Origin of the sequence: Nonomuraea sp. NPDC003804, from assembly GCF_040610675.1 — a bacterium.
In the GTDB taxonomy this organism is placed as follows: Bacteria; Actinomycetota; Actinomycetes; order Streptosporangiales; family Streptosporangiaceae; genus Nonomuraea.
Genome location: NZ_JBEXMT010000019.1, coordinates 1 through 188,741, shown reverse-complemented (window position 1 = coordinate 188,741; position 188,741 = coordinate 1). Strand labels below are relative to the sequence as shown.

The window sequence follows — 188,741 nt, the reverse complement described above, 5'->3', positions numbered from 1 at the left end:
TTGTACGCCACGGGCGACCTGGCCCGCCACACCACGGGCGGCGTCCTGGAGTATCTGGGGCGGATCGACGACCAGGTGAAGGTTCGCGGTGTCCGCGTCGAACCGCAGGAGATCAATACCGCGCTGGCCCGGCATCCGCAGGTCGTCAGCGCCCACACCACCGTCGTGGAGGCGCGGCTGGTCAGCTATGTCACCACCACCCAGCCGGTCCCGACCGACCAGCTTGTCGAGCATCTGCGCTCGGTGTTGCCGGCCGAGATGGTCCCGGCCGTCATCGTCACCGTGCCCTCCTTCCCGCTGACCCCCAACGGCAAGGTCGACACCGCGGCTCTTCCCCTGCCCGGCACCCAACGCCCGCACCTGTCCACCCGGCACGTCCCGCCCCAGGGCCGCACCGAGCAGTGGCTGGCCGGCCTGTTCAGCCGGATCCTCGGCATCGACGGCATCGGCGCCGGCGACGACTTCTTCGCCCTGGGCGGCCATTCCCTGCTCGTCGCCCAGGCCACCGCCCACATCAGGCAGGCCTTCGACATCCACCTTCCACTGCGGCAGATCTTCGACACTCCCACCATCACCGCCCTCGCCCACGTGATCGAAGAGCTGACCGATGGCCGATGACCTCCGGTACGAGCGCACCCGACGCCTGGCCCGGCGCAAGCCGGTGACGGCCGACGGCCCCCTGCCGTTCGGCCCCCTGTCGTTCGAGCAGGAACGGCTGTGGCTGTCGAACGCCGCCTACAACAGCGCGATCAAGGTGGACCTGGCGGGAATCGTCGACCCGGTCCGCCTTGAGCAGGCGCTCGGGGTGGTCGCCGCCAGGCAGAGCGTTCTGCGTACGACGTTCCACGAGGGGCCCGTTCAGCGGGTGCACCCCCGGTTGCCCGTGCGCGTCGACGTCCGGGACGTCCTCGCCTGCGAGGTCGACGCCATGGTGTCGGCGTACGCAGAGCAGGCGTTCGACCTCGCAGAGGGGCCGATATTCCGGGTGGCGCTGCTGCGGCTCGGCGTCGACCGGTGCGTCCTGGTCGTGGTGATCCACCACCTGGCCAGCGACGGCTGGTTCCGTGTGTTCTTCAGGGAGCTGGCCGCCGCCTATGAGGGATCGGCGATCCCCGGCCCGGCCACCGACTACCTGGCCTACGCCCGCCGGCAGCGGGCGGCGGCGGAGTCCGGCGCCTGGGCGGCGGGCATCGCCCGGCGGGCCGCCGACCTGTCGGGGGCGGAACCGGTGCGCGTCTACGGCGACCGGCGCGGCGGCGCTGAAGCCGGAACAAGCGGCGAGGTTCCGGTGCACTTCCCGCCCGAGCTGACGGCGCGGATCAGGAGCGCGGCAGCGGACTCGGGGAGCACGCCCTTCACCGTCCTGCTCGCGAGCCTGTTCGTCGTCACCTGGCTGAACAGCAGGCAGGACGATCTCGTGCTCGCAGTGCCAGTCGACGGCCGCGACCGGTCCGACCTCCAGGACGTCCTGGGGTTCTTCGTCAACCTCCTGCCGGTGCGCGGGCACGTCGACGCCGGGCTGACCTTCCGCGAGCTGCTGGCCCGCACCCGCGAATCGTGGCTGGACGCCTTCGAGGACCACACGATCCCCTTGGCGCAGGTGATGGCGGCCGCTCGCGCGCTCGGTGGAACCTGGGCGCCGACCATCGTCCTGAACGTCGACGCGCAGCCGTCGGAGCCGGTCAGGCTGGGCGCCGCGGTCGGAACCCCCGAAGGCATCGACACCGGCACGGCGAAGTTCGACGTGAACGTCTACGTGTCGGACGAAGGGGAGACGTTCTCCGGCGCCTTGATCTACCGGACCTCGCTGCTGTCGCCCTCGGCCGCCGCCCGGTTCGTCGGCCTGTGGGAGGAGATCCTGCGGGCCGCGCTCGCCGAGCCTGACCGCACCCTCCGCGACCTGCTTCCCCGGCCTGAGCCCCTGCGCACGCAAGGTCCGCCCCCGGTACGTGATCTCACCGCGCGCTTCGCGCGGAGCGTCGAGCGCCATCCCGACAGGACGGCGGTGATCTGCGGGGATCGGCGGATCTCCTACCGGGCGCTGGACGCCTGGAGCAACCGGCTGGCCAGGCGGCTCGTCGAGCAGGTCGCGGGACCCGGCCAGGTCGTGGGTCTGGCGGCGGGACGATCCGCCGAGCTGGTCGCCGGGCTCCTGGCCATACTCAAGGCCGGCTGCGCCTACCTGCCGCTCGATCCCACCTACCCACCCGAGCGACTCCGGCTCCTGCTGCGGAACTCGCAGGCCCGCATCGTTCTGGGCGCGCTCCCCTGCACGCGGCTTCCCTCGATCCCCCTCGACGAGGCCCTGGGGTTCTCCGCCGAACCGCTGAACGGCCCGCCGATCCACCCCGCCGCACCCGCGTATCTCATGTACACCTCGGGTTCCACGGGCGCGCCGAAGGGCTGCGTCATCAGCCACGCCTGCGTCGACCGGCTCCTCAGCGCGACAGAACCGCTTTTCCGCTTCACCAAGGACGACGTCTGGACGCTGTTCCACTCCTTCGCCTTCGACTTCTCCGTCTGGGAGATCTGGGGAGCGCTGAGCCACGGGTCCGCGCTGGTCATCGTGCCCTACGAGGTCAGCAGGTCGCCTGAGGACCTGCTGGAACTCCTGGATGCCGAGCGGGTCACCGTACTCAACCAGACACCGCTTGCGTTCGCCCAGCTCACCGCCGCCGTCAAGGCTCGCGGGCGCCACCCTGGGAGCGTACGGACCGTGATCTTCGGTGGCGAGGCGCTCGATCACGGCAAGCTCAGGGACTGGTACGACCACGTTCCCCAGGGCCGGACGAAGCTGATCAACATGTACGGCATCACCGAGACGACCGTGCACGTCACCTACCGCGAAGTCACCGAGCACGACGTGGACTCCGGCGCGGGCAGCCTGATCGGCCGGCCCCTCGCGGACCTGTCGATCCATCTCCTCGGAGACGACGGCCTGCCCGTGCCCGACGGGACGCCCGGCGAGATCTACGTCGCGGGCTCAGGTCTGGCCCACGGCTATCTGGGCGATCCACGGACCACCGCCACGCGCTTCGTGCCGTCCCCTTTCGCCGCCACGCCGGGGGAGCGCCTCTACCGGAGTGGCGATCTCGCCGCACGTACCGCTGAAGGGGATCTCTGTTACCTGGGCCGGGTCGACGAGCAGGTCAAGATCCGCGGCTTCCGCCTCGAGCCGGGGGAGATCGCAGCCGCGCTGCGCACCCACCCAGCGGTCGCGGACGCCGCGGTCGTCGTCCGCCACGACGAGCACCGGGGAGCCCATCTGGTCGCCTACGTGGTGGCAGCGGACCGCCGGGCCGTCCCCGCTTCCCGGGACCTGCGCGAGCATCTGGACACCCTCCTGCCCGCGCACGCCGTCCCGGCCAAGATCGGTGTCGTCGACGCCCTCCCCATGACCGCCAACGGAAAACTGGACGCTCAGGCGCTGCCCGAGCTGGTCGTCCCCGCGGAGGCGCGGGAGAACGCCGCGACCGGCGCGGTGGAAGACGTGATCGCCGGACTCCTCGCTGAGGCGTTCGGCCTGGACCGGGTCGGGATCACCGAGAACTTCTTCCAGCTCGGTGGCGACTCCATCATCGCCATGCGGGTGGCGACGGCCGCGCGTACGGCAGGGCTGCGCCTGCGACCAGGCGACGTGCTGATCGGGCAGAGCGCGCGAGGCATGGCGACCCTGCTCGACGTGTCCACGCCGAGCCCGGCGTCTCCCGCCTCTTCCGGCCGCGGGCTCACCCCCATGCAGCAGTGGTTCATGGAACAAGGGATGCCGCAACCAGCGCACTGGAACCAGAGCATCTGGCTCAGCCCGCGGAAGGACTGGTCCGTCAGCCGGTTCGAGACGGCACTGCGGACGGTGATGCGAGCCCACCCCGCGCTGACCGGCGACGGGCTGCCCGGCAGCGCCAAGGAGCCAGGCCAGGAGCTCGTCAGGGTGTTCGATCTCGGCACCGTGCCGCCCGGCCATCGCGCGGACCGGGTACGCAAGGCCCTGCACGCGGTGCAGACCAGCCTGGACCTGGAGCGCGGCTCGCTGGTCCGCGCCCTGGTGCTGCACGGGCTGCCTGACGGGCCGCTCGTGGCGCTCATCGCCCACCATCTCGTCGTGGACGCCGTGTCGTGGGAGATCCTGCTGCAGGACCTCGCCGCCGCCTACGCGAACCGCCCGCGCCCGGCTCCGACCGACTCCGCCGCGGCGTTCGCCGCGGAACTCGCCGCCTACGCCCACAGCGAGCAGGCAGGGAGCGAGCTCGCCTACTGGACCGCGACCGGCGGCGTTCGCACCAACGCGTTGCCCGTCGACCATCCCGAGCAGCCCGCCACCGAGGCGGGCGCGGCGACCGTACGGCGGGAGCTGAGCCGGGAAGCCACGAGCCTGGCGGGGGAAGCGGCCCGCGCGGCGGGGGTCAGCTTCGAGGCGTTCCTGCTGACCTGTACGGCGCTGGCGATCGGCCGGTGGTGCGGAGCATCCGCCCTCAAGGTGGACGTCGAGCGGCACGGCCGTGAACCCCTGCGCGGGGACAGCGATCTCACCAGGACCGTCGGCTGGCTCACCGCGATCTTCCCCGTCACGGTGGATCTGACCTGGGCCACGACGGCTGAGGCGCTCGGCCACGTCGCCTCCGTCCTGGACGGCGTCCCACACCGCGGCGCCAGGTACGCCGCCCTGCGCCACCTGGGCCCCGAGCCCGTACGCGAGGCACTGGCCGCACTCACGGAACCGGAGGTCGCCTTCAACTACCTCGGGCACCGCCTGGCGGTTGAAGGCGATGGGCCGGCGTTCGCCCGCGTCCCCCGCCCCTACGACCTGGGCGCGGACGACAGAGCCGGAGCGTCACCGCGAACGCGCCTGCTGTCCGTTGAGGCCGAGGTCGTGTCGGGAACGCTACGGCTGGCCTGGACGCATGACGCACGTACCGCTCCAGCCACCGCCGCGGCCCTGGCAGCCGCCACCCTCGCCACGATCACCGACCTGGGCGCCGCCCGCCCCGCGACCACGAGACGAGAGCCTTGACCATGTCCCTCTGGAAGAACCGTGACTTTCTCAAGCTCTGGACCGGCGATACCGTTTCGGAGATCGGCAACCAGGTCACGACCATCGCCATGCCGCTCCTGGCGATCCTCGTGCTCCACGCCTCCCCCGCCGAGCTGGGGATCCTCGGTGCCGCGCAGTTCGCCCCCTACCTCGTCTTCGGTCTGGTCGCCGGGGTCTGGGTCGACCGGTTACGCCGCCGACCGCTGATGATCATCTCGGAGGTCCTTCGCGCGGTGTGCATCGGCCTGGTCCCGCTGCTGGCGGCGCTCGACCTGCTCCTGATCCAGCATCTCTACGTCATCGTCTTCGTCTTCGGCACCCTTGGCCTGTTCTTCGACGTGGCCTACCAGTCGTACCTGCCGACGCTGGTCGGCAGGGAGGAGCTGACGGAGGGCAACGCCAAGATGACCGCGACGGCCACCATCGCCCAGGTGTCCGGGCCCGGGGCGGCAGGAGTCCTGGTGCAGATCGTCTCCGCCCCCATCGCCATGATCATCGACGCGGCGTCCTTCCTCCTCTCCGCCCTGGGCCTGGCGCTGATCAAGAAGCGAGAAGAGGCGGTGCCACCCGACCCCGCAGGTCGCAATCTGCTCAGGGAGGTACGCGAGGGCCTGGATTTCGTCCTGCGCAACCGCTACCTCAGGGTCATCGCGGCCACGACGGCGACGAGCAACTTCTTCGGCCGCATCCTGTTCACCGTCTACGTGCTCTACCTCACCCAAGACCTGCGGCTGACCCCCAGCATGGTCGGCCTCACCTTCGCCGTCTCAGGCGCCGGGTCGGTGCTCGGCTCCTTCCTGACCGAGCGGGGCACCCTGGCGTTCGGCCTCGGGCGGACGATCGCCTGGGGGCTGCTGATCGGCAACGCCGCGCTGCTGCTGATCCCCGCGGCCCCCGCTCTCGGCTCACTGACCGTGCCCGTGCTCCTGGTGAGCATGTTCGTCTGGGGTTTCTCCAACCCCGTGTACAACATCAACCAGGTCAGCCTCCGGCAGGGGATCACGCCAGATCGGCTGCTCGGCCGGATGAGCGCCAGCATGCGCTTCCTCGTCTGGGGGACCGTACCGCTCGGCTACGTCGCGGGCGGTGCGCTGGGCGAGGCCGTGGGACTGTGGCCGACGCTGCTGATCGGTGCGATCGGCGGGCTGCTGCCCGCTCTCTGGCTGCTCCCCTCGCAGCTGATCGCCCTGGCCGGCGCAGAGGGCGCCGCCCTCACTCCGGCGGGCGGGGAGCGATGACCTGGCCGTCCGGGTGCGTGGCCATGGTCACCGGCGCGGCGCGCGGCGTCGGCAGGGCCGTCGCGGTCGCCTTCGCTGAGGCGGGAGCGGACCTCGTCCTCCTGGACGTCTGCGCAGACCTGCCCGGCTGCCCCTATCCGATGAGCCGTCCCGACCAGCTGGCGGGTACGGCGCGGCGGTGCGGCGAACTCGGCGCCCGGGTCGTCACCATCGAGGCGGACGTCCGCGACCTGCTTCGCGTCGAGGAAGGGGTGGCAGGCGCCCTGGCGGAGTTCGGCAGGATCGACGTTCTGGTCAACAACGCGGGAATCGTCGGACCTGCCGGGGTTCTCGCCCACGAGATGGCAGAGGCCGACTGGAACCTCCTTCTCGACGTCAACGTGACAGGCGCCTGGCAGTGCGCCAGGAGCGTCCTTCCCGCGATGGTCGAACGCAGGAGCGGCAGCGTCGTCAACATCGCCTCCACGGCGGGACACATCGCCTTCCGGTCCTTCTCCGGCTATGTCACCGCCAAGCACGCGCTGATCGGGCTGACCAAGGCCCTGGCGGTCGACTACGCGCCGTACGGCATCAGGGTGAACGCCGTCAGCCCCACCTCGGTCTACGAGGATCCCGGCGAAGGGCCCGGCATGCTGGCCGGGGTGGCGACCATGATGGGTACCGGCGTGGCGAGCTACGAGGAGGTGTCGCATGCCCTGCATCCTCTGAACACGCTCGCCTACGCGGAGGACGTCGCGGCCGCGACCCTGTGGCTGGCCTCACCCGCCGCGGCGCGCTGCACCGGCACCATCCTTCCGGTGGACGCCGGATTCACCATCCGATAGGAGAACCGCAGACGTGCTGACAGAAGAAGAGATCCGCGCCCTGGCCCTGCGCAGCCAGGGCTTCGGAGAGAGCTACCAGCGCCCGGCCGACGTGCTGAAGCGTCTGGGCGTGATCCAGCTCGACTCGGTGGACGTCCTGGCCCGCAGTCACGAACTCACCGTCTTCTCCCGGTACGGCGCCTACGACCCCCAGGACCTGAGCCGGCAGATCTACGACGACCGCACGGGTTTCGAATACTGGGGCCACTCCATGAGCTGGATCGACCTGGCCGACTACCCGTTATTCCTGCACAGGGTCGCGCACCTGCGGGCGTCGGGGCGCGGGGCCAGCACGGTCAACAAGGAGGTCCGCGACGAGCACTCCGAGCTCTACGCGGGGGTTCTCGAAACGGTCGACGCGAAGGGCCCGGTCGGCGCCGCGGATTTCCCCGGTGCGGGATCGGGCGGGTGGTGGAAGCTCAAACCCGCCAAACAGGTCCTGGAGGACCTCTTCGACCAGGGCGTCCTCATGTGCGCAGGCAGGACACAGGGGTTCGCGCGGCAGTACGACCGTACCGAGCGGGTCCTGCCCCCGCGCACGGACACCTGCGACCCCGGGCAGGAGCGGGCGGCCTACGAGTTGATCGTCAGGGCGGTCGCCAGGATCGGGATCGGGACGGCGCGGGAGGTGGCCGACTACTACCGGCTGCACAAGTGGCCCGCTCCCTGGCGGGAGGCGCTCGCGCTGGCGGTCGCCGACGGCAGGGTCACCGAGCTCAAGGTCCCGGGCTGGCGAGGTCCCGCCTACGCCGATCCCGCATGCCTGGACGGTCCCAAGACGCTTCCCGACCACCCGCCGACGTTCCTGTCCCCGCTGGACAACCTGCTGTGGGACAGGAAACGCGTCCAGCGGATCTTCTCCTTCGAGCACACCTTCGAGATCTACGTTCCGGCAGCGCGCCGGCGCTACGGCTACTACGTCCTGCCGCTCCTGGCCCGCGGCGCCCTGGGCGGGCGCGCGGACCTCAAGCTCGACCGGCAGCACGGCGTGCTCCAGGTACGCGGGCTGTGGCTGGAGGGGGCGAGCCCCCAGGAGGCGGCCGAGGCTCTGCGCGGCCTCGCCCAGCACGTACGCGCAAGCGACATCGCGTTCGACGACGGTGAGCAGGCGGCCCAGGTCGTGCGGGCCCTGGGCTGAGCAAGCTACTGCCTGGCCCGGCGCAGCGCCGCCGCCAGGATGGTGATCGCGAGCTGGGCGGGAGTGGGGTTCAGGAAGATCTCGGCGACGGGGACGGCCACGTCGAAGTCTTCCTGGAGCTTCCGCGCCAGGTACATCGCGGCGACCGAGTTGCACCCCGCCTCGAACACGTCATCGTGCAGGCCGAAGTCGTCGAGGTCCAGGACCTCTGCCGTCAGCGCGCAGATCCTGCGCTCCACCTCGGTTTCCGGCGCCGCGTAGGGGCGGGCCGCCGGCCGTTCCCTGCGTGCGTCGGCCCGCGGCGTCCACGGCGGCGGCAGGGGCAGGTCGGCGACGGCCTGCGCACCCTCGGCGAGCGCGGTGAGCACCCCGGCGAAGTCCTCGTGCAGCCGTTCCACTCCCGGCCGCGACACCACGGCGGAATCGTGCGTGGTCCGCAGCGTCAGCTCTCCTGCGAGCGTGACGGTGAGGGTGAGGGGATAGCCGGTACGGATGCTCGCCCCGGGTACGGCCTCGCGATGGACCGCGATGTCGTCTCCCAGCGGGACAAGATCGAGGTCGCCGGGGTAGTTCTGGAAGACGAACAGGCTGTCGCAGGTAGTCGCGGACAGGCTCTTCCCGCTCCAGCCGTGGATCTGCCCGGGAGAGCACCACTGGTAGTCGGCTCCGACCGCCTGCCGCCTCTGAAGATCGAGCAGCCAGGCGTCCAGCGGCTCGTCACCCGGATCGGCGACGAGCACGGGGACGTTGTTGAGGAACGGCCCGACCAGGCGGTCCACGCCGTCGATCTCGAACGGCCGGCCCGCCATGGTCACCGCGAAGATCGTTCCTGCCTGCCCGTTGTAGCGCGATAGCAGCAGCCCCCACAACGATCGGGTCAGCACGTTCGGCGTCACCCGAGCGCGACGCGCCCGCTGGACGAGCGCTTCCGCGGTGGCCGAGGTCAGGGTGCTACGGATCTCCTGCGGACGAGAGCCGCCCGCGTGGTGCGACGGGCGCAGGAGCGCGCCCAGCCGCCCGCAGCCGGGCGTCGCTGCCGTCAGTTCGCCACGCCAGTAGCTCTCCGCACGGACGTCGTCCTGGGCCACGAGCCAGTCGAGGTAGACGCCGAAGTCGGTCGGCTCGCGAGGCGTGTCAGGCTCCCTGTAGTGCCAGGCCGCCTCTTCGAGCATCAGCTCGGCGGACCAGCCGTCGACGATCAGGTGGTGCATCGTCACGAGAACGACGTGCTCGCCTGGCGACAGCCGTCCGATGGAAAGGCGCAGCAACGGAGCCTCAGCCAGCCTGAACTCCCGCTCCCTGTCGGCTCTGGCCAGTTCGGCGAGCGCTGCTCCCGGGTCGGCGCCCGCCAGGTCGGCGATCGCCACGGGCACCTCGGCCGAGCGGCTGATCCGCTGCACGGGCGCCGCGCCGTCCTTCCGGACGAAACAGGTGCGCAGCGCCGTGTGCCGATCGACGAGGCGCTGCCAGGCCTGTCCGTAACGGACCGCGTCGAAGGGGCCGGTGCAGCGTAGGGCGTACTGCACCAGGCAGGCGGGCGACAGCGGGTCGCGCATGCTGTGCGCGAGCATGAGTTCCTGGATGGGGGTCAGCGGGAACTCCGCCGTGATGGCCTGGCCCGTCATGCCGGCCGCCTTTCCGCGCTCAGCGAGCCCATGCTGCGGACCAGCACGTCCGCCAGCTCGTTGGCGTCATCCTTGATGAAGTAGTGGCCGGCGTCCTGCAGCACTTCGAGCCGTACCGACGAGAAGTGCCTGAGCCAGTCGCGGTACCTCTGCGCGCCGTCGTCAGCGGTCGTCGGGTCGGCACCACCGAGCACGCAGAACGCCGGAACGGGAAGCGGAGCGTCCGTCGCGGCGCTGAAGTAGCGTCCGGCCTGCCGCTGGTCGTGGCGGACCAGCCGGAGCATCTCCGCGCGGTCGAGCGGCAGCACGTCACCGTCCATGCCGCCGAGCGAGCCGAGGAACTCCGCCAGCTCATCGTCGGACAGGGACTCGTCCCGTGCGAGCGCGGCGAGCGGATCACGGACGACGAGCGAGCCGCCGAGGAAGACCGCCTGCGGAGGACGGCCGGCATCGACCAGTCCACGGGCGATCGCGACCGCCAGGGCCGAGCCGACGCACTGGCCGTAGACGGCGATCGGACCGGGCGTCCGGGCCAGCTCGTGGACCACCCGCGCGGCGACGTCCGCCACGTCGGCCAGCGGCTGTCCGGTGAAGTCATGCCCGGGGAGCGCGACGGCCGTCAACGCCACCCCATCGGGCAGCGCCCGCGCCAGGGGTTGGTAGGAGATGGCGTTGCCGCCCCCGTACGGTACGGCGACGATGGTCAGCCGGGGCGCCGTCGAGGTGCGCAGGGGCAGGAGCAGCGGGGCCGGGTGCGGCTGCCCGCTGTCTGCCCGCGCGGCGAGCGCGGCGATGGTCGGGCTGGTGAACAGGGCGGCGACGGGGAGCTCCGCGTGGAACTCGCGAACCGCCCTGATCGCCAGGAAGGAGTCCCCGCCGAGGTCGAAGAAGTTCTCCTCCAGACCGATCTCCTCGTGCCTGAGCAGCCGGCACCAGACGTCGTGGACCCTCCGCTCGGTGTCCGTCATCGCCCTGCTCGGCGCGGCGGCCTGCGCGGCGGGTGGTTCAGGGAGGGCGCGCCTGTCGAGCTTGCCGTTGGGGGTGAGAGGGAACCGGTCGAGCACCACGATCGCCGACGGCACCATCGCCTGCGGCAGCGCCCGCATCAGCTCGGTCCGCAGCCGCGCGGGATCCGCGGTGCGGCCAGGGGCGGCCAGCACGTACCCGATCAGGCGCCGCTCCACCTTGCCAGGGGCCATGACGACCGCGTCCGCCACGTCGGGGCTCTTGCGCAGCTCCGCCTCGATCTCGCCCAGCTCGATCCGGACACCGTGGATCTTGACCTGGAAGTCGCTGCGCCCGACGAGCTCCAGCAGACCGTCGGGGCCGTACCTGGCCACGTCCCCGGTGTCGTACATGCGATCGCCAGGGACCCCGGAGAACGGGTTGGGGACGAAACGCTCCGCCGTCAGGGCAGGGCGGGCATGGTAACCCCAGCCGACCCCGATGCCACCCAGATACAGCGCGCCCGGCACGCCCTCCGGAGCGGGCTCGCCGGCCTCGTCCACCACGTAGGCGAGCTGGTTGGCCATGGGCCGGCCGTACGGGATGCTCTTCCACGCCGGGTCGACCTCGCCGACGGTGTAGATGGTGGAGTCCATCGACACCTCGGTGGCGCCGCCCGCGCTCACCACCGTCGCGTGCGGGGCGATCGAGCGGATGCGGTCGGGCAGCGAGAGCGGGATCCAGTCCCCGCCCAGGAACACCAGGCGCAGGTCCGGCAGGGTGGTCCCGTCGCGTTCCGCCTGGTCGACGAGGAGGCCGAGCAGCGGCGGCGCGGAGTGCCAGATGGACACCCGCTCCTCGCGCAGCGTCTTCAGCCAGCGCCTGGGGTCGCGAGAAGACTCCGCCTCCTGCATCACGACGGTGCCGCCCGCGGCGAGGGTGCCGAAGATGTCGTACGTGCACATGTCGAACGTGGGGGAGGAGACGGCGAACAGCCGGTCCTCGGGGCCCACGCCGTAGCGCCGGTTGTAGTCGGTGACGTTGGCGACCCGCCCGCGATGGTCGAGCAGGATGGCCTTGGGCACGCCGGTCGAGCCCGAGGTGAACAGGACGTTGGCGAGATCGGCAGGGCCGGCTGTCGGCCGCGGCGGGGCGGGAGCGCCGCTCCTGTCCGCGCCGACGTCGATGACCGGCCCCTCACCCACCGGTTCAGGGCCGGCGACAATGGCCGCCACCTGCATCTGCGACAGCATGGTGGCGAGCCTGGCCTTCGGGTACGCGGGGTCGAGCGGCAGGTAGGCGGCGTTCGCCTTCAGTACGCCGAGCATGCCGACAACCAGATCCGCCGACCTGTCAAGCAGCAGCCCCACGGTGTCACCTCGGCGTACGCCGGCCCGTTCGAGGCGCATGGCCAGGCCGTTGGCCCGACGGTCGAGTTCGCCGTAACTCATTCGCCGATCCCCTGATATCACCGCCAGAGCCTCGGGGTCGGCTGCCGTGCGCCGCTCGAAGAGCCCGTGCAGGGTCGACGACCGGGGGAAGTCGGCCGCGGTGTCGTTCCAGTCGCGTACCGCCCGCTCGCGCTCGGCGGACGTCAGCATCGGCGCCGCGAGCGCCCTGCGGTCAGGGGCGGCCACGAGACTCCGCAGCAGCGTCACGTAGTGCGCCATGAACCTGCTCACATACGCTTCGCTGAAGACCTCGGTCCGATGCTGGACGTGGCATCTGAAGGTGTCGCCGTGGCGGCGGAAATCCAGCAGCAGGTCGAACTTCGCGGTCTGCGCGGGCACATCGATGCGGTGCGCCGTCACCCCGGCCAGCCGCGGGAGCACGTCATCGCGCTGGGTGATCTGCATGAGGATCCTGGTGAGCGGGGAGGCGCCCCTGGCTCCCGCCGAGCCGAGTTCACCGACCAGGCGCTCGAACGGGACCTCCTGATTCTCATAGGCGTTGACGCACGTCCGCATCACACGGCCGAGGAGTTCGCGGAAGGTCGGATCGCCCGACACGTCGGTCCGCATGACGACCGTGTTGATGAAGAATCCGATGAGCGGCTCGAGCTCCGGTCTGGTCCTGCCGTGCATGGGAGCGCCGATGGCGATGTCCCTGCTACCGCTGTAGCGCGCCAGCAGCACCTTGAACACGGCCATCAACCCCATGAACAGGGTGGCGCCCGTGGAGCCGCAGAGGTCACGCAGGTCGTCGACGAGGTCGCGGGGCAGCTCGACCACATGCTCGGCGCCGGCGGAATCCGGCAGCAGGGCGGCGACACCGTCGGTGGGCAGATCGAGCGGGGTCAGCCCGTGGAGAGCCTCCCGCCAGTAAGCGAACTGCTCGGCTTCCTGCCTGTCCTGCTGCCAGGCGGAGAAGTCCGGGTACTGGATGCTCAGCGGCTCCAGTACGGGCTCGGACTGCTCCATTCCGGCGTCGTACCAGCGTTCGAGCTCGGTGAAGAAGACCATCATCGACCAGCCGTCGACGACGATGTGGTGCAGGGTCAGCAGCAGGACGTGGTCGCGTTCCGCGAGCCGCAGGATCCGTGCCCGCAGCAAAGGGCCGCGTTCCAGGTCGAAAGGTGTCCCGGCTTCCTCGGCGACGGTACGACCGTGCCACGCGTCGGCGTCTTCCCTCGCGAGGGTGATTTCGAGGCTGTCGTGCACCACCTGATAAGGCTCGCCGTTCTTTTCCGCGAAAGTCGTACGCAACGCCTCGTGCCGCTCGACGATTCGATTGATCGCGGTTTCCAGGACATTCACATCCACCGGGCCGAAGAGCCGGAAGGCGTACGTGCAGTTGTATGTCGGGTCGCCAGGATGGAGCTGGTCGAGAAACCACAGCCTGCGCTGCGGAGACGACAGCGGAACCCGGTGGTCTCCTTCGCGCGGTCGAATGGCGGCGGACTCACCGGCCGCGCGAGGCGCTACCAGGCCGAGGTCCTTCTCCAATCGGGCGCGCTGCGCAGGAGTGAGTGAAGCGAGGGTGGCCTCGACGTCCCCGCGATCAGCTGAATACATGGGGGAATCGTAGGTCGGGGCCGCTTTTCGAGGACTGCCTGATGGCTGGCGTACCTCTGCCGTTTACGCGCACGGGTCCGCCGGAATCCTGAATTCATCGATCCCCGCCTTTAGTATTGCCCTGCCATTCTGAGAAAGGGAATCGAGATTGTGAATATCGGCCTGGCCGGGAAAAGGGCGGTCGTTCTCGCGGGAACCCGTGGATTGGGTTGGGGCGCGGCCGCCGCCCTCGCGCGGGAGGGATGTGACGTCGTGGTCTGCGGCAGGTCCGTGACCTCTTCCTCCTCGGCGCACCCCGCCATCACGGCGCTGCCCTGCGATCTGCGGGACGTGGACCAGCTTGACGCCTTCCTCTCCACGGCGATCGCCATGCTCGGCGGCGTGGACGTGCTCGTCACCAACTGCGGCGGCCCGAAGCCCGGCGCGGCCGCCGAGGGCGCGCTGACAGATGACGACTGGGTGGAGGCGTTCCAGTCGGTGCTGCTCAGCGTAATCCGATCGTGCCGCCGGGTGATCCCGCTGATGCGGGCGCAGCGTGGCGGGGCTGTCATCTGCGTCGGCAGTACGTCCGCGATCCAGCCGATCCAGGGGCTCGCGCTGTCCAACGCGTTGCGGCCCGCCCTGCTGGGTTTCGCCAGGACGCTGGCGGAGGAGGTGGCTGCGGACGGTGTCCGGGTGAACTGCGTGCTGCCAGGCCCGTCCGCCACAGAAAGATCACTGGAGATCAGCAGCTGGGAAGCGGCGGCGACGTGCGGCGACGCCGCCTCCGTCCTGCGCCGGCGCACTCAGGCCACACCACTCGGCCGGCTCGGCGCTCCCGAGGAGCTAGGGCGGCTGGTCGCCTTCCTGGCCGGTGAGACGGGTTCGTTCTGCACCGGCACGGCCGCGGTGATGGACGGAGGCTTCTCCCTCAGGCCGGTCCGCCTCGCCCATGACGAACAGGAGCGCCATGCGGGTTCTCACTGAGATGTCGCAGATCAGCGAGCTGCTGCAGCGCGGCTACGAGCGGCTGATCCAGGACGATGCCGTGCTCGCGGCCGCGCTGGGCCGCGACGTCACCCGCCAGAAGAACACGCTCAACCTCGTCGCATCAGTCAGTCTCGCCGACCCGTCGGTCCTCGTCTCCGCGGGTACGAGCCTGTCGAACGTCACCGTGGAAGGCTACCCGGGCGCCAGGTTCCATTCCGGCTCCATCGACGTCGACAGCGTGGAGAGCCTGGCCGTCGAACGTGCGCGCCTCGCGTTCCGCGCGCAATACGCCAATGTGCAGCCGTACTCGGGTTCGGCGGCGAACCTCGCGGTCCTTTCCTGCCTGCTGCCGCCCGGCGGCACGCTGTTGAGCCTCGGACTCGACTCAGGCGGGCATCTGACCCATGGCGCCGGCGCCTCCATCACCGGGCAGCACTACCGGGCTGTCCATTACGGGCTCGACGATCAGGGGCTCATCGACTACGAGTCGGCGCACGAGCTGGCCGTGAGGCACCGGCCAAAGGTGATCATCGCCGGGTCGAGCTCGTACCCCCGGATCGTCGACTTCGCCCGGATGCGCACGATCGCGGACTCGGTCGGGGCCTACCTGCTGGCCGACATCTCCCACATCGCGGGGCTCGTGGTGTCCGGCTGCCATCCCAGCCCCATCGACCTGGCCCACGTGACGACGACGAGCACCTACAAGCAGCTCGGCGGGCCCCGCGGCGGGCTGATTCTGCAGGGACGAGACGCGCAAGCGCCGGCGCGGACCAGCGGGCTCACCCTCGCGGAGAGCATTCAGCGCGCGGTGTTCCCCATGACGCAGGGAACGCCGAATCCCGCTGCGATGGCGGCCAAGGCGCGGGCGTTCGACCTGGCTGCCCAGCCGCACTTCCAGCAGACGTGCCGGCGGATCGTCGCGAACGCGCAGAGCCTGGCAGAAGAGCTTTCTCGGCGCGGATTCCAGCTGCTCAGCGGCGGCACGGACACCCATATGATCATGCTCGACATCACCGGGAAGGGCATGAGCGGATACGTGGCGGAAAGCGCGCTGGAACAGTGCGGCGTGCTGGTCAACAGGAATGTCATCCCAGGGGACGGCAGGGCGCCGTCGACCGCGAGCGGTGTACGGCTGGGCACCAACATCGCGTCGCAGCGAGGAATGGGCGCCGCCGAGATGAGAACCAGCGCCGCGCTGGTGGACCTGGTGCTGTCGGCCGTCACCGCGCGGGGCGACAGAGCATTCGCGCTCGACCAGGACGCGAAGTCCTCCGCCATGACGGCTGTCGCGCAGCTGTGCGCGGACTTCCCCCTGCCGCACTACTGAACCCGACCAGGGAAAGGACGCCACGGTCATCGAACGGCTGCGCACCGTCGAAACGGACGACATCATCAGAGCAGGCCAGGACCTCAACCGCTTCGGCTACGCCAAAACCTCCTTCCTCGTGCCTGACGACGTCAAAGCACTCGTGGCCCGCGAAGCGCTCGCCCTCGTCGACAAGGCGGGGGTGCGGCGTGAGGTGTCCTTCAAGGAAACCGGGCACACCCCCCGGCGCATGCGGAACGTGACACGGCACGAGATCGGGGAACGGGGAACAGTCATTCCCCGGCTCTATGAATCTCAGGAACTCAGAGACGTGCTGGGCGCGATCGCCGGCGAGCGCATCCTGCCGTGCCCCTACGTTCCAGAACAGTTCGTCATCACCGTCCTGGAAAGGAACGGCGACACGCACGGCTGGCATTGGGACGACTACAGCTACGCGCTGGTCTGGGTGATCGAGTGCCCGCCCCTCGAAGAGGGGGGCTTCGTCCAATGCGTGCCTGGCACCACGTGGAACAAGGAGAATCCGCAGATCAACCGCGCGCTGGTGAACAATCCCATCTACTCCATGGAACTGAAGCCGGGAGACCTCTACCTGATGAGAACGGACACCACGCTCCACCGGGTCCACGAGATCAGAAGCGGCCGCCGGACGATCATCAACATGGCCTACGCCTCCGCCGCCGACGCGGACAAAGACATCACCCATGAGACCATGGACTCGCTTTGGTCCGAAGGCGAGTGCTGATGCTGGCTGCCATTCTGGCAACGAGCGCCGCCATTCTCTACGGGACCGCCGACTATCTCGGCGGCGTCGCCACCAGAAGGGCCTCCGCCCTGACGGTGGCGCTCTTCTCACATCTGTCCGGCGCGGCTACGGTCGCCCTGCTTCTCCTCTTCACGGCAGGTTCCCCAGAGGCGCACGCGCTCGCTCAAGGCGCGCTGGCCGGCCTGGCCAGCGGCCTGGGGCTGGCGCTCTTCTACCGCGCGATGACCATGGGGGCGATCTCGGTGGCGGTGGCCGTGGCGTCGGCCACCTCCGCATGCGTCCCGGCGATCTACGGTCTGGCCGCAGGCGAGCGGCCGAACGCCGTCGCCATCGCCGGGGTCGGGGTGGCCGTACTCGCCATCGTCCTGGTCAGCAGGGAGGCACCCGGCGGTGAGGTGGCGAGCGGGAAGGGAAAGGCTGGCTGGGGGCGCGGGGTTCGGCGCCTTCTTCGTGCTCATCCCCACCACGTCGACCAGCGGGCTGTGGCCGCTGCTGGCGGCACGGGGCAGCTCCGTTGCTGGCCGGAGTCTTTCTCAACGAGCGGTTACGCAGGGTTCAGGTGGCCGGGATCTGCCTGGCACTCGTCGCGGCGATCATGATCACCAGCACCTAGCCTCGAACGTTCGTGATCTTCATATGGTCAGGTGAGCGGTGCAGCTGGGATTGCGGTCAGCGTGATGGCCCGGCTGCCGCGCCGGGTGGCGGGGTTCCACAGGCCCGCTGGGGTGCATGCTTTCGGCCAGTTGGCCAGGTTGAGACCAGGCCGTCGGCGTCGTAGGCGGATGTCCACGCGGTCTTGGGCAGGCGCAGGATGGCCTGCTGGATGTCCTCGGTGATGGTGAACCCGATGGAGTAGTTCCGCCATCGACCTGGTCGGGTCAGCCAGGACAGGAAGTCGTGGGTGCCGCCGCCGGAGCCGGTGCGGATCGGCACCCGGCGCCTGCGGTGCTTGGGCAGCTGAGCCAGTGCCGGGTGGTTTCGATGTGATCGTCGGCGGAGTTGGAGCCGACGTTGCCCGGCCGCAGCCCGGGTGAGTTGTTTCCGCCTACCGCTACTACCTACCCGACCTTCACCGACAGCCCGTATGCCCTACTCCAGGCCGAGGAACCGCATCACCGGCCGGCCAGTTCGCCGACCGGCGTCAGGCGTCACCGAACATCCGCTGCTTGTCGCTCTCCGGAGCATCGAGGACGCGTAGCGCACGTTTCAGCGACCCCTCCTCGAAGCCGAAGTGCGCCTTCATAGCACCCTTGATCTCGTTTATCTGCCGGAAGAGCTCCTGCGGCGACGACTCGGAGGAGTCCAGGGCCCGCTGGAAATCGGCCAGGAGCTGTGAAAGGACCTCGTGCTCGCGGGTGAGCTGGGTGATGATGGGCTCCAGCTCAGGCATCTGCTCGAGCAGGGCAGGGAAGAACTCGGCGTCCTCGCTGCGATGATGGCTGCCCATCGCCGAGCAGAACGTGTAGCAGAACTCACGCAGTTCAGGCTTGAGCGCGGAGGCACGATTGCCCTCGCGGATGGCCTTTCTGGCCTCCTCCAGCGCCTTCTCCAGGCGCTGGTGCACGTTCTTCAGCTCCAGATGCCAGGCGAAGACACGGTTACGCAGCATGGAGGGGCTCCTTTCCCTTGGCGGAGTCGGGCGCGTCGTCGCTGTGCTTGGGCAGGGCGAAGACGAGTGTCATGGCGACGAGCGCAGTGAGCGCACTCAACGTCAGCCATGCGAGACCAATCGGCGCGGAGCGAGTGCTCGCCGGCTGCTCGGCCGGCGCTGTCACCAGGACCCGCGCACCCCGCTCCGCAGGCCGATCCGCGATCTCTCCGAGGCGTGGCTCTTGTGCATCATCTGGCAGCCTCCTGCCCGCGTGGGGGCTCGAACCGCCCTGAGCGATGGCTTGTCAGCCCCGTCCAACCACGACCGCATCGCCGGCCCATGCGCCGAGCCCGCCACCCAGAGCGTCACCGACGCCGAAGGGACAGAGCTCCATCGCCCCACCCCCGGCCTGGACTCAAGATCCTCGCGCTGCAAGCGCAGGAAGAGCCCGCCCGCCACGCCATTGGCCGTTCGGCTCCGGGCCCGTACCTGATGGGCGATCGTCGGCGCGCGGTACCTTTCATTATTCCGGTGTTGCTCAAAGCCTTTATTCGACGCGTTCGGCGTTGGAATCGTAGCCGCCCCCGTCCGGGTAGACCCAGGCTCCGGTGAGGCTGCGGCCGTCGGGGCTGAAGACGCCCTGGTAGTAGGCGGGGGAGCCCCGATCCCCGGCCCAGATGGTGAGGGTGTCGCCCTCTAGCTCATAGGTGTAGTCGAGGGTGCTGCCGTCATCGCCGTAGTAGCGGGACTTGATGTCGGCGCTGGGCTCGGCCATCAGCGTCCGTTCCCGGCCGATGATCTCGATGCCGTGTGCGCCGCCCAGGTGGACATCCTGCTGAAGGAAGAAGTCGTTCAGCCAGCGGTAGGTCACGCTTCCCTCGTGCCCTCCTGTGATCTTCCACGTACCGATGAGCCTGGCCAGGGCCTGCAGTGCTGGGTCGTTGGTCATCGCATCCCTCTCAGAGCGGGTCGTTACCTCTCCAGACCGGCCTCAGAAGGATCTCACCGGTGTCAAGGGCGTACAAGCCCAAGTAGCCCGACAGCGCGCATCCCACCACTCCGCCCGAGGAAGTGGTGCAGCTCCAGCGACGACGAGTCGGCTGTAAGTCTTGTCAATGACGAAGCGCGGGTCGCTGGCTTTCAGTATCTCCCGGGCGGTGCCGGTGGCCATGTGGAAGCCGGGGCCGGGGCGTTGTTGCCGCAGTCGCGGTCCCATCATCCGGCGATGTTGACGAGGCCGACGCTCTCACAGAAAAGGGGCACCGAGTGTGGCCGAGGCCGGTGGCCGGCCAGGTGACAAAGCGCCGCAGGTCTTGCCGGTTTACCGTGCTGGAGCGCACTCCACGCACGGCGAGATCGACATAGCGGTCGATCCACTCGGCGAGGCTGTCGGGCGTTTCGGTGAGGCGCTCCGAAACCGGGACACCCTTCGTGAAGTGATTTTGCTGCGATCCTGGCTGCCGCCCGACGCGGGGGATGGGCGGGGGGACGTGGCCATGCGTCAAAGTCGTTCTTATGCTCCTGCGATCCGTCGAAATCAATAGGGGAGTGGCATCTTCAAGCTTTCAACGACAGTCACGCCGCAGCTATTCGCGCGGCTGACGCAGGCATGGTCGATTCCCTCATTGGCGCTGCGCTCGTCGGCGCCGTCTGCTCTCCATAACGCGAAAGCCCCCTCCGAAGAAGGAGGGGGCTTTCGCGTTCGTCCTAGTGGGCGGCCTCGTACTGCTCGACCACGGACGAGGAGATACGGCCACGCTCGCTGACCTGAAGGCCGTGCGTCTTGGCCCACTGGCGAATTTCGGCGCTTTTCTCCCGGCTCATGGCAGTGCTGCCGCGTGAGCCACCACGACCGGCTCGGACGCTGCGAGGCTGCACGACCTTCCGCGCCTTGACGATGTAGGGAGCGAGAGCTTTCTCCAGCTTCTCGCGGTTCGCTCCCGACAGGTCGATCTCGTAGTTCTCGCCGTCGAGAGCAAACTTGGTGGTCCGCTCAGCAGCAGTCCCGTCAAGATCATCAATGAAAGTCTGTACGATCTGTCTAGCCATTGATCGGTCCCCAAATCGGTATGCTAAGACGAGCTCAGCCGGCTTCTCCAACGCTATACCGTGCAGGCATAGCGGTAATCCATACTTCAACAGCCGTCGGCGTGTTGCACGAACCCTATACCTACGGAAGCGCTTGCCGGCAGACGACTTCAGCATTCTCGTGCTCTGCTTCTTTTGGCAGGCTCGGGCAGTCATCATGACCATCAGCGGGTTGTGTGGCAGGGGGCGCCACTCACACACGAGCAGGCGCAGGCCGCCGAGTACAACGAAAGCAAGACAGCCGCGCGACCAAGATAGGGCCACATGAGGCGTGCCACCAACGCGAACCGGCAACTGAGCCGCGGGTGGCTGATCCGCCCGCATGTTCTCGACCGCGCGGCGGCCGGGACTTTCTGGAGCCGTTGCTGGCCGATGGGTGGACTCTGGCCGCCATCGCTCGGCACGCGGTGGACCCGCTCGCTGAGCGCGTCGATCGAACCGTTCATCGCGGCGCCGCCGCCGCGGTCGATGGTGCTCTTCTTGTTTGTGGAAGCAGGTCCTCAGGGTGAAGCCGTCTCCGGTGACGTAGGCAGCGGGCACGCGGATGTGGCCCGTGCTTGGCGTGGAAGACGCGCAGGGCCTCCGCGGCCACGCTCGCGGCCGCGGACCCAGTGCATCCCGAGAGCCTCCAGCGCCTGGACATTGTCCGCTGCGAGGGTATGAGTCGTTCTCGGGATGGACCCGCGCAGAAGGCTGTCGCGGGCTGACCATTCTCCACTGGTCACGCATCAGCTCAGCTCGCGCTCCTGAGGAGCAGGGCAAGATGGAGCGCCCGGAGGCAGAGCCGAGGACGAACGAGGCTGACCGGAGCCGATCTGCACCTACGCGTGCGGAAAATCACCGCAAACACGGCATGGCACACAACGATGTCGCCAAGGTGATCAGCGGCACCATAGGCTCGCCATCGACAATTGGCTTGACTCGCGCGAAGGAGTTGAACGCCGTGACGACGTTGCCCCTTTCGTCCGCCACCGGCACCGGGTCGGGTCGACTGGTGCCGCGTGATCCCGAGGTGAGGTCACTTTCGAGTGTCAGGCCCCTCCCGAGTTCGTCGAGCGAGTCCCCGCCTCTGCCGAGCCGGCCAACACCACGGCACAAGGGGACAGCCGTGTCATCACGGATGGGACCGAAGGACCGGTCGACAGGGGTTGCGCACGACGCGCAGCCGGCCCTCGCCGCCGTCGTGAGCTCGTTCCAGGCATGGTGATCCGCAAGCGCGCCGCGCGGTCCGCGCAGCGAATCGACGTGATCCGCCTTCCCGAGGACGTCGTGGCACTCATCGACGCCCTCGAGCCTGGTGAGGAACTGGTGGTCACGCGTGACGGCGCGTCGATCGCGACGATCTCCAGCACCATCGACGTGGTGCAAGGCGCCATCGTCGATCACGATGCGCCAGACGAGGCCGATGATCAAGCACCGATCGACTACGACAGTGTGACGGTCGTGGCCACCGCGATGGAGCTGTCGGCCGCGGCTCGGGTGGCGCTGTCGACCCAACTCGGCGCGGACTACGTCGTGCTCGACATGCACGCAGCTCCCAAGACAACCGACGTGCTGCTGGTACCGCCAGGCAGCCCGCAGTTGATCGGAGCGCTCCGATCGATGTTCCCGGAAGCTCGCGTCATCGTCACCGAAATCGAGGATCACGAGCTCGGAGTCAATTACCACGGTCCGGTCCGGCGCCTGCTCAACGCCGGCGCTGATGCGTATCTACCTCCGGCGAGCCTCCCGCGCCTGGCCAGGCAGCTTGACTACACGCTCAATCACGCTCACGAGATCACCGGCGGGGCCACCGCACCACTGCAGATCGCGGCGGGTACCGAGCCAGCAGGCCCCGACGACGAATAGTCCACCCCTTCTCCTGGAGAACGAGATCAGCTCGTCAGCCGGACGCCGGCCGCATCCGTCGTGGCGAGCCGACAACGGAGACAGCCCGCGTCCACCCCTGCCTGCCTCGGCATCACCGTCGCCGGCCACATCCTCGACCGCGCGGTCCTGACCGTCACCGCAGAGATCCTCGCCTTACCTCCGACGCCGTAGCTCCTCGATGAGCGGCTCGGTCAGCCCGGTCGCGACGCGCAGCCGTACACACTCGACGACCAGTGGGGCCGGCGCGGGCAGGACACGGGTGCACAGCGGCCTCGAAGAGCCGACGAGGCGCACCGGCGCGCGCCACCGGACGCGCGCAGCACCGTCGAGCCGGAGCTGACAGACCTGCGCACGGCACCGACCCCGCCATCCATTGACACCACGGTGATCCCGGGCCCGCTGAGGAGGTGGTGCAGGTCCGCGACGTGATCCGCTCTCGCTTAGGATCCACTTGCGTATCTTATCGCGTTGACTTACGGTGTCCGCCATTAGATGCAGCTGTGTACTCCGGAGCGGGAGGACGGGCTCTTCGTCTTCATGGATCCGCCGGAGCACACCAGGTTGCGGCGGCTGCTGACGGGTCAGTTCACGGTGCGGCGGATCCGGGAACTGGAGTCGCGGGTGACGGAGATCGCGGTCGAGCACATCGAGGCGATGAAGGCGGCGGGCACCAAGGCCGATCTGGTGCCGTCGTTCGCGTTGCCGCTGCCGTCGCTGCTCATCTGCGAGTTGCTGGGCGTGGACTACGCCGACCGTGCGGAGTTCCAGGAACGTACGGCGGTCGGGCTGAGCGCGAACTCGGCCCCGCAGGAGGTGGCCATGGCGCGCGCCGGGCTGTCTGCGTTCATGCGGCGGCTGGTGTCCGGCAAGCGCTCGAACCCCGCCGACGACCTGCTGTCAGGGCTCATCCGCGACGCCGACCCGCCCCTGACGGACGCGCAGCTGGTAGATGTCGCACTCGTCCTGCTCAACGCGGGCCATGAGACCACGGCGAACATGCTGGGTCTGGGGATGTTCGCGCTGCTGGAGCATCCCGACCAGCTCGCGGCGCTGCGTGCCGATCCAGGCCTGATCGACAACGCGGTGGAGGAGCTGCTGCGGTTCCTGTCGATCATCCAGCTCGGGGTCAGCCGGGTCACCACGGAGCCGGTGACGCTGGGTGGTGTGGACATCCCGGCCGGCGCGACCGTCGTGATCGCCACGCCCGCGGTCAACCGGGATCCGCGGCACTGGCCCGCTCCCGACGCGCTCGACCTGCGCCGCTCCCGTACTCCGCACCTGGCCTTCGGGCATGGGGTTCACCAGTGCCTGGGTCAGCAACTGGCCCGGATCGAGATGCGGATAGGGCTGGGCGAACTGATCGCCCGTCTGCCGGATCTGCGCCTGGCGGTGCCGGCCGAGCAGGTGCCGATACGCAACGAGATGCTCGTCTTCGGCGTGCAATCGCTGCCGGTCACCTGGTCCTGAGACGGCCGAGGGAAAGGGCGCCCACGAGCGACAGCAGGAGCCGGGTGGCGCTGGCCGCGACCCATCGATGCGCCCCACGGCAAGGGCGCCGATGCGGCTCAGGATTTGATGGATAGGTCCTTGCCCACCTGTTCCAGGTCGGCCTCCCAGATCCACAGCCGGTGCTGGGGCGGCACCCGGTGGTAGCCGTACAAGTCGACCTCGGTGAGCGTCCGCAGGTCCACACACGCGCTGGTAGGCCTGACCGCTCGCCTCGGCCGCACCTTGCCCGCGGCCAGGTGCCGCGCGGCGGCGTCCGGGGGATAGGGGCCACCAGACAGTCGCGCAGCGCCTGGTGGGGGAGCGCGTTGTAGGTACCGTCCAGCAGCCGCGCCTCGGCGCGCTCCAGGGCAGGTCTTGTTGTCGGTTGACCGACGCTTCAGTGAAGCCGTGGGACGGCCAATCAGAAAGCGTGAACGTAGGTGGTGACAGCCTTGAAGGTGGTGAAACCGGCGCGCTCATAGATCGCGACCGCGCCGGTTTCGTTGGCGGCGTCGACGCTCAGCCCCGCCGTCGCGTACCCCTGCGCCTTGAACGAGGCGAGGGCATGTGCGATCAGTGCGCTCGCTATGCCCCTGCCGCGCCACTCCGCGATAGTCGCGATGATCTGGACCCAAGCCTCCCGTACGCCGGTGGCCACGATGTCGACCTCGCGGCAGTGGGTCAGCAGGCAGCCCACCGCCTTACCGTCCGCCGTCGCCAGGAACGAGGATTCAGGGCGGAAAGCTGCTGGGCCGGTGATGAGGCGCTTCCAGCTCTCAGGTGTATGCGGCGTGCTGCCCCAGTGGTCATGGAAGGCGGCGTTGCGCACCTCGCGCGCCTGCTCGTCCAGTCCCGGCGTCCAGGTGAGGATCGTGACCCCGTCGGGAACCCGGGGCGGTGGGATCGGCACGGCTAGATCGCGCCGCTTGCCTTGGAAGAGGCGGGCGGGTTCGAACCCTGCCTTGTCAGCGAGTTTGGCCAGGTCATGGTTGCCGTCATCGACGTGCAGGTGAAGGTGGAGTGGCTTCCCGGGATGGCACCTGTCGTGCAGGACGGGTGCCGTTCTGAGCGACCAGTCGATGATCCGCCGGCCGTATCCGCGTCTGCGATGGCCGGGATGCACGCCGCCGCCCCATAGTTCCATCACGTGGACGGGATCCGCCGCCTGCCTGACCGGGACCAGCCCAAGCGCGACGATCCGGCCGTCCTGCCTGGCGGCGAGCGTACCCTCCGGCAGGTCAAGCAGCGGGTTGGCCAGACGATCTGCCATCTGCTCCACGGTGACCGGGCTGCCGGTCCTGTCCACCGCTTCGACGGCGGTGGCGAACTCAGCCCAAGCCGGGGCGTCGCGCGCGGTGAGCGGCCCCCACTCCACGTCCATGATCTCAGGCTAGGGCAAAGCCACCGATCTAGACGTTCTTCGGTTCCGTCAACTCAACCCCCGCACCGCTACGAGGTGATCGACCAGGGAACCCATTCGCCTGGCCCTTGACCACCCGAGGCCAGGGACCGCCCTGCCGGGGAAAGGCCTCGAGCGTTTGCCGCCAGGCCCAGAGCAGCAGCACACCCACCATAAGAACCGCGTTGGCGGCGCACGAGACCCCCCCAAGCGGTTCGACCATGAACGACAGCCCCGCGTCGGCCCCCAGTGCGGCACCTCCGACGGCGAGCATGTGTCTCTGGTGAGCCTGGAGCAGCGAGCAATCAACCTGATTGCCGCCACCAGCCTCGTCATGCACAATCATCGCCGTGATCTCTCAATGCCGCGACCTCGACCAATCGGACATCACCACACTCATGAGGGATCACCGTCTTGAGCTATGTCATACGCGAATATCGACCAGCGGATGAGACTTCTTGGCTCCGCTGCCGAGTGCTCGCCTTTCTGGGCACCGCCTACTTCGACGCCGTTGAAAAGAGCAAGCCGCACATTTCCGCTCCGGGCTTCGAGTTGATCGCAGTCGCAGGAAATGGCGTCGTGCTCGGGATTCTGGACGTCACTGTCGACGGCGAACTGGCAACCATCGACACCGTCGCAGTTCATCCCGACCACCAGTACCGAGGTATCGGCCGCGCGCTCCTGGGGGAAGCTCTCCGCAGGGTCGCCGCGCTCAACGTATCGACGCTCGATGCCTGGACCAGGGACGATCCCGGCACATTGCGTTGGTATCGCGCCAACGGCTTCTCCGAGAGCGAGCATTACCTGCACGTCTACGCCAACTACTACACCGACGCAGACGAGCCTGATCGCGCCATCGGCAACCGCCGACCAGGTCTTCGGCCTATCGCGCTCTTTCTGCACGCAAAACTGCAGGAGGAGCAGTCGATGCGTGAGCAGTTCACTCGTGTCCACATCTGCCGACGGTTCATGATGGAACTCTGAGACGCACGCAATACTGCCTCCGCCGGCGATTTGGCGGCAACCCGGCGGGGTCGGTGGTGGTGACGCTGATGGCCTGCGGCCGCCTCGAGGTGTTCGACGACGACGTGATCGCCTACGCCTGCACCCTGCGCGCCTGCGGCGTCCCAGGGCCCGAGATCGCCCGCAAGCTCGTCATCCCCAGCGGCAAGAACAAAGGCCCAAACCCGCATCCTCGCCGACGACGGGCGCTTCGTCCTGACATCCTGCGTCGACACCGGCCCGAGCGGTGGGTCGTCCGGATCGCATCGACCGGTTCATCGAGCATCCTGACCCCTCGCGATCCGGAGTAAGTCGCTGTTCGGCCTGCGGTCGCCTGCGAAGTCATCAGATCCGGCCGGGCCCCCTGCACCGGCGGGTCTCTGGCGCTTCCTCTCTTCCGTCTCATGCGAGGTACTCGAGGCTGGGCTGTACGGACCGGACCGGGTTGAAGGGCCGGTTCACGTGGACATCGCTGAGGTTCCCGGCCTGACCAGCCCAGGTCGGGACGGGTTCGGTGGGTTTCGTGATTGCCGCGGGAGGGGGCCGCACTGTTAGGATACGACTGTATCCATTCGAAGGGGATGAGGTCAGCCATGCGCACACCCGACCAGCCGTCAGCCTTCACCAACGACTCTGCCCGTGACAGGTACTACGCCGTCTATGACCGAGTGCTCGGCGAGCTGTGGCCGGTCCCGGTGGACGCCATCGACGTGGAGACCCGCGCCGGCATCGTGCGGATCCACCGGGCCGGGCCCGCCGAGGGGGATCCCGTGGTTCTCCTGGCCGGTGCCGGCGGGAACGCGCTGGCCTGGTACCGCTACATCGAGCGGCTGGCGCGCACGCGCCCGGTCCTTGCCGTCGACCCGCTCGGCGAGCCGGGCCGCTCGGTTCAGACGCAGCCGCTCGCGACCGGTGCCGAGGTCGGTGGCTGGATCACCGACGTACTGGCCGCAGTCGGAGCCGAGCGCGCACACGTGGCGGGTTTCTCTGCCGGCGGCTGGGCCGCAGTGGAACAGCAACTCGGCGGGGGCGGCCGGGTCGCGGCGCTGACGCTGGTGGACCCGGGCGGCTTCGCGCCGTTGCCCAGGCGGTTCATCCGGTGGGCCCTTGCCGGCGCCATCGCCTCCATGCTTCCTCGGACGTTGCGACACCGCATGGCCGGCGTAGCGGACAACGGGGTGCTGCGCGAGGATGGGCTGGTGGAGCTGATGCGGGCCGGCTGGTCCTTCCGCCGGCGTGTGCCCATCCCGCCCGCCTACACCGACGAGCAGATACGCGAGGTGTCCGTGCCCGTGCAGGTGCTGCTGGGCGCCCGCAGCGCGCTGCTCGACGCGCAGGCGCTGGCCGCGCGGCTGGCCGACATCGCGCCGTCCTGGCGCGTGGAGATCGTGCCCGGCACCGGACATTCGCTACCCGTCGAAGCTCCGGACCTGGTCGCCGAGCGGATCCTCACCTTTCCCGGCCAGACGCGGCCCGGGACCGCAACGCCGAAGCACAGCACGGACAACAGGTAGGAAACGGGCATGCCCCGACAGGTGGATCATGATGAGCGGCGGCGCCAGTTGACCGAGGCGCTGCTGCGCATCGCCAGCACCCGCGGCCTGCAGGCGGTGTCGATGCGTGAGATCGCCGCCGAGGCCGGAGTCTCGCTGCGCGTCGTCCAGTACTACTTCACGAACAAGCTGGCCCTGCTCGAGTCCGGTTTCACCGAGCTGGGTGCCCGCATGGACCGCCGGGTCAAGCAGCGGGCCGGCGCCGCCGCGGGCGAGCTGACACCACGCGGCGTCTTCGCCGCCGTCCTTGGCGCGATCCTGCCCTTCGACGAGCAGAGCAAGCTGGACTCCATGGCCTGGACCGCCTACTACACCGCCGCCCTCACTGACCCGGCGCTCGCCGCGGTCGGGCTCACCCTGCCCAACGCACTGGAAGACTTCCTCACCGTACGGTTGACCGCCGCGCAGCAGGCCGGGGACGTCGCCTCCGATCGCGACCCGCGCACCGAGGTCGCCACCCTTCTGGCTCTCGCCAATGGCCTGACCGCCAGCGTCCTGGGCCGGCAGCGCAGCCACGAGGCAGCCGTCGCGATCATCGACTACCACCTCGACCGCCTCTTCGGGCCGGCGGCCACACGACGGCCGCCCCCGGACTGAGCCGCACCGACCCGGGCTCCTCACCTGCCCCCCGACCAGCCGTTCGGTGTCTTCTTCAACGCCGACCTGCTCGAACAGGCCGGGCAGAGCGTGCCGGCGAAGGGACGGGCCTGGGAGGCGGCCGTCAAGATCGCGTCAGCCGTACAGGCGAAGACCGGCAAGGCCATGCCTGCCCCCGGCACCACCGCGGCCCAACTGGTTGCGCACCGGCTCCTGGGTGATGGTCGCGGTGATCGTGGTCCAGGTCTTCAAGAACGTCGGGCTCAACATGGAGCTCTTCCTGGCGGTGCTGCAGGGCGCGCCGAAGGAACTGTTCGAGGCGGCCCGGCTGGACGGCTACATCGCCGTCGTCCTCACCGTCGGCACGCTGGCGGTCTCCACGCCGGCCGGCTACGCCTTCGCGCGGATCCGCTTCCGCGGCTCGAACGTGCTGTTCGTGATCGTGCTGACCGGCTTGCTGATCCCGAGCGAGGTCACGATCGTGCCGCTGTTCCAGCTCTTCCACGGCGGGGGCCGACCGACACGCACTGGCGGACGCCGACCGACGCCGAGAAGTCTGGCGGCGGTCGGAGTGCCTGCCCTGTTGGAGGGATCATGGACGGGTGAGGGCGGAGATGCTCGCGGATCTGTCGGCGGCCGATCCCGGTATGCGAGCCGAGGCGCTGCGGTGGTTCGCGACGCACGGGGACTCCGGCGACGCGGCGGTCGTGGTGCCTCTCGTGCAGGATCCGGGCGAGTTCGATGATCGGGACCATGACGATCTGCCCGAATCGGCTCGGACGCCCGTCCGGATGGTCGCCCTCGAAGCGCTCGCCCAGCTGCGGGCACCGGGGACGTTCGCCGGGGTGTTCGATGATGCGCTTCAGGATGACGATCTCCGGGTTCGCGCGCGGGCCGCGCTGGGCGCATCGGCGGAGGCGCTGCTGGCGCGGCTCGCCGTTGAAGGCGATCGGGGGGTGCGGTACCGGATCGCGGTCGAGCTGCTTGCCGGTGACGTCGGCCGCGACCGGGCGGTCGCGGCTCTCGAACAGCTACGCGGCGGCGGCGATCCGGTAGCGGTCGCCGCCGCCTTCGTCCTCGACGCGGCGACACGCCTCTCCTAGCCCGCCGGCAGACCGTGGCGGCCCAGACCGGCTGGGATCCGGTCCGGCGAAGGTGGTCGGCCGGGCGCCAACCCCAGTGTCACGCGCCGGTGAGCAGCTCCGCCGCCCTGCGGGCGATCTCGTCGGCCGGTACGTCCCTGACGTGCTGGTTCAGTGCCCACCGGTGGCCGTAGGGGTCCAACAGCTGGCCGGTCCTGTCGCCCCAGAAGGCGTCGTGCACCGGCTCGAAGACCTCCGCGCCCGCCGCCATCGCCCGCTCCCACGCCGCGTCGACGTCGGCGACCGGGACATGCAGGGCCGCGGAGGTGGCGCCGAGCCCGAGAGGGGCGCGCATGCCCCTGCCGGGCATCTCGCCCGCCACGGCGAGAGTGGTATCGCCGAGGCGGAGTTCGACGGTCAGCGTGGTGCCGTCGGGGAGGGTGAGCCGACTGGTCTCCCTGGCGCCCAGCGCCTCGGTGTACCAGGCGGCGGCCTGGTCCGCGTCGGTGACGACGAGGTGAATCGCGACGTGTGTCATGGGAAAACCATACATATTGTATGGATAGCGTGTCCATACAGTGTGTCCGGACACTCCGTGCGTAGGATGAGGCGCATGTCACGCCCGCGTTCACCCCGTCGATCCGACGCCGCACCCGCCTCCGCCGACCTGCGCGCGCGGATCCTGACCGCCACCCGTGACCTGCTGGAACGGCACCGCTTCGACACCCTGAGCGTGGCCGACATCCTCACCGCGGCCGAGGTCTCCCGAGCGAGCTTCTACTTCTACTTCCCGAGCAAGCAGGCCGTGCTCGGCGAGCTCGTACGGGAGGCCGTCGCCCAGGGGCAGCAGGCCGCGCAGCCGTGGATCGGCCAGGAGCAGGAGCCGGTGGCCGCGCTGCGATCAGGCGTGAGTGACGGCGCCAGACTGTGGCGCGACAACGCGGGTGTCCTCATGGCGATCGTGGAAAGCTGGGGCTCCGACGCTGACCTGCGCGCGCTGTGGCTGGCGCAGATGGACCTGTTCACCGACGCCGCCGCGGCCCGCATCCAAGCCGACCCGCGGGCCCTCGAACGGCTCGGCGACGTGGACGTCCGCGCGGTCGCGGCGTCGCTGACCTGGCTGGGCGAACGGCTCTACTACCTCGCCGCGAGCGGCGTCCCGCCGTTCGACGACGAACAGGTCCTGGTGGACACTCTCACCAAGGCCTGGACCTCGCTCCTCTACGGCGACGACGCCCCCAGCTCCTGAAGGCGGCAGAAGCCCGCCCAGCCCCGCCGCAGTCCGCCCGGCCCTGGCCGGACCGGCCGGCACAGGAGCGACCCGGCGTCCGCCGAGCCGGCGCACCGGAAGGTCACGGCGTTGCGCGTGGCCACGCGGCGTAGCTGCCGGGCTCGCGGCCGAGGCCCTGCTCGACATCGGGGCTGACGCGCTGTCTCGGCCGGGCTCGTGTGTCTCTCCTGAGCTGTGACCACCGCGACCGGGCTGCGTCAGGCCGCGGGGTCAGCGGGCGAGCAGGTCCCGCAGAGCTCTGCTGATGTCCGTGGGGGCTTCCTCGGCCATGAAGTGGCCGCAGCTGACGGTGCTGTGATGGAGGTCGGGCGCCCAGGCGCGCCACAGCGTGGCCGCGTCGAAGCCCAGGACGGCGCCCCAGTCCTGCTGGAGGACGGTGACCGGCATGCGCAGGCGGCTGCCGGCGTCCTTGTCGGCCTGGTCGTGCTCGACGTCGATGGTGGCGGAGGCACGGTAGTCGGCCACGATCGAGGGCACCGCGTTCCGGCAGGCGTCCAGGTAGGCGGCGCGGATGTCGGTGGGGATGGCCTGGGGGTTCTGGTGCCAGATGTCGAGGAAGTGGCCGAAGAAGGCGTCAGGAGCCGCGGAGATCATCTGTTCGGGAAGGCCCGGAGGCTGGGCCATGAGGTAGAGGTGGAAGCCGATGGCGGCGGTGGTGCCGTGCATGACCTGCCACATGTCCAGGGTGGGCAGGACGTCCAGGCAGGCAAGGTGAGTGATCGCCGCGGGGTGGTCGAGGCCGGCGCGGAAGGCGACCAGGGCGCCGCGGTCGTGTCCGGCCAGCGCGAAGCGGTCGTGGCCGAGGGCGCGGGCCAGGGCGACGATGTCGGCGGCCATGGCGCGCTTGGCGTACGCGGTGCCGTCAGCCGTCCCGGCGGGCTTGTCGCTGGCGCCGTAGCCGCGCAGGTCGGGGCAGATGACGGTGTGGTCGGCCGCGAGGTCGGCTGCGACGTGCCGCCACATCAGGTGGGTTTGCGGGAAGCCGTGCAGCAGCACGATCGGGCTGCCGGTGCCGCCGACGGCCGTGTGGAGGGCGACACCGTCGGCGACGGGGACGCGGTGGTAGTCGAAGTCGGGAATGGTCGGTGCCATGGTGAGCCGTTCTTGTTCACTCGAAGGGCGCCCGCCGGTCGGCGGACATCATCGAGCGTGCCGCCCGCGAATCAGCATCCGGTCAGCGCGTACCGTGAGGGCCGGAAGTGCGCTGGGGAGGTGAGGGGATGGAGCGGGTCACGTTCGGGGTGCTCGGCCCGGTGGTGGCCTGGGACGGCGGCGGTGCCGATGTGGCGTTGAAGGGCCCGCGGCACCGCGCGGTGCTCGCGCGGCTGATCATCGCCCGCCGCCGCGTGGTGCCCCTCGCCCGCCTGGTGGACGACCTGTGGGACGAGCCCCCGAAAGGTGCGGCCGGCGCCGTGCAGACCTTCGTCGCAGACCTGCGCCGCGCTCTGGAGCCGGACCGGCCGCCGCGGGCCCCCGCCCGGTTGCTCGTCACGGAGGGGCCCGGGTACGCGCTGCGCGCGGCGCCGGACGGCGTCGATGCCTGGCGGTTCGCGGCGGCGGTCGGCGCAGCGGCGTCGTCGCCGCCTGCCCAGGCGCTGGAGCAGGTGAAGGAGGCGATGGGGTGGTGGCGGGGACCTGCCTACGCCGAGTTCGCGCAGGAGGAATGGGCCGGCGGTGAGCGCTCCCGCCTGGCCGAATTGCGGCTGCAGGCGGTGGAACTGCAGGCGCAGGCCCGGTTGGACCTCGGACTGGCCGCCGAGGCGGTGCCTGACCTGGACGCGCACCTCGTCGAGCACCCTTGGCGCGAGGATGCGTGGCGGCTGCTGGCGCTGGCGCTGTACCGCATGGGCCGCCAGGGCGACGCGTTGAGTGTGCTGCGCAGGGCCCGTACGACTCTGGCCGATCAGCTGGGGTTGGACCCGGGCCCGCGGCTGCGCCGTCTGGAGGCGGACATCCTGGCCCAGGATCCACTCCTGGACGCTGCGCCCGGCCCGGTGCCTGCGGCGGCCCGGCTGTGGGAGCAGGCCACGGCGACGTACCACCGCACGGTCGCGGCCGGGGCTCGGACCCGGCTGGAATCCACGGTCGGCCTGCTCCGGAACCTCGCCATGACCGGAGGCGGCGGTCTTCGGGCGGCGCAGGAGCACCGGCTGGCGGCGGTCATGGCGGCGGCGGAGTTCGGTGACCCCGAGCTGACCGCCCGGGTGATCGGCGCCTTCGACGTGCCCGCCATCTGGACCCGCAGCGACGACGCGCAGCAGGCGGAGCGGATCGTGGCCACCGCCGAGCGCACGCTGGCCGCCTTGCCCGGCGATCCGTCGTATGACGCGGCACGCTGCCGCCTGCTGGCCACGATCGCGCTGGAGATGCGCGGCACCCGCTCAGAGCGCGGACCGCAGGCCGCACGCGAGGCGGAGGAGATCGCCCGCCGCCTGGACGACCCGGCGCTGCTCGCGTTCGCTCTCAACGGGGTGTACATGCAGTCGTGCACCCGGGCGGGCCTGGCGCCGCGGCGCGACACCGTCGGCGCGGAGCTCCTCGCGCTGGCCACCCGGCACGGTCTGGTGACCTTCGAGGTGCTCGGGCACCTGATCCGGTTGCAGGCCCGCAGTGCGCTCGGCGACTTCCGGGCGGCGGACGCACACGCCGCCGCAGCGGACCGCCTGGCGGAGCGCTACGAACGGCCGCTGGTGGGTTGCTTTACCGACTGGTATCGCGCGCTGAGGTTGGCTGCTGTGGGGCAGCCCGCGCAGGCGGAGGCCGCTTACCGGGTCGCCGCCACGCGGCTGGAGGGCGCCGGGATGCCTGGGGTGGAGCAGGGCCTGCTGGCCTTGGCGCTGTTGTGCCTGCGCCTGGTGGACGGCACCCGGTCCGCGCTCAAGGCGGCCGAGCAGGTGGACCTGGAAACCGACTGGGGCCCCTACCGTCCCTGGGCCGAGCCCTTCGCCTTGCTGCGCGGCGGGCATCGCGCCGATGCTGGGGCAGCGCTGCGGGCGCTGCCCGAGCCGCCCGCGGACCTGATGTACGAGGCGCTGTGCTGCCTGCAGGGCGCGGTCGCCCTGGAGGTGGGCGATCAGGTCGTGCTCGCCCAGGCGCGCGCTCGGCTGTTGCCGGCCGCCGGTCAACTGGCGGGCGCGGGCAGCGGCATGATCACTCTCGGGCCCGTCGACAGGTGGCTCGCGGCCTTCACCGCTGCGCTCGGTCCTTCGTCGTCGCCGGGCCCGCGAACATGAGCCAGGCCGCGACCAGGCTCCAGGGGCGTGGGCGGAGCCGTCCGGTAGGCCCCAGGTCGATGTCCACGGCGCGCGCAGGGTGCCCGCGGTCGCACGGACTCGTCACCGGAGCGGCGCGGCCGTAGGCGCGGGCCCGTACCTCATGCGCCAGGCCGGGCGCCGGCTGCGCACGGCTCGAGGTCCGGTTCCCCGGCGAGGCCGGGATCGCTGAGCGGAGACCGCGTTCGGGCGGGCGCGCGGCGGGACAGCAGGTATCCGGTCAGCGCGGCGGCGAGGCCGGCCAGCCCGGCCGCCGCGAAGCCGCCCGCCGGCACGGAGACGTCGATCGCCACCCCGACGAGCGGGGATCCGAGCGCGAAACCCGCGCTCGCCGCCGAGGATTGCAGGCCTGTCGCCTCGCCCCGCACGCCGGCCGGCGCCAGCCGGCTCACCGCGTCGGCCACCGTGGAAAGGGTCGGCGCGGTGAGCAGCCCGGCGCCGACAACGGCCACGCACAACCAGGGCCAGTCGTGGGCAAGCCCGGCGGGAATCGTCACGAGCCCGAGCAGGCCGAGCAGCAGCCACGTGGGCACCGGCCGGGACAGCGCGCCGTAGATCAGCCCGCCGGCGACGGAGGCCGCGCCGAACACGGCTATGACCACGGCGGCCCAGGACACCTGGCCTGCCTCTTCGAGCGTGGCGACGATGGCGAGGTCGACGCCGCTGAGCAGCGTCGTGGTGCCGAACACCATCGTCAGTACGGCGATCATGCCGGCGCCCAGCCACTCCCGGCGTGGGGGCCGTCCGGCCGCGCCGGCATCCGCCTCGTCCTCGGCCCGCAGCGGCGGGTTGAGCAGGGCGATCCCGGCTCCGCCGGCCACGATCGCGGCGCCGACCCCCCATGCCACCACGCCGGGGGACATGGTGGCCGCACACAGGATCACCACCGCCGGGCCCACTATGTAGGACAGCTCGCCCTGCACCGATTCCAGCGCGAACGCGGCCCGGCGCTGTCCCGCCGTCGTCATCGCGGCGATCGCCTGCCTGGTCACCGGCTGGGCCGGCACCATCAGCAGACCGGCCGCGAAGGCGGCGCCCAGCAGGATCCCGTACGGCAGGAGCGGCACGCTCAGCCAGAACACGGCCTGCAGCGCGACGGTGACCAGCAGCACGGTACGCAGGCCGCGCCAGTCGATCATGCGGCCGAGCAGCGGCCCGCCCAGCGCCACCCCGGCGGTCAGAGCCGCCGCGACGCCACCCGCTGCCGCGTAGCTCATGCCCAGGCCCAGCACGACATACATGGTCAGCGCCATCACGTCAGCCGTGATCGCGGCACGGGCGAGCAGCGAAACGCCCAGCAGCGACGCCATCCCTGGCACGGCGAGTACCTGTCGGTATCTGGTCACCTGCGCGACGCTAGGTCATCCGTTATGCCATAGGAAGTGACTAATTCGTTGGGGCTGGCATAATCAATGCTTATGGCCCGAGATCTTGAGATCACGTTGCTGCGGTCGTTCGTCACCGCCGTGCGGGCGGGCAGCATCAGCCGCGCCGCGACGGCGCTCGGACACACCCAGCCCGCGCTCAGCCAGCAGTTGCGCAAGCTCGAGAGCACCGTCGGCCGTCCGCTGCTCTACCGGTCGCCATCGGGCGTCTCGCCGACCCGAGCCGGCGAGGAGCTCCTGCCGTACGCCGAACGCATCCTCTCGCTCTCCGCACAGGCGCTCACCGAAACCGGTCGCGCGCTGACCGGCCGCTGCGGCGTCGGGTTGCTCGAGGACCTCGCCGCGTCCCAGCTTCCGCAGGCCCTCGCCGACCTGGCCCGGCTGCACCCCGGCGCGACGCTGGAGGTGCTCAGCTGTTCCAACGCCGCGATGCGGGAGGCCTACGACACGGGCCGCGTCCAACTCGTGCTCGACGAGGTGCCGGACCTTCCCGGGCCGCCGCGCTGGACGGTGCGCCGCCCGCTGGTCTGGGCGATCGGCCAGGGGGTGGACGTGGCTGCCGATCCGCTGCCGGTGGTGCTGTTCTCGAACACGTGCTCCTGGCGTACGTCGGTGCTGGAAACGCTGGAACGCGCCGACCGGCCCTGGCGGGTGGCGTTCGAAAGCAACAGCCTGCTCGGTGTGCTCGCCGCGCTACGGGCCGGGCTCGGCGTCGCGGCGCTCATGCCCGCGAACCTCGAACCTGCCATGGCCTGCCACGACGCGGACGCCCTGCCCGCCCTGCCGGACGTCGAGCTGGGTCTCGCACGGCACCCACGGACCAAGGGCGATCCGCTGATCGATGCCGTGGAGACCGCACTGCGACGCATGATCTGAGTTTCGCCACCGGTCACCGCCACCGGGTTTCCCGGCTGCCCGGAGTGTTCGGAGCCCGTCCTGGCGCTCGCCTTCATCGCCAGGCTCTGATCTCCTCGGCCAGTCCCTTGAGGGACTCGACCGGGTGCTCGACCTCCGTCCAGGGCGGCGTGAGGTCGGTGGGCTCGAAGCGGGGCACCACGTGGAGGTGGAAGTGGAAGACGCTCTGCCAGGCCGTCTCGCCGCTGGCGTGCCAGAGATTCACGCCAGGAGCCCCGAGCGCGCCGACGATCCGTCGGGACACCTCGACCGCGGTCCGCATGACGTGTGCCGCCGTCTCTGCCGGGATCTCCCCCAGGTCTCGGTGGTGCGCTCTTGGGACGACCAGGGTGTGCCCCCTGGTGGCCTGGGCGATGTCGAGGAAGGCGATGGCGTGCTCGTCCTGGTGGATGGTCTGCGCAGGCTCGGTGCCGGCGACGATGCGGCAGAAGACGCAACTCATGACCGGCATGATCACAGCAGGCCGAGCCTGCCGGCAAAGGCGTTTCAGACGGTGACGGCCACTCAGGCCGGCCGGCACCCGGGCGGTGTGTCCAGGAAGGGCGCACGGGTGCCGGCGGGATGCGCTACCGGGCCTCTCAGGCCGCCGAGCCGGTGATGCGGAACGGCACCTCGGCGATGTTCGACATCACGCCGAGCTCGCGCAGGTCCTGGGCGTCGATGCGGCCGTCGCCGGTGAGATCCTTCACCGTGTCGGGTGCGTCGTCGAGCACGCCGTTGCGGTTCAGGTCGGCCACGACCGCGACGGTGAGCACGCTACGGACGTCCTTTCCGAACAGCGGCTTGCCGACCAGCCAGGAATCCCACAGCTTCACCGCGCTGCCGGCCTCGTCCCGCCCGGCCACACCGGTGACGTTGAACAGGTTGGCCAGGTTCGTGCCCGGTCCTGAGAAGCCGGTCGTCGTGGAGAGCAGCACCACGAGGCCGGGCAGCTTGTCGTCCTTGCCGGGGCCGAACGTCCCCGTCCCACCCTGGGGGCCGGTGACCTGCGGTCCGCTCCATCCGGCCGCCTTCAGCCCGTCGCGGTAGCCGACGGAGAGCTCCACCATCCAGGCGGCACCTTCCACACCGGTCGCCGTGTCGGCCTTCGGCGAGTGAACCTGCACGTGGGCGCGCCGCTCGGACCCGCTGTCCCGCTGGGCCAGGGCCGGCACCGCGAGGGTGGCGGCGGCGGTCACGGCGACTCCGAGCACCACTGTCCGGACAACTGCTCGCATGGTTGTTCCCTTCTCTGTCGCTGATGACGAGGGGGTGTACGGAGACGAGGCGGTCGGTGTTCACCCGACAATGGATGAACGCCGCAGCGATGTGTTCCGTATGTCCATCGGAACGACAGGGCAGGAGGAGACGTGCGGCTGGATGACGAGACCACCTTGCGGGCGGTCTATGACGATTACGGAGGCGAGTTGTTCGCCTTCGCCAGGAGGTCCCTGGGCGACACGGGGTTGGCCGAGGACGCGGTGCAGGAGACCTTCGTGCGGGCGTGGCGTACGGCGGGGCGGTACGACCACAGGCAGTCGTCTCCCCGGACGTGGTTGTTCGCGATCTGCAGGAACGTGGTGATCGACCTCTTGCGCGCGCGTTCCGTGCGGCCGCAGCTCTCCGACGGCCAGGAGAGCGACGTGCCCGGAGACACCGGCCTGGAAAGGTTGCTTCTCGGCATGCAGGTCGAAGAGGCGTTGCGGCGGTTGTCCCCCGAACAACGGCACATTCTCGTGGAGGTGCACCTGCGAGACCGCGCGCCCGCCGAGGTCGCCGCCGAGCTGCGCATACCCTCGGGTACGGTGCGCAGCAGGGTGTTCTACGCGCTCAAGGCACTGCGCCTGGTGCTGGAGGAGATGGGGTGGGAAGGTGACTAGCTGCCGCGACTATCACGCTCTGCTGGGTATGCACGCGCTGGGGCGCCTTCCCGAGGCCGAGTTGGCGACCCTGCTGGCCCACACCGACGGCTGCCCCGCGTGCAGGGCCGAACTCGCCTCCCTCGACCAGGTGGCCGGCGCCCTCGGTCACGCCAATCCCGACCGGGTCGCCGCTCGTCCCGCGCCGCCGCCCTGGCTGCGTGACAGCGTGGTGGCCGCCGTCGGCGTCCGGCACCTGAACCGGCGCAGGCGCAGGCGCTTGCTGGCGTGGTCCGGCGGGCTCATGACCGCCGCGGCCTCGGCCGCCTTCGTGGTGACGGTGCTCGTGTCAGGCGCCGAAGGGCACACCGTGACCTACGGGGCGCGGGGTATGCAGATCACCGCCGAGTTGGCCGCCCGCCAGTGGGGTACGGCCGTGAACCTGAAGGTCAGCGGCCTCGACAACGGTCAGCGTTACCTGGTCTGGCTCGAACGGGCGGACGGCAGCCGGGTCCCCGCGGGCAGCTTCACCGCCAGAGGCGCGGGGGCGACCATGGAGCTCTCGGCGGCCGTCCAGGGTGACGACGCCGTCGCCCTGGGGCTGAGCACCGTGCCCGGCGGCCCGGCCGTCCTGCGCGCCCCGATCAGTGGCTGACGGTCGGCTGATCGGCTCCTCGGCCCGGCTTCTGCTCATGTCCGCCATGGGCGCCCTCTGGCCCGGAGGACGCCCGCCGGGGAGAACCCGAGCCCGAAGAGCCGGCTGGGACACCGCCGGCGCGGGGCCACGAGGGCCCCGCGCCGGCCGGTGCTCAGCGGAAGGACGTGCTGTCAGCCCATGCCGCCCATTCCACCGAACCAGGTGTCGAACAGATCGATGATGTCGTCGGCGATCTTCTGGCCTCGGGCGCCCAGTTCGGCGGTCGCGGCACCTCTCCGGTTCGTCTCGATCTCGTACTTCTCCGGCTTGAAGATCTGCTTCTCGGCCTGGCCGGAGCCGCCGCGCGGCAGGTTCGACGGTGGCCTGCCCTGCGGATACATCCGGCCGTTGCCGTAGACGGTGTAGGACTGGGTGGGCTGGACGGAGCCGTCGTTCCGGTAGACCTGGCTCGGCCGTGGCTGTGCCGGCTGCCGGTTCGCCTTGGGCGGTGAGTGCCGCTGCTGTGCCCGGTGGCTGGTGGGCCGGCTGGCCGGGCGTGAGCGCGCGTGCTGGATCCCGCGCGGGATCCGGCCGGCCCGCTGGTTGCGCCGCTGGGCGGCCAGCGCCATCCGCCGCTTGGCCGCCGCCTCGCGGGCCGCCTTCCTGGCCTGTCTCCGGGCCGCCATCGCGGCACGTCGCCTCGCCGCGGCCTCCCGCGCCTTCCTGGCCGCCTCGGCCGCCTTCTTCCTGGCCGCCGCCAGCCGCCGCTTCTTCGCCTCGGCGAGGGCCCGCTTCCTGGCCGCCTCCCTGGCCCGCTTCTTGGCCTCCTCCTCGGCTCGTTTCCTGGCCTCGGCCAGGGCCCGCTTCCTGGCCGCCTCCCTGGCCCGGCGGATCGCCGCCTGCCTGAGAGCGCGCTGGGCCGCTCTCTTGGCGAGGTAGCGGGCCCCGAGCCGGACACCGACGGCGACCACGACCCAGACCCACTGCCCGTCGGGGTCGCTCATGCTCACGGGGCTGTTGTTGGCGTAGGCGTAGGCGTTGAGCTGCTGCGGGTCCACATCGTCGATGATCGGGTCCACCGACAGGAAGCGGCCGTTCCTGGGGTCGTACTCGCGGGCGCCCAGGTGGACCAGCCCGGTCGTGGCGTCCTGCGTGCCGCCGACGAATCCGCGCTGCCCCGGCCACCACGGCGGCGGCGCGCCCCGGTTCTCGCCGAACGGAGTCGTCCTCCGTACGGCCAGCTCGCCGCTCCCGGCGTTCACCGCGGCCTGCGCGGTGCCCTGGTGGTCGTTGGCCAGCAGGTAGACCTGGTTGTCGTGGGTGCGTACCGCGATGGGCTGGTCGTTGACGGTGTAGTAGCGGGTCTGCTCCACCGCGTCCTTGGCGACGTCGAAGCGCAGCTCCATGTCGTCGACGTAGAGCGTGGCGTCGGCCGGCGTCCTGCGGATCAGCCGGTCGCCCTCCGCGTCGTAGACGAAGGACGTCGTCCTGCCCGCCTCCGTCACCGACTCCAGGTTGCCTTCGGCGTCCCAGACCAGGCTCTGGTCGGAGGTGCCGACCTTGCGCCTGGTGGTGTTGCCCGCGGCGTCGTATTCGAAGAGGTCCGTGCCGACGGCCTGCAGCGCGTGCGGCTGATTGCCGCCCGCCGGCGGATAGGTGGAGGAGCGGACCGTCTCGGCCGCGCCGCCCCAGGCGTGCCTGGTCTCCTTGGTCCGGTTGCCGGTGGAGTCGTAGGCGTAGCTGACCGCGTACGGCGCCACGCCGCCGATCGTGTCCGGCTGCGGGCCGCCGGCGGCGCAGTCGTCGGTGGCCGTCCAGGCGGAGGTCAGGCGGCGCAGATGGTCATAGGCGAAGCACTGCGTGTCCTGACCGCTCGCCCCCCTGTCGGCGATCTTGGTGATGTTGCCGACCGCGTCGTAGGTGTAGCCGAGGTCCAGGTCGGTCGCGGCGGCGCCCTCCCTGTCCAGCCGCATGCCGGTCAGCCTGCGGGTGGACTCGTCGTGGGTGTAGGTGAGCCAGGTCTTCCTGCCTCCGGTGCCCAGCTCGTACTGCAGGGTCTCGCCCAGCTTGGAGTAGCGGGCCGCGGTGACGTACGACGACAGGCCGGTGACCTTGGTCGGCTGGCCCAGCTCGTCGTAGCTGTAGACGACCGACTCCGCCTCCAGGCCGCCGGCGGCAGGGAAGGTGACGGACTGGACCTGGTCGTCGAGCGTGTAGCGGGTGTTGAGGACGTACGAGCCCGCCAGCTTGCCCTCCCGCTCGGGGATGGTGACGGTCTCGCGCAGCGGGCGGTAGTCGGCGTCGACGGCGTTGATCTCCGCCTTGTACGCCTGCCCGCCCACGTACCGGATGCTGGCGTTCCTGTGGCCCTTGGCCAGCGCGTCGTACTTCCATTCGGCCAGCAGCGTGCCGGTCGCGGAGTTCTCGCGCAGCTCCTTCTCCCGGCCCAGCTCGTCGTAGACGTACCACAGGGTCCTGCCGCGGGCGTCGGTGGTGCTGACGAGCTCGTCGGCGTCGTTGTACGTCATCGTCGTGACGCCCTTGTCGGGGTCCTCGGTCTTGATCTCCCTGCCGCGCAGGTCGTAGTGGTGGCGCCACACGTTGCCCGCCGCGTCGGTCACCGTCGACAGCCGTCCGGCGTGGTCGTAGGTGTACCTGGTGGAGTCGTACTCGCCGGTCGGGGTCGCGCCCTTGTACTGGCGCAGCTCGACCAGGCGGTCCTCGGCGTCCCCGATGCGGGTGGTCGCCGTGCCGCCCGGGGGCGGCGTCACGTGGATCCTGTCGCCCTCCTGCCTGGAGGAGACCCGGTACTTCTCCACGCCCTTCGCCTTGAAGATCTGGGCGTTGACCTCACCCACGCCGTCGAAGAGGGACACGACCTGCGTGGGCACGTCGGCGTCGGCCACCGCCAGCAGGTCGGTGGAGGGCGTCCCGGTCGCGAAGTAGCCGGTGCTGGCCTTGGACTGCTCGCCCAGGGAGTTGTAGAAGGTGTCGGTGATCGTGCGGCCGTCGCGCAGCGCTGGGTCCTGCGTCTGGTCGTCCCTGGGCGCGGGTTCCTGGGTCTGGCGCTCGCGGGTCAGGCCGTCGTACAGCTCGTGGCTGGCGGTGTAGCCGCCGTCGGCGCGCAGCGTCCTCGTGGTGACGACGCTGGGGCCGTCGGCGCGCATGACGTAGGAGTACTCGGTGCTGGGCGACTGTCCTGCCGCCTTGCTGCGGTCGGCCTGCCAGACCTTGGTCAGGCGGCCGAGCGCGTCGTACTCCAGGTCGACGCGGCGGTTGTTCACGTCGACCTCGGCCACGGGCTCGCCCCAGGCCGGTTCGAGGAACGTACGGCCGACGTGGCCGAGCTGGTTGGTCTCGGTCATCTCGGCGGGAAGGACGCCGGTGGCCGGGCTGTAGGCGGTCACTGACCTGGTGCCGACCGCGTCGGTCTCGCTGGTCTCGCGGCCGTAGACGTCGTAGGTGTGGGTGCTGTCGGTGATCGTCGCGCCGTCCCCGGAGACGAGCTGCTGGACCGTGGTCACGTCGCCCTTGGTCGGGGCCTGGCCGTACGCCTTGCCGTCGTACTGGACCTTCTCGTCGGAGATCACGTCACCGGCGGCCAGCGCGGACACGGCGGTGCCGCAGCTCGCGGCGACCTTCTGGACGCGGCTCGGGTAGTCGAGCATCCAGCTGGCGTCGTCGCGGGCGTAGGTGTAACGGGTGCACTGGTCGTCGTCGGGCGCGGCCAGGTCGCCCTTCTCCTCCACCTGCGTGAGCAGGCCCTTGGTGTCGTACGCGCGCTCCTCGCCGGTACGCCGCCAGGTACCGCCGGGCAGCGCCGTACGGGTGACCATGGACTTGGCCTCGACCACGTGCGCGGCCTTGGTGACGCCGCCCTGCGTGGACTGCGCGGTCCGCACCGACCACGGCTGCTCGACGGCCGCCTTCAGGACGGCCCCGCCGTCGCCGTCGTAGAGGATCTCCTCGTGCTCGAAGCCGGAGTACTGGTCGAGGTCGTCCAGTTTGGCGCCCTCGGAGTCCTCGACCTGGACGCTGCGCCTGGATCCGTCGGCCTGCTTGTCGCCGTCCATGCCGCGGAAGTACCGGAACTCGGTGAGCGTGCGCTTGGTGTCCTGCCCGTCGCCCTCGCGCACCCGTACCCGCCCGAACCCGCGGAAGTCCGACCACGTGCGGTGCTCGGGCTTGACGAGGATGTTCTCGGCGAAGTGCCAGGCGGCGCCGTCCAGGTACTCGTAGCTGGTGACCACGTTGGGCGAGGCGGCGACCCGGTCCACCTCCACCGTCTGCGCCACCACGTACTTGTGGAACCAGTCGGTGACCTCGGTCTCGTTCTGCGGCGTCCAGCGCTGCGGGAAGCACCGCTTGGTGTTCTTGTCAGCCGCCGGCAGTTCGCCGGGCCTGCACTCGGCGGGGGCGTAGTTGATCCTCAGCTCGCCGCCGGTCCCGTTGTCGACCGCCTGGACGCGCCACTTGACCAGCGGGGCGCGGCCCTCGGTGGCGTCGACCCGGTTGGGCAGCTGGACGCCGACGAAGGTGGTCCTGGGCAGCGTGATCGTGCCGCCCACGTGGCCGGTCTGCTGGATCGAGGCCAGCCACAGCGACGGGCTGAGGCCGTCACCGGTGGCGGGGAACTGGTGGGTCAGCGCCCAGGAGTCCACCGCGTAGTACTGGCCGGAGCCGTTGCGGACCTGGGTGGTGACCTTGGTCAGCCGTTTGCGGGTGAAGAACGTCGGCGTGAGGCGGTCGACGCACTTCACACCGGCGTCACAGATCTGGTCGAACGGGACGTCCGGCCAGTGGCCGGCGGTCTCCTTCTTGAGCTGGTCGGCGGCACAGGTGACGGTGCCGCTGGGCAGGCAGCGCTCGGCCACCTCGAACAGCACGCGGGCCGCGGGGGCCGTGGTGAACAGCTCGTTCTGCAGGTAGCCGTAGTCGATGCGGGTCAGGTAGGCGCCGCGGACGTACTGGGTGCCCAGCTCAGGCTTGGAGTTGCGGCCGTAGTGGTTGGTCTCGCGCTCGTACCAGTACGTGGTCGCGTTCCCGTGGGTGTCCCTGACGTGGTCGAGGTTCCACCGGTAGGCCTGCTGGCACCAGGCGTTGGCCGGGGTGCTGGAGTAGCAGGGCTCGCCGCTGTTGTTGCCGAACACCGGCACCGTCTGCACCGACTTGGTCTCCGGCTTGCCGCTCGCCCAGCCGGGCAGGCGGTTGAGGCCGAAGGTGTACTGGGTGCCGTCGGCGGTGGTGACGCGCCAGTATTCACCGTTGTCGTCGCCGTTGGCGGCCCCTGTGAGGTACTCGATGCGGGTGCCGTCGTCGCGCTTGGGCCGCCACTGCCTGGTCGTGGCGTCCTTGACCAGCTCGACGGCGGAGCTGCCGAGCGCCAGGATGGCGTTGTCCTGGTCCCAGCACAGGTCGCCGGTCTTCTTGCCGTCGATCATGCAGGACTTGTAGCGGCGCTCGACATAGCCGCCGGGGTTGAGCTCGAAGCCGTCACCGGCCCAGGACGCCTGGTTGTTGGTGGAGGCGGTGCGGCCGTCCATGCTCTGCGAGGAGTAGGCCAGCGAGATCTCCGGCTCGTCGCCACCCAGCGCGGGCGGCGTGCGCAGGTCGTAGTCCCAGGTGAAGTCGCCGGTCTGGGTGCCGACGCTCCAGTCGGCGGAAGGCGACAGGGAGGTGGCCGAGTGATCGCCGGACTGGCCGGAGGCGGCGGCCGTGAGCGCGTACACGGCGCCGGTCTCGACCTCGGCGGTCAGGGTGCCGGCCTTGGCGTCGTTCTCGCTCTTCACCGGCTCGGGCGGCGCGCAGTCGGTGGCGGCCGCGTCGAGCGCGCACTCGTCCAGCCTGACCATCCGCAGCCGGGCGCCGTAGTCGCCGCCGTAGGCGTAACGGAAGCCGGAGTAGTCGATCCGCAGGCGCGTCTTCCCGCCCGCCTTTGCCGTCGCGACGCCCTGGCCGGGGGAGACGCGCATCGCCAGGCCGAGCCGGTCGGTGTCGAGCAGTTCCACGCTCACCGGCTCGGCGGCGGCCTTGGCTTCCCCTCGCCGGGGGGCCAGCTTCACCGGGAACCCGGCCGCCACGGTGGTGGCGCCGCCCAGCTCGGCCTTCTGTGGTTCGGGCCAGGTGATGCGCGGCGGCGCCTTCCACGCCTGTTTCTGCACGGGATCGGCCATGGGCGGCCGGACAGGGACCGGCTGTCCCTTGACCGGCGTCTCCTTCTGCACGGCCGGGGCCGGGCGAGGGGCGGCCGCGGCGGGCATGGCGTACACCAGCGGCACCACCAGGAGGACGGGGAGCATGGTCGCGAGCCTGCGTGGCCAGGGCGACTCGCGCCTGGGCTCCTGGAAACGGTTCCAGGACAGGTCGGGAAGGTCAGGTTCCGTGGACGGCGGAAAACGATTCCAGCGGGATTCGGGCAGCTCTAACTCATCCGGCAGATCCATGAACTCTCCCAGTCGGGGGGTGCGGTGCGGGAGTTACTGGGCGGCTAGCTGGGCGATGTGCTCGGCGCTCAACACGCCGTCATAGGCGCGGACGTCGTCCACCGTCCCCGGCCAGAAGCCGGTGAAGGCGCCCGCCGTCCTGGTCCGGCCCAGCTGCAGCGGGCCGGTGGCGTTCCATGCGCTCACGTGGTCGGTGACGGTGGTGGTGGACAGGCGGCCGTTGACGTAGATGCGGAGCTGACCGGCCAGCGGGTCGTACACGCCGGCGATGTGGGTCCATTCCAGCGGGTTGGGGATGTCGTCGGAGCGGGTGCGGACGAGGGCGGCCGTGTCGGTGTCGGCGGCGGCCATGCCGAGGGTCCACCGTTGCCGTTCCTTGTCGAAGCCGAGCTGGAACCCGGCCGCCCTGGCGCCCGGCTGGGCCACGGCCGCGCTGTCGCGGGTGGGCAGGTAGTCGAGCTGGGTCCAGGCGGCCACGGTGAACCCGTTCCTGGTGTTGACCACGGGTGCGCCGGTCTGGGCGTACCCGTCGACGCCGTCGAGCGCGAGCGCGCCGTCCAGCCAACCCGACGTCCACGAGGCGGCTCCGGACAGCGTCGCGGCCGTCGCCCGGCCCGAGGAGTCGGCCGACGACAGGCCGGACTCCTCATCCAGCTTCCAGTGGCCGACCAGCGTGGCAGCGCTGTTGACCAGCTCGGCGAGCTCGTCGGCGAACAGGGCGCGGCCGTAGGCCCGCACCTCGTCGACGTCCCCGGGCCAGTGCTCCGCAGCCGCCCCGCCGACCTTCCCGCGGCCGATCGTGAGGGGGCCCGCGGCGTTCCACGGCGGCGTGACGGCCACCGTGGCCTCCAGCCTGCCGTTCACGTAGAGCGACACCTGGCCCGCCGCCGAGTCGTAGACACCGGCCAGGTGGGTCCACTCGTTCAGCCTCGGCGCGGCCGCCGACAGGGCGCGCACCACCGGCGCGCCGTCGGTGTCCGAGCCCGCCACGGTCAGCGCCCAGCGGTCGTCGGCCTTCGCGTACTGCAGGGCGAACGCGCCCGTCCTGCCGCCCTCCTGGGTGACGGCGGTGGCGGAGGCGGCCGTGCCGGTCAGGCGGGCCCAGGCGCTGACGGTGAAGTTGCGGCTGGTGTCGATCACCGGGCCCGAGGTCTGGGCGTAGGCGCCGGCCAGCCTGAGCGCCGTGCCGGTCCTGCCGGAGGTCCAGCTCGCCCCGTACAGCGTCGCCGGGTGGGCGTTCCCGGTGTCGGCCGCCAGGGTGCCCTGGCCCTCGTCCAGCGCCCAGTGGCCGCTGGGGCCCCGGCCCGCGTTGACGTTGAAGACGTAGGTGCGGATCGGGCCGAGTTGGCCCGCGCGGTCCTTGCTGCGTACCGACAGCACGTTGGGGCCGTCGTGGCGCGGTGTCAGCGCGATCGTGGCGCTGCCGTCCTGGCCGGGCCCGGCCTCCGTGGCGGGCGCGGAGTCCAGACCCCAGACGTAGGCGGCGACGTCGGGGACGCCGTTCGGGGCGAACGTGAACGTGCCGGCGAGGCCGACCCCGTCGCTCCAGCCGTTCTCGGCGTACTGGGGCGAGGAGATCTCCGGTTCCCTGCCGGGGGCCGTGGTGTCCACGGTGGCCTCGCACCAGGGACTCCACGCGCTGGTGGCCTTGCCGTCCTCGGCGCGCACCCGCCAGCGGATCAGCGCGCCGTCGGCGTACAGGCTCGACGGGATCGTCGCGTAGAAGGCCGTGCCCGTCGACCCCATGGGGGTGAGGTGCTCGCCCGTCTTCATCCCGGCGGCGTTGTACCACTCGAAGCGGCCCTGGACCGAGTTGTCGGTGTCCTTCAGCTTGGCCCACAGCTTCGGTGTGGCGGTGCTGACGATCGGCCGTCCGTCGCCGGAGACGCAGGGGCCGCCCGGGTCCGACCAGACGTCGGCCGCCACCGGGTTGCCGGGCAGCGAGTTGTACTCGATGACCAGGCTCGGGTTGTTCTTGAACTTCTTCCAGGCGTAGACGTCGGTCTCGCTGGTGGCGCGCAGGCCGATGGTGACGTTGGGCCACTTCTTGGCGGCGGCGTCCACGACCTGCGAGGTGACGTCGAACTCGACGCCGCCGGGCATGCAGGCCGAACCCCAGCCCTTGGCCACGTTCACGGTGGACAGCAGCCTGACCCACGTGGGCTGCTTGTTCCAGGTGGTGCTCGCGCTGATGGGGTTGGTCGCCCAGGCCTCGACCTTGCGGGCGCTGCACGAGTAGGACCAGGTCTCGTACGTGCGTAGCGTCGCCTTGATGATCTGCTTGCCGTGGATGGTCGAGCCGGTGTTCATCTGGAAGAACGAGCGGTTCGTCTGCGACTCGACGTGGCCGACCCTGGCGACGTCGCTGGAGTTGAGGTAGTTGGAGTTGGGCCAGTTGCTCCAGACGGCCGTCCAGGCGTTGCGCGCGGCCGAGAAGTACGGGTCCAGGTAGACGGGGAAGCGGGTCTTCGGATCCGTGAGCATCTTCCTGTCGGGAAAGAGCCGCAGTTGCCGGCCCGACAGCCGCACGCCCATCGCGGCTTCGCGGGCCTCAGGGGAGCGGCCCTCCCTGAGCGCCTGCGGGCTGGTGATCCCCTCGGAGTCCCACATCTTCGGGGTGGGCGCGACGAAGATCGTGCCCTCGTTCCCGTCGACGGCCTCGAGGTTGCCCGCCTGGTCCGCCTCCACCGACAGGCCGGAGGCGGACAGCGGGAACGTCAGCTCCGTCATGCGCGCCGCGGCGGCTCGCGACTTGACCACCAGGACGTGGGAGAAGCCGTCCACGTCCGCGGTGACCTGCAGGTCCACGCCCGGCATGACCTCGGCGTAGGTGGCGGTGTCGCCCTTCAGCGTGGGCCTGGGCAGCGGGCCCTGCCAGCCGAGTTCCAGAGACTTGGCGCCGCGCGACAGCCTGGCCAACGGGGCGCCGCCGCCACCGGAGAAGGTCAGCCCCACCGCCGCCGCGGCCGGGCTGACCGTGCCGTCGGGGTTGGGACGGAGGGTGGTGTCGACGGGGACCCAGCCGCCGGACCCGCGTACGCGTACCGGGCGTACGTGCTGCTCCAGCGTGAGCGTGCCGTCCGGCTGGGCGAAGACCTGGCGGGTCTCCGTACGCATCGACGCGATCTCGACCTGCCGGCCGGTGCGGCGGGCCGCCGCGACCGCGGACTCCTCGCCGTTCGGACGCTCCTGGACGGTCTTCGGCGGCTCCGGCCCTTCGCCCGCCCGGGCGGGCACCGCCGGACAGATCGCCAAGACCAACGTCGCCGTGAGCAGCCCACGCAGTACCCGCATACGTCCTCGTCCAGGGTGAGCAGGGGTTACGCGCGGGACGGGCCACCCGCCCGGCGTCTCCACGATCTTCGATTGACGAACGGATTTTCACCCGGCCCCAACTGTCTGTCCAGGGTTCGGGTCATTCTCCTTAAAGGTTTCTTCAGGGATCGAATCCGTATGAAGATATTCGCCGGACGGCTCGGACGTGCCGCTCCGGCATCGGGACGGCAGGCCTGCCGCGCCGCCGGCTTGCCTCGCGGCCGTCCCGCACGCTGGTCCGCGCCACGAGCGTCGAGCCCGCTCAGTCGAGGTGAGGCCGCCCGGCCAGATCGTGTGGGTGAGCCCCGGCCCGCTGCCGCGCGACCTCCAGGTGGGTCAGTCGGCGAGGGGCGGGAGGGCGGCGACGGCCTCCTCACGGGTCGTGCCGGTCGCCTGGAGCAGGTCGATGACGATCGACCGGAATTGCGCGACCAGCACCCCGGCCGTGAACCCTTCGCTGTCTCCCGTGGGCGCCGCCGCCACCCGGACAAGGGCCTGCCGCGCTTCCAGCGCGTCGCGGCCCGAGGGAAGCTCGTCGCACAGCAGCCGGACGGCAGCCGCCAGGGCGCGCAGCGCGCCGGGCAGCCAGTCCGGGACGGCCAGGCCCTGGTCGAGGGCGACCAGCGCGCGGCGGGCCAGGACGCGGGCGTTGCGCAGGGCGTGGTCGACGGGCGTGGCCGCGGTCTCGTACCTCCGCAGCAGCTCCCGCCGCCGCCTGCGGCCCAGCGGGGAGATCACGGTGATCTCCCTGCTGGTCTGCAGGGCCTCGGCGAACAGTTCGACCGACTTCTGGGTGCCGCGCGCCTCCTCGAGCGCCGCCGCCGCCAGGTCAGGGTCCGACTTCTCCAGCGCCTCGGCGGTGTCGTCGAGCGCCGCGGCCAGCGCGTCCAGGGCCGCGGCGGCGTGCCGGTGCACGATGGTGGTGGTGCTGGGCGGCATCAGCGCCACCGCCGCGATGCCGAGGACGCCGCCGAGCAGGGCGTCCACCATCCGGTCCAGGCCGCCGGTGCCGGAGGGCGGCAGCAGGGTGGCGACGAGCACAGCCGACGAGCCCGCCTGCAGCACGATCAGTGAACCGCTGTCCAGGAGCACCGCCACCACCATGGCCAGCGCGACGACGAGGGCGATCTGCCACGGCCCCGACCCGATCCGGGAGATCAGCAGGTCGCCCACGCCGACGCCGAGCCCGACGCCGACCACCAGTTCGGCCACCCGGCGCAGCCGGGCGCCGAGCCCGACGCCGATGCAGAGCACCACGGCGATCGGCGCGAAGAACGGGCGCGCGTGGCCGAGCAGGTCCTTGGCCACCAGCCAGGCCACCGCGGCTGCCAGCGCGCACTGGATGATCGAGGGCGCCATGAGGCCGAGCCGGTCCATCCGCCCCCGCAGGTCGAGTCTCACGGCGCCAGCATGCCCGCAAAATATGACAAAGCGGTTACCTGGGGAAGCCTGGCAGCCGGCTGAACGCTCGCTGTCAGCCCTCGGGCCAGCTCCCGTCGGGGAACTCGCCCGTGCCGCTCTCGGCCGGTCGACCTGCTCAGCCTGGCGGCGGGCGCGGTGATCGACGCCAGGGCGCCGGCCCCCGCCAGGGACGTCCGCTTCGAACGGCTGGACGGCGGCCGCGCCGACTCCGCCCGGGGGCTCGACTCCGGCGGCACCGGGCTCGGGCTGTCGATCGCCGCGGCGCTGACGGAGGCGCACGGCGGCACGATCAGCGCCGCCTCGCCGCCGGGCGGGGGCGCACTGTTCCGGATCGGGCTGCCGGTCTACTCCAGCAGCTCCTCCAGCGCCCCCGCGGGCAGGTAGGGGGAGTAGAAGTCGCTGAGCGCCTGCCGGGCCAGGCGCGCGGCCAGCGGGCCGTCGCCCGCGCGGACGGCGGCCAGCGCCTCCTCGTGGTGGGCGATGCTGCGCAGCCGCTGCTCCGGCGCCCTGATCTTGTCGGCGATGAGGTCGAGCACGATGGAGCGGACCACGTCGCTGCAGATCTGGATCAGCTTGTTGCCGCTGGCCCGCGCGACGGCGTCGTGGAAGTCGACGTCGGCGGCGCTGAACGACTCGTAGCCGTCGGCGGCCCGCATGCGCGCGACCGCCTCGTCCATCTCCGCCAGCTGCGCGGAGGTGTGCAGCCTGGCGGCCAGCAGGTAGGCCGCGCCCTCCAGCACCATCCGGAACTGCACCAGCTCGGCGAGCGACAGCTCCTCCACCCTCGCCAGGGTGGTCATCGACTTGTGCAGCGCGGCCGGGGTGAACGGCAGGACCTCGGCGCCGTTCGGGTCGCCGGGACGCGACCTGACCAGGCCGCGCGCCTGCAGCACGCGCAACGCCTCGCGCACGGTCGACCGGCTGACCGAGAACTGCACCATCAGCTCCCGCTCGCTGGGCAGCCGCTCGCCCGGCCGCAGCTCACCACGCTCGACGGCGTGCTCGACCTGCTCGACGACACGCTCGTACGCGCGCACGGTTCGCACGGGCTCGAACTGAGGTCCGCCCATCAGCGCCCCCTCTTGACCGAAAAGTCCTGGGCTGGCAGTGTGCGTAGCCTACTGGTCAGACCAGTGCACTAGCCAGGAGGCTTGAGGCATGAGGCGCATCGGCATCTGGGTCGCCCTCGGCGGGCTCCTTCTCAGCACGGCATGCGGCGGCGGTGGCGGCGACGGCGCGGGCGACCGTGGCGCCGGGCCGGTGAGCTCGCAGCCCTCCACCCTGGCCGTCGGCTTCGTCGCCGAACCGGCCAACCTCGACTTCACCGCCACCGAGGGCGCGGCGATCCCGCAGGCGCTGCTGGTCAACGTCTACGAGGGCCTGGTCAAGCTGGACCAGGACGGCAGGATACAGCCGCTGCTGGCCGAGAAATGGGACGTCTCGTCCGACCGCAGGACCTACACCTTCACCCTCCGCAAGGGCGTGACCTTCACCAACGGTGCCCCCTTCACCGCCGACGACGTGATCTTCTCCATCGACAGGGTCAAGTCCGACTGGAAACTGAAGATCAAGACCCAGATGGACGTCGTCGACACGGTGGAGAAGAAGGACGACCACACCGCCGTCGTCACGCTCAAGCGGCCGAGCAACGGCTGGATGTACGCCATGGCCACCAGGCTCGGCGCGATGTTCAGCCGCACCGGCGTCGCCGACCTGGCCAACAAGCCCGTCGGCACCGGCCCCTACCAGCTCGGCTCGTGGCGGCGCGGCGACTCCATCCAGCTCGTCGCCAACGACACGTACTGGGGTCCCAAGCCGCAGGTCTCCCGGATCACCCTGAAGTACTTCAAGGACGCCACGGCGATGAACAACGCGCTGCTCACCGGCGGCATCGACGTCATCTCCGCCGTCCAGGCGCCCGAGTCGCTCGCCCAGTTCGCCGACCCCAACCGCTTCCAGGTCGTCGAGGGCACCACCAACGGCGAGGTCGTGCTGTCGATGAACAACGCCCGCCCGCCCTTCAACGACAAGAAGGTACGGCAGGCCGTCCGCCACGCCATCGACCACAAGGCCCTGCTCGACACCGCGTGGGCGGGACGCGGCCAGCTGATCGGCAGCATGGTGCCGCCCACCGACCCCTGGTACGAGGACAGGACCGGCGACTATCCCTACGACGTGGCCAAGGCCAAGGCGCTGCTCGGCGGCAGGACCTACACGGTGAAGATGCGCATCCCCAACCTGCCGTACGCGGTCGCCGCCGCGCAGGTGGTCAAGTCGCAGCTGGCCCAGGTCGGCATCACCGCCGAGATCGACCCGCTGGAGTTCCCCGCCCGCTGGCTGGACGTGGTGTTCAAGCAGGGCGACTACGACATGTCCATCATCAACCACGTCGAACCCCGCGACCTGGGTATCTTCGCTGACAAGTCCTACTACTTCCACTACGACAACCCAGCGTACGGCGCGCTCCTCGCCTCGGCCGACGAAGGGTCGGAGCAGCAGCAGGTGGACGACCTGAAGAAGGCCGCCAAGCTGCTGTCCGAGGACGCCGCGGCGGACTGGCTCTTCCTGTTCCCCAACCTCATCGTGGCCAAGAAGAACATCACCACCGGCCTGCCGAAGAACGCCATCGCCGAGTCCTTCGACTTCACGGGTCTCACCAAGCAGTGATCTGGTTCCTGGTCAGGCGGGTCGCGGTACTCCTCGCGAGCACCGCGGCCGCCGGTGTGGTCGTCTTCGCCTTCATGGCGCTGCTGCCCGGCGACCCGGCGGAGGTCGCCCTGGGCGTCAACGCCACGCCGGAGGCCGTCGCGGAGCTGCGCAGGCAGTTCGGCACCGACCGGCCCGCGCTCGCCCAGTTCTCCGACTGGGTGGGCGGGCTGGCCACCGGCGACTTCGGCACCTCCTACGTCACCAGCTCGCCGATCGGGCCGCAGATCGCCGACCGGCTCGGCGTCACGCTCGCGCTGGTTCTCGGCGGCATGGTGATCGCGCTGCTCGTCGCCGTCCCCGCCGGCACCTTCGCCGCCGTCCACCACCGCAACCCCCTCGGCGCCGCCATCAGCGCCGTCAGCCAGGTAGGCGTCGCCGTCCCCGCCTTCCTGGCCGGCATCCTGCTGGTGTTCGTCTTCGCGGTGCGGGCCCAGGCGCTGCCCTCGGGCGGCTACGTCCCCTTCGCCGAGGACCCGTCGCTGTGGTTCCAGTCGCTGCTGCTGCCGTGGCTGTCGCTCGGGCTGGTCCAGGGCGCCCTGCTCACCCGCTACGTCCGCAGCGCCGTCCTCGACGTGATGCGTGAGGACTACCTGCGCACCGCCCGTGCCAAGGGCAGAGGGCGGATGGGCGCGCTGTGGCGGCACGGGCTGCGCAACGCGGCCATCCCCGTCGTCACCGTGCTCGGGCTCCAGCTGGCCACCCTGCTCATCGGAGCGGTCGTGGTCGAGCGGGTCTTCGTCATCCCCGGCCTGGGCGACCTGCTGCTGAACGGCGTCGCCCAGCGCGACCTGCTGCTCGTGCAGGGAGTGGTCATGCTGCTCGTCGTGGCCGTCCTGCTGGTCAACTTCGTGGTCGACCTCGCCTACGCCGTACTCGATCCGAGGTTGCGATGAGAGGAAACCTGATCACCGGGGCCGTCCTGGTCGGGCTCACGGTTCTGGCCGCGCTGGTGTCGTTCGCGTGGACGCCGCACGACCCGACGCTGGTGGACGCCGCGCACCGGCTGGCCCCGCCGGGCGGCGACTACCTGCTCGGCACCGACAAGTTCGGCCGCGACACCCTCAGCCAGCTCATGGTCGGCGCGCGCACCACGCTCTACGTGGGCATCGTCGCGGTCGGCATCGCCGCGCTCGTCGGCACGCCGCTGGGCATGGTCGCCGGCATGACCCCTCGCGGCTGGCTGTCCGACCTGATCATGCGGGTGAACGACCTCGTCTTCGCCTTCCCCGCGCTGCTGCTGGCCGTCATGCTCGGGGCCGTCTACGGAGCCGGCACCCTCACCGCCATGATCGCGATCGGCATCGCCACCGTGCCGGCCTTCGCCCGCGTCGCCCGCGCCGCCACCATGCAGGTCATGGTCACCGACTACATCCTCGCCGCGCGCTCCGCCGGGCGGCGCCGCCTCGCCATCGCCGGCCGCCACGTGCTGCCGAACATCGGCTCGATGCTCATCGTGCAGGCGTCGGTGTCCTTCGCCATCGCCATCCTGGCCGAGGCGGCGCTGTCGTTCCTCGGGTTCGGCACCAGGCCGCCGACCCCCTCGTGGGGCCGCATGCTGCAGGAGGCCCAGGAGCTGCTGTTCTCCACGCCACGCCTGGCGCTGTGGCCAGGCCTGGCCATCGCGCTGGCCGTCCTCGGCTTCAACCTGCTCGGCGACGGGCTGCGCGACCACCTCGACCCCAAGCTCAGGAGGATCGGTGCTGAGCGTTGAGGGCCTGACCGTCCGTGCCGGCGACCTGGAACTGGTGCGGCAGGTGTCCTTCGACATCGCCCCCGGCGAGCGGGTGGGCCTGATCGGCGAGTCAGGCTCGGGCAAGTCGCTGACCGCGCTGTCGCTGATGGGCCTGCTGCCCGAGGGCGTCACCGCCACCGGGACGGCCGTCCTCGAGGACCGCCCGCTGGTCGGCGTCCCCGACAGGCGGGTCAGGAATCTGCGCGGCCGCGTGGTGTCCATGGTCTTCCAGGAGCCGATGACCGCGCTCAACCCCACCATGCGCGTCGGCGCGCAGGTCCGCGAGGTCATGACCCTGCACGGCAGGCCGCGCGCCGAAGCCCGGGCCCGCGCCCTCGACCTGCTGCGCCGCGTGGGCGTCGAGGCCCCCCGCGCCTACCCGCACCAGCTGTCCGGCGGCCAGCGCCAGCGCGTCATGCTCGCCATCGCCCTGGCCAACGAGCCCTCGCTGCTCATCTGCGACGAACCCACCACCGCGCTCGACGTCACCGTGCAGAAGCAGATGCTGGAGCTGATCGCCGAGCTCGCCCCCGCCGTCCTGTTCATCACCCACGACCTGGCCGTCGTCGCCTCCGTCTGCTCGCGGGTCCTGGTCATGTACGGCGGGCGCGTCGTCGAGAGCGGCCCCATCAGGGAGGTGTTCACCGACCCCCGCCACCGCTACACCGAGGGCCTCATCGCCGCCTCCAGGCTCACTCCGCGCGGCACCCGCCTGCCCACGATCAACGGCAGCGTGCCCGCCGCAGGCGAGTTCCCCGACGGCTGCGTCTTCAGGAACAGGTGCGCGCACGCCCTGCCGGCGTGCGCGCAGGAGCCCACGCTGGAAGGGAACGGCCATGCCTACGCCTGCTGGCACCCCCGTGATTGAGGCCCGCGACCTCACCAAGGTCTACCGCACCTCGCTGTTCAAGCCCGAGGTGCACGCCCTGCGCGGCGTGTCCCTCGACGTACGGCGGGGCGACCGGTTCGGCATCGTCGGCGAGTCCGGCTCGGGCAAGTCGACGCTGCTGCGCCTGCTGTGCGGGCTGGACCGGCCGACCAGCGGCTCGATCACCTTCGAGGGCCGGCAGATCGTCGGCCGTCGCGAGCGTGACCTGCGCTTCCTGCGCGACGACCTGCAGATCGTCTTCCAGGACCCGATGAGCTCGCTCGACCCCAGGATGAGGGTCCGCGACATCATCGCCGAACCGCTGGTCGCCCTCGGCCGCCCCGTCGAGGGGCGCGTCGCCGCCCTCCTGGAGGAGGTGGGCCTGCCCGCCTCGGCCGCCGACCGCTACCCCCACCAGTTCTCCGGCGGGCAGCGCCAGCGCATCGCCATCGCCCGCGCCCTGGCCCCCCGGCCCAAGGTGCTGGTGGCCGACGAGCCCGTCAGCGCCCTCGACGTGTCCGTCCGCGGCCAGATCCTCAACCTGCTGGCCGACCTCATCGACACGCACGGGCTCACCCTGATCTTCGTGTCGCACGACCTGTCCGTCGTGCGGCACGTCTGCGAGAGCGTCGCGGTCATGCACGGCGGCACCGTGGTCGAGCGCGGCCTGGTCGACGAGGTCTGGGCCGCCCCGCGGCACGACTACACGCGGACGCTGCTGCAGGCCGTACCCACCTTGGAGGGACTGCTGTGATCGAGATCGATGCCCGGGGAGTCGTGGAGTTCACCCAGCGGCTGGTGCGCATCCCCAGCACCAACGACCCGGCCAGAGGGCGCAACGAGCTGCCCGCGGCCGAGCTGGTGGCCGCCAGGATGCGCGAATGGGGCTGGGACGTCGTCGTCGACGAGGCGGCGCCCGGGCGGCCGAACGTGGTGGGCATCGTCGAGGGCGGCGGCGGCGCGGGCCCGACGCTGATGTTCGAGGGCCACACCGACGTGGTGACCGAGGGCGACCTGTCGGAGTGGACGGTCGACCCGTTCGGCGGGGAGATCCGTGACGGCAGGCTGTGGGGGAGGGGCAGCGCCGACATGAAGTCGGGACTCGCCGCGGTGCTGTACGCCACCCGGGCGGTGCAGCTGGCCGGACCGTTCCCCGGGCGGATCAAGGTGTGCGCGCTGGCCGACGAGGAAGGGTTGATGATCGGCGCGCACCGCTTCGTCGGCTCCGAGCTGTCCGCCGACGTGGACGCCGCCATCGTCGCCGAGCCGGAGGCGGGCGAGATCTGCGCCGTCGCCAAGGGCGCGCTGCGGCTGCGGATCGACTTCACCGGCAAGATGGCCCACGGCGCGATGCCGCAGCACGGACGCAATCCCATCCAGGCGGTGGGCGCGCTGCTGGTCGCCCTGCGCTCCTACCAGGAGGCGCTCCAGTCCGCCCATCCGGCGCACGAGCACCTCGGCGAGGTCTACGTCACCCCGACCGTCGTCCAGGCGGGCTCGCAGGAGCAGGTCAACGTCATCCCGGCCACCGCCTCCGTCTTCGTCGACGTGCGGACCGTCCCTGGGCTCGCGCACAAGGAGGTGGCCGACAGGGTGGAGGAACTGGCCGCCTTCGACGGCGTCGAGGCGAAGGTCGCGATCCTGGTCGACCGGCCTCCCGTGGACGTGCCGGTCACCCATCCCGTCGTGACCGCCCTCGCCGCCGCGCACACGGCGGTCACGGGGCAGGAGCCGGTGTACGGCGGCGTGCCGGGCTCCACCGACGGCACCGTGCTCACGCACTGGGGCGGCATCCCGTCGGTGGTCTACGGCCCCGGCGGCAAGTGGATCGCGCACCAGGCCGACGAGTACGTCGAGGTTGAGGAGATCGTCCGCTGCACCCGCGTCTTCGCCGAGGCGGCGCGGATCTTCCTGTCCGGCGGCGCGGCGTGACCGGCCGCACCGGCCACGCCTGGAGCGTCCCGATGCGGCCGGGGCCCACGAACTCGATGGCCGACGTCGCCGGGCTCAGGGTCGGGCACGCCCAGCGGGTCGGCGAGGGGTACCTGACCGGGGTGAGCGTCGTCGTGGCTCCGCCCGAGGGGGCCGTGGCGGGCGTCGACGTGCGGGGAGCGGCGCCCGGCACCCGCGAGACCGAGCTGCTCGATCCGCGCAACCTGGTCGAGCGCGTCCACGCGATCGTCCTGACCGGCGGGAGCGCCTTCGGCCTGAGCGCCGCCTGCGGTGTCATGCAGCGCCTGGCCGACGAGGGGATCGGCTTCCCGGTGGCGGGCGGCGTCGTCCCGATCGTGCCCTCGGCGGTCATCTACGACCTGGGGCGCGGCGGCGGCTTCCGCGCCACACCGGACGGCGAGCTGGGCGCCGCCGCCTACGACGCCGCCGTCGCCGCCACGCCGTCCGCCTCGTCCGCGTCCGCCTCGTCCGCGTCCGCCTCGTCCGCGTCCGCCTCGTCCGCGTCCGCCTCGTCCGTCTCCGCCCCGGCCGCGGCCGCTCCGGCGCGCAACGGGTCCATCGGGGCGGGCACCGGCGCGGTGGCGGGCGGGCTGGCCGGCGGCGTCGGGACGGCGAGCGCCGTCCTGCCCTCGGGCGTCACCGTGGCCGCCCTCGCCGTCGTCAACGCCGCCGGATCCGTCCTCGACCCCGGCGGCGGCCTGCTGTCGGGCACCAGGTACGGCCTGGCCGGCGAGTTCGGCGACATCGGCGAGCCCGACCTCGACGAGGTCGCCCGCTGGCAGCCGGTGAAGGCGCCGTCGTTCAACACCACGATCGGCGTCGTGGCCACCGACCTCACGCTGTCCAAGGCCCAGTGCGGCAAGCTGGCCGGAGTGGCCCACGACGGTCTGGCCAGGGCGATCAGGCCCGCGCACACGATGGTCGACGGCGACACCGTCTTCGCGATGTCCACCTGCGGCCGGCCCGGCGCCGACACCGAGCTGCACGACGTGCTGGCCGCCGGGGCCGACGTGTTCAGCAGGGCGGTCGCGCACGCCGTCCTGCACGCCACGGGCAGGGAGGGCGCGCCCGCGTACCTGGATGTGTTCCCGAGCGCGCGCAAACGAGGATGAGGGGGTCGGACATGACCGAGGGGCTTCCGATCGGAGACGGGTGGGTGCCGGTGGCCGACAGCGCCCCGGTCGTCTTCCCCTACGACGGCACGACGGTGGCGCACGCGCCCGTCGGCACCGTGGCGCTGGCCGGAAGAGCCGTCGACGAGGCGCTCGCCGTGGCGCCCGCGATGGCGCGGACGCCCTCGCACGCCCGCCGCGCCGCGCTGCTCGGGGCGCACGACGCGCTGGCGGCGCGCAGGGCGGAGTTCGAGCGGCTGCTGGTGATGGAGACCGGCAAACCGCTGGTCGACTGCCGGGTCGAGGTCGCCAGGACGCTGGTCACGCTGGCCACCGCGGCCGAGGAGGTGGCCAGGCTGCACGGCGAGACCGTGCCGATGGACCTGCTGCCCGCGGGCGAAGGGCTGGTCGGGTTCTGGACCAGACGGCCGATCGGGGTGGTGGTCGGGATCACCGGCTTCAACTATCCCCTCCTGCTGGCCGCGCACAAGATCGCACCGGCGGTGGCGGCGGGCTGCCCGGTGATCGTGAAGCCGGCCCCCTCGACGCCGCTGGCGACGCTCGGGCTGGTTGAGCTGCTGCGCTCGACCGGCGTGCTGCCGGACGCCGCCGTCCAGCTGGTCACCGGCGACGTCGAGGTCGGCAGGGCGCTGGTGGAGGACCGGCGGATCGGCGCCGTCTCCTTCACCGGGTCGGCCGCGGCCGGGCACGCCATCGCGCGCAACGCCGCGCCCACCAAGGTGCTCCTCGAGCTGGGGTCGAACGCGGCGCTCGTCGTGGCGGCCGACGCCGACCTGGCGGCCGCGGCCGACGCGGTGGTCAGGGGTGGCTACTACGCCTCGGGGCAGGCCTGCATCTCGGTCCAGCGGGTCGTCGTCGAGGAGAGCGTGCGGGCGGAGTTCCTCGACCTGCTGGCCGCGCGGATGAAGGACGTCGTCGTCGGCGACCCGCGCTCGCCGGAGACCAGGGTGGCGGCGCTGATCGACGAGAGGTCCACCTCGCGCGTGCTGTCGTGGGTGGAGGAGGCCGTGGCGGCCGGGGCCGAACTGGTCACGGGCGGGACGCGTGAGGGCACGGCGATCGCGCCGACCGTGCTGGCCGACGTGCCCGACGGGGTGGCCGCGTGGGACGAGGAGATCTTCGGGCCCGTGGTGTGCGTGCGGACCGTGAGCGGCATCGAGGAGGCCTTCGAGACCGTCAACAGGTCCCGGTACGGCCTGCACCTGTCGGTCTTCACCAGGTCGCTGGCGACGGCGTTCGCGGCGATCGAGCGGCTGGAGGCGGGCGGGGTCGTGGTGAACGAGGTGCCGGGCTTCCGGGCCGACAACATGCCGTACGGAGGGGTGAAGGACTCGGGCGCCGGGCGCGAGGGGCCGCGCTTCGCCATCGAGGAGTTCACGGTGACCCGGATGGCCATCATCCGGCCGTGACCGCTCCCGCAGCCGGTCCTGGACGTGAAGATAGTTTTCCCGTTTGATGGTGATCGTGGCGAATATCTCGCGCAGGACCGTCATCAAGGGCGCGGCGCTCGCCCCCGCGCTTCCCATCGACGCTGTGACGGCCGGCCCGGACGCGGCGGCCGTCACGGACGTGCCCGCGGACCTCGAGCAGCGGGCGATGGCCATGGACCCGCCGGTGTTCCTGCTGGAGTCGGCCGTCCCCCCGCACGTCAGCGGCGACGGCCTGTCCATCGCCGGCCAGGTCGCCGTCTGCGGGAAGCACTCCCTGCGCTGGGACCACGCCGAACGCGCCGTCATCACCGTGCGCGCCCCGCTCAGGTGGGCGCCCGACCCCTACCGGCTCGGCGACGACCAGGCCTGGCAGGGACTGGTCGACGCCTTCTGCGTGTGGATCCACAACGACACCCCCGTCGACGACGTCGTGCGGTTCGAGTTCGGCCGGGGCGACCGGACGGACGCGTGGTTCGAGTTCCACCTGAACTACTCGGGCTGGCGCACGGCGTGGGTGCGTTACGCCTACGACATGCACGGCAGGCCCGGACCCGACATGGACACGCTGCGGATCGTGGCGCCCGGCCGTACCGGACGGCTGCATCTCGACCAGCTCATGCTCAACGTGCCGCTGCGGCCCGACGCGCCGTGCCGCGACCACCAGCTGCCCGACATCGCCCCCGAGGGCGACGAGTACGACAACCAGCACTGGCAGGCCCTCCACCTGTTCGACCGGCTGCTGGCCACCCGCAAGCCGCAGGTGCGCCCCCCGACGCGGGAGGAGAGCGCCGACCTGCGCGCGCTGGTCACCCGCTACCACGACGAGTACCTGATCGCCCAGGTCAAGCCCGACGTGGCCGCCCTCACCGCGCAGGCCGACGCGCTCACGGGCCGTCCCGTGCACGCCTACCAGTCGCAGATCTACCCCGCCGAGATCGCCGCCGAGCTGAAGGCGTTCGTCGACCCCGTGACCCTGCGCGCCTGCACCGACCTCATGAAGACCATCGCGCAGGGACACCAGGCCAGCCCGCCCGACCGGCCCGCGCTGGCCGCCCTCTACCTCAGGATCGTCGACCACCTGCGCGAGCAGGGGTGGACGCGCGGCAGCTGCCAGGGCACGATCCACCACCTCGGCTACGACGTGCGCGGCTACTACGACTCCGTCTACCTCATGCGCGACGCGCTGCGCGAGGCCGGCCGGTTCGAGCAGGTCCGCGCCGACCTCGACTGGCTGACCGGCCTCGGCAGGATCTTCCGTGGCTGGAAGCACCGCATGGCCCACGGCTCGATCATGGACCTGTTCAACACCACCGTCCGCGGCATGCTGGCCGCGGTGCTCCTGCGCGACACCGAGGCCGAACAGGTCGCCTACCTCAAGGCCCTGCGCGACTGGCTCGACGCCGCCCTGCTGCCCACCGACGGCATCCAGGACGGCATCAAGATCGACGGCACCGCCTTCCACCACGTCGGCTTCTTCCCCGACTACGTCCGCGACGGGTTCACCGGCCTGGCCCCGCTGGTCTACCTCATGCACGGCGGCGCCTTCGCGCTCTCCTCCGAGGCGTCCGGCTGGCTGAAGAAGGCCCTGCTGGCGCAGCGCGTCTACGCCGGACGGACGCAGTGGCCGATCTCCATCAGCGGCCGCAACCCCAGCGGCACCACCGCCCTGTCCATCGTGCCCTTCCAATGGCTGGCCCAGATCGACGACGAGATCGGCGCCGCCTTCCTGCGGCTGCTGCCGTCCTCGCCCACGCCGCAGCAGCAGGAGATCGCCACCAGGCTCGCCGCCAGGGGCGTCACCGCCGAGCCTGCGCCGAGCGGGAACTGGGCGCTCAACTACGCCGCGCTCACCGTCCACCGCCGCGGCGAGTGGCAGGTCACCGTGCGCGGCCACAACCGCTACCTGTGGTCCACCGAGATCTACGTCGGCGCCAACTGGTACGGCAGGTACAACACCTACGGCCAGATCCAGGTCGTGCACCGCGGCACCAACCTCGACAGCGGCTACGCCCAGCCCGGCTACGACTGGAACCGCAGGCCCGGCACCACCACCATCCACAAGCCCCTCGACGCGCTCAAGGGCGACCTCACCGGCGCGATCGAGGAGATGCTGCTCACCGACTCCCGGTTCGGCGGATCCTGCGCCATCGACGGGCAGCACGGGATGTTCGCCATGGACCTCCACGAACACCCCAAGTACGAAGGCACCCACCGGGCCAGGAAATCGGTGTTCCTGTTCGACGACCGCATCGTGGCCCTCGGCACCGGCATCGCCAACGCCGACAGCGGCCACGAGACCGAGACCACCCTCTTCCAGACCACCAGGACCGGCCGCGTCGTCATGGACGGGACCGACGTCCCCTTCCCCTACGAGCGGCTCGACCTGTCACCGCGCTGGCTGCTCGACGACAAGAACATCGGCTACTACCTCGCGCCCGGCCAGCGCGTCGGACTGACCCGCGCCACCCAGGCCTCCCGCCACAACGCCACCGAGGCGCCGACCGGCGGCGCCTTCTCCACCGCCTGGATCAGGCACGGCGCCGCGCCCCGCGACGGCTCCTACGAGTACGCCATGGTCGTCGACACCACCGCCGAGCGGATGGCGGCTTTCGCGGCCGACGTGCCGTACACGGTGGTTCGGGCCGACGCCGCCGCGCACGTCGTCGCCGACCGCGCCACCGGCGTCACCGGCTATGCGGTCTTCGAGCGGGTACGGCTGGCCGGCCGGGTGCTCGCCGTCGACACCCCGTCGCTGCTCATGACCCGCCAGGACGGTGCCGACCTCGTCCTCGCGGTGGCCGATCCCGACCTGCGCCTCTACAACGGCATCGACCCCGACCAGTACGAGCGGGGCCGGTACGTCGGCCACTACAGCCCCTGGTCGCGGCCGTGGCTGACCAGCCCGAGCCACCCCCACCTGCTGCGGGTGACGCTCGCGGGACGGTGGCGGCGCGCGGAGGGGCGGTGCCGGGCACGGATCACGGGCGACCGGACCGTCGTCGAGTTCGAGACGGTCCACGGCATCCCGATCCAGGTCCGCCTCACCCCGTCGACGTGACGTCTCCGTCCGGCCGCGGCCCCACCTGAGCAGCGGCGTCCCAGCCCTGCGCTCAGGGCCGCGGCTCGCGCTTCGGCCCGGGCGTCCGGTCTACCCCAGTGTGCTGGTCGTCACGACGTTCTCCCTCATCGAGTGGGCCGTACGGGCCTCCTGGCAGGACGGCGTCGGCAAGCCTCTCGACGATCTGATCGACGAGGCCTTCGACCTGATCGAGCGCGGCCTGTAGAAACCCGCCTCGCGGGAACCATCGTCTGGGCGGCGACGGCGGGCGCGTTCATGATCGTCGGACGGCGACGGTGAGCGGGCGCGCGCCCGGCCGTCTCGGCGCCTTCACCTCCACCAGGGAAAGGTCCCCCATGACACCGAGCATGCAGGCGCGGCTGACCACCGTCATGGTCAGGCTGATGGGCGTCAAACGGCGCATGTACGGCAGCGCGGAGAAGGTGCACCGGAGCATCGCCGCCGATCGCCGGCGAGGCCCCGCCGTACCGCGCCTCAAGGACCGGCTCAACGTCGAGGAGCAGCACGTGGCCGGTCACCGCGTCTACACGGTGAGCCCGAAGGGCGGGCGCGCCAAGCGTCACCTGCTGTACCTGCACGGCGGCGGCTGGTCCCTGTCGATCACCTCGCTGCACTGGGACCTCATCGGCACGCTGGCCGAACGGCTGGGCTGCTCCATCACCGTCCCCCTGTACCCGCTGGCCCCCGAGCACACCGCCCGCGACGTGTGGGCCATGCTCCTGCCCCTCTACCGGGAGCTCGTCGAGTGGTTCTCCCCTGAGGGCCTGACCGTGATGGGCGACTCCTCGGGCGGCAACCTGTCCCTGTCCCTGGCCATGCAGGCCAGGCAGGCCGGTCTGCCGCAACCGGCGCACCTGGTGCTGGTGTCGCCGTGCGTCGACATCTCCATCAGCGACCCGGCCATGCCGGCGCTGGAGCGGGTCGACCCGATCCTCGCCCGCGAGGGCGTGCGCGAGGCCGGCCGCCTGTACGCCGGAGGCCTGGACCCGCGGGATCCGGTGGTCAGCCCCCTGTACGGCGCGCTCCGCGGACTGGCCCCCATCGCGGTCTTCACCGGCACCCGCGACATCCTCAACGCCGACGCCCACCGGCTCAGGGACAGGGCGCGGCAGGAGGGCGTGTCCGTGGACGTGTTCGAATACCCCGGCATGCTGCACGTCTGGCCCCTGTACTCCCTGCCCGAGTCCAGACGGGCGATCGACGAGATCGTCGCGATCGTCGAGGGGGGCCGCGACTGACACCGCCGGACGATCTTTGCCCACCACGGAGAGCTGTCCTGCCCCGTCACCAGGACGGCGACTCGACCGCCAGGCCTCGCCGCGCCCGGCGGTCGAGCCGCGGTCATCAGCGCGGTCATCGGCGCGGTCATCGGCGCGGTCATCGGCGCGGTCATCGGCGTCTGCCTCCTGCTCGCCGTCGCCGAAGCCCGCGCCGAAGCCCGCGCCGAGGGGCCGTCAGTCGCCTTGGCCTTCTTCGGCGGCCTGTCGATCGGGCGCGGCCTTGATGCGCCAGCCCGTCGCGGCCTCTCGCGTCTTCCAGAGGGTGGCGTAGAGACCGCCCGCGGCCAGCAGGTCGTCGTGGGTGCCGCGCTCGGCGACCCGGCCGCCGTCCAGCACGACGATCTGGTCGGCGTGCCGTACGGTGTTCAGGCGGTGGGCGACCATCAGCACGGTACGGCGCCGCGCCAGCGCGCGCACGGCGGCCGCGACCGCGGCCTCGTTCTCCGAGTCGAGCGCCGAGGTGGCCTCGTCCAGCAGCACGATGGGGGCGTCCTTCAGCAACGCCCTGGCGATCGAGACGCGCTGGCGCTCGCCGCCCGACAGCGAGGCGCCGCGCTCGCCGACCTGTCCTGCCCATCCGCCGGGCAGGCGCTCGGCGATCTCGTCGCAGCGGGCCAGCCCGGCGGCCTGCCGTACCTCGGACTGGCTCGCCTCGGGCCTGCTGAGCCTGATGTTGTCCTCCAGGGTGCCCTCGAACAGGTAGACGTCCTGGGAGACGAGCGAGACGTGGTCCATCAGGTCGGTGAACGTCAGCTCTCTGACGTCGGCGCCCGCCACGCGCACGCTGCCCGACGAGACGTCGAAGAACCGGGCGACCAGGTGCAGGATCGTGGTCTTGCCGGCGCCGGAGGGGCCGACGAGCGCGGTGACGGTTCCGGGGGCGACGGTCAGGCTGACGTCCCGCAGGAGCGGGCCGTCGCCGGTGTAGGAGAAGGACACGTGGTCCAGCTCGACGGAGGGCTCGCCGAGCGCCGCCGAACGTGCGGGTTCCGGAAGCGGCGGCGTGGCGAGCAGGCGTTCGAGCCGGTCCAGGGAACCCGCGCTCATCCGCAGGACGGCGCTGATCGCGGCGGCGTCCCGCATCGGCTCGACGTACCTGGCGGCCAGCACCATCGCGGTGATCAGGGCTGCCGCGTCGAGGCTGGTCGCGATGGCCGCGGCGGTCAGCAGCAGAACCGCGAACGCGCCCTGGATGGACAGGCCGAGCGCGGTCAGCGCGGGCAGCGCGGTCCTGATGCGCCGCGTGGTGGCGCGGCGGTGCTCCTCGACCGCGGCGGCGAGCAGTTCCAGGCCCTTGCCGGTACGGCCGGCCGCCCGCAGCACGGGCTGGGCCTGGGCGAACTCGACGGTTCTCGCGCCCAGCTCGGCGGTGGCGGCGTCGATGTCGTGGTCGGCGACGGTGATCTTGTCGCCCATCCAGCGGGCCGCCAGCCAGACGATCGGGGCGACGGCCAGCGCGGCCAGTGCCACCCGCCAGTCGGTCGCGGCCAGCACGGCGATCGTCACCGCGGGCGCCACGGTCGCTGCGGCCAGCGGCTCGAGCAGGTGGGCCGGGGTCTGCAGGATGTTCATGACGCCCGCTCCCGCCAGGCGGCCGAAGGGGCCGACGCGGGCCTGGCCGAACCAGCCGAGCGGCAGCCGTACGACGTGGTCGCCGAGACGGTCCAGCAGGAGCCGGCACAGGCCGTAGCCGGCCCGGCGCGCCTTGATCATCGCGGCCCGGTGGACGAGGCCGTAGAGCGCGGTCAGCGCGAGCAGGCACAGCAGCGGTGCCGTGGCGTTCGCGCCGGTGAACAGCGCCCGCAGGATCGGCAGCACCAGGCCGAGGACGGCTCCCATGAGCGCGGCGGAGGCGGTCATCAACCCGACGGCCAGGCGCAGGTCGCGGGCATGGGTGGGGGCGGGGGCGTGGGCAGGGGCAGGGGCATGGTCGGCGAGGGCGATCAGGCGGCGGATCACGCGGCCACCGCCTGCTGCGCGGCCCACAGGCGGGCATAGCGCCCGTCCGCCGCCAGCAGGTCGTCGTGGGTGCCGCGCTCGGCGACGCGGCCGCCGTCCAGCACGACGATCTGGTCGGCGAACTGGACGGTGTACAGCCGGTGGGCGATGACCAGCAGGGTCCTGCCGCGCATGAGCCGCGACAGCGCCTCCTGCACCGCGACCTCGGACTCGGGGTCGGCGAAGGCGGTGGCCTCGTCGAGCACGAGGACCGGGGTGTCGGCGACCAGGGCGCGGGCGATCGAGACGCGCTGCGCCTCGCCGCCGGAGAAGATCGCCTCCTCGCCGACCACCGAGCCGTAGCCGCGGGGCAGTTCCAGGACGCGGTCATGGATCAGGGCCGCACGGGCCGCGGCGTGCACCTCCTCGTCGGAGGCGTCGGGCCTGGCCAGGGCGATGTTGTCACGCACGCTGGCCCGCAGCAGCCGCACGTCCTGCAGGACGAAGCCGACCCGCCGGTACAGCTCGGCGTCGGGCAGGTCGCGAAGGTCGACGCCGCCGACGCTGATGGTGCCCCGTGCGCCCTCGTGCAGGCGGGCCAGCAGGGCGGCCAGCGTGGACTTGCCCGCCCCGGAGGGGCCGACGAGCGCCGTCACCGTGCCGGGGGAGAGGGTGAGGTCGATGCCGTGCAGGACCTCGTGCTCGCCGTACCCGAAGCGGACCCCGGCGAAGACCACCTCGCTGCCGCTGGGCGCGGGGCCTGCGGGAGGGTCGGTCCTGGTGGGCGTGCGCAGGAGGCCGCCGATCTCGTCGACGGCGGTGCGGGCGAACTGGATGTCCTGCAGGGTGTATCCGAGCGCGAGCAGCGGCGCGGTCAGGCCGGGTGCCAGCAGCAGGTACGGCACGACGTCGGCGGGCGCGAGCGCGCCCAGCCAGACCAGCAGCCCGCCGCCCGCCAGCGCGGTGGCCATCGCGACGGGAGCGGAGTAGACGACCGTACCGGTCACCATGGGCCGGTCGACCGAGCGCGACCAGTCGTCGAGGTAGCGGCTGAACGCGCCGGTCGCGGCCCGCCAGCGCCCGTGCTCGCCGCCGGTCCTGCCGAACACCTTGACCACCGCGATGCCCTGGACGAACTCCACCGCGGCCGCGCCCAGCCGGGCGAGGGCGTCGTGGTAGCCGGCCATGCCGGCGGTCGCGATGTCGTTGACCTTCTTGTAGAACACCGACCCGACGACGACGGGGAGCAGGACGATCCCCGTCAGGGCCGGGCTCACCCACAGCATGTACGCCAGGGACAGAGTGGGCACCAGCAGGGCGCCGACCGCGTCCATCAGGCTCTGCGCGACCAGCCGGTGCAGGGAGGCCACGTCGTCGGTGACGGCCTTGCGCACCCGGCCCGAACCCTGTCCGCCGAACCAGTCGAGCGGCATCCTGGTCAGGTGCTCGGCCATCCTCGTGCGCAGGTCACGCTGCAGGTCGTTGTCGGCCACGTTGGTCAGGACCGTGACCCCGACCGTGCACACCGCCCTCACCAGCAGGGCCGTCGCCGCCACCGCCGCCACCCACCACGCCGCCGCCGGCGGACCGCCGGCGAGCAGGTGACGGGCGAACTCCGCGATCGCCACCGGCGGGGCCACCGTGGTGACCGCGACGATCACCTGTAGGGCCGCGGCCGCGGCGAGCTTGCCGCGGATGGGGCGAAGGAGCCGTGCGAACACCACGTACGAGGAGCCAGGTTGTAAGGCCATGGGGGGAGGTCGCCTTCCAGGTCATGGATTCGGTCGGCGCGGCACGGAAGCACGCGCGCCTTCTTTGATGCTCACCTGGATCCACATTCAACCCCGGCGGGGCGCGGCCCGACGAGGGTGCCGGGCAGGGCCGCCTCAACCGGCGTCCGGCACGCCCCGCTCGTCGGGCCGTGTCAGGCGTCGTGGGGTCTGGCGGGGCGGACGAGGCCGCTCTCGTAGGCGAAGACCACGACCTGTGCGCGGTCCCTGAGCCCCAGCTTCAGCAGGACCCGGCTGAGGTGCGTCTTCACGGTGGCCTCGGCCAGGTGCATCGCCGTGGCGACCTCGGCGTTGGACAGCCCGCGCGCCACCTGGATGAGCACCTCGTGTTCGCGGGAGGTGAGCAGCCCCAGCCGCTCGTCCCGCTCGGGGGCGCCCGGCGCGAGCTGGGGGGCGAACTTCTCCAGCAGGCGCCGGGTGATCCGCGGGGAGACCGCCGCGTCGCCCGCCGCCACGTTGCGGATCGCGGCCAGCAGTTCCTCGGGCCGGGTGTTCTTCGGCAGGAAGCCCGAGGCGCCGGCCTTCAGCCCGGCGAAGGCGTACTCGTCCAGGTCGAAGGTGGTCAGGATGAGCACGCGCGAGCGCGGGGAGTCCCTGACGATCCGGCGGGTGGCCTCGATCCCGTCGACGCCGGGCATGCGGACGTCCATCAGCACGACATCGGGGCGTAGCAGCCGGGTCATCCGGGCGGCTTCGTCGCCGTCACCCGCCTCGCCCGCCACCTCCATGTCCGGCTCGGCCTCGAACACCATGCGGAAGGCCATGCGCAGCAACGACTCATCGTCGGCGATCAACAGCCGGATCGTCACGCCGTGCCCTTCCCCGCCAGGTCCGCGGCGAGGTCGAGGCTCGCCGCGACCCGCCAGCCCCCGTCACGCAGGGGACCGGCATGGAGGGTACCGCCGTAGGCGGCGACGCGCTCGCGCATGCCGGCCAGGCCCCGCCCTGGCGCGCCTTCCGGCGTCCGCCCGGCGCGGCCGTCGTCGGTGACCTCCACGTCGGCGCGCCGCGGCGTCAGGTGGACCCGGACCTCGGCCGTCGCGCCCGGGGCGTGCCTGAGCGTGTTGGTCAGGGCCTCCTGGGCCAGCCGGTAGACGGTGAGCTGGGCGGCGGCGGGGACCGCCGCGGGGTCACCGGTCACCTCCAGGCGGGTCGGCAGCCCGGCCGCGCGCATCCTCTCGGCGAGCGGACCGAGCTGGGCGATCCCGGGAACCGGATGGAGCGGCTCGCCGGACTCGCCCTGCTCGCCGGAGCCGAGGGAGCGCCGCATGTCGGCCAGGGCCTGCCGCCCGGTATCGGCGATCTGCTCCATGGCGGCGGCCGCCCGGTCCGGCGCGCGGTGCCGGATGTACGCCGCGCTGTCGGCCAGCGCCACCATGACCGACAGGTTGTGGGTGACGATGTCGTGCATGTCGCGCGTCATCCGGGCGCGCTCGTCGGCCACGGCCAGCCGCGCCCGCTGCTCGCGGTCATGCTCCAGCGACGAGACGTACGCCCGCCGGGCGCGCGTCCACAGGCCCGTGGTGAGGGCGGCGGCGGCCATCGCGGTCAGCGCGGCCACCGTGAACGGGAACTGGCCGGGCGGCGCCCACCGCGCCGCGGCCAGCAGTACCCCCGCCTCCAGCGTGAGCCCGGCCGCCAGCGCCTGCCGCCAGGGACAGTAGGCGCCGACCGTGTAGAGGGCGACCAGCAGCGCGGCGTCGGCGGGAAGCTGCACGTCGGCGGCCCATTGGATCGCGGCGGCGGCGGTGATCGCGCCGAACGTCGCCAGCGGCGCGCGTCGCCGCCACGCCAGGGGCGTCACCAGGGCCACCTGAAGCAGCAGCGACCACGGCTGGCCGCGTGTCAGGACCTGGCCGGGCCCGAGCGTGGCAAGAAAGATCACGGCCGCCAGCAGGGCGTCGGCAGACACGGACGACCATCGAGTGAGCGCTGCGAGGCAGGCCACGGGACGATCGGCGCGTTTCATGCCGCTCACCCTAGTTGTCCTGGGGATTCACTCCCCATCCTCCTCAAGGAGGAACATCAGGGCACCTCAACCAGAAGTCGTAGATGTGGATCAGTCGTACGCCGCTAGCTCGGCGCCGCCCCCCGCTGCCAGCCTCGTGGCACTCATCTCGTCAGGAGGCTCACATGCCCTTCATCACCAAGGCCGCAGGCGTCGCCGCGCTGGCGCTGGCCGCGGCCATCGCACCCACCACCATCCACGCCGCCTCGGCCGTCCCGACCCGGCAGGAGCAGGCCGCGCAGCGGATCACGATGACTTTGCCCGCGCCGACCGAGCCGAATCCCGTCGGCACCATCGCCGTGCGACTGGTGGACCGCTCGCGTCACGACCCCCTCGTCAGGTCGAAGCCCTACCGGGAGCTGATGGTCAGCCTGTGGTACCCGGCGAAGGACGGCGGGTCCCTGCCCGTCGCTCCCCAGATGGCGCCCTTGGCCGCGGCTGACTGGGACCGTCATTCCGCGCCGCCCATGGGCATCGCGGCGGGCAAGGTGGACTGGGCCGCCACCCCCACCCACGCCCGCGTCGGCACGCCGGTGGACCGCAGGGCCGGCAGGCTTCCTGTCGTGGTCTTCGGCCCCGGTGACGGCGGCCCGCGCACCCTCGGCACCTCCCTGGTGCAGGACCTGGCCGCGCGCGGCTACCTGGTCGTCACCGTGGACCACACCTACGAGGCCGACCAGGTGGAGTTCCCCGGCGGGCGGGTCGTGCGCGCCCTGCCCCTGCCCAGCAAGCTGACTCCGCGCGTCATCGCCAAGCTGCTCGCGCAGCACTCGCAGGCCCGTATCGCGGACATGCGTTTCGTCCTGGACCAGATCGCCGCGCTGGGAGAGGGCCGCGGCTTCGGCGAGGAGGGCGGGCAGCTGCCCGCCGGGCTGAACGGCGCCCCCGACCTGTCCCGGGTGGGAATGCTCGGCCAGTCCCTCGGCGGGTCGGTGGCCGCGCAACTCGTCCACGACGACCGGCGCGTGGTCGCGGGTGTCAACCTCGACGGCGGCTACGTCGGACGGGTGGCCAAGACCGGCGTCGCCAAGCCGTTCCTGCAGCTCGCGGCCGAGGCGCACACCCGGGCGAGCGAACCGAGCTGGAAGTCCTTCTGGGCGGCCACCACCGGCTGGAAGCGGGAGCTGCGCTTCGCGGGCGCGGCCCACGGCTCGTTCACCGACCTGCAGGTGATGATGCCGCAGATCGCGGCGAAGCTGCCCCAGGTGCCCGTCGCCGACTTCGTCGGCACGATCGACCCCCGCCGGTCCGTGTCGGCCCAGCGCGCCTACGTCGCGGCCTTCTTCGACCTGCACCTGAACAAGAAGCCCACCAGGCTCTTCGACGCACCCGACGCCCGCTACCCCGAGGTCTCCCTCATCCCCTGATCCGCCTGGGCTCCACCGCCGGATCCCCGGCCGGACCCGCGGGCGCGTCCGTCGTTCGCCGTGTCCGGCCGGGGCGGGTACCGGCCGCCTGCTGGTTCCGGACGCGGCGTGGCTGAGGTGTCGGTAGGGTGCCCCCGGTATGGGTGGTAGTTCGGACATGTCATGAGAAGTGGGGGTGCCGTCGCATCGGGGTCCGGCAGGCGCCGCGCCTGGGCGGGAAGCCGGGGCGCGTCGATCAGTCACCGACCGGCAAGGCGGGTCCGGCCGAGCGGGAGCTCAACCGGACAGCGGTCCGGTATGCGGTGTGGCTGCGCTCGGCGGTGAGCGCGGCCTGCGCGGTGTTCGGGGTCCTCGAGGTGCCGGTCGAACGCCGGCCGGCCGCGCTCGCGGTGATGGCGGTCGTGCTCGGCTGGTCCGCCGTCCGCCTGGTCACTCTCGGGCGCCGCACCAGGGGGAGGATCGGGGGCCTCGTCGCGATGGACGCGGTGGCGCTCGTCGTGATCGGCGCAGGTCAGGTGGTGGCCGGCCCGGGGTACGCCGGCGGGTGGGCGTTGGCGCTGATCTCCATCACCGCTGTGACCTCGTCGTACGAGTGGCCGGACCGGCCGCTCGTCGGCATCGGGCTGACCCTGCTCGGGCTGGGCGCCAACGTCGCCGGCTATGCCGCGCAGTCCGGCGCGTGGGCGCCGGCGGTGTTGCCGGGCCTGCGGGTGCTGGTCGAGATCGCCCTGTCCCGGCTGTCCTATCTGCTGGTCCGGTCACAGGCGCGGGCGGCGGACCGGCTCGGTGAGCGGATCGCCGCCCGCCGCAGGCAGGCCGCCGTCGTGGCGGCCAGGCGGGCGGCCGAGCGCGAGTACGTGGCGACACTGCACGACACGGCGAGCACGACCCTGCTGATGGTCGCCGAGGGGCACGGCCGGGCGGGGGTGGCCGAGAGGGCACGCCACGATCTGGAGGCGATCGCCGGCGTCCCCGGCACGGACGCCGGCCACGTCGAGCTGGCCGCTCTTCTCGCCACCGCGGCACGCCACGACGACGTACGGGTCCACGAGACGATCGACGCCATGCCGCCGCTGCCCGCGGCGCCCGCCCTCGCGATCTTCCACGGCGTCAGGGAGGCGCTGACCAACGTGGCCAGGCACGCGGGCGTCGCCGAGGCGTCGTTGCGAGCCGGGCTCGACGAGCGGGGCAGGGTGGTCGTCGAGGTGCGCGACCGCGGCCGGGGCTTCGTACCCGACGACGTGGGACCGCATCGGCGTGGCCTGTCCGGTTCGATCGCGGGGCGGATGGCCGGCGTCGGCGGCCGGGCGACGGTGGCCTCGCGGGTCGGGTACGGGACCACGCTGCGCTGGATGTGGCCGGTCGAAGGCGATGACTGACGAGAACGCCGACCGGCTCGCCGCCCAGATCGGAGATCGGCTGCTTCGCGGCGTGCGGATCTCCGTGCTGGCGGTCGCGGTGACCGTGCAGTTCAGCCTCTCCCTGCCCGAGCTCCTGCGGAACAGCTCCCGCTACGCTCCGCTGTGGCCGCAGGTCGTGGCGTTCGCGCTGTTCGCTGTGGTGGCCGTCGGCTCCGCGGCTTTCCTCGCCCGCGGCGGGCGCATCCCGCACCGCGCCAGGCCGGCCGGGGTGTGCCTGGCGCTGCTGGCCGTCGCCGCGGCGGCCGGGTCGGCACCGCCGGGCAGCCACCTGGAACCGGCCGACTGGTACTTCGGGCTGGCCGGCTGGCACGGCGTGCTGCTGTTGTTCGACCTGCGCCTGCGCTTCCTGGCCGCCTTCCTCGGCGCGACCCTCGTCCTGACCGTGGTCAAGATGGTGGCGCCCGGGATGCCCGATCTCAGGGCATGGGCGGCGATGGCCGTGGCCGCGGTGTCGGTCTACGGCTTCCAGTTGGCGCTCGGGCTGCTGGCCCACGGCGTCCAGCGGATCTCCGTCCGGGCGCGGGAGGCCGCGGCGGAGGAGGAACGGATCCGGACGGAGGAGGAGACGGCGGAGCACCGGCACCGCGATCACCAGCGGCGGTACGCGGCGCTGCTTCCCACGCTGGTTCCCCTGCTGGCCGGGCTCGGGTACGGCTCGCTCGACCCTGCCCATCCGGACGTCCGGCGCCGCAGCGCGCACGAGGCGGCCAGAATGCGCCGCATGTTCGCCGAGAGCGACGACGTGCCCGACCCGCTGATGCACGAGCTGCAGGCGGTGATCGAGGTCGCCGAGCGTCGCGGGGTGGCGGTGCGGTTCGCCGCCCGGGGCGTGCCCAGCACGCCGCCGAAGGAGGTCAGGCGCGAACTGATCGAGCCGGTGTCGGCCATGCTGGCCGCGGTCGCCTCCGACGCCCGGGTCACCCTGGTCCGCGCGTCCGACCAGGTCAGGGTCAGCGCGGTCGGCGACGCACAGGACCACACGCACCTGGCCCGCCGGCCGGGGCGAGTGAAGGTTCATCACATGGTGACGGAGGATCGAGCATGGGTGGAGACGGTCTGGCAATCACGGTGACGCTGGTCGACGACCATCCGGTGGCGCTGGCCGGGGCGGAGGCCTGGTTCGCCGCGGCGAGCCCGCCCATCGACGTGGTCGCGGCCGGGGCCTGCGCGCAGGTCGCCTGGACACCACCGGGCGACTCCGCCACGGTCGTCGTGCTCGACCTGCAACTGTCGGGGCCGCAGCCCGCCTACGCCGACCTGAGACGACTCGTCGACGACGGCAGGCAGGTCATCGTCTACACCATGCGCGAGGACGAGAACACCGCGCTGACCTGCCTGGACATCGGCGCGTTCACGTTCCTGACCAAGGCCGAGGGCAAGGAGCACCTGGTCGCGGCCACGGTCGCGGCCGCCCACGGCCGGCCGTACACGCCGCCGGCGCTGGCCGGGGCGTTCGGCGTGAACACCCGGCCCGACCGGCCGCAGCTGTCCCAGCGCGAGCAGGAGGTGCTGATCGAGTGGTTCCAGTGCGAGTCGAAAGAACTCGTCGCCGAACGGCTGGGCATCACGCCGCGCACGGTCAGCTCCTACCTGGACCGCGTGCGGATCAAGTACGCGAGCGTGGGCAGGGAGGCCAGGACCAAGGCGACCCTCGTCGCGCGCGCCCTGCAGGACGGACTCATCGGCATCGACGATCTGTGATCGGACGGGCGCGTAACGCATTGCGGGTCGAACGACCGTCACCCGCGAAGATCACCTTTTCCTAGGGTGTGGGGCCACGTCATAACGAGAAGATACGGAGACGGTGTTGTCGATGGCTTCACTCAAGCGAGCGGTACGGGGTGGTCTGGGGGCGGGCGCCCTGCTGACGGCGGTCATGGGGATCTCGCTGTCCCCTGCGGCCTGGGCCGACCCGGCCGACAACAAGCTGACCGCGGGGGAGACGCTCAAGCCGAACCAGACCGTGAAGTCGGCCAACGGCGAGTACAAGCTGATCCAGCAGACCCAGGGCAACCTCGTCCTGTACGGCCCGGGCAACGAGGCCCTGTGGTCGAGCCCCACCGCGGGCGCCCCGGCGTACGCGACGATGCAGCGCGAGGGCAACCTGGTGATCTACAGCGACACGAACAAGCCGCTGTGGAGCACCAACACGGCCGGCAATCCCGGCGCGTACCTCGCGGTGCAGAATGACGGCAACCTCGTCATCTACTCCGCCGCCAACCAGGCTCTGTGGTCGAGGCAGGGTTACCTCGGCTCGCTTCCCTCCGGCCACACGCTCAAGGCCGGGCAGGGTGTCCAGTCGCGCAACGGCGAGTACCGGCTGATCATGCAGAAGGAGGGCAACCTCGTCCTCTACAACCGCGCGAACAAGCCGCTCTGGACCACGCCGACGGCGGACCAGGCGGGCTCCCGCGCCGTCATGCAGAAGGAAGGGAACCTGGTGATCTACAACGCCGCCAACCAGGCGGTGTGGACCACCAAGACCGCGGGCAACCCCGGCGCCTACCTCGCGGTCCAGAACGAGGGCAACGTCGTGATCTACACCAAGGACAACAAGCCGCTCTGGTCCACCCGGTAACCGGGCAGGCGTGGGCCGCCAGGCGCGGCCCACGCCCGCTCCGCCGGGTTTGATGCGTTTCGCGGAGGGGGGCCGGAGGGCACGGGCCGCGGCCTCGGGCGGGTCAGTTCGGCGGGTCGAACCGGCCGTCGACCGCGGTCCAGCCGCCGTCGACGTAGAGCACCGAGCCCGTGACGAAGCTCGCCGCGTCTGAGGCCAGGTAGACGACCGCCCCCGCCATCTCGGGAGCCTGCGCCCACCGGCCCAGCGCGGACTTGGCGGCATAGGCGTCGTACCAGGACGGGTTGTCCTTGATCTGACGGGTGAGCGGCGTCTCCACCACGCCGGGGGCCACCGCGTTGACGCGCACGCCGTACGGGCCGAACTCGGCGGCGGCCGTCCTCAGCAGCTGCACCAGGCCCGCCTTCGTCGCCGAGTAGACGCCCTGGCCCGGCTCGGTCACCGACGCCCTGATGGAGGCGAAGCCGACGATCGAGCCCCCGCGGCGCTCCACCATGCCGGCGCCGAACGCGCGGACCACCTCGAACGAGGCCCGCAGGTTGAGATCGACCACCCGCTCGAACTCCTCGGCGGAGTAGTCGAGCAACCGCTTGCGGACGTTCGTGGCGGCGGTGAAGACCAGCACGTCCACCGCGCCGAGCTGCGCGGCGGCGGCGCGCACCGCCGGGCCGTCCAGGACGTCGAGCGGGACGGCCGTGCCGCCGCACAGGCCCGCGGTCTCCTCGGCGGAGGGCAGGTCGCGGTCGGCGCACACCACCTCGGCCCCGTGCGCGGCCAGGGCCAGGGCGGACTCCCTGCCGATGCCGCTCCCCGCGCCGATGACAAACGCCCGCCGCCCGTCCAGCCGGAACAACCGCTCGTAGTCCATGACCGTCACCCTACCCACTGGTCCGACCAGTGCACTAGGTATGCCTTGGCTTCCGCGATGACCTCTCCTTCACGGGCCGTCGTAGGCTGCGTGGGTGCTGATCGAGGAACGCGCTACCCGGCGACGGTGAACTCCGGTCCCTCTTGGAAGCGGCCTTCGCCGAACTCGTCGCCCGCTACGGACCCGAAGGACGGTCAGGCGTGGACCCGGCGGCCCGCTTCCTGATCGCGGTCGCCGACGGCACGGCGGTGGCGTGCGGAGCCCTCCAGCCGGTCGACGCGGTGACGGCCGAGGTGAAGCGCATGTACGTGCGGCCCTCCCACCGAGGGCTCGGAGCGGCCAGGGCGCTGCTCAAGGCGCTGGAGTCCATGGCCGCGGACGCCGGGTACGCGCGCGTCCGCCTGACCACCGGCATCAGGCAGCCGGAGGCGATCGCGCTGTACGAGAGCTCGGGGTACGCGCGGATCCCGGCATACAGGAAGTACGCCGACGAGCCCGCCAGCAGGAGCTACGGGAAGGACGTGGTGCGGTAGGTCAGAGCTTGCGGACGTTGGTGGCGCAGAAGTCGAAGCTGTCCTGGCTGCGTTCGACCAGGTCGAACTCGACGGGGTCGCCGGCGTGGAGCTCGCGGTAGCCCGCGCCGACGATGTCGCTGAAGTGGGCGAAGGCGTCCTTGCCCGGCGGGAGGTCGGGCGAGGAGATCGCGCCCCAGCCTTTCTCCGGCTTCCAGAACTTGACGGTGCCTCGGGTCATGCAGAGATCATTCCACGTCGGGCCAGATGCACGTCGAGGTGACGCCGATACCGAGGACGTCGCCCTGGGTCCACGACAGGGAAAGGATGAAGTCGTCGGGACGGCTCTGGGCCGCTATGTCAGGCTGTCCGATATCCAGACCGGTCGCTTGGGTGATGGTATGCCCTTGATCGCGCCAGTGGCCTCTGACGCGCTCCGCGACAGCCACAAGGCGGTCTTTCGGGATGCCCCTCAGGTAATACGTGCGGGTAACAATGATGCGATCCTCGGATCCGCCGTCTGTGGCCCCCACGCAGTAACGGCGGTTGAGACTGGGCCGATAGAGATCGAGATCGGGCTTCGGGTGTATGACCGAAACGGTGTCCTGGATGAGTTGTTCGACGCGGTCCACTGCCTGCTGTTCGTTCATCGTCGTTGCCTTCGCGCATGCGGTGAGGATCAGGAAGAGAAGCAGGATCATGCGAGTCAAGGCTGCTCTCCGGCGTTCTGGGTGACTCTGTGGTATTCGGCGTTGACGATGTGGGCCAGATTTCTCAACGACTGTGAATGGTCATTCCAGTAGTCGGAGTGGGCTTTGAAGGTCAGGTAGAAGGGGCCGTCTTCGACGTAGAACCGGCGGGCGCCGAAGCTGTCGTCTCCCGGGTCGTTTCCGAAGCGCGCCAGGTCCCCCACCGGGTCTCCCGCCGCCTCTCCCGCCCACACCCTCCCAGGACCGACCCCCAGTTCCTCCGCTCGCCGTACCCCCACCCCGGGGCTGCCGACGAAGACCAGTTCGTCGGCGAACCGCCCGTGTCGCAGGAGGGCCGCCTTGCCGGTCACCAGTGACCCGTAGCTGTGCCCCAGCATCGTGAGTTTCGCCTTTCCCGAAGGGTCGTGGCTGGCCCGCAGCCCGTCCACGAGTGACGCCAGCGCGCGTGCGCCCGTGTCGGCGGCGCCGTCCGTCGCCACGCTCTGGCCGGGGACGGTCAGCTGCCAGTCGATCTGCGGCGCCCGGTAGCCCAGCCAGGCGATGGAGGCGATCTTCCGGCCGGGCGCGAAGTAGTGTGCCTGGTCCCACAGCACCGCGGCCCGGTTCAGGTCCTCGTGGAAGGAGGCGAGCCTGGTGTTCATGCCGGGCACGTACGTCACCACGCGGTCCGCCGTGTCGGGGTCGCCGAAGGAGATCGCGGCCTCCCCGAGGGAGCGGACGTCGAAGGACAGCAGGTAGGCCGGCGGCCGGCCGTTCCTGCCGCCCTGGGCCAGGCCCTGCTCGATGACCTTCACGTGGTCGAGTTCGCGCATCACCCGGTCGAGGACGGCCGGCCACGTGAGCGCGAGGTGCGGGTCGGGCGGGACGGTGGTGAGCAGCGCGGCGAGCCTGGCCTTCTCGGTGGCCAGCAGCGCCCTGTTGGCCCGGTCGCGCACGGTCATGGGCAGCCCGTCGAGGAACCCGGCGGCTGGCAGCGCCTTGAGCGCCTGGTCGCGGGCCGTGCTGTCGAGCATGCGCCACCATGCGCTCACCCGGGCCGCGAGCGTCGGGTCGGCCGCCTGCCGCTGCAGGTCGAGCAGCCGGGCGAGGGCGGTGGTGTCGCCCGCGGCGGCACCGTTCAGCAGGACGGTGACGGTGGAGGGGGCGTGCCCGCCGTACAGGCCGAAGGCGACCAGGGGCGCGGGCGCGAGCTCGCCGCCGTCGCGCAGGATGAGGGTGAGGCGGCGGCGCAGGTCGCCGGCCTGGGCGGCCGCCCACGCGCCGATGGCGGCGACCTCGGGGGCGCCGAGGCCGGCCGCGGCGCGCGGCAGCTCGTCGGCCGCGATGGTCAGGCCGCTGATCAGGCGGCGGAGCTGGGCGGGCTCGACTCCGGCGAACGAGCCGTGGACGGCGCTCAGCGCGGTGGCGGGCCGGCCGAGGGAGGGGACGGCGTCGCCTTCTGCCGCGATCCTGCGCAGGGCCGACTCCAGCGCCGCCACGAGGGCGGCGCGCTGCCTGGCGAGTTCGGCGGCGAACGCGGGCGCGCCGCCGCCGACCCAGGCCTGGGCCGCCAGGGCCCGTGCGGGCTCGTCGAGGATCCCGGCGACCTCGGCGGCGTGCCGTACGGCATGCTGAAAGCCCACCATGGCCACACAGGGTAGCCTGGCGGCTACCGGATCAGCTCGCGGATTTCAGCAATGCGGCCGCCCGGGCGCGGTAGTCGGCCACCCCGCGCAGCTTGACGTGCTCGTAGCCGCGGATCATGTCGGGCAGTTCGGCCAGCTGGAGCACCTTCTCCTCCGGCAGGCCCGACGACAGGGCGCGCAGCAGGTCGCCGGTGTACTCCTCGGCGAGGCTCCGCTCGATGCTGCGCACCTCGCCCAGGCCGAACGGGTCGAGCTTGGTGCCGCGCAGCTTCCGCATGCCGTACAGGGCCTTGAAGGCGGGGTCGAACCACGGGCCGAGGGTGAGCTTGCGCTTGAGCCCGAGCGCGCGCAGCACCGGCGGGTGCAGGTTGTAGGCCACGCGGGTGCCGGGGCCGAACTCGGCGGCGATCCTGGCCCGCTCGGCCGGGTCGAGGTGGAGGCGGGCGACCTCGTACTCGTCCTTGTAGGCCATCAGCTTGTACAGGTGCGTGGCGTAGGCCTCGGTGACCGCGGCGGGCGCCAGGGCGTGCACCTGGCGCACGGCCGCCAGGTAGCGCTGCGCGTAGCGGGGGTTCTGGTAGGCGACCAGGTCGGGCACCCGTACGGCCAGCAGCCGGTGCAGCTCGCTGCCCTCGCCGGCGAAGGCGATCCGCCGCAGCACCTCCGCCGACGGCGCGGCCGGGACCGGCGCGGGGAAGAGCGCGTCCACCGCCGACGGCGCGGCGATGACCGCGCGGCCCCAGTGGAAGGCCGTCGCGGACCTGCCGAGGGCCTTCTCCATCGACGCCAGCGACAGCGGGATGAGGCCGAGCTGCCAGGCCGCGCCCAGCACGATCGTGTTGGCCTGCATGTGGTCGCCGAACAGCGTCTGCGCGAGGCGCTCGGCGTTGAGCGCCACGACGGAGCGGGTGCGCGCCTCCAGCGCGGTCAGCTGCGGCCCGAGGTCGGTGACGTGCGTGGACGGGTCGACGACCATGCCGCCGGTGGGCGACAGGTGCGTGGAGACCACCGCGACCGTGCGCGTGGGGGAGGCGGTGCGAAGGTGCCTGGGGTCGGTCGCGCCGATCACGTCGAGCGCCAGGTAGGCGTCGACGGAGGCGGCGGTGGCCTGGCCCGACCTGTCCTCCTCGCCGTCGAACAGGCGGAGGTCGGAGACGACGGTGCCGCCCTTCTGCGCCAGTCCGGTCTGGTCGAGACCGCGCGACTGGCGCCCGTCCATCAGGGCGGCCTTGCCGAGCAGCCGGGCGACCGACACCACGCCGGTGCCGCCGATGCCGACCAGCCGGATCGTGGTGTCCTTGGGGTGGATGTCCGGCAGGGGCAGGTCGGGGGGAGTGGGGACGGTCGTGCGCTTCTTGGCGCCCGGAATGATCGTCAGGAACGAGGGGCAGTCACCCTCGACGCACGAGTAGTCCTTGTTGCAGGAGGACTGGTGGATCTCGGTCTTGCGGCCGTACTCCGTCTCGACCGGCAGCACCGACAGGCACTCCGACTTCTGCCCGCAGTCGCCGCACCCTTCGCACACCCGCTGGTTGATCGCCACCCGCTTCACCGGGTCGGGCAGCTCGCCCTTCTTGCGCAGCCGGCGCTTCTCCGCCGCGCACTGCTGGTCGTGGACCAGCACGGTGACGCCCTCGACGGCGGCCAGCTCACGCTGCGCCTGTTCGAGCTCGGCACGGTCGCGCAGCGAGGCGATCGGCGACAGCCGTACCCCCTGGTAGCGGGATGGATCGTCGCTCGTGACGATCACCTTGCGCACACCCTCCAGCTCCAGCCAGTGGGTCAGCGACGCCACCGACAGCGCCGGCGTGATCGTCTGTCCGCCGGTCATGGCGACCGCGCTGTTGTAGAGGATCTTGTAGGTGATGTTGACGCCGGCGCCGACCGCCGCTCTGACGGCCAGCGAGCCGGAGTGGTGGAAGGTGCCGTCGCCGAGGTTCTGGAAGATGTGCCGGGTGCCGGTGAACGGGGCCTGCCCGATCCACTGCGCACCCTCGCCGCCCATCTGGGTGAGCCCGGCGAGCCGGCCCTTGCCCTCGGGGTTGAGCACGACCATGGTGTGGCAGCCGATGCCCGCCGCCACGACCGAGCCCTCGGGGACGGCGGTGGAGCGGTTGTGCGGGCACCCGGAGCAGAAGAACGGCGTGCGGGTGGGGCCGAGCAGCTTGAGCGGCTCGCGCGGGCGCGGCAGGTCGATGGACAGCCGGTCGGCCAGCACGCGGGCGACCAGGTCGGCGTCGACGCCGCCGTGGTGCGGGACGACCGCCTTGCCGGTGACGGCGGGCGCGTCGGGCGTGCCGTACAGCACGTCCTTGACCAGGCCCTCCAGCAGCGGCGCCTTCTCCTCGACGACGATGATCTCCGACAGGCCCTGGGCGAACTCCCGCACGATCTCCGGTTCCAGCGGCCACAGCATGCCGATCTTCAGCAGCCGGATCTCGTCGGTGAGGCCGAGCTTCCTGCACGCCTCGCGCACGTCGTAGTAGGCGGTGCCGGCGGCGACGACGCCGATCGTGGCGCCCGGCGCGGCGCAGGTGATCTGGTTGAGGCCGTTGGCGCGGGCGTAGGCGCGAGCCAGCTCCAGGCGCGGCCCGACCAGGGTGCGCTCCATGTCCAGCGAGTACGGCGTGAGCAGCGTGGCGTCGGGCGTGTGCCGGTACGGCCTGCCCTGCCACATCACCTCCGGCATGACGGGCTTGACCCGGTCGGGATCGAGGTCGACGGTCGCGGTGGCGTCCACCACGTTGGCCACCGCCTTGATCGCCACCCACAGGCCGCTCGCCCGGGACGCGGCGATCGCGTGCCTGCCCAGGTCGAGCAGCTCCTGGACGGTGCCGGGGAAGATCACCGGCATGCCGAGTGCGGCCAGCGTGCTCTCGGTGGCGCTGGGCAGGGTGGAGGACTTGCAGGTCGGGTCGTCGCCGCAGAGCGCGATCAGCCCGCCCTCGGGGTGCGCGCCGACGAAGTTGCCGTGCCGGAGGGCGTCGGCCGCGCGGTCGACGCCGGGGGCCTTGCCGTACCAGACGCCCAGGACGCCCGTCTTGCGCGGGTCGGGCAGGGAGGGGACCAGCTGGCTGCCCCACACCGCGGTGGCGCCCAGCTCCTCGTTCTGGCCGGGACGGTGGACCACGCCCTCCGGCTTGGTCCTGGCCAGCTCCTGGTCGAAGCCGCCCAGGGGCGATCCCGGGTAGCCGGAGACCATGGCGCCGGTGTCCAGACCCGCCCTGCGGTCCGCGGCCAGCTGGTTTTCGATCAGCCGCACCAGCGCCTGCGTCCCACTCATGAAGGCGTCGCTCGTCATGCCGTGAGATTATTTCAAGGATCGCGGCAGGTGATGTCAATACTTGCGGTGGTTTACGCCCCGGTTAGCATCTGTGGTCATGGATGCTACGGATCGCGCAATTCTTCGCCTCCTGCAGGAGGACGGCCGGCTCAGCAACATCGAGTTGGCCGACCGGGTGCGGCTGACGCCGTCGCCCTGCCTGCGCCGGGTGCGCAACCTGGAGGACAGCGGGGTGATCTCCGGCTACCGCGCGGTGGTGGACCCGCCGTCGGTCGGGCGCGGCTTCCAGGTCCTGGCCTACGTCGAGCTGGAGGGCCAGGACGCCGAGACCGTCACGGCCTTCGAGTCCGCGGTGATGGAGGTGGAGGACGTCATCGAGTGCCTGCGCATGTTCGGGCGGCCCGACTACGTGCTGCGGGTCGCGGTGGCCGACATGGACGCCTACAGCCGCCTGTGCCTGGAGAAGCTCGGTCGGCTGCCCGGGCTCGACAAGCTCACCTCGCAGATCGCGATGAAGGCGCTCAAACCGGGCGGTTCGCTCCCGCTGTGACGCCGCCGCGGGGGACGCGGGGCTGCGAGCGGCGGGGCCAGGCGGCACGGGGAATGGCGCGCCGGCCTGGCCTCCTCCGATCGTGCGTTCGGTCCATCTCAGCCGCGCAGCACCTCGTCCAGCCTGGCGGCGAACGGCCCGGCCGCCGTGGTGAACCCGGCGTGGTCGCCGGGGAAGACCACCGGCTCGACGTCCAGGGCCTCGGCCAGCGCGATCGCCGTACGGCGGGCCAGCTGCCCGTCGGTGGTCTCGCCGATGCCGACCACGATCCTGGGCCGGCCGGCCCGCAGCGTCTCCACGTCGGGCCGGAAGCCGCTCAGCGGCCTGACCCCGTGCGCCAGGAAGAAGGCGAGGTTGCCGCCCATCCTGCCGAACATCTCCATCTGCTCGGGCGTCGGCGGCTCCTGCGGCGGGGTGGGGGCGTTCTCGCCCATGCCGATGAGCTCCTCGAACCGCTTCATGCCCGCCGGTACCCCCTCGCGGTGGTAGGCCGCCTCGACCTCGAGCATTCCCGCGGTGACCGTGTCGGCGTCGGGCAGCAGCGCGACGCACGGCGGCTCGTGCGCGACCAGCGTGTGGACCAGCGAGGGGTGCCTGGCGGCCAGGTTGAGGGCGATCTGGGCGCCGCCGCTGCTGCCGAGCACGTACGCGGGCGCGCCGCCGAGCGCGGTGAGCAGCGCCGCCGCGTCGTCGCCGTGGACGTCGACGTCCTGGTCGAGGGTGGGGTCGTCGGGAATGCTGCGCGAGTTGCCGCGCGGGTCGTAGGAGACGACCGTGTAGCGGTCGGCGAGCGGGGCGGCGATGGCCGAGAAGATGCCCGCGTCCGTGGGGCCGCCGGGGATCATCAGCAAGGTCGGGCCCGCGCCCTGCACCTCGTAGTAGAGCTGTGCGCCGGGAACCTGCAAGGTCTCTGTCTTCGTCATGCGAGGAGCCTCTCACCGACAAATTTTTTTGTCAAGGGCCTTCTGGTGTCCGGGCCGGCGACCGCGCGGTCTCGGGGGCGCCGAACCGCCGCGACGACCGGGCCGGGAGCCGTCAAACGTCCGGCAAATCCTCACGCGTCATCGGAAGAGCAGTCGGCCGCCCGTTAAAAACCTGGCTACATCCCACCGGCGTGCGCGGAGGTTGAGTTACAGTTCTCCGCTTTCCCCCTCAAAACAGCGCGCCAAGCCGCCTCGGCGGCCCTTACCGCCGGATTGACATGGCGTTGAGGAAGAGGTTGCCTGAAGTATGCCTAGATCGCCGTGGGCCGGCGACGGGTCTGCGGTGCCGAAGGCCGGAGAAGTGCGAGCTTGATCTCTGGCGGAGGATGCCTATGGCAATCTACGAGTACCGCTGCGCCGATTGCGGGCGATTCGAGGTGCGGCTGCCGATAGGCACCGCCACGACGACGTGCGACTGCCCCACCTGTCAACGCCCTGCCCAACGGGTCTTCTCCTCGCCGTACCTCAGCCGGGTCGCCCCGGCCGTGGCCGCCGCGCGCGCCAGCGAGGAGCGCAGCCAGGAAGCACCCGAGGTCGTCACGAGCGTGCCACCGGCGCGGCGGCGCAGGTCGCCGCCGCACCCCGCGCTGTCGCGCCTGCCCCGGCCCTGACAACGGAATCAACGCGGACACGCGTGCGTGAACAGCTCACGCGCGCGTCCGAACACGGCGGCACCCACCGGGCCGTCCGGCGTGGGTGATGCCGCCACACCACAACACCAGGAGGTGCGTCGCTCATGGGAGCCGTCGGACTGCTCTACGTCGGCGCGGTGCTCTTCATCAACGGACTGATGCTCCTGAAGAAGGTGGAACCGCGCGCGGCAGGCGTCTTCAACCTCTTCGTCGGGACGCTGCAGGTGATAACACCCACGGTGCTGATCATCACCAGCGGCGGGGACGCGTTGACGATCCTCGGCGCGTCGGGGATCTATCTCTTCGGTTTCACCTACCTCTACGTCGGGATCAACCTGCTCGGCGGGTTCGACTCGACAGGAATCGGCTACTTCTCGCTGTTCGTGGCCATCATGGCGATCGGGTACTCGTGGGCGAACTTCCAGCTCCTCGGTGATCCGGCGTTCGGCGTCATCTGGCTCTACTGGTCGTACCTGTGGTTCCTCTTCTTCGTGCTGCTGGGTCTGAAGAACGAGCAGATCACCACGTACACGGGCTGGGTCACGGCGATCGAGGGATGGATCACGGCGGCGATCCCCGCGTTCATGGTCCTCACCGGCTACTGGCGGAACACCAACGTCATCGCGATCGTCCTCGCCGTGTTCGGCCTGGTGGTCTTCATCGCGTTGTGGCCGCTGACCCGCAAGCGGGAGCCCGCCCCCGCCGAGCCGACGCCGAGCGACCAGCTGGGCGCGGAAGGCAGGCGCCGGCCCCGCTGGACGTGAGACGAGGAGATCCGCAACCGGGAAGGAGGTGATGCCCGCGCCGCCATCGAGTCTCCACCGACACCATCAGCAAGGAAGGCATGCACCATGCCCAATGTCGTCTTCGGCGTCGACCAATCGATGTCCATGCGCGACCAGAAGATCCCCGGGCACAACCGCTGGCACCCGGACATCCCGGTGGCCGACATGGTACGTCCAGGGGACGAGTTCCGAGTCGAGTGCAGGGAATGGACCGACGCCCAGATAGGCAACAACGACTCCGCCAACGACGTACGCGACGTCGACCTTACCGTCGCGCACGTGCTGAGCGGACCCATCGGGGTGGACGGCGCCGAGCCGGGCGACCTGCTGGTCGTCGACATCCTCGACCTCGGCGCCGTGCCACAGCAGGTCGGGGACGCGCCAGGACAGGGATGGGGGTACACCGGCATCTTCGCCAAGGCGAACGGCGGTGGATTCCTGACCGACTACTTCCCTGACGCCTACAAGGCGATCTGGGATTTCCACGGACAGGTCGCCACATCCCGTCACCTGCCAGGTGTCCGCTACACCGGCATCACCCACCCCGGGCTCTTCGGCACCGCGCCATCGGCCGAGCTGCTCGCCGCCTGGAACCGCCGGGAGCAGGCACTCATCGACACCGATCCGGATCGGGTCCCGCCGCTCGGCCTGCCACCGCTGGCCGAGAACGTCATCGCCGGTACGGCGGGCGGCGACGTGGCCCAGCGGGTCGCCAGCGAGGGCGCCCGCACCGTTCCGGCACGGGAGAACGGCGGAAACCACGACATCAAGAACTTCACCCGCGGGGCCAGGGTCTTCTACCCCGTGCACGTGAAGGACGCGAAGCTCTCCGGAGGTGACCTGCACTTCAGTCAGGGCGACGGCGAGATCACCTTCTGCGGGGCGATCGAGATGGGCGGTTACATCGACTTCCACGTCGACCTCATCAAGGGCGGCATGGAGAAGTACGGTGTCACCACCAACCCGCTCTTCATGCCCGGCAACGTCGAGCCGCGCTACTCGGAGTTCCTGTCGTTCATCGGGATCTCCGTCGACCACGACACCGACACCAACTACTACCTCGACGCGACGGTGGCCTACCGCAGAGCATGCCTCAACGCCGTCGAGTACCTCAAGAGGTGGGGCTACTCCGGAGAGCAGGCCTACCTGCTCCTCGGTTCGGCGCCGATCGAGGGGCGTGTCAGCGGCATCGTCGACATTCCCAACGCCTGCTGCTCGCTCTACCTGCCCACGGCGATCTTCGACTTCGACGTCCGTCCGAACCCGGAGGGGCCCGTCAGGAAGGAACGCGGGCAGTGCGCGGTGACGAGCTGACCGCCACCGAGGGCCGGACGGCCCTCGCGGACAGGAACGGCCGCCGCGCGATCCTCGATCGGTGAGGAGGAGCAACACGGAGCGCACGGCGGCCGTGATCGTGCCATTTCCGGCTATTGACCGGCTTGCCGGTTTATTAAAGTTTTGGTCTGTTTATCGGTATCTTGGGTTTCCTGCGTGATTCGGGGTCAAGCGCCTTCCGTGCCAGGTCGGAGGCGCTTTCGTGGCGTGTCGCGATCATTCTGTCGACAGTCAAACCGGCTGACCAAGTACGAAGAATGCGCAAAAATCCGGTTATTCTCGCTTGTAGTCCGCAACCCCTGCCAACTCCCGGCCACGAGTACGCGCCGGCCACGTCGAAGGGTTGATTCATGAACAATGACGCCGTGTGGGTCCGTAGCGTGACGGGCATCCAGTTGCACCACACCACGGACCTCCAGGACGCCAGCCGATTCCTGGGCAACGCGGTGATGGCGCTGCGGGCCGCGCACGTACGAACGGGCGACGGCCGGTACTTCGACCTCGCCGACCAGCTCAAGGTCATGGTGGCCGAGGCACGCACGCTGGAGGGCCAGGCCAGGGAGCGCATGCAGGCGCTGCACTCCGCCGACCCCCAGCAGTTCGTCCGCTGCCGCGAGGGCGAGGAGCCCTGGCCCGACGAGATCCAGGCGGGCTTCGTGCCCCGCCACACCTGCAACGATCGGTGCCTCTACCATGATCACGACGTGCTGGACGCCATCATGCAGTGCATTTGCGCCCGTCCCCCGTGCCGGGCGTGCGCCATCGCCGGCGCCCCGTGACGCGAGCGGTACGGCTCGTCACCCGGCACGCCCCTGCGCGGTGAAACCTTCTGCGCCCGGCGTGCGAAGGTCCCTGAGTGCCACGGTGGACAGGCGCGGACTTGACCAGATCCGTCAGTAAATCCGGACTTGACGGATTGTGGGCAGGTATGGTCGGCTCTTACCTTTCGTGATCAGTCGGCCACATATCCGGGGGAAAGCCAGTCATGCCGCGGCTGTCCTGTGTCCTGCTCGTCTGCGCGCTGGTCGCCGGCGTGCCCACGGCGGCGCACGCCGTACCCGTGACCGGGCGAGCACCGGCCGGTGCGGCGGCGGCCGGATGGCGCGGTGCCGCCGAGGACGGCAGGCCGCGGATCGAGCCGGTACCCCGGGTGCGGGTCCCGGCCGCGGCACAGGCGGGGACGGCGCGCAGGCTCTCCCTGGCGGCAGGGGCCGAGGCCGAACGGCACCAGGGCCCGGGCGAGCCGGCCGTGACGATCCCCGCGGGCCCTGCGCTGGTCGACCAGGTGATCGCCGAGGCCGGCAAGCGGATGTCGGGGCCGGCCCCCTCACCCGAGCTCGTCCTGCCCGCCGCCGAGCCGGGCGGGCTGACCCTGCTGCCGGTCCCGAAGGGCCGCAGGCTCCCGCTGCCGTCCGAGATCCGCCTCCCCGTGGTGGGAGAGGGGGTGCCGGTGGCCACGTTCAAGCTGTGCGCGTCCAGTGCCGCGCTGCCCGCCGCGTGCTCCTCCGCGCGGCCGGTGGCCACGCCCGTCCAGGCGGACGTCACCGGCGACGGCATGCCCGACCTGCTCGCCACGCTGGTGCCGCAGCAGGCCGAGGGCGAGCGGGCCGGCATCGGCTTCGGCGTCGTCCAGCTCGGCGGCCCCGTCAAGGCGCAGGTGTGGGCGGAGTACGCGGTCGGTTCCGGCACGGTGGTGAAGGTCGGCTTCGACGGCTACCGCAGGGGCACCGAGCTGGCGGGGCGCGACTGGGGGGTCTTCACCGTCGACCTGCCCGCGCTCGCGGCCGGGCGCGTCGACGTGCGGGCGACCGTACGGCGCAGCGCCCCCGGATCCTCCGCCGCCACCATCGCGGGACTGGAGGGCAAGGCCGTGGTCAGCCTGCGCCAGACGCCTGCCACCGAACGCTTCAGCGCCCACGCCATGCTCGACGGCGGCCGCAGCGCGCTGACCGCCACCGCCTCGGCACCCGCCGAGCTCGACGCCCTCGTGGTCGCGGAGCGGCGCCGGTTCACCCAGGTGACGGTGGACCGGATGGGCACCCGGCTGACCGCCGAGCTGACCAGGCCCGGTGCCGTCCACTTCGCCGGCACCGCGCCCATCGCCAGGGCGAGCTTCCACGACTACGTGTTCAGCGACGGCAGGCTGTCCAGGGCCGCCGGGCTGTCGATCACCCGGCTGCCGCGCGAGTTCCGCGCCACCGCCACACCCCAGGGGCTGTCGGTCACCTCCGGCGCGCCCCGGGCCAAGGCCGCCGACCTGAGCTTCTACGACGCCGCCAGGGACCAGACGGTCGTCAGCGCGCGCCTGACCGGACTCCCGGCGACCATGACCGTCGAGCACGACGCCGCCGCCAACCGGATCGTCCACACCGCCAGCTCGCCCCTGGGTCAGCTGACACTGCTGCTCCAGCGCGGGCAGGGCGCGATCGCCGCCCTGCCCGGCGACCATGTCACCATGATCAAGGACGGCGGCCGGCTGGGGGTCTCGGGCAGGCTGGCCGGGGTGGCGGGCTTCGACGCCACGTACGGCGCCGCGCCGCGCGTCCGGCTCGAGCTGGGGTCGGGCGGCAGGCCGTTCACCGGGGCGGCCGACATCGACGGGACGCACCTGGCCAGGCTGGAGATCTCCAACACGCCCGCGAAGGTGACCGCGGACCTGGATCCCGGCGCCCGCACGGCCCGCTACACCGCGCGCGGGACCATCGAACGGCTGCGCGCCGCCTACGCCAACCGGAAGACGGGGCTGAGCGTCGACGCGAGCGTGCGCGGGGTCAGGGGGCGCGTCAAGGCGTCGTGGGCGCTCGGCCCGACGACGACCGTGGAGGTGGCCGCCCCCGGCAGGCTCGGCCGGATCGACCTGCACGCGGGCGCGCCGCAGGGGGTGGTGCGGGCGAGCGTGAAGGGGGTGCGCGGGCACCTCACCGCGGTGGCCGACACGGTGGGCAGGCGGCTGGAGTGGACCGCCGACGCGCCTGTCGCCTCGGTCGTGGCGTCGGCGAGGGCGGGGGAGCTGCGCGCCGGTTTCACCGTCACGGGCGTACCCGCCCGCTGGGCGGCCACCTGGTCCCTCCCCGGCACCCCGCCCTCAGGAACCCAGCCTTCCGTCACCCCGGCGGCCACTGCCACCCCGGCAGTCACCAGCACCCCGGCCGCTACCAGCACCCCCGCCGCCACCCAGGTGAGCTTCCGGGGGCTGTCCGGCCCGATCGGCTCGGCGACGATCGCCGTCGCCAACCACGCCGACGCCACCGCGCCCATCGGCCCGCACCTGGCCGCCCACCACGACGCCGGCACCGGCAGGTTCGACGCCAGCGTCCGCCTCGACGGCCTGCGCAGGGCCGACCTCGCCGGGAACGCGACCGGCACCGGGTTCACCGCCGACGTGCAGGCCGCCCGCCGTCCCCTCGCCGTGGACGCCGACCTGCGCACCGCCACGGGAGACCGCTTCGGGGCCGCGGCCACGCTCGGCCCCGCCCCCGGCCGGATCGCGATCTCCAGCGCGAACGGCCGGCTGACCTACGACGCCTCCACCGTCAACCTGACCGGCCAGGTGTGGCTCGGCAACGCCGCCGCCGTCCCCGACGCGCCGCACGTCAAGGGCGGGATCTCGCTCGTCGACGGCGGCACCCCAGCGCGGCCCGGCCTGCGGGCCCACGTCGACCTCGAGGGACTGCCCGGCACGGTGGACGTCGACCTGGCCAGGAAGACCTTCACCTTCTCCGGCTTCCACCCGGCGGGCCGCAGACTGGCCCTCTACCTCGACAGCCGCGTGCTGGCCCCGGTCCCGATCAGGGCCAGCGCCACCCTCACCGGGCTGCCGTCCGCGGTCACCCGCATGACCGTCGGCCCGTTCGCCCTGCAGGGGCAGTCCGTCACGGCCGGCTACGCCGTCGAACCCGCCGCCACGCTCGGCAGCCTGGAGGTCCGCGCCGAGGCCGACCAGGGCAGGCTGCGCGGCCGGGTGCTCGTCGACCCCGTGCCCGCCGCGGTCTCGGTCACCGGCGCGTACGGCGGCCGCACCAGGATCCGGGTGCGCAACTCCGCCCCGGTGGAGCGCCTGGAGGCGGCGGTGACGTCGGGCGCGGCGACGGGATCGCTGCGGTTCACGGACGTCCCCTCGGTCTTCGGCCTCGACGCCGACACCAACGCCTCGGCCCTGCGGCTGCCCACGCTCACCTACAAGGCCGACGCCGGCACCCTCGACGGGCTGCTCGCCGTCCAGGCGGGACTGATCGAGAAGGTCTACCGGCCGTCGCGGGGCCGCGTGCTCGACACCGTCCTGGAGGTCGGCGACCTGGCCGCCGACACCACCGCCAGGCTCAACCCCGACCTGTCCATCGACCTGGCCTCCAAGCCCTCGCCCACCCGGTTGCTGCGCGCCCGCACGGGGCTGGAGCTGGAGCCCGTGCCGGCGCGGAAGGTCTCGGCCCGCAAGGACGTGCCGTATGCGGGCGGCTTCCTCGCCTACCGGCTCGACGGACGGTTCGGGCTCGGTCCGAGCAGGATCGACGAGGTGACGATCGCCGTGCACGCGATGTCGTGGCTGCGGATCCGTCCCGGCAAGGTGCCTTTCGGGGCGGCGGCGCCGGCGGCCTTCGGGTTCGTCTCGCCCGGGTTCGAGGGCGGCTACGACCGGCTCGACCTGCGGGCAGGCGGGGTGGACCTGCGGCCCGACGTCCGGCTGGACGTCAAGGTCACCCGGAGCGTCGGCGCCGACGTGTTCGCCGAGCGGGTGCGGATGGGCCGGGCCACCTCGCTGCGGCTGCGCCGCTACGACCAGCGGATGCGGCCCATCAGCTCCAGGCAGGCGGTCACGGCGGGCAGCGTGCCGCTGGCGTGCGTGACGGTCGGCACCAAGCCGGGCGTCGTGCCCGTCCGGCGGGGCGACACGCTGACGCTGCGCGGGGCGGACGGGCCGCAGATGGTCTCGCTGCTCGACCCGGGCGGCCAGGTGCCCGGGTACGCGATCGACCTGCTCACCCACTTCATGTCGCCGTTCCCCGGGGCGGAGTGGAAGGTCTCCTCGGTCGAGGCGGGCCGCTGCGACTAGGCCGGGCGTCCGGGCGGGCTGCGGGCATCTATGAAGGGACACCGCACCCGTACGGAGGAACCCATGATCGCCCGGATCTGGCACGGCGCCACCCCGATCGAGAAGTCAGCCGACTACCTGAGACTGATGCGGGAGGTCGCGATCCCCGACTACCGGTCGACGCCGGGCTGCCGGGGCGCCTACGTGTTGCGTCGTGAGGAGGGCGACGTCGCCCACTTCATCACGCTCACCTTCTGGGACAGCGAGGAGTCGGTCGCCGCGTTCGCCGGCGACGACGTCACCGTCGCCAAGTACTACGACTTCGATGCCGACTACCTGCTGGAGCAGGAGCCTCGGGTGACCCACCACGACCTGTACGACCGGTGAAGCCGCCGGTGCCGGTCGGCCGGCCGGCACCGGGGCGCCGCCGGCGGGGCCGCGGCGCAGCCTCGAAAAGTTGAGGGGTGAGGCTCACAAGCGTTCACGATCGTTGGGGTGATGCTCGCGGGTCGCCAGCATTCCTACATCCCCACCCCCCGAGGAGCACACCCCGATGTGGATTGGAAAAGCGCTGCTCGCCTGCGCGCTGCTGACCACCGCGGCCGTCCCCGCCGCGACCGCCTCCGCCGCCACCGCCTCCGCCGCCACCGCGCCCGCCGCCACCGCGCCCGCCCGGGAGACGACGCTGCGGGTGAAGATGTCGGGATCGGGCGTCGACACGCTCAACCCCTTCCTCGCCTTCTTCAACGGCGCGCTCGACATCTTCGGCACGATCTATCCCTCGCTCAACTCCCTCGACGAGAACGGCAAACCCGGACCCTACCTGGCGACCTCGTGGACCCAGGGCCCCGACCAGCTGACCTGGACCTTCAAGCTGCGGGAAGGGCTGAAGTGGAGCGACGGGCGGCCGATCACCGCCGAGGACGCCGCCTGGACCCTCGAGCTGATCAGGACCGACACGGTGGCGGGCACCGCCAACGGCTCGCTGGTCAGCAACTTCGAGAAGGTGAGCGCGCCCGATCCCACCACGCTGGTGATCAAGACCAAGAAGCCGCAGGCGAACGTCATGTACGTCAGCATCCCGATCAGCGGGATCCCCATCGTGCCCAAGCACGTCTGGGAGCCGCAGGTGAAGGGGCTGAAGGACTACAAGAACGACGCCTTCCCCGTCGTCGGCTACGGGCCGTGGACGCTCACCGACTACAAGCCCGAGCAGTACGCCAAGTTCGACGCCAACAAGGACTTCGTGCTCGGCGCGCCCGGCTTCGACCACCTGGTCCAGCAGAGCTTCAAGGAGTCGGACGCGGCCGTGGCTGCGCTGCGCAGCGGCCAGCTCGACTACATCAACGGCGTCAACCCGACCCAGTTCACCGCGCTGAAGGGCGACCCCTCGCTGCTGGCCGTCCAGGAGGTGGGCAACGGCTGGACGGGCATCGAGCTGAACCCCGGCGCCAAGACCCGCAGCGGCAAGCCCATCGGGACGGGCCACCCCGCGCTGCGCGAGCAGGTGGTGCGTGACGCGATCGCGCTGGCCATCGACAAGCCGACGCTGGTCACCAAGGTCATCAACGGCCTCGGCCAGCTCGGCCACGGCTACCTGCCGCCCGCCTGGCCGCAGTGGAGCTGGAAGCCCACCGCCGAGGAGGAGCAGCGCTTCGACCCCGCCAAGGCCAACCAGATGCTCGACACCGCCGGCTACGCCAAGGGCGCCGACGGCGTCCGGGTCGACCCGAAGAGCGGCAAGCCGCTGGCGTTCAGGCTCGGCACCCACTCCGACGACTCCGCCGACGCGGCCATCTCCACCTACCTCGTCGGCTGGCTGCAGGCGATCGGCATCAAGCTGACCATCCAGCCGCTCAGCATGAGCGCGCTCAACAGCGACCTGGCCAAGGGCGACTGGGACATCCTGATGGACGGCTGGACCACCGGGCCCGACCCCACCTATCTGCTGGGCATCCAGACCTGCGCCGTCCTGCCGAAGGACGACGGCACCGGCGGCAACACCGAGGCCTACTACTGCGACAAGGACTACGACGCCCTGTTCGAGCGGCAGCTCACCAGCGCCGACCCCGCCGAGCGGGCCGGGATCGTCGCGGAGATGCAGCGCATGCTGTACCGGGCGAACGTCGACCAGATCCTCTACTACGCCAACACCCTCGACGTGGCCCGCACCGACACCGTGCGGGGCATCGTCACCGGCACGCCGAACGCCGAGGGGCTCCACCCGGCGCAGACCGCCTTCTGGAGCTACCTCAAGGCAAGCCCGCCTGCCGTGGCCAAGGCGCCGGCCGCCGGCGGTGGCGGCGGCTCAGGGGTGTGGCTCGGGCTGGGCGCGCTGGTGATCGTCGCCGTCGGCGGCGTGCTGGTGGTGCGCCGCAGGAAGACGGCGGGCGACCGTGAGTAGCCTCGCGTCACGCGGCGGGGCGGCCTCCGGTACGGCGGTGCGCGGCCTCGGCCGCCACCTCGCCGAGAAGCTCGCCACCGCCGTGGTCAGCTTCTTCGTCACGCTCGTCATCGGCTTCGTCATCTTCAGCCTCATGCCGGCCGACCCGGTCAGGACCCTCACCCGGGGTCGTCCCACCAGCGAGGCCCAGCTGGCCCAGCTGCGCCTGCAGCTCGGCCTCGACGATCCGCTGTGGCGGCGCTTCCTGTCCTTCGTCGGCGACACCCTGCGCGGAGAGCTGGGCTACTCCTGGCAGTTCCAGCAGCAGGTCTCCACCCTGGTCGCCGATCGGCTCGGCCCCACGCTGCTGCTCATGGGCACCTCCGCGGTCATCTCGGTCGCGCTCGGGCTGTGGCTGGGCATGCGCAGCGGCTGGCGGCAGGGCAGCGTGTTCGACAGGATCACCTCGGGCGCCTCGCTCACCCTCTGGTCGGTGCCGACGTTCTGGCTCGGCATGATCCTGCTGGTGGCCTTCAGTATCCCGGGGCTGCTGCCCGCGGGCGGCATGAGCGACCCGTCGCTGCCCGGGACCGACGTGCTCGACGTGGCCCGTCACCTGGTGCTGCCCTGCCTCACCATGGTCCTGGTCATCTTCGCGCAGTACGTGACGATCATGCGGTCCTCGATCATCGACGAGCGGGGCGCGGCCTACCTGCTCACCGCCCGCGCCAAGGGCCTCACCGACGGGGGCGTGCGCCGCAGGCACGCCGCGCCCAACGCCCTGCTGCCCTCGGTCACCATGATCTTCATGCACCTCGGCACGCTGGTCAGCGGCGCGATCACCGTCGAGGCCGTCTACTCGTGGCCGGGACTCGGCTACCTCACCTACCAGGCACTCAAGATCCCCGACCTGCCCCTTCTCCAGGGCACGTTCATCATCTTCAGCGCGAGCGTGATCATCATGAACCTGCTGGCCGACCTCGCCTACCGCTTCCTCGACCCGAGGGTGCGTGCCCAATGAGGTCGCTGTTCTGGGGCGTGGGCGTGCTGGCCGCCTTCGCGCTGCTGGCCCTCACCGCCCCCCTCTACATCGGCGACGCCGACCTCAACGTCGTCAAGGTCACCGGACCGCAGCTGTCGCCGCCCGTGGGCGGCTACCCGCTGGGCACCGACCAGGCCGGACGCTCGGTGCTGCTCCTGGTCATCTGGGGCGCGCGGGAGTCGCTGGCCATCGGGCTGATCGCCACCGCGCTCACCGTGCTGCTCGGCAGCGCCGTCGGCCTGCTGGCCGGGCACTACCAGGGCATGATCGGCAAGGCGCTCATGCACGTCACCGACTGGTTCATCGCGCTGCCCAGCCTCCCGCTGGCCATCTCGCTGTCGGCGGTGCTCGGCCAGGGCGCGGCCTCCATCACCATCGCCATCGCCGTCACCTCGTGGACGGCCACCGCCCGCCTGGTCCGCGCCCAGACGCTCGCCGTGGAGGCCAGGCCGTTCATCGAGCGGGCCAGGGTCCTCGGCGCCGGCAACGCCCAGGTGATGCTGCGTCACGTGCTGCCCAACGTCCTGCCGCTGATCCTGGTCTCCAGCACGCTGACCGTCGCGTCGGCGATCCTGTCGGAGGCGACGCTGACCTTCCTCGGCCTGGGCGACCCGACCAGCGTGACCTGGGGCTCCATGCTGCAGGCCGCGTTCGCCGGCGGGGCGGTCACCGCGGGAGCGTGGTGGTACCTGCTGCCGCCCGGCGTCGCGATCCTCATCGTCGTGCTCGGCTTCACGCTCACCGGGCGGGCCGTCGAGCACCTGCTCGACCCCAGGAGGTCCGCTCATGCTTGAGGTGCGCGACCTCACCGTCAGCTACGGCACCCGTGACGGCGCCGCCCAGGCCGTGCGCGGCGTGAGCTTCACGCTCGAGCGCGGCCAGACGCTCGGCGTCGCGGGCGAGTCGGGGTGCGGCAAGTCGACGATGGCGCTCAGCCTGCTGCGGCTGCTGCCCGCCACCGCCCGCGTCACCGGCCAGGTGCTGTTCGAGGGGGAGGACCTGCTCACCGCGCGGTGGGCCAGGCTGCGGGCCGTCCGCTGGAACGCCGTCTCGGTGGTCTTCCAAGGCGCGATGAGCGCGCTCAACCCGGTCCGCACGGTCGGCGACCAGATCTGCGAGCCGATCCTGTTGCACGACAGGGTGGGCGTGAAGGCCGCGCGCGGGCGGGCCGCCGAACTGCTGGAGGCGGTGGGCGTGCCCGCGCGGAGGGCGGGCGACTACCCGCACGAGTTCTCCGGCGGGCAGCGGCAGCGCATCATGATCGCGATGGCGCTGGCCTGCCGCCCCGACCTGATCGTCGCCGACGAGCCGACGACCGCGCTCGACGTGATGGTGCAGGCGCAGATCCTGCGGCTGCTCGGCGACCTGGTCCGCGAGTCGGGCATCGGGGTCATCATGATCAGCCACGATCTGGCGGTCCTGGCGCAGATGTGCGAGCGCCTCGCGGTCATGTACGCGGGCCGGATCGTCGAGACGGGCCCGGCCAAGGAGCTGATCGCCGACCCCCGCCACCCCTACACCAGGGCGCTGGCCAGGGCCTTCCCCACCATCGGCGACCCGGCCTCGAGGCTGGCGCCCGAGGGACTGCCGGGCGACCCGCCGCGGATCGCCGACCTCGGCGACGGCTGCGCGTTCGCGCCCCGGTGCGAGTCGGCGGGGCCCGCGTGCCGTACCGGGGCGATGGAGTTGTGGCCGAGCGGCGAGGGTCGCGCGGCGGCCTGCGTGCACGTGCTGGAGGGAGGGGCGTCATGACGCCGGTGCTGGAGGCGCGCGGGCTGGAGATCGCCTTCGGGCGGGCCCGCGCGGTCGACGGGGTCGACATCGAGGTACGGCAGGGCGAGATCGTCGCGCTCGTCGGCGAGTCGGGCTGCGGCAAGTCCAGCCTGGCCCGCGCGCTCGTCGGCCTGGTCAGGCCCACGCGCGGAGAGGTCCGCTACCGGGGCGCGCCCCTGGACTACCGGCGGCTGAAGGAGTACCGCCGCCACGTCCAGCTCATCCTGCAGGACCCGGGCGGCGCGCTGAACCCCCGGCAGACCGTCAGGGCGGCCGTCGCCGAGGGCCCCCGCCTGCACGGGCTGAAGGACGACCGGGTGACCTCGGCGCTGGCCAGGGCGGGGCTGCGGCCACCCGAGGACTACCTCGGGCGCTACCCGCACGAGCTGTCCGGCGGGCAGCAGCAGCGCGTCGTCATCGCGGGCGCGCTGGCCCTCGAACCCTCGGTGATCGTCGCCGACGAGCCCGTCGCCTCGCTCGACGCCTCGGTCAGGGGCGAGATTCTCAAGCTCATCCTCGGCCTCAGGGACGAGCTCGGGATGTCGGCCCTGGTCGTCACCCACGACCTCGGGCTGGCCTGGAACATCGCCGACAGGGTCGCGGTGATGTACCTCGGCCGGATCGTCGAGTCGGGCACCGTCGAGGAGGTGCTGATCAGGCCCCGCCATCCCTACACCAGGGCCATGCTCGCCGCCGCGTCGGGCACGGCGACGCCGCTGCAGGGCGAACCGCCCGACCCCGCCCGCATCCCCGCGGGGTGCCGCTTCCATCCCCGCTGTCCCAGCCGTACCGACGAGTGCGGCACGATCGACCCGCCGGTGCTCGCGGGAGTCGCCTGCCATCTCACGCCTTTGGAGGAGATTTCGTGATCCGTCCACCCGCTCTGCGTCCCGGCGACCGCGTGGCTGTGATCGCCGCCAGCGGCCCGCCCAACCAGGCCAACCTCGACAGAGGTCTGCGCGCCATGGAGACGGTGGGGCTCAAGCCCGAGGTCTTCAGCGCCGTGCGCATGGGCGGCACCGAGTACGACTACCTGGCCGGTGACGACGTCACCCGGGCGCGCGAGCTGACCGCCGCGCTCTCCGACCCCTCCTTCGCGGCCGTCTTCTGCGCCTGCGGCGGGTACGGCATGCAGCGCACGCTCGAACTGGTCGACTGGTCGCGCGTCCCCGCCGACCGGCCGAAGGTCGTGGTCGGATACTCCGACGTCACCGCCCTGCTGGAGGCGCTGGCCGCCAAGCTCGGCTGGGTCTCCCTGTTCGGCCCCATGGTCGCCTGCGACGGCTTCTACGAGGGACCGGGACAGTACGACTTCGACCAGCTGATGAAGCTGCTGTTCACCCCCGAGCAGGTGCGCGAGCTGACCTTCCCCGACTTCAGGACCGTCGTGCCCGGCGTCGCCGAGGGCCGCACGCTCGGCGGCACCGCGACCCTGCTGGCCGCCTCCCTCGGCACCGACACCAGCCTGCCCGCCCGCGACGCCATCCTCTTCCTCGAAGACGTCGACGAGGAGCTGTTCCGGCTCGACCGCTACATCACCCAGCTGCGCCGCGCCACCTACAGCGACGGGGTGGCGGGCATCCTGCTGGGCACCTTCACCGACTGCGGCGAGCCGCGCGACGTCGAGCGCATGCTGGTCGAACGGCTCGGCGACCTCGGGGTGCCCGTCATGGCGGGCGCCGACATCGGCCACGGCATCGCCATGCAGACCTACCCGATCGGCGTGCGGGCCCGCCTCGACACCGAGCGCGGCACGTTGACCTTCCTGGAGCCCGTGCTCACCCCGCCCGCCGTCCACGACGAGGCCGGCGGAGCCGACCCGGCCTGAGAGCGCTCCGCGGGGCGCCTCAGTCGCGGGGCGCCCTGCGGACCACGGACGGCAGCAGCTCGCCCAGCCCCTTGGCGGTCATCGGCTCGGCGGGCACCAGGGCGAAGCCCGGGGAGGCGGACAGGTCCTCGGCGAGCGCCGGGTCGGCCAGCACGCCACCGGCGGGCGCCAGCGACGTCAACCTGCTGGCCAGGTTGACGGTCGTGCCGAACACGTCGCCCATCCTGCTGATCACCGGGCCGATCGCCAGGCCCACCCGCAGGTCGGGCATGGCCCGGTCGGGGGCGTGCACCTCCAGCAGCCGCAGCGCGATCTCGGCGGCCACCCGGGCCAGATCGGCCACGAACAGCACCGAGTCGCCCAGCGTCTTGACCACCCTGCCGCCCGAGGAGGTGACGACGTCGGCCGACCGGCCCTCGAACCGCTCCACCAGCCCCGCCAGCTCCTTCTCCGCGATCTGGCGGCTGAACCTGGTGAATCCGACCATGTCGGCGAAGCCGACGGCCAGCCGTACGGTGCCGACCTCCTGGTCCACGATGCGGCCGGCGGCCGAGGCGAGCTGGCGGCGCCAGGTGTAGACCAGCAGCTGTTCCAGGGAGGGCACCACGCGGTCGGCGCGCTCCCGCCAGGCCTCCGGGCGCTTGGCCAGCGGCACGCCCGCCAGGTCGAGCGTCTCGGCGCCCAGCTCCGCCTGGGACTCGGCCAGGCTCGCCGTCGCCCTGCCGAGCGCCCTGGTCACCAGGAGCATGTGCTCCTCGTCGTAGCAGCCGTCGCTGACCAGGGCGACCAGCGTCTTCAGCGCCTCGACGTCGGCCTCGGTGAAGACGACCGCGTCGTCGGCGACGTTCGGGAATCCCAGCGCGCGCCAGTAGCGCCGCGCGCGGTAGACCGGCACCCCGGCCATCGCGGCGACCTGCCGGCTGGTGTAGCGCCTGGGCTGGCGAAGGAAGGCCTCCGACAGCAGGTCGATCTGGGACTCGTCGACCGTCATGGGGACATTGCACCACACACCTGGCGTAGTTAGCGTTCAACACCATGAGGTCTTATGCCGTCCAGCTCTACACCCTCCGAGACCATCTGGCCGCCGACCCCACCGCCACCCTTTCCAGACTCGCCTCCCTCGGCTACGAGGCGGTCGAGCCGTTCACCCTCACCCCCGTCGAAGGCTTCCAGGTCCACTCCGCGCACGCCCCGCTGCTGGGCCCCGACAGGGAGGAATACCTGAAGATCGCCGGCACGCTCATCGTGCCCATGGTGGATCCGGCGGAGTTCACCACCGCGGAGGGGATCAGGAGGACCGCCGGCGCACTGAACGCCGCGGCCGCCTGGGGGACGGAACGCGGGGTGCGCGTGGGCTACCACAACCACCACTGGGAGCTGGCCTCGCACGTCGGCGGGCGGCACGCCCTCGAGGCGCTGGCCGACCTGCTGGACCCCGGCGTGATCCTGGAAGTGGACGTCTACTGGGCCGCGGTCGGCGGCGCCGACGTCCCCGAGCTGCTCGGCAGGCTGGGGGAGCGGGTGCGGTTCCTGCACGTCAAGGACGGCCCGGCCAACCTGAAGGACCCGATGACCGCCGTGGGCGCGGGCACGCTGCCCATCCCCGACATCCTCGCCGCCGCGCCCCAGGCCATGCGGGTGGTCGAGCTCGACCGGTGCGCCACCGACATCTTCGACGCGCTCGCCGACTCCCTGGCCTACCTGCGCGAGGTGGACCGGTGACCGGCGTCGCGATCGTGGGGTGCGGCAACATCAGCAGGCGCTACCTCGACAACTTCGCCGCCATGCCCGAGCTGCGCGTGGTCGCCTGCGCGGACCTGGACGCCGACCGGGCCAGAGCCGCCGCCGAGAAGTACGGCGTGCCCGTCGCGGGCGAGGTGTCGCAGGTCCTCGACCACCCCGACGTCGAGATCGTCGTCAACCTGACCGTGCCCGCCGCGCACGCGGAGGTCGCCATGGCGGCCGTCGCCGCCGGACGGCACGTCTACAACGAGAAACCCCTCACGCTCGACCCCGCCACCGGCCGCGAGCTGCTGGCCGCCGCCGAGCGGGCCGGGGTCAGGGTGGGCTGCGCGCCCGACACCTTCCTCGGCGCGGGACTGCAGACCGTCGCCCGCGCCCTGGCCGACGGCGCCATCGGCAGGCCACTGTCGGCGATCACGATCCTGCAGGGCCCCGGCCCCGAACGCTGGCACCCCAGCCCCGAGTTCTTCTTCAAACCCGGCGCCGGACCGCTGTTCGACATGGGCCCCTACTACCTGACGGCCCTGGCCGTGCTGTTCGGCCCCGTCACGAAGGTGGCGGCCAACGGCAGCAGGGCGCACGCCCGGCGCACGGTCGGCTCAGGCCCGCTGGCCGGCTCCGTCTTCGACGTCGAGGTGCTCACCCACGTCAGCGCGCTGCTGGAGTTCGCCGGCGGGCAGCGCGCCACGACCGTCTTCTCCTTCGACTCGCCGCTGGCCCGCGGCGACTTCCTCGAACTCACCGGCACCGAGGCCACGCTCGCCGCGCCCGACCCGAACAACTTCACCGGCCCGGTACGGCTGCGCCGTACCGGAGCGCCCGAATGGACCGACTTACCGGTGGAGGGCACCACCCTGGGACGCGGCATCGGCGTGCTCGAGATGGCCCGCGCCATCGCGGCGGGACGGCCACACCGGGCCTCCGGCGAGCTGGCGGCGCACGTGGTGGAGGTGATGGCGGCGATACTCCAGTCGGCGGAGGAGGGACGCTTCGTCCCCGTCACCTCCACGTTCGTCCCTCCTGCGGTGTGGGAGGACCACCCGGCCGGCTGACCCCGGCTGGTGAGGCGGTCGCGCCACGTGCTGCCGCGCCCTACAGGAGCGTGGCGCCGACCGCCTGGAAGCCGGCCAGCGCGCGGTCCAGCCGGGCCAGCGTGTCGGGGTGCAGGGTGATGCCGGCCGTCTCCAGGTTCTCGGTGATGTGCGCGGGCGTCCTGCTGCCGGGGATCGGGACGACGTGCTCGTCCTGGTGCAGCAGCCAGGCCAGCGCGAGCTGGGCGGGGGTGATGCCGAGCTCGACGGCCAGCGTCCTGATCGGCGCGAACCTGTCGTTGTTCGTGGCCAGGTTGGCCGGGTCGAAGCGCGGCGCGTTGTGCCGGAAGTCGCCCTCCTCGAGCTTGGTGACGCCTCCCGTGAGGAAGCCGGAGCCCAGCGGGCTCCAGGCCACCATGCCGACGCCCAGCTCCCGTGCCGTCGCCAGCAGGTCGGGCTCGATCGGGCGCCACATCGACCACTCGACCTGCACCGCCGTGATCGGCAGCACGGCGTGCGCCGCGCGCAGCTGCCCGGCCGTCACGTTGGACAGGCCCGCGTGCCGCACCAGACCGGCCCGCACCAGGTCGGCGACCGCGCCCATGGTGTCCTCGACGGGCACGCCGGGGTCGGGGTAGTGCAGGTAGTACAGGTCGATCACGTCCGTGTCCAGGTTGCGCAGGCTGCGCTCGGCGTACCCGCGCACCAGCGAGGGGTCGGCGTTGCCGCGCAGCTCGCCGAAGGCGTAGCCCACGGGGATCGAACGGGTCTCCACCCCGGGCGGGACGGCCAGCCCGAACTTGGTCGCCACCACGACCTCGTCCCGCCTGCCCTTGACGGCCCTGCCGACGAGGCGCTCGTTGTGCCCGTCGGGCCCGTAGGCGTCGCTGGTGTCGATGTGGGTGCCGCCGTGATCCATGGCGTGCCGCAGCGCGGTCAGCGCCGAGTCGTCGTCGATCTGCCCGTAGATGCCGGGCGAAAGGACCATCGCCCCGAAGCCGATCGGCGGGACGGTGAGCGTGCCAAGAGTTCTCATGTCTCCGAGCATCCGCCCCCGGGGCCGGGCCGGTCCAAGACATGCCGGTATAACCGATGGTTATGGACATCCATCTGCGTGAGCTGCGGTACTTCGTCGCCGCCGCCGAGGACCTGCACGTGACACGCGCGGCCGAGCGGCTCTTCGTCTCCCAGCCCGCGCTGTCCAAGCAGCTCAGGGCGCTCGAGCGGCAGATCGGCTGCATGCTGTTCGACCGGGTGCCGGGCGGCCTGGCGCTCACCCGCCAGGGGGCGGCGCTGCTGCCCGTCGCCCGCGACCTGCTCGCCCGGTGGGACGAGGGTCTGGACCTGGTACGGCAGGCCGCCCCCACGGGAACGCTTGTCGTCGGCCTGCAGACCGCCGTCGGCAGGGGCATCCAGGCCGAGGCGCTGCGCCGCTTCAGGGAACGCATGCCGGGCTGGACGGTGTCGCTGCGCGTGGTCGGGTGGGAGGACCCGAGCGCGGGACTGGCCGACGGCACCTCGGACGTGGCCTTCCTGTGGTTGCCCGCGCCCGAGGGGATCGCGACCTTCGTGCTGTCGACCGAACGGCGCTTCGTCACCCTGCCGGAGGCGCACCCGCTGGCCGGCCGGGAGGAGATCGCCTTCGCCGACCTCAGGGACGAGCCGTTCGTGGCGCTGCCCGCGGCGGCGGGGCCGATGCGGGAGTTCTGGCTCGGCAGGCCCGACGCGGTCGTCGGCGCGGAGGCGAGCTCGGCCGACGAGGTCTTCGAGGCGGTGCTGGCCGGGCTGGGCCTGGTCCTGCTGGCGGAGGGCAACGCCCAGCTGTACAAGCGTCCTGGGCTGGTCAGCCGGCCGGTCGGCGGGCTGTCGCCGGCTCGCCTGGCCATCGGGTGGCGGGCCGGCGACCACCGCCCCGCGGTGACCGCCTTCCTGGAGGCGCTGGCCGCCGTGGTCGGCCCGCACGGCCCGCACGGCCCGCACGGCCCGGAGGACCCGCACGGCGCGGACGGCTGATCATGGCGTAGGGCGGGAGTCTGGATAGCGCTTTCAGTAAGGGTGAGGTGGAATGTCAGGAGTTGACCTCTGCCCTTCGGGAGACCCTGTGCCCCTGTTCGACCTCCCCCTCGACCGGTTGCGCGAGTACCGCCCGGAGCGTGACGAGCCCGCCGACTTCGACGCGTTCTGGAGCGACACTCTCGCCGAGGCCGCCGAGCACGATCTGGCTCCCTCGTTCACGCCCTACGACATCCCGCTGACCGCCGTGGACGTCTACGACACCTCCTTCGCCGGCTGGGGCGGCCACCGGATCAACGCGTGGCTGATCGCGCCGCGCGGGGCCGAGGGCCCCCTGCCGTGCATGGTGCAGTACATCGGCTACTCGGGCGGCAGGGGCTTCCCCCACGACCACCTCACCTGGCCGGCCGCGGGCCTGGCCGTCCTGGTGGTCGACACCCGCGGGCAGGGCGCGCACAGTCCCACCAGCCCCGGCGCCACCGCCGACCCGCACGGCGGCCGGTCGCCGCAGGCACCCGGCATGATGACCAGAGGCATCCTCGACCCCGCCGACTACTACTACCGGCGGGTGTTCACCGACGCCGTGCGGGCGGTGGACGTGGCCGCGGGACACCCGGCCGTCGACGCGGGCAGGATCGTGGTGTCGGGCGCCAGCCAGGGCGGCGGCATCGCCCAGGCGGTCGCCGCGCTGCGGCCCACGGTGCGGGGGGGCGCTGATCGACGTCCCGTTCCTCACCCACTTCCGCAGGGCGGTCGAGATCACCGGCCGTGACCCCTACCAGGAGATCGTCCGCTTCCTGTCCACCCAGCGGGCCGACGCCGGCACGGTGTTCCGCACGCTGTCCTACTTCGACGGCCTGAACTTCGCCGCGCGCGGCCAGGTGCCGGCGCTGTACTCGGTGGCGCTGATGGACGACGTCTGCCCGCCCTCGACGGTGTTCGCCGCCTACAACCACTGGCAGGCGGACAAGGAGATCACCGTCTGGCCGTGGAACAACCACGAGGGCGGCGGCGGCTTCCAGCGGGAGGAGCAGCTCAGGTACGTGGCCAAACTCCTGGCCTAGTCGGCACGGATCGTCAGCGGGCGGCGCGGAGCGCCGCGAGCAGACCGTGGACGCGTGAGGGGGCCTCGCGCGGCGCGCCGCGGGTGAGCTCGCCGCCGATGCCGACGGCCACCGCGCCCGCGGCGATCCACTCGGGCGCGGTGGCGGTGCTGATCCCGCCCGTCGGGACGATCGGCGCCTGCGGCAGCGCCTGCAGGATGTCGCGCAGCGCCTGCGGGGAGCTCTGCGTCGCGGGGAACAGCTTGACCAGGTCGGCGCCGGCCTCCAGCGCCCTGACGATCTCGGTCGGCGTCGAGGCTCCGGCGACCACCGGCACGCCGTGGCGGTGGCCCGCGCGGATCACGTCCGCGTCGAGCGTGGGGCAGACCAGGAAGCGGGCGCCCGCCTCGATCGCCATTCCGGCCTGGACCGCGTCGAGCACGGTGCCCGCGCCGACGAGCGCGCCGGTGGCCAGCTCGCGGACGGCGGCCAGCGCGCCGGGCGTCGACAGCGACACCTCGACGGCGGCCAGCCCGGCGGCCGACAGCCGCCTGCCGTACGTGACGGCCGTCTCGGCGGACGGTGCGCGGATGATGCCGATCACGCGGTCGGCCACCAGGCGTTCGGTCAGCCGCCACCGGAAGTCACGCACCGGGAGCCCCCGTCCACAATCATGAGTGATGAGATGATTTCCCGGCACTGGTGGAAATGCAAACCCGCGAGCGATGGGGGATGTGGTGACGCGTCCTGACGTGGTCGGTGTCGGAGAGGCGATGGTGCTGCTCCAGCCCGCCGAAGGAGAGCGCCTGGCGACCGCCGGGCGGATGGGCGTGCACGTCGGCGGCGCCGAGCTGAACGTGTGCGCGGCCGTCGCCCGGCTCGGCGGCACGGCCTGGTTCGCCTCGCGCGTGGGCGCCGACCCGTTCGGCGAGCGGGTCCTGGCCGTCGCCGCGTCCCTCGGCGTCGGCACCTCCCTGGTCGGCCGCGACGGCACCAGGCCGACCGGGGTGTTCTTCAAGGAGGTGCTGCCGGACGGGGTCAGGCGCGTGCACTACTACCGGTCGGGGTCGGCCGCGGCCGGGATGGACGACGGCGACGCCGCCGCGATCCTCGACGCCCGGCCGAGGGCGATCGTCGTCAGCGGCATCACGATCGCCCTCGGCGAAGGGCCCGAGCGGCTGGTCCGGGCCCTGGCCGAAGGCGCGCGCTCAGCGGGGGCGTTGCTGATCGTCGACCCCAACCTGCGCCCGGCGCTCGGCCGCCAGGACCGCGTGCTGGCCACGGTGCTCGACCTGCTGCCGCGCACCGACCTGCTGGTTCTCGGCCAGGACGAGGCGGAACCGCTGTTCGGCGCCACGGCACCCGCCGACGTCTTCGCCGCCGCCCTGGCGCGCCGCCCCGAGGGCGTCGAGGTCGTGCTGAAAGCCGGCGCGGACGGCGTCTACTACCACGGCGAGGACGGCGCGGCCGGCCACCTGCCGAGCGCCGCGCGGGTGGTGCGCGACCCGGTCGGCGCGGGAGACGCGCTGCTCGGCGGCTACCTGGCCGCCAGGCTCTCCGGCGCCACGCGCGAGCACGCCGCTCGGGTGGGCAGCGCGCTCGCCGGGCGCATCGTGGAAGTGCATGGCGACGTCGAGGGCCTTCCCTCCGCCACCGAGGCCGCCGCGCTCCTGATGTGATCACCTCTCACGAGGCGTCCTGCTGACCCGTGACGTGGAAGGCGACCCCGCCCTCCCCGTCGGTGTCGGCGTCCAGCGACTTGTCGTCCAGGACGCTGGCCGCCACCGGGTCGAGGTAGACCCTGGCTCCTTCCTTCTCCACCACCTCATCGGTCGGTTCAGGCGCGTCGGCCATGCTGAGCACCAGGGATCCCTGGTCGTCGCCCTGTGACGAGATGCGGATACCGCTGGCCTCCGCATCCTGCCGGGCGGTCAGATCCTTGATGACCTGGGCTGCGTTTGGCGTCAGAGTGAGCACTACGGCTCCTCCTCGTTATCGGTTGCAGGGTTTCGGGGTCCTTGCCCCGCCAGCTCCGCGCTACACACCTTCTCCGCTGATGACGGGCACCGGTCACGCGAAGGCGGGCATGATCCGGTCATGGATCAGCCGCAGCTGCTCCTCGACGGAGGCCACCTGCGGCAGGTCGCGTCCCATGAACTGCTTGACCAGCGTCGCGTCCGTCACCGCGAGGATCATGTGGTTGACCCCCGACGGCTCGATCTCGCGCCTGATCTTCTCCACGCACTCCTCGGGAGTGCCGGCGATCGACAGCCGGTCGCCCAGCTCCGGACTGGTCAGCTCGATGGCCCTGGCCAGGTCGCCGGCCCCGAGCGCGTCGACGACGGGCTTCATCACGTTCGGGTCGACCCCGTTGCGCTCCAGCTGCTCGGCCGGCATCGACGAGGCGTAGAGGCCGACCATGCTGCGCGCGGCCTCCTTGGCCACCGCGGAGTCGGGTCCCGTGGCGAAGACGACCCAGGCTCCGATGTCCATCGCCGTCCAGTCCTTGCCCGCCTTCTCGGCGCCGGCCCTGAACTCCGACACCAGGTAGTCGTAGGCCTCGCGGGTGTAGCTGAGCGCGTGGTGCACGCCGTCGGACAGCTCTCCCGCGGCGCGGAAGGAGCGGGGGCCGCGCATCGCGCCGAGCTTCACCGGCACGTGCTCCTGCACGGGCCTGGCGAAGGTGAACAGGCCGTTGTAGCGGAAGAACTCGCCCTCGAAGGTGATGGCGCCGTCGTCCAGGAGCGTGCGGACGACGTGCGCGGCCTCCTTCACGCGTGACAGCGGCCTGGTGGCCGCCCAGTCGATGCCGTACTGGGCCAGCAGCCCGAAGTTGCCGCTGGACAGGACCACCTCGGCGCGGCCGTCGCTGAGCTCGTCGAGGGTGGCGGCGGCCTGCGCGATGAGCGAGGGCTCGCGCAGCACCACCGAGGACAGGCTCGGGCCGAACCTGACCCTGCTGGTCTGTTGCGAGGCGGCCGCGAACAGCAGCCAGAGGTCCTTGTGCCAGGTCTCGTCGGCCGCGTAACAGGCGTGGAAGCCCAGCTCGTCGGCGACCTTGATGGCCTGCAGCGACTCCTGGAGCGGGTAGTCGGGCAGCATCACGTAACTGAACTTCATCGCTCCTCCTGGGGAATGGCGTCGCCCGCCGGGGCCACACCGAGTTCCTGCGGTCTGGCCACGGCCAGGTACAGCCCGCCCAGACCCACGACGACCAGGCCGGACAGCGCCACGAGCCAGTTGTCGTACCAGGCGGCGTCAGGCGTTCTCGGCCAGATCATGTTGAGGATGGCCAGCACGCCGTAGACCAGCGCGCCGACGTTGACCGCCAGGCCCGCCGCGCCCAGCGTGAAAGGCCCGGAAGGGCGCCACCCGAGCAGCCGCGCCCGCAGCGCCGCCAGCACCACCATCTGGAAGCCCAAGTAGATGCCCAGCGTGGCGAACGAGATGATCTTCACGAGGGCGTCCTCGGAGATGATCGACCCCCGTCGAGATCATCGAGCAGCTCCTCGCCCGAGATCACCTTGTGCGCGAAGTGCCGGTGCATCCAGGCCAGGTGGTCGGCGCGGGAGCGGGCCAGGCGCAGCGTGTCCCAGTTGGGGAAGGTCTGCTGGGTCACGTGCTCGGTCATGAGGGCCGGATCCACCTCGTAGACGTGCTCGAACCTGGTGATCGCCACCTCCGAGGCGCGCTCGGGCGGCGGCGGGGTCATCTCGTCGTGGTAGCGGTAGCTCACGGCTCCTCCAGACCCGGCTCGTAGGCGCGGTCGAGCAGGTACTTGCCCGGGTTCATGATGTTGTGCGGGTCGACGGCGCGCTTGACGGCGAGCATGATCTCGAAGCCGCCGCCGAGTTCCTCCGGCACCAGGTCCACCTCGCCCTCGCGGCAGGAGCCGTGGCACGCGCTGATCGAGCCGCCGTTGGCCAGCGCCACCGCCGCCAGGTCGCGCTTGGCGGCCACCCACTCCGTCCAGGCCGCGTCGTCCAGGCGCTGCTCCCAGATGCCGATGTCGATCTCGGTCAGGTAGTCGGCGCCGGTGGGGCCGTTGGTGTAGGCGAACATGCCCCAGTCGTCGAACACGTCCGACTCCCTGCGCAGCCGGTCGGCGATCTCGTGCCATGCCAGCCGTACGGCCGGCAGCCGGGAGTAGTTGATCGAGGCGTCCTCGCAGTGCCAGCTCATCGGCACCACCTGCCCCGAGCGCGTCCGCCCGTGCAGGGGCGTGGCGTAGCGGTCGTGGCGGGCGGCCCAGTCGCCCTCGGAGATCTCGTCGCCGAGGTAGCGGGCGCCCGTCGAGCGGGCGATCCGCAGCAGTCGCCGGCCGCCGGCGCGCACCTCGTCCTCGTAGCCGTACAGGGCCGCGCAGACCAGTGCCTTCACCGACGACGGCTGCGGGATGTAGGCCTCGTCGTCGCGCCGCAGGTAGGCGACCTTCCACTCGTCGAACAGCACCGCGCCCGCGAACGTGGCCACCCCGGCCCCGGCCAGCCGCCCGACCGCCGCGTAGGCGCTGTCGTAGTCCTCGAAGGCCCAGAACGGCGAGAACTCGGCCTCGGGCTTGGGGAACAGCTTCAGCGTCGCCTCGGTGGCGATGCCGAGCGTGCCCTGGTGCCCCATGAACAGGTGCTTGAGCTGGTAGCCGCTCGACGACTTGGTGATCTTCCGGCCGATGCCGTCGCCGACGTGGATGACCTTCCCGGTCGGCAGCACGTGGTCGAAACTGAGCACCAGGTCGCGGCTGTGGCCGTACCGGGAGCCGATGAGCGACCAGCCGCTGGTGCCGATCCTGCCGCCGACCAGCGAGCACGGGTAGGAGGCGGGGTCGTCGGGAAAGATCAGGTCGTGGCGTGAAAGCACCTCGTTGAGCTTCAGCGCGTTGATGCCCGTGCCAACTGTGCAGGTCCTGTTCTCGAGGTCGATCTCCTTGATCTGGTTGATGCGCTTCACATCCACGACGATGCCTCCGCGCAGCGGCACCGCGCCGTCGGTCAGCCCGGTGCCACCGTCGCGCGGCACCACCGGGATCCGGTAGGCGTGCGCGAGCCGCAGCACCTCCGCCACCTCCTCGGTGGAGCCCGGCAGGACCACCAGGTCAGGCATCCGCTCCGCCCACCGGTGCACGGGGAAGGGGGCGGGCACGCGCGTGCGGTTGAGCCGGTCGGCCCGGCCCGTCAGCACGTGCTCGGGGCCGAGGGCCTGGCGCAGTTCCTCCAGCACCGGGTCGTCCATGGCGATGGTCATCAGGCCACCCCCAGGGATTCGGCCAGCAGCTCGTGCAGGTCGACCACGCCGATGGCGCGGGCGCCGCCCGCCTCGGTGAGCGGCCGCTCGGCCCACGGGCAGGCGGTGACGAGGGTGTCGACACCGAGCTCGGCCGCCTTGTCCATGCGCATCCGGCTGATCCTGGCGGTCAGCTCCGGCTTCTCGACGCCCAGCCCGCCGCCCGCGCCCGAGCAGTACGACCACTGGCTGACCCGGTCCACGTCGTGGAAGGTCAGGCCGGGGATGGCGCGCAGGATCTCGCGCGGCTCCCGCCAGATCCCCTTGCGCTTGTTGAGCCGGCACGGGTCGTGGTAGGTCACCGTCCGCTCGACGGGCACGTGCGGCACCAGCCGCCCGTCCCTGAGCATCGCGGCCAGCAGCTCGACCACCAGCACCACCTCGATGTCGAACGACTCCCCGAAGTACCTGGGGTAGTCCTCGGTGAAGGTGATGTAGTCGTGCGGGTCGAGCACCAGCACGCGCCGCACGCCGCTCGCCCGCCAGTCCTCCAGGTTGTGCCTGGCGAAGCGGAGCGCCTGCTCCTCGTAGCCCATCTCGGCGGCGGGCCCGCCGCAGCACCACTGCTCGTTCATCAGCCCGAACGGGTAGCCCGCAAGCTCGAGCATCCGCGCGACCGCCCGGGGCGCCGTCGTCCGGTGGAAGGCGGCCTCGCAGTCGACGAACAGGATCGTCTCTCCGCCCACCGGCAGGTCGAGGCCCTGGGCCCAGTCGCGCACCCGCTCCTGGGACACCCGCGAGGTCACGGGTTCGTGCGTCAGCTCGTCGGTCAGCAGGTTCCACCGCTGCCATCCCGGCTGGTGCACGCCCTCCCGTACGGCGAGGGCGCGCACGGCCTTGACCAGGTCGACGGTCCTGGTGCGGAAGCGGTAGAAGTCGCCGGTGAACAGCGAGTTGGGACAGCGAAGCTCGCACGCGCCGCATCCGGTGCAGTTGACGTAGTCGGCCGCGACGTCGGCGACCTCGAGGGAGCCCTGCTCCATCGCCACCACGTTGGCGTGGAAGGCGGTGGGGCTCCACGACTCGTTGCGCGTGACCTGCAGGACCGGGCAGACCTCGCGGCAGAACTTGTGGCCTGAGGAGAAACAGTTGTAGGCGGCGTTGCGCCACTCCTCAGCGAACCTCTTCTCGGGATCAGGCACGGGTCGGCCTCCCTCTGATCGGGTTGCGATTAAAACTATGAGTTCATATTTCAGAATGCAATATGCTGGCTGCCGTGGATCAGCTCCCCGACGCCGCCGTCTTCGCCCCCGTCGACGACGGCTCCGGCAGGGTCGAGGTCGTCGTACGGCGCCTGGCCGAGGCGATCGCGCTCGGCCTCATCGCCGACGGCGACCAACTGCCCGCCGAGCTCGACCTGGCCGCCTCGCTCAACGTCTCCACCGTCACCCTGCGAGCCGCCCTGGCCGCGCTGCGCGAACGCGGGCTCGTCGAGACCAGGCGCGGCAGGGGTGGCGGCACGTTCGTGCGCGGCCCGGCCGACCCCTCCACCGCCAGGCTCAGGACCAGGCTGCGCGAGCTGACCAGCTCCGAGCTGCGCGAGATGGGCGACTACCGGTCCGCCATCGCCGGCGCCGCCGCCCGCCTGGCCGCCATGCGCGCCTCGGCCGACCAGATCGCCCGGCTCCACCAGGTCGTCGACCGCCTCGAAGCGGCCGCCACGGTCGGCGAGCGCCGCCGCGCCGACGGCCGCTTCCACATCGAGGTCGCCGCCGCCGCCCAGTCCGTCAGGCTCACCCGTGCCGAGATCGACATCCAGTCCGAGGTGGGCGAGCTGCTCTGGCTCCCGTACGGCGAGGCCGTCGACAGGGAGGAGGTGGTGCGCAGCCACCGGCAGGTCATCGACGCCATCACCGCCCGGCAGCCCGACCGGGCACGAACGTTGACGGAGGAGCACCTCGACAGGGGCACGGAGCGTCTGATGGAGTTCCATTGGCGACTTGTCACCCAGGACCAACGGGAGTGGCGATGAGCGATCCACATGTTGCCCTCGTGGCCGCCAGGGTCCACGCGATCGTCGAGGACGTCTTCCGCGCGCTGGAGGAGATCAGGACCGGCGTCGAGGACAGCTACCGGTCCCGCTTCACCGCCGCCGACCTGGCCGGCGTCCGCCCCCAGATCTTCGGCTGCCTGCGCCGCCTGCACGGCATCGCCGCCGGCGCCGGCGTGATCGTCGCCCCCGGCGTGCTCGCCGACCGCCCGCGCTGGCTCGACTGGTGGCAGACGCCGCCGGAGGACGACCCGATCTTCCTGGACGTCGACCTCGACCCCGAGAGCCTCGACTTCTACGACTACACCGCCGCCGAGTGGTTCGCGGTGCCCCAGCGCACCGGCCGCCGCCACGTCGTCGGGCCCTACGTCGACTACGGCGGCACCGACACCTACATGCTCACCTTCACCACGCCCGCCCGCGCCGGCGACCGCTTCCTCGGCGTGGTCGGCGCCGACGTGCGCGCCGCCAGGTTCGAGGCGCTCCTGCTGGGCGTGCTGGCCGCCTGCCCGACCCCGGTCACCCTGGTCAACGCCGAGGGGCGGGTGGTGGCCGCCAACTCGCCGCGACTGCCCGCCGGATCGCTGCTCATGGCCGAGACGGCCGACAGCGAACGGCTGCCCGGCGCACCGTGGAGCGTCGTTTCCGGCGTCCGGGAAAGGGCAGTTAAGCTGGCCTGACGATCTTGCATGGAGGGCTGGCTTTGATCCCGCGGCACGAGTTCACCTTCGATCCGACCTACGGCTACGACCTCGACGCGCTGCTGGCCGTACCGGCTCCGCCGGCGCCCGCCGACTTCGCGGCGTTCTGGCGCGGCACACACGAGCAGGCGATGGCGGTCAGCGTCGCGCCCAAGCTCGGCCCCGCCGAGTGGGAGGCCGACGGCCTGCGCTTCCACGGCGTGACCTACACCTCCGTCGACGGGTTCAGGATCGGCGGCTGGCTCAGCCTCCCGCTCGACGGCCGCGTCACCAGGGCGCGCGTGGTCGCCCACGGCTACGGCGGCCGCGACCACCCCGAAGTCAGGGTCAACATCCCCGGCACGGCCACCATCTGGCCGTGCGCCCGCGGCCTGCCCGCCCGCAGCCTGCATCCCGGCATCCCCGCCGACGCCCAGCGGCACGTGCTGCACGGCATCGGCGCCCGCGAGACCTACATCCACGGCGCCTGCGTCGCCGACATGTGGTGTGCCGCCACCGCGCTGGCCGAACTCGTCCCCGAGGCCGCGGCCGTCCGGCTCGACTACATCGGCTCCAGCTTCGGCGGCGGCATCGGCCCGTTCGTGCTCGCCTTCGACGACCGGTTCGCCAGCGGCGCCCTGGTCATCCCCAGCTTCGGCAACCACCCGCTGCGCGTGACGCTGCCGTGCACGGGAAGCGGCGCGGCCGTCCGCGACCACTACGCCGCCCACCCCGAGGTGCTCGACGTCCTGGCCTACTTCGACGCCGCCACCGCCGCCACCTTCGTACGCCGCCCCGTGCACGTGGGCGCCGCCCTGTTCGATCCCTCCGTCCCGCCTCCCGGGCAGTTCGCCATCTACAACGCGCTCGCCGGCCCCAAGGAGCTGTTCGTGCTGGAGACCGGGCATTACGCGCACCCGGAAGAAGCGGCGCAGGAGGCGGCGTTGACGCAGTCGCAATATCGGTTCATGACCGCTTGATAACCTCCCCGCGGTGCGATGGATCATCCATCGCGGGTAGGTCGTCAGGTTGAGAGTGCGAGGAGGAGACGTGGACATCACTCGGAGCGGCGAGTGGGCGGCGCTGAAGGCCAACCACGAGGCCGTGGCGGGCAGGCACCTGCGCGAGCTGTTCGCCGAGGACCCCGGCAGGGTCGAGCGGATGAGCATGACCGCCGGTGACCTGTACCTCGACTACTCCAAGCACCGCGCCACCGCCGAGACGATGGAGCTGCTGCTGGCGCTGGCCGAGCGGGCCGGACTGCGCGAGCGGATCGAGGCCATGTTCTCCGGCGAGCACATCAACGTGAGCGAGGACCGGGCGGTCCTGCACGTGGCGCTGCGCATGCCCGCCGACGCCAAGCTGGTCGTCGACGGGCAGGACGTGGTCGGCGACGTGCACGCCGTCCTGGACAAGATGAGCGACTTCAGCGCCAGGGTGCGCTCGGGCGAGTGGAAGGGCCAGACCGGCCAGGCCATCAGGACCGTGGTCAACATCGGCATCGGCGGCTCCGACCTCGGGCCCGCCATGGCCTACGAGGCGTTGCGCGACTACGCCGACGCCGGCATCGCGGCCAGGTTCGTCTCCAACATCGACCCCGCCGACATCCACGGCGCGCTGCGCGACCTCGACCCCGCCACCACGCTGGTCATCGTCAGCTCCAAGACCTTCACCACGCTCGAGACGCTGACCAACGCCAAGGTGGCCCGCCAGTGGCTGGTCGGCGCGCTCGGCGAGGAGGCCGTCGCCAAGCACTTCGTCGCCGTCTCCACCAACGCCGAGAAGGTGGCCGAGTTCGGCATCGACACGGCCAACATGTTCGGCTTCTGGGACTGGGTCGGCGGCCGCTACTCCTACGACGGCGCCATCGGACTGTCGCTGATGATCGCCATCGGGCCCGAGCGCTTCCGGGAGATGCTCGACGGCTTCCACACCATCGACGAGCACTTCCGCACCGCGCCCTTCGAGGCCAACATGCCGGTCATCATGGGCCTGCTCGGCATCTGGTACACCGACTTCTTCGACGCGCAGACCCACGCCGTCCTGCCCTACAGCCAGCGCCTGCACCGCTTCCCCGCCTACCTGCAGCAGCTGACCATGGAGTCCAACGGCAAGTCGGTGCGGGCCGACGGCACGGCGGTGACCGTACCGACCGGCGAGATCTACTGGGGCGAGCCAGGCACCAACGGCCAGCACGCCTTCTACCAGCTGCTGCACCAGGGCACGCGGCTGGTGCCGGCCGACTTCCTCGGCTTCGCCGAGCCGTTCGAGGACGCCGACGGCATGCACGACCTGCTCACCGCCAACCTCCTCGCGCAGACCTCCGCGCTGGCCTTCGGCAAGACGGCGGAGGAGATCGCCGCCGAGGGCACGGCCGCCGAGATCGTGCCGCACAAGGTGATGCCGGGCAACCGGCCCACCTCCACCATCCTCGCGCCCAAGCTGACGCCGGCCACGCTCGGCCAGCTCGTCGCCCTCTACGAGCACATCGTCTTCGTCGAGGGCACCATCTGGGGCATCGACTCCTTCGACCAGTGGGGTGTCGAGCTGGGCAAGAAGATGGCGCTCGACCTGGCGCCCGCGCTCACCTCGGCCGAGGCCCCGGAACAGGCGCCCGACGCCTCCACCGCCGCGCTCGTGCGCGCTTACCGGAGGCTCAGGAGCAGGAAGGTGTGAACCCATGGCGCTGGTCCTGTTCGGCATCACCGGCGACCTGTCGAAGAAGATGCTGTTGCCGGCACTCCACCGGCTCGCCGAGACGGGCCAGCTGAAGGAACCGGTCGTCGGGGTCGCCAAGACCGACCTCGGCCTCGACGGCCTGCGCGCCTTCGCGCGCCAGGCCGTCGGGCAGGACCTGTCGCCCCACCTCGACCTGCGGCTGGTCGCCGGTGACCTCGCCGACCACGGCACCTACGAGCGGCTGCGCGATCAGGTCAACGGCCTCGGCCACCTCACCCACTACCTGGCGGTGCCGCCGTCGCTGTTCGCCACCGTGGCCAAGGGCGTGGCCGCGGTGGGGCTCAACACCGGCTCGCGGCTGGTGGTGGAGAAACCCTTCGGGCACGATGTGGAGTCGGCCAGGCAGCTGAACGCCGAACTCCTCACCTGCTTCGAGGAGGAGCGTCTCTTCCGCGTCGACCACTACCTCGGCAAGGAACCCGTCGAGGACCTGATCGTCTTCCGCTTCGCCAACACCATGCTCGAACCCATCTGGAACCGCACCTACGTGCGCAGCGTCCAGATCACGCTGGCCGAGACCTTCGGGGTGGAGGACAGGGGCGCCTTCTACGACCGGGTCGGTGCGCTGCGCGACGTCGTGCAGAACCATCTGCTCCAGCTGCTGGCCTACACCGCCATGGACGCCCCGCCGTCGGCCGACGCCCGCGCCGTGCTCGACGAGAAGTGGCGGGTGCTGCGCTCGGTCCGCGCCGTCCAGGAGTCCGACGTGGTGCGCGGGCAGTACGAGGGGTACCGCGACACGCCGGGGGTCGCGAAGGACTCGCGCACCGAGACGTTCGTCGCGTTGCGCGCCACCATCGACAACTGGCGCTGGGCGGGCGTGCCGTTCTGCGTCCGGACCGGCAAGTGCCTGCCCGTCGACGCGCTGGAGATCGTCGTCGAGCTGCACCGGCCGCCTGTCGCCTACTTCAGCGCCCGGCCGGCGCCCAACCTGCTCAGATTCCGGATGCACCCGGACGCCGGCGTGACCTTCGACCTGCTGGCCAAGGAGCTGGACGTGCTCGACCGGACGCACGAGGTGGCGGTCTCCGTCGACTTCGCCACGGCGCTCGGGCCGGCCGAGGCGGCCTACGAGCAGGTCCTGAAGGACGCGCTCGCCGGCGACCCCCGGCACTTCGTGCGCTTCGACCTGGTGGAGGAGTCCTGGCGGATCGTCCAGGACCTCCTCACCTCCGACGTCGAGCCCGAACCCTACGCGCCGGGGACCTGGCCCGAGGCCGCCTCGCGCATCGCGCCCGGCGGGTGGCACAGCGTGGGGGCGACGACCGGCCAGAGGGCCGCGCCGGGCCGATAGCGCTCATGCCCGGAGGAACTCGGCGATCGGCTCGGCCTGGCCGAAGACGGCGTGACCGACCTCGGGGAACAGGCACACGGTCGAGTGCGAGACGCACTCACGCACGCGCCGCGCGGTCCGGTGGGAGTCGAACATGGCGTCACGGCCACCGACGATGACGAGTACGGGCATGGTGAGGCCGCGCAACGCGTCGTCGGAGAACACCGGGAGCTTCTCCCTGCGCGGGTTGAAGTGCGTGAAGGTCAGGACGACGGCGTCGAGCGCCTGCCGGTCCTTCTCCCCGTCCAGTCCTGCGACAGCCATCGCCGACTCGCGCAGTCCGCCGCGTCGGAACGGGCGGCTCAGGAGAGCCTTGAAGATCCAGCCGACCTTCTGCCGTCCCACGCCGCCGGGGCACATCAGGGCCAGGCGGGTCACTCGCTCTGGACGGCGGATGGCGTAGTCCAGGGCCGTCCAGCCGCCGAGGGACATCCCGACGAACGCGGCGCCGGTGATCCCGAGCCCTTCCAGTACGTCGTCCAGCCAGAGTGATACGGCGTCGGAGCCCAGGGCAGGGCGCGAGGGCGCGCTCAGGCCCGGCTCGCCGACGAGGTCGACGGCGTACGTGCGGAAGTGCTGAGACCAGGTGGCGACATCTGCCCGCCACATCGACGCGTTCGCGCCCGAGCCGTGCAGCAGCACCAGGGGCGGCGCGTCCTGCGGGCCGGAGACGAGGACGAAGGTCTCGCCCTCGCGAGTCGGCACCCGTACGTGCTCGGCGGGAACCGGCCAGGCGTCCAGCACCTGCCGGTACTGGTCGAGGAGCTCGCGTTCACCGGCCTCGGACTTGTAGATCATGGTCATGACGCCTGCACCGCCAGCCGCGCGTCTCGCGCATCGAGATGGGGAACGAACCACACGAGGTCGGCCATCGGGACCACCTCCTTGGCACCAGCGAAGACCCTGTCACCGTGTCAAGGTCAAATGGGTTCACGCCGCGGGATCACCAGGCACCCCCGCCTACCGGGTTCGGTGCTGTCCGCCCGGTTCTTCTCGAGTACTGCGGTGACCCACGGTCCATGAGCGGTGATACCGACCCGGGCGAAGGGGCCTGAAGTCATCCCTGACGCTGGGATCGCCGAACCGCGGTGTCGCCGGACCCGAGGAGATCACTCGCTCCACGGGGAGCAGAAGGCCCCCTTGTCCAGGCCCACAGCACCCCGGTAAAGATCCGTCATCGTGCGTCGCGGATCCCGAGAATGTATGTCGCGGTAAGCGCGACGGCACGGTCTTCGTCATGTGACAGATCCGCGAGGGCTCGTGACGCTGTGGTTCCCGGGATGTCCGCGAGCGCCTGTGTCAGCCGTCGACGTGCAGACGATTCAACGGTGCCGTGGGCGAGGCGATCGACGAGCCTGGTAGCGATCTGATCCGCCAACGCGGGGCGACCCGCCAGCGCGCTCAGGGCATCGGCCGCATCGACGTCATTCGTCCCCTCGACGACCATGTCGATGAGCGTCGGGACCGCGTCGGCTCCTCCACGTGCCCCGAGTGCCAGAGCCGCGTACCCGCGGACCACGATGTCGTGGTTCGTGAGGGCGTCCCGCAGCAGTGCGGTCGCCTCGCCGTTCGGAAACTCGGCGATGGACTGGACGGCACGTTTGCGTACCTCGGCCACTGGTGAGCCGAGGCCCTCCGCCAGCAGCGCCAATCCGTCATCGCCCGATCGCGCCAGAGCCCATCGGAGGGCTCCGGCGACGTTCGGGTCCGTTTCGCTCAGCGCTGCCTCGACCAGTGCTTCCACCGGCACCGGAACCTCTTCGACTGAGGACAAGGCCGCGCGCTGGCGCTTCCCGGCGCTCTTCGAGCGCAACGCCTGCAGGAGCGCGACGACCTGGAGGACATCCTCCCAGCCGGCGGGTTCTACGGCGTCGATCCGACGCAGTCGCGTGAGCAGTTCCGTCTCAGCTGCGATGCGTTCTCGCGTCTGGCGGATGAGGTCGTCGACGAGCTCTGAGGGCGTGAAGTCGGGATCGTCGAGCGCGCGCCCGACCTCACGCAGCGACAACCCCAAGGACCGCAGGCTCTCGATATGGAAGATCCGCCGGACGTCCTCGCTGGAGTACTCCCGATAGCCTGCGCCGCTACGACCCGTTGGCCGCACCAGACCAAGTGAGTCGTAATGCCTGAGCATGCGGGCGCTGACCCCGGACCGTCGTGCCACGTCACCGATCAACACTGCCCATCACTCCTCCTTGCTGACGCTGCCGAGCGCTACGACGCGCTTGGCCTCCTCGATCGCGAACTCGAATCCGGCATCCGGGTCGCGCAACAGCCGTTCCGTGGCGATCGCGTGCGCGCGCACCCGTGGGTCGAGATCCGTCATCGCGGTGCGCAACGTTGGCACGATCACCTCACCGAGCGCGATCAGCGCCCGGCTGAGGCTCAGCTGCATCTCGCGTCCGCCGCGCCCGAGCTGTGTCGACAACACCGCGGCCAACTCGGGCTCTTCCCCTTCAGGCACCAGCACGACCGCCGCCCGCCAGGCGCTCCGCGCCACCTCATCGTCGGCGTCGGACAGAAGCGCCCGTGTGATCGCCGGCCACGCCTGCCGATCCCCGATCTTGGACAGCGTGTGCAATGCCTGGCTTCGTGCCTGCGCACGCTCCGAGCGGACTTCCTTGAGAAGCTCCGGGACCGTCATTGACGCCGAATGGCGAGTGAGTGCCCACGTCAGCATGTCGCGCACATGGAATTCGGGCTCGATCGCGCATCGTTCGATGAGCTTGTCGATGAACCGCGGATCAGGGGTCGTGCCGACCGCCAGCGCTGCCCGCAGCCGCACCGACGAGCTGCTGTCCTCCAGTCCCTGGAAAGCTCGAATCGTATCCGTGTCCTGTTTCTGTATGGCCATCGGGACCACCTCCTTGGCCCCAGCGAAGACCTTGTCACCGTGTCAAGGTCAAGCGGGTTCACGCCGCGGGCAGGCGATGCGGAGATGCCAGGAGCTTGCGGACGGACCAGCGGGTGAACCGGGTTTGGTGGCCGTCTGGATGACTCGTCATCACTGAGCAGACGGGGCCGGCCTCCCGGTCACCGAGGGTCCCGGCGGGCCGGCCCGATCTGGTTGAAGCGGTGGATCACATCGCGGACGGTGTCCTCATCGGCCCGCACCAGCCGGGCGATGACCGGCACCGTGTTGCCGCCGGGCGAGGCCGGCACGATCATCGCCCGCCGACAGCGCGCCGTACTCGTGCCGCCTCGTCACCCTGCTGGATCCGTGAGCCCGCGGACCCTGACCGGTCGGGCCATCCTGCCTCCGAACGCCGATCTCACGCGATCGGCACCATCCAGGTGGCAGGAACGCCCTGCACGCCACTAGCGATAGACCCTGTCGTCGGCGTGGAGCGGGCGGGCCAGGCGGATGGTGATGAACTCGTTGTCGTCGGGGCTGCCCGGCCTGCGACCGGACGAGAACGGGAAGTTGTTGTCGTTGAGGAGGCCGAGCGTCCGGTCGTCGAGGATGATCACATCCTCGATCGTCTGGAACGGGAACCGGAACGTCCCGGCGGGGGAGGCGAGGTCGAGCAGGTCGGCGACCAGCGTCTTGTCGAGTGCGCCGTCGCCGTCCCGATCCCGTCTGTCGGCCAGGTAGACGCGCTTGACCTTGGCCGCGTCGCCCTCCAGGTTGTCCCGCTCGATGATCAGGAACCGGTGCCTGTCGACGGCGATCGCGTCGCCGATGGCGTGCGACGGGTCGTCGAGGCGGTAGGTCCACCGGCGGTCGGTGTAGGCGCGCCTGCGCAGGTCGAACTCGTACATCCGCAGCGTGCCCGCGGGATCGCCGCTCACCGTGCCTTCGAGCAGGGGATACAGCCGCCGGCCGTCCACCGACCTGGCCAGCCCCTCGAAGCCCTTGCTCCTGCCGAGATTGGGCTGGGCCCCGCCGAGGCCCGGATTCTCCGGCGCCTTGACACCGGGCAGCTCGATCGGGGCGTCGACGAGCTCGCCCCGCCCGTTGACGTGCAGCAGGAACGGGCCGAACTCGTCACCGATCCAGTAGGTCCCGTCGGCGGCCCGCACGATCGACTCGACGTCGAAGTCGGCGCCGGTGAGCGTCCGGTCGGGCCTGGTCAGCGGGAACGGCACCAGGCCACGCGGGTCCGACAGGTTGAAGCCGCCGAGCACCCGCACGGTCTTCGCGGCGAAGTCAGGCTTGATCTGGTGCACGCGCAGCAGGAAGTCGGCACTGTTGGCCTTCGCGCCGAAACCGTTGTCCGACAGGACGTCGAAGACACCGTCACCGCGGCGCGCGATGCCGCTGAAACCCTGCACCGGCTGCCCGGGGAAGGGCGGCGTCACACCGTTGATCGGGGTGGTGCCCAACTGCGCCCCGGACGGCGGGCTGCCCGGGACGAAGGTCCGCGCCGGCAGCGAGGCGAAACCCGTCAGTGTCGCCCTGCCGTCGCCCCCGGGCCTGGGGTCGGCACCGGGGTCGGCAGCGGCGGCGGGAGCGGTGGCGCCGAAGGCCAGCGCGCCCGCGCACATCATCATCGCGATACGTCTCATGGCAGGCACCTTAGGGATGTCACATGTCCGGCTGCCGAACGGCGGGCGACGTGCAGCCGGCGGGGCGTCTCGCGTGCGGAGGCGGGCCGACGATTGGCGCGTCCGACGGCCGGCTTGCTATACCGGGCAGGTCCCCGCATGAGAAAGCGTTGAGGTCATGGAAATCTGGATCAACCCCGACTGCTCCAAGTGCCGGTCCGCGCTGTCCATCCTGGACGCCGCGGCGGCGGACTACACGGTGCGCCGCTACCTGGAGGACCCCCCGACCGCGGACGAGATCCGTGACGTGCTGTCCAGGCTCGGCCTCGAACCGTGGGACATCACCAGGACGGGCGAGGCCAGAGCCGTCGAACTCGGCATGAACGACTGGCCGCGTGACCCGCACGATCGCGAATCCTGGATCAGGGCGCTGGCCGACAACCCGATCCTGATCCAACGGCCGATCATCACCGCCGACGACGGCTCGGCGGTGATCGGGCGTAACGAGGAGGCCGTGCGCTCCTCCCTCCGCTAGCCTCGCGCCCGCACCCGAGCCCGGCCCTCCCTGCGCGCTGCGGCGGCGACCTCGGCGGGGTGGGTCATCTGCGGGTGATGTCCCGCTCCCGGGATCTCGGTCACCGGGTGGTCGACGGCGGTCACCAGGGGGTCGGCCGATCCCACGACGATCTCCACCGGGACGGTGACCCTGGCGAGCAGCCGCCGCGACGTCTCACGTTCGGCGTGAGCCGTACGGAGCGCGGCGATCACTCGGCGGGCCACGCCGGGCCTGCGCAGGTCGGCGGCGGCGCCGGCCACGGCCGGTCCCTCGGGCAGGCCCAGCGTGCCGGCCAGGCGCGCGGGCGACATCCGGCGCGCCAGCAGGGCGGCCGGCCGCGACCGGGTGAGCCGTGCGGCGGGCCGCTGCAGGAAGGCGGGGGAGACGAGCACGAGCTTGGCGATCCGCTCCGGGTGGTCGACGGCGAAGCGGAGCGCGGGACCGCACGCCAGGGAGTGGGCCACCAGCACCGGCCGCGTCGTGACCGGGCCCATCAGCTCGGCCAGCCACGCCTCCGTCGATGCCTTCCTTGACGCCTCCCTCGACGCCGCTCCCGCCCGTCGTCGGCCATGCCCACGCATGTCAACGGCTGCGGTGCCCACAGCTGCGGTGCCAACGGATGGGGCGGCCACGGACGGGATGTCGGCGGGTGTGATGGGGCTGGCCGGGACAGGGCCCGAGCGGCCCAGGCCGGGGAGGTCGGCGGCCAGGACGTCGCCCGGCAGGTGCGCGGCGAGCGGCGCCCACACGTCCGCGTTCATGGGCAGGCCGTGGAGGAGCACGTAGGCCGGACGGCGCCGCTCGCCCATCACCCAGGTGCGGCTGCCGGCCACCGCCTGGAAGCCGTACGGCCGCAGCCACGGCGTGGCGGCGCCGAAGCGGGCGGCCACCAGGTCGTCCGCCCACCGGCGGAGGGCGTCGGCGACCGGCGGCATCTCCAGGCCGCCGGCGGCGGCGAAGGCGCGGGCACTGGCCGTCGGGTAACGGTCGGCCGACAGGAACGACAGCGTCTCCGGGTCCGCGCCGGTCAGCCTGCGCGGCAGCCGCCGGACCAGGCCGGCGGGGACGGTACGGCGCGGCGCCCGGACGCCGGCGTGGTCGGCGATCGTCCTGACCAGCTCGGGCAGGAGGGGAGTGGCCTCGTCGAGCACCCAGTAGTCCTCGCCCGCCTCCCGAGCCGGGATCTCCGCCAGGAAGCGTGCGAAGTAGTCGATCGTGACGACCGGCAGGAAGACGTCAGGCCCGCCGGGAAGCACGGGCAGCCGGCCGTTCCACAGGTCGGCCACCAGCGCGGCCAGGCCGATGTACTGGCCCGGCCCGATCACCGTGCTGGGGTTGGCGATGGTCAGCGGAACGCCCAGTTCGCGCGCCCGCCCGCGGACGGCCAGGTCGGCCTCGAACTTCGACGCCTCGTAGGCGCCCAGCCTGCCGTAGTCGGGACGGCCCTCCGACGCGCTCACCCGGTAGCCGCTGATGTGCACGAGCCGCCGCAGGCCCGGCAGGGTTGCGGCCCACTCCAGCACGTTGAGCGCGCCGGTCACGTTGACGGCTCGGGCCTCGGCGACGCCGAGTCCGAAGGCGAAGCGGGCGGCGGCGTTGTAGACGTCGCGGACCTCGGGCAGCCCGTCGAGTGGCCGGGTGAGGTCGGCGCCGACCACGGTCAGTCCGGCGGTGCCGATCCCCTGGGCGGCCAGCCAGGGGGTGAGGGTGTCCTCGCGGACGGCCGCCGCCACCCGCTGTCCCCTGGTGAGCAGCTCGGCGATGAGGGCGCGGCCGACGAAGCCGGTCGCCCCGAAGACGATGGCGTCCATCGATGCCTCCGTAAATAGATCGGTCTACATATTTTGCGGGCGTAGGAAGGCCCGGTTGCGTGACCCGGGTGCTCGGGCGGGGTTCAGCGCAGCAGCGTGGCGATCCGGCGCCCGACGCTGCGCAGCGGCTCCCTGCTCCGGTGCGCCCTGGCCAGCAGCAGGGCTCCCTCGATCAGGGCCAGGACGGTGACCGCGAGGTCGCCGGCGTCCGGGCGGCCGGCCAGCATGCCACGCAGCGCCGACTCCCAGCCGGCGTAGACCTCCGAGCAGACCTCCTGCAACGGATCGCTGGTGGCGGCCATCTCCAGCGCCACGGTGGCCACCGGGCAGCCCCTGCGCCACCCCGACTCCTCCAGCCGCTCGCCGAGCCACTCCAGCACCGCCGCGACGAACTCCTCGGTGGACGCGGCGGTCGCCGCCAGGTGGTCCATCGCCTGGCCGATCTCCCCGCCCGCCCGCCGTACGGACTCGCCCACCAGTTGGTCCTTGCCGCCGGGGAAGTGGAAGTAGAGCGATCCCCTCGGTGCGCCGCTGGCCGCGATCACCTGGTTGAGCCCGGCGCCGAAGTATCCGCCGCTCTCGATCAGTTCCTGTGTCGCGTCCAGCAGCCTGGCCCGCGTCTCGGCGCCCTTCTGTCCCATGAGGCTTAAAGTAGACCGGTCTGCATATTTTGCGCAAGCCCCGGCGTCGGGCGCTCCCGGCGCGGGCGGGCCGGGTCCTGAAAAGGGATAAAAGGGAACAGGGTCGCCAAGTATTTCGATATGGCGGCACGGTCGAGGGTATCCGTATTTGAGATCTCTTTGCTTCTCAATGATGTGATCGGCAGATTCTCTCACTGTTTCCAGGGTATTTCCGAGCGTGCCGTCGCAGGTCGAGCGCGGTCGAGATGCACGTTTGTCAGAACCCCGAAGTCACCTGGAAGTCAGATGTCCCTTAGTAATATTAAATGGACAAAAGGCCTCGGTCGGAACCGCCGCGCCCTGGCGTGGGCCGCCACCGCGACGATCGTCCTCGCCTCGTCCCTTCAGGCATCAGGAAACGCCAGCGCCGACATCGGCCGTGCCGCGGCCGGCGGCGCGAGGTCGACTGGGCTCGCTTCGCAGGCGAACGCGGGGCTCGTGACGCGCTCGTGCTTCCCGTGGGAGAAGAACTGCAAGCCGTGCCAGTGCCGCCATGGCTCCTGCAAGTGCCCGCCGGGGGCCAGGGGGCCCGTCGGGCCGAGAGGTCCCCAGGGTCCGAGAGGACTGACCGGCCCCAGGGGCGAGAGCGGCGAGACAGGTCCTACCGGCCCCACGGGCCTGACCGGGGAGACCGGTCCGACGGGTCCGTCCGGCGCGACCGGGGACACCGGCGCGACGGGCCCCACCGGGCCGAGAGGCGCCACGGGCGCGACCGGTGCCACCGGGCCGAGAGGCGCCACGGGTCCGACCGGGCCGAGGGGTGTCACCGGTCCGACCGGGCCGAGGGGTGTCACCGGCCCCACCGGGCCGAGAGGGGCCACGGGCGCGACCGGCCCGAGAGGGGCCACGGGCGCGACCGGCCCGACGGGTCCGCAGGGTCCGGCCGTGAGCATCGACAGTGCGCAGTCCAACAACAACTACTTCACCCTGCTGGTGCCGGCCACCGGGGGCCTGTTCATCCGCGACTCGAACAAGACGCCCACGTGGCAGAACCTCACGCCGATCGTCCCCGTGGGGGAGACGGTGGTCGCCGCGACGATCGTGGACCAGGGGCAGCCGCCGAGCAACGACGTCCACATCTCCATCCTCACCGCCGACGGGCAGGTCTTCCAGGCGGCCTGCATCGTCACCGGCACCTACACCTGGCCGGGCAACTGCGGGCCCTTCGTGAACAACACGCCGCCGAACCTGCGGCAGTGAAACGAAATGGCGGGCGCCGCGTCCGGGAATGTTTCCCGACGCGGCGCCCGCGCGTCATTACCGCGTTTATGTGAAACGCATATCCGCTGGTGGCGCCCGGCATTCTCGGGACGGCAAAGGCGTGCGGATATGGTGTTACCGCACCGGAATTCACTCCCGCCGTTTCAGGGGCCATCGTGGGACCGACGACCGCCACCACTCCGCCGCTCCGTGCCCTTGCGCGCACCCGGAGAACGGCCCCGCCCCGCCGGTTCTGGGGGGCGGCGCTCGCGGCCGGCTGGCTGGTCCAGGCCGTGCTGCGCGCCGCGCTCGGATTCCAGCACGCCACGCCCCTGCTCATCCCCGACGAGTCCGGCTATCTCCTGGCCGCGCGGCTGCTGTCCGGCGGCGCCCCGAGCGACCTGTCCTGGCGGACGTTCTACCAGGGCGGGTACGCCCTGCTCATCGCCCCCGCCTACTGGATCAGCGACGACCCCCACACCGTCTATCGCCTGGTGGTGGTCGTCAACGCGCTGATCGGGGCCGGACTCGTGCTCCTGGCGTACGCGGCCTTTCGCCGGATCGGGCTGCCGCGCGGCACGGCCTACCTTCTCGCGCACGTGACCGCGCTGGTGCCGTCCGCCGTCTACTACGCCCAGTTCGCGCTCACCGACGCCGTCCTGCCGGTGATCGTGCTCGGCTGGCTGCTCCTGCTGCACGCCTGGCTCAGCGGCGGCGGCAGGCCGTACGGCGTGGCGGCCGGCGCGACGATCGCCTTCGCCTCCAGCACGCACGCGCGGGGACTCGTCCTCCTGCTCGTGCACGCGTGCCTGCTGGCCTTCGTCGCCGTACGGCACCGCCGTACCGTGGGACGGGGCAGCTGGCTGCCGGTCGCCGTCACGGCGGGCGTGGCGGGCGCCGGATGGGCGTTGAACGCCTGGGTGCGCAGCCAGATCTACCCGAGCGGGGTCGCGCCGCTCGGACAGTGGCTCACCGCCCGGCTCAGCACCCTGGACGGCCTGGCATGGACGGTGTCGGTCGCGGCCGGCCAGCTCTGGCACGCGGTCGTCGCCACCGGGGGACTGGCGGGCGCCGGCCTGGTCGCGCTGGCCGCGCTCGTCCTGCGCCGCGGCGGGCCGTCCGGTGGCCGTCCAGCGCGGATCGGGTCGCCTGGCGGGCCGTCGGCCGGTCATCCAGCGCCGTTCGGGTCGCTCGGGGGGCCGTCGGGGTCGCCTGGCGGGCCGTCTGCCGGTCATCCGGCGATGCCGTTGGGGTCGTCCGGCGGACCGGCGGCCGATCGGATGGTGGCGGGGACGACGCTGGCCGCCGTCGCCGGCATCGCCCTGGCCACCTCGGCCGCCCTGCCGAGCGAGGGCACCGTCGCCAACCTCGCCTACGGCAGGTATCTGGCCTGCCTGACGCCGGTGCTGCTCGTCGCCGGGCTGGCGGTGCTGGCCAGGGCCCGGCGGGCGGCGGCGGCGCGAGCGGCCCTGGCGACAGGGGTGCTGACGCTGCTCGCCATGGCGGTCGTGCGGCTGCACGCGGGGGATCGACTGTCCCGGGACTTCTTCGGCATGTTCGACTTCCCGGAGATCTGCTTCCTCACCTGGAACTGGGATTCGCTCAGCCTGGGCCAGGCTACGGTGACCGCCGTGCTCGCGCTCACCGTGGCCGTCCTGGTGACGACGCTGGTGCGCCGCACGACCGCGCTGGTCCTCATCGCCGGCGTCTGCGTGGCGGCGGAACTGGCGATCGCCGGGGTGACCGTGTCGAAGGTCACCGCGCCGTGGGGACGCATCCTGGCGTTCGCCACCGACCTGACCCCCGCGGGGCTGCGGGCGGGCGATCGGGTGGGGATGGACTACGCGGGCGTGCACTGGCGGATCTGGGTCTCGCAGGCGTACCAGGTGCCGGCCAGGCTCGTGCCCATCGACCCGGACCACCCCGAGTGGCTTCCCGCCGACGTCAGCCTGGTCGTGATGCCATGGCCGGCGGGGACGGACATCAGGCGCACCTGGCCGGCCGCCCCGCCGGGCTGGTGGCCGATCACCGGCAACCGCAACCACACCGGTGACTGGGTGGCCTGGCGCCGCGCCCTGACCTGAGAGGCCCCGCGACGCCGAGCCCAGAGATGGACGAGCCCCGAGATGACGGTCCGGACATGACGGGCCCGTGACGGGCGGCGCGGGCGCGCGCGTCAGGGGACGCCGAGGTCGTGCCTGAGGGCCATCACCGCCGCCCCCCGCGCCCACTCGGTGAACGCGAACGGCTGCACCCGCACCTCCACCGGGTCGCTCGTCCAGTGCGTGTGCTCGGCCAGCGCCGCCTCGAACGCCGGCGCGCACACCGCGTGCATGTGCACCGTCTCCCCGGACAGCACCACCACCTCGGGCCCGATCAGGTTCGCGATCGTGGCCACGATCCGGCCCAGTGCCCGCCCCGCCTCGTCGAAGATCCGCCGCGCCACCAGGTCGCCGGAGCGGGCCAGCTCGAGCGCCTGCTCGAAGGTGAGCCTGGGGCGGTCGAGCGCCGCCCTGGCCGAGCGCCTGATGGCCGGCGCGGCGAGGTAGGCGCGGGCGCAGCCGCGGTGCCCGCGCTCGCAGATCGGCCCGCCCTCGTCGATGGCCAGGTGCCCGATCTGCCCGCTGACGCCCGCCGTGCCGGTCACCAGGCGGTCGTCGACGACGATCCCGCAGCCGAGCCCCTCGCCCACGGTGACCAGCGCGAACGTCCGGTGCCCTGCGGCCGCGCCGAACCAGTGCACGGCCGCCGTCAGGGCCCGCACGTCGTTCTCCAGGACGGCGGGCAGCCCGGTCGCCGCGCTCACCAGCGCGGCCAGCGGAACGTCGTGCCAGCCCAGGAACGGCGAGCGGTGGACGACCGCGTCCGCCCGCGACGCCGTCCCGGCCAGGCTGACGCCCACCGCCGCGGGCGGGTCGCCCGCGGACAGGATCGCCACCGCGTCGGCGATCCGGCCGACCACCGGCGTCACGTCGTGCCCGTCGAGCGGCATGCGCACTTCCGCGGTGACTGCCGCCCCCATGTCGGTGCGCACCGCGAACAGCTCCGTCTCGGTCAGCTTGATCCCCACGTACGCGCGGCGCGAGCGCTCGACCCGCAGCGGCACGGACGGGCGGCCGGGGACACCGGCGGGCCCCGGCTCCTCCACCAGGTACCCGGCCTGGAGAAGCGGCCTGGTCAGCTTGGTCAGCACCGAGGGCGACAGGTCGAGCCGCCGGGCCGTCTCGGCTCTGGAGAGGGGGCCGTGCAGGAGCAGTTCGACGAAGACGGCCCGCGCGGCGGGAGAGAGATTCATGGAGTGAACGAAACTTCCCCTCTGGCGACGAAGGAGGCGATCTGCTCTCATGGGGTTTGTGTCTAGTGTGAATATACTCTCGGTTGGTGACCGCGCCTGGGCGGCTCTCACGGCGACCTCCGCGTACGTGTTCGGCGTCGAGGCGGCGGGTGAGGACACGCGGGTCGTGCAGTGGTACTGGGGGCCGCGGCTGCCGGAAGAGGCGCTGGCCGAGGTCGTCGGGCAGGTGCCGAGGCGGGTCGGCTCGGGCTTCCACGACCCCCGCGACATCGACGAGCTGCTTCCCGTCGAGGGCGGCCGCCGCTGGGGGGTGCCGTCGCTGCAGGCCACGTACGCCGGCGGGGTCCGCTCGGTCGAGCTGTCGTTCGCCGAGGCGGTGCTGTCGGACACCGAGGTCGAGCTGGTGCTGCGCGACCCGCTGGGGCTGCGGGTGGGCCTGCACGTGAAGGTGGCAGGGGAGGTCGTCGAGCGCTGGGTGAGCCTCGCCAACGAGGGCGCCCACGCCGTACGGCTCGGCCGGGTCGACTCGGGCAGCTGGGTCGTCCCCGAGCAGGCGGGCTATCGCTACACCGGCGTCGCGGGCGCCTGGGCAGGGGAGACCCAGCTGCACCGGGCCGAGCTGCCGGTCGGCGAGACCACGTTCACCAGCAGGACGGGCACCACCTCGCACCGCGCCAACCCCTGGATCATGATCGACGCCGGTGACGCGACCGAGGAACGGGGCGAGGTGTGGACGGTCGCGCTGGCGTGGAGCGGTTCGTGGCGGCTGACCGCGCAACGCCGTCCCGAGGGCGACGTCGCCGTCACCACCGGCTTCGGCCACGAAGGCCCCGTGTGGGTGCTGGAGCCGGGCGAGAGCCTCGTGACGCCGCCGGCGCTGGGCCTCTACAGCGACGGCGGGTACGGCGCGGCCAGCAGGGCCTGGCACGACTACGCCCGCCACCACGTGCTGCCCACGCCGTTCGAGGAGCGGCCCGTCCTGTACAACTCGTGGGAGGCCACCTGGTTCGACGTGCGGGAGGACGGCCAGATCGAGCTCGCCCGCAGGGCCGCCGACCTGGGCGTGGAGCTGTTCGTGGTGGACGACGGCTGGTTCGGCGCCCGCACCGACGACAAGCGCGGCCTGGGCGACTGGTGGCCGAACCCCGACCGCTTCCCGCAGGGCCTGACCAAGCTGTTCGACACCGTCCGCGAGCTCGGCATGCGGGCCGGCCTCTGGGTCGAGCCCGAGATGGTCAACCCCGACAGCGACCTCTACCGCGAGCGCCCCGACTGGGTGCTGCACTACCAGGACCGGCGCCGCGACACGCTGCGCAACCAGCTCGTGCTCAACTACGGCAGGCCGGACGTGCGGGCCTGGGCGGTCGGCTGGCTGTCGGGGCTGGTGTCGGAGTACGGGCTCGACTACTTCAAGTGGGACATGAACCGCAGCTTCACCCAGGCGGGTTGGAGCGAGGCGGGGGAGCGGGCCGACCTGCTGTGGATCGAGCACACCCGCGGCGTCTACGAGGTCATGGACACCCTGCGCGAGCGCCATCCGGGGCTGCGCATCGAGTCGTGCTCGGGCGGTGGTGGCCGGGTCGACTTCGGGATCATGCGCCGCACGGACGAGATGTGGACCTCCGACAACACCGACGCCCGCGACCGCCAGGCCATCCAGGACGGCTACTCCTACCTCTACCCGGCGGGGACGATGTCGGCCTGGGTCACCGACAGCCCGAACCCGCACACCAGGCGCGAGGTGCCGCTCGCCTACCGCTTCCACGTGGCCATGGCGGGCGTGCTCGGCATCGGCGGCGACCTGACCAGGTGGTCGGCCGCCGAGCTGGACCAGGCCCGCGAGCTGATCGCGGCCTACAAGGCGGTGCGCCCGGTCATCCAGCACGGCCGCCTGCACCGCCTCGCCGGCACCCCCGGCGTGACCGCCTCGGCCGTGCAGTACGTCCACGAGGACACCGTGGTGGTGCTCGCCTACCACCCGTTCGCGCTGTCGAAGCAGCCGCCCCGCCGGGTACGGCTGGCGGGCCTGGACCCGTCGGCCGTCTACGAGGACGCCTTGGGCGGGCGCCTGCACGGCCAGACGCTCATGTCGCACGGCCTGGCCCTGCCCACCTGGTTCATGAACGGCCCCGACTACCGCAGCGAGATGGTGGTCCTGCGCCGGGTCAATGGATATAGATGACCTCATGGACATGATGGAACTGGTGGAGAAGACGAAAGACGCCGCCACCGTCCGGCGCGTCTTCGGCGAGCCGGTCACCAACGGTGACGTGACGGTCATCCCCGTCGCCAAGGTGGCCCAGAGCGGCGGGGGCGGCGGCGGCAAGCAGGAGGGCGAGCAGCCGCGCCAGGGCTCGGGCGGCGGCTACGGCCTCGGCGCCGCCCCCGCGGGCGTGTACGTCATCAAGAACGGCGAGGTCACCTGGCGGCCCGCCGTCGACGTCAACCGCATCGTGGTCGGCGGCCAGGTCGTCGCCGTCGTGCTGCTGCTGACGATCAGGACCATCGTGAAGCACTGGCGGAAGGGGCGGCGATGATCCTCCCGGGCCTGCGGCCGGCCACCTCGACCCGGCCGTAGCTCCCGTGCTGCGCCGCGTCGCCACCTGGCTGCTGCCCGGCGACACTAACCGGCACGGCGTCCTGCCGGCCCTGCTCATCCCCCTGACGTTCGTCACCGGTCTCGTCGACGCCGTCAGCTTCCTGGGGCTGAGCAGGGTCTTCGTCGCCAACATGACGGGCAACGTGGTCTTCGTCGGCTTCGCGCTGGCGGGCGCGCGGCAGCTGTCGCTGTGGTGGTCGCTCCTGGCGATCGGGGCGTTCATGGCCGGGGCCTGGACGGCGGGGCGGCTGATCGCCCGCTCGGCCGTCGACAGCGCCTTCGCCCCCGTCACGGCCGTCCACCTGACGCTCGTGACGCTGGCGCTGGCGGTCTCGCTGCTGTTCGGCCACCGGGGCGACGGCGCCCAGATCGCGCTCATCTCGCTGCTGGCCGGTGGCATGGGCATGCAGAACGCGATCGTGCGCAAGCTGGCCGTCCCCGACATGACGACCACGGTGCTCACGACCACGATCACCGGACTGGCCAGCGAGGCGCCGGGGACCGCCGCCCGGCGCCGGCTCGTCTCAGTGCTCGGGATGTGCGGCGGCGCGCTGTGCGGCGGGCTGCTTCACTTCCACGTGGGTCCGCCCGCGGCGCTGGCGGTCGCGGTGGCGGTGCTGGCCGGTGTCACGCTGGCCGGCCGGCGCTGATCCCTCGGGATCATCGCGTCGCACTCGGCGATCGCGCCGGCCAGGAGTTCGCGCAGGATCGAGTCGGGATCCGGCACGCAGGCCTGCGCGATGCCCACGACGGCGAGCTGCACCGCGTTCGGCGCCGCGTACCTGCGAAAGCCCTTGTCGGTGATCTTCGCGGCGCGGCTGAAGCGCCTGGCCGACTCGGCCGCGTGCGGCGCCTGGGCGAAGGCCCACCTGCTGCGCTCCTCCAGCCCCGCGGGACGGCCGTCCAGCCTGGCCAGCATCTCCTCGGCGGCCAGCACCGAGACGGCCAGCGCGAGCTGCCGCTCGGCGGCCGCTATGGGCAGGGCGGTGGTCGCGGCGCGCAGGGCCAGCCTGGCATCGATCCGCAGGTCGTCACCGGTCAGCCCGATGATCGAGGGGACGAGCGGGACCAGCTTGCTCCTGCTCTCGTCGGTGGTGTGGTCGTTGACCAGGCGGGCCAGGCCCGCGAGCAGGGGGTGCGTGCACGCGGGATGGTCGCTCCACCGCTCGCCCGCCAGATAGGAGGCCAGCTCCATGAAGCAGGCGCCCTTGCGCGGGTTACGGTGCCTGCCTCGCGACAGGATCGGCATGTGATCGTACAGAGTGTCCACGGCTGCTCCACGCGTTCTGCGCTGATCTGCCCTTTCAGTCTGCGTTCACGTCTGCCCGAAAGCCAGAGGTTGAGACACACGGCAAGCGGCGGATGTCGGCGCTCACCAGGTGAGATGGACGGCCTCGGGGGAGCGGTGGATGAGGGTCGGCAGCATCGTGACCTCGCCGTCGGCCAGCCTGAGGCCCGGATACCTGGCCGTGAGCTGCTCCAGTGTGAGGCGGACCTGCTCGCGGGCCAGCTGCGCGCCTGGGCAGGCGTGCGCGCCGTGACCGAACGACAGATGCCTGAGCGGCTCGCGGGTGATGTCGAAGGTGCCGGCGCGGTCGAAGACCGCCTCGTCGCGGCCGGCCGAGCCGTAGGAGACGAAGACCTGCTCGCCCTCCTTCAGCTCGTGGCCGGCGAGGGTGCAGGGCCTGGTGACCGTACGGCGGAAGCCCTGGACGGGGGCCTCGAACCTGGCGCCCTCCTCGATCGCGGCGGGGATGAGGGCCGGCCGCTCGCACAGCAGCTCCCACTGCTCGCGGTGGCGCAGCAGGTTCAGCACCAGCGTGCCGAGCAGGGCGCTGGTGGTCAGGTGCCCCGCCAGCAGCAGGTTCTGCAGGTTGGAGACCAGCTCGTGCGGGTCGTCCCGGGTCAGCGCCCTGACCATCTCGCCCACGAGGTCGTCGCCGGGCTCGCGCAGCGCGTAGCCGTGGAGCAGGTGCTGGAGCCCGACGGTCGCGCGGGCCGCGCCTGCCTGCCCGGCGGGCGAGAGCGGCCGGAACAGCAGCGCCTCGGCCTGCCTGCCCGCCTCGACGGCAGGGTGCACGTCGGCCGGGTCGAGGCCGAACAGGTGGCCGAAGACCTCGGCCGGCAGCGGCCTGGCGTAGGCCGCCATCCACTCCACCGGCCCGCCGTCGGGGAAGGCGTCCAGCAGCGCGTGGACCCTCCCGGTGACGTACGGCAGGGCCGCCGCGACCCGCGCGGGGGACAGCCCGCGCGAGATCGGCCGCCGGTAGCGCTGGTGGGCCTCGCCGTCGGTGCTGAGCACGGTCCTCGTCTGGAGGAATCCCTTGGCCAGCTCGGCCAGCGCCTCCTGCCCCGGCACCTGGTCGGGCCGCAGCGCTCCCGCGGAGGAGAAGAGGTCCGGCCTGCTCAGCGCCTCGCGCACGTCCGCGTGGCGGGCGACGAGCCACGCCCCGAGCTCGGGGACGAACGTCAGACCCGGCGTCCGCCTGGCGATGGTGTAGACAGGATGGGGATCGCGGTAGAACGCGTCGAGGTCCACGCGCCCATCGTGCAGGGGCCGGACGGGACGAGACAAGATCTGAAATTTTCTTTTAGTTCATGACTAAGTCTTGAAACTTGTCACCATGGCACGATTGAGTGCCGTCGTGCAGACCCTCCGCTTCATGGCGTCCGCCGCGCTGGCCTTAGGGCTTCTGGCCAGCCCGGCGCAAGCCGATCCCCCCGCTCCCGCAGAGGACGCGCCTCCCGCGTCGTCCTACAGCTCCGACTCCACCCTCCTGCTCAACGCCCCCGCGAGCCGGTCGCTGGAGACGGCCAAGAAGGTCCGGCCCGTCGCGCCGGGCGTCACGCTCACCTCCTTCGACCGCTTCGACGCGGCAGGCTGGCTGCGCGCCGACGCCCTGTCGGCCGACCTGTCGGGCGGCGTCACCACCGGCTATCTCAACTCGGGCGAGGTGTCGAAGACCGAGCCGCTGTCGGGGCCCGCCGATCGCGCCCGCGCGGTGGCCGCCGTCAACGGCGACTTCTTCGACATCAACCGCTCGGGCGCGGCGCTCGGCGTCGGCGTGAAGGACGGCGCGCTCGTCCAGTCGCCCGTCCAGGGCTGGAACAACGCGATCGCCCTCAACGAGGGCGTCGGCCGAGTCCTGCAGATGCACTTCGACGGCACCGCCACGCCCGCGGGCGGCGCACCGATCACGCTCACCCAGTTCAACCAGCTCGTCCAGACCGGCGGGGTGGGCCTGTTCACCCCGCTGTGGGGCTCCTACCGGCGCTCCGACTCCGCCAAGGTCACCGAGGTGGTGCTCGTGGACGGAGCCGTCACCGAGGTGCGCACCGGCGCAGGCCAGGGCCCCATCCCCGCCGGGACCACCGTCCTGCTCGGCCGCGAGGCGGGCGCCGACGCGCTGGCCCAGCTCAAGGTGGGCGACCGGGTCGAGGTGAAGTACCAGCCCAAGCCCTCCGACGGCGGCGCCGTCCAGACCGCGCTCGGCGGCAGGAACGTCCTGGTCAAGGACGGCAAGGCGCAGCCGTTCACCGACACCGACAGCCACCCCCGCACCGCGGTCGGCTTCTCCGCCGACGGCAGGAAGATGTACCTGCTCACCGTGGACGGCCGTCAGGCCGACAGCCGCGGCCTGACGCTGCGCGAGATGGCCGCGCTCCTGGTCGAGCTGGGCGCCCACAACGCGCTCGAACTCGACGGCGGCGGCTCCTCCACCATGCTCGCCCGCGAGCCCGGCAGCGCCGACGTCCAGGTGGAGAACAGCCCCTCCGACGGCGGCGAGCGGCACGTCCCCAACGGCCTGGCCCTCTACGCCCCGCAGGGCAGCGGCGAGCTGAAGGGCTTCTGGCTGGAGACCGCCAGCGACCCCGCCAAGGCGCCCGGCGTCGGACCGGTCGCCGGCGGCCGTCCCGACCGCGTCTTCCCCGGGCTCACCAGGCGGCTGACCGCCGCCGGATACGACGAGACGTACGGCCCGGCCGAAGGCGCGCCCTCGTGGCAGACCTCGACCTCCGTGCACGGCCGCGTCTCCAAGGAGGGCGTCTTCCACGCCTGGGTTCCCGGGCAGACCACGGTCACGGCCAGGCACGGCGCGGCCAAGGGCACCCTGGACCTGACCGTCCTGCAGCCGCTGGCCCGCCTCGGTGTCACCACCGACCGGGTGGGTCTGGCGGCGGCCGACGCCACGGGCAGCTTCGGCGTCGTCGGCTACGACCGCAACGGCAACTCCGCGCCCATCGAGCCGGGCGACGTGAAGCTCGACTACGACACCTCGCTGCTCGAGGTGAAGCCCGCCCCGCACGGGTTCTTCACCGTCAAGGCGCTCAAGGGCACCGGATCGGGCCTGATCACCGCGCGCGTGGGCGCGGTGAGCGCCGCCGTGCCGGTGACCGTCGGGTTCGAGGACGTCGCCGTCGCCGACTTCGAGAACGCCGGCTCGTGGACGTTCGCCGCGGCCAGGGCCACCGGCTCGCTGGCCGCCGGCCAGGGGCAGAGCGGCGGTGGGCTGAAGCTCACCTACGACTTCACCCAGTCGACCGCCACCCGCGCCGCCTACGCCTCGCCGCCCCAGCAGATCGTGATCCCCGGCCAGCCGCAGGCGTTCGGGCTGTGGATCAACTCCGCCGGCAAGGGCGAGTGGCCCAGCCTGGAGTTCTACGACTCCCAGGGGCAGTCGCAGATCCTGCGCGGGCCGTACCTGACCTGGAGCGGCTGGAAGTACGTCGAGTTCACGGTGCCGCCCGGGGTGAGCTACCCGCTCAAGCTGCGCCGCTTCTACGTCGCCGAGACCAGGGCCGACGCCACGTACACCAACGCGATCACCATCGACGGGCTGGTGGCCAGGGTGCCTCCCTCGGTGCAGGCGCCGCCCGCCGCCCGGGTGAGCGACCCGGTGGTGAAGCCGTCGGTCACCGCCATGCCGTGGCGGTTCGCGGTGATGTCGGACGCGCAGTTCGTGGCCCGGCAGCCCGACAGCGACATCGTCAAGAACGCGCGCAGGACGCTGCGCGAGCTCAAGGCCGCCAAGCCCGACTTCCTGCTGATCAACGGCGACCTGGTGGACGAGGCCTCGCCCGAGGACTTCGCGCTGGCGAAGCGGATCCTCGACGAGGAGCTGGGCGGGAGCCTGCCGTACCACTACGTGCCCGGCAACCACGAGGTGATGGGCGGCAAGATCGACAACTTCCGGGCGGTGTTCGGCGACACCTCCAAGGTCTTCGACCACAAGGGGACCAGGTTCATCACCCTCGACACCTCGCGGCTCAACCTGCGCGGCGGCGGCTTCGAGCAGATCGAGCTGCTGCGCGACCAGCTCACCGCGGCGGCCGGGGACGGAAGCGTGGGGTCGGTGGTCGTGCTGTTCCACGTGCCGCCGCGCGACCCGACGCCCGGCAAGGGCAGCCAGCTCGGCGACCGGAAGGAGGCGGCCCTCGTCGAAGGATGGCTGGCCGACTTCCAGCGGACGACGGGCAAGGGCGCCGCCTACATCGGGGCGCACGTCGGGACGTTCAACGCCGCCCGCGTCGACGCGGTGCCATACTTCATCAACGGCAACTCGGGCAAGAACCCGGCCACCGCCGCTGACGACGGCGGGTTCACCGGGTGGTCGCTGTGGGGCGTCGACCCGGTCACGCCGAAGGAGGCCGAGCACGTCAGGCGCAACTGGTTCGTCGACGCGCCCAGCTGGATCGGCACCCAGGTGCGTCCGCACGTGGACACGCTGACGCTGACCGCGCCCGCGTCGGTCTCCGTGGGATCGCCCGCGACGGTGAAGGCGTCGCTGACCCAGGACGACCGGACGGTTCCCGTGGCCTACCCGGTGTCGGCCGAGTGGTCCGGCTCGCCGAACCTGCACATCGGGCCGCTGTCGAAGGCCGGGCCCTGGCACGTCGCCTCGCTCGACCCCGCGACCGGGACGCTGACCGCGCTGCGGCGCGGGCAGGTGCTGGTGGCGGTCACGGTGAACGGGGTCACCAAGGAGGCAACGGTCGCCACCGCGTCCAGCGCCGCCGCCTGACCCTCGCACTTTGAGGCGCCCGCTTCCCCACCGGGAGGCGGGCGCCTTCCGCATCCGGCCACCACCGCCGGCCGTCACCGTCGACCATCAGCGTCGACGGGCCGCCATCCCGGCTCCGGGTCAGGCGTCCGGCTGGGCGAGCTGGTCGGCCCACGGCGGGTCGGCGCCCGGCACGGCGCAGGTCAGCGCCGCCACCCTGGCGCCGAACGCCGCGGCCTCGGCCGCCGCGGCCAGGTCGAGCCGCTCCAGCCGTCCGCCCAGCAGCCCCCTGCTTTCCAGCCGGTGCAGCAGGCCCGCCGTGAACGAGTCGCCCGCGCCCACCGTGTCCACCACCTCGACGGGCACCGCCGGCACCGTCGCCGTCTGCGCCGCAGTCGGGACCACTGTCGGGACCGCTGTCTGCACCGCTGTCGGACCTGCTGTCCGTACCCCTGTCGGGCCCGCTGCCGGACCTGCTGTGGGGCCCGCTGCCGGGGCCGCTGTCTCCCCGTCCAGCGACACCAGCGCCCCCTCGGCGCCCATGGTCACCACCACGAACCGGGCCCCCCACGCGTGCCAGAGCGCGCACGCCTCGGCCACCGAGGCGCCGGGCAGCAGGAACGCCACGTCGTCGGCGCTGAGCTTGAGGATGTCGGCCAGCTCGCACCACCGCGGCATCCGGCTCAGGTAGTCCTCGCGCGAGGCCAGGCTGGGCCGTACGTTGGGGTCGATCGAGACGGTCGCCGTCGCGGCGGCGCGCGCGGCGAAGTCGGCGACCGCGCTCGCTCCCGGTTCCCTGACCAGCGCCAGCGAGCCGGTGTGCAGGCAGGACGCGCCGTCCAGCCGGTCGGCCGACAGCTCGGCGGCGTTCCACTGCCAGTCGGCGGTGCCCTCGGCGTGGAAGGTGTAGCGCGCCTGCCCGTGGGCGTCCAGGGTCGCGACGGCCAGCGTGCTGGGCTCGCGGGCCGGCACGCACGCCGACAGGTCCACGCCGGAGGCGGCCATCCGCTCGCGGAACAGCTCGCCGAACACGTCGTCCGACAGCCGGCCGAGGAAGCCGGCCGGCGTGCCGAGGCGGGCCAGGGCGACCGCGGTGTTGGCGGGCCCGCCACCGGGCAGCACCCGCAACATCAGCTCGCCCGGACGTTTGCCGGCGAAGGCGTCGGCGACGCACTCACCCAGGACGGCGATCATGTGCCTGCCTTTCCGCTGTTGCCGTTTCGTTACGGGCGGGGGGCATTGACGTTTCCCGAAACGGAGTTCATCATCGCAGCACAGCGGATGTCAACGTTGACATATGTCAACGATGACACCGGGTCCGCCCAGCTCATGTGAGGAACACCCGCCATGAAGCGACTCATCGCAGGCCTCTCGGCCGCTACCCTTCTCACCGCCGGATGCGGCGGCGGCACCACGTCCGGCTCGGCTTCGGAGCCCGTCAAGGTCGGCCTCATCACCAAGACCGAGACCAACCCCTTCTTCGTCAAGATGAAGGTGGGCGCCACCGCAGCGGCCAAGGCCCAGGGCGCCCAGCTCATGAGCGCCGCGGGCAAGTTCGACGGCGACAACGCCAGCCAGATCACCGCCATCGAGAACATGGTCGCCGCGGGCGCCAAGGGCATCCTCATCACGCCGAGCGACACCAAGGCCATCGTGCCCGCCATCAAGAAGGCCAGGGACGCGGGCGTGCTGGTCATCGCCCTCGACACCCCGACCGACCCGCAGGACGCCACCGACGCGCTGTTCGCCACCGACAACTTCAAGGCCGGCGAGCTGATCGGCGCGTACGCCAAGGCCGCGATGGCCGGCAAGGCCGCCAAGATCGCCACCCTGGACCTGGCTCCCGGCATCACCGTCGGCAAGCTGCGCCACGACGGCTTCCTCAAGGGCTTCGGCGTCGCCGAGGGCGACCCGTCGATCGTGTGCTCGCAGGACACCCAGGGCGACCAGGCCAAGGGCCAGACGGCCATGGAGAACTGCCTGCAGAAGGCGCCCGACATCAACCTCGTCTACACCATCAACGAGCCGGCCGCGCTGGGCGCGCACACGGCGCTGAAGGCCAAGGGCGTCGACAAGAACGTGCTCGTGGTCTCCGTCGACGGCGGCTGCACCGGTGTCAAGGCCGTGCAGAACGGCTGGATCGGCGCCACCTCCCAGCAGTACCCGCTGAAGATGGCCGAGATGGGGGTCAAGGCCGTCACCGACTTCGCCAAGAGTGGGAACAAGCCCAGCGGGTACACCGACACGGGGGTCACCCTCATCACCGACAAGCCGGTCGCCGGGGTGGACGCCAAGGACACCGCCTACGGCCTGGCCAACTGCTGGGGCTGACATGGCCGTCACCGAAGCGAGCCTGCCGCGCAGGATCCTGACCACACCGACGGCGGGGCCGCTGGCCGCGCTGATACTGGCCTGCGTCTTCTTCTCGCTGAACAGCGAGCAGTTCCTCACCGGAGGCAACTTCTCGCTCATCATCCAGCAGGTCATGGTCGTCGGCACGCTGGCCATCGGCCAGACGCTGATCATCCTCACCGCGGGCATCGACCTGTCGAACGGGGCGATCATGGCCTTCGGCGGCATCGTGATGGCCAAGCTGTCCCTGTCCATCCCGCCGCTGGTGGCGATCGGCGCGGGCCTGGCCGTCTGCGCCGCGTTCGGCCTGATCAACGGGCTGCTGGTGACGAAGATCGTGCTGCCGCCGTTCATCGTCACGCTCGGCATGCTGAACGTGGTCTTCGCCCTCACCCACATCTACTCCCAGGACCAGACGGTCACCGGGCTGCCGCCCGAGCTGACCTTCCTCGGCCAGACCTTCCAGCTCGGTGACACCCGCGTCACCTACGGCTCGGTGCTCACCATCGCGCTCTTCCTGCTGTTCGCCTACCTGCTGGGGCACACCGCGTGGGGCAGGCACGTCTACGCCCTCGGCAACAGCCCGGAGATCGCCAGGCTCACCGGCATCCGCACTGACCGGCTGACCGTGGGCGTCTACAGCCTCGCCGGCCTCGTGTACGGCATCGCCGCCCTCCTGCTGGTCTCCCGTACCGGCGTGGGCGACCCCCAGGCGGGGCAGACCGACAACCTCGACAGCATCACCGCGGTCGTGCTCGGCGGCACGAGCCTGTTCGGCGGGCGCGGACAGGTCCTGGGCACGCTCATCGGCGCGCTGATCGTGGGAGTGTTCCGCAACGGGCTTCAGCTGATGGGCGTCCCGTCGATCTACCAGACGCTCATCACCGGCATCCTGGTGATCCTCGCGGTCGCCGTCGACCAGCTCTCCCGCAGGAGGACCCGATGACCACCGCAGTTCTCCAGGCACGGGGCCTGGTCAAGCGCTACGGACACGTCACCGCCCTCGACGGCGCCGACTTCGACCTCATGCCGGGTGAGGTGCTGGCCGTCATCGGCGACAACGGCGCCGGCAAGACCACCCTCATCAAGGCGCTGACCGGCGCCATCCAGCCCGACTCCGGCGAGATCCTGCTCGACGGGAAACGGGTGCGCTTCAGCGACCCGCTGGAGGCGCGCAGACACGGCATCGAGACCGTCTACCAGGACCTGGCCATCGCCGCTTCGCTCGACATCGCCACCAACATGTTCCTCGGCAGGGAACTGCGCAGGCCGGGCGTGCTCGGCAAGGTCTTCAGGATGCTGGACAAGCCGCGCATGCGGGCCGCCTCGGCCGAGTACATGGCCGAGCTGAAGATCGGGCTGCGCTCGCTGTCCGTGCCCGTGGAGTCGCTGTCGGGCGGACAGCGGCAGGGCGTGGCGGTCGCCAGAGCGGTGGCGTGGGCCTCGCACGTGGTCGTCATGGACGAGCCCACCGCAGCCCTCGGGGTGAAGGAGTCGGGACAGGTGCTCGACCTGATCCGCAGGGTCCGCGACCGGGGCCTGCCCGTCGTGCTGATCAGCCACAACATGCCGCACGTCTTCGAGATCGCCGACAGGATCCACGTCCAGCGGCTCGGCCGCAGGGTCGCGCAGCTCAAGCCGGGCGAGCACAGCATGGCCGAGGTCGTGGCGATCATGACCGGCGCGCTGACCGTGTCCGAGGGCAAGGCGGTCATCGCCGACAAGGACGCAGCGGAGGCCATCGGCCTGTCGTGATCCCTTACCCTGTTCACGACAACGGGGAGGTTCGATGGCGAGCGCGCGGCGCCCGACGATGACCGATGTCGCCCGAGAGGTCGGCGTCACCGCCAAGACCGTCTCCCGCGTCCTCAACGAGGACGGCCCCGTCGCCCCCGAGACCCGCGCGCGGGTCATGGAGGTCGTGCGCAGGCTCGGCTACCAGCCCAACCTGATGGCGCGCAACATGCGGGTCGGCGCGAGGGACGCGGCGATCGGGCTGGTCATCCCCGACATGGGCAACCCGTTCTTCGGCACCGTCGCCGGCGGCATCGAGAGCGCCGTGCGCGAACGCGGCCTGACCGTGATCGTGGGCTCCTCCAGCGAGACCAGGGAACTCGAGCGCTCCCTGGTGGCCACCTTCCTGGCCCGCAGGGTGAGCGCGCTGCTCGTCGTGCCCTCGGCCGCCGGCGACCACCGCTACCTGCGCGCCGAACGCGAAGCCGGGCTGCCCATCGTCTTCCTCGACCGGCCCGCGGTGGGGCTGGTGGCCGACTGCGTGGTCAGCTCCAACCGGGAGGGGGCGCGCGACGGCACCGCCCACCTCATCGCCCACGGGCACCGCAGGATCGGCTTCATCGGCGACCTGCCCACGACGCTCTACACCAGGCGCGAACGCCTGCAGGGCTACCGGGAGGCGCTGGCGGCGGCCGGCCTGCCGTTCGACAAGGCGCTGGTGGAGACCGGCCACTCCGCCGCGGCCGCCGCCGCGGCGGCCGAACGGCTGCTCGGCCTGCCCGACCCGCCGACCGCGCTGTTCGCGGCCAACAACTTCGCCGCCACCGGGACGGTGGTGGGGCTGGCCAGGGCGGGACGCAAGGACGTGGCCCTGGTCGGCTACGACGACCTGCCGCTGGCCGAGGTCCTCGACCCGCCCCTGACGGTCGTCGCGCAGGACCCGGCGGCGATGGGGGCGGCGGCGGCGGCGCTGGTGCTGTCCCGGCTGGCCGGCGACCGGTCACGCACGGCCAAGACCCAGATCCCCACCCGCCTGATCCCTCGCGGCTCCGGCGAACTCCCCCCGCGTCGCTGAACCCCCATCGGGGGCGCGTCCCCGAGCGTGCATACGTCTGGACATGTGTGATTAATTCGGAAAACATCGGTTTTTGTGTACTTCGCCGATTTCGCTCCGGGAGCGGGCCGACTGGACCCGCGCGCCGCGCTCCGCTCCGACGCCCCTTCGATCGATCTCAACGGTGACTGGCGCTTCCGCCTGTCGGCCACCGCCGACGCGCCCGACGACTTCGCCGCCCCAGACTTCGACGACGCGGCCTGGGACGCGCTTCCCGTTCCCTCCCACTGGCCGCTGCACGGGTACGGCAGCCCGGCCTACACCAACGTCGCCTACCCCTTCCCCGTCGACCCGCCGTACGTGCCCGACGAGAACCCCACCGGCGACTACCGGCGCGCGTTCGAGCTTCCCGAGGGGTGGAGCGGCGGGCGGCTGCGGTTCGAGGGCGTCGACTCGTGCGCCAAGGTCTGGCTGAACGGCCACGAGCTCGGCTTCACGACCGGCAGCAGGCTGCCCGCCGAGTTCGACGCCGGGCCGTACCTCAGGCCGGGCCGCAACGTGCTGGCGGTGCGGGTGCACCAGTGGTCGGCGGCCAGCTATCTCGAGGACCAGGACATGTGGTGGCTGCCCGGAATCTTCAGGGAGGTGACGCTCACCCGCTCCACCGCTGACGTGTTCGTGCACGCCGCCGCCGACGGCACGCTCAGCTTCGAGGGCGCGGGGCTGCTGTCCGTCCCTGAGCTGGGCGTGACCGACCTGGCGCCCGGCACCGAGGTGCGCGTGGCCGCGCAACCGTGGTCGGCCGAGACGCCCCGCCTGTACGAGGCCGTCTTCTCCACCGCCGAGGAGACCGTACGGCTGCGCATCGGCTTCCGCACGATCACGATCGAGGACGGCGTGCTCAAGGCCAACGGCGTCCCGCTGGTCTTCAAGGGCGTCAACCGGCACGAGTTCCACCCCCGGCACGGCCGCGCGGTGCCGTACGAGACGATGGTCGAGGACGTGCTGCTGATGAAGCGGCACAACGTCAACGCCGTCCGCACCAGCCACTACCCGCCGCACCCCGCGTTCCTGGACCTGTGCGACGAGTACGGGCTGTGGGTGGTCGACGAGTGCGACCTGGAGACGCACGGGTTCGGGCAGGTCGGCTGGCGCGGCAACCCCACCGACGACCCTCGCTGGAGCGAGGCGCTGCTCGACCGGATGAAGCGGATGGTCGAGCGCGACAAGAACCACCCCAGCGTGGTCATGTGGTCGCTCGGCAACGAGGCGGGCGCCGGCGCCAACCTGGCGGTCATGGCCGGCTGGACGCGCGAGCGCGACCCGTCGCGGCCCATCCACTACGAGGGCGACCCGTCGTGCGCCGACGTGGACGTCTACAGCAGGATGTACGCCTCGCACGCCGAGGTGGAGGCGATCGGCCGGGGCGCCGAGGACCCGCTCGACGACCCCGGGCTGGACGCGCGGCGCAGGGCGATGCCGTTCGTGCAGTGCGAGTACGCCCACGCGATGGGCAACGGCCCCGGCGGCCTGGCGGAGTACCAGGAGCTGTTCGACACCTATCCGAGGCTCGCGGGCGGGTTCGTCTGGGAGTGGATCGACCACGGCCTGGCCCACGACGAGTACGGCTACGCCTACGGCGGCGACTACGGCGAGCCGCTGCACGACGCGAACTTCGTCGTGGACGGCCTGGTCTTCCCCGACCGCCGGCCGTCGCCGGGGCTGCTCGACCTGAAGAAGGTGTTCGAGCCCGTCACGATCACCTTCTCGGACGGGACGGTGACCGTGACGCGGGCGGTGCCGTACCCGCTGGAGTTCTGCTGGGCGTTGACGGCGGGAGGCGTCGCGGTCGCCGAGGGCGTCCTGGACGTGCCCGAAGGGGGGCGGGCCGAGGTCAAGCTCCCCGACCTGCCGGAGACGGACGAGCCCGGCGAGGTGTGGCTGACCGTGCAGGCCGTCCTGGCGGCCGACCTGCCGTGGGCGGAGAAGGGACACGAGATCGCCTGGAGCGAGCTGAAGGTCGGCGACGGCTCGCCCGCCCCCGCGCGCGGCGAAGGACCCGCTCCCGCGGGGCGGGCGGAGCTCGTGGTGCGGGGGGAGAGCGCCGAGCTGGGCGGAGGGGTGTTCGAGGCGAGGACGGGGCGGCTGACCACGCTGTTCGGGCTGGACGTCGAGGGGCCCAGGCTGGACCTCTGGCGGGCGCCCGTCGACAACGAGCGTTTCGGCGGTCTCGACTGGAACTGGCGCAGCCTCGGACTGCACCGCCTGACCCACCGGGTCGTCGCCGTCACCCACGAGGACGGCGCGCTGACCGTCCGCGCCCGGGTCGCCCCCGCCGCCACCGACCTCGGCATGCGCGTCACCTACCGGTGGACCGCCGACGAGGCGGGACTCGCGCTCGACGTCCACGTGGTGCCCGAGGGGGAGTGGACGTTGCCGCTGCCGAGGCTCGGCGTGGCCATGACGCTGCCGTCGAGCCTGTCGGAGGTCGTCTGGTTCGGCAGAGGCCCGGGCGAGTCCTACCCCGACACGGGCCTGGCGGCCCGGATCGGCGGCTTCGGCGCCACGATCGAGGAACTGCAGACGCCGTACGTGTATCCGCAGGAGAACGGGCAGCGCGCCGACGTGCGGTGGGCCGTCCTCGTCGACGGCCAGGGCCGGGGCCTGCGCATCGCGGGCGAGCCCGCGTTCGGGCTGACCGCACGCCGGTGGAGCACCGCCGAGCTGGAGCGCGCCGCCCACCTGACCGACCTGCGGGCGGGGGAGCGGGTGCACGTCCACCTCGACCACGCCCAGCACGGCGTCGGCAGCGCGGCGTGCGGCCCCGGCGTCCTGCCGCGATACGAGCTGCGGGCGCGGGAGGCGCGCTTCGGCTTCCGCTTCTCGGCGGTGTGACCGCCGCGCCGCCACGCGGGCCGGTCCTCTCGCCCGGAGGGGACCGGCCTTACGTCGTCCGAGGTCGCGGCGCTGATAGTGTCGCTTCCATGGCCACGGGCAGTCTTTTCCTCTGACGCCGGAGCGCGTTCGCCTCCGGCCGGATGACGCGGGGGCCACGGCCCCGTCTCCCTTCGCCGCCGCTCGGCTCCTTCCGCGCCCCCTTTTCGGTGACCTTCCGACGTTTCCATACCGAGAATCGAGCGACTCGCCATGACGACCGACCGGATGTCCGCGGACCTTCTCGCCACCTGGTTCCGGACGCACACCAGCATCCTGACCGGCCTCGATCCCGACGCGCCGCTCGACGACCTCGAGCCGCTGCGCGAGATCATCGGTGATGCCCGGGTCGTGGCCGTGGGGGAGGGGGCCCACTTCGTGAGGGAGTTCACCCAGGTCCGCCAGCGGGTGCTGCGCTTCCTCGCCGAGCGGTGCGGGTTCACCGTCCTCGCCTTCGAGTTCGGGTTCAGCGAAGGCCTCGCCCTGGACGAGTGGCTGCGGGGCGACGGCGACGAAGCCGACCTGGCCGCCCTCAGCGGCACCACGAACGCCGGGATGAACCCCGACATGGTGCGCTGGCTGCGCCGGCACAACCTCACCAGCGCGCATCCGGTGCGCTTCGTCGGAGTCGACACTCCGGTGGCCGGAGGGCAGCTGCGCCCCGCGCTGGAGCCGCTGGCCGGCTACCTGCTCGACGTCGACAGGGAGGCGCTGGGCCAGGTCGAGCGGGCCATGGCGATCGCCGACCGGTTCACCGGCAGATCGGTCGCCGTGGCGGCGCCCCGGTGGGCGCGCCTGGGGGCGGGCGAGCAGGACGCGCTCACCGCCTCGCTGACCCGGCTCCTGCTGCGCTTCCGGGCGCTGGAGCCGCTCTACGTCTCGCGCAGCGACCAGCACCGCTACGACGTGGCGAGGCGCCATCTGGAGGCGGCGCTGCACGCCGACTACATGTTCGGGGCCATCCGCGCCCTCTTCGCGGGTGAGGGACTGCCGGGGGACGCGTCCGTACGGGACCACTACATGGCCCGGTCGCTGCGCTGGCACCTCGACCGCGCCGAGCCCGGCGCGCGCATCGTCCTGGCCGCCCACAACCAGCACATCCAGAAGACGCCCGTGTGCTACGGCGGCGAGCTGGCCGCCCTTCCCATGGGGCACTACCTGAGCCGGATGCTCGGCGACGGCTACCGGGCGCTCGCCCTGACCCACACCGCCGGCAGCGTCGCCGAGATGCACCTGGACGAGAAGAGCGAGGCCGGCTTCACCGTCGCCGAGGAGCAGCTCGCCGCGCCCGAGCCGGGAAGCGTCGAGGCGGCGCTGGTCGATGCGGGATTCGGCACCGCCGTCAGCCTGACGAACCTGCGCCACGCCCCGCAGGGCGCGCTGGACCGCATCCGCAGCCAGAGCGCCAGCGTGCTGACCCCCATGCGGGAGGCGTTCGACGGGGTCATCACCACCCCGACGGCCACCACCTCCTTCTCGACGAGTCTGGGCGGAGCGCCCTTCGACCAGTCGTGACGTCCGGCCCCCGGCGTTCCCCGCGTTTAGGTCACCCCAAAAAGGACAAAAAATGCCAAAGGGGGCTGGGGTATGCAGGTAAAGATCGATTACGAGGCGGTGTTCACGGCCGCCCCGTCCCTGTCGGCGGTCCTGACACCGGACTTCGTCATAACGGCGGTCAACGACTCCCTCCTCAGGGCGCTCGATCGCACCCGGGCTGAACTGATCGGCCAGGACGTCTTCGCCGCCTTCCCGATGAACCCGAACATCCTCGACGACCCGGGCATGCAGGGCGCCAAGGCGCTGCGCGCCTCGCTCGAACAGGTCGCGGCCACCGGCCAGGCCGACGTCATGTCGGCGCAGCGCTACGACATCGAAGAGGTGGGCCGGCCCGGCGTCTTCGAGGAGAGGTACTGGAGCACGGTCAACACGCCCATCCCGGGGCCGAAGGGCGGGGTCGACTGGATCCTGCTCAGCAGCCAGGAGGTCACCGGCTTCGTCAAGGCGATGAAGCGGTACGGCATGCGGAACGCTCCCGGCCGCGACGTGGAAGCGGACGAGGTGAACGCCGATCTCTACGCGCGCGCCTGCGAACTGCACAACCTCGCCGGACAGCTCCAGGAGACGCACGACCGGCAACGGGCGACCATCTCGGCGCTCCAGGAGGCCGTCCGCCGGCAGCGCCAGGCGGTCTTCGACACCTCGCACGACCTGCGCAACCCCATCACCGGGCTGCTGACCGAACTCGAGGCCGCGCTCGCCGAACCGCACATCGACCAGCGGCAGATGCTGCGCAAACTGCTCCGCAACACCGAGCGGCTGAGCGAGATCGTCGCGGACGTGCTCGACCTGGCCCGCCCCGACAGCGGCACCACCGCCGACATGGAGGTGCTCGACCTGGGCGTCTTCGCCGCCGACGAGCTCGAACGCCGCGCCCCCGCCGCCACCGTCGTCACCGGCCTGGCGCGCGAGGTCCTGGTACGCGCCTCCCGGATCCGCCTCGCCAGGCTGCTGGGCAACCTGCTGGACAACGCCGAGCGGCACGCCTCCACCACCATCGAGGTCCACGTCACCACCGCCCCGCCCGAGGCGATCCTCGAGGTCGTGGACGACGGGCCGGGCATCGCGTCGGCCGACCGCGAACGGGTCTTCGAGCGCCTGTACCGGCTGGACGACGCTCGCCACCGCGACCCCGGGGGCACCGGACTCGGCCTGGCCATCGCGCGCGAGATCGCCCGCGCGCACGGCGGCCAGTTGCATGCCGCCGATCACCCCCGCGGGGCTCGCTTCGTCCTGCGCCTCCCCCTCGCCGCCCCGCCCGTCCGGAAGTAACGGCCGCCTCACAGGCCCGTCCGGAAGTAGCGGCCGCCTGACAAGCCCGTCCGGGAGCGGCGGCCGCCTGACAGCGCCGTGTGGCCGGGTGGGACGCGGAATAATCCGTTGCCGCCGGGCATTCCACACCGACATCATGGTCATCATGTTCCGGCACGTCCTCCAGCTCACGCCTGCGGCAGCAGGCGCGCTGGGCCGTGCCGCGACGCTCCGCGACGGCCTGGAGCGCTGACCCTTTCCCGTGCGTCCGATCGTGACCCGGCGGGGGAGGGTTGACGACCCGACGGGTCACCAGGCATCGAGCGTCGAAGGAAAAGGACGATGGCCAAGCAGGCCTACGTGCGGAACAAGCCGCACCTCAACATCGGCACCATGGGGCATGTCGACCACGGCAAGACCACGCTGACCGCCGCGATCACCAAGGTGCTCGCCGAGCGGGGCGGCGCGACGTACACGCCGTTCGAGCGGATCGACCGCACGCCCGAGGAGGCGCAGCGGGGCATCACGATCAACATCTCGCACGTCGAGTACGAGACGGCCACCCGCCACTACGCGCACGTGGACATGCCCGGCCACGCCGACTACGTGAAGAACATGATCACGGGGGCGGCGCAGCTCGACGGCGCCATCCTGGTCGTGTCCGCGCAGGACGGCATCATGCCGCAGACGCGCGAGCACGTGCTGCTCGCCCGGCGGGTCGGGGTCGAGCACCTGGTCGTCGCGCTGAACAAGGCCGACGGCGCCGACCCGGAGCTGGCCGACCTGGTCGAGCTCGAGCTGTCGGAGCTGCTGGCCGAGCACGGCTACCACGACGTGCCCATGGTCCGCGTCTCCGGGCTGCGGGCGCTGGAGGGCGACCCCACGTGGACGGCGTCCGTCGAGGCGCTGCTCCAGGCGGTGGACGACCACATCCCGGTCCCCGTCCGCTACGTCGAGGCGCCGTTCCTCATGCCGGTGGAGAACGTGCTCACCGTCACCGGGCGCGGCACGGTCGTCACCGGCGCGATCGAGCGCGGCTCGGTCAAGGTCGGCGACACGGTCGAGGTCGTCGGCCTGGGCGAGGGTTTCACCGCGGTGGTGACCGGGGTGGAGACCTTCGGCAGGACCATGGAGCGCGGCGAGGCCGGTGACAACGCGGCGGTGCTCCTGCGCGGCGTGCGGCGCGAGCAGGTACGGCGGGGCCAGGTGCTGGCGGCGCCCGGCTCCCAGCGCGCCCACACGCGCGTCACCGCCAGGGTCTACCTGCTCACCGAGGCCGAGGGCGGGCGACGCCGGCCCGTCGGCAGCGGCTACCGGCCGCAGTTCTACCTGCGCACGACCGACGTGCCCGGCCAGATCGTCATGGACGGGCCCGCCGCGCCGGGCGACACGGTGGAGGCGGTCGTCGAGCTCGGCCGGTCGGTGGCCGTGGAGCCCGGGCTCGGCTTCGCCATCCGCGAAGGCGGGCTGACGGTCGGCGCCGGCACGGTGCTGTCCATCCTCGACTAGCGCGTCCGGCCTGGCGGGCGGCCGGGTCCCCCACCGGGACCCGGCCGCCGTCGCGCCGGAATCCGCACCCAGGCGACGCCACCGCAGCGCCGCCGTCGCGCCGGAATCCGCACCCGGGCGACGCCACCGCCGCGACCCCGCCGGGAGCGAGCGGGCGGCCGGGCGGGACGTCAGATCCTGGCGGCCTGCCTGGAGTCGTCGCGGTGCCGGTCGGCGGAGTGCCCGTGAAGGCCCTCGCCCTCGATGTCGAGGTTCGGCAGGACCCGGTCGACGGCGCGGGGCAGCCACCATGCCGCGCGGCCGAGAAGGGACATCACGGCAGGCACCAGGGTCAGCCGGACGAGGAACGCGTCGATGAACACCCCGACGGCCAGCGCGAAGCCGATGGACTTGATGATCGGGTCATCCATGAACACGAATCCGCCGAAGACGGCCACCATGATGAGCGCCGCGGCGGTGACGACGCGGGCGTTGTGGCCCAGCCCGTTGACGGTCGCCTGGCCCGGACTGTCGCCGTGGACGAAGTCCTCCCGCATGCGGGAGACGAGAAAGACCTCGTAGTCCATGGCCAGCCCGAACAGGATTCCGATCAGCAGGATCGGCAGGAAGCTCACCAGCGGTCCGGGGACGTCGACGCCCACCAGGTCGGCCAGGTGTCCCTGCTGGAAGATGGCCACCGTGATGCCGAACGTGGCGCCGACGGTCAGCAGGAAGCCCAGCGCCGCCTTGAGCGGCACCAGCAGCGAGCGGAAGACGAGCATGAGCAGCAGGATCGACAGGCCGACGACGAGCAGCAGGTAGACGGGCATCGCCTCGGCGAGCTTCGCCGACACGTCGATGCCGATGGCCGTGGCGCCGGTCAGCGCGACGGTGGCGCCCTCGACGCCGGACACGCGCTCCCTGATCAGGCGCACCGCCCGCTCGGTGGTGGCGTCGGTGGGGCCGGCCTTGGGGATGACGGTCATCAGCGCGGTGGTGCCCTGCCTGTTGGCCTGCGGCGGGGAGACGCCGAGCACGCCCTCGGTGCCTTGGATCAGCAATGCGGCCTGCTTGGCGGCCGCGCCAGTGGATGCGGCGTCGTCGCCGGAGACGACGGCGACCAGCCGGCCGTTGAAGCCCGGCCCGAAGCCTTCAGAGATCAGGTCGTACGCCTCGCGGGCCGCGGAGCCGGAGGCGGCGGTGCCGGCGTCGGGCAGGGCCAGGCGCATGTCCTGGGCGGGCAGCGCCAGCGCGGCCAACCCCACGACACCGGCCGCCAGGATCGGGACGCGCAGGCGCGTGACGATCCGGCCCCAGCGGTAACCGAAGCCCTCGCGGCCCGGGCCGGCGGCCCGTCCACGGCGGTGCGCCCTGGGCATGACGCGGGGGCCGGCGAAGCCGAGCATGGCGGGCAGCAGGGTGAGGGCGACCAGCACGGCAAGGGTGACGGTGCCGGCCGCGGCCAGGCCCATGACGGTGAGGAAGGGGATGCCCACCACGGCGAGACCGGCCAGGGCGATGACGACGGTGGCACCGGCGAAGACCACGGCCGAGCCCGCGGTGCCTGTCGCGCGCCCGGCGGCCTCCTGCTCCTCGATGCCCTCGGCGAGGTACTGCCGGTAGCGGGAGGTGATGAACAGCGAGTAGTCGATCCCCACGGCCAGCCCCAGCATCAGCGCCAGGATGGGCGCGGTGCTGGTCAGGTCGAGCACGCCGCTGAGGGCGAACAGCCCCGACATCCCCGCGGCGACGCCGGCGAGCGCGTTCAGCAGCGTCATGCCGGCGGCCACGAGGGAGCCGAAGGTGACCACCAGGACCACGGCGGCGACCAGGACTCCGAGAGCCTCGGTGGAGCCGATCTCGGCTCCTGCCGTCATCACCTCACCGCCGTGCTCCACCCGCAGGCCGTGCGCCGAGGCGCCGACCTTCTGGTAGGCGGCGCGCTGAGCGTCGGTGATCTCGCTGACGGCGGTGTCGAACTGTACCTGGACCAGCGCGTAGCGGTCGCGCGAGACCGCGCCGACCTGGAAGGGGTCGACGGCGGCGATCACACCCGGGACCCGGCCGGCCTCCTGCACGATGGCGCCGACGGCGGCCCTGTCGAGCTTCCTCCCCTCGGGTGCGGCGATGACGATGGTGCCGGTCGTGCCGCCGGCCTGCGGCAACTGCCGTCGCACGGAGTCGAGCGCCTGCTGCGACTCCGTGTCGGGCATCGTGAAGTCGTCGCTGGTGGGGCCCATGAAGGCGGCGGCCGCCCCGCCCAGCAGGGCGAGCGCGAGCAGCCAGACGGCAAGGACCCGCCCCCGGCGGCGGAAGGAGTACCGGCCGAGCCGGTAAAGCAGAGAAGCCATGAACGTGGGTGTCTTTCCTCGTGTTCAGGGGGTTTCGCGGTCAAGTGTGCGCAGGGCGCCGCGGATCAGCTCGGCACGCAGGTCCTCGTCCGGCACCGGCAGGTCGCTGGCGCAGGTGACGGAGACCGCGCCGATGACCATGGAAGCGGTGACCAGGCCCTTGGCTCCTGCCGAGCCCTCGGCCATCGCCGCCATCAGCCGCGCGATGACGGCGGGCACGGCACCCAGCGCAGGGTGGCCGGTGAGCCCGAGGATGTCCTGGAACAGGACCTTGACCTCGCGCCGGAACCGCATGGCCAAATCGACGAAGCCGGTGACGGCTGCTTCCGCGGCCGGGATCCCTTCCACGCCTGCGAGCCGGGCGTCCAGCGCGCCCAGCTCCTCGCCGGCGGGGGTGAGCAGCTCGGTGAGGATCGCCTCCTTGCTGACGAAGTAGTAGAGCAAGGACGCCTTGGAACAGCCCACCACCTGGGCGATGTCGTGCAGCGAGGTGCCCTTGTAGCCGCGCGTGGCGAACAGGTCCAACGCCGCGTCCAGGATGTGGCCGCGCAGGGCGGAAGCAGGACGTGCCATGCCAGAACAATAACTGTCCGATCGGTCAGGTCTGACCGATCGGACAGGATTAGGGTGTGGCCTTCCTCACTTCGCCGACAGGGTGCGCCCTCGTACGGTGGCACAACGAACGGCGTCCGCTTCGTGCGCGCGGCCGAAGATGCGTCCGGGCCTCTCACCTACCGTTCGATCATGTCCCGCCTCTCCCTGAACGACCTCTTCCGCATCGCCGTACCCGGTGATCCGCAGGTGCGCCCGGACGGCGGCGCGGTCGCCTACACGCTGACCACCGCGGAGAAGGACGCCGACGACAACCGCAGCGAGGTGTGGCTGGCCGAGCCGGGCCACGAGCCGCGCCGCCTGACCGGTGGCCCCGCGGACCTGGCTCCCCGCTGGTCGCCCGACGGCCGCACGCTCGCCTTCGTCCGCCCCGTCGACGGAAAGCCGCAGATCCACCTGCTGCCGATGGACGGCGGCGAGCCGCGCGTGCTGGCCACCGACGGCGCGGGCCCGCCCGTGTGGTCGCCGGACGGCCGCCACCTGGCCTTCACCGCCCCGTACGGCGAGGCGCAGGCGCACGACCCGGTCGTGGCCGACACCCTGGAGTACAAGGCCGACGGCGCCGGCCTGCTGCGCGACCTGCGCGCCCACGTGGTGGTCGTGGAGGTGGACACGGGCGCCTGGCGCAGGCTCACCGAGGGCGACTTCCACGCCGGCGAGCCCACCTGGTCGCCTGACGGGCAGAGTCTCGCCTTCGTCGCCGCCATGGAGCCCGACCGTGACCTGGTGCCCGGCGGCGCCGTCTACCTCGTCGACCTCGACGGCGGGCAGCCCAAGCGGCTCACCGAGCAGGGCGTGACCTGCACGGGCGTGTGGTGGCTCGGCGAGCGCCTGGTGGTGACCGGATTCACCGGCGAGCCCGTCGGCCACACCCGCCTGTTCGCGCTCGAGGCGGGCGGCCTGGTCGAGATCGAGACCGGCCTGGACCGCAACGTCATGGTGGGCGCCCCCGGCTACCCGGGCGCCCCGCCGCTCCTGCTGGGCGACGAGCTGCTGTTCTGCGCCCGTGACGGCGGCCTCACCCACCTGTTCGACCTGGACGGCAGGGCGAGGGTGGGAGGGGAGCTCGGCGTGTCGGGCGCCACGGCCGCGGCCGGCCGCCTGGCCTACGTGGCCGCCGGCCCGGGCAGCGCCGGCGACGTCTACCTCGACGGCCGGCGGCTCACCGATCACGCGCTGCCCGACGTGGAGCTGTTCCCGCTCGAACGCCGCGTGTTCACCGCCCCCGACGGCACCCCGGTCGAGGGCTTCCTGCTGCGCGACCCGGCGCTGAAGCAGCCGGGACCGCTCCTGCTCGACGTGCACGGTGGTCCGCACAACGCTTGGGCGCCCGTCTTCGACGGCGTCCACCTCTACCACCAGGTGCTCGCCGCGCGCGGCTGGAGCGTGCTCACGCTCAACCCGCGCGGCAGCGACGGCTACGGCGAGGCCTTCTACACCGCCGCGATCGGCGCGTGGGGCCTGGCCGACGCCGGCGACTTCCTGGCCGCGCTCGACGACCTGGTCGAGGAGGGCGTGGCCGACCCGGACCGGCTGGCCGTCACCGGCTACAGCTACGGCGGCTACATGGCCTGCTGGCTGTCGGCCACCACCGACCGGTTCAGGGCCGCCATCCCCGGCGGCTGCGTCAGCGACCTGACCAGCATGTCGGGCACCTCGGACGCCGGACACCTGCTCAAGACGTTCGAGTGCCGCGGCGACCTGGCGGCGCAGTCGCCGCTCACGCACGTGGCAGGCGTGCGCGCGGCCACCCTCGTCCTGCACGGCGAGCGAGACGACCGCTGCCCCGTCGGGCAGGCCGAGCAGTGGTTCGCCGCGCTGCGCGAGCGCGGGGTGCCTGCCAGGCTCGTGCGCTACCCGGGTGGTTCGCACCTGTTCATCCTCAACGGACGCCCGTCCCACCGGCTCGACTACAACGAAAGGATCGTCGCATGGCTGGAGCAATGGGTGATCGGCTCGCAGAGCTGATCGCCGAATACGACGTCCCCGGCGCCGCTGTCGCCTACCTCCACCAGGGGGAGGTGCACGAGAGCGCGGCCGGTGTCCTCAACCGGCGCACGGGCGCGCAGGTGACGCCCGACTCGCTCTTCCAGATCGGCTCGGTCACCAAGGTGTGGACCGCCACCCAGCTCGCCCTGCTGGCCGAGCAGGGCGCGCTCACCCTCGACACCCCCGTCGCCGAGCTGCTGCCCGCCTTCCGGGTCGGCGACCCCGAGGTGACCGGGACGGTGACCGTCCGTCACCTGCTCAGCCACACCTCGGGCATCGACGGCGACCTGTTCCTCGACACCGGCCGTGGCGACGACTGCATCGAGCGGTACGTCGCCGCCTGCGCCGACCTGGCGCAGAACCATCCGCTCGGCGCCACCCAGTCCTACTGCAACGCGGGGTTCGTCATCGCCGGCCGTGTCGTCGAGCACCTGACGGGCAAGGTGTGGGACCAGGCGCTGCGCGAGCAGATCATCGAACCGCTGGGCCTGACCCACACCTGGACCCTGCCCGAGGACGTGCTGCGCTTCGGCGCCGCCGTCGGTCACGTCGACGGGGAGCCCAGCCCCGTCTGGGGGCTCATGCGCTCCTGCGGCCCGGCCGGGCTGATCACCGCCAGGCCCGCCGACGTCGTCGCCTTCGCCCGCGCCCACCTGGAGGGCGGCCTGCTCAAGGACCCGCGCGCCCTGTGGGAGCCGCAGGTCGCCCTCCCCAACCCGCACACGCTGGGCACGCACTGGGGCATCGGCTGGATCCTCGACGAGTGGGACGGCCGGCGGGTCGTCTCCCACGGCGGCAACACCATCGGCCAGTCGTCGATGCTGTGGATGCTGCCCGACACCGGCACCGTCGTGTGCGCCGTGGCCAACGGCGGGCACAGCGCGGCCTTCTTCCACCACCTGGCCACCGAGCTGTTCCGCGAGCTGGACGGCGTGGCCGTCCCCCCGGTGCTCGGGCCGCCCGAGCAGCCGGTCGAGGTGGACGCCGAGCGGTACGCCGGGGTGTACGAGCGGGTCGGCGCGCGGCTGACGATCACGGTCCGCGACGGCGGCCTGCGGCTGCTGATGGAGTCCACGGGCGCCCTGGCGGACCTGTCGGAGCCGGCCGAGCTCGACCTGCTGCCCGTCGACGACGTCACCTTCGTCGGCCGCCTCCCGGACGACCCGCAGTGGCTGTCGGCGGTCTTCTACGAGCTGGCCGACGGTTCCCCCTACGTTCACATGGGCGTCCGCGCCACTCCCAAGATCGCCTGAGGAGCATCCATGGACCTGCAGCACCGCCTCGACGAGGCCGCGCGCGACCACAACGTCCCCGGAGCCGCCGTCGCCGTGTGGGTGGACGGCCGGCTGATCGAGGCGGCCACCGGCGTCGTCAACCGCGACACGGGCGTGGAGACGACGACCGACAGCCTCTTCCAGGTCGGCTCCACGACCAAGATCTGGACGGCCGCCCTGGTCATGCGCCTGGTCGAGGAGGGCGCGGTGGACCTCGACGCGCCCGTGCGCAAGTACCTGCCGGAGTTCGGCCTGGCCGACGCCGCCGCGGCCGAGACGGTCACGGTCAGGCACCTGCTGACCCACACCGGCGGGTTCGCCGGCGACCTGTTCGAGGACACCGGGCGCGGCGACGACTGCCTCGACCGCTTCGTGAGCTTCCTGCACGGCGCGCCGCAGGTCTACGAGCCGGGCGCGATGTTCTCCTACTGCAACTCGGGGTACGTCGTGCTCGGCGCGCTGGCCGCCAGGTTGGCCGGGGGCACGTGGGAGCGGGCCATGCGCGAGCGGCTGATGAACCCGCTCGGCGTCACGCACGGGGCGCTGCTGGCCGAGGAGGCCGTGCTGTTCCGCGCCTCGGCCGGGCACCTCGGGCCAGGCAACGCGGTCAACCCGAACTGGCAGATGCCGCGCTCGAACGCACCCGCCGGATCCACCCTGTGCCTGGCGCCGCGCGAGCTGGTCCGCTTCGGCCGGATGTTCCTCGACGGCGGCGTCACGGCCGGCGGCACCAGGCTGCTGGAGGAGGAGACGGTCGCGGCGATGACCACCGCCCAGGTGGACGTGCCGGGCGTGCCCGGCCTGCTCGCCGACCGGTGGGGGCTCGGCTTCGAGCTGTTCGACTGGGGCGCTCCCGTCTTCGGCCACGACGGCGGCACCGTCGGGCAGAGCACGTTCTGGCGGATCGTCCCCGGCAGCCGCTTCTCGATCGCGATGAGCTGCAACGGCGGTGACGTGCCCGCCGTCCTCAGCGACCTGGCCTTCCCCCTGGTCCGCGAGCTGGCGGGCGTGACGCCCACCCCGCTGCCGACCGTGCCCGACCGGCCCGCCGCGGTGGACGCCACCCGCTACGCGGGCACCTACCCGGGGCCGGCCGCCGTGCAGGAGGTGGCCGCGGTCGACGGCGGCCTGGAGGTGACCACCATTCCCGGCGAGTTCATGCGCCAGGCGGGCATAGAGCGCACGACCGAGAGGTTCGTCCACCACTCCGACGAGTCCTTCATCGACGTCGAGGCCAAGACGACGATCACCTTCCTGGAGCGGGACGGGCGGATCTTCCTCCACAGCGGCGGCAGGGCGGTGGCACGTGCGTGAGCTGTTCGCGGCCGCCGAGGTCGAGGGATTCCTGCACGCGCGGGAGATCGACGGTGAGCGCGAGGTGTGCCACGGGGCCGACGACCCCGTGGTGCTCGCCTCCGTCTTCAAGATCCCGATCGTCCTGGAGTACGCCAGGCAGGCCGCCGCGGGCCTGATCTCCAGGACCGAGCGGCTGCCGGTGACCATGGAGCACCGCGACGGCGGCATCGGCACCTCCGGCTGCGCCGACGAGATCGAGCTCTCCCTGCGCGACCTGGCCCTGTTCATGATGTCGATGAGCGACAACGCCGCCACCGACGTGCTGCTGGAGAAAGTGGGGGTGGAGCGTGTCAACGCCACCCTCGCCGAGCTCGGGCTGAAGGCCACGCGCCTGGTCGGCGACTGCCGCGTGCTGCTGGGCAGCGTCCTTGCCGAGCTCGGCGCCGGCTCGTTGGAGGAGGCGGCGGCCGCGCCGCCGGAGGTTCTGCGCACGCTGTCGGTGCTCGACCCGGCCAGGACCTCCTCCTCCACCCCCCGCGAGACCACCACGCTGCTGGCCCAGATCTGGCGCGACGAGGCGGGCCCGCCGCAGGCCTGCTCCGAGGTCAGGCAGATCATGGGACGGCAGGTCTGGCCGCACCGGCTGTCGTCGGGCTTCGGCGACGACGTCCGGATCTCCGCCAAGACCGGGACGATCTTCGGCGTCCGCAACGAGGCGGGCGTCGTGGAGTACCCCGACGGGAGGCGCTACGCCGTCGCCGTCTACCTCCGGCCGCGCTCGCTCGGCTACCGCCTGCCCAAGGCGGATGCCGTCATCGGCGCGGTGGCCCGCGAGGCGGTCGACGAGCTACGCGGCTGATGTCAGTTTTCGTCCACTATCGTGAGGAGATGACGACTCGGCCGCGGGCCAGTCTGCGCCGGATCCTCGACGATCTGGGCAGCACGGTGCTCGACGTGGCCGCCTCGCCCGGCGACCTCGACGCCGAGGTCACCGGCGTCCACATCTACGACCCCCTCGACGAGCTGCTGCTGCCCCCGGGCGGCCTGCTGCTCGGCGTGGGGGTCGAAGGCGCCGAGGCGATCTGCGACCTGCTGGAGGGGGCCCGCCCCGGCTCCGGCATCGTGATCAAGCAGCCCGTGGCGGCCGACGAGCGGGTGCGGGCCAAGGTGCTGGAGACCGGCGTCGCCGTGCTCGGCCTCACCCGCGCCGCCTCCTGGTCACAGGTGGCGGCGCTGCTGCGCTCGCTGCTGGCCGAAGGCGATCTGACGGAGTCCGGCCAGCAGCCGCCCGACGATCTGTTCTCCCTGGCCAACGCGCTGTGCGCGCTGCTGGACGCGCCGGTCACCATCGAGGACCGCTCGGCCCGGGTGCTGGCCTTCTCCGGCCGCCAGGAGGAGGCCGACTCCAGCAGGATCGCCACCGTGCTCGGCCGCCAGGTGCCCGAGGTGTACCAGCGCATGCTCGACGAGCAGGGGTGGTTCCGCAAGCTCTACCAGAGCACCGGGCCGATCTTCATCGAACTGTCCGAGGGGCTGCCCCGGGTGGCGATCGCCGTCCGCTCCGGCGACGAGATCCTCGGCTCCATCTGGGCCGCCGTCCGCGAGCCGCTCAGCGAGCAGCGCGAGTGGGCGCTCGTCGACGCCGCCAAGATCGTCGCCCTGCACCTGCTGCGCCAGCGCGTGGGCGCCGACACCCGCCGGCGGCTGCAGGCCGACCTGCTGTCCACCATCCTGGAGGGCGGCAGGGACGCCGCCGAAGCCGCCGGGCGCCTCGGGGTGGCCAGCGAACGGCTGTGCGTGCTGGCCGCGCAGCTCACCGAGACGCGGGCCGACGCCGCCCAGGCCGAGGCCGACCGGCAGCGCTTCTGCGACGCGCTCGCCCTCCACGTCGGCGCCATCCATCCCAGGGCGGCCGCCGCCCTCGTCGGCTCGGTGGCCTACGCGCTCCTGCCGCTGCACGCCAGCGGTGAGGAGGAGGCCAGGGCCGTACGCGTCGCCGAGAGCTTCCTGTCCAGGGTCGGGCCCCGCCACAGCGCCAACATCGGGGTCGGCAGGCTCGCCGCCGACCTGGGCGAGGTGGCCAGATCGCGGGCCGACGCCGACAGGTCGCTGCGCGTGCTGCGCTCCAGGGGCCTCTCAGGACAGGTGGCGGGCTACAGCGACGTGCACTTCGAGTCGCTGCTGCTCCAGCTGGGCGATCTGGCCGCTGCCGAGGAACAGGCCCCGACCGGGCCCTACCACCGGCTGCTGCGCTACGACGCCGAGCACGGCACCGAACTGGCCGCCACCCTCGGCGCCTATCTCGACAGCTTCGGCGACGTCAACGCCGCCGCCGCGGCCGTGCACGTGCACTCCAACACCTTCAGGTACCGCCTGCGCCGCCTGACCGAGATCAGCGGTCTCGATCTCGCCGACGCCGAGGCGCGGCTCGCCGCCATGCTCATGATGCGCATCTTCGGACGGCGGCACTAGAGGAGCAGCCGCTTTCGTCGCCGCGCACGAAGAATCCCGCGAGGCCACAGGGGAGGGTGAGGCCACCCCTCCAGCCGGGAGCTTTGCATGAACGCAACCACCGCGGCGACCGTGCTCGCCCTGACGGGACTGCTGGCCGCCTCCTGCGGCGCGGCGCCGTCCACCCCTGGCACCGGCGGCCTCGCCGACAACGCCACCTTCACCGCCGCCATCCCCGCCGATCCGGGCGCTCTCGACCCCGCGACGGCCATCCTGTCGGTCACCAACGAGGTGCTGAACTACGCCTACGACTCCCTCGTCGGCATGCGGCCCGACGGGACGCTCACCCCCGCCCTGGCCGCGAAGTGGGACGTCAGACCCGAGTCGGTCACCTTCACCCTGCGCAAGGACGTCACCTGCGCCGACGGCTCGCCCGTCACCCCGTCGGTCGTGGCCGAGAACTTCACCCACATCGCCGACCCCGCCACCAAGTCGCCCATCTACGGCGTATTCGTCCCCGCCGGGATGACGGCCAAGGCCGACGACGCGGCCGGGACCGTCACCCTGACCATGCCCCAGTCCTTCTCCTTCATCGTGGAGAGCGCGGCCATGGTGTACATCGTCTGCGGCAAGGGACTGAAGGACCGCTCGCTGCTGGCCAGGCAGACCTCGGGCTCGGGCCCGTTCCAGCTCACCGAGGCCGTCTCCGGCGACCACTACACCCTGTCCCGGCGCCAGGACTACGCCTGGGGCCCGGGCGGCGTCACCGCCAGGACGCCGGGGCTGCCGGCCAAGGTCGTGCTGAAGGTCGTGCCCAACGAGCAGACCGCGGTCAACCTGCTGACGTCGGGCGCGCTGAACGTGGCCGACATCCAGGGGCCCGACAGGCAGCGCGTGGAGGCCGACCGGTCGATCAAGAAGACCGTCCTCGGCGCCGGCACCGGCCAGTTCTTCTACCACCAGGGTGAGGACCGGCCGACCGCGGATCCCGCCGTGCGCAAGGCGCTCACCCAGGGCGTCAACCTGACGGAACTGGCCGCGATCGCCGCCTCGGGCACCGGGCGGAAGGCCACCAGCCTGGTGCTCGAGCCGCGCCCCTGCAAGGGCGACAGCGTCAGCGGGCACGTGCCGGCTCACGACCCCGCGGCCGCGGCCGCCGCCCTCGACGCCGCCGGATGGCGGCCCGGTCCCGACGGCGTCAGGGTCAAGGACGGCAAGCGGCTGGCCCTGCGCTACCTGTACGCCACGACCAGGGGACAGGGGGTGCTCGCCGCGGCCGAATACCTCGCCGCCACCTGGAAGAAGCTGGGCGTCGAGGTACGGCTGAACGGCGTCATCGACACCAAACTCGCCGAATCGCTCAACGTCACCCAGGACTGGGACGTCGTCTGGCTGCCCATCGGCGTGTTCCTGCCGTCGCAGCTGACCGGCTTCCTGAGCGGGCCGAGCGCGCCCAAGGGCGCCAACTTCTCCCACATGAACAACAGCCGCTACAACGAGCTGGTCGCCAAGGCATCGGCCAGGCCTGCCGCCGAGAGCTGCGCCGACTGGCTGGCGGCCGAGTCGGCCCTGTTCGAGGCCGCCGACCTGGTGCCGGTCGTGGAGAACACCGCGGTCATCGCGGCGAAGGGCGCCACCGTGGACATCGTCGGCGGCCTGGTCACGCCCACCTCCATCCGCATGACGAAGGCGGGTTGACCCTTGCTCCTGCCGCGCCTGGTCAGGTTCGCGGCGGCCCTGGCCGCCCTCATGGTCGCCACGTTCGCGATGATCCACCTCATTCCCGGCGACCCCGTCAGGGCCGCCCTCGGGCCCGCCGCGCCCCCCGAGCTGGTCGCCGCCCGCATCGCGGCGCTCGGTCTGGACCAGCCCCTGCCGATGCAGTTCGTCACCTACGTCAAGGGCGTCTTCACCGGCGACCTCGGCACCTCGTTCCTCACGGGGGAGCCGGTGGGCCAGACCATCCTGGAGCGGCTGCCGAACACGCTGACGCTGGCCGTGCTCGCCACCCTCGTCGCGCTGCTGGTCGCGGTGCCCCTGGGACTGTGGGTGGCGATCCGCACCGAGAACGGCCGCCACCGCGGCGCCGAGCTCGGCTTCACCGCAGGCACCGGCGCCGCGGTGGCCGTCCCCGAGTTCCTCTACTCGATCGCGCTGGTCGTGGTCTTCGCCATCACGCTGGGCTGGTTCCCGCCGGCCGGCAAGGAGGGCGCCCTGTCGTTCGTGCTGCCGATCGCCGCGCTGGCCATCGGGCCCGCCGCGCTGATCGCCCGGCTGGTCCGCGTGGAGACCGCACGCGAGCTCGGCAAGGACTACGTCAGGCTGGCCAGGGCCAAGCGGCTGCCGGCCGCCAGGGTCAACGTCAGGCACGTGCTGCCGAACGCGCTGACGGCGACGCTGACGACGGGCGGCCTGCTGCTCGGCGGGCTCATCGCCGGCAGCGTGCTCGTCGAGTCCGTCTTCGCCTGGCCCGGCCTCGGCATGCGGCTGACCGAGGCGATCACGCAGAAGGACTTCCCCGTCGCCCAGGGCGTGATCCTCGTCTACGGCGCGATCGTGCTCGTCGTCAACCTGGCCGTGGATCTCGCGCTCGGCGCGCTCGACCCCCGCTCGACCATCAAGGAGGGCTGATGCGGACCCCTGCAGGGCTGGCCGGAGCGGCCGTCGTCGCGCTCATGCTGGTGCTGGCCGTCGTCGGGCCGCCGATCTGGGGCGACAGGGCCGAGCTCATCGACCCGGTGGCGGCCCTGTCGGGCGCCTCGGCCGCGCACCCGCTGGGCACCGACAACCTCGGCCGCGACATCCTGGCCAGGGTGCTGGTGGCCACCAGGATGTCGCTGCTGCTGGCCGTGCTGGCCACCGCCATCGGCGCGGCGATCGGCGTGGTGCTCGGCACGCTGCCCTCCGTGCTGCCGCGCCGGCCGGCGCGGCTCGTGACCGCCGCCGTCAACGCCCTGGTGGCCTTCCCCGGGCTGCTGCTGGCCATGTTCACCGCCGTCGTGGCCGGGCTCGGCGCGCGCGGCGCGGTGCTCGGCATCGGCGTCGCCGTCGCCCCCGGCTTCGCCAGGCTGACCCAGACGCTGGCCGCCTCCGTGGCGGCCGCCGACTACGTGGCCGCCGCCAGGCTGCTCGGCGTTTCCAGGACCAGGATCGTCACCAGGCACGTGCTGCCGAACATCGCCGAACCCCTCATCCTCAACCTCACCACCATGATCGGCGGCAGCCTGCTCGGCCTGGCCGGGATGTCCTTCCTCGGGCTCGGCGTGCAGCCGCCCGGCTACGACTGGGGGCGGCTGCTGTTCGACGGCTTCGCCCGGATCTACGTCAACCCCGTCGTGGCGCTCGGTCCCGCGCTGATGGTGGTGCTGGCCGGCGTCGGGTTCAACCTGCTGGGCGAGGCGCTGGCCAGGACCGCGAGCCGCGCGGAGGTCCACCGGGCGGTCCCGGCCGTTCCGCCGCCCCCGGCGGACGAGGACGGGCGGCACGACGACGAGGCGGTGCTGGAGGTCAGGAACCTCACCGTCACCTTCCCCGGCGGCGTCACCCCGGTGCGCGAGGTCTCGCTCACCGTCCGCCCCGGCGAGATCGTCGGCGTTGTGGGGGAGTCGGGCAGCGGCAAGAGCCTGACCGCCTACGCCGTCGGCGGCCTGGTACCCCACCCCGGCGTGGTCGGTGGAGGGCCGGTGCTGCTGTGCGGCCAGGACGTGCACGCGCTGCCCGAGGAGCAGCGCAGGAAGGTGCTCGGCACCCGCCTGGCCATGGTCTTCCAGGACCCCATGGCCTCGCTCAACCCGGCGCTGAAGGTCGGCGGACAGCTGGCCGAGGTGGCCACCGTGCACCAGCGCGCCGGCCGCGCCGACGCCTGGCGCAGGGCCGTCGACCGGCTCGGCCACGTGCGGATCACCGACCCTGAGCGCCGCGCCCGCCAGCACCCGCACGAGTTCTCCGGCGGCATGCGCCAGCGCGCCGTCATCGCCATGGGGCTCATGGGCGCGCCCCGGCTCATCATCGCCGATGAGCCCACCACCGGCCTGGACGTCACCGTGCAGAAGGAGATCCTGCGCCTGCTGCGCGAGGTGACCGAGGAGAGCCAGGCGGGAACGCTGTTCATCTCGCACGACATCGCGGTGGTCGGCGCGCTGTGCGACACGGTCGTCGTCATGTACGCCGGTCGGGTGGTCGAGGAACTGCCCGCCGACCGGCTCGCCGCCGCCGCCCACCCCTACACCAGGGCGCTGGTCGCCTCGGTGCCCGACATGACCACCGACAGGTCGCTCCCGCTGGCCAGCATCCCCGGCCGCCAGCCGGGGCCGGCCGAGGTCGGCGAGGGCTGCGCGTTCGCGGGCAGGTGCCCGCTGGCCACCAGCCGCTGCGTGGCCGAGCGTCCGCCACTGGAAGAGCATGGCAAGGCGCACCGTGTCGCCTGCTGGGAGGTTTCGTGATCATCAACGGCCTGACGGTCAGGTTCGGCGCGTTCACCGCCGTGGACGACGTCTCGCTGGAGATCCCGCCAGGGCGCGTCGTCGGCCTGGTGGGCGAGTCGGGCTCGGGCAAGTCGACGCTGGCCAGAGCGGTGAGCGGGCTGGTGCCGTACACGGGGGTGATCGAGGACGGCGGCGGGGTGCAGATGGTCTTCCAGGACCCCTACGCCTCGCTGAACCCGCGGATGACGGTGGGCGCGTCGGTGGCCGAGGGCCTGCGCAGGCCCGACGCCCAGGAGGTCGAACGGCTGCTCGCCCTGGTGTCGCTGCCGGCGCAGACGGCCGCCCGCTATCCGCGCGAGCTGTCGGGCGGCCAGCGCCAGCGCGTCGCGATCGCCAGGGCGCTCGGCGCCGCGCCCCGCCTGCTGGTCGCCGACGAGATCACCTCGGCGCTGGACGTGTCGGTGCAGGGCGCCGTGCTGAACCTGGTGCGCTCGCTGCGCGCCGAGCTCGGCCTGTCCATGCTGTTCATCTCGCACAACCTGGCGGTGGTCCGCTACGTCGCCGACGACATCGCCGTCATGCGTCACGGCAGGCTGGTCGAGTACGGGCCCGCCGACCAGGTGGTGGAGGCGCCCGCGCACGACTACACCCGCGCCCTGCTGGCGGCCGTGCCGCGCCTGCCCACCACCTGAGCACCGGCGCCCGGCCGCCTCACCCGGCGAACCGCCTTCCGTGGCGGGCCGCCACGGGGCGGGACGCCTCACTCGGCGGGGTGGCGCGGCGACAGCCAGCGGATCCACGCCGGACGGGAGAGCGCTCCCGTCCGCTGGTCCGCGGCCGGCGGCGTCGGCACGACGACCACCGGACAGCGGGCGTGGCCGGTGCAGTAGCGGCGGGTGGACGGCATCAGCAGCCGGTCCAGCCCGCTCCGGTGCCCCCTGCCCACGACCAGCAGGTCGATCGGCCTGGCCAGCTCCACGAGCAGGGGGCCGGGCTCGCCGAGCCTGGCGACGGCGAGCGTGTTGATGTCGGGCGGGGCGCCGCCCGTCATGTCGTCGAACAGGGTCTGGATCAGCTCGACGCTCCTGGCCTCCTCCATCTGCCTGACGGTATGCGTGTACGGCAGCGCCTCAGGGAAGGGATGCACGGGCGCCCTGCTGACATGGACGGCGACCAGCGCCATCCCCCGCAGCCTGGCGGCCTCCACCGCCCAGAGCAGTGCCCAGCGAGAGGCGGGTGTGTCGTCGACCCCGACGACCACGCGCGGTCCTTCGGATAGCATCGCGTCCTCCTCAACAGAGGTACGCGTCCCATACTGCGCCCCTCAGGGCCGCTCCACCACGTAATGGGATTTCATATGGAAACCTGTTACCCGGGCGCCGTCCTCCAGCAGCCCCCCCAGCACCTCGCGCACCGCGTGCCGCCAGGCCTTCGCGGTGCCGGGATCCCGCCTGCGAAGCGCCTCCACGTCGGCGGGCACCGCGACCAGCAGCACCTTCGCGTCCGTGTCGCCCGCGACGGGCCTGCCGTCCTCCTCCTTCAGGGCCACGCCCGCCCCCTCCACCGTGCACGGCACCGGCGGCTCGGCCAGCCGCCACACCGCCAGCAGCCGGTCGGACTCGTCGCCCCTGTTGACGGCGTCCTGCATGACGCCGTAGAAGCCCGGCAGGTACTCCTCGGGCCTGGCGCCCAGCTTGGCCAGGTTGAAGTGCGCGTTGCGGCGGACCAGCGGGTCGTAGGTCCAGGTGACGCGGTTGATGCCGCGCGCCAGCGCCCACGCGCGCTGGTGCTGCTTGAGCGCGAAGCCGACGCCCCGGCCGGTGACCGCGCCGGTGATGTGGGAGTGGAGCGCCCCGCCTTCGGCGAAGAAGGCGACGGAGGCGCCCACCATCCGCGTGCCCTCGTAGGCGCCGGCGACGTAGTTGCCCGCGTGCGCCAGGGCGCGCATCAGCTCCGGGTTGATCGGCTGGTTGCTCTGCTCGAAGCCCCAGATGCCGGTGAAGACCGCGAAGGCCTCCCCGAACTCCTCGAGGCTGTGCAACTCCCTGATCTCGGTCATCGCAGCGCCTCGCCGAGGAGCCGGTGCACGTTGCCGCCGAGGATCTTGAGGATGTCCTTCTCCGGCACGCCCCTGCGGGTCAGGGCCTCGGTGACCAGTGGCAGGCCGCGCGGGCCGTCCAGCCCCGGCAGGGTGGCCAGGGGGTCGATCTCGCCGTAACCGAGCTCCTCGCAGCAGGGCGGGGTGGTGTCCATGAGGACCTCGCGGACGAAGTCGGGACCCAGACCGACGTGGTCGACGCCGGCGACGGCGGCGATGTGCTCGATGTGGTCGACGAGCCGGTCGAGGGTGTGGCCGGCCGGGTCGTCGGCCAGGAACGCGGGGACGAAGTTGACGCAGACCACACCGCCGGTCGCGGCGACCCCTCTCAGCTGGTCGTCGGTCAGGTTGCGGTGGTGGTCGCGCAGGGCGCGGGCCGAGGAGTGGGTGGCCATGAGCGGCCTGGTGGCCAGCTCCAGCACGTGCGCGACGCCTGAGGCGCCCAGGTGGGAGATGTCGAAGACGATGCCGAGCCGTTCCATCTCCTTCAGCGCGGCGACGCCGTGGGAGGTGAGGCCGCTGCCGGTGGCGTCCTCGCCGCTGCCGTCGGCCAGCGGGGTGCGGCCCCAGTGGGCGATGGAGGCGATCCGTACGCCGAGCCGGTACACGGTGGAGATCAGCTCCACGTCGGCGTCGAGGCCCGGCATGCTCTCCATGGCCAGCACCAGCGCGATCCTGCCGTCGTCGAGGGCGGCGTCGATCTGGGCCGCGTCGGTGCAGAGCGCGACGGCGTCGGCGTTGCCCTCGGCGACGACGTGCGCGCACTCGATCATGCGGAGCGTCTCGCGCAGCGCGCCCTCAGGGCGGAAGGCGTCGTCGATGAAGACGGGCAGCACCTGGAGGTTGACCCCGCCCTCCCGCAACTGGGGCAGCCACCGGTCGCGGAAGAAGCCCGCCCAGCGCTGCGGCGGGCGGGCGGCGACGGCCATGAGCAGGTCGTTATGCGTGTCCGCGACGAGGGCGCGGTGGTGGAGATCGAACGGCATGCCGTGACGGTATGCCAAGGGGCGGCCGGAGGAACTCGTCGGGAATCATCAAGACGTGGGGGTCGGTTCGTCCGGCAGCCCAACCGGCCTCAGCCGAGGCCGATCCACTCCGTGGCCGTGGTGACCTCCTCCAGGATGTCCTTGATCGGCTCGACGCCGAGACCGGGGCCGGACGGCACGTCGAGGTGACCGCCGTCCAGCTCGAAGGGCTCGGTGATGTCGGTGGCGTAGTAGCGGCGCGAGGCGGAGGTGTCGCCGGGCAGGGTGAAGCCTGGCAGGGCGGCGAGGGCCACGTTCGCGGCCCGGCCGAGGCCCGTCTCCAGCATGCCGCCGCACCAGACCGCGATCCCGTGCGCCCTGCACAGGTCGTGGATGCGCCGCGCCTCCAGGTAGCCGCCGATCCGGCCGGGCTTGATGTTGATGATCGAGCAGGCCTTGAGCGAGATGGCCGCGGCGGCGTGCTCGGCCGACTCGATCGACTCGTCGAGGCAGATGGGCGTGCGCAGCCGCTTGGCCAGCTCGGCGTGCTGCACCAGGTCGTCGTTGGCCAGCGGCTGCTCGATCAGCAGCAGCCCGAAGTCGTCCAGCCTGGCCAGCTGCTGGGCGTCGACGAGGGTGTAGGCGGCGTTCGCGTCGACCTGCAGGAGCACGTCGTCGCCGAACCGCTCCCTGACCGCGCGCACCGGCGCGACGTCCCAGCCCGGCTCGATCTTCAGCTTGATCCGGACGTAGCCCTCGTCGAGGTAGCCCTCCACCGCGTCGAGCAGCTGCGGGATGGAGTCCATGATGCCGACCGACACCCCGCAGGGGACCCGGTCCCTCGCCGAGCCCAGGAAGTGGCCGAACGACTCGCCCGACGCCCTCAGCTGCGCGTCGAGCACGGCCGTCTCCAGCGCCGCCTTGGCCATGCGGTGGCCCTTGATCGGCTCCATGGCCCTGCCGACGCCGTACGCGTCCAGGTCGTCCGGCAGCAGGGGCAGCAGGAAGCGCCGGATCACCTCCGCCGCGCCCTCCACGTACTCGGAGGAGTAGAGCGGTTCCGACATCGCCACGCACTCGCCCCATCCCTCGGCGTCCGGCGTGACCACTCTGACCAGGAGCACGTCGCGGGAGGTCTCGGTGCCGAAGGAGGTGCGGAACGGCGCGACCAACGGCATGGCGATCCGGCGTAGTTCCACTCCGGTGATCTTCATTGTCTCTCCACTTCGTCGCAGGGCTCCGTCCGACGCTAGGCCACGACGACCCTCCACCGATTCGTCCGGCAAGCCGGAAAATCAGGCGTCGCTTCGTCTCCTACCCCAAGGCGTCGCCCGGGCGCGGCGGGCCCGCACCGCGAAATCACCAAGTCTGGACGAAACTCCGCCTTACCACTTGACCCTGGTCGGGAATCATCCCGGCATGCCCACAGTGCGCTTCAGCGTTCACACAGCAGGGGAGACGGGCCTGGGAAAGACGTCCGTCCTGGTGGCCGGCGAGCAGCAGGCGCTGCTCGTCGACGGCCAGTTCACCCTCGCCGAGCAGCACCGCGTCCTCGCCGACGTCATCGACAGCGGCAAGCACCTGTCCACCGTCTTCGTCAGCGCCGCCGACCCGGACTATTATTTCGGCCTCCAGGTGGTCAGGCAGGTCTTCCCCCGGGTGCGCGTCCTGGCCACCCCCGACACCGTCGAGCGCATCGAGGCGACCTGGCGGTCCAAGCTGGAGATCTGGAAGCAACTGGGCGGCAACCTCGCCACCGACGTGGTCATCCCCGAGCCGCTCCTCGGCGGCCACCTGGAGCTCGAGGAGCACGTCTTCGAGGTGCGGGCGGGCGATCCGGCCGTCGAGTGGCGCACCGGTTACCTGTGGAACGCCGAGCGGCGCGCCGTCCTCGGCGGCGCCGCCCTGTTCAGCGGCGTCCACCCGTGGACCGCCGACACCCCCACGCCGGAGGAGCGCGAGGGCTGGCGGCGGGCGCTCGACGAGATGAGCGCGCTCGAGCCGGAGTACGTCGTGGCCGGCCACCGCGCGTCGGGCGGGCCCTTCGACGCCTCCGTCATCCGTTTCACCCACGACTACCTCGTGGCGTTCGAGACGGAACTGCGCGACGCCAGCCGCCGCGACGACCGGGCCAGGGCCCTGCGCAGGTCCATGACCAGGCGCTATCCCGGGCTCGGCGGGCTGGTCAACCTGGAGCTCGGCGCCAAGGTGGCCACGGGGGAGATGTCCTGGAGCTGACCGTACGGCTGCCGCCACCGCGTGAGGACCACACATGAGAACCACCTAATGTCTTAACAAATGTTTGACACCTCGGCGGGAGAGTCGATAGAAAAAGCTGATCCCATCGAGTCAAGGAGCACGCCCATGCGCCTCGGCGTCATCGGTCTCGGCCTCATCGCCCAAGCCGTGCACCTGCAGAACCTGCGGGCGCTCCGCGAGAAGTACCAGGTGACGCACGTCTGCGACCTGTCGCCCACGCTGGCGGCGCAGATCGCGGCCGAGCACGGCGGCCCGGTGCGGCACTCCACCGACGCGGCGGACGTGCTGGCCGACCCCGAGGTCGACGCGGTCCTGCTGCTCACCCCTGGCACCCACGCCGACCTGACCCGCAGGGCGCTGGAGGCGGGCAAGCACGTGCTCGCCGAGAAGCCGTTCGCGCACACCGTGGCCGAGTGCGTCGAGCTCGGCTCCATGGCCGCCGCCAAGGGGCTGGTGCTGCAGGTGGCGTACATGAAGATGTACGACCCGATCATGGCGAGGGCCAGGGCGGAGCTGTCGCGCCTCGGGGCGATCCGGCTCGTGCGGGTCACCGTCCTCCACCCCGCCGACCGGCCGCAGTACTCCCACCAGCGCTTCCTGCGCCATTCCGACGCGGTGGTCCCCGCCGACGGTCACGAGCGGCGCAAGGCCGTCGAGGCCGTCGGCGACCTGGGCGAGCCGTACCTGTCGATCTACGCCGACGTGCTGCAGGGCTCGGTCGTGCACGAGCTGTCGGTGCTGCGCGCCCTGTTCGGCGAGCAGCCGCTGACGATCGCGCACGCCCAGGCCGCCGGGCTCGAGCCGGGCGTGAAGCTGAAGGAGCCGCCGCAGCTGCAGGCGCTCGGCACGTTCGGCGCGGCCCAGCTGTCGCTGTCGTGGAACTGGCTGCCCGACTATCCCGACTACGGCGAGGAGATCGCCGTCTTCGGGTCCGCCGGACGCCTCTACCTGAACATGCCAGGCCCCTACCTGCGCGACGCCCGCGCCTCGCTGGTGGTGCAGACCGCCCAGGACGGCGAGCGGGCCACCACCGAGTTCCGCTCCGACCACCGCACCGGCTTCCTGCACGAGCTGCTCGCCTTCCACGCCTCCGTCACCGAGGGCGCGCCCGTCCTGTCCACCGCCGCGGGCGCCGCCTACGACACCGCGGCCCTCCAGCAGATCGCCAGGAGCCTCGCATGAACAAGATCGCCTCCGCGCCCTGCAGCTACGGCGTGCACAGCGGACACGGCATCGGCATGAAGCCGGTCGAGCTGCTGGAGGCCATGGCCGCCGCCGGGTACACGGGCAGCGAGCTCGGCCCGCCCGGCTTCTTCGGCTCACCCGAGGAGACCGCCCGCGCGTTCGCCGACAACGGGCTGGCCGTCGTGGGCGCCTACGTCCCGCTGAAGCTGTCGGCGCCGCACGAGGTCCCGGACGCCGACCTGGCGGCGATGCGCCACACGCTGGAGGAGCTGGCCGCCTCCGGCAACCCCGACGTGGTGGCCGTGCTGGCCGACGACGGCGACGAGGCGCTGCGCGCCGACCCGTGGCGTAGCGGCGGCCGGTGGGACGCCGCCGCCTGGCGCCGCGCGGCCGACCGCGTCGCCGCCGCCTGCGAGCTGGTCACCTCGTACGGCGTGCGGCCCGTCTTCCACCCGCACTACGCCACCTACGTCGAGCGGGCCGACGAGATCGACACGCTCATGGAGCTGACCGACGTGGCGCTCTGCCTCGACAGCGGCCACTTCGCGCTGGGCGGCGCCGAACCGGCCGCATACGCCCGCAAGTACGCCGACCGGGTGCACCACGTCCACGTCAAGGACGTCCGCCACGCGGTCGTCGCGGACGCCGAGGCCAGGGGCGAGGCGCGCCTGGACGCGTGGTGGGGCGAGGTCGCCAGCCCCCTCGGCCGCGGCGACGTCGCCCTCGAACCCTTCCTCGCCCAGCTGAGGGCCGACGGGTACGCCGGCTGGTACGTCATCGAGCAGGACAGCCCCCCTGTCACCCCCGACACGTGGGCCGCCACCCTCGCCGACCAGCGGCACAACCTCACCTGGCTGGCCGAACGCCGGTAGGCGCCCGCCCCGCCGGGCCGATGCCGCCGGGAAGGCCCTCACGAACCAGGACAGGCTCGCGGCGCCCTCCCGGCGAGACCACGGCGCGCCGCCCGTCCGCCCGGCCGGGCGGCGGGTCAGGCGTCGAGCACGTGGAGGGCGGGGGAGCTGGAGCTGAGCAGGACGGGGCCGCCGGCGGCGCAGGCGACCGTGTCGGCCACCCGGGCGCCGAACAGCCCCGTCAGGTGGATGGCCGGGGCGACGCACAACGTCATCCCGTCGGCCAGCGGCTCGGGGTCGGCCAGCGACGGGCCCTCCTGGTGCCCCCAGCCGACGCCCCTGCCGCTCACGTCGGCGAACCCGCCGTAGCCGCTGTCCTCGATCACCTGGCGGGCGCGGGCGGCGACCTGCTCGGCCGGGACGCCGGGCCGTACCGCGTCGAGGGCGGCGGCGCGCGCGGCGAGCACGACCGACAGCATCGCCTCGAAGTCCTCGGGCGGCTCGGCGACCGCGAAGGCCCTGGCCACCTCCGCGCACAGGCCGTCCCACCTGCCGCACACCGAGACCTGCAGCGCGTCACCCGGGTTGATGACCCGGTCGGTGGGCCGGTGGTCCCTGGCCGCGGTGTGCTCGCCGGCGCCCACGCGTACTGACAGGATCTCCTCGCAGCCCGACTCGATCAGCAGCATCCGCAGCCGGCGCGCCATCTCCCGCTCGGTCGCCCCGAACCAGGCCAGCTCCCGCGCCGCCGTCACGACCGCGTCGGCGGCCGCGGCGGCCCTGGCCACGGCCTCGACCTCCTCCGCCGACTTGCGCAGCCGCAGGTCGCGCAGGACGGCGGAGGCCGGGACGATCTCGGCGTCGATCCGCATGCCGAACAGCTCGGCCACCCGCATCTCGTCGTCCACCCCCACCCGGCGGGCCCCGCGCGGGATGCACGGCACCGGGTCGCCGGTCTCGACGGGCGGCCCGTCGAGGGTGACGACGAGGAACCCCTCGCCGGCGCCGCCGAGGAAACGGAAGTCGGGGGAGGGACGCAGCACCAGCGCGTCCACCCCGGCCCCGGACATCGCCTGCCTGACCAGCTCCTCCCTCATCGCTCGGGGGCGTGCAGCCAGCAGGCGACGGGACCGAAGTCAGGCTCCTTCACCCGGCACACGTCCATGGCGAGGGGGCAGCGGGGGTGGAAGCGGCAGCCGGGCGGCGGGTCGGCGGGGTCGGGGACGTCGCCGGACAGCTCCGCCGGCAGCACGCCGAGCCCGTCGGGCTGGGGGATGGCGGCCAGCAACGCCCGCGTGTAGGGGTGGCGGGGGTCGGCCCACACCTCCTCGGTACGGCCCACCTCGACGATCTTCCCCAGGTACATCACCGCGATCCGGTCGGCGATCAGCCGTACCACCGACAGGTCGTGGCTGATGAACAGCAGGCCCGCGCCCGAGTCGACGGCCAGGTCCCGCATCAGCCTGGCCACCTGCGCCTGGGCCGAGGCGTCCAGGGCGGAGATCGGCTCGTCGCCGATCAGCAGCCGCGGCCTGGCCGCCAGCGCCCTCGCGATGGCGATGCGCTGCCGCTGGCCGCCGGAGAACTCGTGCGGGTGCCGGCCGGCGAACTCGCGCGGCAGGCCCACCCGCTCCAGCAGGTCGGCAGGGGCCGCGGTGGTGTCGCCCGCGGTCCGCAGGCCGTCGGCGATCTGGTCGCCGACGCGGCGGCGCGGGTTCAGCGACGCGTAGGGGTCCTGGAAGACCATCTGGATCTCGGTCAGCGCCCGCCTGCGCAGGCCCAGCGGGGTGACCTGGCGCCCGCCGAAGGTGATCTCGCCCTCGGCCGCCTGGTGCAGCCCGCAGACGGCTCTGGCGAGCGTCGACTTGCCGCAGCCCGACTCGCCCACCAGGCCCACCACCTCGCCGGGGGAGACGGTCAGGCTCGCGCCCGCCACCGCCCGCACGACGGGCCGTCCGGGGGAGCGGTGCTCCACCACCAGGTCGCGGATGTCCAGCGTCGTCATGAGCTCTCCCCGTCGGCTCGGCGCTCTTGCTGTGCGGGCCGCTCGGCGGGGCCGGCCGCGAGAGGCGCGGGCGCGTCCGGCAGCGAGTCGAGAAGCGCGCGGGTGTAGGGGTGGGCGGGCTCGCGCAGGACCCGCGTGCGCGGGCCCGTCTCGACGACCAGGCCGTCCTTCATCACGCTCACCTGGTCGGCCACCGCCGACATCACCCCGAGGTCGTGCGTGACCAACAGGACGGCCAGGCCCAGGTCGTCGCAGAGCCCGCGCAGCAGCCGCAGGATGCCCGCCTGCACCGTCACGTCCAGCGCGGTCGTCGGCTCGTCGGCGATCAGCACCTTGGGCGAGCAGGCCAACGCGATGGCGATCGCGATGCGCTGCCGCATCCCGCCGGAGAACTGGTGCGGGTAGCGCTCGAACGCCTCGCCGGGGCCGGGGATGCGCACCTTGCCCAGCAGTTCCACCGCCCGCGCGCGGGCCTCGGCCCGGCCGAGCCCGAGATGGTGGCGCATGTGCTCGGTCAGCTGCCTGCCCACGGTCAGCATCGGGTGCAGGCTGGTCGCGGGGTCCTGGAAGACCATGGCGACCTGGCCGCCGCGCACCTTGTTCAGCTCCTTGGCCGGCAGACCGAGCAGGTCCCTGCCCTCCAGCGCGATCGTGCCGGTGGCGCGCGCGCCGTGCGGCAGCAGCCCGAGGACGGCCAGACCGGTCATGGTCTTGCCGGAGCCGCTCTCGCCCGCCAGGCCGTGCACCTGACCTTCGCGGAGCGAGAGGTCGACGCCGCCGAGGACGGTCCTGCCGCCGATGGTGACCTTGAGGTCGGTGATGTCCAGCATCAGAGGGCACGCTCCTTGATGGCGCGGGCCGTACGCGGGTCGAGGGCGTCGCGCAGCGTGTCGCCGAGGAAGTTGAAGGCCAGCACGACGGTCAGGATCGCCAGGCCGGGGAAGGTGGCCACCCACCAGCTGTCGAAGACCTCCACGCCGCCGGCGACCATCGCGCCCCATTCGGGGGACGGCGGCTTGGCGCCCAGGCCGAGGAAGGACAGGCCCGACAGCAGCAGCAGCGCGGTGCCGATGTCGAGGGTGGCCAGGACGAGGACCGGCCCGGTGACGTTCGGCAGCACGTCCACGCGTAGCGAGCGCCAGACCGAGAAGCCGAGCAGCCGCCCGCTCAGCACGAACTCCCGCTCCCGCACGCCGAGCACCAGCCCGCGGGTGACGCGGGCGTAGGCGGGCCAGGCCACCACCAGGACGGCGAGCACCGCGTTGCCCAGGCTCGCGCCGAGCGCCGCGGCCACCACCATGGCCAGGATGACCGTGGGGAAGGCGAACACCAGGTCGGCCACCCGCATGATGGTCTCGTCCACCCAGCGGCCGAAGTATCCCGCGCAGGCGCCGAGCAGCCCGCCGACCAGCACCGACAACACCACCAGCAGCAGCGTCAGCGGGATCGACACGCGCGCGCCGTACAGGACCCTGCTGAGGATGTCGCGGCCGAGCTGGTCGGTGCCGAACCAGTGGCCAGGGCCTGGCGCGGCCAGGCGGGGCAGGTCCTGTGCGAGCGGGTCGTGCGGGGCCAGCCACGGGGCGGCCAGCGCGATGACCAGCCAGGCGAGCGCGACGGCCCCGCCGATGATGGCCAGGGGCTGCCGCCAGGCTTCGGGGAGTCGTCGTCTCACTGCAGTCTCACTCGGGGGTCGATGACGCCGTACAGCACGTCCACGATCAGGTTGATCACCAGGTAGACGCCGCCGACCACGAGGCCCACGCCCATGACGGCGGGCAGGTCGAGGGTGGTGGCGCTCTTGTAGGCGTACTGCCCGACGCCCGGCCAGGCGAAGATCGCCTCGACCAGCACCGTGCCGGACAGCAGGCTGCCGAAGGCGAGCCCGGCCACTGTGATGATCGGCACGAGCGCCGAGCGCAGCACGTACCTGAACAGGATCACCCGGCCCGGCAGGCCCTTGGCCCTGGCCGCCCTGACGTAGTCCTGACCCAGCACCTCCAGCACCGCGCTCCTGGTGAAGCGGGTGAGCAGGCCGATGGTGTAGAGGGCGAGCACCAGCGCGGGGGTCAGCAGGTGACCGACGGCGCTGGCGAAGACGTCCCACTGCCCGGCGAGGGCCGAGTCGACGGTCGCCAGGCCCGTCACGGGCGGCGGCGCGGTCAGGCCGGGGTCGATGCGCCCGCTGCCCGGGGTCAGCTGGAGGCGGTAGAAGAAGACGTAGAAGGCCACCAGGGCCAGCCAGAACGTCGGCACCGAGATGCCGATCAGGCTCAGCACGCGCAGCAAGTGGTCCGACAGCCGGTCCCTGCGCAGCGCCGCCACGACGCCGAAGGCCACTCCCAGCACCAGCGAGACCAGGATCGCCGCGCCCGCCAGCTCGAGGGTGGCCGGGACGGTCTCGGCGAGGTCCTGGCTGACCGGCCGGTGGCTCTGCTGGCTGGTGCCGAGGTCGCCGCTCAGCAGGCCCCCTAGGTGCAGGAGGTACTGCTGGGGCAGCGGCTTGTCCAGGCCGTGCTCCTGTCGCCACTGGGCGACGATCGCGGGATCGCCGAGGGCGCGCTGGCCCAGGTTGGCGGCGGCGGGGTCGCCGGGCACCAGGTTCGTCAGGACGAAGGTGACCAGCGTGATGCCCCACGCCAGCAGGATCGCGATGAGCACCCGGCGCAGCAGGAAGCGCGCCAGCGGGTGCCTTCGGGTGCGCGCCCCGCCCGCACGGGGGGCGGGCGCCTTGCCGGGGGAGCCCCCGGCCGCCGCCCCCGCGGCGGGGGGAGCGGCCGAGGTGTCCTCGGGGACGGTCATCGCGGCCTACTTGGCGCCGAGGTCGGCCACGTCGACCGTCCAGACCGGGTGGTACTCCAGGCCGGTCACCGACGCCGCGGTCACGATGTTCTGGCTCGGCTGGATGAGCGGGACGAACGGCCCGGCCTCGTTCAGCTTGTTCTGGACCTCGGCGTACGCCGCCTTGCGCGCGTCGTCGCCGATCGTGGTGGCCGCCTTGTCGCCGGCCGCCGAGACGTCCTTGGCCGCCCCGTCCTTCCAGCCGGCGCGCAGGCCGACGAGCTTGCCGGGCAGGAAGGCCAGGTAGTCGCTGGGGTCGGGGTAGTCAGGTCCCCAGTACCACAGGCCCAGCTCCTCCTTGCCGTTGCGGTAGTTGTCCAGCGCGGTGGTGACGGGCGCGGGCGCGAGGTCGACGGTGATGCCGACCTCCTTGAGGTTGGCCTGGATGCGCTCGGCCAGCGGCTGGAACGACAGGCCGTTGACGGTCAGCTCGCTCGGGTACTCGAGCTTCACCGTCGGGTTGGACAGCCCGCTGGCCGCCAGCGCCGCCTTGGCGCCCTCGACGTCGCGCTTGGCCGCCTGGTCGGCCGGCAGCGCGCCGAGCAGCTGCGAGGGGATGATGCCCGGCGCCTGCGTCGAGCCCTCACCGGCCAGCTCCAGCAGCCCGGCGTAGTCGATGCCCTTGCGCAGGGCCTCGACGAACTTGGCGTTCGGCGTGGTCTTGCTGATCGCCGAGTCCTGGTTGGCCAGCAGGAAGATGACGTTCGCCGAGGCGGTCTTCTTCACCTGCAGCGTCGCGGGCATGCCGGTCACCTGGTCACCGGACAGGTTGAGCGCCACCTGGCTGTCGCCGCGCTGGACGTTCAGCTTCTGCGTGGCCGCCTCGACGTTGCGGATGACCACCCGGTCGTAGGCGGGCTTGGTCCCGTAGTACTTCGGGTTGGCCTTGAGCACCACCTGGCTGGTCAGGTTGAACGACTCGATCACGTACGGGCCGGAGCCGGCCGAGGCCGAGTTGAGGTACTGCTCGGCCTTGTCGGAGGCGTCGGTGGTGGCCCCGTGCTCCTTGGCGACCTTGCTGTTGATCACACCGAGGGCGGGGTTGGGCAGGATGTACGGCAGGGCCGGGTTCGGCGCCTTCGAGGTCAGCGTGACGGTGGTGGCGTCGGTCTTGGCCACCTCGACCCCGTCGAGCAGGAACGAGGGGGTGCCCTTCATGTCGCGCACCCTGGTCAGCGAGAACACCACGTCGTCGGCCGTCACGGGGGAGCCGTCGGCGAACGTGGCGCCCTGCCTGAGCTTGAGGGTCAGCGCCTTGCCGTCCTCGGACAGCTCGTAGGACTCGGCCAGGCCGGGCACCGGCTTGGTCACGTCGGAGCCGTCGAAGCTGAGCAGCGTCTCGTAGACGGCCTTGCCGACGATGAGCCCGGTCGGCTCGTAGGTGCGGCCCGGGTCGGCGGTCTTCAGGTCGAAGGACGTGTCGATGACGAGGGACTTGGCGCCGGACTGCGGGGCTGCCGACGACTTGACGCCGCCGGCGGAGCAGGCGGCGAGCGCGAGAGCACCGACGACCAGCAGTGCTGCCGTCTGAGAGCGGGTCGCCATGGGGGTGTCCTCCGAAGCTGGACGGTTGGTTGGGATTGGTCGAGGATTGTGCGGCAGAATGTCCAGCTCACGTCACATGAGTGAGACGGTACTGAAGAAATTGGCTACACAATGAGTGAAATGTCTGGGAATAGCGGGAGGCTCGGGGATCCGACTGGACGGATCGGTATCGGGCTTGATCTCGACGCCACCCACATGAAGATCCTCGAGGTCCTGCGGGAGAACGGCCGGATCTCCGTCGCCGCGCTGGCCGAACGGGTGGGCATCTCGCGGGCCAACGCCTACACCCGCTTCGAGGCGCTGCGCGCCGACGGCGCCATCAAACGCTTCACCGCCGAGATCGACCACGTGCGCGCCGGGCTCGGCATCACGGCGCTGGTCTTCGTCACCGTGCGGCAGCAGATGTGGAAGCAGTTCCGCGCCGAGCTGGCGCGGATGCCGGAGGTCGAGTACTGCGCGATCACCACCGGGCAGCACGACGCGATGATCCAGGTGCGGGTCGCCGACGTGGCCGAGGTGCACCGGCTGGTGACCGAGCGGATGGCCAACATCCCGGCGGTGAAGGCGACCGAGACGGTCTTCATCCTCGACGAGGTGCTCAGGCGGCCCTACGTGCTGCCCACCGATCGCGAAGGCGCGGGCCGGACCGGCAGGAGGACCGCGCCCGAGCCCGCGGACGTGCCGCTGGGCAAGATGCGCTTCGTCGGCGCGGCCGAGGGCCGCGCCGCGCTCAGGAAGGACGGCTGACCCGGGCCAGCTGCTCGTTCATGATGAGGAAGGCGCCCAGGCCGTGGAAATCGTTGACCGGCCGCGCCCTGCCGTAGTAGTAGCCGGTGACGTCGTCGACGTTGGTGCCCTCACCGATGTCGAGGATCGTCGTCCGGCCGTCCGCGCCGAGCGACACCTTCGCCAGCACCCCCTGGTAGCCGCGGGCGGCGACGGCCGCGTAGGAGGCGTCGACGTGGCCGCGCTCGACCGCTCGCGAGATCGTGTAGGTGTACATCGCCGAGCAGGAGGTCTCCGTCCAGTTGGCCGGGTCCCCCGGCTCGGTGACCACCTGGAACCACCTGCCGGTGGCGGGGTCCTGCCAGTGCGCGTAGGCCTGGACGATCGAGCGCAGGATGTCGACCAGGGCGGCCCGGCGGGGATGGTCGGCCGGCATGATCTCCAGCAGCTCGGTGGTCGCCATGCCGTACCAGCCGATGGCCCGGCACCAGGACAGGCCGTTGGTGTTGCCGAGCGACGGGTTCACCCACGAGGCGGTGAGCCCGCCGGGCTCGTCGTAGGCGTGGTAGAGCAGCCCGCCGGGGCGCCTGAGATGGCTGAAGTAGACCTCGAGCTGCCTGGCGGGTTCGTCGCGGGTGAAGGAGTCGGCGGCGACCCATGCCCCGTAACGGGCCACGAACGGGTTGACCATGAAGACGCCGTCCGCCCACAGCTGGCCCTGGCGCGAGTCGGAGGTGGCGTGCCACCACCCGCCGTCGCTCGTCCTCGGATAGGTGTTCAGCCGGTTCCTGATCTTGGCGGCGGCGGTCCGGTAGCGGGCCTGGCCGGTCTCCCGGTAGAGGGCCAGCAGGATGTTGCCCGACTGCATGCTGTCGAGGTTGTCGAAGCTCTGCCCGATGCCGCCCGAGGCGTCGACGAACCGGTCCGCCCAGTCCTTGATGTAGGCCAGGTGGCGCGGGTCCCGCGTACGCTGCCACACCAGGTACTGGCCCCACAGGTACAGGCCGCGCGTGTAGCTCCAGCCGCCCAGCGTGGCGGGCGTGTGGCGGGCCATCGTCGACTCGACGACCTCGCGCGACCAGTCGACGGGCTCGACCCGCAGCGAGTCGAGGTTCGGCCCGCCGGCCGCGGCAGCGGCGGTGGCCTTGACGGTGTTGGCGCCGGCCTCGAGCCTGGCGCCGACGACCGCGGTCCGCCAGGTGGTCCACGCGCCCGTCGGCGGGAAGTCGACGGCGACGGCGGTGCCGTTGACCGACACGCTCATCGGCCGGTTGGCGGTGGTGCCGTTCGCGTAGCGGAAGGTCAGCGTGTGGGTGCCCGCCTCCGCCGCCTCGACCGCGAACTCCACCGAGGAGCCGGCGACGTTGTGGTAGTTGACGAAGCCGGACCCGGTGAACCCGGCGTGGTTCGACTCGACCACGCCCTGGGAGATCGTGGCGGCCTCCGCCTCCAGCAGCAGCGCCACCGCCGCGGCCAGATGACGGAATCTGAGTGACATGCGCACGAGACCTCCCATGTCTCATGGACGGCCGGCGGGCGGCTGATGGCGCGCTTCCCCCCCGGATGCCTCTGCTCAACTCATACGTCATCATGGTCAACGCGTCCATGAAAGTTAGGAAGGTTTCCTAAATTGGGCCCCTTTTGCCGTTGACCACCGTGACTCTGTGTGGGATCACGGTGCAAAGCTCCAATCTCTCCGCGGAGATCGCCACCACCGCCGACGGTGGATCCGACCTCGACCACCTGGAGGTGGTGTAGATGCGCTCCCGCACCCTGCGGATCGCGCTGCTCGCGCTCCTTCTGAGCCTGCCGGCCTTCGCGCCCGCCGCGGCCGACCTGCAGCATCCGCGGCAGGCGTTCCTGCGCGACGCCGTCGCCGGGCTGTTCCTGCACTGGGGGTTGCGGACCGCGCCCCAGCACACCGACTGCGCCCGGTGGGAGGCCGACGTCACCAACGGCGGATGGGACGCCGGCTACTGGGTGCGCGAGGCCGAGAAGCTGCACGCCGAGTACATCGTGCTCGCCACCTTCCACAGCAGGCTGGGCTACGCCAGGCCGTACCCCTCGCAGATCCCCGGCTCCTGCCGTACCGGCAGGGACTTCCTCGGCGAGCTCATCGACGCGGCCGACGCCCGCGGCCTGAAGGTCATCCACTACATGACCGACGACCCGCAGTGGCATCGGGAGGGGCTGAGCTCGGGGTCGTGGCTGAACTCGGCGGCCTTCTCCGCCTACGTGGGCCACAGCGTCGACCTGAGCACCCGCGACGGCTTCGGCGAGTTCAGCTACCTGCAGTTCTTCGAGCAGATGCGGCGCTACCCCAAGCTGGCCGGGTTCTGGATCGACAACGACAACGCCTACTGGGAGCGCAACAACCTCTACGCCAAGATCTACCAGCAGCGGCCCGACATGACGCTGTCGAACAACAACGAAGACACCGCGATCATGGACATGATCAGCAACGAGCAGAAGACCGGGATGACGCCGCCCTACGACTACCCGCAGGCGGTCTACACGGCGCTGCCGAGGCTCATCGAGGCCGACTTCAAGCTGCCCACGTCGGGCGCCTGGTGGTACGACGGGTCCGACCCGGGCGTGGACCGCATGCTCACCCTCGGCCGGCTGGTCAGCAACGCCGGATCCTCCGTCAAGGCTCTCATGGCCGAGACCGCGCAGGTCAACGGCACCTTCCCGACCAACCAGGCGGCCTTCAACACCTTCGCCGACGGCTACCTGGACGCCATCTGGGAGTCGCTGAAGGGCACCGAGGGCGGCGGCTACATGCACGGCGGGCTCAAGCCCGGCTTCTGGAACGACGGCGCCCACGGCGTCACCACGATCAGCAGGACCGACCCGAACCTGCACTACGTGCACGTCCTCACCAGGCCGACGGGCGGCACGCTCGCGCTGCGCGACAACGGCTACCGCATCACCTCCGTCACCGACCTGCGTACGGGTGCGCCGGTGACCTTCAGCCAGGGCGGCGGCACCCTCACTCTCACCGGGATCTCGTCATGGGACCCCTACGACACCGTCTTCAAGGTCGTCTCCAGCGGCCGGGAGGGCATCCTGTCCGGCGTCACGACCTCGGCCGCCGCCGCGGGCGACGGCGACTACCTCACCTACTGGGACGCCGGCACGACGCAGCCGGTCTCCCTCCGCTTCGATCTCGGCTCGGCCAAGCAGGTGCGCTACCTCGCCGTCAACCAGCGCGAGGACTCCGCCACCCACCCCGTCACCCAGTCGGCCCGCATCCGCGACTACCGGGTCTACGTCAGCGACGACGGCTCCACGTGGGGCTCGCCCGTCAAGACGGGCACGCTGCCCAACCACCGAGGCGTGCAGATCATCGACCTGCCCGCCACCACGACCAGGTACGTCCGCCTGGAGAAGGTCAACAGCCACGGCGTCGCCAGGCTTCGCGTGGACGAGGCGTGGGTCGGCACCTCCTACCCCGGCAGCGCGCCGCCCCCCGGACGCCACGAGGCCGAGGACGGGGTGATCGGTCAGGGGGTGGTGGAGTCGAATCACGCCGGGTTCTCGGGTCGTGGGTTCGTCAACTACGACAACGTGGTGGGTTCGTCGGTGGGTTTCCAGGTGAGTGCCGCGGTTGCGGGGCAGGCGTCGTTGACGTTCCGGTATGCCAACGGGACGACGGCGAACCGGCCGATGGCGGTGGCGGTGAACGGGACGGCGTTGCCGGTGGACTTTCCCGGGACGGGGTCGTGGACGGCGTGGCGGGAGGTGTCGGTGTCGGTGCCGCTGAATGCCGGGGTGAACTCGGTGACGGCGACGGCGACGACCGCGGGTGGGGGGCCGAATCTGGATTATCTGGAGGTGTCGGGTGCGGCGCCGCCGGTCTCGTCATACGAGGGGGAGGCGGGGGTGTTGGGCGGGGCGGCGGTGGTGTCGTCGTGCGGGGCGTGTTCGGGCGGGTCGAAGGTGCGGTTCATCGGGAACGGTCCGGCGAACGCGGTGACGTTGTCGGTGGTGTCGGCGTCGGCGGGCGCGCGTCAGGTGACGGTGGCGGGGACGGTCGGGGGGACGCGGTCGTTCTCGGTGAGTGTGAACGGCGGGACGCCGGTGGCGGTGACGTTGACCGGGCCGGACTTCAACACGCCGGTGTCGGCGGTGTTCACCGTGTCGCTGCAGGCGGGGTCGAACACGTTGCGGTTCTTCAACGACACCGCCTACGCCCCCGACCTCGACAGAGTCACGCTCGGCTGAGGCCGTACCGGGCCTTCCCCGAGGGCGGGAAGGCCCGGCGCGCCCGCGTGGTTGGTGATGGACGTGAACGAGACCGACGTCGTGGTGATCGGAGCGGGCCAGGCGGGCCTGTCCAGCGCCTACTTCCTGGACCGCTTCGGCCTGGGCCCCGTGGTGCTCGACGCCGCCGAGGGGCCGGGCGGCGCGTGGCGGCACCGCTCGCCCTCGCTGACCATGAGCAAGGTGCACGGCATCTTCGACCTGCCCGGCGTCCACCGTGAGCCGTCCGCCGACGGGCTCGCGCCCGCCGCGCTGGTCGTCCCCGAGTACTACGGCGCCTACGAGCGGCAGGTGGGGCTGACCATCGTGCGGCCCGCCCAGGTGAGCGCGGTGCGGCGCGGCGCCGGCGACAGGCTCGTGGTCTCGTCCGGCGCGGGGGAGTGGGCGGCCAGAGCGGTGGTCAACGCCACCGGCACGTGGATGCGCCCCTACTGGCCCTACTACCCGGGAGGAGCGGGCTTCCTCGGCAGGCAGCTCCACTACGCCGCCTACCGCGGACCGGCGGAGTTCACCGGCCGCAGGGTCGTCGTGGTGGGCGGCGGCGCCTCGGCGATGCACGTGCTGTCCGAGCTGGGCGGCGTCGCGGCCGGCACGCTGTGGGTCACCCGCCGCCCGCCGGTCTGGCGCGACGACGACTTCGGCGAGGAGGCGCGCAGGGAGGCGGTGGCCAAGGTCGAGGAGCGGGTACGGCAGGGCCTGTCGCCGCGGAGCGTGGTCAGCGTGACCGGCCTCGGCCACACCCCCGTCGTGCTCGAGGCGATGGAGAAGGGCACGCTGCACCGGCTGCCGATGTTCGCCAGGATCGAGCCGGACGGGGTGGCCTGGGCCGACGGCCGGTTCGAGCCCGCCGACACGATCGTGTGGGCGACCGGCTTCCGCTCGGCGCTCGACCACCTGGCCCCGCTACGGCTGCGCACGCCCGGCGGGGGCATCCAGGTCGACGGCACCCAGGCGGTCGCGGAGCCGCGCCTGCAACTGGTCGGCTACGGCCCCTCGGCCAGCACGGTCGGCGCCAACCGCGCGGGCCGAACCGCCGCCGTGAACGTGCGCAGGTTCCTCGGGGCCAGGGTCGCCGCCTGACCGATCTCAGTGGTAGGCGTGCACCACCGCGTGGCCCTTGCCCTTGCCGATGAGCCACTTGTTGATCGGCGTCGTCACCAGGAAGGCCACCGCGAACGCCACCGCCAGCGCCCCCCAGAACAGACCCGTGGCCAGCCCCGCGTCCATCGCGCCCGGGATGACGAGCATGACGCCGTTGTCCACGATCTCCATCACCACGATGGAGACCGTGTCGGCGGCCAAAGCCACGCGCAGCGCGCGCCCCCAGCTCAGCCCGGCCCTGCGCACAGGGATCATGGTGAGCAGGTAGCCGAACACGAAGGCCAGGGCGATGGCCAGGGCGATCGTCGGCGCGTTCGACCAGCTCAGGGCGGTGCCGATCACCATGCCGAGCACCTCGCCGATGGCGCATCCGGTGAGGCAGTGCAGGGTCGCCGTGGCGGCCATGCCCCAGGAAACGCCACCGCCGTGCGCGGCATGACCGCCGTGCTCAGCATGACCGCCGTGCGCGGCATGACTGCCGTGCCCCGCTTCGTGCTCGTGCGCGGCGTGGTGGGCGGGCGCGCCATGATGGCCGTGCGTGCCGTGATGGTCATGCGCATCGTGCATGTCGGACATTTCATACTCCGTCAGCGTCCAGGGGGAGAGGGGTACGGGTGCCCCCTATAGGTAATCGGCACAGGGTACTACAGCGCATAGTTCGACAACGGATCTCGACACGGTGTGGGAAGGCGGGTTAACGTCCGGGCATGCAGGTGCCTGGCTACACCGAGATCAGGGAGCTTGGCCACGGCGGCACGGGGCGGGTCATGCTGGCCCTTCGCGACACCGACCGATTACCCGTCGCGATCAAGCACCTGTCCGACCCCGAACTGGTCGATCGATTCAGGACCGAGGCCGCGCTCGTCGCCGGCCTGGACAACCCGCACATCGCCCGCCTGCTGGAGTACGTCGAGGGTGAGCGGGGCGCCGCGATCGTCATGGAACTCGTCGACGGCGTCACCCTGCGCCGGCTGCTCACGCGCGAGGGCGCGACCGGCCCCGAGGCCGCCATGACCGTGCTGAAGGGCGCGCTGCTCGGGCTGGCCGAGGCGCACCGCGCGGGCGTCGTGCACCGCGACTTCAAGCCCGAGAACGTGATCGTCACCTCGGACGGCGACAGCCGCCTCGTCGACTTCGGCCTCGCCGGCTCGTGCGGACAGAGCGGACCGCCGGCCGGCACCCCGCCGTACATGGCGCCCGAACAGTGGAACGAGGCCCCCGCGAGCCCCGCCACCGACGTCTACGCCGCGACCGTGGTGTTCTACGAATGCCTCACCGGGCGCCGTCCCTTCGACGGCCCGACCACGGCCGCCCTCGCCTACCAGCACCAGTACCTGCCGCCGCCGCTGCGTGACGTGGCCGAACCGGTCAGGGCGCTCGTCGGGCACGGCCTGGCGAAGGACCCCGCCGCCCGGCCCGCCTCGGCCGAGGCGTTCATCGCCGAACTGGAGGCCACCGCGGCCGCCTCCTACGGCGAGGACTGGGAACGGCGCGGCCGTACCGGTCTGGCGGCGCTCACCGTGCCGTACACCACGCTCTTCCCGCTGGCCGGGCCCACCATCGCCGAGACCACCAGCACGCTGGCGCGGACCACCCTCGCGCCCGCGGGCAAGCTGGCGGTGACGGCCGCCGTGACCGTGGCCACGATCGCCGCGGTGCTCGCCACCTTCACGATCTGGCGGGACCCGCCGGCGGAACCACTGTCCGGACGCCGCCCGCCGACCGGCCCTGCGGCCCTGCCCGCCCCTGCCTCCGGTACGGCGGCGCCGGCCGTCCCGGACCCCGGCACGCGCCCCGGGCGGCCCGGTGAACCGGAGTGGCCGGCCGAGCCGCGGGCCGCGGACACCGCGCACCGGCAGCCTCCCGATGTCACGGACCCGCCGCCGGCCCGGCCCAGCCCGCCGCCCGCCACCCCCGGCCGGCGCCCCACGCGCACCCCTGAACCCGGACCGACCCGCACCCCTGATCCTGGACCGACCCGCACCAGGGCCCCCGAACCCAGCCGCACCCCGGCGCCCGAACCCACCCGCACGCGCACCGCCGCCCCCGAACCGACCCGCGCCAGGACCACCCCGCCGGCCGATCCCGCGACCTCCGCTCCGGCCGATCCCGGGCCGGGGCAGCAGGGATCGGCGGATCCGGGGCCGGGCGACCAGGGATCCGGTGATCCGAACCCGGGTGAACTCGGAACGGGTGGGCCGAACCCGGGCGACTCCGGTTCCGGTGGCTCGGGTTCCGGTGATACGGGCTCCGGCGACTCGGGCTCCGGTGACACGGGTTCCGGCGGCCAGGCGACCACGCCCGCCGGGCGCCCGATCGTGTCCGCCGAGGTGTCGGTCTCGGTCGAGGTCCCCCTGCTGGGCGGCGAGGGTGACGGCCTCCTCAACGCGGGACTCGGAGTCACGGTCGGCTCCGGACTGCTCGGCGGCGCGGCCTTCCCCGGCGTGCTGCTGCTCGGCCGCCGGATGGCCGTCGCCCGCCGTCGCCTGGCGCCGTCGTCCGGGGCCGCCGCGGACCGTGGGCGGGCCGGCGGCGCGGCCCGTGAGCAACCGTGGCACTGACGCGGCGTCAGGGCCGAATGCCGCACATCTGACCGAATCCTCTACTATCGTCCATCGGACAGAACGGCGCTCTCCCCGCGCCATCCCCCGGACGAAGGAGAAGCGTGGCGGTTGCGGCCCCCGGCGACCGGCGGCGCGCCCCGCTCCGCATCGTGCTCGCGGCCGGTCTGGCGGTGACCATGCCCCTGGCGCTGCCACCGGCCGAAGCGTGGGCCAAGCCCAGGCCGAGCGTCAAGCAGCTCAAGAAAGAGCTGGCCGAGCTGCAGAAGAAGTCCGACAAGCTCATCACCGAGTACTACAGCAGCCGCGTCGAGCTGCAGAAGGTGGAGAAGGTCGAGAAGACCGCCCGCGAGCGGCTGAAGGTCGCCCAGGCCGACTTCGACAGGGAGTCGGCGCAATTGCGCCTCATGGCCACCGAGCAGTACATGTCGGGCGGGCTCGGCATCGTCCCCGCCCTGCTCGGCCAGGTCGACCTCGACGGCATGGCCGTGCTGACGGCGATCGGCGAGGAGCAGGGCGCGCGCCTCGAGGGGTTCACGCGGGTACGCGACGAGCACCGGCAGGCCAAGATCGACGCCGAGCGGCGGGCCGACGAGCTGGGCGCGCGGATCAAGGAGCTCGAGGTCCAGAAGAAGGACGCCGAGAAGGTCATCGCGAAGATCAAGGACAGGATCGACCTCCTCTACCCGACGCCCGGCGTGCGCAGGCCCGACGGGTCGTGGGTGCCGCAGCTGCCCTCGGGTCCCGACAACATCACGCCGAGGATGCGGCTGGTCAAGAAGCTCATCGCGGAGCGGTTCGGCGTGCCGTACGGGATCGGGTGCTACCGGACCATCCAGGACGGCGGCGAGCATCCGCTCGGGCGCGCCTGCGACTTCATGCTGAGCCGCGGCGGCGCCATGCCGTCGGCCCAGGAGGCGCAGCGCGGCCACGAGATCTCCGCCTGGGTGGTCAAGAACGCCGAACGGCTCGGCATCATGTACGTGATCTACCGGCAGCGGATCTGGCACGTCAGGACCAAGACCTGGCGGACGATGTCGAACAGGGGCGGCACCACCGCCAACCACTACGACCATCCGCACATCTCGGTGTATTGATAGCGTGTGACATGTGATCGACATTGACAAGGCGCGTGCGGAGACCCCTGGCTGCGCGCATGTGGTCCATTTCAACAACGCCGGCGCGGCACTGCCCCCGCGCGTCGTCATGGACACCGTCAAGGAACACCTCGACCTGGAGTCCGCCATCGGCGGCTACGAGGCCAAGGACCGGGAGGCCGAGCGGCTGGAGGGCTTCTACGACTCCGTCGCCACCCTGCTCGGCGCCCACCGCGACGAGATCGCCTACGTCGAGAACGCCACCCGCGCCTGGGACATGGCCTTCTACGGCATCCCCTTCCAGGAGGGCGACAGGATCCTGACGACCACCAGCGAGTACGTCAGCAACGGCATCGCCTTCCTCCAGATCGCCCGCTCGCGCGGCGTCACCGTCGAGGTGATCCCCGACGACGCCGACGGCACCATCGACCTTGACCGCCTGGAGGCCGAGCTGGGCAGGGGCGGCGTGCGCCTGGTGGCCATCAACCACGTGCCCACCCACAACGGCCTGGTCAGCCCCGCCGCCGAGGTCGGCAGGCGGTGCAGGGACGCCGGCGTGCTCTACCTCCTCGACGCCTGCCAGTCCGTCGGCCAGATCGCCCTCGACGTCGAGGAGATCGGCTGCGACTTCCTGTCCGCCACCGGGCGCAAGTTCCTGCGCGGCCCGCGCGGCACCGGTTTCCTCTACGCGCGGCGCAGCGCGATGCGCGGCCTCGAGCCGCCCTTCCTCGACCTGCACGCGGCCAGCTGGGTGACCCCCACGACCTACGAGATCCGCGACAGCGCCCTCAGGTTCGAGACGTGGGAGCGCTACTTCGCCGGCCAGCTCGGACTCGGCGCGGCCGTCGACTACGCGCTGGCGATCGGTCTGGAGGAGATCGAGGCCAGGGTGGCCGAACTGGCCGAGACCCTGCGCGCGGGACTGGCCGGCAAGCCCGGCGTGACCGTGCACGACCGCGGCGCCAGGCGTTCGGGCATCGTCACCTTCACCATGGCGGGCCAGGACAGCACCGCGGTGAAGCTGCGACTGCGCGAGCAGGGCATCAACGTCAGCGCCACCGAGCCCGACCAGCGTTTCGACACCGTGTCGCCCGGGTCGGCCGTGCGCGCCTCGGTGCACTACTACAACACCGAGGACGAGATCGGCCGCCTGCTCGAGGCCCTGTGACGGCTAGTACTACATCACTAGATCCGGATGACCTGGAGGCGTAGGCGCTGCTTGAAGTGGTTCCTGCGCGCCCTGGCTTGGTGGGCGCGGCGCTGGGT

General features: G+C 71.8%; 157 protein-coding genes and 1 pseudogene. 97 read left to right on the top strand and 61 right to left on the bottom strand.

Annotated features, from left to right (window positions below):
• The 5 genes from ABZX22_RS25855 to ABZX22_RS25835 form a co-directional block, all read left to right on the top strand.
• The coding region (locus ABZX22_RS25855; protein ID WP_354913493.1) for a phosphopantetheine-binding protein at positions 1 to 618 on the top strand (618 nt) is incomplete at its 5' end.
• Positions 608 to 5,011 (top strand): amino acid adenylation domain-containing protein, encoded by a 4,404-nt coding sequence (locus tag ABZX22_RS25850; protein WP_354913492.1) that lies wholly within the window; start codon positions 608 to 610, stop codon positions 5,009 to 5,011. The genes ABZX22_RS25855 and ABZX22_RS25850, both read left to right, overlap by 11 nt.
• Before the next feature lie 2 nt (positions 5,012 to 5,013).
• The gene (locus ABZX22_RS25845; RefSeq protein ID WP_354913490.1) at positions 5,014 to 6,270 is read left to right on the top strand and encodes an MFS transporter; all 1,257 of its coding nucleotides are present in this window, start codon (positions 5,014 to 5,016) and stop codon (positions 6,268 to 6,270) included.
• Positions 6,267 to 7,094 (top strand): SDR family oxidoreductase, encoded by an 828-nt coding sequence (locus ABZX22_RS25840; RefSeq protein ID WP_354913488.1) that lies wholly within the window; start codon positions 6,267 to 6,269, stop codon positions 7,092 to 7,094. The genes ABZX22_RS25845 and ABZX22_RS25840 overlap by 4 nt, the downstream gene beginning before the upstream one ends.
• Positions 7,095 to 7,107: 13 nt before the next feature.
• The gene (locus ABZX22_RS25835) at positions 7,108 to 8,271 is read left to right on the top strand and encodes a crosslink repair DNA glycosylase YcaQ family protein (protein WP_354913486.1); all 1,164 of its coding nucleotides are present in this window, start codon (positions 7,108 to 7,110) and stop codon (positions 8,269 to 8,271) included.
• 5 nt (positions 8,272 to 8,276) lie between these two features.
• Here ABZX22_RS25835 and ABZX22_RS25830 read toward each other — a convergent pair whose 3' ends face one another.
• Both ABZX22_RS25830 and ABZX22_RS25825 read right to left on the bottom strand, forming a co-directional pair.
• Complete coding sequence (locus ABZX22_RS25830) at positions 8,277 to 9,896, bottom strand: condensation domain-containing protein (RefSeq protein WP_354913484.1); 1,620 nt, start codon at positions 9,894 to 9,896, stop codon at positions 8,277 to 8,279.
• A complete protein-coding gene (locus ABZX22_RS25825; protein ID WP_354913482.1) occupies positions 9,893 to 13,855 on the bottom strand; it encodes an amino acid adenylation domain-containing protein in 3,963 nt (1,320 codons plus the stop codon). Before ABZX22_RS25825 ends, ABZX22_RS25830 begins: the two co-directional genes overlap by 4 nt.
• A gap of 150 nt (positions 13,856 to 14,005) precedes the next feature.
• Here ABZX22_RS25825 and ABZX22_RS25820 point away from each other — a divergent pair, with 150 nt between their 5' ends.
• From ABZX22_RS25820 to ABZX22_RS25805, 4 genes are all read left to right on the top strand, one after another.
• Positions 14,006 to 14,821, top strand: coding sequence for an SDR family oxidoreductase (locus tag ABZX22_RS25820; protein ID WP_354913480.1), 816 nt, complete (start codon positions 14,006 to 14,008; stop codon positions 14,819 to 14,821).
• Position 14,822: 1 nt separating this feature from the next.
• Positions 14,823 to 16,151, top strand: coding sequence for a serine hydroxymethyltransferase (locus tag ABZX22_RS25815; protein WP_354913478.1), 1,329 nt, complete (start codon positions 14,823 to 14,825; stop codon positions 16,149 to 16,151).
• A 118-nt stretch (positions 16,152 to 16,269) separates the two neighbouring features.
• Positions 16,270 to 16,893: a hypothetical protein gene (locus tag ABZX22_RS25810; protein WP_354913477.1), complete on the top strand. Its 624-nt coding sequence runs from the start codon at positions 16,270 to 16,272 to the stop codon at positions 16,891 to 16,893.
• Positions 16,893 to 17,513: an EamA family transporter gene (locus ABZX22_RS25805; protein ID WP_354913499.1), complete on the top strand. Its 621-nt coding sequence runs from the start codon at positions 16,893 to 16,895 to the stop codon at positions 17,511 to 17,513. Before ABZX22_RS25810 ends, ABZX22_RS25805 begins: the two co-directional genes overlap by 1 nt.
• 70 nt (positions 17,514 to 17,583) lie before the next feature.
• Here ABZX22_RS25805 and ABZX22_RS25800 read toward each other — a convergent pair whose 3' ends face one another.
• The 4 genes from ABZX22_RS25800 to ABZX22_RS25785 form a co-directional block, all read right to left on the bottom strand.
• Complete coding sequence (locus ABZX22_RS25800) at positions 17,584 to 17,847, bottom strand: hypothetical protein (RefSeq protein WP_354913475.1); 264 nt, start codon at positions 17,845 to 17,847, stop codon at positions 17,584 to 17,586.
• Between the two features lie 208 nt (positions 17,848 to 18,055).
• On the bottom strand, positions 18,056 to 18,523 hold the full coding sequence (locus ABZX22_RS25795) for a hemerythrin domain-containing protein (protein ID WP_354913473.1): 468 nt from the start codon (positions 18,521 to 18,523) through the stop codon (positions 18,056 to 18,058).
• A 529-nt stretch (positions 18,524 to 19,052) separates the two neighbouring features.
• Positions 19,053 to 19,454 (bottom strand): hypothetical protein, encoded by a 402-nt coding sequence (locus ABZX22_RS25790; protein ID WP_354913471.1) that lies wholly within the window; start codon positions 19,452 to 19,454, stop codon positions 19,053 to 19,055.
• A 758-nt stretch (positions 19,455 to 20,212) separates the two neighbouring features.
• Positions 20,213 to 20,554 carry an Lsr2 family protein gene (locus ABZX22_RS25785; protein WP_354913469.1) on the bottom strand — a complete coding sequence of 114 codons (342 nt, stop codon included), beginning with the start codon at positions 20,552 to 20,554 and terminating at the stop codon, positions 20,213 to 20,215.
• 1,239 nt (positions 20,555 to 21,793) lie between these two features.
• Between ABZX22_RS25785 and ABZX22_RS25780 the strand changes: the two genes are divergently transcribed.
• Complete coding sequence (locus tag ABZX22_RS25780) at positions 21,794 to 22,441, top strand: hypothetical protein (RefSeq protein ID WP_354913467.1); 648 nt, start codon at positions 21,794 to 21,796, stop codon at positions 22,439 to 22,441.
• A gap of 513 nt (positions 22,442 to 22,954) precedes the next feature.
• Positions 22,955 to 23,929, top strand: a complete 975-nt coding sequence (locus tag ABZX22_RS25775; protein ID WP_354913465.1) for a cytochrome P450 — start codon at positions 22,955 to 22,957, stop codon at positions 23,927 to 23,929.
• A gap of 98 nt (positions 23,930 to 24,027) precedes the next feature.
• On the opposite strand, the gene ABZX22_RS25770 is transcribed toward ABZX22_RS25775, so the two are convergent.
• Positions 24,028 to 24,153, bottom strand: a complete 126-nt coding sequence (locus ABZX22_RS25770; protein ID WP_354913463.1) for a hypothetical protein — start codon at positions 24,151 to 24,153, stop codon at positions 24,028 to 24,030.
• Between the two features lie 218 nt (positions 24,154 to 24,371).
• Positions 24,372 to 25,331 (bottom strand): GNAT family N-acetyltransferase, encoded by a 960-nt coding sequence (locus ABZX22_RS25765; protein WP_354913461.1) that lies wholly within the window; start codon positions 25,329 to 25,331, stop codon positions 24,372 to 24,374.
• Positions 25,332 to 25,763: 432 nt separating this feature from the next.
• Between ABZX22_RS25765 and ABZX22_RS25760 the strand changes: the two genes are divergently transcribed.
• From ABZX22_RS25760 to ABZX22_RS25735, 6 genes are all read left to right on the top strand, one after another.
• Complete coding sequence (locus ABZX22_RS25760; protein WP_354913459.1) at positions 25,764 to 26,333, top strand: GNAT family N-acetyltransferase; 570 nt, start codon at positions 25,764 to 25,766, stop codon at positions 26,331 to 26,333.
• Between the two features lie 53 nt (positions 26,334 to 26,386).
• Positions 26,387 to 26,662 (top strand): hypothetical protein, encoded by a 276-nt coding sequence (locus ABZX22_RS25755; protein WP_354913458.1) that lies wholly within the window; start codon positions 26,387 to 26,389, stop codon positions 26,660 to 26,662.
• A 282-nt stretch (positions 26,663 to 26,944) separates the two neighbouring features.
• Positions 26,945 to 27,865 carry an alpha/beta fold hydrolase gene (locus ABZX22_RS25750; RefSeq protein ID WP_354913456.1) on the top strand — a complete coding sequence of 307 codons (921 nt, stop codon included), beginning with the start codon at positions 26,945 to 26,947 and terminating at the stop codon, positions 27,863 to 27,865.
• 9 nt (positions 27,866 to 27,874) lie between these two features.
• Positions 27,875 to 28,501 carry a TetR/AcrR family transcriptional regulator gene (locus ABZX22_RS25745; protein ID WP_354913454.1) on the top strand — a complete coding sequence of 209 codons (627 nt, stop codon included), beginning with the start codon at positions 27,875 to 27,877 and terminating at the stop codon, positions 28,499 to 28,501.
• A gap of 220 nt (positions 28,502 to 28,721) precedes the next feature.
• A complete protein-coding gene (locus tag ABZX22_RS25740) occupies positions 28,722 to 29,246 on the top strand; it encodes a hypothetical protein (RefSeq protein WP_354913452.1) in 525 nt (174 codons plus the stop codon).
• Complete coding sequence (locus ABZX22_RS25735; RefSeq protein WP_354913450.1) at positions 29,221 to 29,604, top strand: hypothetical protein; 384 nt, start codon at positions 29,221 to 29,223, stop codon at positions 29,602 to 29,604. Before ABZX22_RS25740 ends, ABZX22_RS25735 begins: the two co-directional genes overlap by 26 nt.
• Before the next feature lie 79 nt (positions 29,605 to 29,683).
• Here the strand turns inward: ABZX22_RS25735 and ABZX22_RS25730 are convergent, their stop codons facing one another.
• On the bottom strand, positions 29,684 to 30,121 hold the full coding sequence (locus ABZX22_RS25730) for a VOC family protein (RefSeq protein WP_354913448.1): 438 nt from the start codon (positions 30,119 to 30,121) through the stop codon (positions 29,684 to 29,686).
• Positions 30,122 to 30,196: 75 nt separating this feature from the next.
• Between ABZX22_RS25730 and ABZX22_RS25725 the strand changes: the two genes are divergently transcribed.
• On the top strand, positions 30,197 to 30,832 hold the full coding sequence (locus ABZX22_RS25725) for a helix-turn-helix domain-containing protein (RefSeq protein WP_354913447.1): 636 nt from the start codon (positions 30,197 to 30,199) through the stop codon (positions 30,830 to 30,832).
• A gap of 252 nt (positions 30,833 to 31,084) precedes the next feature.
• On the opposite strand, the gene ABZX22_RS25720 is transcribed toward ABZX22_RS25725, so the two are convergent.
• Positions 31,085 to 31,966 carry an alpha/beta hydrolase gene (locus tag ABZX22_RS25720; protein ID WP_354913445.1) on the bottom strand — a complete coding sequence of 294 codons (882 nt, stop codon included), beginning with the start codon at positions 31,964 to 31,966 and terminating at the stop codon, positions 31,085 to 31,087.
• Between the two features lie 128 nt (positions 31,967 to 32,094).
• On the opposite strand from ABZX22_RS25720, the gene ABZX22_RS25715 reads away from it, so the two are divergent.
• Positions 32,095 to 34,107, top strand: a complete 2,013-nt coding sequence (locus ABZX22_RS25715; RefSeq protein WP_354913443.1) for a BTAD domain-containing putative transcriptional regulator — start codon at positions 32,095 to 32,097, stop codon at positions 34,105 to 34,107.
• Positions 34,108 to 34,247: 140 nt separating this feature from the next.
• On the opposite strand, the gene ABZX22_RS25710 is transcribed toward ABZX22_RS25715, so the two are convergent.
• Positions 34,248 to 35,492, bottom strand: coding sequence for an MFS transporter (locus tag ABZX22_RS25710; protein WP_354913442.1), 1,245 nt, complete (start codon positions 35,490 to 35,492; stop codon positions 34,248 to 34,250).
• 72 nt (positions 35,493 to 35,564) lie between these two features.
• Between ABZX22_RS25710 and ABZX22_RS25705 the strand changes: the two genes are divergently transcribed.
• Positions 35,565 to 36,407: a LysR family transcriptional regulator gene (locus ABZX22_RS25705; RefSeq protein ID WP_354913440.1), complete on the top strand. Its 843-nt coding sequence runs from the start codon at positions 35,565 to 35,567 to the stop codon at positions 36,405 to 36,407.
• A gap of 73 nt (positions 36,408 to 36,480) precedes the next feature.
• Here the strand turns inward: ABZX22_RS25705 and ABZX22_RS25700 are convergent, their stop codons facing one another.
• Positions 36,481 to 36,888, bottom strand: a complete 408-nt coding sequence (locus ABZX22_RS25700) for an HIT family protein (RefSeq protein WP_354913438.1) — start codon at positions 36,886 to 36,888, stop codon at positions 36,481 to 36,483.
• 136 nt (positions 36,889 to 37,024) lie between these two features.
• Positions 37,025 to 37,663, bottom strand: a complete 639-nt coding sequence (locus ABZX22_RS25695) for a hypothetical protein (protein WP_354913436.1) — start codon at positions 37,661 to 37,663, stop codon at positions 37,025 to 37,027.
• A 132-nt stretch (positions 37,664 to 37,795) separates the two neighbouring features.
• On the opposite strand from ABZX22_RS25695, the gene ABZX22_RS25690 reads away from it, so the two are divergent.
• Positions 37,796 to 38,305 (top strand): sigma-70 family RNA polymerase sigma factor, encoded by a 510-nt coding sequence (locus ABZX22_RS25690; RefSeq protein WP_354913434.1) that lies wholly within the window; start codon positions 37,796 to 37,798, stop codon positions 38,303 to 38,305.
• Positions 38,298 to 38,939, top strand: coding sequence for a zf-HC2 domain-containing protein (locus ABZX22_RS25685; protein ID WP_354913432.1), 642 nt, complete (start codon positions 38,298 to 38,300; stop codon positions 38,937 to 38,939). Before ABZX22_RS25690 ends, ABZX22_RS25685 begins: the two co-directional genes overlap by 8 nt.
• A gap of 173 nt (positions 38,940 to 39,112) precedes the next feature.
• Here ABZX22_RS25685 and ABZX22_RS25680 read toward each other — a convergent pair whose 3' ends face one another.
• From ABZX22_RS25680 to ABZX22_RS25670, 3 genes are all read right to left on the bottom strand, one after another.
• Positions 39,113 to 45,220, bottom strand: a complete 6,108-nt coding sequence (locus ABZX22_RS25680; RefSeq protein ID WP_354913430.1) for an RHS repeat-associated core domain-containing protein — start codon at positions 45,218 to 45,220, stop codon at positions 39,113 to 39,115.
• Positions 45,221 to 45,397: 177 nt separating this feature from the next.
• On the bottom strand, positions 45,398 to 48,658 hold the full coding sequence (locus ABZX22_RS25675) for a LamG-like jellyroll fold domain-containing protein (RefSeq protein WP_354913429.1): 3,261 nt from the start codon (positions 48,656 to 48,658) through the stop codon (positions 45,398 to 45,400).
• A 357-nt stretch (positions 48,659 to 49,015) separates the two neighbouring features.
• A complete protein-coding gene (locus tag ABZX22_RS25670) occupies positions 49,016 to 50,080 on the bottom strand; it encodes an FUSC family protein (protein WP_354913427.1) in 1,065 nt (354 codons plus the stop codon).
• 156 nt (positions 50,081 to 50,236) lie between these two features.
• Between ABZX22_RS25670 and ABZX22_RS25665 the strand changes: the two genes are divergently transcribed.
• Positions 50,237 to 50,485: a sensor histidine kinase gene (locus tag ABZX22_RS25665; protein WP_354913425.1), complete on the top strand. Its 249-nt coding sequence runs from the start codon at positions 50,237 to 50,239 to the stop codon at positions 50,483 to 50,485.
• On the opposite strand, the gene ABZX22_RS25660 is transcribed toward ABZX22_RS25665, so the two are convergent.
• A complete protein-coding gene (locus ABZX22_RS25660) occupies positions 50,446 to 51,171 on the bottom strand; it encodes a FadR/GntR family transcriptional regulator (RefSeq protein WP_354913423.1) in 726 nt (241 codons plus the stop codon). The genes ABZX22_RS25665 and ABZX22_RS25660 overlap by 40 nt on opposite strands.
• An 88-nt stretch (positions 51,172 to 51,259) precedes the next feature.
• On the opposite strand from ABZX22_RS25660, the gene ABZX22_RS25655 reads away from it, so the two are divergent.
• From ABZX22_RS25655 to ABZX22_RS25605, 11 genes are all read left to right on the top strand, one after another.
• A complete protein-coding gene (locus ABZX22_RS25655) occupies positions 51,260 to 52,768 on the top strand; it encodes an ABC transporter substrate-binding protein (protein WP_354913421.1) in 1,509 nt (502 codons plus the stop codon).
• Positions 52,765 to 53,703, top strand: a complete 939-nt coding sequence (locus tag ABZX22_RS25650; protein ID WP_354913419.1) for an ABC transporter permease — start codon at positions 52,765 to 52,767, stop codon at positions 53,701 to 53,703. Before ABZX22_RS25655 ends, ABZX22_RS25650 begins: the two co-directional genes overlap by 4 nt.
• Positions 53,700 to 54,521, top strand: coding sequence for an ABC transporter permease (locus ABZX22_RS25645; RefSeq protein WP_354913417.1), 822 nt, complete (start codon positions 53,700 to 53,702; stop codon positions 54,519 to 54,521). The genes ABZX22_RS25650 and ABZX22_RS25645 overlap by 4 nt, the downstream gene beginning before the upstream one ends.
• Positions 54,508 to 55,410, top strand: coding sequence for an ABC transporter ATP-binding protein (locus ABZX22_RS25640; protein WP_354913415.1), 903 nt, complete (start codon positions 54,508 to 54,510; stop codon positions 55,408 to 55,410). The genes ABZX22_RS25645 and ABZX22_RS25640 overlap by 14 nt, the downstream gene beginning before the upstream one ends.
• The gene (locus ABZX22_RS25635) at positions 55,379 to 56,164 is read left to right on the top strand and encodes an ATP-binding cassette domain-containing protein (RefSeq protein WP_354913413.1); all 786 of its coding nucleotides are present in this window, start codon (positions 55,379 to 55,381) and stop codon (positions 56,162 to 56,164) included. Before ABZX22_RS25640 ends, ABZX22_RS25635 begins: the two co-directional genes overlap by 32 nt.
• Positions 56,161 to 57,342 (top strand): M20 family metallopeptidase, encoded by a 1,182-nt coding sequence (locus ABZX22_RS25630; protein WP_354913411.1) that lies wholly within the window; start codon positions 56,161 to 56,163, stop codon positions 57,340 to 57,342. The genes ABZX22_RS25635 and ABZX22_RS25630 overlap by 4 nt, the downstream gene beginning before the upstream one ends.
• Positions 57,339 to 58,475 (top strand): P1 family peptidase, encoded by a 1,137-nt coding sequence (locus tag ABZX22_RS25625; RefSeq protein WP_354913409.1) that lies wholly within the window; start codon positions 57,339 to 57,341, stop codon positions 58,473 to 58,475. The genes ABZX22_RS25630 and ABZX22_RS25625 overlap by 4 nt, the downstream gene beginning before the upstream one ends.
• Positions 58,476 to 58,486: 11 nt before the next feature.
• Complete coding sequence (locus ABZX22_RS25620) at positions 58,487 to 59,905, top strand: aldehyde dehydrogenase family protein (protein ID WP_354913407.1); 1,419 nt, start codon at positions 58,487 to 58,489, stop codon at positions 59,903 to 59,905.
• Between the two features lie 55 nt (positions 59,906 to 59,960).
• The gene (locus ABZX22_RS25615) at positions 59,961 to 62,984 is read left to right on the top strand and encodes a chondroitinase family polysaccharide lyase (RefSeq protein WP_354913406.1); all 3,024 of its coding nucleotides are present in this window, start codon (positions 59,961 to 59,963) and stop codon (positions 62,982 to 62,984) included.
• A gap of 100 nt (positions 62,985 to 63,084) precedes the next feature.
• Positions 63,085 to 63,210, top strand: a complete 126-nt coding sequence (locus tag ABZX22_RS25610) for a hypothetical protein (RefSeq protein WP_354913404.1) — start codon at positions 63,085 to 63,087, stop codon at positions 63,208 to 63,210.
• 130 nt (positions 63,211 to 63,340) lie between these two features.
• Positions 63,341 to 64,243 (top strand): alpha/beta hydrolase, encoded by a 903-nt coding sequence (locus tag ABZX22_RS25605; protein ID WP_354913402.1) that lies wholly within the window; start codon positions 63,341 to 63,343, stop codon positions 64,241 to 64,243.
• A gap of 216 nt (positions 64,244 to 64,459) precedes the next feature.
• Here ABZX22_RS25605 and ABZX22_RS25600 read toward each other — a convergent pair whose 3' ends face one another.
• From ABZX22_RS25600 to ABZX22_RS25585, 4 genes are all read right to left on the bottom strand, one after another.
• Positions 64,460 to 66,244: an ABC transporter ATP-binding protein gene (locus ABZX22_RS25600; RefSeq protein ID WP_354913400.1), complete on the bottom strand. Its 1,785-nt coding sequence runs from the start codon at positions 66,242 to 66,244 to the stop codon at positions 64,460 to 64,462.
• Positions 66,241 to 67,974, bottom strand: coding sequence for an ABC transporter ATP-binding protein (locus tag ABZX22_RS25595; RefSeq protein WP_354913399.1), 1,734 nt, complete (start codon positions 67,972 to 67,974; stop codon positions 66,241 to 66,243). The genes ABZX22_RS25600 and ABZX22_RS25595 overlap by 4 nt, the downstream gene beginning before the upstream one ends.
• 173 nt (positions 67,975 to 68,147) lie before the next feature.
• On the bottom strand, positions 68,148 to 68,822 hold the full coding sequence (locus ABZX22_RS25590; protein WP_354913397.1) for a response regulator transcription factor: 675 nt from the start codon (positions 68,820 to 68,822) through the stop codon (positions 68,148 to 68,150).
• A complete protein-coding gene (locus ABZX22_RS25585; protein ID WP_354913396.1) occupies positions 68,819 to 69,925 on the bottom strand; it encodes a histidine kinase in 1,107 nt (368 codons plus the stop codon). Before ABZX22_RS25585 ends, ABZX22_RS25590 begins: the two co-directional genes overlap by 4 nt.
• A 221-nt stretch (positions 69,926 to 70,146) precedes the next feature.
• Between ABZX22_RS25585 and ABZX22_RS25580 the strand changes: the two genes are divergently transcribed.
• The 5 genes from ABZX22_RS25580 to ABZX22_RS25560 all read left to right on the top strand — a co-directional run bounded on the left by ABZX22_RS25580 (position 70,147) and on the right by ABZX22_RS25560 (position 75,387).
• On the top strand, positions 70,147 to 71,388 hold the full coding sequence (locus ABZX22_RS25580; protein WP_354913394.1) for a lipase: 1,242 nt from the start codon (positions 70,147 to 70,149) through the stop codon (positions 71,386 to 71,388).
• A gap of 143 nt (positions 71,389 to 71,531) precedes the next feature.
• Positions 71,532 to 72,767 carry an ATP-binding protein gene (locus tag ABZX22_RS25575; protein WP_354913392.1) on the top strand — a complete coding sequence of 412 codons (1,236 nt, stop codon included), beginning with the start codon at positions 71,532 to 71,534 and terminating at the stop codon, positions 72,765 to 72,767.
• Positions 72,760 to 73,881, top strand: a complete 1,122-nt coding sequence (locus ABZX22_RS25570) for a hypothetical protein (RefSeq protein ID WP_354913391.1) — start codon at positions 72,760 to 72,762, stop codon at positions 73,879 to 73,881. Before ABZX22_RS25575 ends, ABZX22_RS25570 begins: the two co-directional genes overlap by 8 nt.
• The gene (locus ABZX22_RS25565) at positions 73,851 to 74,510 is read left to right on the top strand and encodes a response regulator (RefSeq protein WP_354913389.1); all 660 of its coding nucleotides are present in this window, start codon (positions 73,851 to 73,853) and stop codon (positions 74,508 to 74,510) included. The genes ABZX22_RS25570 and ABZX22_RS25565 overlap by 31 nt, the downstream gene beginning before the upstream one ends.
• Positions 74,511 to 74,622: 112 nt before the next feature.
• A complete protein-coding gene (locus tag ABZX22_RS25560) occupies positions 74,623 to 75,387 on the top strand; it encodes a hypothetical protein (RefSeq protein ID WP_354913387.1) in 765 nt (254 codons plus the stop codon).
• 103 nt (positions 75,388 to 75,490) lie between these two features.
• Here ABZX22_RS25560 and ABZX22_RS25555 read toward each other — a convergent pair whose 3' ends face one another.
• A complete protein-coding gene (locus tag ABZX22_RS25555; RefSeq protein ID WP_354913385.1) occupies positions 75,491 to 76,255 on the bottom strand; it encodes an SDR family oxidoreductase in 765 nt (254 codons plus the stop codon).
• 143 nt (positions 76,256 to 76,398) lie between these two features.
• Here ABZX22_RS25555 and ABZX22_RS25550 point away from each other — a divergent pair, with 143 nt between their 5' ends.
• Positions 76,399 to 76,788 carry a GNAT family N-acetyltransferase gene (locus ABZX22_RS25550; protein ID WP_354913384.1) on the top strand — a complete coding sequence of 130 codons (390 nt, stop codon included), beginning with the start codon at positions 76,399 to 76,401 and terminating at the stop codon, positions 76,786 to 76,788.
• A gap of 1 nt (position 76,789) precedes the next feature.
• Here the strand turns inward: ABZX22_RS25550 and ABZX22_RS25545 are convergent, their stop codons facing one another.
• The 4 genes from ABZX22_RS25545 to ABZX22_RS25530 are packed head-to-tail and all read right to left on the bottom strand — an operon-like array spanning position 76,790 to position 82,403.
• Complete coding sequence (locus ABZX22_RS25545) at positions 76,790 to 77,008, bottom strand: cold shock domain-containing protein (protein ID WP_354913382.1); 219 nt, start codon at positions 77,006 to 77,008, stop codon at positions 76,790 to 76,792.
• Between the two features lie 7 nt (positions 77,009 to 77,015).
• Positions 77,016 to 77,468 (bottom strand): hypothetical protein, encoded by a 453-nt coding sequence (locus tag ABZX22_RS25540; protein WP_354913380.1) that lies wholly within the window; start codon positions 77,466 to 77,468, stop codon positions 77,016 to 77,018.
• Between the two features lie 5 nt (positions 77,469 to 77,473).
• Positions 77,474 to 79,102 carry an alpha/beta hydrolase gene (locus tag ABZX22_RS25535; RefSeq protein WP_354913378.1) on the bottom strand — a complete coding sequence of 543 codons (1,629 nt, stop codon included), beginning with the start codon at positions 79,100 to 79,102 and terminating at the stop codon, positions 77,474 to 77,476.
• 31 nt (positions 79,103 to 79,133) lie between these two features.
• On the bottom strand, positions 79,134 to 82,403 hold the full coding sequence (locus tag ABZX22_RS25530; RefSeq protein ID WP_354913376.1) for an indolepyruvate ferredoxin oxidoreductase family protein: 3,270 nt from the start codon (positions 82,401 to 82,403) through the stop codon (positions 79,134 to 79,136).
• Between the two features lie 79 nt (positions 82,404 to 82,482).
• Between ABZX22_RS25530 and ABZX22_RS25525 the strand changes: the two genes are divergently transcribed.
• Complete coding sequence (locus ABZX22_RS25525) at positions 82,483 to 82,935, top strand: Lrp/AsnC family transcriptional regulator (protein ID WP_354913374.1); 453 nt, start codon at positions 82,483 to 82,485, stop codon at positions 82,933 to 82,935.
• 98 nt (positions 82,936 to 83,033) lie between these two features.
• On the opposite strand, the gene ABZX22_RS25520 is transcribed toward ABZX22_RS25525, so the two are convergent.
• Positions 83,034 to 83,858: an alpha/beta hydrolase gene (locus ABZX22_RS25520; protein ID WP_354913372.1), complete on the bottom strand. Its 825-nt coding sequence runs from the start codon at positions 83,856 to 83,858 to the stop codon at positions 83,034 to 83,036.
• A gap of 392 nt (positions 83,859 to 84,250) precedes the next feature.
• Here ABZX22_RS25520 and ABZX22_RS25515 point away from each other — a divergent pair, with 392 nt between their 5' ends.
• The 12 genes from ABZX22_RS25515 (at position 84,251) to ABZX22_RS25460 (ending at position 98,725) form a co-directional block, all read left to right on the top strand.
• Positions 84,251 to 84,529 carry an FmdB family zinc ribbon protein gene (locus ABZX22_RS25515; RefSeq protein ID WP_354913371.1) on the top strand — a complete coding sequence of 93 codons (279 nt, stop codon included), beginning with the start codon at positions 84,251 to 84,253 and terminating at the stop codon, positions 84,527 to 84,529.
• Between the two features lie 125 nt (positions 84,530 to 84,654).
• Complete coding sequence (locus tag ABZX22_RS25510) at positions 84,655 to 85,314, top strand: AmiS/UreI family transporter (RefSeq protein WP_354913369.1); 660 nt, start codon at positions 84,655 to 84,657, stop codon at positions 85,312 to 85,314.
• Between the two features lie 87 nt (positions 85,315 to 85,401).
• The gene (fmdA, locus tag ABZX22_RS25505; protein WP_354913368.1) at positions 85,402 to 86,649 is read left to right on the top strand and encodes a formamidase; all 1,248 of its coding nucleotides are present in this window, start codon (positions 85,402 to 85,404) and stop codon (positions 86,647 to 86,649) included.
• Positions 86,650 to 87,020: 371 nt separating this feature from the next.
• Positions 87,021 to 87,449, top strand: a complete 429-nt coding sequence (locus ABZX22_RS25500) for a hypothetical protein (protein ID WP_354913367.1) — start codon at positions 87,021 to 87,023, stop codon at positions 87,447 to 87,449.
• A 206-nt stretch (positions 87,450 to 87,655) separates the two neighbouring features.
• Positions 87,656 to 91,720: a hypothetical protein gene (locus ABZX22_RS25495; RefSeq protein ID WP_354913365.1), complete on the top strand. Its 4,065-nt coding sequence runs from the start codon at positions 87,656 to 87,658 to the stop codon at positions 91,718 to 91,720.
• A gap of 63 nt (positions 91,721 to 91,783) precedes the next feature.
• Positions 91,784 to 92,086 (top strand): antibiotic biosynthesis monooxygenase, encoded by a 303-nt coding sequence (locus ABZX22_RS25490; RefSeq protein ID WP_354913363.1) that lies wholly within the window; start codon positions 91,784 to 91,786, stop codon positions 92,084 to 92,086.
• A 166-nt stretch (positions 92,087 to 92,252) separates the two neighbouring features.
• Entirely contained in the window at positions 92,253 to 94,103 is a 1,851-nt protein-coding gene (locus ABZX22_RS25485) for an ABC transporter substrate-binding protein (RefSeq protein WP_354913361.1), read from the top strand.
• Positions 94,096 to 95,103, top strand: coding sequence for an ABC transporter permease (locus ABZX22_RS25480; RefSeq protein ID WP_354913359.1), 1,008 nt, complete (start codon positions 94,096 to 94,098; stop codon positions 95,101 to 95,103). The genes ABZX22_RS25485 and ABZX22_RS25480 overlap by 8 nt, the downstream gene beginning before the upstream one ends.
• Complete coding sequence (locus tag ABZX22_RS25475) at positions 95,100 to 95,918, top strand: ABC transporter permease (RefSeq protein WP_354913357.1); 819 nt, start codon at positions 95,100 to 95,102, stop codon at positions 95,916 to 95,918. The genes ABZX22_RS25480 and ABZX22_RS25475 overlap by 4 nt, the downstream gene beginning before the upstream one ends.
• A complete protein-coding gene (locus ABZX22_RS25470) occupies positions 95,911 to 96,876 on the top strand; it encodes an ABC transporter ATP-binding protein (protein ID WP_354913355.1) in 966 nt (321 codons plus the stop codon). Before ABZX22_RS25475 ends, ABZX22_RS25470 begins: the two co-directional genes overlap by 8 nt.
• Positions 96,873 to 97,766 carry an ABC transporter ATP-binding protein gene (locus tag ABZX22_RS25465; protein ID WP_354913353.1) on the top strand — a complete coding sequence of 298 codons (894 nt, stop codon included), beginning with the start codon at positions 96,873 to 96,875 and terminating at the stop codon, positions 97,764 to 97,766. Before ABZX22_RS25470 ends, ABZX22_RS25465 begins: the two co-directional genes overlap by 4 nt.
• Positions 97,763 to 98,725: an LD-carboxypeptidase gene (locus tag ABZX22_RS25460; protein WP_354913351.1), complete on the top strand. Its 963-nt coding sequence runs from the start codon at positions 97,763 to 97,765 to the stop codon at positions 98,723 to 98,725. Before ABZX22_RS25465 ends, ABZX22_RS25460 begins: the two co-directional genes overlap by 4 nt.
• Positions 98,726 to 98,744: 19 nt before the next feature.
• On the opposite strand, the gene ABZX22_RS25455 is transcribed toward ABZX22_RS25460, so the two are convergent.
• Positions 98,745 to 99,716, bottom strand: a complete 972-nt coding sequence (locus ABZX22_RS25455) for an adenylate/guanylate cyclase domain-containing protein (RefSeq protein ID WP_354913349.1) — start codon at positions 99,714 to 99,716, stop codon at positions 98,745 to 98,747.
• Positions 99,717 to 99,760: 44 nt separating this feature from the next.
• Here ABZX22_RS25455 and ABZX22_RS25450 point away from each other — a divergent pair, with 44 nt between their 5' ends.
• Both ABZX22_RS25450 and ABZX22_RS25445 read left to right on the top strand, forming a co-directional pair.
• Entirely contained in the window at positions 99,761 to 100,447 is a 687-nt protein-coding gene (locus ABZX22_RS25450) for a TIM barrel protein (RefSeq protein ID WP_354913347.1), read from the top strand.
• Complete coding sequence (locus ABZX22_RS25445; protein WP_354913345.1) at positions 100,444 to 101,520, top strand: Gfo/Idh/MocA family oxidoreductase; 1,077 nt, start codon at positions 100,444 to 100,446, stop codon at positions 101,518 to 101,520. The genes ABZX22_RS25450 and ABZX22_RS25445 overlap by 4 nt, the downstream gene beginning before the upstream one ends.
• A gap of 40 nt (positions 101,521 to 101,560) precedes the next feature.
• On the opposite strand, the gene ABZX22_RS25440 is transcribed toward ABZX22_RS25445, so the two are convergent.
• The gene (locus ABZX22_RS25440) at positions 101,561 to 102,535 is read right to left on the bottom strand and encodes an aldo/keto reductase (RefSeq protein ID WP_354913343.1); all 975 of its coding nucleotides are present in this window, start codon (positions 102,533 to 102,535) and stop codon (positions 101,561 to 101,563) included.
• 62 nt (positions 102,536 to 102,597) lie between these two features.
• Here ABZX22_RS25440 and ABZX22_RS25435 point away from each other — a divergent pair, with 62 nt between their 5' ends.
• The 3 genes from ABZX22_RS25435 to ABZX22_RS25425 all read left to right on the top strand — a co-directional run bounded on the left by ABZX22_RS25435 (position 102,598) and on the right by ABZX22_RS25425 (position 104,576).
• Positions 102,598 to 103,512: a LysR substrate-binding domain-containing protein gene (locus tag ABZX22_RS25435; RefSeq protein ID WP_354913341.1), complete on the top strand. Its 915-nt coding sequence runs from the start codon at positions 102,598 to 102,600 to the stop codon at positions 103,510 to 103,512.
• Between the two features lie 88 nt (positions 103,513 to 103,600).
• Complete coding sequence (locus tag ABZX22_RS25430) at positions 103,601 to 104,284, top strand: acetylxylan esterase (RefSeq protein ID WP_354913339.1); 684 nt, start codon at positions 103,601 to 103,603, stop codon at positions 104,282 to 104,284.
• Positions 104,226 to 104,576: an acetylxylan esterase gene (locus tag ABZX22_RS25425; RefSeq protein ID WP_354913497.1), complete on the top strand. Its 351-nt coding sequence runs from the start codon at positions 104,226 to 104,228 to the stop codon at positions 104,574 to 104,576. Before ABZX22_RS25430 ends, ABZX22_RS25425 begins: the two co-directional genes overlap by 59 nt.
• Positions 104,577 to 104,589: 13 nt before the next feature.
• Here ABZX22_RS25425 and ABZX22_RS25420 read toward each other — a convergent pair whose 3' ends face one another.
• On the bottom strand, positions 104,590 to 105,207 hold the full coding sequence (locus tag ABZX22_RS25420; protein WP_354913337.1) for a bifunctional 4-hydroxy-2-oxoglutarate aldolase/2-dehydro-3-deoxy-phosphogluconate aldolase: 618 nt from the start codon (positions 105,205 to 105,207) through the stop codon (positions 104,590 to 104,592).
• 85 nt (positions 105,208 to 105,292) lie between these two features.
• Between ABZX22_RS25420 and ABZX22_RS25415 the strand changes: the two genes are divergently transcribed.
• Positions 105,293 to 106,234 carry a sugar kinase gene (locus ABZX22_RS25415; protein WP_354913335.1) on the top strand — a complete coding sequence of 314 codons (942 nt, stop codon included), beginning with the start codon at positions 105,293 to 105,295 and terminating at the stop codon, positions 106,232 to 106,234.
• A 7-nt stretch (positions 106,235 to 106,241) separates the two neighbouring features.
• Here ABZX22_RS25415 and ABZX22_RS25410 read toward each other — a convergent pair whose 3' ends face one another.
• The 6 genes from ABZX22_RS25410 to ABZX22_RS25385 all read right to left on the bottom strand — a co-directional run bounded on the left by ABZX22_RS25410 (position 106,242) and on the right by ABZX22_RS25385 (position 110,977).
• Complete coding sequence (locus ABZX22_RS25410) at positions 106,242 to 106,532, bottom strand: iron-sulfur cluster biosynthesis family protein (protein WP_354913333.1); 291 nt, start codon at positions 106,530 to 106,532, stop codon at positions 106,242 to 106,244.
• A 93-nt stretch (positions 106,533 to 106,625) separates the two neighbouring features.
• On the bottom strand, positions 106,626 to 107,675 hold the full coding sequence (locus ABZX22_RS25405; protein WP_354913331.1) for an LLM class flavin-dependent oxidoreductase: 1,050 nt from the start codon (positions 107,673 to 107,675) through the stop codon (positions 106,626 to 106,628).
• Positions 107,672 to 108,013 carry a hypothetical protein gene (locus ABZX22_RS25400; RefSeq protein ID WP_354913329.1) on the bottom strand — a complete coding sequence of 114 codons (342 nt, stop codon included), beginning with the start codon at positions 108,011 to 108,013 and terminating at the stop codon, positions 107,672 to 107,674. The genes ABZX22_RS25405 and ABZX22_RS25400 overlap by 4 nt, the downstream gene beginning before the upstream one ends.
• Complete coding sequence (locus tag ABZX22_RS25395) at positions 108,010 to 108,291, bottom strand: hypothetical protein (RefSeq protein ID WP_354913327.1); 282 nt, start codon at positions 108,289 to 108,291, stop codon at positions 108,010 to 108,012. Before ABZX22_RS25395 ends, ABZX22_RS25400 begins: the two co-directional genes overlap by 4 nt.
• The gene (locus ABZX22_RS25390) at positions 108,288 to 109,796 is read right to left on the bottom strand and encodes an FAD-binding oxidoreductase (protein ID WP_354913325.1); all 1,509 of its coding nucleotides are present in this window, start codon (positions 109,794 to 109,796) and stop codon (positions 108,288 to 108,290) included. Before ABZX22_RS25390 ends, ABZX22_RS25395 begins: the two co-directional genes overlap by 4 nt.
• Positions 109,796 to 110,977: a (Fe-S)-binding protein gene (locus tag ABZX22_RS25385; protein ID WP_354913323.1), complete on the bottom strand. Its 1,182-nt coding sequence runs from the start codon at positions 110,975 to 110,977 to the stop codon at positions 109,796 to 109,798. The genes ABZX22_RS25390 and ABZX22_RS25385 overlap by 1 nt, the downstream gene beginning before the upstream one ends.
• Positions 110,978 to 111,051: 74 nt before the next feature.
• On the opposite strand from ABZX22_RS25385, the gene ABZX22_RS25380 reads away from it, so the two are divergent.
• The 5 genes from ABZX22_RS25380 (at position 111,052) to zwf (ending at position 116,538) form a co-directional block, all read left to right on the top strand.
• Complete coding sequence (locus tag ABZX22_RS25380; RefSeq protein ID WP_354913321.1) at positions 111,052 to 111,807, top strand: FCD domain-containing protein; 756 nt, start codon at positions 111,052 to 111,054, stop codon at positions 111,805 to 111,807.
• Positions 111,804 to 112,505 carry a hypothetical protein gene (locus ABZX22_RS25375; RefSeq protein ID WP_354913319.1) on the top strand — a complete coding sequence of 234 codons (702 nt, stop codon included), beginning with the start codon at positions 111,804 to 111,806 and terminating at the stop codon, positions 112,503 to 112,505. Before ABZX22_RS25380 ends, ABZX22_RS25375 begins: the two co-directional genes overlap by 4 nt.
• Positions 112,506 to 112,528: 23 nt before the next feature.
• Positions 112,529 to 113,485 carry an acetylxylan esterase gene (locus ABZX22_RS25370; protein ID WP_354913317.1) on the top strand — a complete coding sequence of 319 codons (957 nt, stop codon included), beginning with the start codon at positions 112,529 to 112,531 and terminating at the stop codon, positions 113,483 to 113,485.
• Positions 113,486 to 113,561: 76 nt separating this feature from the next.
• Positions 113,562 to 115,181 carry a glucose-6-phosphate isomerase gene (pgi, locus tag ABZX22_RS25365; RefSeq protein WP_354913495.1) on the top strand — a complete coding sequence of 540 codons (1,620 nt, stop codon included), beginning with the start codon at positions 113,562 to 113,564 and terminating at the stop codon, positions 115,179 to 115,181.
• 4 nt (positions 115,182 to 115,185) lie between these two features.
• Positions 115,186 to 116,538, top strand: coding sequence for a glucose-6-phosphate dehydrogenase (gene zwf / locus ABZX22_RS25360; RefSeq protein ID WP_354913316.1), 1,353 nt, complete (start codon positions 115,186 to 115,188; stop codon positions 116,536 to 116,538).
• A gap of 3 nt (positions 116,539 to 116,541) precedes the next feature.
• On the opposite strand, the gene ABZX22_RS25355 is transcribed toward zwf, so the two are convergent.
• From ABZX22_RS25355 to ABZX22_RS25335, 5 genes and pseudogenes are all read right to left on the bottom strand, one after another.
• Positions 116,542 to 117,381, bottom strand: a complete 840-nt coding sequence (locus ABZX22_RS25355) for an alpha/beta fold hydrolase (RefSeq protein WP_354913314.1) — start codon at positions 117,379 to 117,381, stop codon at positions 116,542 to 116,544.
• Between the two features lie 370 nt (positions 117,382 to 117,751).
• Positions 117,752 to 118,756 carry a HEAT repeat domain-containing protein gene (locus ABZX22_RS25350; protein WP_354913312.1) on the bottom strand — a complete coding sequence of 335 codons (1,005 nt, stop codon included), beginning with the start codon at positions 118,754 to 118,756 and terminating at the stop codon, positions 117,752 to 117,754.
• 6 nt (positions 118,757 to 118,762) lie between these two features.
• The gene (locus ABZX22_RS25345) at positions 118,763 to 119,431 is read right to left on the bottom strand and encodes a HEAT repeat domain-containing protein (protein ID WP_354913310.1); all 669 of its coding nucleotides are present in this window, start codon (positions 119,429 to 119,431) and stop codon (positions 118,763 to 118,765) included.
• Between the two features lie 182 nt (positions 119,432 to 119,613).
• Positions 119,614 to 119,829 (bottom strand): annotated as a pseudogene (locus ABZX22_RS25340) (helix-turn-helix domain-containing protein); the annotation flags it as partial.
• Positions 119,830 to 119,895: 66 nt separating this feature from the next.
• Positions 119,896 to 121,086: an esterase-like activity of phytase family protein gene (locus tag ABZX22_RS25335; RefSeq protein ID WP_354913308.1), complete on the bottom strand. Its 1,191-nt coding sequence runs from the start codon at positions 121,084 to 121,086 to the stop codon at positions 119,896 to 119,898.
• Between the two features lie 157 nt (positions 121,087 to 121,243).
• Between ABZX22_RS25335 and ABZX22_RS25330 the strand changes: the two genes are divergently transcribed.
• Entirely contained in the window at positions 121,244 to 121,600 is a 357-nt protein-coding gene (locus ABZX22_RS25330; RefSeq protein WP_354913306.1) for an arsenate reductase family protein, read from the top strand.
• Here the strand turns inward: ABZX22_RS25330 and ABZX22_RS25325 are convergent.
• Together ABZX22_RS25325 and ABZX22_RS25320 are read right to left on the bottom strand one after the other, a co-directional pair.
• Positions 121,597 to 123,432, bottom strand: a complete 1,836-nt coding sequence (locus tag ABZX22_RS25325) for an alpha/beta fold hydrolase (RefSeq protein WP_354913304.1) — start codon at positions 123,430 to 123,432, stop codon at positions 121,597 to 121,599. The two genes, ABZX22_RS25330 and ABZX22_RS25325, sit on opposite strands and share 4 nt — an antisense overlap.
• A gap of 83 nt (positions 123,433 to 123,515) precedes the next feature.
• On the bottom strand, positions 123,516 to 124,073 hold the full coding sequence (locus ABZX22_RS25320; protein WP_354913302.1) for a TetR/AcrR family transcriptional regulator: 558 nt from the start codon (positions 124,071 to 124,073) through the stop codon (positions 123,516 to 123,518).
• 924 nt (positions 124,074 to 124,997) lie between these two features.
• Between ABZX22_RS25320 and ABZX22_RS25315 the strand changes: the two genes are divergently transcribed.
• Positions 124,998 to 125,312 (top strand): hypothetical protein, encoded by a 315-nt coding sequence (locus ABZX22_RS25315; RefSeq protein ID WP_354913300.1) that lies wholly within the window; start codon positions 124,998 to 125,000, stop codon positions 125,310 to 125,312.
• 176 nt (positions 125,313 to 125,488) lie between these two features.
• On the top strand, positions 125,489 to 127,396 hold the full coding sequence (locus ABZX22_RS25310) for a hypothetical protein (RefSeq protein ID WP_354913298.1): 1,908 nt from the start codon (positions 125,489 to 125,491) through the stop codon (positions 127,394 to 127,396).
• Between the two features lie 92 nt (positions 127,397 to 127,488).
• Here the strand turns inward: ABZX22_RS25310 and ABZX22_RS25305 are convergent, their stop codons facing one another.
• Positions 127,489 to 128,607, bottom strand: a complete 1,119-nt coding sequence (locus ABZX22_RS25305) for an ROK family transcriptional regulator (protein WP_354913296.1) — start codon at positions 128,605 to 128,607, stop codon at positions 127,489 to 127,491.
• A gap of 67 nt (positions 128,608 to 128,674) precedes the next feature.
• Here ABZX22_RS25305 and ABZX22_RS25300 point away from each other — a divergent pair, with 67 nt between their 5' ends.
• From ABZX22_RS25300 to ABZX22_RS25290, 3 genes are read left to right on the top strand one after another with little or no spacing between them, the layout of a single operon-like run.
• On the top strand, positions 128,675 to 130,789 hold the full coding sequence (locus ABZX22_RS25300; RefSeq protein ID WP_354913294.1) for an alpha-galactosidase: 2,115 nt from the start codon (positions 128,675 to 128,677) through the stop codon (positions 130,787 to 130,789).
• A 4-nt stretch (positions 130,790 to 130,793) separates the two neighbouring features.
• Positions 130,794 to 131,144, top strand: coding sequence for a spore germination protein GerW family protein (locus ABZX22_RS25295; RefSeq protein WP_354913292.1), 351 nt, complete (start codon positions 130,794 to 130,796; stop codon positions 131,142 to 131,144).
• Between the two features lie 46 nt (positions 131,145 to 131,190).
• Complete coding sequence (locus ABZX22_RS25290) at positions 131,191 to 131,856, top strand: YoaK family protein (RefSeq protein ID WP_354913290.1); 666 nt, start codon at positions 131,191 to 131,193, stop codon at positions 131,854 to 131,856.
• On the opposite strand, the gene ABZX22_RS25285 is transcribed toward ABZX22_RS25290, so the two are convergent.
• On the bottom strand, positions 131,775 to 132,476 hold the full coding sequence (locus tag ABZX22_RS25285; protein ID WP_354913288.1) for a hypothetical protein: 702 nt from the start codon (positions 132,474 to 132,476) through the stop codon (positions 131,775 to 131,777). The two genes, ABZX22_RS25290 and ABZX22_RS25285, sit on opposite strands and share 82 nt — an antisense overlap.
• Before the next feature lie 102 nt (positions 132,477 to 132,578).
• Positions 132,579 to 133,745, bottom strand: coding sequence for a cytochrome P450 (locus ABZX22_RS25280; RefSeq protein WP_354913286.1), 1,167 nt, complete (start codon positions 133,743 to 133,745; stop codon positions 132,579 to 132,581).
• 85 nt (positions 133,746 to 133,830) lie between these two features.
• Here ABZX22_RS25280 and ABZX22_RS25275 point away from each other — a divergent pair, with 85 nt between their 5' ends.
• Positions 133,831 to 137,229, top strand: a complete 3,399-nt coding sequence (locus ABZX22_RS25275; RefSeq protein WP_354913284.1) for a phosphodiester glycosidase family protein — start codon at positions 133,831 to 133,833, stop codon at positions 137,227 to 137,229.
• Between the two features lie 120 nt (positions 137,230 to 137,349).
• On the opposite strand, the gene ABZX22_RS25270 is transcribed toward ABZX22_RS25275, so the two are convergent.
• Entirely contained in the window at positions 137,350 to 138,402 is a 1,053-nt protein-coding gene (locus tag ABZX22_RS25270) for a carbohydrate kinase (RefSeq protein WP_354913282.1), read from the bottom strand.
• Positions 138,403 to 138,555: 153 nt separating this feature from the next.
• Between ABZX22_RS25270 and ABZX22_RS25265 the strand changes: the two genes are divergently transcribed.
• The 8 genes from ABZX22_RS25265 to tuf all read left to right on the top strand — a co-directional run bounded on the left by ABZX22_RS25265 (position 138,556) and on the right by tuf (position 149,599).
• Positions 138,556 to 139,539 (top strand): substrate-binding domain-containing protein, encoded by a 984-nt coding sequence (locus tag ABZX22_RS25265; RefSeq protein ID WP_354913280.1) that lies wholly within the window; start codon positions 138,556 to 138,558, stop codon positions 139,537 to 139,539.
• 1 nt (position 139,540) lies between these two features.
• Entirely contained in the window at positions 139,541 to 140,506 is a 966-nt protein-coding gene (locus ABZX22_RS25260) for an ABC transporter permease (RefSeq protein WP_354913278.1), read from the top strand.
• On the top strand, positions 140,503 to 141,315 hold the full coding sequence (locus ABZX22_RS25255) for an ATP-binding cassette domain-containing protein (RefSeq protein ID WP_354913276.1): 813 nt from the start codon (positions 140,503 to 140,505) through the stop codon (positions 141,313 to 141,315). The genes ABZX22_RS25260 and ABZX22_RS25255 overlap by 4 nt, the downstream gene beginning before the upstream one ends.
• A 34-nt stretch (positions 141,316 to 141,349) precedes the next feature.
• Positions 141,350 to 142,369, top strand: a complete 1,020-nt coding sequence (locus tag ABZX22_RS25250) for a LacI family DNA-binding transcriptional regulator (protein WP_354913274.1) — start codon at positions 141,350 to 141,352, stop codon at positions 142,367 to 142,369.
• Positions 142,370 to 142,444: 75 nt separating this feature from the next.
• Positions 142,445 to 145,243, top strand: a complete 2,799-nt coding sequence (locus ABZX22_RS25245; RefSeq protein WP_354913272.1) for a glycoside hydrolase family 2 TIM barrel-domain containing protein — start codon at positions 142,445 to 142,447, stop codon at positions 145,241 to 145,243.
• A gap of 267 nt (positions 145,244 to 145,510) precedes the next feature.
• A complete protein-coding gene (locus ABZX22_RS25240) occupies positions 145,511 to 146,797 on the top strand; it encodes an erythromycin esterase family protein (protein WP_354913270.1) in 1,287 nt (428 codons plus the stop codon).
• Positions 146,798 to 146,869: 72 nt separating this feature from the next.
• The gene (locus tag ABZX22_RS25235; protein ID WP_354913268.1) at positions 146,870 to 148,111 is read left to right on the top strand and encodes an ATP-binding protein; all 1,242 of its coding nucleotides are present in this window, start codon (positions 146,870 to 146,872) and stop codon (positions 148,109 to 148,111) included.
• Between the two features lie 321 nt (positions 148,112 to 148,432).
• Complete coding sequence (tuf, locus tag ABZX22_RS25230) at positions 148,433 to 149,599, top strand: elongation factor Tu (RefSeq protein WP_354913266.1); 1,167 nt, start codon at positions 148,433 to 148,435, stop codon at positions 149,597 to 149,599.
• 170 nt (positions 149,600 to 149,769) lie between these two features.
• On the opposite strand, the gene ABZX22_RS25225 is transcribed toward tuf, so the two are convergent.
• On the bottom strand, positions 149,770 to 151,929 hold the full coding sequence (locus ABZX22_RS25225) for an MMPL family transporter (protein WP_354913264.1): 2,160 nt from the start codon (positions 151,927 to 151,929) through the stop codon (positions 149,770 to 149,772).
• A 24-nt stretch (positions 151,930 to 151,953) separates the two neighbouring features.
• Positions 151,954 to 152,502, bottom strand: coding sequence for a TetR/AcrR family transcriptional regulator (locus ABZX22_RS25220; RefSeq protein WP_354913262.1), 549 nt, complete (start codon positions 152,500 to 152,502; stop codon positions 151,954 to 151,956).
• Positions 152,503 to 152,673: 171 nt separating this feature from the next.
• On the opposite strand from ABZX22_RS25220, the gene ABZX22_RS25215 reads away from it, so the two are divergent.
• From ABZX22_RS25215 to ABZX22_RS25175, 9 genes are all read left to right on the top strand, one after another.
• A complete protein-coding gene (locus ABZX22_RS25215; RefSeq protein WP_354913260.1) occupies positions 152,674 to 154,509 on the top strand; it encodes a S9 family peptidase in 1,836 nt (611 codons plus the stop codon).
• Positions 154,473 to 155,783: a serine hydrolase gene (locus ABZX22_RS25210; RefSeq protein ID WP_354913259.1), complete on the top strand. Its 1,311-nt coding sequence runs from the start codon at positions 154,473 to 154,475 to the stop codon at positions 155,781 to 155,783. Before ABZX22_RS25215 ends, ABZX22_RS25210 begins: the two co-directional genes overlap by 37 nt.
• A gap of 9 nt (positions 155,784 to 155,792) precedes the next feature.
• Complete coding sequence (locus tag ABZX22_RS25205; RefSeq protein WP_354913257.1) at positions 155,793 to 157,118, top strand: serine hydrolase domain-containing protein; 1,326 nt, start codon at positions 155,793 to 155,795, stop codon at positions 157,116 to 157,118.
• A complete protein-coding gene (locus tag ABZX22_RS25200) occupies positions 157,111 to 157,959 on the top strand; it encodes a serine hydrolase (RefSeq protein WP_354913255.1) in 849 nt (282 codons plus the stop codon). Before ABZX22_RS25205 ends, ABZX22_RS25200 begins: the two co-directional genes overlap by 8 nt.
• Before the next feature lie 29 nt (positions 157,960 to 157,988).
• Entirely contained in the window at positions 157,989 to 159,572 is a 1,584-nt protein-coding gene (locus tag ABZX22_RS25195) for a helix-turn-helix domain-containing protein (RefSeq protein ID WP_354913253.1), read from the top strand.
• An 87-nt stretch (positions 159,573 to 159,659) separates the two neighbouring features.
• Positions 159,660 to 161,249: an ABC transporter substrate-binding protein gene (locus ABZX22_RS25190; protein ID WP_354913251.1), complete on the top strand. Its 1,590-nt coding sequence runs from the start codon at positions 159,660 to 159,662 to the stop codon at positions 161,247 to 161,249.
• Positions 161,250 to 161,252: 3 nt separating this feature from the next.
• Positions 161,253 to 162,182, top strand: coding sequence for an ABC transporter permease (locus tag ABZX22_RS25185; RefSeq protein ID WP_354913249.1), 930 nt, complete (start codon positions 161,253 to 161,255; stop codon positions 162,180 to 162,182).
• Complete coding sequence (locus ABZX22_RS25180; protein ID WP_354913247.1) at positions 162,182 to 163,993, top strand: dipeptide/oligopeptide/nickel ABC transporter permease/ATP-binding protein; 1,812 nt, start codon at positions 162,182 to 162,184, stop codon at positions 163,991 to 163,993. The genes ABZX22_RS25185 and ABZX22_RS25180 overlap by 1 nt, the downstream gene beginning before the upstream one ends.
• The gene (locus ABZX22_RS25175; protein WP_354913245.1) at positions 163,990 to 164,667 is read left to right on the top strand and encodes an ATP-binding cassette domain-containing protein; all 678 of its coding nucleotides are present in this window, start codon (positions 163,990 to 163,992) and stop codon (positions 164,665 to 164,667) included. Before ABZX22_RS25180 ends, ABZX22_RS25175 begins: the two co-directional genes overlap by 4 nt.
• 68 nt (positions 164,668 to 164,735) lie before the next feature.
• On the opposite strand, the gene ABZX22_RS25170 is transcribed toward ABZX22_RS25175, so the two are convergent.
• The 4 genes from ABZX22_RS25170 to menC all read right to left on the bottom strand — a co-directional run bounded on the left by ABZX22_RS25170 (position 164,736) and on the right by menC (position 168,252).
• Positions 164,736 to 165,257: a universal stress protein gene (locus ABZX22_RS25170; protein ID WP_354913244.1), complete on the bottom strand. Its 522-nt coding sequence runs from the start codon at positions 165,255 to 165,257 to the stop codon at positions 164,736 to 164,738.
• A 42-nt stretch (positions 165,258 to 165,299) separates the two neighbouring features.
• Positions 165,300 to 166,034, bottom strand: coding sequence for a GNAT family N-acetyltransferase (locus ABZX22_RS25165; RefSeq protein ID WP_354913242.1), 735 nt, complete (start codon positions 166,032 to 166,034; stop codon positions 165,300 to 165,302).
• Positions 166,031 to 167,059 (bottom strand): membrane dipeptidase, encoded by a 1,029-nt coding sequence (locus ABZX22_RS25160; protein ID WP_354913240.1) that lies wholly within the window; start codon positions 167,057 to 167,059, stop codon positions 166,031 to 166,033. Before ABZX22_RS25160 ends, ABZX22_RS25165 begins: the two co-directional genes overlap by 4 nt.
• An 89-nt stretch (positions 167,060 to 167,148) precedes the next feature.
• Positions 167,149 to 168,252, bottom strand: a complete 1,104-nt coding sequence (gene menC / locus ABZX22_RS25155; protein ID WP_354913238.1) for an o-succinylbenzoate synthase — start codon at positions 168,250 to 168,252, stop codon at positions 167,149 to 167,151.
• A 205-nt stretch (positions 168,253 to 168,457) separates the two neighbouring features.
• Between menC and ABZX22_RS25150 the strand changes: the two genes are divergently transcribed.
• From ABZX22_RS25150 to ABZX22_RS25140, 3 genes are all read left to right on the top strand, one after another.
• Complete coding sequence (locus tag ABZX22_RS25150) at positions 168,458 to 169,276, top strand: MBL fold metallo-hydrolase (protein ID WP_354913236.1); 819 nt, start codon at positions 168,458 to 168,460, stop codon at positions 169,274 to 169,276.
• Between the two features lie 126 nt (positions 169,277 to 169,402).
• Positions 169,403 to 170,479: a Gfo/Idh/MocA family oxidoreductase gene (locus ABZX22_RS25145; protein WP_354913234.1), complete on the top strand. Its 1,077-nt coding sequence runs from the start codon at positions 169,403 to 169,405 to the stop codon at positions 170,477 to 170,479.
• Complete coding sequence (locus ABZX22_RS25140; protein WP_354913232.1) at positions 170,476 to 171,354, top strand: sugar phosphate isomerase/epimerase; 879 nt, start codon at positions 170,476 to 170,478, stop codon at positions 171,352 to 171,354. Before ABZX22_RS25145 ends, ABZX22_RS25140 begins: the two co-directional genes overlap by 4 nt.
• 116 nt (positions 171,355 to 171,470) lie before the next feature.
• Here ABZX22_RS25140 and ABZX22_RS25135 read toward each other — a convergent pair whose 3' ends face one another.
• Genes ABZX22_RS25135 through ABZX22_RS25110 form a run of 6 tightly spaced genes read right to left on the bottom strand, consistent with a single transcriptional unit; the run spans position 171,471 to position 177,724 of the window.
• A complete protein-coding gene (locus tag ABZX22_RS25135; protein ID WP_354913230.1) occupies positions 171,471 to 172,430 on the bottom strand; it encodes a M24 family metallopeptidase in 960 nt (319 codons plus the stop codon).
• A complete protein-coding gene (locus ABZX22_RS25130; protein WP_354913228.1) occupies positions 172,427 to 173,338 on the bottom strand; it encodes an ABC transporter ATP-binding protein in 912 nt (303 codons plus the stop codon). The genes ABZX22_RS25135 and ABZX22_RS25130 overlap by 4 nt, the downstream gene beginning before the upstream one ends.
• Complete coding sequence (locus tag ABZX22_RS25125; RefSeq protein ID WP_354913226.1) at positions 173,335 to 174,168, bottom strand: ABC transporter ATP-binding protein; 834 nt, start codon at positions 174,166 to 174,168, stop codon at positions 173,335 to 173,337. The genes ABZX22_RS25130 and ABZX22_RS25125 overlap by 4 nt, the downstream gene beginning before the upstream one ends.
• Positions 174,168 to 175,013, bottom strand: a complete 846-nt coding sequence (locus ABZX22_RS25120; RefSeq protein ID WP_354913224.1) for an ABC transporter permease — start codon at positions 175,011 to 175,013, stop codon at positions 174,168 to 174,170. The genes ABZX22_RS25125 and ABZX22_RS25120 overlap by 1 nt, the downstream gene beginning before the upstream one ends.
• Positions 175,010 to 176,140 carry an ABC transporter permease gene (locus ABZX22_RS25115; RefSeq protein WP_354913222.1) on the bottom strand — a complete coding sequence of 377 codons (1,131 nt, stop codon included), beginning with the start codon at positions 176,138 to 176,140 and terminating at the stop codon, positions 175,010 to 175,012. The genes ABZX22_RS25120 and ABZX22_RS25115 overlap by 4 nt, the downstream gene beginning before the upstream one ends.
• Positions 176,141 to 176,146: 6 nt before the next feature.
• Positions 176,147 to 177,724, bottom strand: a complete 1,578-nt coding sequence (locus ABZX22_RS25110; protein ID WP_354913220.1) for an ABC transporter substrate-binding protein — start codon at positions 177,722 to 177,724, stop codon at positions 176,147 to 176,149.
• A 111-nt stretch (positions 177,725 to 177,835) separates the two neighbouring features.
• On the opposite strand from ABZX22_RS25110, the gene ABZX22_RS25105 reads away from it, so the two are divergent.
• Complete coding sequence (locus ABZX22_RS25105) at positions 177,836 to 178,471, top strand: Lrp/AsnC family transcriptional regulator (protein ID WP_354913218.1); 636 nt, start codon at positions 177,836 to 177,838, stop codon at positions 178,469 to 178,471.
• On the opposite strand, the gene ABZX22_RS25100 is transcribed toward ABZX22_RS25105, so the two are convergent.
• Complete coding sequence (locus ABZX22_RS25100; RefSeq protein ID WP_354913216.1) at positions 178,455 to 179,948, bottom strand: glycoside hydrolase family 88 protein; 1,494 nt, start codon at positions 179,946 to 179,948, stop codon at positions 178,455 to 178,457. The two genes, ABZX22_RS25105 and ABZX22_RS25100, sit on opposite strands and share 17 nt — an antisense overlap.
• Positions 179,949 to 180,208: 260 nt before the next feature.
• Between ABZX22_RS25100 and ABZX22_RS25095 the strand changes: the two genes are divergently transcribed.
• Positions 180,209 to 182,677, top strand: coding sequence for a discoidin domain-containing protein (locus ABZX22_RS25095; RefSeq protein ID WP_354913214.1), 2,469 nt, complete (start codon positions 180,209 to 180,211; stop codon positions 182,675 to 182,677).
• A gap of 57 nt (positions 182,678 to 182,734) precedes the next feature.
• Positions 182,735 to 183,796 carry an NAD(P)-binding domain-containing protein gene (locus tag ABZX22_RS25090; RefSeq protein WP_354913212.1) on the top strand — a complete coding sequence of 354 codons (1,062 nt, stop codon included), beginning with the start codon at positions 182,735 to 182,737 and terminating at the stop codon, positions 183,794 to 183,796.
• Between the two features lie 6 nt (positions 183,797 to 183,802).
• Here the strand turns inward: ABZX22_RS25090 and ABZX22_RS25085 are convergent, their stop codons facing one another.
• Positions 183,803 to 184,384 carry a DUF4396 domain-containing protein gene (locus ABZX22_RS25085; RefSeq protein WP_354913210.1) on the bottom strand — a complete coding sequence of 194 codons (582 nt, stop codon included), beginning with the start codon at positions 184,382 to 184,384 and terminating at the stop codon, positions 183,803 to 183,805.
• Between the two features lie 140 nt (positions 184,385 to 184,524).
• Between ABZX22_RS25085 and ABZX22_RS25080 the strand changes: the two genes are divergently transcribed.
• The 3 genes from ABZX22_RS25080 to ABZX22_RS25070 all read left to right on the top strand — a co-directional run bounded on the left by ABZX22_RS25080 (position 184,525) and on the right by ABZX22_RS25070 (position 188,643).
• The gene (locus ABZX22_RS25080) at positions 184,525 to 186,378 is read left to right on the top strand and encodes a protein kinase (protein WP_354913208.1); all 1,854 of its coding nucleotides are present in this window, start codon (positions 184,525 to 184,527) and stop codon (positions 186,376 to 186,378) included.
• A 104-nt stretch (positions 186,379 to 186,482) separates the two neighbouring features.
• Positions 186,483 to 187,475: a hypothetical protein gene (locus tag ABZX22_RS25075; protein ID WP_354913206.1), complete on the top strand. Its 993-nt coding sequence runs from the start codon at positions 186,483 to 186,485 to the stop codon at positions 187,473 to 187,475.
• A 13-nt stretch (positions 187,476 to 187,488) separates the two neighbouring features.
• Complete coding sequence (locus tag ABZX22_RS25070; RefSeq protein WP_354913204.1) at positions 187,489 to 188,643, top strand: aminotransferase class V-fold PLP-dependent enzyme; 1,155 nt, start codon at positions 187,489 to 187,491, stop codon at positions 188,641 to 188,643.
• The last annotated feature ends 98 nt before the right edge of the window (positions 188,644 to 188,741 follow it).

Excerpts from the sequence above, each read along its gene's own strand:
- ABZX22_RS25530 (WP_354913376.1), bottom strand. The coding sequence starts at position 82,403 with ATGACGAGCGACGCCTTCATGAGTGGGACGCAGGCGCTGGTGCGGCTG.
- ABZX22_RS25265 (WP_354913280.1), top strand. The coding sequence starts at position 138,556 with ATGAAGCGACTCATCGCAGGCCTCTCGGCCGCTACCCTTCTCACCGCC.
- ABZX22_RS25700 (WP_354913438.1), bottom strand. The coding sequence starts at position 36,888 with ATGAGTTGCGTCTTCTGCCGCATCGTCGCCGGCACCGAGCCTGCGCAG.
- ABZX22_RS25780 (WP_354913467.1), top strand. The coding sequence starts at position 21,794 with ATGGTGATCCGCAAGCGCGCCGCGCGGTCCGCGCAGCGAATCGACGTG.
- ABZX22_RS25485 (WP_354913361.1), top strand. The coding sequence starts at position 92,253 with ATGTGGATTGGAAAAGCGCTGCTCGCCTGCGCGCTGCTGACCACCGCG.
- ABZX22_RS25090 (WP_354913212.1), top strand. The coding sequence starts at position 182,735 with ATGGACGTGAACGAGACCGACGTCGTGGTGATCGGAGCGGGCCAGGCG.
- ABZX22_RS25815 (WP_354913478.1), top strand. The coding sequence starts at position 14,823 with ATGTCGCAGATCAGCGAGCTGCTGCAGCGCGGCTACGAGCGGCTGATC.
- ABZX22_RS25275 (WP_354913284.1), top strand. The coding sequence starts at position 133,831 with ATGGCACGATTGAGTGCCGTCGTGCAGACCCTCCGCTTCATGGCGTCC.
- ABZX22_RS25620 (WP_354913407.1), top strand. The coding sequence starts at position 58,487 with ATGACCGAGGGGCTTCCGATCGGAGACGGGTGGGTGCCGGTGGCCGAC.
- zwf (WP_354913316.1), top strand. The coding sequence starts at position 115,186 with ATGGCGCTGGTCCTGTTCGGCATCACCGGCGACCTGTCGAAGAAGATG.
- ABZX22_RS25110 (WP_354913220.1), bottom strand. The coding sequence starts at position 177,724 with ATGGCGACCCGCTCTCAGACGGCAGCACTGCTGGTCGTCGGTGCTCTC.
- ABZX22_RS25720 (WP_354913445.1), bottom strand. The coding sequence starts at position 31,966 with ATGGCACCGACCATTCCCGACTTCGACTACCACCGCGTCCCCGTCGCC.
- ABZX22_RS25475 (WP_354913357.1), top strand. The coding sequence starts at position 95,100 with ATGAGGTCGCTGTTCTGGGGCGTGGGCGTGCTGGCCGCCTTCGCGCTG.
- ABZX22_RS25535 (WP_354913378.1), bottom strand. The coding sequence starts at position 79,102 with ATGGTGGGCTTTCAGCATGCCGTACGGCACGCCGCCGAGGTCGCCGGG.
- ABZX22_RS25635 (WP_354913413.1), top strand. The coding sequence starts at position 55,379 with ATGCCTACGCCTGCTGGCACCCCCGTGATTGAGGCCCGCGACCTCACC.
- ABZX22_RS25210 (WP_354913259.1), top strand. The coding sequence starts at position 154,473 with ATGGCTGGAGCAATGGGTGATCGGCTCGCAGAGCTGATCGCCGAATAC.
- ABZX22_RS25725 (WP_354913447.1), top strand. The coding sequence starts at position 30,197 with ATGTCACGCCCGCGTTCACCCCGTCGATCCGACGCCGCACCCGCCTCC.
- ABZX22_RS25345 (WP_354913310.1), bottom strand. The coding sequence starts at position 119,431 with ATGGCCATACAGAAACAGGACACGGATACGATTCGAGCTTTCCAGGGA.
- ABZX22_RS25715 (WP_354913443.1), top strand. The coding sequence starts at position 32,095 with ATGGAGCGGGTCACGTTCGGGGTGCTCGGCCCGGTGGTGGCCTGGGAC.
- ABZX22_RS25440 (WP_354913343.1), bottom strand. The coding sequence starts at position 102,535 with ATGAGAACTCTTGGCACGCTCACCGTCCCGCCGATCGGCTTCGGGGCG.
- ABZX22_RS25730 (WP_354913448.1), bottom strand. The coding sequence starts at position 30,121 with ATGACACACGTCGCGATTCACCTCGTCGTCACCGACGCGGACCAGGCC.
- ABZX22_RS25790 (WP_354913471.1), bottom strand. The coding sequence starts at position 19,454 with ATGACCAACGACCCAGCACTGCAGGCCCTGGCCAGGCTCATCGGTACG.
- ABZX22_RS25840 (WP_354913488.1), top strand. The coding sequence starts at position 6,267 with ATGACCTGGCCGTCCGGGTGCGTGGCCATGGTCACCGGCGCGGCGCGC.
- ABZX22_RS25080 (WP_354913208.1), top strand. The coding sequence starts at position 184,525 with ATGCAGGTGCCTGGCTACACCGAGATCAGGGAGCTTGGCCACGGCGGC.
- ABZX22_RS25125 (WP_354913226.1), bottom strand. The coding sequence starts at position 174,168 with ATGCTGGACATCACCGACCTCAAGGTCACCATCGGCGGCAGGACCGTC.
- ABZX22_RS25270 (WP_354913282.1), bottom strand. The coding sequence starts at position 138,402 with ATGATCGCCGTCCTGGGTGAGTGCGTCGCCGACGCCTTCGCCGGCAAA.
- ABZX22_RS25645 (WP_354913417.1), top strand. The coding sequence starts at position 53,700 with ATGAGAGGAAACCTGATCACCGGGGCCGTCCTGGTCGGGCTCACGGTT.
- ABZX22_RS25240 (WP_354913270.1), top strand. The coding sequence starts at position 145,511 with ATGTCCGCGGACCTTCTCGCCACCTGGTTCCGGACGCACACCAGCATC.
- ABZX22_RS25740 (WP_354913452.1), top strand. The coding sequence starts at position 28,722 with ATGGTCGCGGTGATCGTGGTCCAGGTCTTCAAGAACGTCGGGCTCAAC.
- ABZX22_RS25580 (WP_354913394.1), top strand. The coding sequence starts at position 70,147 with ATGCCCTTCATCACCAAGGCCGCAGGCGTCGCCGCGCTGGCGCTGGCC.
- ABZX22_RS25705 (WP_354913440.1), top strand. The coding sequence starts at position 35,565 with ATGGCCCGAGATCTTGAGATCACGTTGCTGCGGTCGTTCGTCACCGCC.
- ABZX22_RS25465 (WP_354913353.1), top strand. The coding sequence starts at position 96,873 with ATGACGCCGGTGCTGGAGGCGCGCGGGCTGGAGATCGCCTTCGGGCGG.
- ABZX22_RS25115 (WP_354913222.1), bottom strand. The coding sequence starts at position 176,140 with ATGACCGTCCCCGAGGACACCTCGGCCGCTCCCCCCGCCGCGGGGGCG.
- ABZX22_RS25555 (WP_354913385.1), bottom strand. The coding sequence starts at position 76,255 with ATGGACTACGAGCGGTTGTTCCGGCTGGACGGGCGGCGGGCGTTTGTC.
- ABZX22_RS25335 (WP_354913308.1), bottom strand. The coding sequence starts at position 121,086 with ATGAGACGTATCGCGATGATGATGTGCGCGGGCGCGCTGGCCTTCGGC.
- ABZX22_RS25220 (WP_354913262.1), bottom strand. The coding sequence starts at position 152,502 with ATGGCACGTCCTGCTTCCGCCCTGCGCGGCCACATCCTGGACGCGGCG.
- ABZX22_RS25085 (WP_354913210.1), bottom strand. The coding sequence starts at position 184,384 with ATGCACGATGCGCATGACCATCACGGCACGCACGGCCATCATGGCGCG.
- ABZX22_RS25675 (WP_354913429.1), bottom strand. The coding sequence starts at position 48,658 with ATGCGGGTACTGCGTGGGCTGCTCACGGCGACGTTGGTCTTGGCGATC.
- ABZX22_RS25540 (WP_354913380.1), bottom strand. The coding sequence starts at position 77,468 with ATGATCCTGCTTCTCTTCCTGATCCTCACCGCATGCGCGAAGGCAACG.
- menC (WP_354913238.1), bottom strand. The coding sequence starts at position 168,252 with ATGAAGATCACCGGAGTGGAACTACGCCGGATCGCCATGCCGTTGGTC.
- ABZX22_RS25765 (WP_354913461.1), bottom strand. The coding sequence starts at position 25,331 with ATGGACGTGGAGTGGGGGCCGCTCACCGCGCGCGACGCCCCGGCTTGG.
- ABZX22_RS25595 (WP_354913399.1), bottom strand. The coding sequence starts at position 67,974 with ATGGCCTTACAACCTGGCTCCTCGTACGTGGTGTTCGCACGGCTCCTT.
- ABZX22_RS25190 (WP_354913251.1), top strand. The coding sequence starts at position 159,660 with ATGAACGCAACCACCGCGGCGACCGTGCTCGCCCTGACGGGACTGCTG.
- ABZX22_RS25570 (WP_354913391.1), top strand. The coding sequence starts at position 72,760 with ATGACTGACGAGAACGCCGACCGGCTCGCCGCCCAGATCGGAGATCGG.
- ABZX22_RS25130 (WP_354913228.1), bottom strand. The coding sequence starts at position 173,338 with ATGACGACGCTGGACATCCGCGACCTGGTGGTGGAGCACCGCTCCCCC.
- ABZX22_RS25500 (WP_354913367.1), top strand. The coding sequence starts at position 87,021 with ATGAACAATGACGCCGTGTGGGTCCGTAGCGTGACGGGCATCCAGTTG.
- ABZX22_RS25525 (WP_354913374.1), top strand. The coding sequence starts at position 82,483 with ATGGATGCTACGGATCGCGCAATTCTTCGCCTCCTGCAGGAGGACGGC.
- ABZX22_RS25560 (WP_354913387.1), top strand. The coding sequence starts at position 74,623 with ATGGCTTCACTCAAGCGAGCGGTACGGGGTGGTCTGGGGGCGGGCGCC.
- ABZX22_RS25520 (WP_354913372.1), bottom strand. The coding sequence starts at position 83,858 with ATGACGAAGACAGAGACCTTGCAGGTTCCCGGCGCACAGCTCTACTAC.
- ABZX22_RS25295 (WP_354913292.1), top strand. The coding sequence starts at position 130,794 with ATGGACATGATGGAACTGGTGGAGAAGACGAAAGACGCCGCCACCGTC.
- ABZX22_RS25680 (WP_354913430.1), bottom strand. The coding sequence starts at position 45,220 with ATGCTCCCCGTCCTCCTGGTGGTGCCGCTGGTGTACGCCATGCCCGCC.
- ABZX22_RS25100 (WP_354913216.1), bottom strand. The coding sequence starts at position 179,948 with ATGTCACTCAGATTCCGTCATCTGGCCGCGGCGGTGGCGCTGCTGCTG.
- ABZX22_RS25845 (WP_354913490.1), top strand. The coding sequence starts at position 5,014 with ATGTCCCTCTGGAAGAACCGTGACTTTCTCAAGCTCTGGACCGGCGAT.
- ABZX22_RS25140 (WP_354913232.1), top strand. The coding sequence starts at position 170,476 with ATGAACAAGATCGCCTCCGCGCCCTGCAGCTACGGCGTGCACAGCGGA.
- ABZX22_RS25450 (WP_354913347.1), top strand. The coding sequence starts at position 99,761 with ATGAGGTCTTATGCCGTCCAGCTCTACACCCTCCGAGACCATCTGGCC.
- ABZX22_RS25470 (WP_354913355.1), top strand. The coding sequence starts at position 95,911 with ATGCTTGAGGTGCGCGACCTCACCGTCAGCTACGGCACCCGTGACGGC.
- ABZX22_RS25325 (WP_354913304.1), bottom strand. The coding sequence starts at position 123,432 with ATGGACGCCATCGTCTTCGGGGCGACCGGCTTCGTCGGCCGCGCCCTC.
- ABZX22_RS25355 (WP_354913314.1), bottom strand. The coding sequence starts at position 117,381 with ATGACCATGATCTACAAGTCCGAGGCCGGTGAACGCGAGCTCCTCGAC.
- ABZX22_RS25850 (WP_354913492.1), top strand. The coding sequence starts at position 608 with ATGGCCGATGACCTCCGGTACGAGCGCACCCGACGCCTGGCCCGGCGC.
- ABZX22_RS25195 (WP_354913253.1), top strand. The coding sequence starts at position 157,989 with ATGACGACTCGGCCGCGGGCCAGTCTGCGCCGGATCCTCGACGATCTG.
- ABZX22_RS25170 (WP_354913244.1), bottom strand. The coding sequence starts at position 165,257 with ATGCTATCCGAAGGACCGCGCGTGGTCGTCGGGGTCGACGACACACCC.
- ABZX22_RS25305 (WP_354913296.1), bottom strand. The coding sequence starts at position 128,607 with ATGAATCTCTCTCCCGCCGCGCGGGCCGTCTTCGTCGAACTGCTCCTG.
- ABZX22_RS25490 (WP_354913363.1), top strand. The coding sequence starts at position 91,784 with ATGATCGCCCGGATCTGGCACGGCGCCACCCCGATCGAGAAGTCAGCC.
- ABZX22_RS25775 (WP_354913465.1), top strand. The coding sequence starts at position 22,955 with ATGCAGCTGTGTACTCCGGAGCGGGAGGACGGGCTCTTCGTCTTCATG.
- ABZX22_RS25750 (WP_354913456.1), top strand. The coding sequence starts at position 26,945 with ATGCGCACACCCGACCAGCCGTCAGCCTTCACCAACGACTCTGCCCGT.
- ABZX22_RS25260 (WP_354913278.1), top strand. The coding sequence starts at position 139,541 with ATGGCCGTCACCGAAGCGAGCCTGCCGCGCAGGATCCTGACCACACCG.
- ABZX22_RS25495 (WP_354913365.1), top strand. The coding sequence starts at position 87,656 with ATGCCGCGGCTGTCCTGTGTCCTGCTCGTCTGCGCGCTGGTCGCCGGC.
- fmdA (WP_354913368.1), top strand. The coding sequence starts at position 85,402 with ATGCCCAATGTCGTCTTCGGCGTCGACCAATCGATGTCCATGCGCGAC.
- ABZX22_RS25105 (WP_354913218.1), top strand. The coding sequence starts at position 177,836 with ATGAGTGAAATGTCTGGGAATAGCGGGAGGCTCGGGGATCCGACTGGA.
- ABZX22_RS25165 (WP_354913242.1), bottom strand. The coding sequence starts at position 166,034 with ATGACCGAGATCAGGGAGTTGCACAGCCTCGAGGAGTTCGGGGAGGCC.
- ABZX22_RS25545 (WP_354913382.1), bottom strand. The coding sequence starts at position 77,008 with ATGACCCGAGGCACCGTCAAGTTCTGGAAGCCGGAGAAAGGCTGGGGC.
- ABZX22_RS25145 (WP_354913234.1), top strand. The coding sequence starts at position 169,403 with ATGCGCCTCGGCGTCATCGGTCTCGGCCTCATCGCCCAAGCCGTGCAC.
- ABZX22_RS25405 (WP_354913331.1), bottom strand. The coding sequence starts at position 107,675 with ATGAAGTTCAGTTACGTGATGCTGCCCGACTACCCGCTCCAGGAGTCG.
- ABZX22_RS25805 (WP_354913499.1), top strand. The coding sequence starts at position 16,893 with ATGCTGGCTGCCATTCTGGCAACGAGCGCCGCCATTCTCTACGGGACC.
- ABZX22_RS25510 (WP_354913369.1), top strand. The coding sequence starts at position 84,655 with ATGGGAGCCGTCGGACTGCTCTACGTCGGCGCGGTGCTCTTCATCAAC.
- ABZX22_RS25515 (WP_354913371.1), top strand. The coding sequence starts at position 84,251 with ATGGCAATCTACGAGTACCGCTGCGCCGATTGCGGGCGATTCGAGGTG.
- ABZX22_RS25830 (WP_354913484.1), bottom strand. The coding sequence starts at position 9,896 with ATGACGGGCCAGGCCATCACGGCGGAGTTCCCGCTGACCCCCATCCAG.
- ABZX22_RS25455 (WP_354913349.1), bottom strand. The coding sequence starts at position 99,716 with ATGACGGTCGACGAGTCCCAGATCGACCTGCTGTCGGAGGCCTTCCTT.
- ABZX22_RS25215 (WP_354913260.1), top strand. The coding sequence starts at position 152,674 with ATGTCCCGCCTCTCCCTGAACGACCTCTTCCGCATCGCCGTACCCGGT.
- ABZX22_RS25180 (WP_354913247.1), top strand. The coding sequence starts at position 162,182 with ATGCGGACCCCTGCAGGGCTGGCCGGAGCGGCCGTCGTCGCGCTCATG.
- ABZX22_RS25655 (WP_354913421.1), top strand. The coding sequence starts at position 51,260 with ATGAGGCGCATCGGCATCTGGGTCGCCCTCGGCGGGCTCCTTCTCAGC.
- ABZX22_RS25795 (WP_354913473.1), bottom strand. The coding sequence starts at position 18,523 with ATGCTGCGTAACCGTGTCTTCGCCTGGCATCTGGAGCTGAAGAACGTG.
- ABZX22_RS25660 (WP_354913423.1), bottom strand. The coding sequence starts at position 51,171 with ATGGGCGGACCTCAGTTCGAGCCCGTGCGAACCGTGCGCGCGTACGAG.
- ABZX22_RS25225 (WP_354913264.1), bottom strand. The coding sequence starts at position 151,929 with ATGGCTTCTCTGCTTTACCGGCTCGGCCGGTACTCCTTCCGCCGCCGG.
- ABZX22_RS25135 (WP_354913230.1), bottom strand. The coding sequence starts at position 172,430 with ATGAGGGAGGAGCTGGTCAGGCAGGCGATGTCCGGGGCCGGGGTGGAC.
- ABZX22_RS25205 (WP_354913257.1), top strand. The coding sequence starts at position 155,793 with ATGGACCTGCAGCACCGCCTCGACGAGGCCGCGCGCGACCACAACGTC.
- ABZX22_RS25375 (WP_354913319.1), top strand. The coding sequence starts at position 111,804 with ATGAGCGATCCACATGTTGCCCTCGTGGCCGCCAGGGTCCACGCGATC.
- ABZX22_RS25160 (WP_354913240.1), bottom strand. The coding sequence starts at position 167,059 with ATGCCGTTCGATCTCCACCACCGCGCCCTCGTCGCGGACACGCATAAC.
- ABZX22_RS25390 (WP_354913325.1), bottom strand. The coding sequence starts at position 109,796 with ATGACCATCGCCATGGACGACCCGGTGCTGGAGGAACTGCGCCAGGCC.
- ABZX22_RS25255 (WP_354913276.1), top strand. The coding sequence starts at position 140,503 with ATGACCACCGCAGTTCTCCAGGCACGGGGCCTGGTCAAGCGCTACGGA.
- ABZX22_RS25605 (WP_354913402.1), top strand. The coding sequence starts at position 63,341 with ATGACACCGAGCATGCAGGCGCGGCTGACCACCGTCATGGTCAGGCTG.
- tuf (WP_354913266.1), top strand. The coding sequence starts at position 148,433 with ATGGCCAAGCAGGCCTACGTGCGGAACAAGCCGCACCTCAACATCGGC.
- ABZX22_RS25320 (WP_354913302.1), bottom strand. The coding sequence starts at position 124,073 with ATGGGACAGAAGGGCGCCGAGACGCGGGCCAGGCTGCTGGACGCGACA.
- ABZX22_RS25095 (WP_354913214.1), top strand. The coding sequence starts at position 180,209 with ATGCGCTCCCGCACCCTGCGGATCGCGCTGCTCGCGCTCCTTCTGAGC.
- ABZX22_RS25695 (WP_354913436.1), bottom strand. The coding sequence starts at position 37,663 with ATGCGAGCAGTTGTCCGGACAGTGGTGCTCGGAGTCGCCGTGACCGCC.
- ABZX22_RS25330 (WP_354913306.1), top strand. The coding sequence starts at position 121,244 with ATGGAAATCTGGATCAACCCCGACTGCTCCAAGTGCCGGTCCGCGCTG.
- ABZX22_RS25745 (WP_354913454.1), top strand. The coding sequence starts at position 27,875 with ATGCCCCGACAGGTGGATCATGATGAGCGGCGGCGCCAGTTGACCGAG.
- ABZX22_RS25235 (WP_354913268.1), top strand. The coding sequence starts at position 146,870 with ATGCAGGTAAAGATCGATTACGAGGCGGTGTTCACGGCCGCCCCGTCC.
- ABZX22_RS25250 (WP_354913274.1), top strand. The coding sequence starts at position 141,350 with ATGGCGAGCGCGCGGCGCCCGACGATGACCGATGTCGCCCGAGAGGTC.
- ABZX22_RS25565 (WP_354913389.1), top strand. The coding sequence starts at position 73,851 with ATGGGTGGAGACGGTCTGGCAATCACGGTGACGCTGGTCGACGACCAT.
- ABZX22_RS25825 (WP_354913482.1), bottom strand. The coding sequence starts at position 13,855 with ATGTATTCAGCTGATCGCGGGGACGTCGAGGCCACCCTCGCTTCACTC.
- ABZX22_RS25150 (WP_354913236.1), top strand. The coding sequence starts at position 168,458 with ATGCCCACAGTGCGCTTCAGCGTTCACACAGCAGGGGAGACGGGCCTG.
- ABZX22_RS25785 (WP_354913469.1), bottom strand. The coding sequence starts at position 20,554 with ATGGCTAGACAGATCGTACAGACTTTCATTGATGATCTTGACGGGACT.
- ABZX22_RS25435 (WP_354913341.1), top strand. The coding sequence starts at position 102,598 with ATGGACATCCATCTGCGTGAGCTGCGGTACTTCGTCGCCGCCGCCGAG.